Below are 225,726 nucleotides of genomic sequence, written 5' to 3' on the forward strand. Positions count from 1 at the left end.
ACAACCACCACCGCCGGCACTCCTCGCTCGGCTACCTAACCCCAGCCGAGTACGCTCGGCAGTGCACCCATCAAATGGAAACCGACGACTCACAGAACGTCCGGACCGAATGAAGGGGGCGGCTCAGGTTCACATGTTGGAATCTCTGCCCCAGATAAGCCCCAACTGACGGGTGAAATCGTCACATCTTGACTATAACACCTAGTCAGACGCCAGTTCGGCGCGCCCATCCCTCCGGTTCGAGTCCTGTGGCCCCGCCCAACACGATGCGCGCGTCATAGCGTCAACCGCTAGGCGCGAAGCGGAGAAATCCACGTGTCGAAGACGGGCCTTGTGCGGGTGAGGACGACATACACACCCGCAGCGGCCAGGCTGACCAACGCGTAAGCGGCGAAGGGGGCAGTCGTCTGCGATACGGGTAGGGCCCACGGCTCGACTCCGTCGTATCTGATGCCGACGAGGCTGGCCACGATCCCCCACGCTGGTGGAAGGCAGGCGGCGATTGTTGGGCCGACAAGGGGGCAGAGCACCATCGTCAGTGTTGCGGCGGCGATGATGTTGCGGAGGACGTTCTCGGTGGGGGCTGTGAGGCCCATGAGGTGGGTGACGATGGTGGCGAGGAGGAGCGAACCGAGGACGAGCGCGGCGTCGAGGAGGTCGGTGGCGCGCGCTGGTTCGTTCCAGGGGTGATCGTCCGCTGAGTTGGTAGGCGGTGACGCTGCCTGCGAGGAGCGCGACGAACAGGCCGAGCGCGTGGGGGTAGGTGCCGGGGGTGCGGAGGTTCGGGATGTCGATCATCGTTTGGGCGAGGGACGCGGCCACCCAGGTGAGCAGGACCATGCCCACCAGCGATACCAGAACCCGTCTGCTGGAGGCCCACGCCTTCATCGCGGGCATTCCGCGAACCAGGCGTTGACCATCGCTGCGGCGGCCTGGGGTGTGCTGGCTTGGAGGCGGTTCAGTTCGGCGACGGCAGAGTCCGGCAGTCCCAGTTCGGTGACGAGCGCTTGGGGGTTGGCGACCCCGCCGCGCCTGATGAGCCATGCCTGGACGGTGAGGGCACGGTTGATGCCTCCGGGGAGGGGTTTCCCGTCAGGGCCATCCCCATTCGTGACCCCGCAGGCCGCCCAGGTGGACACCGCCTCAGCCAGCGCCACGACCGCGTAGCGATCCCTGAGGTGGGTGTCGATCATCGCGGGTACCGCGGACGAGGTGGATGTCGCCACTCCCTCGTCGATGGTCCGGGGAAGGTGAATGCCGTCTTGGGCCCACTGCTGCGCAGCCACAGCCAATGGTGGGCGTGTGAGGGTGCTGCTGCCCTCTGGCTACACGCACAACTGTGTCCCAGCACTGAGTTCGGCGCAGATGCGTGGGTCGGTACGCACGATGGTCGCAGACCGCCCCTACGGTGCCGCCGCGTCCAGTGCTCGACCAGCGGTGAGAACCACCAAGCAGGCGGCGAGCCCGACGCTGATGACCGCCAGTCGCCGCGGTGCCACGCGGTCCCACGCCCACACCGCCGCGAGGGCCGTGGCCAGAATGCTCGCCCACAACAACGCGGTCGCCGCCGCCATGCCGGGAGCCAGGGTCCGGTTCGCTTGGCAGCAACCGAACCAGGCACCCGTGAGGTGTCGCCATCGAGGGTCCGCCACACTGAGGGTTTGCGTGAGCAGGAGGAAAGGGCCCAGCAGAGCGATCGGCCAACCGATCAGCGGCCTCAATGACACACCGAGGAGGGCACCGATGGCACTCCATGCCACGGTAGCGATCAGCGTGGGGGCCAGGACGTACCACCACACGGTAGGGCTGCCTGCCCGCAGCCATGCCCCCAGGATGATCACGACGACCCCCACCAAAGCCGAAAGGCCGGTGCCAGGCAGCAACGTCGCCCACGCAGAACGGGCACGGCTCGCCGCCAGGAACGGCGTGAGACGCCACGCGTTGACTGCGGACGAGACAGCGACCACGGGAGCGATCGCGATCAGGAAGGTGCTGACCTTGGCTGCTTCGCTGATTCCATAGATTTCACCCCACAAATCAGCGTTCACCACCCCCCACACGAGGAGGGGCGTCACAAAAGCCATTCCGCCCCGGGGACGCTGTCAGGCCACCCTCCACACCAGGAGGGGCGTCAACCACAACGCACCATTGTTTCGGAGCGTGGCCGGGATGCGGGTGAGGTTCACATCAGCTCCGCGCATGCTCGTTCGTAGCGGCGAGGCCCGGCAGCGACGAGCCCCGCCAACTCAGCCGGGGTGCCCGACCAAGGATCACGCCCAAGAACCACGCAATGGTCATAGTTTTCTGACAGGTCCTCGACGTCGTGGGTCGAAACAATCCACGACGGGATGGAGGAGGCCAACTCGCTGAGGAGTTCACGGAACTTCCACCGTTGCGCGGGATCCAGGCCCGCCGTCGGCTCATCCAAGATCGCAATATCGGGCGCGTGTACCAGCGCCGACGCCAACCCCATACGGCGGCGTTGCCCGCCAGAAAGCGCAGACGCGGGCCGTCGAGCGACGTCGTCGAGGTCCAGCCGCATCACCCACTCCGACGCCGCCGCCGCTGCCTGAGCCCGGCGCATGCCTTTCAGCCAACCGGCGAAAGCAATCTGCTCAACGACGGTGAGGCCCCTTACGGGGGTTACCGACTGAGGCAGGTGCCCCACGTGGCTGCGAGCCCAGCGACCCCGCGCGCTCTGTCCCCCAGTGAGACAGACGCGACCCCGGCGCGGGACGAGCGGCCCGGTCAGCAACCCCAACAAGGTTGTCTTGCCCGCACCGTTGGGGCCGAGCAAAACGGTGCGACCACCAGGAATCTCCAGATCCAGCCCATCAAAAACACGAACGCCACGCCGGTAACCGAACAACACCCCCTCCAGGCGCGCACAAACGACGGGGTGGGGAGCATTATTGACGGCCATCAGGGTGGGTCGACTTTCGCCTATGAGTCGCACTACGGGGGCATTCCCCCAACCAGGTCAGGAACACCGCCCTGAGCATACTGAAGAGAGAAACAATCGGGGAGAACAAAGGAACAGGCGTCACCCCACCGCTACTGCCTCGGTTAGCGCAGGGCTTCGCTCCACAACAGCCACGCCAAGCCGTCGTAGGTGGGCTGCAGGCCATCGACGTAGTCGGCGGCCAGTAGTGCCGCTGCCTTGTCGGACGCCGCGACGGCCTCCGGACGCAGCGCACTGCTTTCCGGGACGGCGCGCAACAGCGCGATGGCCAGCCCGGCATCGGTGACGCTCAACCCGATCGGCGCGCCCGGCAGATCGGCCCCCAGCCTGCGGATCAATGCTTGCGTTCCGGTTGCGTAGGACGCCTCGGGGGCGTGCCCCACTAGTGCTGCCTCCCAGCGTTCAGCGGCCGTGGACGCCTTGCCCAGCACGGCGCTCAGATCCAGCGGTGCGAGCCCCAACTGCAGCCCACCCATCCACGCCCAGGACGCGATCAGCCCGTCCCCGGCACCGAATCGTCGGGAGGCCAGCGCGTCCAAGGCGGCCTCCCCCAAGGCCTCATCGTGGGTTTCCACGGCGACCGTCAAGGCGATCAGGGGCGCGAACTGGTCGCCGCGCGCCAGCCAGTCCTCCTGTTCCAGCCAGTCCAAGGCGGCGTTGGGGTCGGCGACCAGGCGGCGCGCCATCGCCGCCGCGACGACGGCACCCGAGGCGGTCGGGAGCCCGCCGGGGCGCCTCCCCAGCAGCGGGGACACCGCTTCGGCGGCGAGAAGGCCCGCCTCGGGCTCGAACGTGGGCCGCAGCCGGGTCACGCCGCGCGCACCATGCACCGCCACCTCCCGATGCCCCGCATTGCCCATCACCAGGCCCGCGATGTCGTCGCTGGTCACCGTGACGCCATGCCCCGGAACGAGGGCTTGATCCGGGGTGTCGAAGCGGATGATGTCGCCGGGGCGTGCGATCAGATCCGGAACCCAGGCGGGCATCGCCTCTCGCGCCTGGTCGATGCGGTCGATCGTCCCGAACTCCAGACGGGTCAGATGCCGGGAGAACGGGCGCAGCGACCCCGTCGGATTTCCCAAAAAGAACGCGGCCATGTTGAGTTCCAGTGCCTCAGTTCGACGCCCCGCCGGGACGAACGCTGGCGCGGGGCTGCTCGCACGCAGGAACCCTTGCCGCAGCCGGATCAGCAACGCCGGCTGGTCACCTGTCTCGGGGGCCACCGCCACGAAACCGTCCGACTCGGCCGTCCACGACCAGCCCACCCAGCCCGGCAGGACGCGCACCACCATGCCCAGCGGCGGCATGGCCTGCACGTCAGCCGAATGGTTGTCGATCGCCAGTTCCACCATCCAGTCAGGGAGCGCGTCGCGGACGCTGAGCCGAACACCCAACTCCCCCACCGCGTAGGACACTTCGCCGTCGTCCTCGTGGAAGACCATCCCCTCACCGGCCTGCGGGATCCCGAACGTGAGTTCGCACGCGTCCTCACCGCCCGCCATCAGCCGAACGGCCCGCCCGCCACCAGCCCAACGCCAGCCCCACGCCTCGCTCACGACGCCCCCTGCGCGCCGACGACCTCCGGCAGGCCGCGCGTCCCCGGAGGTTGGCAGGTGGGACACCAATACAGGTGCCGACCGACCAGTTCGGTGACCGCGATGGGCGTCCCGCAGACGTAACACGGCAAGCCAGCGCGGCGGTACACGTACACCTCGCCGCCGTGACGATCGACGCGCGGGTCACGGCCCATCGCCTCCGGGGTGTGCTCCTCCACGACCGTGTCAATGCGCCCCACCTGCACCGCTGCCTCCATGAGAAACACCAGATCAGCCCACACGGCGTCGAACACCACCTGGGGAAGATCCTGCGCAGGCAGCATCGGGTCGATGCCATGCCGAAAGAGCACTTCGGCACGGAAAATGTTGCCCACACCCGCAAACACTGACTGGTCCATGAGCACGGCGGCGAACGGTTTGCGGCTGCGTCGGACCTTCGCCCATGCCCGCGACGGGTCCGCGTCGGGACGCAGCGGGTCGGGCCCGGCCGAGGCGATGACCTGCGCTCGCTCCTGGTTGGTGATCAGACGGCACCATTGCGGCCCACGCAGGTCGGCGGCGGTCACGCCGTCGCTGAGCCGTAACCGCAAGGTCTCCGGGTGTGGGGCCGGGAAGTCGTGGTTGAAGCGGAGCTTCCCGATCAGCCCCAGATGGATCCAGACCGTGGCGGGCGCGAAGTCCACCAGCAGGTGTTTGCCCACCGCCTCCGCTCCGACCAGGGGCTCCCCGTCGAGTCATGGGACGCCTCCGCGAACCGGCCCTGCGGGCTGCTCACCTGGAGGTCCTCGTGCCCAAAAGCGTCGGTGAGGTTGCGGGCCAAGCGGTGGATCACATGGCCTTCGGGCATGGGGCATCTCCTCACAGCAGTCGAAAAACCACTCTAGTCGCCACCGCTAAGATCGCCGCGTGGCGGAACAGACCCCCCCCCGGCGCGCACTGGCTCCGACCGCGTCCGCCCCTGCGGCGCCCGGCAACGGCGCGCCACCATCCGCTCCTCGTCCCGCCCGCGCGGCGAGGCACCGGGTCGCACGCCGGGGCCGCTTCCTCACTGCGCCGCGCGCCGCGCTGACGCTGATCGCGCTTGCCGTCGCGCTCACCATCGCTTTGGGCGGGCTGAATCCCGTCGACGCGGACGACACCCCGCAGATCCCCACCGGCCAGGTGAACCAGCCGCTCTCGATAGGGCCCGCAACCGTGAGCCTGGCCCGCGTCCGCCACGCCGACGCGCTGCCGCCGATTGCCCCCGCCATCGCAGACACCACGTACTTCTTTGCCGTCATGACGGTCAGCAACACCTCTGCCAAGCCCCTCGTCGTCACGCCGGTGGCGTCCGCGCTGGCTCTCGACGTGGCGGGCCCGGCCGCCGCACGGCCGTCCCTCTATCGCCTCGACGATTCGCTGGCGGTGCGGGCCTTCCCGCCTGGCGTCCCGTTGACGGTGGTGGCGGTGTGGCCAGCACCGCGCGCCAGCCTCCCCCAGGAGGCCCGCCTCACTCTCAGCACACTCACCTGGTACGAGTACTTCTCCTCCGACGACGCCGAATGGCAGGTCAGCACCCCCGCCTACGCGATCACCGCCCCCATCGAGGAGGTGCCACCCCGATGATCGCACTGACCCGCCAGGGCGTCGCGACCGCATTACTGGTCGTCGCGGCGCTCTTCGTCGGCTCGCTCGTGACCGCTCGACTCCCCCAACCGGACGCGCTCCTGGATCGTCCGTTCGAGCATCACGGAGCCCTCGGGGCACCCGTGATGCTACGCACCGGCACGGTGAGCGTGACCGGGCTCCGCTCCGGCACCCAGGCATCCGGCTACCTGGACGTGGCCGTCACCCGGGCGATCTGGCTGGTGACCGATCTGGAGTGGACGCCTGCACGCAATGCCGCCCCACTGAACAGCCTCGAGGCTCGGATCATCGCCCCCGATGGTCGACAGTTCGGTGGGGCCGCCGAAGTCACCCCCCTGTGCAGCCGGACCCAAACCGGTGTGACCTTCGTGTGCTCCATCGCCTTCGAGATGGATCCCGCCGCCGTGGCAGGGGCCAGCCTGCACGTCCCCGCCGCGGGCTCGATCGATGACGCCGACGATGTGGCCGTCATCGATCTCGGTCTGGACGCCGAGCGAGCCGCCACCCTCACGAGCGCGACAGGCCGTGTCGCTCTCGCCGAAGCGCACGCGAAGGAGGGCTGATGCGCACCTCCGCGTGGTGGCGCAGCAACCGGCTGTGGGTACTGCTTGCCATACCGGCCCTGACCTTGGCGCTGGCGGCGTCCTCGTTTCGACTGTCGGCACTGTATCTGCGCTGGGAATGGAGCCAGCCGACCCTGCTGCGAGGCCCCGGCACCTACACCCAAACCCTTCACCGCGGGCACGCGCACGCTCCAGCGCACCGTGCAGGTTGGTGTCGCGGGCGTCAACCGAACCGACCAGGTGGACGGTGAATTTCCGGCACCTGGCACCGTGTTGTGGCAGATCCGGTTGGACTTCGCCGCAGCCCCCGACCAGATCCTGACTCCCTGCGACATCGAGTTGCAAGACGCTTCCGGTCGCCGCTACAGCGTCGAGGGAGCCAAGGTGGACGCGCGCGGACGACCCAACCCGCCCTGGGTGCATCGAGGATGCACACCCGCTGACGCCCCCGGGCCGACGCTCGACCTCGACGGTGGGATCCTGCCCTCCCCCACACCCCGACCGCAGTCGTGGCAGGTCGTCACCTCGGTGGCGCTTCCTCCCGACGTTCAGCCCACGCTGGTCAGAGTGATGTGGGATCGTCCCGCCTACCTCACGCTGGCGATCCCGCAGTAGCCGCTGGGTTTTCGCACTCACGAGCGTCACGGGGAGCCGCCCCCTCACGAGCCGGATGCGCCATCAGCAAAACAACCAAATCCAGAACATGCTCAAGCCGCCCCCTCACGAGCCGGATGCGCCACCACCGCATTCACGTCCGCCGCCAGCAGCGCGAGCGCCACCACGAAGTAGACGGCACGCCCTGCGAGTTGGACGTAGGGCGTCATCGCATACTGGCGCAAGGACTCCCCCGGCCCGAGGATCTGACGCAACCCCAGATACGTCAGCGATTGCAACCCGGAAGCCAGGGAGAACGCAACGCAGAACATCGCCATCGACACGAGCCCGGCACCGGCGACCCGGCCGATCACGTGCACCGTGGTCTGGAGCGGTGTGGTGATCGGCTCCATGGCCTGGGCCACAACCCTGCGGACCGGCTGCGGGATCCTCCCCCACGAGCGGGCAGCATCCTCATGGGTGGCAAACGTCAGCCTGTCCGAGGACAGGGACGTCCCCAAGACGACAGCGCCGATAGCCAACCACGCCACCGGGGTGACGACGAGGCCCCCCAGACCGCGCCCCACCGACACGAGCGCGTCCAGGAGCGGGCCGATGGCCACGCCCCACGCAGCCAGCCAGGCCACCACGCCATCCCATCCCTGGAGCACGGCGGCCACCACCTGGCGCGATTGCACCCAGGCCACCACCTGATCGAACTGCTCGGCGAAGGCGTTGGCGAGCGTGATCATCCACAGCACTTCGAGATATGTGGCGGCTGCGGCCCAACCGAGATGACGCTCGGTCAACTGCATGATGGCGATCACCTGACGCACCACCAAGGCGGCCACCACCAGCGCGACCAGCACCCAACCGTGGGCGTACGCCGTCCGGTCGAAGTTCATCGTCCCCCATGACGCGTTCATCGCCTCGTCAGCGGTGGCATCCACCACAAAAGTGCGGGCGTCGTCGCGGAGCAAACCGGCGGCCGCGTACACCGCCAAGAAGGGGATCATCACCTGGGCGGCCACGCTGAGATCCGTCTGCCAGCGTTCGTGGCGCGACACCAGCGCCGAAGCGCCGAAGGCCGACAACGTGGGCGCCGTCGCCCGCAGCATCAACACCAGCGACAGCAACGTGGACAGGGGCGCCAACGGCAACAGCAGCACAGCGAGCAGAGGGCTCACGTCGGAAACGACCGTGGCGAGCCACAGGAATCCCGCACGCCCAGCCCACCCGAACAAGAACAGGCACACCAACTGGGGACCGTGGTTGACCACGACGCGTCCGCCGTCCACGAGCAGACGCAGGATCGAACGGTACGCGTCTTTCAGAAGGGCCACGGCGCGGAACGACGCCTCGCCGCCCCACCCGCGCAAGAACGCTGCGTCACGCGCGCGTCGCGTTCTCGTAGTCCTCCAACTCCTTGAGGCGGCGCACGTGGCGCGGATCCTCGGAAAAGGGGGTCTCCAGGAACACCTTCGCCATGGCGAGCGCGTCCTCCAGGCTTTGCATGCGTCCGCCCAGGCTCAGAACGTTCGCATCGTTGTGCTCACGGGCCAACCGGGCCATCACCGTGTTGTACGCAAGCGCTGCTCGCACGCCCCGTACCTTGTTCGCCGCGATCTGTTCCCCGTTGCCGGACCCGCCCAGCACGATGCCGAGCGACCCCGGATCGCGGACGACAGCCTCGGCGGCAGGGATCACGAACGTGGGGTAGTCGTCTTGCGCGTCATAGTGATCGGCACCGTGATCGACGACCTCATACCCCAACGCCGTGAGTTCCTTGACGAGGTACTGCTTGAGATCGAAGGCCGCATGGTCGGTCGCAATGTGAACGCGCATACCGCCAGTGTGGCCCAACCTGGCCGTGTCACGCATCCGTTCGCGCGCAGATGCCATGACCGGCGGCGGGTGAGATCAGCCGAAGATCGGGCCGACCGTCCGGGTGCGCTTCAACTCGAAGAACCCGTCGTAGGCGGTCACCTTCACCACCCCGTCGAACAGGTCCCCCGCCTCCTCACCCTTCGGGGCCGGGGAGATCACCGGCCCGAAGAGCGATTTGCCGTTGATCCGGATGACTGGGGTTCCCACTTCGTCACCCACGGGGTCCATGCCTTCGTGATGGCTCCGGCGCAGGTCGTCGTCACGGGCATCGGTGTACCCGGCCTCGGCCAGATCGACCGGTAGCCCGGCGTCGGTCAACGCGGCCTCCAACGTCGCACGCTCCTTGGGCTGCCCACCGGGGTGATAGCGCGTCCCGATCGCGGTGTAGAAGGCACGCAAAGCCTCCTGCCCGTGGGTGCGCTCCACCTCCATGGCGACGCGGACCCCGGCCCAGGCCGCATCCAGCAGTTCGCGGTACCCGGGGGGCACGTCGCGCCCCTCGTTGAGCACCGCCAAGCTCATGACGTGGAACTCCACGTGCACGTCACGCACCTTCTCGACCTCCAGCAACCAACGCGAGGTCATCCACGCCCAGGGGCACACCGGGTCGAACCACAGGTCAACGGTTTGCGTCATACGCAAAACCCTACCCGGGAGCACGGGCGATCTCCCTGGCCAGCGCCGTCCAGGGCGCTAGTGTGGTCGCGTCATAACGTCGAGCGCATTCGAGGATGAACCGCATGTTCCGCGCCAACATCACCCGTGACGAGGCAAATCTCCGCAGCCGTCAACTCCGTGTCGCCTCTTACGAGGTCCTGGTAGACCTGTCCGGCAAGCGCCCTGACGCGACGCCGCTGGAGGCTCCCGAGAAGACCTTCGTCTCTACCACGACGGTGCGATTCAGTTCCATCGCCTGCGTCGCGAACGCCAACGTCATCGCTGAGGAGATTCTCTCGGCCACGCTCGACGGCGAGGCCGTCGGGCCCGAAGCCTTCGACGGTGAACATCTCACGCTCAACCTGACCGAAGGCGATCACCTGCTGCAGGTCACCGCGGTGATGCGGTTTTCCCGCACGGGCGAGGGATTGCACCGGTTCATCGATCCGGCCGACGACAAGACCTACCTCTACACACAGTTCGAGGTCGCTGACGCACGGCGCATGTATGTGACGTTCGAGCAGCCCGACCTCAAGGCGACCTTCCAGTTGTCGGTCCTCGCCCCGCAGAACTGGACTGTGCTGTCCAACGCGCCCGCCGTCGAGCCGGTGGCTCAAGCCGACGGCATCGCGCGCTGGGATTTCGCGGCCACACCGCGCATCAGCACCTACATCACGGCCCTGGTTGCGGGGGACTTCCATTCGGAGCACGACACCTACCAGCGTGCGGACGGCTCGACGATCCCGCTGTCGATCCATGTGCGCGATTCGGTCGCCCAGCACCTGGACGCGGACCGCATCTTCGAGACGACCAAGCGCGGGTTCGCGGTGTTCGAGGAGCACTTCGGGCGCCCCTACCCGTTCGACGACTACGCGCAGATCTTCGTCCCTGAGTTCAACTTCGGTGCGATGGAGAACGCAGGCTGCATCACGTTCCGCGACGAGTACATCTTCCGTAGCCGCCAGACGGCCGCCAGCTACGAGTCGCGCGACAACACGATCCTGCACGAGATGGCCCACATGTGGTTCGGCGATCTGGTGACCATGACCTGGTGGGACGACCTGTGGCTGAACGAGTCCTTCGCCGAGTGGGCCTCCCACTTCGCGCAAGAAGAGATCCGGGCCCGCTATGGGGATCGCGCGAACCCGTGGGCGACGTTCTCCAACAGCCGCAAGACGTGGGCGTACCGCCAAGATCAGCTTCCCTCCACGCACCCGATCGCCGCCGACATGGTCGATCTGGAGGCTGTCGAGTTGAACTTCGACGGCATCACGTACGCCAAGGGCGCCTCGGCGCTGCGGCAACTGGTCGCCTTCGTCGGTAAGGAAGACTTCCTGGCCGGGGTGCGCGCCTACTTCGCCAAGCACGCCTTCGGCAACACGCAGTTGCCGGATCTGCTGGCCGAACTGGAGGTCGCCTCGGGCCGCGACCTGGGATTCTTCACCAGCCAGTGGCTCCAGACCGCGGGCGTCAACACCATCGCCGCCGATTGGGACGAGGAGGACGGCGAGTTCACCCGCTTCGCGATCCGTCAGTGGGCTTCCCCGCAGTGGCCGACCCTGCGTCGCCAGCGGATCGCCGTGGGCCTGTACAACCTCGTCGACGACTCGCTGGTGCGCACCGAGCGGTTCGAGTTCGACATCGACGGTGAGAGCACTGCGGTGCCCGAGCTCCTTCACGCCCGGCGTCCCGATCTGCTGCTGCTCAACGACGACGACCTGTCCTACACCAAGATCCGGCTGGATCCCCGCTCGTTGGGGACCCTCGTTGCCCACATCCACCAACTGGATGACGAAGTGGCCCGGGCACTGGCCTGGGGCGCCACGTGGGATCTCACCCGTGACGGGGAGATGACCGCCTCCGACTATGTGGATCTGGTGCTGCGCGGCGTCGGCGTCGAGACCGACCTGACGGCCGTCAACGCTTTGCTAGCTCAGGCTCGCCTCGCCATCGACTACTACGCCCCCCGCGACGATCGGGCCGCGGTGGCGCGCCGGTTCACCGCCGGGCTCGCCCAACTGCTCAAGGAGGCCGAGCCGGGATCGGACCACCAGCTCGCGCTGGTGAGGGCCCTGGCGTTGTCGATCGATTCCGAGCCGGGGGCCGCCGTGCTGGCGGCCTGGCTGGCCGGTGAGGAGGTTCCCGAGGGCTTGGCGGTGGACGCCGACCTGCGGTGGCGCCTGCTGACGGAGTTGGCACGCGTCGGCGCTGCAGGCGAGGCGGAGATCGCCGCCGAACTGGATCGCGACCCCACCTCGACGGGGGCCGAGAAGGCTGCCGGAGCCCGCTCGGCGTCCAAGGACGCCGACGCGAAGGCGGCCGCCTGGGCTGCGGCCACGGAGCAGGACACTCCCAACGAGACCCACTTCCAGATCACCTCCCAGTTCTGGCAGTTGGACCAAGACGAGATCCTGACCCCGTACGTGGACCGTTACCTCGAGGTCGTGGACGACATCGGCAACCAGCGTGGCCGCTGGGCCACCGCCTCGACGACGATCCGCCAGCATGTCTTGGGGCTGCTGTTCCCGCGCCCGCTGGCTGATCGCGCGTTCATCGCCACGCTGGACGCCTTCCTCGCCGAGCGCGCGCTGCCGGATTCGGTCAAGCGGCTCGTCTTGGAGCGCCGCGACGACGCCTTGCGCGCCCTGCACAACCAGGGAGCCTGACGGCTCGAAGCAAGGAGGGGACATGGGCGTGCTGCGTGTCCGCGACATCGCGGGCTGGTTGGAGGACGCCTACCCGTCCGCGCTGGCTGAAGACTGGGATCGCGTCGGCCTGAGCGTCGGTGACCCTGACGCTCAGGTGGACGCCGTCGTCCTGAGCGTGGATGTCACCGACGCGGTGCTGGCCGAGGCCAAGCGGGTGGGGGCTCAACTCATCGTGAGCCACCACCCGCTCCTGTTGCGGGGCGTGCATGCGGTGCGCGCGGACGACCCGAAGGGGCGCCTGCTCATCGAGGCGATCCGGTCGGGAATCGCTGTCGTCAGCACGCATACCAACGCTGATTCCGCCGCCGACGGGGTGGCGGACGCTCTCGCGGACGCCGTCGGCATGGGCCCCCGGCGTCCCATGCTCCCCCACGGCTCACCGGATTCCACCGAAGGGTTGGGCCGGGTGGGGCAGCTGTCTGAGCCCCTCACGGCTGCGGCGCTGGCCCAGCGTCTGGCCGCAGCGGTCCCGGCGACGGTGACCGGCGTTCGGCTGGGAGGCGACCCGAAGCGACGGATCGAGACGGTGGCGGTACTGGGTGGTGCGGGTGATTCCCTGCTTGAGGTGGCGCGTGAGCTGGAGGTCGACTGCTATGTAACCGGAGACCTGCGGCATCATCGCGCGCAGGACTTCCTCGCCTATGCCGACGCTCCTTGCCTGATCGACGTGCCCCACTGGGCGGCCGAGTGGCTATGGCTGCCCCACGCCGAGGCGTTACTCCAAAGCCGAGCCAAGGATGCGGGACGACCGGTGCAGACGCGAGTGTCGACGCTCGTGACCGATCCGTGGACGGGGATCTTTGGCTCCCATCCCGCCCTGCTCAGTCACGAGGGGACCGCCCACGCTGCGCGGGCCGAAGGAGGCCCGAGGGCTTAGGCCGCTTCGGACTCGGTTTCCTCACCCTTGCTGCGGCGCAGCCAGGCGGGGCCCATGACGGCGAGCGCGATCGGCAACGCGATAGCGACGGGCAGCGCGACCGTGAACAGGAGGACGTCGTTGAGCGACGGGTTGTAGACCTCCGGCCAGCCGGGCACCGTGTGCGTTTCCAGCAAGGGGAACAACGTGAGATGCGGCATGCGCGAAATGCTAGCGGACAACTGCGATAGATTGAGGCCCCGAGCGGCGCGGGTGACGCGTCCGTTTCGAGGCGAGGAGTACCAGGTTGAGCGCAGGCAGCGACTCCCGGGTCATCTGGGATAGCGACGACATCTCCCGGGCGTTGAATCGCATCGCCCTTCACATTCTCGAAAGCAACAAGGGCAGCGACGGCTTGCTCCTGCTGGGGATCCGTACCCGGGGCGTCCCGCTCGCCCATCGGTTAGGTGCGGCCATCGAGGCGGCTGAGGGTGCCGCAGTCCCCGTCGGGGAACTCGACATCACCATGTACCGCGACGATTTGCGTCGCCAGCCCACCCGTGCGGTGGGTCCCACCCGCATTCCGGTGTCGGTGGACGGCCGCACCGTGGTCTTGGTGGATGACGTCCTCTTCTCGGGGCGCACGATCGCCGCCGCGATGGAGGCGCTGAAGGATCTGGGCCGGCCCACCGCGATCCGCCTAGCGGCCCTCATTGACCGTGGGCACCGCGAGTTGCCCATCCAGGCCGATTTTGTCGGCAAAGACCTTCCCACCGGGCCCGCCCAGCACGTGCGGGTGCTCCTGTCCGAGATCGACGGTGAGGACCAGGTCAGCGTCCGCACCGAGAAGGAGGCCTGATGCGGCATCTGCTCAGTGCAGCCGACCTGACCCACGACGACATCACCTCGCTGTTGAATGTGGCCGAGGAGATGCACGAGGTGCAGCGCCGGCCCATTAAGAAGATCCCCGCCCTGCGCGGCCGGACGATCGTGAACATCTTCTTCGAGGACTCCACTCGCACCCGCTCGTCGTTTGAGATCGCGGGCAAGTGGATGAGCGCGGACACGATCAACGTGTCGGCCAAGGGTTCCAGCGTCAGCAAGGGCGAGTCGCTGCGCGACACCATGATGACGCTGGACGCGATGGGCGTGGACTGCTTCGTCATCCGGCACAACTCTTCCGGTGCTGTCGCCCAGGCGGCTGGCTGGGTCAACGCGCATGTGGTCAATGCGGGCGATGGGCAGCACGAACACCCGACCCAGGCCCTCCTGGACGCCTACACGATGCGTCAGCACTTCCGGGACGCGAAGGTGGCCGACACGTTCCGCGGCAAGCGGATCGCGATCGTCGGCGACCTGCTCCACAGCCGGGTGGTGCGCAGCAATGTGCTGCTGCAGCGGACCCTGGGCGGCTTGGTGACGCTGGTCGCTCCCCCGACGCTCATGCCGACCGGGGTCGAGCACTGGGGTGTGGCGACCACCCACGACTTCGACTCGGTCCTCGCGGACGCCGACGTCGTCATGATGCTGCGGGTCCAACGCGAACGCATGTCGGGTGGGTTCTTCCCCACGGCGCGCGAGTACGCCCACGAGTATGGGCTCACCGCGCAGCGACTCGCTCACCTCAAGCCGAGCGCCGCCATCCTCCACCCCGGCCCCATGAACCGGGGCGTGGAGATCTCTAGCGAAGCGGCCGATGCCGCCTCCTCCCGAGTTTTGAATCAGGTTTCTGCGGGCGTCGCCGTCCGCATGAGCGTGCTGTACCACCTGCTGGGTGGGGAAGGAGCGGCGTGATGAGCCTGCTGATCAGCGGAGTGCGTCTGGCTGATGGCACCGTCACCGATGTGGCGGTCCACGAGGGCCTGATCGTTCCGGTCTCTGACCTGCCCGCGGACGCCGAACGCGTCGACGGCGACGGCCTGCTGGCGTTGCCCGGCCTGGTCGATCTCCACACTCACCTGCGCGAACCGGGCCGCGAGGACGCCGAGACCGTCGCCTCCGGGACGAGGGCCGCAGCACGAGGGGGCTTCACCGCCGTCTTCGCCATGCCGAACCTGACCCCCGCCACCGACACCGGGGAGGCGGTGGCCTACCTCAACGAGTTGGCCGCCCGGGACGCACACTGCGAGGTGGTGCCCATCGGCGCAGTCACCAAGGGCCGCGACGGCACCGAACTCGCCGAACTCGGGATGATGGCCGCTCAGGGCGTCACCGTGTTCTCCGACGACGGCGCCTGCATCCACGACTCGCTGATCATGCGGCGCGCCCTCACCTACCTCAAGCCGTTCGGCGGCGTCGTCGCCCAACACGCGCAAGATCCCCGCCTGGCCGGGCCATCGGCCTGCTGCCATGAGTCGGAGATTTCGGGGCGCCTCGGGCTGCCTGGGTGGCCGACCGTCGCCGAGTCGACGATCATCGCCCGCGACGTCCAACTCGCCGAGTTCACTGGCGGCCGCTACCACGCCTGCCACATCTCCACGGCCGAGAGCGTCGAGGTCATCCGCTGGGCCAAGAAGCGCGGCATCGACGTGACCGCCGAGGTCACCCCGCATCACCTGCTGCTGGACACTCCGCACGTGGAGGGGTACGACACGACGTTCAAGGTCAACCCGCCGCTGCGTACCTCCGAGCACATCGAGGCACTGCGGGAGGCCCTGGCCGATGGCACGATCGACGTCGTCGGCACCGACCACGCCCCCCATGCGCGCCAGGACAAGGACCACCCCTTCGATGTGGCCTCCCCCGGCATGCTCGGGCTGGAGCAGGCGCTCGGTGTCGTCATCGACGTGATGGTCAACACCGGACGCATGGACTGGGCCACACTCGTGGAGCGGATGTCTGCAGCACCGGCACGGATCGGACGTCTCCCCCATCAGGGGCGTCAGATCGCTGTCGGCGAACCCGCCAACCTCGTCCTGGTCGATCCGACCCGACGTGCGACCGTCGACCGTGCCGCCTCGGCATCCCGGTCACGGAACAACCCCTACCACGGCATTGATCTGCCCGATCCGGTCGAACTCACGCTGTGGCGGGGCGCCGTCACCTATCGCCGGTGAGCGCTCCTCGCTCGCCGCAGGGCACGCTTCCGCTGTGGGTGAAGCTGGCCCCGCTGGCCTACCTTCCCCTCTTCCTGGTGTGGTATTTCGCCTTGGAAGGACGCCCCGCGACCGGCATGGTGGTCGTCGAATCTACCCTCGACGCCCTCATCCCGTTCGACGCGCGGTGGGCGATCGGCTATTTCGCCTGGTTCCCCTTCTTGCTGGGGTTCATCGGCTGGCTCCTGGTGCGCGACTTCCGCAGCTACGCCGAGACGCCCCGGCTGGCGTTCTTGCTGATCGTGGGCATGACGGCATGCCTGGTGGGGTACACGGTGTGGCCGACCACGCAGACGCTGCGCCCGGCGGTGTACCCCGATCAGGGCTGGTTCACCGATGTGGTCGCGGGCCTGCAGGGCTTCGATGACCCGTCCAACGTCTTCCCCAGCCTGCACGTGTACACCTCGCTGGTGGTGGCCTACTGCCTGATCACCAGCCGCTACGTTCGTTCCGTCTGGGTCAAGGTGGCGGGGATCGTGCTGACCGTCGTCATCGCGCTGTCCACGGCCTTCCTGAAGCAGCACTCGATCGTGGACGCCTTCGGCTCGGCGGCCCTGTTCCTGCTGGTCCTCGCCGCCTGGTCCCTCCTGACACCGAAGGTAGGCACCACGCCCGGCGACGCCCACCCGGCATGACAACACCGGCGGCTCCGTCCAGGAACCGCCGGCGCGTCAGATCAGGAAAGGTTGGGCCCGCTCAGGCGGCCTTGGCCTCCAGTTCTGTGGCCAAGGCGAGGAGGGAAGCCCGAGCCGCGGCGTCGTCGATGCCCAGGTAGTCGGCAGCCTTGGTGACGGACTCGGCCAGGCTCCCCTGCCCGATCTCGGCTACGACGCCAGCTTTCGCATCGTTGATCGGGGCACCCAGACCGCGGGTGTGCAGCACCCAGGCGGCGACGGCACGCTCGGCACCGATCGGCTCGCGGCCTGCCGCCCGATCAGCGTTGAGCGCGGGCACGATGCGGATCGGGATCTTCACCGAGCCGTCGGCGGCGATCCGGGACAGTTGATCCTTCATGCGTGGGTTGCTGAAGCGCTCCAGCAGGGCCGCCCGGTAGGCGTCCACCTCGTCGGCGGGCAGCGGAAGGTGACGCGCCGCGACATCCCACCAGTCGTTGACCCAGCCCGCCACCGTCGGATCGCTGATCGCCTCGAAGACCGTGGCATGGCCCACCACGGTCGCCGCGTAGGCCATGAGTGAGTGCGAGCCGTTCAGCAGCCACAGCTTGCGCAGTTCGTGAGGGGTGATGTCGTCAACGAACACGGCCCCCGCCGACTCCCAATCGGGGCGCCCGCCCGGGAACGATCCGGCGATCACCCATTCGGTGAACGGCTCGGTCGCCACCGCTGCGGGATCCTCGATGCCTTCGTCGTCGGCCAGCGCCTGCCGCGCCTCCGAAGAGATGCTGGGGGTGATGCGGTCAACCATCGTGGTGGCGAAGCTCACGTTGTCGTTCATCCACGCCACCAGGGTGGGATCCACAGCGGTGGCCAGCGACGACAAGACCCCAGCGACCATGTGTCCGTTGTCGGGAACGTTGTCGCAGGGCAGGAACGTGATCGGGCCAGCGTCGGCAGCACGCCGGGCCAGCAGGCCCGCGATGAACTTACCGGGCGCGGTCGTGACGTCCAGGGTTCGCCCTGAGGCGAGTGCCTCGACATCGGCCTGGATTGCATCGTGGGCGAGATCGACGCCGCCGTCGGGCCCCGGGAGGTAGCCGGCCTCAGTGATCGTCGAACTCACGATGACGACGGCCGGATCGGCAAGGTAGCCGACGAACGCAGCCACGTCTTGGCCGCTGTGCGTCGCCGAGATGGAACTGATCACCTCGTACTCGTTGCCCTCGGGGTTCTGCACGATCAACTCGTACAGGCCGTCCTGGGCAGCCATCGCCTCGGCCATCGCCGTGGAGCGACCCGTGAACGCGGCGATGCCCCAGGCGTCGGCATCGGAGGCACGTTCGGTGTACATGGCCTCGTGGGCGCGGAAGAAGTTCCCCAGCCCCAGGTGGACGATCCGGATCGGTGCTGCGGGGCGGCCATCTTGGGCGCGGGTGAGTCGGCGGGTCACGTCATGGACCTTTCTTGTGCGTGCAACAACACAGGCAGCCTAGGGCTGACGCCCGGGCAACAGGGCAATTCAGGCCATTGTTGGCAACCGGTGGCCCTAGCATTGCCATCACTGCAATCCCGCTCCAGGAGGACGCCGTGTCCCAATCCGCCACCCTCGAAGCCGTGACCATCGGAGGCCCGCATCTCACGGTGGCCGACGCCGAGTTGGACGCCTTCATCCTCGATCAGTTCGCGGGTGTCGACTTCGATGACAAGTCCGTCGTCCTCGTCGTTCCCGACGGCACACGCAGTTGCCCCCTGCCGCTGCTGCTGCGCACCGTGCACCGGCACCTCATTGATCGGGTTGCGTCGCTGACGACGGTCATCGCGCTGGGCACCCATTCCTACATGGAGCCCGCCGAGATCGACGCCTGGTTCGGGGTACCGCAGGGCAGCACGCTCGCCGAGACCTACCCGGGCATGACGGTGGTCAACCACGAGTTCCTCGACCCCGACAAGATCGTGACGCTGGGCACGCTGAGCGCCGAAGAGGTGTCGCAGCTCAGCGGCGGCCTGGTCAGCGAAGAGGTCGTCGTCGAGATGAACCGCTACGTCGCCGAGGCCGACATCAACCTCGTCATCGGGCCCGTATTCCCGCATGAGGTCATCGGCATCTCCGGTGGCAACAAGTACTTCATCCCGGGCTGCAGCACCCACGACGCCATCGACTTGTCCCACTGGGTCGGTGCCCTCATCGGCATCGAAACGATGATCGGGACGACCGGCGTCACGCCCGTGCGCGCCATCGTCGACGCAGGCTCGGCGATGATCCCAGGGTTGCGGCTGGCGTTGTGCCTGGTCGTCCAGTCGGGCACGGGGGAAATCGAATCCATCTCGTTTGGCAGCAGCGAAGAATCGTGGGCGGCGGCCGCCGCGGTGGCCTCCCAAACGCATGTCGTCTACGTCGATGAGCCCTTCACGAAGGTCATCGCGATGATGCCGACCCGCTACGACGACATCTGGACTGCCGCCAAGGGGTGCTACAAGATGCAGCCCGCGATGGCGGACGGCGGCGAGGTGGTCATCTACGCCCCGCACGTCACCGAGGTGTCGGAGCAGCACCCTGAGATCTACGACATCGGCTACCACAGCATCGAGTACTTCACGAAGCAGTGGGATCAGTTCCAAGGCGTCCCCAAGGGTGTTTTGGCTCACTCCACTCACGTGCGGGGGGCGGGCACGTTCGACCCCGAGACAGGCGTCGAGACGAACCGGATCAAGGTGACGCTGTGCACGCAGATCCCGCAAGAGATCTGCGAGCAGGTCAACCTCGGCTACCTCGCTTTGGAGGACGCCGACTTCGACGCCTGGAACGCCGACCCGACGGTCTTCGTCCAGGAGAACGCCGGCGAGGTGCTGTACCGCCTCACGCCGCGCTGAGCCCCTTCACACAGCGAACGCGCCGCGGATCTGCATCCGTGGCGCGTTCGTCCTCCGTTGGCTGCCTAGCTGAGGAACACCTCCGGTGCTGCCCGTTAGGCCGCGGGGGCGGTGGACTGACGCACGATCAGGCGCACCGGCACCAGGACCGGACCCGTTTCGGGTGAGGTATGCCCGGTGAGCGTCGCGGTGATGTAGCGCACCGCCGAATCGCCCAGCATCGTCAGCGGGGCGGCGACCGTGGTCAGCCCGGGAGAGACCAGCGCGGACGCGAAGATGTTGTCGAAGCCCACGACACTGACCTGCTCGGGAACCTTCACCCCGCGTTCGGCCAGCCCCTGCATGAGCCCGATCGCCATCAAGTCGTTGAAGCACACGACCGCTTTGAGGCGGCGCGCTGCGATCACCTCGGCGGCACCCCGCCCGCCTTGGAGCGTGGGCGCGAACGGCCCGACCCGGTGCTCGGTGAAGCCGAGTTCGCGAGCCGACTCGCGGACGGCACGCCAGCGCATCCCATCGGCCCAGGACGCCTCGGGGCCCGCGAGATAGGTGATGTTGCGGTGCCCCAGCGCCAGGAGATGCTCGGCGGCCTTCCGGACGCCGTGGGCCATGTCCGGCACGATGCAATGCAAGCCCGACACGCGCCGGTTCAAGATGACGACCGGAAGGGACTTGGCGAGGGTGCGCAGTTCAGTGTCGGACAGGCGCGAACTGGCGATGATCAAGCCGTCCAGCAGGGGCAGCGAACGGCGCAGCATTTCGCGCTCCAGCGCCTCCGACTCCTGCGCGTCGTTCAAAGTGACGACGAACCCTGCCTCCGCGGCAGCGGCCTGACAGCCGCGGATCACGCGGAAGTTGAACGGGTTGGTGATGTCTGCGACAGCCAGGCCCAAGACCTTCGTCGTCGTCTTAGCGGCCGCACGGGTGACCTCACGGCTGCGGTAGCCGAGTTCCTCTGCCACCTGGCGAATGCGCTCCGCAGTCTGCGCACTCACCCGCCCGGGTCGCGAGAAGGCCCGTGACACCGTCGACGGGCTCACTCCCGCGACACGTGCCACGTCATAGATCGTCGCGTCCGACCCCGTGCCCGCCTCGTTGACCATGCCTGCGAGCCTAGCAACCCTGCAACCGGTTGCCACCCTGTTCTGGCAAGATCCCCACCCCCACTTTGGCAGCGCGACACGCGGCGCGAGCACGTCGAATAGTGCGACCCCAACCGGAGCCGCCCTGTTCGATGAGACGTCCTTACACGGTGATGTTGAAGGCCTTCTTGGGGAGATCCGCCACGAACGCGTTGGCCAACTCCTGCGCCTCATCCAGCGCCAGACGATGCTGGACGACCAGGGTGGCCAGATAGGAGGAATCCACGCGGCGAGCCAGGTCGTGACGGGCCGGGATCGACATGAACGCGCGAGTGTCGTCGACGAAACCGGTCGTCTTGTAGAAGGTGCCGTACTCGGTCACCGAGGAACGCCAACGCATGATGGCGTCGGGGGCGTCGATGAACCACCACGGCGGGCCGACGTACACCGATGGGTAGAAGCCCGCGAGCGGACCCACCTCACGGCTGTAGACCGTCTCGTCTTGACCGAAGATGATCACCCGGAAGTTCGGGTTCGTCCCGAACGCGTTCAGCATCGGATGCAGCGCGTGAACCGCCTCAATCGCGATGGGGATGTCCCCGCCGACGTCGGCCCCGAACTTCTCGAAGGTCGCCTGGTGGTGGTTGCGGTAGACCGCCGGGTGCAGCGTCATGACGAGGCCGTCTTCGGACGCCATCCGGGCCATCTCGAACATGAAGGTCCGACGCAGCGCGTCGGTGGCCTCCGTGGTCGCCTCACCGCGTCGGGCTGCCGCGTACACCGCTTCGGCTTCCTCCCGCGGCAGCGGTTCGGTGCCCAGATCGATGTGGGCGTGGTCGGAGGACACCGCCCCCATGCTCTTGAAGAACTGGCGGCGGTTCTCCATGGCGGCGATCCATCCGCCGAACGTGTCGGTGGCGATGCCGGTCTTCGCACCCAGGGCGTCGATCAGCTCGTTCCAGCCCGCACGCCCTGCCTCCAGGTACTTGTCGGGGCGGAAGGTGGGCACGACGGTGGTGGCCACGCTGTCGTCGGCGGCCAGCTTGGCGTGGTGCTCCAGGTCGTCCAGCGGGTCATCGGTGGTGGCCAGGAACGCAATGTTGAAGGTGTCGAGCAGGGCACGCGGCTTGAAGGCGTCCGTGGCGAGCTTGGCATTGATGGCGTCGTAGATGTCGTCGGCGGTCTCCGCGCTGGGCCGCACGTCGATCCCGAAGATGTCGACGAGTTCCATCTCCATCCAGTACTTCATCGGGGTGCCGCGGAACAGTTCGTAGTGGGAGCAGAAGATCCGCCACGCCTCCCGAGCCTGCTCGTCGGTGAAGTCCGTCCGGCCCACCGGGACGCCAAGCGCGCCCAGATCGACGCCTTGCCCGTGAAGGATCCGGTTCACGTAGTGGTCGGGGGTCAACAGGAGGTCGGTCGCGTTCTTGAACGGGATGTCGTCGGCGATCCAGGCGGGCGGGACGTGTCCGTGAGGCGAGATGATCGGCAGATCTTTGACCTGCTCGTACAGCTTGCGGGCCACTGCGCGTGTCTGCGGCTCTGCAGGGAACAGGCGATCAGGGTGAATGGTCAACGGCTGGGTCATGGCGTCATTGTGGCGGTCGCGCGCGACCATGTCAGGCAAAAAGCCGTCGTTGCGCCAGTTTGGCGCCAGGTTGCGCAACCACTTTCCACGGTTGGCAATCAGTGTCTTGCCGCCGTCGAATCGGGCAAGATGGTATGGGTATGGTCGCTCGCGCGGCATCGACGCCGGTGCTCCACTCAGCGGCTCACCATCATCTCCGACGAAAGGGCACCACCACATGAGCGACAAGACGGGAACCGCCCAGATCGGCGTGATCGGCATGGCCGTCATGGGATCCAACCTGGCACGCAACTTCGCCAACCACGGCTACCGGACCGCGATCTTCAACCGCACCTGGTCCAAGACTGAGGCCGTCAACGAGGCCCACCCCGAAGCGCACTTCATCGCTTCCGAATCTCTGCCCGAGTTCGTCGACTCCCTGGAGAAGCCGCGCCGCATCGTCATCATGGTCAAGGCCGGCGCCGGAACCGACGCCACCATTGACGCCCTGGTGCCCCTGCTGGAGCCGGGCGACATCATCGTCGACGGCGGCAACGCCTACTTCCAGGACACCCGCCGCCGCGAGAAGGCGCTGCGGGAGCACGACCTCCACTTCGTGGGCGCCGGCATTTCCGGCGGCGAGACCGGCGCACTGGAGGGTCCCTCCATCATGCCCGGCGGGTCCCCGCACTCCTACCAGTACGTCGGCAAGATGCTGGAAGACATCTCGGCCAAGGTTCAGGGCCCCAACGGCGAAGAACCGTGCTGCACCTACATCGGTACCGATGGCGCCGGACACTTCGTCAAGATGGTCCACAACGGCATCGAGTACGCCGACATGCAGTTCATCGGTGAGGCCTACGACCTGCTCAAGGGCGCTGGCCTGAGCGCCGCCGAGGCAGCCGACGAGTTCGCCCAGTGGAACACCGGCGACCTCGACTCCTACCTGATCGAGATCACCTCCGAGGTGCTGCGCCAGGTCGACGCCGAGACGGGCAAGCCGCTGGTCGACGTCATCGTCGACGCCGCCGGGATGAAGGGCACCGGCACGTGGACGGTGCAGGAGGCGCTGAACCTGGGCGTCCCCGCCGCTGCCATCGCCGAAGCCGTGTTCGCGCGCGCCGCGTCCTCGAGCCCCGAACTCCGCAAGGCCGCCCAGGCCGCGCTCCAGGGCCCCGATGGCACGGTGGACGTCGAGGATCGTGCCGCTTTCATCGAGGACGTGCGCCAGGCGCTGTGGGCCTCGAAGGTCGTCGCCTACGCCCAGGGCCTGAACCTGATCAAGATCGGCGCTCGCGACTACGGCTGGGACATCGACGTTGCCGCGGTGGCCCGCATCTGGCGTGCCGGGTGCATCATCCGCGCCAAGCTGCTGGATCGCATCGCCAATGAGTACGCGGCCGGGAACCTGGAAACCCTGCTGGAGGCGCCGTCCATCGCCGCCGGGCTCGCCGACTCCAACCCTGCGTGGCGTCGTGTCGTGGGCAAGGCCGCCGCTGCAGGCGTCCCGATCCCCGGGTTCAGTTCGGCGTTGTCCTACTACGACCTGGTCCGTGCCCCGCGCACGAATGCCGCGTTGACCCAAGGCCTGCGGGACTTCTTCGGCTCGCACACCTACCAGCGGATCGACAAGGAAGGCACCTTCCACACGCTGTGGTCCGGCGATCGCACCGAGGTGCAAGAGTGACGCAGCGCTGAACGCGTAGCCGGTGTGGCGGGTCCGGGAATCCCCGGGCCCGCCACACCGTTGTAAGGACTATGAAGATCGACATCTGGTCCGACATCGCCTGCCCGTGGTGCTACATCGGCTTGACCCGCTTCGAGCGCGCGCTGGCCGAGTTCCCTCACCGTGACGAGGTCAAGGTGACGGTCCACAGTTTCCAGTTGGATCCCTCGCTCCCCGACTCCTACCCGGGCACCGAGGCCGAGTACCTGTCCGGCCGCAAGGGCATCAGCGTCCCCGAGGTGGAGGCCATGTTCGAGCATGTCGCTGCCGCGGCGGCGTCCGAGGGTCTCACCATGCGCTTCGACACCCTGGCGGTGGCCAACTCCCGGCGCGCCCATCGAGTGCTGCATGCCGCCGTGGCCGCCGATCCCAGCGGAGCGACGCAGCGACGCCTGGAAGATTCGCTGTTTCGGGCACACTTCACCGACGGCGAGTCGATCGCGGATCCGGACGTCCTGGTCCGCCTGGCGACCACGGCAGGCATGAACGCTGCTGAGGCTGCGGCAGCCGTGGACGACGAGACCCGCGACGCCGAGGTGGCCGCCGACATCACCCGCGCCGCCCAGTTGGGCATCTCCGGGGTGCCTTTCTTCGTCCTCGATGAGCGCTACGGCATCTCGGGAGCGCAGCCACGTGAGGTGTTCGACCAGGCCCTGACCCGTGTGTGGGACGAACTGCACCCCCGCATCGAACCGTTGAAGGTCCCCGGGCTGGAAGGGTTCTCGGGTGGTCCGGCGTGCGGACCTGACGGCTGCTGAGCGGTCAGGGGCGGGCGTGCACTAATCTCGCAAGCGCCCACTCCATCTGAGGATCTTTGATGTCATCACCGATGTCCCCCACGGTTCCTTCACCGGACGCGAGTGTCCCTCCGGCGCATTCCACCGTGGGGGCATCCCCCGGACTCCCCGCAGGACGCACCCGTACGTCGGGGCACCTGCTGTCCTCGTGGCAGTGGGCTCACGTGACGTGCTGGCTTTTGGCACTGGCCGCCGCCACGTCGCTGTATGCCGTCGTCGTGGAGGGGTGGGGGCAGCTGACCATCGACGCCTATGCGCGTCACGTTCCCGGGATGGCCATCCCCGTGCACACCTACGTGAAGCATCAGGCCCTCGCGGCGATGCTCGGCGCGCTCAGCGTGGTGGCCTCGGGGGGGAGTTGGCTGCTGTGGCAGTATCGCGTCGCCCGTGAGGTTCCCCGCGACGCGCTGCGCTTTGGGCCCCCCTGGCATGTCGCGGCCTGGTTGATTCCCGTGGTCGCCCTGGTCGCCCCTCCCCTGACGGTCGCCGATGTGGCACGGGCGTCTGGTGCCATCGTGCCTCGCGGCGTTCTCGCAGCGTGGTGGGCGTGCTGGATCGGAGCCTGCCTCGCGTGCCCGTTGGGCCTGAACCTGGCCGACCAAGCTGCCGACACCGACGCGGCCCTGTTCGCGGCGCGGGTGTCGTTGACGGGACACCTGCTCCTCATCGCGGCCGCCGCCCTCGCGTGGAACCTCGTGCAGAGAATCTCTCGTGCCCTGGGCGGGGCGTCGCCTCAGGGAAGCGCCGCGTAGGCCGCCTCCAGGAGCGGCTCAGCGGGGCAGTCACGGCCTGTGAACAGGCGGATCTGGTCCAGGGCTTGGCCGACAAGCAGGTCAATGCCCGACAACTGCACGATCCCCGCCGCGCGGGCCGCCCGATCCAGAACGGTCGGGTAGTGGTTGTACGTGGCGTCGAAGCACACCGGGACGCGCGCCACCAGCGCCTCGGCGGCTGCGGTGGGCAGCGGCGCGCTGACGGTGGAAAGCGCCAGGTCGGCGGGCTCCCCCGCTTCCGTCGTCCCCCAGGGGCCGTGCTCCACGGCGATGCCCAGTTGCCCGGCCAGGTCACCGAGGCTGGCGTGGGCGTTCGCTTGTGAGCGGGCCAGGACCTGGACGCGGGTCACGCCGAGTTCTGCCAGTGCGGCTAGCGCCGACCGGGCGGTCGCCCCGTTCCCCACCACGACAGCCCGTTCGGCTTGCGTGACGCCGGCCCGCGCCAGCGCCCCCAGCAGCCCGGTGACGTCGGTGTTCTCCACGCGCGCCGGGCGGCCATCACGGGCGAAGATGAGCGTGTTGCCCGCATTCAGGAGGGCCGCCCGCGACGAGGGCACCCCTAAGGCTAGGACGGCGCTCTTGAGGGGGGCCGTACACGACAATCCCACCCACTCGGGCCCGCACTCGGCGACGAATCCCGGCAACGCGGCAGCGTCGAGTTCGTGGCGACCGTAGTCCCACGCATCGGCTATGCCCAGGACGCGGTAGGCGGTCGTGTGAATCAGCGGGCTGAGCGAATGCGTGATCGGTGAGCCCGCGACGGCGCACCGCCACATCAGGCGGCCCCGTCCGCACCCCGCGCAGCCCAACGTCTGGACGCCGCCACGATCGCCTCGGGCAGCGGAACCGGCTTGCCCTCAGCATCGCCGTGTACCAGGACCGAGGTGGCGGTGGCAGCCACACTGTCGTCGCGGGGGTCGACGATGTCGGCCACCAACGTCAGGGAGGTGCGCCCAACCTTCCCGATCGCGGTGCGGACAACGTAGGGGGCGAGGCGGTGGCGTATTTGTCCTCGGTACCGCAGATCCTGCCGGGCGACCATCCAGGTGTGCTCGGAGTCCCCGTCCCCGTAGCCGCTGATCGATCCGGCGAGCAGGGACTCACGCAAGGCAATGCGCGCTTCGGCGACATAGTCGAAGAAGCGGACGTTGTTGACGTGGCCATAACTGTCCAGGTCGGACCACCGCACCGTCAGGGGGTGCTCGTGGTAACCCTCCCCCACCGCATAGCTGCCCAGCGGCCTGAACTCGTCCAGCACCGTGGAGCGTTCAGCGAACCAGGCCCGCTCCGTGGCGGAGAAGCGGGCCGGACGCCCCGCCTCGAAGTCGAAGTTGGCCAACTGCGTCCGCGCCCGCGCCACCGTGACGCCGCCTTGCCGCACGTCGTAGCCCAGCCAAAACTGTGCAGCGCCTACCGCCCCCACCCACAGATCCACATCGACGTCGTCGCTGCCGAACCGGGCTTGGCCGAGATACTCGACGCGGTGCTCCACGACGATGATCCCGTCCCCCAGCAGATGCGCGTGGGGGCTGTTGAGCAGGAAGTCGACACGCGCCTCCTGCAGGTAGTCCACGATCTGGGCGTTGTTGATGTGCGCCTGGGCGTCCAGATCGACCCAGCGCAGCGGCACGCGGACGCGGTATGCCTCCAAGTCAGTCTTCGATCTCGTACATGGAATCGATGACGTCGGCGTAGTCCTTGTCGATGGCTGCGCGACGCAACTTCATGTTGGCGGTCACCCCACCTCGCTCGACCGAGAACTCATGATCCAGAATGCGGTACTTCTTGACCGTCTCCCAGCGCTCCAACTTGCGGTTGGCGCGCGCCATGAGCCGATCGATGGAGACCCGCATCTCGGGCAACTGGGTCAGTTCGGCGTAGCTGAGGCCCTCTCGACCGTGCCGCTTGGCCCAACTCTCGACCGCGGCAGGATCCAGCGTCAGCAGGGCGGAGATGTACTTGCGGCCATCCCCGACCGCCACCGCCTGCGACACGTAGGGAATGTTGGCGGCCAGGGCGCCCTCGACCTTCTGCGGGGCGACGTACTTGCCGCCGGAGGTCTTCATCAGGTCCTTCTTGCGATCGGTGATGCGCAGGTAGCCCTCGTCGTCCAACTCGCCGATGTCGCCGGTGTGGAACCAGCCGTCCGGCTCCAGCACCTCGGCGGTCTGCTCGGGATCCTTGTGGTAGCCGCGCATGACGCCAGGCCCCCGCAGCAGCACTTCGCCGTCCTCGGCAATGCGGAACTCCGAGCCGGGCAATGCGGGCCCCACCGTCCCGAACTTGGGGGATCCCGGCACGTTGACCGCAGCCACCGCGGACGTCTCGGTCAGGCCGTAGCCCTCAACGATGACGATCCCCGCCGAGTAGAACCATTCCTGGACCTGCTCACTGAGCTTCGCCGAGCCCGAGATGAAGAACTCGACGTTGCCGCCCATCTTCGCTTTCAGGGAGGAGAACACCAGCTTGTCGGCGATCGCATACGCGATACCCATCGCGAAGGGCAGCTTGCGACCGGCCAGCCGGTAGGGACGCGACTCGCGACCCACGGCGAACGCCCACCGGGCGATCTTGGCCTTCACCCCGGTGGCCGTGTTGGCCTTCACCGCGTTGCGCACCTTTCTCGAAGATGCGCGGCGCACCGCACATGAACCGCGGATGCGTCGCACCCAGCCCCGGCACGATCTGGTCGAGGCGGCCGTCCACGACGGACGCGAACCCGATCTGCAACTGGATCATCATGACGGCCTTACCGAACACGTGGCTGAGCGGGAGCCAGAAATACTGCAGGGAGTCCGGTCCGATGATGCCCAAGGCATCCACACCGGCGCCCTCGTACGTCCAGTTGCTGTGGACCAGTTCCACGCCCTTGGGCATCCCGGTGGTCCCCGAGGTGTAAATCAAAGTGGCGAGCGTGTCGGCGGTGGTGGCCGCAACGGTGTCGTCGACCGCGCTGGGGTGCTGGGCCAGGTGTGCGCGCCCGGCCTCTCGCAGAGCATCGAGGGTGAGGGTGTCCGGATCGGACCCGTCGAGCAGGACGACGGCGAGCATGTTCTGGGTGCCGACGAGGTCGCGCAGCTTGGCGAGTTGGCCAGCGTTCTCCGCGATGAAGATGCGCGAATCGGAATGGGTGATGATGTGGGCGAACTCTTCACCTTGCGTGTTGGGGTAGACCGTCGTGGTCGCCCCGCCGGCGCAGTTGATCGCCAGATCCAGCAGGACCCACTCGATGCGCGTGCTGGACGCGATCGCGACGCGCTCTTCTGGGCCGAGCCCCAAGGACAGGAGTCCCGCGGCGATCTCCCACACGATCTCGCGGGTCCGCGTCCACGTCAGGCTCACCCACGCCCCCTGGTCGTCGGGGTAGCGGAATGCCTCCTCGTTCGGTGAGGCCGAGACGCGGTTGTTGAACATGGCCCCGACCGTGGGTGGCCGCGAATCAAGCTTGTGCTGGATGTCGGTCATCGTCGATCCTTTCCAGGGCCACCTCGGTCCGCCCCCGTTCCGTCCGGTCAGTCTAAGGGCACCAGCACCGATTGAAACTGCAAGCGATGGCTAGAATGTCCCTATGCCCGATTCCGCGCCGACCCAGTGGCTCAGCACCGAGCAGCAGGAGATATGGCGGGCCTACCTGGATGCGGTAGCCCTCATCGACCGTCACCTCGATGAGCGCCTGCGCCCGTTCGGGCTCGATTTGGGTGAGTACGAGATCCTCGTGCGGCTCTCAGAGTCCGAGGATCGCACGATGCGCATGTCCGATCTCGCGGCCGCCGCACGCCAGTCCCGTTCCCGGCTGACGCACACCGTTTCCCGCATGGAGAAGAAGGGTCTCATTGAGCGGGCACCCTGCCCCGAGGACCGGCGCGGGGTGACCGCCACGCTGACCCCAGAGGGGATGGATCTCCTGGTGGCGGCGGCCCCCGATCACGTCGCCTCCGTGCGTGAGATTCTCATCGATGTCGTCTCCCCCGACGACTTCGCAGCGCTGGGACGCGCCATGCACGCGATCAACGCGGTGGCACACTGACGGCGTGACCGTGACCAGCCGCAGCCGTGAGAGGGTCGCGGCGCCTTCCTCTTTGCCCGGTGTCGATGTCAGCACCTTGACCCGAGGCTTGTATTCGACCGATGCGTCGCTGTACCGCGTCGTCCCCGAGGGTGTGGCGGTGCCCCGCGACACCGACGAACTCGCTGCACTCGTGGACGCCGCCCTTGCGGCGCATATGCCGATCACGCTCCGCGGCGCGGGCACGTCGTGCGCGGGCAACGCGATCGGGCCGGGCATCGTCATCGACGTGGCCCGCCACCTCACCGCCATCGATCACCTGGACGCCGACGCGCGCACCGCAGTCGTCCAGCCGGGCGTCGTCCAGGACGTCTTGTCGCGGCAAGCGCAACGCGACGGCTTGCGGTTCGGCCCCGACCCGTCCACGTTCAGCCGCTGCACCATCGGCGGCATGATCGGCAACAACGCCTGCGGGCCTCGCGCGTTGGGCTATGGCCGCACGTCGGACAACGTTCTTGCCCTCGACATCATCACGGGCACGGGTGAACGCCTCACCGTCGATTCACGACGCGACGCCCGCGCGTCCGACTCCCCCACACTGCGGGCGCTGCACACCCTCGTCATGGCCAACCTGGGCTTGATCCGCACCCAGTTCGGGCGCTTTGGCCGTCAAGTGTCGGGCTATTCGCTGGAGTGGCTGCTGCCCGAGAACGGCTTCGACGTGGCGAAGTTCCTCGCCGGAACCGAAGGCACGCTGGGCATCATCACGGGTGCGACGGTCCGGCTCGTGGCCGACGCGCCCGCCAAGACGATGCTGGCCTTGGGCTATCCGACGATGCCCGAAGCCGCCGACGCCATGCCCGCGATCCTCCCGTTCCACCCCACCGCCGTGGAGGGGATGGATGCGCGCATCGTCGACGTGGTGCGCCGCAGCCTCGGGGAGGACGCCGTCCCGCCGCTGCCCCAGGGCGCGGGGTGGGTGTTCGTCGAACTCGTCGGCGATGACCCTCAGGAGATCGCCGCCCGCGCCGCGGCCCTCGTCACAGCTTCTGGATGCCTCGAGGGCTGGATCGTGGAAGATCCGGCGATCGCGACCTCCTTGTGGAAGATCCGCTCCGACGGCGCGGGCCTGGCCGGTGTCAGCCTGGAGCGTCCCGCCTACGCGGGCTGGGAGGACGCCGCGGTACCCCCGGAGAAGCTGGGCGCCTACCTTCGCGACTTCGACGCGTTGCTGGAACGCCATGGGCTGCACGGCCTGCCGTATGGGCACTTCGGTGACGGCTGCGTCCACTGCCGCATCGACTTCCCGCTCACCCAGGAGGACGACGGGGCGGCCCGCTACCGCGCCTTCATCGAGGATGCCGCCGACCTGGCCGCGTCCTTTGGTGGCTCCATGTCCGGCGAGCACGGGGATGGGCGGGCCCGCTCCGAACTGCTGGGGCGGATGTACTCCCCCGAGGCGCTGGCGCTGTTCGCGGCCATCAAGCATCTCTTCGACCCCGACAACCTGCTCAATCCTGGCGTCCTGGTTGATCCCCGTCCGCTGGACGCCGACCTGCGCGCACCGCAGGTGCGCCGGTCACCGCTGTTTCGCGCCGATCCGCAGTTCGTCGAGGACGTGCATCGCTGCACCGGCGTCGGCAAGTGCGTCTCGGCGTCCCTGTCCGGCGTCATGTGCCCCAGCTGGCAGGCGACCCACGAGGAGAAGGACTCCACACGCGGACGGGCTCGGATCCTGCAGGAGATGATCAACGGCACGCTGGTCACCGACGGCTGGCGCAGCGCCGAGGTGCATGAGGCGCTCGACTTGTGCCTGTCGTGCAAGGGATGCTCCCGCGACTGCCCCACGGGGACCGACATGGCCGCCTACAAGTCGCGCGTCCAGTACGAATCGTTCAAGGGACGCCTGCGCCCCCTGGATCACTACTCGATGGGATGGCTGCCGCGCTGGGGTCGCCTGGTCAGCAGCATTCCGCTCCTGCCGCACCTCGCGAACTTCTTCATGCAAACCCCCGGGCTCTCGACGCTGGTGAAGAAGGCTGCGGGCGTGGACACGCACCGGGGCATGCCGCGCTTCGCGTCGGGATCGCGTCGAGCGGCCGCCCGCAAGGAGTTCGATGGCCGCCCCGGCACCAAGGGCGAGGTCGTGTTGTGGGTCGACTCGTTCTCCGACGCGTTCGCTGGGGATCACGTCGCCACCATGGCAGCAGTGCTGATCGCCAACGGGTGGACGCCGCGCCTGCTGGAGCGCAAGGCCTGCTGCGGCCTGACGTGGATCACCACGGGCCAACTGGATGGGGCCGCCCGCGAACTCCGCAACGCCACCGACGTCCTGCACCCCTATGCGGCGCGCGGCATCAAGATCGTCGGCACTGAGCCCAGCTGCCTGGCGGTGTGGAAGTCCGACGCCGCCGAACTGGTGCCTGACGACCCGCGCGTCGGCGAGGTCGCCGCCGCGGTGATGACGCTGGCCGAGTTCCTGGCCCACGACCCCACCTTCGAGGTGCCGGATCTGAGCGGGCACACCATCGTCGCCCAGCCGCACTGCCACGAGGCGTCGGTGATGGGCTGGGACGCCGAAGCGAAGCTGCTGGCCGCCACCGGCGCCACCGTGGTGAAGGTCAAGGGTTGCTGTGGGCTGGCGGGTAATCACGGCATGATCGCTGGCCACTACGACTTCTCCAAGGCTGTCTTCGCGACGAACCTGGAACCGGCCCTGGATGCTGCCGGGCCCGACGCCATCGTCTTGGCGGACGGGTTCTCGTGCCGTACCCAGCTGGAAGACTTGCGCGGCCTGCAGGCACTCACCTTCGCTCAAGTCCTGGCTGCACACACCCACTAGACCGCTGTTCGCGGGCCTGGTGGCGCCTGTCGTGGCGCGGTCCAGGAGCACGTGTCGTCCCGGACCCCCCAAAATACCGCCCACGCCTCCGCCCAAAGTACGGTTACGCGCTGCCCCCGTGGCGAGACGCCTCGCGCCCGGCTAGGTTTTGCTCATCTGGCACCGCCAGCGGGAGTTCGAAGGAGTGGATCGCCGTGGAAACTCTGGCCTGGGTCCTCGTCGTCGCCTGCCTTGCTGGCCTCATCGTGGTGTGCGCCGTTCGCGGAACGCTCTCTTGGCCACAGTGGTTCCTCTATGCGGCCCTCTCACTGGCCATCGTGGTGTGGACGTTTTCGGTCATTCCCCCGGCACAAGGGCCAGCGCTGACCGGCATCATCGCCTTGGGAGGCGCTCTCGCCTGGCTGGTGAAGAAGAAACCCGCAGCGAGACCCCAGTAGGCATCGGGGGCCCGACAGCGAGTGTGCGCCTGTTGCCGGGTCTCCCTTCCGCGCCGGGTCTTGCGGTCAGCTACCCTGCCCGTTCATGAGCACCGGAGTTTCCCTCACCCATGCCGACGCCGAACGTGTCCTCTCCGAGTGGGATGCTCCGGGCCCCTCCCAGGAAGGCCTCGCGCAGGCTTACCTCGGCTTTCTGGCTGCTCGCCCCGATGCGACCGACCGCAGCTGCACGCCCGGCCACCTCACCGCGTCGGCGCTGGTCTTCGACCATGACCTGACCCACATCGCGTTGGTGTTGCACGGCCGCTTCGGCATCTGGATCCAGGCGGGCGGCCACATCGAACGCACCGACGTGACCCTCCGCGAGGCCGCGACCCGCGAGGTGCGTGAGGAACTCGGGCTGGAGGTGGATCTGATCGGCCCGGCCACCCTCAACGTGCACCCGGTGATCTGCCGCGGGTACACCGAGGTGACCCGTCACTTCGACGTCCGCTTCGTCGGCCGGGCAGCCCCGGGCGCAGAATTGACGTGCTCGTCGGAATCCCGGGATGTCGCCTGGTGGCCGCTGGACGCCCTCCCCGAGGGGCTCCGCGACGAGTTGCACGAGTTGATCACGCTCGGGCGCGCCCGGCTCGCCGCCCAGTAGCGGGGCAGGGGGCCCGCGCGGCCTATACTGGGCGCCGATTCCAACCCCTTCGTTTCCAAGGACGGTTCATGCCCGAGTTCGTGTTCACCATGCACAACGTGCGCAAGACACTGGGTGAGAAACTCATCCTCGACAACGTCACCCTGTCGTTCTACGAGGGCGCCAAGATCGGCGTCGTCGGCCCGAACGGCGCGGGCAAGTCGACCATGCTGAAGATCATGGCCGGGCTGGAGAAGCCCAACAACGGCGAGGCGATGCTCGGCAAGGGCAAGACCGTCGGCCTGCTGCAGCAGGAGCCGCCCCTGACCGAAGACAAGACGGTCATGGAGAACATTGAGGAGGCCGTCGCCGAGACCAAAGGCATGCTCGACCGCTTCAACGCGATCGGCATGGAGATGGCCGAACCGGACGCCGACTTCGACGCGCTGATGGAGGAGATGGGCACCCTCCAAACCGAACTGGATCACCGCAACGCTTGGGATCTGGAAAGCCAACTCGAGCAGGCGATGGACGCGCTGCAGTGCCCGCCCGGGGACACGCCCGTCAACGTGCTGTCGGGTGGTGAGCGTCGCCGCGTCGCGTTGTGCAAGCTCCTGCTCGAACAGCCCGACCTGCTGCTGCTCGATGAGCCCACCAACCACTTGGACGCCGAAAGCGTCAACTGGTTGGAAGGTCACCTCAAGACTTACCCGGGTGCCGTGCTTGCCGTCACCCACGATCGGTACTTCCTCGACAATGTCGCCCAGTGGATCTGCGAGATCGACCGGGGCCATCTGCACCCGTATGAGGGCAACTACTCCACCTACCTGGAGACGAAGAAGTCCCGCTTGCAGATCGAGGGCAAGAAGGACGCCAAGCGCGCCAAGATCTTGGAGCGCGAACTGGAATGGGTGCGCGCCAACCCGAAGGCCCGTCAGGCCAAGAACCGCGCCCGTCTGGCCCGCTACGAGGAACTCGCCGCTGAGGCGGAGCGTACGCGCGCACTCGACCTGGCCGAGATCAACATTCCCCCGGGCCCGCGCCTGGGCGCCGAGGTGTTGGAGGCCTCGCACCTCACCAAGGGGTTCGGCGATCGGGTGCTGATCAAGGATCTGAGCTTCTCGTTGCCGCGCGCCGGGATCGTGGGCATCATCGGCCCCAACGGTGTCGGCAAGACGACCCTGTTCAAGATGGTCACCGGCAGCGAAGAGCCCGACGCGGGCGAGTTGCGTGTCGGCCAAACCGTCTCCTTCAGCTACGTGGACCAGAACCGGGCGGGCATCGACCCCAAGAAGAACGTCTGGGAGGTCGTCTCCGACGGCCTGGACTTCATCAAGGTCGCCAACTTTGAGATGCCGAGCCGCGCCTACGTCGCCTCCTTCGGTTTCAAGGGCCCCGACCAGCAAAAGCTCGCGGGGGTGCTGTCGGGTGGTGAACGCAACCGGTTGAACCTGGCGTTGACCCTCAAGCAGGGTGGCAACGTGCTCCTGCTGGATGAGCCCACCAACGACCTGGACGTGGAGACCCTCCAGAGCTTGGAAGACGCCTTGTTGGAGTTCCCCGGCTGTGCCGTGGTGATCTCCCACGATCGCTGGTTCCTGGACCGGGTGGCCACCCACATCCTGGCGTGGGAGGGCAGCGACGACAACGAAGCGAACTGGTTCTGGTTCGAGGGCAACTTCGCCGACTACGAGCAGAACAAGATCGCCCGTCTGGGCGCCGACGCCGCACGCCCGCACGCCAGCAAGCATCGCCGCCTCACCCGCGGCTGAGATCCGCGTGGGCAGCCGGGGTTCGCATCGCGCGGACCCCGGCTGCTGCGTTTCTAGGCAGGAATCGGCTCTCTCTCCCCCAGGCCACGCTCGCCGTCTGCGGCCGGCGTCGCCGCCGCAATCGCGACCGTGATCGGCGCCTCGCCCCCGTTCCGTGGGGCGTCCCCGTCCACGCTGCCGACGTGGTTCGAGCCGTCGACACGGTTCAGGTCATCGGGCGTGACGTCCTGCGCCGGGACACTCGAACGCACCGCAGACCGACGAAAGGTACTGGCGCCGCGGCGCAGGTCATGGGCGACCCACGCCGCCTCCACTGTGTACCCCTCCCGCGAGTGCCCCGCCTCGTCGCTCCAGCGTTCCAGGCGCAAACGCCCGCCGACGATCACCGCATCGCCTTTGGCGACGCTGTCGCGCACGTTTGCCGCGAGCCGCCGCCAGCAGACCACCCGGTACCAGGCCGTCGGCAGATCGACCCACAGCCCGTCACGCTGCACGGCGGGGGTGCACGCCAGCGAGAACGTTGCTCGGCCCCCGTATTCGCCGTGATCGCGCCAGGCAACGTCAGCCCCGACGTTGCCGTTGATGATGATCTCCGCTTCCATGTCCGCCCCTCCTGATCGAGTTGCCCACACGTTAGGCAGGCCGCGTCACAGCACACGAGGAGACGTGAGGGGCAGCAGAAGAGGCGTGCGTGATCGCGGGAAACGGGCTTGATCGTGAGAGAGGCGGACGGGGAAGCGCGATCGTCAGCGGGCGCGTTCCAGCGCGGCCCGCGCCTCAGCGAGCCGTTCCAACTCCGCACGGATCGGATCGATGACCTCGGCGTCCACCACAGCCCCCACGGCTGCGGTGAGCGCGTGGGACGCCTGCCGCTGCTTGACGCGGGCTCCCGCCTCAACGAACACGCGGCTCAAAAGCCCGAACACGATGCCCAAGCCCACCCCGCCGAGGAGCAGCATCGTCGGCACCGGCCATCCTTGCCAGGTGATCGTGGGCACCACGAGCGGCACCTGCAATGCGGCCACGACGAGCGGCGCCAGCAGCCACCCGCCCCCGATGAGCACGGCCGCGATCCCCAGCCATTGCAGGAAGGTGACCACGCCCCACCAGCCGTGTCCGGCGTCCATGCGCAGATCGGTCGCCCCGATGGCGGCGTCGATCCGGTCGGCCAGCACAGCGCGGTCCGAGCGGGCCACTGCCTTCAATCGTTCGGCCCACGCGCGGGGCACATGAGCGACGCTCGCATCGATGACCTGACGCAAGGACGCATCGAGTCGGGCGCGCTGCACGGGAGTGGCTTTCGGCAGTGACGCGTGCACCACGTCGGTCGCCCCGGCGCCCTGACCGATACGCAGTCGCCGCAACGGGTCGGGCTTGAGCCTGCGCAGCCACGTGACCAGCGGCCATCCGGTCGCCAGCGCTCCACGGTGACGCCAGGCGTTCAAGACCCCTTCGGTGACCACGGGGACGCCGGACGCCTCCGCCACACTGGCGTGCAGCGCCGCCAGATCGCTACGCGACAACACGGGGACCGGGCCCGTGCCCAGCGCGTCCCGCAACGTGGCTGCTTCTGCGGCGATGTCGGCGGCGAACCGGCGCGCGGTGATCTCTTTGTCGCGGGCCGCCTGGGCCATGAGTTCCCGCAACTGTCCCAAGCCCTCCCCGCGCAGCGCGGAGACGGCCACGAGCGGGGTAGCAGACAGGCCCTCGCTGTCGAGCAGCCGTCGCAGATCGGCCAAGGTGGCGTGCCGTTGTTCCGGGTTGAGCCGGTCGACCTGGTTCAAGGCGACCACCATCAGGTCGGCGTGCCCGGCCAACGGGATGAGGTAGCCGTCGTGGAGGGCGGCGTCCGCGTACTTTTGCGGATCGACCACCCACACCAGCATGTCGACGACCTTGACGAGGCGATCCACCGTAATCCGGTGCGCCGCCTCAGTCGAATCATGATCGGGCAGATCCAGCAGCACCAGCCCTGCGGGAATCTCCTCCCGAGGCGCCACCACGTGCCGCCCGCCGACCTTCAACCAGTCCAGCAGCGCGGTGGGGGCTTCGCTACCCCAGGCCACAGCCATGGCCTCGCTCGTCGTGGGACGCGTGACGCCGGGGCGGGCGAACTCCGTCCCGGAGACCGCGTTGAACAGGCTGGACTTTCCCGATCCGGTCGCTCCTGCCAGGGCTACGACCGTGTGATCGCCAGCCAGGGCCAGGCGCTGCCCGGCTCGCTCGATCAATGCGTCCGCGGGTGCCAGCACCGCGTCCGGCACCCGGCCGCGGCTCAACTCGATGGCTCGATCCAGCGCGGTCAGCCGGGAGGCCAGGCTCCGGGTGTCCTTCTCAGCCTTCATGAGGCACCTCGACGCGGACGCCGTCGGCCTCCTCGACCGGATCCAGCACCTCTCCGCTGAGGATCGCCTCCGATGCGCCCGTCTCCAGGGCGGGAGTCTGTGCTGCCGGGTTCAGCCCGTCCACGCTCCCCGCCTGAGCCAGGGCCGGCATGTCGGTGACGCACGCGTGCACCGCGGCGACTGCGTCCCGCACGGCGGAGGCGGCGGACGCGTCGACTCCGGTGCTGCTCAGCGCCCGGTCGTAGCGGGCCAGTTCCAGCGCCAGCACCCCCTCGATGCGGGCGTCCAACTGGGCCTTGGCCTGGCGGGTGAGCCGCCTGACGGTGTCCTCCCCGAAGACCGCCTCCAAGAGGCGCTGCGCGAGCACAGCCGTGCCCCCTGCCACGCCGACCTCGGCCCCGGTGAGCCCGCCGGTCTGGGTAAAGACCACGATCATGAGGGCGACGCCGACCCCGTTGACGCCGAGGGCGAGGTAGCGGGCCTTGGCGCGCTTGGACGCGCCCACCTCACTGACCAAGGCCAACACATCGCCTTGCCACGAGCGAATCGCGGCGCTCACCGCTGCCGGGAACTCCGGCGAGGTGTGCTGCAGGTCATCGCGCGTGGCGGCCAGGATGGTGCGGCCCGCCGGGTGCGCGCCCCACGCGGCTTCGGCGCGTTCGGCCGCCGCGTCGCCTTCTTCGCGGACGAACACTTCCAGCCCTGACTCCACCGCCAGCTTCACCTCGTTGACCTGGGGCGGCTCCCCACGCAACGTGGCGCGCAGCTTGTCGCGCAGCCAGCCGATTTTCTGCTCGACGGTCCGCATGAACTCGCCGGTGCCGACGAAGTCCTGCCACCGCGACAGCACCTCTCCTCGCAGGAGCGAGCCGTCCGACGTCTGCACGGCGATGGTCCGCACCGCCTCCGCGAAGCTGCGGTCGGCGTCCCCGCGCAGCTGCGCGACCGCCTCCACCTCGGCGTCCACGGCGTCCGCTATTGCGGGGGCCGAACGCACCAGGGCGCCGATAGCGCCGTCGAGGGTCTGCAGGACGACCGCCTGCCTGCTCGCCTGGTCCGCGGCCAGCGTGGCCAACCAGGTGCGGATCGGGGCGACGGCCGAATCGGGCAGCATGCCGGACGCGTCGGTTGCCGTCTCGGGGACCGCGAACAGGGGCGAGCGGCCCAGCCCGCGCTCGACCATGAGGCGACCCAGATGTGGGGGGACCTCCAACATGGCGGCGGGCGGGACGCGATCGAGCACGACGGCGACCGCGGCGGAGCGGTCAGCGGCGGAGCGAAGGTACTCCCACGGGACGGCGTCGGCGTAGCGGGCGGCCGAGGTGACGAACAGCCACAGGTCGGCAGCCGACAGCAACTGGGCCGCCAGCGCACGGTTCTCCTGCACGACCGAGTCCACGTCGGGGGCGTCGAGCAGGGCGAGCCCGCGCGGCAGCGACGCGTCGGGAACCAACTGCAGAGTGTGCGTGTCGTCGGCCTGGTCGAGGCTGCGCGCCAACCCGGGAAGGATCCGATCGGAGGTGAAGTAGTCGGCCTCGTCGGGGTGATGCACCAAGACGGGGCTGCGGGTCGTGGGCCGGATGACGCCAGGGCGCGAGACCACACGCCCCAGCAACGAGTTCACCAAGGTCGACTTGCCCGCGCCCGTGGAGCCGCCGATGACGGCCAGCAGGGGGGCGTCCAGGCTGGCGAGCCTGGGGAGCACGTAGTCGTCCAGTTGAGTCACGATCGCTCGCGCCGACTCGGCGGCGGCGTCAGAACCGGGCAACGAGAGGGGCAGGCGGACCTCCGCCACAGCCGACCTCAGTCGGCTCAGCGCCTGCGTCAGCGCGACTGTGCTCATCGACTCCCTACCCCTTTGGCGGCCCCCAGCGCGGATCAACCGGCGAGTACCCCGGTGAGCTTACCGTTCCGGGCAAAAATGACGCAGGCACGGGAGAAGGAGGCGCCCAGGGACCAACTGCGGTGCGACGACGGCGCAGCCGCAGCCAGGCGGGGAACTGCGGCAGTTGGATCTTCTGCACCGCCGGATCGGTGATCGCCACCGGCGCGAGGGCCCGGGCCTCATCAAGCAGGGTTCGTGCGCGCAGCGCCCCCGCCTCGTCCACCGTCCCGTGCAACTCGGCGTCACGCAGGTAGGCGAGTTCGCTCATCGTGCGCTGGATTCGCACGGTGGCGAGCATGGCACGCCAGCCGTGCGTCACGGAGATGAAGAAGCACGCCCACCGCGTCCGCTGTCGAGTGAAGAGTGTCACCACGGAGGGGGGAAGCCAACCCATGTCGACGTAGTCGCCCAAGCGGTCCCGCTGACGCCGGCCTTCAGCCAGGATGCGGCGGATGAGATAGATCACCAGGGTGAGGGCGATCCCCCAACCCATGATCGCCATCATCGTGTCGTCGGCGCCGATGCTGGCGAAGAAGTTGAACAGCATGTGGCCCAGCGCGGCGGCGAGGTAGCCCACCAGCGGGGCGATGATCCGCACGATCTTGCTGTGCGCCCGCAGGCCAACGATGAACCCCAACGCCATCAGCGAGGTGAACAGCGGGTGCCCGAACGCGGTCTTGACGCCCCGCAAGAACACGATCGAGTTGAGGGCCTGTTCCGGGTTCCCTGTGCCGATGGTGACCGAGGAATACACGATGACGCGGCTGTAATAAAGGATGTTCTCGGTGAAGGCGAACCCCGCCGCAGAGAGGCCAGCCAGGGTGACCGCCTGCAGCGTCGACACGATCCGGTAGCGCACGGCGATCGCGATGAAGAACACGACGGTCGCCTTCGTCGCCTCCTCCACGAAAGGGGCCACGAACACGGCGGCACGGGCGCCCGTGGCGGGGTCAGCACCGACGATGGCCATCTGGCGGCTCGCCCAGGTGTTGATCACCATCGACAGCGCCGTCGAGACGGCCGCGCCCCACCCCAACGCGAGGTACCAGAACCCGAGCCGCATCGGCCGGAAGCGATCCAGGGCCACGAAGGCCACAACCCACACGGCCAAGGTCGGTAGCGCGAGCGTTGCGGAGCGACGAATAGCGCTCAAGTTGAGCCCCGGCACCTCACCGCCGCCCTCGGCGGGTGTTGGCGTCACCGAGGTGACGTACATCCACCCGAGGCAGGCCGCATAGAGCACGGTCGCCCCCAGGATGATCCACAGCCAGCGGCTCCGTAGGAGCGCGATCGCCCAGTGGCGCTTCTGCTTCTCCTTGGTCACCGGGAGCCCGTTGGCGCGCAGCGACCGCACCGCTGTGAGCTCCGAAGTCATGGCCCCCAGGGTAGCGGCGTCACCAACCCCGTCGTCCAACCGCGGCACCGACGAAACGGCAACCCCTCGGAGCACCCCGACCTGCGGCTGCCCTTACAATCTCCTCGGGCCCCCGTAGCTCAGGGGATAGAGCAGCGGCCTTCTAATCCGACGGTCGGAGGTTCGAATCCTCCCGGGGGCGCCCGCCCGATCCTGCCTAGCGGATCACCGCATCACTGGTTCACCAGGGGTGTAGGTTCCCGGGGCGTGGTCGGTGAGCAGATGAATTCCCAGCATTGGCGCACGTTGGCGGTGTCGGTGTACTTGCCGACGACGCTCGCTTTGGTGGGGCTGGGCGCCGTGACGCCGCTCATCGCCCTCACCGCGCAGGATCTGGGCGCATCATTGGCCGAGTCGGCCTTCGTCGTCTCGCTCTTGGGGATCGGAGCGCTGGTCGGGGCACTGCCCGCGGGCATCGTCGCGGATCGCCTCGGCGAACAGCGCGCCCTCGTCGTCTCGTTGGTCGTGGACGCCGCCTGCATGGCCGTGGCCGCCTTCGCCCCCACGTTCGTCGTGCTGGGTCTGGCCGTGTTCGCGCTGGGGGTCTCCGAGGCGGTCGTCACCATTGCGCGGCAGTCGTTCGTCACCGAGTTCGTCCCGCTGACGCACCGGGCCCGCGCTCTTTCCACGCTCGGGGGCGTGTTCCGGATCGGTTCGTTCATCGGCCCCTTGGCTGGGGCGGCGGTCGTCACGCTGGGCGGGTTACGGGCGGCCTACTGGCTGGCGATCGCGACCTCGCTGGCTGCCGCGATCATCAGCGCCTGGCTGCCCGATGTCGAGCGTGAAGCTCCCCGGGGCGCCACCCCGGTCCACACGGCTGAGGTGCTGCGCGCCCATCTGCGGACCTTCCTCACGATCGGCGTCGGGGCGGCGGCACTCATGCTGGTGCGCGCCTCCCGCGACGCACTGCTGCCGCTGTGGGCGACCGCCATCGGATTGGACGCCGCCCAAACAAGCCTGGTCTTCGCCGCGAGTTCGTTCGTCGACCTCACCTTGTTCTACCTGGGCGGCTCGATCATGGACCGGTTGGGACGCAGGGCCGTCGCCGTGCCCGCCATGGTCATCATGGGCACCTGCTTTGGGTTGTTGCCTCTGGCCGCGACCGGCATCGGCCTGGGCGCGGTCGCGTTGGGCCTCGGGCTGGGCAACGGCATCAGTGCGGGGGTGGTGATGACCTTGGGGTCGGACGCCTCCCCCGCGGTCGGGCGCACGCAGTTCCTGGCGGGATGGCGCCTCACCACCGGCATCGGGGGCGCGCTGGGACCGGTGATGATCAGTGCGCTGGCAGCAACGGCGTCCTTGTCGGTGGCCGCGATCGCCGTGGCCGCACTCGGCTGGCTGGGCGCAGCATGGTTGTGGCACTGGGGTGGGCCCTCCCGTACCGGAGCCGCGACCAATCAGGTGGGCTGACGCTCACCTAGCCCCGTGCGGGCCGCTCCGCTGACACGTCGGATCCGGGGCGCGCATCCTTAGCTCCAGGTGGCGAGGGACGGACGCCGACCCCCTGAATCCAGGCGACGACGCAGCCCGCAGCCAACGACCAGAACGCGGAACCGATCCCCGCGACCACGATCCCGGAGGTCGCCACCACGACGGTGACGAGCGCCGCGACGCGATGATGTGGGTCGGCGAGCGCCTGTTGGAGCGAGCCGAGCAGGCTGCCGATCAGCCCGACCGCCGCCACAGCCGTGAACACCCCCAGCGGGGCCGCCCCGGCGACGGCGACGATCACCCCGGCACCCAACCCCACCAAGAGGTAGACCACGCCTGCGCTGACGCCCGCTACCCACCGTGCCTTACGGTCCTCCCCAGCCTCGGGGCCGGCAGCCAGCGCGGCAGAGATGGCGGCCAGATTGATCGCGTGACCACCGAACAGCGCTCCGAGCATGCTCCCCAGTCCCGTTCCTCCGATGGCCGCCCGCCAAGGGGTGGTGTAGCCAAAACTGGCCAGCACCGCTACGCCAGGGATGTTCTGGCTGGTCATCGTGACCAGGTAGAGCGGCAGGCCGATCGCGATGGCGGTGGCGACGTCGAACGTCGGGGTCACCCACACGAGCGCAGGCAGCGCCCCCGACCAGTCCGCCTGCGCGAAGGCCCCGGAGAATCCCAGGGCAACCAGTGCCGCCACCAGCGCACCGCGCACCGCCCAGCGCGGCGCGAACCGTGCCAGGACCACCCAGGTCACCAGCACGACGCCGATCGCGGCGGGACTGGTGGGGATGTCTCGGAAGGGCGCTGCGCACAGGGAGAGCAGGACGCCCGCCAGCATGGCGCTGGCGATGCTCGTCGGAATGGCGCGAACAAGCCGGGCCAGGGCAGGGACGAGGCCGGTCAACGTCAGCAGCGCACCGCACACCACGAACGCCCCGACGGCGGACGCGAACCCGTGCGCCGGGGTGGGCGCGGACGCCAGGAGCGCGGCCCCGGGGGTGGACCAGGCGACGGTGATCGGGCTGCGGCTCCACCAGGACAGCCCGATGCACGCCACCCCCATCGTCACGCACAAGGCGATGAGGCCGGACGCCGACTGCGCCGGGCTCGCGCCCATCGCGGCCAGCCCCGCCAAGACGACAGCAAACGACGACGTGAAACCCACGACCGCCGTGACCACGCCCGCCATCACCGGGGTGACCCGGTCGGCACGTCTTGATGAGTCCATGGGGCGTGACTTTAGGGTCACAACCACGCATGCGTGTGCGGTGTCCGCCGTGGACCGTTACCCGTTCACGGCGGCGTCGGCGTCAGTCCCCGACGGTGTCGATCCCCCGGGACACGATCAGCGGATCGGGCGGCGTCACGACCGAATCGTCGCGTCCCTCGTAGTCGAACTGGTTAAGGAAGGCCCGCATCGCGTTGAGGCGGGCGCGCTTCTTGTCGTTGGACCGGATGGTGATCCACGGCGCATGGTCGGTGTCGGTGCGCTCGAACATCGCTTCCTTGGCGGCCGTGTAGTCCTCCCAGCGATCCAGCGACTCCAGATCCATCGGGGACAGCTTCCAGCGCCGCACCGGGTCAATTTGCCGGATGGCGAACCGGGTGCGCTGCTCGCGTTGCGTCACCGAGAACCAGAACTTAGTCAGGTGAATCCCAGCGTCGACGATCATCCGTTCGAACTCGGGCGCCTGCCCCATGAAGATCTCGTACTGCTCGTCGGTGCAAAACCCCATCACCCGTTCGACGCCCGCCCGGTTGTACCAGGAGCGGTCGAAGAGGACGATCTCGCCGAATGTCGGGAAGTGCTCGATGTAGCGCTGGAAGTACCACTGCCCCAGTTCGGTGGTCGTCGGCTTGGTCAGCGCCACCACGCGCGCAGCCCGAGGGTTGAGGTGCTCGGTGAACCGCTTGATGGTGCCACCCTTGCCCGCGGCGTCGCGGCCCTCGAACAAGATGATGTGGCGCACGTCGTGATCTTGGCTCCAGTACTGGAGCTTGAGGAGTTCGACCTGAAGCTTGTATTTCTCGGCCTCGTACTCGTCTCGCGTCAGCAACGTGTCGTAGGGGTAGTCCTCCCGCCACGTCTCCACAGCGCGCCCGCCGGGATCGACCAGCATGGGATCGGGGCCCTCGGCGTCCCCCACGGTGTAGCCCTCGTGCACGAGCTTGTCGATGAACTGGCGCAGATTCTCACGTTGACCAGGGCCTTCGTCGATCATGTCTTGAAGGCTGTGCTGGTCCATGACTCTCCTGATGTGGCCGCGGCGGTGATGCCTGACAGCCTAACAAGCGCAGTCGTCCTACAGTGGAACTGTGAATGACGCATTGGTGTGGATCGACTGCGAGATGACCGGGCTGAACTTGGAGTCCGACGCCCTGATCGAGGTCGCAGCCCTGGTGACCGACGGCAACCTCAACGTTTTGGGTGAGGGTATCGACGTCTTGATCACTCCCCCGGCGGAGGCCCTCGAGGCGATGGGCGACTTCGTCCGGAACATGCACACCACCTCGGGCCTGCTGGATGAACTGGCCACCGGCACCACCTTGGAGGACGCCGAAGCGCAAGTGCTGGCCTACATCCGTGAATGGGTTCCGGAGCCTCGGCAGGCGCCGCTGGCAGGCAACACGGTCAGCACGGACCGCAGCTTCCTCGCCCGCGACATGCCCACCTTGGAAGGGCACCTCCACTACCGCAACGTCGACGTGTCCACGATCAAGGAACTGTCGCACCGCTGGTTCCCCCGCGCCTACTTCAACACCCCGACCAAGTCGGGCAACCATCGTGCGCTCGCCGATATCCAAGAGTCGATCGAGGAACTGCGCTACTACCGGGAGGCCGTGTTCGTCCCCGCTCCCGGGCCGGACGCCGCCGCGCTGCGCCGCATCGCCCGCACCCATCGGGGCGCCCTCACCGGCCACCGCCACCCGAAAGCTCCCGCCAGCGTGCCCGCCAGCGCCGAGTCCCCCACGGCCTGATCTGGCAGCGGCGCAGTGGCGGCGATTTCACGTCGCCGCCACGAACCCGCTATGCTGACGCTCGCTGTTCTCAGCGATGGTGGGTATAGCTCAGCTGGTAGAGCACCTGGTTGTGGTCCAGGATGTCGCGGGTTCGAGTCCCGTTACTCACCCCAAACGGGTCAGGTGTGAACTCGCGACCAAGGGTCCGCCCTTGGTCGCGGTTCCCGCCTGGCCCATCTTCTTTGCCTCGGCGGCCCAGCTCAGGGCGTCGGCATGGAGGCCGGACAGGCTCAGCCCGTCGTACGGGTTCCGGTAGCCGACGCGCACGTCGTTGTCCTCGTCGATGTAGATCGCCTTGAACAGCGCTTGGTTGCACAGGCGGCGGTTCGGGTCGTCGGCGTGCTCGTAGAGGTCGGCGGCGTTGGACAGCAGCTTCAGCGAGTCATCGAGGTTCGCTCGGGCGTCGGCATAGTGGCCGTGGTGCGCTGTGATCCGGTGCTCGATGGTCTCCAGCGACGCGGTGATCCGGTCCTGCTCCTTCTTGAGGAGGTCGAGTGGGATGGCTCCGGCGTAGTGCGCTTAGAGCAGCTTCTGCTGCTCGCCTTCGAGCTGGGTCCTCCGGGACGCGAGGTCGGCAAGTTCGGCGGCTCCTTCGGCCATCATCTCGTCGAACCGGGCATGGATCATCGCCGAGACCGCCTGCGTCGTCTCGGGATCGAGCTGCACCTTGGCATAGAAGCGCTCGATGAGCCGTTCGACCTGCTCGATGAGCATCGCCTGCCGGGTGCAGTCGCCCCTGCCGCCATGCCTGCTCGCGCACACGAAGTACGGGTAGATCGTGCCCTGGCTGCTCTTCGCGTTGCACACCAGTAGCCGCGAGCCGCACTGGCCGCAGAACACCGTCCCCTTCAAGTAGTGCTCGTGGACTTGCGTCGCATCTGCTGCCGAGCGGTGCGTGCCGAGCACGGTCTGCACCTGGTCCCACACCTCGTTGGGGACGATCGCCTCGTGCGCTCCGGCATAGGTCACGCCCTGGTAGCGGACGCTGCCCTTGTAGTACGGGTTCGTCAACATCCGATGCACCGACGACTTCCCGATGGGTCGGGACGGTCGCCGCGGCGAAGCCGCTGTCGTGAGCCCGCGCGCTACGAGCTCCTGGTGAAGCTGGCTCGTCGTCCAGTCGCCGGATGCGAACACCTGGAACGCCCACCGCACCAACGGGGCTCGCTCCTCGTCGATCTCGACGGTACGTACCTCCCGCCCGAACTCGTCGCGCACGCCGACATTGCGGTAGCCGATGGGTGCCTTCGTCACCGTGCCGCCCTGCGCGGCCTTCTGCGACAGACCCTTGACGACCTCGGTGGCGAGATTGCGGGAGTAGAACTCCGCGATCGAGGACATGATGCCGTGCAGCAGCATCCCCGACGGGGTCTCGTCGATGTTCTCCGTGGCCGACACCAGCGTGACGCCGGCGTCCTTGAGGGCGAGGTGGATGGTCACGTCGTCGGCTCGGTTGCGGGCGAGCCGGTCGACCTTGTGGACGATGCAGTAGTTCGTCTTGTGCTTCGCGACGTACTGGATCATCCGCATCAGTTCGGGCCGGTCGGCCTTGCGCGCGGACTCGCCCGCGTCGACGAACTCCTCGATGATCGTTGCTCCGAGCTGGTCGGCCTTGCGCTGGTTCGCCTCGCGCTGGGCCGGGATCGAGAAGCCCTCCGCCTGGCCGCCCTTCTCCGCCTGCTCCTTCGAACCGGGAGAAGGCGTAGGCCATCATAGAGCTGATGAGCACCGAGAGCGCGGTGGAGATCACCGCCACGATGAACGAGTTCAGGGCGTAGCGCGCGAAGTCCTGCGTGGTCCACGCCTGCACGTAGTTGTCGAAGGTGAACGGGTCGGGGATGAACTGCGGGGGCGTCGTCAGCACGTACGCCTGCGGCTTGAACGACGTCGACAGCATGTAGGCGAACGGCGTCACCATGACGACCGCGCCGACGATGAGCACGACGACGCGCAGGGCGGTGAGCGCCCGGCGGGATGCGACGGGGGTCATCGGTTCTCCTCCTTCTCGCGGAACACCCGCAGCTGGATCGCCGAGGCGAAGAAGACGATGATCGTAAGGATGACGGCGAGCGCCGAGCCGTAGCTGGAATCGAGATCGGAGAAGGCCTGCCGGTACATGTAGGTCAGCAGCACCTCGGTCTGCCCTCCTGGCCCGCCGCCGGTCATGAGCAGCACGGAGGTGAACACGTTGAAGCCGCCGATCACGAGCATCACGATGACGAAGATCATGGCCGGCCAGATCGCCGGCAGCGTGACGACGCGGAAGCGCTGCCACCACCCGGCTCCGTCGACCGTCGGCGCCTCCTCGAGCGACTTCGGCACGCCCTGGAGGGCCGCGAGGAAGATCATCATCGACCAGCCGACGCCCTTCCACACGCCGAGGGCGCAGATCGCGATCATCGCGGTCCAGCGCTCGGAGAGCCAGGAGGTGCTCCCGTCGGTGAGGTGTAGGAGGTCGCCGAGCGTGAAGTTGATGAGTCCCTCGTCGGCGAACAGGTGTTTGAACAGCAGCGAGACGACGACCCAGCTGGTTACGACGGGCAGGTAGTACAGCACGCGGAAGAGCGGCTGCGCCGGTGCCTTCGAGCGCAGCAGCATCGCGACGGCGAGGCCGAGCACGATCTGCGGGGGCACCGTGAAAAGCATGTAGATGCCGCTGTTGCCGAGGCTCAGCCAGAAGCGGTCGTCCTGCATCGCGCAGAGGTAGTTGTCGAGGCCGACGAACTCGCTGGCGGCGCCGCGCAGGATGTTCCAGTCGTAGAAGCTGATCTGCACGGCCTGCGCGATCGGGTACAGGATGAACAGCCCGAACAGCAGCACGCCGGGGAGCAAGAAGAGGTAGGGGGTGAGGGAGACCCGGCGCCGGCGGCGCGGCGGAGGGGACTGCGGGCGCGGGACGGCCGGAGCTGCCCCGCGGTCATGCTGCAGAAGGGCCATCACTTGTTCTCGGCGAGGAGGGCGTCGATCTGCTTCGCGGCGGAGCTCAGCGCCTCCTTGACGCCGACCTTCCCCTCGAACGCGGGCACGAGCTCGGTGCTGAGGATGGCGTCCACTTCGCCGGCCTGCGGGATGGGGAGGCGGGCGCGTGCGGTCTCGAGCTGATCCGAGAACGACTGGAAGTAGGGGTCGATCTTCGCCTGCGCGTCGGCGAACTCCGGCTTGACCGTCATCTGGCCGACCTTCGCCATGCCCAGCTGGTAGGCCTCGGACTGCGTGAACTCGACGAACTTGAAGGCGGCGTCCGCGTGCTCCGTCGCCTCGGTGAACTACACTGGAATTGGGTGTTGGCAACCCCGCCTGCGCTGCACGGTGAAGGAGGAAAATCATGTCGAACACGCAACGCATCACGCGGCACGAGGATGGACTCGACCGGGTCGAGCTCAACCCGATCTTCTCCAGGCCGGGAGAGGCTACGATGCTGCCGAAGTTTCTCTTCCCCGAGGAGGAATCGCTGCAGGAAACCGCTTATCAGATCGTCCACGACGAGATGATGCTCGACGGGAATGCCCGACTCAATCTCGCGACTTTCGTCGGCACCTGGATGGACGATCACGCGTCTCGGCTTTATCTCGAAGCCGCCGATAAGAACATGATCGACAAGGACGAGTATCCGCAGACGGCAGCCATCGAGACGCGGTGTTGGCGTATGCTCGCCGATCTCTGGCACGCTCCGGACCCCGCCAATAGCATCGGGACATCCACGATCGGCTCGTCCGAAGCATGCATGCTAGGTGGCCTCGCCCTCAAGCGCCGCTGGCAGCATGCGCGCCGCAGTGCTGGAGAACCCACCGAGAAGCCGAACATCGTGCTCTCCAGCGCGGTGCAAGTGTGCTGGGAGAAATTCTGCAACTACTTCGAGGTCGAACCAAGGTATGTTCCCATCTCCGAGGAACATAAGGTTCTCGACGGTCACGGCCTCGAGAAGTATGTCGACGAGAACACTATCGGCGTTGTCGCGATCCTGGGCGTCACCTACACAGGGATGTACGAGCCCGTCGCGGCCATCGCCGCGGCGCTCGATCGCATCCAGGAGGCCACCGGAATCGACGTGCCCATCCACGTTGACGGCGCGTCTGGTGCCATGATCGCTCCCTTCTTGCAGCCGGATCTGGAATGGGACTTCCGCATCGAGCGCGTCGCCTCGATCAATACATCGGGACACAAGTACGGCCTCGTCTACCCGGGGCTCGGTTGGGTCGTTTGGCGGGACATCACCGCGCTCCCCGACGACCTGATCTTCCGCGTCAGCTATCTCGGCGGCAACATGCCGACATTCGCTCTGAACTTCTCCCGCCCCGGCGCGCAGGTCCTCCTGCAGTACTACCTATTCTTGCGACTGGGACGCACAGGTTTCCACGCCGTGCAGCAGTCGACCCAAGACGTTGCGCTGTACCTCTCGAGCGAGATCGCGAAGATTCCGGCCTTCGAGCTCTGGAACGACGGCTCGGACATCCCCGTATTCGCGTGGCGCCTACGAGATGGTTACACACAGAACTGGAATCTGTACCACCTGTCGGAACGGCTCCGCATGAAGGGTTGGCTCGTGCCCGCGTACCCGATGCCGGCCGACCTCGTGGACATCACCGTCCAGCGCATCGTCGTCCGCAACGGGTTCAGCCACGACCTCGCCTTCTCGTTCCTCGCAGACCTCCGGGAAGCAGTCGCCTACCTCGATGCCCTCGAAGGCCCGCTGCCCGCAGAAGGCCAACACTCCGGATTCCACCACTGACCCAGAGCACAAGGAAGGGACGAGCTGATGTCTCACCACGGGTCCGCAGGACCGGACGAGCGCGCGGACGGCACTCAGGCCCCTACGGCGGAGCACGTCAAACCTCATCCGTACGGCCGATCGGGTAACCGCCGCCCAAGAAACCACACAGGGCCGGCGATTGGCGCCCCCGCGGCAGGAGCGACGGCCTACATGTCGGTCGTGCAGCTGTCAATGCTCACGGTGGTAGTGGTGGCGTCGCTGCGATCCCTGCCCGCAATGGCCACCTATGGCCTGGGCTCCATCACGCTCTTCGTCATCCCCGCGATTCTGTTCCTCGTGCCGACCGCGCTCGTGGCAGCGGAGCTGGCAACGGGGTGGAAAGGCGGCATCTTCACCTGGGTGCGTGAGGCCTTCGGCGAACGCGCAGGGTTCGTCGCGATCTGGCTCCAGTGGGTTCAGAACGTCGTGTGGTATCCCACGCAGATCGCCTTCATCGCGGCAAGCTTGTCGTTCGTCGTCGGAAAGCCCGATCTCGTACACAGCGGGATCTACACCGCCATCGTCATCCTCGTCCTCTACTGGGGATCGACTCTCATCACTCTCGCCGGCGGCAACCTCTTCGCCAAAGTCGGCAGCTGGAGCGGGATCTTCGGCACGATCCTCCCCGCGGTTCTCCTGATCGCGCTCGGAGCGCTCTGGCTGGGCACGGGAGAACATTCCGAGACCTCACTACAGCCTTCAGCGGTCATACCGCCCTGGACCGGGATCGCCGCGATCGTCCTCGTGGTCTCGAACGTTCTCGCCTATGCAGGCATGGAAGTCAATGCGGTGCACGCGAACGATCTGAAGAACCCGGGACGCGACTTTCCCCGATCGATAGCCTTCGCCACGATCCTCATCCTGGGTGTGTTCATCCTCCCCACAATCGCGATCGCCGTGGCCGTGCCGCAAACCGACCTCGGGGTGACCAACGGCATCAACCTGGCCTTCCAGACCTTCTTCGACCACTGGGGCATCTCGTGGGGCACACCGGTGATCTCGCTGCTCGTCGCACTCGGTGCTTTCGCCTCGGTGGTGACGTGGATTGCCGGGCCCTCACGCGGCCTGCTCGCCGCCGCGCGGACGGGACTGCTTCCGCCGTTGCTCCAGCGCCGGAACAAGGCAGGGGTGCAGGTGGGCATCCTCGCGGTGCAAGGAGTGATCGTGACGTTGCTCGCACTGCTCTTCGTCCTCGTCCCCAATGGCAACACAGCATTCGTCGCCCTGGTGGACATGGCAGCAGCGCTCTACCTCATCATGTACATGCTGATGTTCGCCGCCGCGATCCGGCTGCGCCGGACGCAACCAAGGGTTGTTCGTAGCTACCGGACGCCTGTGATGCCCCTGGTGGCAGGCTTGGGTTTCATCTCCTGCGCCGCAGCCTTCATTCTCGCCTTCATCCGCCCTACCGGGTTCTCTGGGCTCTCCGATGCCACCTACCCCCTGGTCGTCGCCGTCGTCGTGCTGCTACTGGGCGGCCCTCCGCTGGTCTTTTACGCCGTGCGCCGCCCAACCTGGGACCGACGGAGCACGGCGGAGAAATCGAGCTCCGACATCGTTCTGGTGAATCCGATCATGGGTGCTGAGGCGGACTCGGGCACGCCCGACAGCGGTAGCGAGCCCACTGGGAGGAAGCCGCAGGAACGTCACGAGGACTGAACGCCTCCAGGCGCCGCATAATGACATAGCCCGTTGCGGACGACGGACTAGCCTCGATCTTTCATAGGGCCCGGCTGACCGACGGTCCAGCGTCGCTGCCGGTCTCGTAGTCATGATTCTGGCATGGGGGTGTGACAAGGTCCCGCATGCGCTGCGGGTAGGCGTCGGTTCCACTGCCGAAGAGGTGTTGCTGATCGTCGGGTCGGATGGCGGCGTGGTCAGGGTGGCGTGAGGGCTGCGAGCCGGTTCCAGCCGTCGAGGATGGTTGTGGACCAGGGGTTGTTCCGCTTGAGGTGCAGGATGGTGCGCCTTCCCATGTGGGCCAACGTGGCGGCGATCGTGAACAGGCGGTGGCGCAGGGTCTTGGGTTCCCATCGCCTGGCGGGGCCGTCGAGGCAGAGCATGGCCATCCAGGCGAGCACGTCGCTGGCCAAGCCAACGATGAGCAGCCAGATGCGGTTCTGCGCGAAGCCCTGCAAGGGCAGGCTCGACAGGCCAGTGTCCTTGGCGGTGCGGATGCGGTCCTCGCAGCGGGCCCGGCGCCGGTGCCGCATCTCCAAGTCAGCCAACTGACCGGTGCGGGTGTTGGTGACGAAGGCGGTAAGCCGGTAGCCATCGACATCATCAAAACGGAGCTGAGCGCCGGGGTGGGGGCGTTCCCGGCGGACGATCACTCGCATCCCTGAGGGATACCCGCTCAACGATCCCTTGCTCTGGAGGAGGTCGGTGAACTCGACCACTGCTGCGCCGTCGCGGACCTGGCCGTCGGCGTTGTAGGCGTCCTGCCACGCGGTCTCGGGGATGAGGTGGTAGAGCTCCGGGGTGCTCATGGGCAGCGTGAAGCCGATCGAGTACGACACCCCCTTGCTGGAGAGGAAGCCGAGAAGCTGTTTGGAACCACCAGCCCCGTCGGTACGGATCAACACCTTGCGGCCGGGCCTGTTCGGGTTGATCCCGGGCACCTGTTTCAACGCGGAGGGGACTGCTGCACGATCGGGTGACAGGTGGGGTCACGCAGCCTGAGTGGCTGGCGTGGTCATGATTGCTTCGTATTCGACGGGGGTCAATCGTCCGAGGGCGGACTGCCTGCGGCGTCGGTGGTAGGTCCTCTCGATCCAGGTCACGATCGCGATCCGGAGCTCTTCGCGAGTGGCCCAGGCACGGCGGTTGAGGACGTTCTTCTGGAGTAGGGCGAAGAAGCTCTCCATGGCGGCGTTGTCACCCGCGGCGCCGACCCGGCCCATCGATCCGACCATGCCGTGACGGTTGAGTGCACGGACGAATTTCCTGGAACGAAATTGCGATCCTCTGTCCGTGTGGACCACGCATCCGGCCACGTCACCGCGCCGCGCGACGGCATTGTTGAGCGCCGCGACCGCGAGCCGGGACTTCATCCTCGAGTCGATGGAGCAGCCCACGATCCGGTTGGAGTAGACGTCCTTGAACGCGCACATGTAGAGCTTGCCTTCACCGGTCCAGTGCTCCGTGATGTCGCCGACCCAGAGCTGGTTCGGACCCTCCGCGTTGAACTCGTGACGGGTCACGCCGTGCGTGTCAACGAAGGCGCACAGGTCGTCGTGGACCGGCGGGCCGGGCTTCTTCGCCTTGCCCTTCTTGGGCTTGCCGAACACGCTCCACCAGCCGTTGGCGGAGTAGATCCGCCACGCGGTCCGCTCCGCCATCGCTTGGCCGGCATCGCGGGCCTCGTCGACGAGGAACCGATAACCGAACTCCGGGTCGTCGTCGTAGGCGTCGAACAAGGCGTTCGCGCGGTAGGCCTCGACCAGTTCGGCATCGGTGACCGGTTGGGCGAGCCAGCGGTAGTAGGGCTGGCGAGCGATCTTGAGCACCCGGCACGTCACCGAGACGGGGATCCCGTCCTCGGCCAGCTCGCGGACGAGCGGGTACATCATTTTCCCGGAAGGTTCGCCTGCGACAGATAGGCGGCCGCCCTGCGGAGGACTTCCACTTCTTGCTCGAGCAGCCGGTTGCGGCGCTTGAGCTCACGCAGTTCGGCGTTCTGGTCCTCGGTCATCCCAGGCTTCACGCCGTCCTCGACATCGGCGCGGCGCATCCACGAGTTCAGCGTGGTCTGGTGGATCCCGAAGTCCTTCGCGATCTGGTCGAGCGGGGTCTTCGGGTCCCGGCTCCTGGCGACACGAACCACGTCGTCACGGAACTCGCGGGGGTAGGGCTTGGGCACAGCGACATCCTCTCAAGCCTGCCCATCGGGCAAGCCAGGTCAGTTGTCACCTATCCGTGCAGCAGTCCCTAGGGAGCGAGATCGCCAAGGTCGTTGGGGGCGACGTGCCAGTCGGCGTCGCCTGGGACGAGAACATGGATGCCTGACTGCTGAGCCTGTTCGAGACGGGCGGCGATGTCCTTCGCCACAGGTGCGTCGAAGTGGTCGCGCCAGACCTGCGCGTCGATGGCGCTGAGACCCACCACCGCGCCGTCACGCTCAGCAAGCCGGAGCGTCTCCATCGCTCCGAGACCATTCAGGACTCGGCCCGTCACCGGATCATTGGGCTCGACAAGCATGGACAACACCATCCGCGCGGTTCGCTCGTCACCTGCAACATCACTCAAGCCAGCCATCATCGGTTCTTCTCGGCGTTCGATGCCGATGAGGTACGCACGCGCTCCCAGGCCTGAACCGTGGAATCGAGTCCGTCGGAAGGTGTCTATGACCGTTCGCTGGGGTCGTCCGCGATGAGCCCCGCTTCGACGAGGGACACACGCACCGCCTTGCGACCAACTCCCATCCGACGGCCGATCGCACGCATCGAGACGCCCGCTCGCGCCAGCCGCACGGCCTCCGCCTTCTCGTCGACTCCCAGCCCCGGTCGGCGGCTTGGGACGTTGCGACGGCGAAGGTGGGAGAACACTGTGGCGCGGTGGATGCCGTACCTCTCAGCGAGAGCCTTCACACCCATCCCGGCCAGGTGATCGCCGACGAGCGCGTCCACCTCGGAGGCGGTGAGAAAAGTTTGAGCCGTCTCGACAGTCCTCACCACAGGGCCGCGATCGTCCCTCGGAGCGGTGCTTTCGGGCCGTCGGGAGACCGCGTAGACCCCGCGGTTCAGGCGGTTGACCAGGGTTTTCGTCTTGGGGGCGGAGTTGCCAAGCGTGCTACTCAGGCACCCCATCGAAGGCCCGCTCCGTATCGTCGGAGCGGGCCTTTTCCTTCAGGGCTAGGCGCCATTCTCCGCAGCGCCACCGTTCGACACAGGTGGGCGCAGACCCCGCTACCGGGCCAGCCGCGTCGGATTCAGCGCGTGAACGATCAGCGCGGCGTCTCTGGGTCGAGCAACTCGTTGAGCAAGTCGGCCTCCGCGACGGCCCGCAGTGCCTCCCCAAGCGTGGGAACGTCGGGATACCAGGTGCGTTCCCATTCTAGGGAGACGGGCCCGGAGTATCCCCCGCGGCGCAGGATGCGCAGCGCTTCCCTCAAGGGCACCTGCCCTGTTCCGGGCAGGACAGGGGTGAGGTCGCGCGGGTGGGTGACGTCTTTGATCTGCACGTAGCCTCGCCCCTCGCGCAGCCACGGCCCCAGCATCCGCCACGTGTCGGCGGGTGATTCACCGACGCGCCACGGGTGCAGCAGGTCCCAGATGACGCCCACGCTGGCGGGCACCCCTCCGGGGATGGCGTCCAGGAGGCGAACGATGTCGCTCCCGCGCAGGTGGGAGTCGTGGGTTTCCACGAGGATGCCGACACCCAGGTCAGCGGCGAGCAGGCTGGCCATGCCGAGCCGCTCCCCCATCTCCGCGTTGACGCCCGCTCGGTCTCTCACAAGGTCTGGGACGTGATCGGTGGGGCCGGGCTGGGTCGCGGCGCCAGGAAAGACCCGCACGAAGGGTGCGCCCAGATCCACGGCCAGGTGCAGGTGCGCGGACAGGTCGGCGACGACGACATCCGTCGGAACGGGGGCGCCGAGCCGAACGCCTGACGCGATAGCGAGCGTGGTGATTCCTGAGGCGGCCAGCCGGGCGCGCACCGCGGATCGCTCGGCGGCGGTCAGGCCGGTGTGGACGAGAGCATCCGGGGCTGCCCTCACCTCCAGCCAGGTGGCCCCGACGGCGTGCAGGGCCGCGATGATCGCGTCCCACGACTCGCCGGGCACCCCGAAGACACCCACCTGCGCCGAGGTTCGCCCCACTCATACGAACCAGCCTAAGGCGGCTCGCCCTGCGCGTCGGAGTGAACACCCATCTCCGGCTCAAAGGGGTGGAGAGCGTCGGCGTCAGACCTCGGCGACCACCCCAGGACGCGGGGCGCTGCTGGCGGGCAGGTGCGAGCGCCACGCGCAGGCCACCACGATGAGGCAGCAGATCGCGACCGCCACTCCCCCCGTGAACAGGGCCGAGTAGGTGACGTACTTCGACAGCACAGCCAAGATCGCCGGAATGAAGAAGCCGGTGTAGGCGATGGCGTAGTAGACCGCGGTCAGCCCCGCCAGGTCGTCGGGACCAGCGATGCGCTGCACCTCACTCAGCCCAGCGACGAGCGCCAGACCGTACCCGACACCCAGCACGCAGGCCGCCACGAGGACCAGCGGCAGCGAGAGTACCGTCGTCGCCAGGGCCGCCAAACCCATGCCCACGGCCAGGAACGCCATCGCGATCACCGACGCACGCGCCGAATGCCGGGTGTCGATGACCTTGCCGACCAGTTGTGCTGCGACGCCGAATGCCAGGGTCAACGCGGTCACGAGCGCGGACAACGCGATCGGCATGCCCCCTGAATGGTCACGCATCAGGCCCGGCAGGACGGCATAGGCACTCCCGACGCTTCCGAACACCCACGGCGCCAACGGGACGACGACCCGCAGGAAGCGTCGGTGACCGATCGGCGGGACGCGCAGGTCATCCCGCAGCTTCGGGCGCGACCCGGCAGGCTCCACGGCGCGCGTCTCCGGGACGCCGAACAGCCAGGCGCCCGTGACGAGGGTCAGCGCGATGTGCAAGACGTACGTCGTCGCGGTCGGCCAGGGGCCCCATTGGGCGAGCGCCCCGGCCAGCCCCGCCCCCACGAGGAAGCCGACGGTGAGCGACATGGATGCGCGCCCGGCTCCGGCGTCCGGCTTGCCCTCGCGCACAGACAGTTCCTTGATCCACGTGGTGCCCACCGCCATGACCAGGCCGAGCGCGATGCCGCAGAACACTCGCCCGAGCGCGAGCAGGAACGACGAATCGGGCCCCACAGCCAGGATCAGGGACCCCAGCAGGCTGAGCGGTGCGGCGGGCAGCATGAGAGGGCGTCGCCCGTAGCGATCCGACAGTGGCCCACCGGCCAGTAGCGCCGGGACGATGCCGACCACGTAGGCGCCTAGCAGCACGTCCACGGTGACGGTCGAGAACTTCGATACCTCCCGGTACATCACCAGCAGTGGGGTGAATTCGTTGCCGCCCCAGGCGACCGCGAACATCGAACCACCCACCGCCAGCCAGGCACCGGCGAAGCGGGATGCGTCGGCGTCGGGTTTCCCCTTGGACGCGTCGGGAGAGGGCGCGCCGGTCGCGCTTGCGGGTGGTGTCGCCATCGCGCTCATCGGGCCGCCACCTCGCCGATCCCGTGGGCGCGATGCAGGTGGGCGCGCAGGGCGTCGTGAAACCCGGCCGCGTCACCGGACTCGATGAGGGCGATGAGGGCGGCATGCTCGGCGACGAATCCGCGTCCGCGGCTCTCGTCTTCCAGCATGGACAGCGCGATCATCCGCTGCTGCCGCTCCCGCAGCGTGACGTAGAAGTCCAGCAGGAGGCTGTTGGCTCCCGCCGCCACCAACTCGAGGTGGAACTGGGAGTCTTCGCGGGCGTACTCGTCCAGATCGCCCGCATCCAAGGCGGTGACCTGACGTTCGACGATGGCGCTCAGCCGGGCGGCGAGGCCCTGACGTGCCGCTTCGGGGCGCGTCAAGAGCGCCTCGACCGCATGGGATTCGAGCAGGAGCCGCGCCTCGATGACGGCCTCGGCTTCCCCAGGCGCGACGGGCACGACCAGCGCACCCCGCTTGGGGTAGAGCCGCAGCCACCCTTCGGTCTCCAGCCGCAGGAATGCCTCGCGCACGGGCGTCCGGCTCAAACCCAGCTGTCCGGCGATGTCGCCTTCGCTGAGCATCATCCCGGTGGGCAGTTCGCCCGTCAGGATGCGTTGTTTCGTGTGTTGGTAGGCGGTCTCCGCGGCGGCGGGGCGATCCGTCGCTCGGGTGGGATTCAACATAGACACAAGATGAGTCTAAGGAGTGGCGTTGGCCTCCCTCGCGCTGTCTCAGACTCCGTGAAGGCAGCGGGGGGCGCCGCCCAGCCGAACAGCAGGCGCCCGCACCCCGCCCGCGCCGTCAGGACGCGGTGCGCTGGATCCTCTCCACCGCACGGCCCCGCGCCAACTCGTCGACCACCTTGTCCAAGACGCGGATCTGACGCATCAGCGGATCCTCGATCTGCTCGACCCGATGCCCGCAGATGACGCCAGTGACCAAGGCGGCGGCCGGGTTGAGCCGCGGAGCGGAGGCGAAGAACTCCGCCAGGCTGCGCTCATCCTCCAGGCAGGACGCCAGCCCCATCACGTCATAGCCGGTCAGCCACCCCAGCACGGCGTCCAACTCTTCCTTCGTGCGCCCCTTCTTGGTCACCTTCGCGACGTAGAGCGGGTAAATGCTGGCGAAGCTGACCTGAAAGATCCGATGACCGGCCATGCAGCCTCCTACGGGGCCTCGTTCGACGCTCGGGACTTGTGTACCGCCCCACCCTGACCGGTCGCGGGCGCCAGTTCAAGCCCTCCCGGTTCCCCTCCCCACGCAACCGGCGGGGCGCAACGGGATCTGCCACTCGCGGCTGCCCCCCCGTGCGGGTCAGGCGAGGAGCGCCAGCGTCCCTGCGACGACCAGGGACAGCCCCACCCAACCCCGCATCGAGACACGTTCACGAAACACCACAACCCCGGCGGCGACCGATACCAGGATGCTCAGCTTGTCGATCGGCACCACCACGCTGGCAGGGCCTTCTTGCAGCGCCCGGTAGTAGCACAGCCACGACAGCCCGGTCGTCACGCCCGAGACCACCAGGAAGACCCAACTGCGCGCATCAATGGTGCGGATGCCTCGCTGACTGCCGGTCACCGCCACCACTCCCCACGCGGCGAGGAGCACCACCCCGGTGCGGATCGCGGTTCCAAGCGTCGACTCGACGCCTTCGATACCGACCTTGCCCAGGATGGCCGTCAGCGCCGCAAACAGCGCGGAGCCACCCGCGTAGGCGAGCCACGACCAACTCCCCCGCCCTCGCTCCGCACGTGCTGCAGGGGCGCGCAGTTCGATCATGAGATAGGTCCCCAGCCCGATCGCGACCATCCCACCCGCCACGAAGGCGTCCACGCGCTCGCCCAGGAAGGTGATCGCGAGCACCATCGTGACGACGGTGCTCGTCTTGTCCACCGGCACCACCTTGGTGACGTCGCCCAGTTGCAGGGCCCGGAAGTAGCACAACCAGGATGCGCCCGTGGCGAGCCCCGACAGGATCAAAAACACCCAGGTGTGGCCGTCGATGGTGCCCAGGGTCGTCTGGGAGCCAACCAGGAAGACCAGCCCCCACGCCAGCACAAGGACAACACCCGCCCGCAACGCGGTCGCCAGGTTCGCGTCCACATCGCGGATGCCGAGTTTTGCCAGCACCGCGGTCACTCCAGCAAAGAACGCCGACCCCACCGCGAACGCCATCCACATCAGCTCGTCACTCCCCCCGCAGCGATGCTATGCCGAGACGACGCACCGCCGACCTCGCATTCCACAAGGAGACACCCCACGCGAAGCTCCTGGATTCCGCTGCCGCACCGGCCCCCACCGGGGCCCCAACAGAGCGCCGAACCAGACCATCCAGGGGCGGTGGTCCCGAGCCTGCACGAAAGGGCAGCACAATGGAGGGCGGAAACAGCACCACGGACCACCCCTGAAGGAGACACGATGGACATCCTCGGCTGGCTGAGCAACCTCACGAACGCGGGGGCCCTGCTCGCCTCCTTCGGGCCCTGGGTGCTCGTGGGCATGGGAGTGGTGGTCTTCATCGAGTCGGGTCTCCTGTTCCCGTTCCTGCCCGGTGATTCCCTCCTAGTGACCGCGGCCATCCTGCGCGACTCGCTCAACATCAGCATCTGGCAGATCCTGATCGTCGCCATCGCAGCAGCCATCGCGGGCGACCAGGCAGGGTTTTGGCTCGGGCGCCGGTTTGGGCGGGGCCTGTTCAAGCCCAACGCACGCGTCCTGCGCACCGACCGCTTGGAGGCGGCTGAGGCGTTCTTCGATCGTCACGGGCCCCTGGCCTTGGTCTTGGGCCGCTTCGTCCCGATCGTGCGGACCTATGTTCCGCTCGTCGCGGGTACCGCCAACATGCGTTACCGGCACTTCGTCATGTGGAACATCCTGGGCGCCATCGGCTGGGTGGTCAGCATGACCCTCGTCGGCGTCCTTCTCGGTGGAATCCCGGGGATCACGCGCAACATCGAGGCCATCATGCTGGTCATCGTCGGGGTGTCGGTCGCGCCGCTGATCATCTCGGCCATCCGCACCCGCCTGGCCGCCCGTAAGGCGACCTCGAACCAGGAGACCGAGAACGCATGACGCAGCCCCCACTCACCAGCACCTCGACGCCTGAGACGGGGGCCCCGACCACGCCGCCAAGCCCGGCTGTGCGCATCATCACCGTCGGGCCGTCCGGTTTGGGCGTCTCCTTGCTGATCGAGATGACGGCCCGCTGCGCCACACCCCCGCTAGGGATCTCCGCCGACATTGAGGCGCTCGACCTGGCGTCTGCCCAGCAAGCCGCTCCCCGTGCGGATCTGCTGCTCGCTAGCCCAGAACTCGTGGACGCGCTGGCGTCGGTCGCGCCGATCGTGCGCCCCATCCGCGATCCCCTGGATGTCGCCGACGTGACGCGGCAGATTTCCCTGGCCCTGGGTCAACGCGACGCCATAGCCTGAATCTTTCCCCGTTGAGGGGCTCCGCGACGTGGCCGCGGACGCCCTCAGCAGGGCTGTCGGTGGCTCGGGGTAGGCTGTCCGCCACAGCGTGGCACCTGGACCAATAACTCGACATTAAGGCTCACCCATGATCGAGCTGACCGGCGTGACCAAGACCTACCCAGACGGCACCGTTGCGGTAGACGACTTCAGCGCCCAGTTCCCACCCCACAAAACCACCGTGCTCCTGGGTTCCTCCGGCAGCGGCAAGACGACCATCCTGCGCATGGTCAACCGCATGGTGGACGCCACTTCGGGCACGATCACCATTGACGGCGACGACATCGCCGACCGCGATCCCGTGAAACTGCGCCGCAGCATCGGCTACGTCATGCAAAACGGTGGGCTGCTGCCTCACCGCAGCGTCCTGGACAACATCGCGACCGTCCCCCTCCTCAACGGGGTCAGCAAGGCGTCCGCTCATGCGCGAGCGCGCGAGCTCATGGACTTGGTCGGCTTGGACGCCAAAATGGCCAAGCGCTACCCGGCCCAGCTCTCTGGTGGGCAGCAACAACGCGTCGGGGTCGCCCGAGGCTTGGCCGCCGACCCCAACATCTTGCTGATGGACGAGCCCTTCGGCGCCGTCGACCCGCTGGTACGAGCCGAACTGCAAGACGAACTCCTGCGCATCCAGCACACCTTGGCCAAGACGATCGTCTTCGTCACCCACGACGTCGAGGAGGCCCTGCGCCTCGGCGACCAGATCATCCTGCTAGCCGAGGGCGGCCACATCGCCCAGCGCGGCACCGGGCCCGAACTTCTTGGGGCTCCAGCCAGCCCGTTCGTGGCCGATTTCTTGGGCCTGGATCGCGGCTCCCGCGCCCTGTTCGACCACGACGGGGTGCTCGTGGACGCCTTCGGGCGCGCGGCCGGCGTGCTGACTCAGGACGCGTCCGCGTGACCTGGCTGTTCGACAACCTCGCCATGGTGGGCGAGTACTTGGTCAGTCATCTGGCCCTGGCGATTCCACCGATCGTGGCGAGCTTCGTGCTCGCCGTCCCGATCGCATGGCTGGCTAACCGGGTCGGTTGGCTGCGCACCCCCTTGTTGACCGGCGCAGGGCTCACCTACGCGATTCCGTCCCTGCCGCTGTTCATCGTGCTCCCGATCATCATCGGCACTTCGGCCCGTGACCCGCTGAACATCATCGTGGCCCTGACGCTGTACGGGCTGGCCCTGATGGTGCCGCTGACGGCTGATGGGCTGCGGCAGGTCAACCCTTTGGCCTTGGATGCCGCGAAGGCCATGGGGTACACCTCGACGCGCAGGTTCCTCACCGTGGAACTGCCGCTGGCAGGGCCGACCCTCGTCGCGGGGCTACGGGTCGTCGCGGTGAGCACTGTGTCGCTGGTCACGGTCGGCGCCGTGCTCGGCATCCCCAGCCTCGGATCCTTGTTCACTGAGGGCTTCCAGCGCGGCATCGTCGCCGAGATCGTGACGGGCATCGTCCTGACCGTGGCGCTCGCGCTGCTGGTGGACGCCGTCGTGGTGCTCGGTGGGCGCCTGCTGCTCCCCTGGACGCGTCCCGCACGTGAGGAACGCGACCACGCCTCCACCCCTGAGGCGGTGACGGCATGAACTTCCTCATCGAGGCGTTCGCCTGGCTCGCCGACCCCACGCATTGGGGCGGCCCGAACGGCATCGGCGTGCGGTTGGGTGAACACCTGGCCTACTCGGTCGCGGGCGTCGCGCTCGCCTGCGTGATCGCCATTCCGGCCGGGTGGTGGGTGGGTCACAGCGGACGCCTCCGCGGCCTGGCCGTCGGTATCTCCGGGGGCGCCCGTGCCCTACCCACCCTCGGCCTTGTGACGCTGCTGGGGATCCTGTTTGGGATCGGACTGATCGGCCCGATGGTCGCCTTCGTCATCTTGGCCCTGCCCTCGGTGCTTGCGGGCGCCTATTCGGGGGTCGAGGCCGCCGACCGTCAGGCCGTCGACGGGGCACGGGCTTCGGGGATGACCGAGTTCCAGGTCCTGACGAAGGTCGAAGTCCCGTTGGGCTTCCCGCTGCTCGTCGGAGGCATCCGGTCCGCCTTCCTCCAGGTCATCGCCACCGCGACCCTGGCCGCCTACGTCGGATCGGGTGGCCTGGGGCGCTTCCTGTTCCTGGGCCTGAAGACGCAGGATTACGCCCAGATGCTCGCAGCGTCGCTTCTGGTCGTCGCCCTCGCTTTGGTTATTGACGTCACGTTTGCCGCTATCCAACGCCTCACCTCCCCCGCCCGCTTTCGCTGACCCACGGAGGGTCCGACCTCCACCCATTGAAAGGAACCGCCCATGTCCCCCATCTCTCGCCGACGTCTCGGCGCCCTCACCGCCCTCGCCGGCCTCGGCGTGGTCGCCGCCGGGTGCTCGACTGGAAACCCCTTGGCACCGTCCTCCGCGCCGGCGACGGGCAAGGGGTCCGGGGCCACTGTGGTGATCGGCTCGCAGCAGTACTACTCCAACGAGATCATCGCCGAGTTGTACGCGCAGGCCCTGGAAGCGTCCGGGTTCACCGTCACACGCCAGTATCAGATCGGCCAGCGGGAGATCTATCTCCCCGAACTCGAAGCCGGGAAGATCGACGTCATTCCTGAGTACAGCGGCAACCTGCTGCAGTACTACGACAAGAAGGCGACGGCCACCGACGCGGCACAGATCGCGACCGCACTGGGCCAGGCCCTCCCGAAGGGGCTGCGCGCGTTGACCGCGGCAGCGGCGTCCGATCAGGATTCCTACACCGTCACCAAGGCGCTGGCCGACCAGTACGGGCTGGCGGCCATCGCCGATCTCACCAAGGCCCCTCAGCCGGTGAAGATCGCGGCCAACAGCGAGTTCGCGACGCGTCCCTACGGCCCCGCGGGCGTCAAGACCGCCTACGGCGTCGATCTGCAGCTGGTGCCGGTGGAGGATTCGGGCGGCCCGCTCACCCTTCGTGCGCTGACCGACGGCACCGTCCAGGTGGCCGACCTGTACACCGCCGATCCGTCCATCGCAAAGAACAACCTGGTCATCTTGTCCGACCCGAAGAATCTGATCCTGCCGCAGAACGTCACCCCCATCGTGTCCGCCAAGGTCGACGCGAAGGCAGCGGCCGCGATCGAGGCCGTCAACTCGCAGTTGTCCGTGGCCGACCTGCAGCAACTCAATGCCCGCAGCGTCGACGAGCAGGCCAAGTCGGCCGACATTGCCTCGGCCTGGCTGAAGAGCAAGGGCCTGGTCTGAACCGAACGGGGGTGACTCGCGCTCCGCTGGCACAATAGAGAAGTGCCGAAGGATCTGAACGCGCGAGCCACCCCCGCCCGATTACCCGCTAGCGATCGGCTGCGGCTTCAGGCGGGCACGCTGCTGGGCGACGCCGCCGCCGTGCTGTCCCGCGCCTTGGGCAAGGGTTCGGGCGCATCGATCCGGGGCCAGATCCTCACCCGGATCCATCCCGACGCCTTCGCGGAACTGGTCAAGGGCCGTCGTATCGCGTCGGTGACCGGCACGAACGGCAAGACCACCACCACTCACTTCCTGGCCGCCGCGCTCCGCACCGGACTCGGGCCGGACGCGGACCGCCTGGTCACCAACGCCGACGGCGCCAACCTGCACTACGGCATCGCCTCGTCGCTGGCCAAGGCTCCTCATGCCGACATCGCCGTCTTGGAGACCGATGAGCGGGTTGTGAAGGACCTCATCGTCCACGGACGACCCGAGGTGCTCGTCTTGTTGAACTTCAGCCGCGATCAACTCGACCGCAATCACGAGATCAAGTTCTTGGCTCGGTCGTGGCGCGACGCGCTGGCCAACGCCGGCTCTGACGGCCCGGTGGTGGTCGCCAACTCCGACGACCCGCTGGTGGTGTGGGCGGCCAGCGATGTCAAGAAGGTGATCTGGGTCGACACAGCATCGACGTGGACCGCAGACGCCGCCTTGTGTCCCCAGTGTGGATCGCTGTTGCAGCGCGACAACCCCTCCCAGGATGCTCCCACCGGAGCCTGGGATTGCCCCGGATGCGATCTCACCGAGCCTCCGGCCGACTATCGGGTCCGCGGCACCGACATTGAGCTTCCCAGCGGCGAACGAGTGGCGTCCGCGCTGAATGTTCCGGGCGCCTTCAATGTCGCCAACGCCGCATGCGCGCTCGCTGCTGCGGTCGAGTTCGGTGTCAGCGTGCCGGACGCCCTGGCAGGGTTCTCGACGGTGCGCGCTCCTGCGGGTCGCTTCGCGGTGACCAGCATCGGCGATTCCTTGCTACGGCTGGTGCTGAGCAAGAACCCGGCTGGCTGGTCGGAGTCGCTGCCCCTGTTGAGCAGCGACCCGGTCATCTTGGCCATCGACTCCGTCGCGGCCGACGGCAAGGACGTCTCCTGGCTGTGGGACGTGGATTTCGAGCAACTGCGCGGTCGCCGCGTCATCTGCTCGGGTCCTCGCGCATACGACCTGGCCGTCCGGCTGGAATACGGTGACGTGACCCACGAAGTGATCTCCGACGTCAGCGACGCCGTGCGCGCCGTGCGCGGCACGTCGGAACCAGTCGACGTGATCGCCACCTACACCCCGTTCCAGAAGTTGCTCAAGATGGCAGGCCTGCGATGACCGTGAAGATCGTGCTGGTATATCAATCCCTCCTCGGCATCTATGGCGACCAGGGAAATTCCAAAGTCTTGGCGCGACGCCTCCAGTGGCGTGGCATCGACGCCGACGTGGTCATGGTCGAACCCGGCGAGACGCTCCCCCGCGATGGGAGCATCTATCTCCTGGGCGGCGGCGAGGACAACGCCCAGACCACAGCCGTGCGGGAACTGCGCCGGGGCGGTGAGCTCTTCGACGCGCTCGGCGAGGGAGCCATCCTGTTCGCGGTGTGCGCCGGCTATCAGATCTGCGGCCACACGTTCACGATCGGCGAGAACGACGAGGTGCGGGAGGGGCTAGGCCTCCTCGATGTCGAGACCCGGCGAGGCCCCGTGCGCGCCGTCGGTGAGATCCTCACCACCTGGACGAAGCCCGACGGCACCACGAGTCAGATCACCGGGTTCGAGAATCACGGCGGCTACACGACGCTCGGCTCCCAAGCCTCACCGCTGGCGCGGGTGGAGATCGGCGTCGGCAACGATGGGGGCGGCACCGAGGGCGCAGTCCAGGGCAATGTGGTCGCGACCTATCCCCACGGCCCCGTGTTGGCGCGTAACCCCGAGTTGGCCGACTACCTGCTCCAGCGTGCGCTGGGGCGCACGCTGGAGCCCCTCTCGCGGGGTGCAGACGAGATTGCGGGGCTCCGACGCGAGCGTCTGGCTTTCGTGCGTCGCTGAGGGGTTCGATTCGCTTTTCCGCACCGCGTGCACTAGAGTCTCTTCTCGCGCGCACCGCTAGCTCAACTGGCAGAGCAGCTGACTCTTAATCAGCGGGTTCAGGGTTCAAGTCCCTGGCGGTGTACCAGAGCAAGGCCCGGAAGGTTCCTCTTCCGGGCCTTGTTGCATCCCCGACACCCACACGAGCATGCCCTCCCCGGGGCGTCGCCAGCCACCCAGTCCGCCTGCCCCAACCCGCGCGCCACGGGGAGAGCGCGGGAAACGCGATGGTGGGCCGGGAGACATCCTCCCGGCCCACCATCGCGTCACTGTGTCGTTGCTAACAGCTCACTTCACGCCACCGGCGGTCAGCCCCGCCACGATCCGGCGCTGGAAGACCAGCACCAAGATGATCAGGGGCACGGTCAAGAGGACACCGGCAGCCATGATGCTGCCCCAGGGAGTGTCGAAACCGTACTGACCGGTGAACTTGCTGATCGCCACCGTGGCCGTGTACATGTCCGACCGGGTCGCGAACGTCAAGGCGATGAGGAACTCGTTCCACACCGCGATGAAGGTGATGATCGCCGTGGTGAAGATGCCGGGAGCCGCCAACGGCAGGATGACCCGCACGAAGGCCTGCCCGGGGGTGCAGCCATCCACCATGGCTGCCTGCTCGAGCTCGACCGGCAACTGCCGGAAGAACGCCGTGAGGTTCCACACGCACAGCGGGAGCCCGAAGCTCAGCGACGGGATGATGAGCGCCTGGTAGGTGTTCATCCAGTTCAGCGGGAACCAGGGATAGGACCCCGTGAACAGCTTGAACAGCGGGATCAGCAGCGTGATGCCAGGGAACATCGAGCAGGCGATGATGATCGCCAGCACCGCGCCCTTGAACCGGAACCGGAGCCGGGCCAGCGCGTACGCAGCCAGGATGCCGAACAGGAGGGTGAGGACCGTCACGACCGTCGAGACGATGATCGAGTTGATGATCGCTCGGCCGAAGTTGTTGCTCGGGTCGAACACCCCCGCGTAGTTCGCGAATGACACCGGGTTCGGGATGAAGTCGGTGCTGCGCCCCATGGTGGGCAGACGCAGGGAACTGACGATCATCCAATAGAACGGAGCCAGGCAGTAGATCACGATGACGGCCATACCGATGATGCCGCCGACCAGCACCGCGATGTCCTTGCCCGAGCGCTTGCGATGGGCGAGCGCGTGCACCTCTTCTGCGGAGGTGTGCACGTGTGTCTGCGTGGTCATGAGGGCGAATCTCCGCTCGTAATCGTGCTGCGCACCGGCTTGGGGACGGGACGCCCCTCAGCCTTGGCCTGGCGCGCCGCGACCTTGCGGCGCTTACGGGCCTCCGCCATGGCCTTCGCCTCGGGATCGCCCACCACATCAGCCCCCAGCAGCTTCACGAACAGGAAGGCGACCAAGACGATGTAGAGGAACAAGACGATCGAGTAGGCGGCAGCTGGGCCGTAGCGCAGGGCGTTGTTCTCGAAGTAGGCGAACATCGACAGCGTTTCGACCGAGTACTTGCCCGGGCCGATCATGCCGAACGGGAGATCGAACATGCGCATGGTGTCGAGGGTGCGGAACAGCACGGCCACCACGAGGGCGGGCTGCACCAAAGGCAACGTGATCCGCGTGAACTGCTGCCAGCCGCTCGCCCCGTCGACGCGGGCCGCCTCATAAACCTCGTCGGGAATCGTCTGCAGACCGGCCAAGGTCAGCAGCCCGATGAACGGTGCCGTCTTCCACACGTCGGCGACGATGACGGCCCATTGCGAATAGGAGTTGTCGGCCAGCCACAAGATGTTTTGACCGAGCAGCTTGTTGGCCACACCGTTGGCGTCAAAGATGAGCGCCCACATCTTGGCTGAGACGATCGTCGGGATCGCCCACGGAACCAGGATCGCGGCACGCACGAGGCCCCGCCCCCGGAACGCCTTGCTCATGATGACGGCCATGGCCACGCCGATGATCGTCTCCGCGACCACACACACCACCGTGAAGAAGGTGGTGTTGATGAACGCATTGACCAGTCGGTCCATGCTCCCCCACACACCGACGACGAGCGTCGGGTTGGAGAAGATGTCGGTGAAGTTGCTCAGTCCTGCGAAATGCTCGCCGCTTTGAAGGACGCCCGTAGTGGGATCCACGCCACTGCTGCTGGCGAACAGCGACTCACGGACCGAGAACAGGATGGGGAATCCCACCACCAGGGCGATCACGAGCATGGTGGGCGAGACGAGGATCGTGGCCAGAAGATTCTGACCATCGCTGAGGAGATTCCTCTTCGGCCGGCGAGCCGGCGACGCCGACGGCGTAGTCGCCGTCGCGGATGCTGTCATAGGGTGCTCATTTCCTCTGCCGAACCAATGGCCCGGCGCGACACACGTGGTCGCACCGGGCCATCGGATTCAGTGATGGCCTCGACTCACTTGACGAGGTCGGTCAGCTTGGTCTGCAGTTCGTCGAAGGCGACCTGCGGAGTCTTCTGACCCTGCAGGGTGGCGTAGGTCGCGTCCTGGACGGCCAACGTGACGTCGGCGTACTTCACAGCCTTCGGACGAGGCTTGGCCGTCGCGATGGAGTCACCGAGATCCTTCAGGTACGGGAACTCCGTCTGGAGGGAGCTATCGGAGTACAGCGACTGGACCGTCGGGGCCTGCGACGACGTCTTCAGACGGCGCTTCTGGTTGTCCTGGGTGTTCATCCACTTGATGAACTCCATCGCAGTGCCCTTGTTGTCGGCGAACTTGGAGATCGCCATGTTGTGACCGCCCAGGGTCGAAACGCCGGGACCGTCCTTACCCGGCAGCGGAGCCACAGCAAACTTGCCGGCCACCTGCGAAGAGCCGTCCGTCTTCTGTGCGAGCTGGTACACGTAAGGCCAGTTGCGCAGGAACAGCAGCTTGCCGTCCTGGAACGCCTGACGCGACTCTTCCTCCTTGAACGTGATGGCTTCCTTCGGGATCATCCCGTCCTTGAATCCATCGACGAGCCACTGAACACCGCTGAGAGCCGCCGGCGTGTTGACCGCGGGCTTCCCGTCCTTGGTGAGCACCTCACCGCCGGCGGAGTTGATGGCCTCGGCGACGTTCACCGTCAAGCCCTCGTACTTCTGGAACTGACCGGCGTAGCAGGACATGCCGGGGTGCTCGGGGACGATGGCGTCGCAGACGGTCTTCATCTCGGCCCACGTCGTCGGGGCCTTGAGGCCCTTGGCGTCGAGCAGATCCTTACGGAAGTACAGCAGCGCACCGTCGGAGGTCGACGGGTAGCCGTACACCTTGTTGAAGTACGTGACGCCGTCCACTGCGCTGGGCAGCATCCCGGTCATCGGGAACTTGTCGGTGGGGAGTTCCTGCACCCACTGGTTGGCGGCGAACTCCGCCGTCCACACGACGTCCATGCTGATCACGGAGAACTCGCCGGACTTCGCGGTCGCGCGCTGCACCATCGCATCGCGCTGCTGATCGGCGCTGTCACTCAGCTCGATGAGCGTGACCTTCTGGTCGGGGTTGGCCGCGTTCCATTCGTCGATCTCGGCCTTCAGGTTGCCTGAGGTGTCCTTGCCCTGGGCGTAGGTGATCGGACCCTTCTTCGTCCAATCCGCGGTGGTGTCTGCCCCTGCGGAGCCGGAGGACGCCGGCGTCGAAGAACAAGCAGCAGTCGCGAGCACCCCAGCGGCGGCGAGTGTCGCCACCAGTGCGCGCTTCGTGGTCTTGTTGTTCATCAAACCTCACTTCTCTGTGACGGCTCGCACGGACCTGCGGGCCTCGTTCGTGGACTCAAAATAGACCCGCTCGCTTCATGGCGGAAGTAACTACACCCCATCGTTATCAATCTTTGACTTTGTGGGAAGTGCCCGGCCAGCGTGGCATCGATGCCGGATGGCGTGCACAAACGGCCAAGGGCACGCGCCTTCGCGTGCCCGGCTATGTGATTTTGTGTGGGGTCTTGGGTGAAGCGCGGGGGAACGATCAGTTCCCGCGTGCCAGGGACCGCACAACGACCAGGAACGCAACGCCCCCGATCAGGGCTGCAGCCAGCGCGAGGGCACGCGCCGTCTTCAGACTGCCATCGGGGTTGACGAACTGAGCCTTCACGCCGCCCACTTCGTCGGCGACGAACTGCTTGGCGTCCTCGACGCTACGGGCGACGATGACCTTGGGATGGGACTGCGTGATGAGCCCCTCGATGTTGCTCGCGAGCCTGGTTCGCGCGGCGGCGATGTCGGCCTCGATTCGTGCTGTGTTGCTCGTGCCGTCTACCACCGCTGCTCCTTTTGCCCAGTGCCGCTGCCTCCGTCCACTATGCCAGAAGCTAGGCTGACAATCATGGCCAGACTTCAGACCGGCGACCCTGCACCCACCTTCTCCTTGCTCGACGCCGATGGCGTCGCCCACTCCCTGGCGGATTACGCAGGGGGGCGCGTGATCGTCTACTTCTACCCGGCCGCCATGACCCCGGGCTGCACCACGCAGGCCATCGACTTCACCACCCACTCCGTCGAGTTCGGCCAAGCGGGCTACACCGTGGTGGGGATCTCCCCCGACTCACCGGCCAAGCTCGCCGCATTCCGGTCGAAGGAGAACCTGGACGTTCTGCTCCTGTCCGACCAGGACAAGGCCGTGATGAAGGCCTACGGTGCCTTCGGCACCAAGATGTTGTACGGCAAGGAGATCGAAGGGGTCATCCGGTCCACCTTTGTCGTCGACGTTGACGCCGACGGGAAGGCGACGATCGCCGAGGCCCAGTACAACGTGAAGGCGACCGGTCACGTCGACCGCTTGCGGCGTCAACTCGGCCTGTAACACGCAACAACGCACGACCGCTTCGGCAGGCCGCCGGAGCGGTCGCCCTGCAAACACGCACGAGCCGAACGCAGCGCCGGGTCTAGGGTGCGGCCTGTGAAATCCCTGCTCCCCGGCCTGGCTGTCTGCGCCGTGGCGGCAACTGCCGCCCTGCTCATCAACCTCTGGGCCCGGTTCTCTCGGCACTTTTGATCGCGATTGTGCTCGGCATGCTGGTGGGCAACCTCCTCCCCTTGCCCTCCCCCTGCGCGCCCGGTGTCGCCTACAGCGCCAAGCGGCTACTCCGCATCGGCGTCGTCTTGTTGGGACTCCAGGTCTCGCTCGCCGACATTGCAGGGCTCGGCTGGGGCATGGTCGGCGTGGTGATCGGCGTCGTCACCCTGACGTTTACGTTGACGCTCCTCATCGGACGCCTGCTTGGTCTGTCCACCTCGGCGACGCTGCTGGTGGCCAGCGGATTCTCGATCTGTGGCGCCGCAGCGGTCGCTGCCTGTGACGGTGTGATCGACACCAAAGACGAGGAGGTCGCCTCCGCGCTCGCCCAAGTGGTGTTGTTTGGGACGGCGATGATCGCGGTCATCCCGGTGCTGAGCGGCCTGCTTGGACTCAGCGAACACCAGGCAGGTCTGTGGGCAGGTTCGTCGGTTCACGAGGTCGCTCAGGTCGTCGCGGCTGCGGGCATCATCGGCCCCGCAGCGCTGGCGGTAGCGGTGATCGTCAAGCTCGCCCGGGTCGTGCTGCTGGCGCCCGTCATGGCCGTCCTGGCTGTGTGGCAGCGGCGCCGCCACGATGCCGACCCCGCCTCCGCAGGCGTCCGTCCCCCGCTGGTCCCGCTCTTCGTGGTCGGGTTCCTGGTGGCCGTCGTGGTGGCCAGCCTCGGCATCGTTCCGGCCCCCGCCCTGAGCGTCATCAAGATCGTGCAGACCCTGCTGTTGTCAGCCGCGATGTTCGCTTTGGGCACGGGCGTCAACGTCCGCAAACTGCTCGGGATGGGTGGGCGTCCCATCCTGCTGGGCGCGAGCGCGACCGTCATCATCACCCTGCTCGGCCTCGGGGGGGTCCTGCTCACGACCACGTAGGCCCGCGCTGCCCACCCCGGGCCGCGTTCACAGCGTCAGGGACGGCGCAGATGCTCGGCCAGAAACGCCAGCTTGCGGCGCAGGTGGTATTCGCCGCCGCCCTCGTGGTCGTTGTAGCGGTACACCGCCATCTGCTTGTCCGGGGACGCCCAGGCGTTGAAGGCGGCGAACCCCGTCGAGGGCGGGCAGGTCTCGTCCCGCAACCCCACCGAAAAGAGAGCGGGCGCCTGGGCCCAGGTAGCCAAATTGATGCCGTCGAAGTACGACAGCACCTCCAACGTGCGCTCGACCCGGTCGCGGTACCGTGCCAGATACTCCACGATCTCTGAGTACGGCGCCCGATCCGTGATCTGCATGGCTCGCTCGAACCCGCACAGGAACGGCACGTCGGCAGCCACCGCCGACACGTCGGGGGTGAGCGCCGCGGCGGCGATCGCCAACCCGCCCCCCTGGCTGGTCCCGGTGACCGCGACGCGGGCCGGATCGGCCCAGGGCAGTTCGCGGACGGCGTCCACCACGAGTGCCGCATCCGTGTAGAGGCGCCGGTAGTAGTAGGTGTCTCGGTGAGCGATCCCCTTCGTCATGAGGCCTGGCACCGTGGACGACCCCGCGTCCTTGTCCGGGTCGGGAGTGCTCCCGCTTCGCTCCATCCCTGGCCGCGCGAATCCACCGTCACATGGACGTAGCCCGCCATCGCATAGAAGGTGTTTTGCCACGCCACGCCGCGCGAGCCGCCATAGCCGTGGAACTCGGTGACCACGGGTAGCGGCCCCGGAGCCCCCGCAGGCACATGCACCCAAGCTCGCACCGGCTGTCCATCGAACCCGGAAAAGGTGAGGTCGTAGGTGTCCAACAGCGCCAAACCAGTGTCGGCCCGCTCCCACCTCGGTGCCCACGCTCGTCGGCGCGACTCCTCCAGGGTCGAACGCCAAAAGGACTCCAGATCCTCGGGGCGCCGCACAGTAGGGCGGTAGTTCTCTAGTTCGCTCAGCGGAAGATCAAACTCAGCCACGCGTCCACCCTAGTGACATGGCGACCTGGGTGCCGGAGAAGGGACTTGAACCCTCACGCCTTGCGGCACGGGAACCTAAATCCCGCGTGTCTGCCAATTCCACCACTCCGGCCAGCCGGATCAGTCTAGCCAGGCCTTGTCTCCCCTGCTCACTCGGGCGCTGCGCCAACCGCCACGAGGCGCAACGCGGGGTCGTCCAGGGCAAAAGTGCGCACAGGGCCGGGGCCCGTCTCGGCGGTCTCGAAGCGAATGGTCACGCGCCCTAAACCTGAGCCCCACACCCAGCCGTGCCCCCACTCGTCATGCTCCACGTCGGCGCCCGGGGTGAAGGAGGGCACCCAGCGCGGACGCAGCACCACCTCCTGCGGCGCCGATCCGGGGGCGGCCGTGGCGATGGAGGTGACGGTGGCGCCCAGGGTGTCGGGCTCGAAAAGCTCCTCCTGAGCGGCCTCGGTGAATCCCGCGACGCCCACACCCAGCAGCCGGAAGCCGGTCTCGATGGGGATCGCGTCCAGCAGCGAGCGCGCGATGCGCGCCACGGTGTCGGCGCGATCAGTGGCGCCGTGCAACGTGAGGCTGCGCGAGATGATCGTGAAGTCGGGGCGCTTGACTTTGAGGGTGATAGTGCGGGCGAACTGCCCCTGCCCCGTGAGCTTTCCCACCACCAGGCGCGCGTCACGCTCGATGACGGCGTCCAACTCGCTGCGGTCGGTCACATTGCCCTCGAAGGTGTCCTCGATGCTGATCGACTTGGCTTCCCGGCCTGCCACCACGGGACGCAGATCCATGGCATGAGCGAGGGCGTACACCCCTTCGCCTTGAGCCTTGCCCAGTTCGCGCAGCAGTTCGCCACGGCTCAGGGCACGAATGTCGGCGATCGTCGTCACGCCCAAACGGGTGAGTCGTTCCATGGTTGCCGGGCCAACCCCGGGGATCGCCCGGGCGGGCAACGCGGCGATGGTGTCGATCTCGGTGCCGGACGCAACGACGCGCACACCGTCGGGCTTGGCCAGCTCACTGGCGACCTTCGCCATGAACTTGCTGGTCCCCACCCCCACCGACGCCGTCAGGCCTCCCGTAGCCTCGGTGACCCGGGCCCTGAGGCCTTCGGCGAGTTCGGTCAGCGCGTGTGGGGTGAACTCCTGCGTCGGGCCCGCGGCGAGGTCGACGAACGCCTCGTCGAGGCTGAGCGGCTCCACCAGGGGTGACAGTTCGGCCAGCAGGCCCATGACGATCGCCGAGGACGCCTGATAGACGCCGTAACGACCAGAAAGGTAAGCACCGTGGGGGCACAGCCGCCTCGCCTCATGCATCGGCATGGCCGAGTGGACGCCAAAGGCGCGCGCCTCGTAGGAGGCCGTCGAGACCACACCGCGCCCCCCAAGCCCCCCGACGATGACCGGTTTTCCCCGCAGGGACGGCTTGTCGCGCTGCTCGACGGCGGCAAAGAAGGCGTCCAGATCGAGGTGGAGGATCGAGGCATCGCGACGGTGCCCGCTGACCTCCTGCATCCCTCCAGTGTGGCATCCGGGCCTGACGCTTCACGCTTTTGTCATCCGGGCGTGCCACCATCGAACACATGGATGCGATCACCCTGCTCATCGACGCCGCCAGCCGCCCCACCGACGCCGCACGCACAACGTTGCGGGCCCTCGACCCTGATGTCGCCAACCTTCCTGTACCGGGGCGCAACGGCACGCAGGCCAACTCGATCGCGTGGCTGGTGTGGCATGCCGCGCGCCAGCAGGATGCGCAGGTCTCTGCCTTGGCGGGCACCGAGCAGCTATGGGTGAGCGGGGCGTGGGCTGCCCGGCTTGGGGTCCACCGCGGGCCCGACGAGATCGGCTTCGGCGACTCCCCCGAGCGTGTCGCGGCGCTACGCGTCGAGGAGCCCGCTGTGCTCCTGGCCTATGTCATCGCCGTGACCGACGCCACACTGGCGTATCTGCGCACGTTGGAGGCGTCCGATCTCGACGACATCGTCGACGCGTCCTGGGAACCGCCTGTGACGCGTGGTGCGCGCCTGATCAGCACCATCGACGATGCGGTCGCGCACCTGGGGCAAGCCGAGTACGCCCGTGGCCTGCTGACGCACTGGTCGGTCGGCTACTGACCCTCGAATGCGGGGTCAGGCGCGAGGGGGTAACGGGGCGATCCGCGCATACCCGACGAAGTCGAACTCCCCGCGGGGCTCGCGTCGCGTCTCGCGCCAGACCGCAGGGTCGATCGTCGGGAAAAGCACCGACCCTTCGGCGGGGTGATGCACCTCGGTGAGGTCGAGTTCGTCCACCTGGTCCATCGCTTCGCGGTACACGCGGCCGCCCCCGGCGACAAAGATCGTGTCGTCGAGGGAATGAGCCAGCGCGAAGGCGTCCTCCAGCGTCGCGACCGCGTAGCCGAGCCGCGGCTCGCCTGCGGGCACCTCGATGTTCTCGGGGTGGCGGGTGATCACGATGGTGGTGCGTCCGGGCAGCCACCGGCCAATAGCCTCGAAGGTGCGCCGCCCCATGATCATCGGGTGGCCCAGGGTCACCTGCTTGTAGCGCGCCCAGTCTTCGGCGTACTCGAAGGGCTGGCGGGTGCCGTCCCCGATGACCCCATTCGACGCGACGATGGCAATGGCGATGACGGGCATGGTTCCTCCTGCTGGCGGGGCGGGCGGTCGCTCAGACCGCGATGGGAGCCTTGATGGTCGGGTGGGGGTCATACCCGATGAGTTCGATGTCGGACAGTTCGAACCCGTCGATCGTCGTCACGTCCGGATTGAGCCGCACCGTCGGCAACGGACGCGGTTCGCGGGTGAGTTGCTCGCGCGCCTGGTCGAGATGGTTGAGGTAAAGGTGCGCGTCCCCGAGTGTGTGGACGAACTCGCCGGGCTGCAGGCCCACCACCTGGGCGATCATCTGGGTCAGGAGGGCGTAGGAGGCGATGTTGAACGGCACACCCAAGAAGACGTCCGCGGAGCGCTGGTACATCTGGCAGCTCAGCCGTCCGTCGGCCACAAAGAACTGGAACAACAGGTGACACGGCGGCAGCGCCATCGCGCCCACGTCGGCAGGGTTCCAGGCCGCGACGACGAGCCGTCGCGAGTCGGGGTTGACGCGGATCTGTTCGATCACGTCGGCGAGTTGATCGATCCGCCTGCCGTCGGGGGCTTCCCAGCGCCGCCACTGCGCTCCGTAGATCGGCCCCAGGTCGCCTGCTTCGTCGGCCCACTCGTCCCAGATGGTGATGCGGTTGTCGTGCAGCCAACCGATGTTCGTGTCACCGCGCAAGAACCACAACAGTTCCCCAAAAATGGAGCGGGTGTGCAGCTTCTTCGTGGTGAGCAGCGGGAAGCCCTGTGACAGGTCAAACCGCATCTGGTGTCCAAAGACACTGAGCGTCCCCGTCCCGGTGCGGTCAGATTTCTGAACCCCGTCCTCCACGATGTGCCGCAGCAGGGCGAGATATTGGGCATCGGCCTGGTTCGCCACGCCTTCGGTTCGGGCCGCCTGCCCCCATGCACCGGACGCCGACGCCCCGACGACGCTTGTCTGCCCCAGGGCTGCAGCCAAGGGAGCGACGGTGGCGCGCAGCGCCTTGCCGCGGTGGCTGATCGCGTCCTTGGCCTGGGGGGTCAGTTCCGCGGTGGTTTGGTCATAGCCCTCGGGAATGAAGGCCGGATCGTATCCAAAACCGTTGGTGCCCCGGGGCTCGCGGGCCAGCCGGCCCTCCATCGTGGCCCGTTCGACGTGCTCGGTGCCATCGGGCATCACCAGCGCGACCGCGCACACGAAGCGGCCCGTCCGCTCAGGGTCGTCGACGTCGTCGATCTGGCGCAGCACCAGGGCGAGGTTCTCCGCGTCGTCGCCGTGCCCGCCCGCCCAACGAGCCGAGCGCACCCCCGGCATGCCGCCCAGGGCATCGACCTCGAGCCCCGAATCGTCGGCCAGCGCGGGCAGTCCGGTCGCCTCCGCGGCGGCGCGAGCCTTGATCAGCGCGTTGCCCTCGAAGGTTCGTTCCGTCTCGGCAGGCTCGGCGTACTCGCCGATCTCCTCCAGCCCGACCACCTCGGCGTCCACCCCTGCCCCGTGGAGGATTCGCCGCAGTTCCGCCAGTTTCTTCGCGTTATGGGTAGCCAAGACGACGCGCTGCTGCATGGCCCCCACCCTACGGTGCCTGCCCCGGCCTGCCGAATGCCGTCCGCCACGAGTAGACACCCCGCTCATGCCGGGGGCTGCCGGGCCCCCTCTGCGGGGATCGGGCGGCTCGCACGGGGCGCGCTTGGGCGGCGCGGGCAGGCGTCCACATCACGCCCGCCCGGGGGAATGTCACCGACGCGAGCTATCGTCTCTGAGTCGCGAAGCGCCGGCCCCGTTCCGGGCCTGACGTTCGCCCCGGGGAGAGGACCACATGACCGCACCACACACCGATCCGGCCCAGCCGACCGTTTCCCCGTGGCGCGCGCTGTGGGCGCTCGTGGTCGGGTTCTTCATGATTTTGTTGGACACCACGATCGTGTCGGTAGCCAACCCGGCCATCAAGGCAGCCCTCGACCCGGCGACCGCCAACCTCGACAACGTCGTGTGGGTCACCAGCGCTTACCTGCTGGCCTACGCGGTGCCGCTGTTGCTGACCGGACGCCTGGGCGATCGCTTCGGGCCCAAACGCATCTACCTCACCGGGCTTATCGTCTTCACCGTGTCCTCGCTGCTGTGCGGCCTGTCGGGCACGCTCCCGCTCCTCATCGCGGCCCGCGCCCTTCAGGGCCTCGGCGCCGCGATGATGACGCCCCAGACGATGGCCGTCATCACCCGCACGTTCCCCGCCACCCAGCGCGGCGCGGCCATGGGGCTGTGGGGTGCCACGGCTGGCGTCGCGACCCTGGTCGGCCCCATCGCTGGAGGCGTCTTGGTGGACGCCTTGGGCTGGGAGTGGATCTTCTTCATCAACGTTCCCGTGGGGATCATCGCGTGGTTCCTGGCCTTCCGGCTCGTCCCGGCGCTCCCCACCCACCCCCACCGCTTCGATACCACCGGGGTCGTGTTGTCGGGAGCCTCGCTGTTCCTCATCGTGTTCGGGCTTCAGGAGGGCGAGTCGTACAACTGGGGCCAGATCTGGGGCCCCATCTCGGTGTGGGGGCTCATTATCGCGGGCGTCGTCCTCGGCGTGATCTTCGTGTGGAATCAGGCGCGGACTCGTAACGAGCCGCTGGTACCACTCGAACTCTTCCGCGACCGCAACTTCGCCGTCGCCAACATCGGGATCGCCGCCGTCGGGTGTGCGGTGACCAGCATGGCGCTGCCGCTGATGTTCTTCGCCCAGTTGGGACGCGGCCTCACCCCCACCCAGGCCGCATTGATCACGGCGCCGACCGCCGTCTTGTCGGGGGTGCTCGCACCCGTCCTGGGGCGCATCCTGGACCGCACCGATCCGCGCTTCATCCTGCTGCCTGGCCTGGCGATGGTGCTGCTGGGCCTGGTGTGGTGGTCGCTGTGGATGACCCCCGACACGCCCATCCTCGCGTTCCTGATGCCTGCGGCCGTCATGGGCGTGGGGCAGGCAGGCATGTGGGGTCCCCTTTCCACGACCGCCACGCGCAACCTGCAGCCTCGGCTCGCTGGCGCTGGTGCGGGCGTCTACAACACCACGCGTCAGATCGGCTCGGTGATCGGCTCGGCGGCTGTTGCGGCGCTCATGCAATCGCGCCTGAGCGCCTTGATGCCCGCCGGGCACGAGGGGCTGGGCGACCCACATGGTGGCTTGCCCGCCTTCGTGGCCGCACCGTTCTCCCAAGCCATGTCGCAGGCAATGTGGCTCCCCATCGCCATCTTGGCCCTCGGACTGGTCGCGGCCTGCTTCCTGGAGCGCCCCAGCGTCTTGGACAAGCGACCCCACTGAACCAGGCTCCGGGGAGTCCCCGAACCCACCCTCCCCGTACGACCCAGCACCGCGGTGATGCGTGATGCGTCCTGCATTGTGCCCGTGTCGCTTTGTGCTGGGCGTGCCCCGTTGCGGGTGGCCCGGCCCATCGGGCCCACAGTGCGGCCGATACGAACCCTCGGCCGCGACGGGCTGGTGCTCGCTGTCGCGCGGGTACCGGCTTCCCGGAACCTGGTGGAGGAAAGCCTAGGGCTCTTGGAGGTCGACCGACCAGTTCAGCCCCTGGAGGCGGTCGTCGAGTTGCCGGTAGGCCTGCGCCGCGTCGTCGGCCTGCTTGCGCAACGCCGCCACGTCCAGCGTCGGGACGAACTTGATCTCCGATCGACCCATCCGGTTCCCCGGCGTGGCAGCCGAGGCGGCGTCGGCCAGGAAGGTGCGACGGCGCGCGAGCGTGTCACGGCGGGCGATCGCGTCTGTCACCGTCACCCCCGGCTCGAACTGCGTGGCGGCATTGGTGGCGTTGATCGCCGACACCAGCCACGTCAACCGCTCGAAGCAATGCTCAGCCTCAGCAAGGAGCCCCGCAGGGTCCTCGACGGGGGATTCACCCTCCTGGACGAGCGCCGAGGACGCCAGGCGCCCGCTCAACTCCCCCAGCCGAGTCTGGACGGCGGCCCGCTCGGCCAAGGCTTGGGCCAGCTTCATCGCTCGTCCTGCAAGGCTTGAGCTTGAAGGGTCGCCAACGTGGCGCACCCGGCCTGCCCGAGATCCACCAGGGCGGCCAACTGATCTCGATCGAACGGCTCCCCCTCGGCGGTCCCTTGGACCTCAACGAGGCGCCCGTCGCCGGTGCACACGATGTTCATGTCGACCTCGGCGGTCGAGTCCTCCTCATAGGGCAGGTCGAGCATGATCTGCCCGTTGACGATGCCCACGCTGATCGCCGCCACCGAGTCCTTCAACGGCTCCCCGGCCAACAGGCCACGTTCACGCAGCCATGCGACCGCGTCGGCCAGCGCCACATAGGCGCCCGTGATAGACGCCGTGCGCGTCCCCCCGTCGGCTTGCAGCACGTCGCAGTCGATGACGATGGTGTTCTCCCCCAGCGCCTCGTAGTCGATGACGGCGCGCAGCGCGCGCCCGATCAGCCGCGAGATTTCGTGGGTACGCCCGCCGATCTTGCCCCGCCTGGACTCACGATCCGAGCGCGTGTGGGTGGCGCGCGGCAGCATCTCGTATTCGGCGGTCACCCAACCCAGCCCGCTGCCCTTACGCCAGCGCGGCACCCCGGGGGTGACCGATGCCGCCACCAGGACCCGCGTCCGGCCGAACTCCACCAGCACCGATCCTTCGGCGTGGTCGAGCCAGCGGCGGGTGATCGTGACGTCGCGAAGCTGATCGGGGGCGCGCCCATCGGCGCGAGCGGTAGTCATGCTCGCAGAGTAGCCGGTAGGACCTGCTCCACGCCCTCCACGAAGCCACCCATGAGGCGACGTCCGATCCCCTCGAACATGGCGGGACTACCGGTGGTGAGGAATCGTCGGCTCACCGGACGCGGTTCGGCGCGCACCAACCCCAGGTCGGTCAACGTGGTGAACACTTCCTTGGCCGATTCTTCCGCCGACGACACCATCGTCACGTCGTCGCCCAGGACATACCCCAGGGCGCCGGTCAGGAGCGGATAGTGCGTGCACCCCAGGATCAGGGTGTCGACGTCGGCGGCCTGTAGCGGCGCCAGGTACTCCCGGGCGAGCGTCACGATCTCGGGGCCTGAGGTGATCCCGCGCTCCACGTAGTCCACGAACTGGGGGCAGGCGGAGGTGAAGACGTCGACGTCGGGTACCGCAGCCAACGCGTCGTCGTAACTGCCCGAGGTCGCCGTCGCCAGCGTGCAGATGACGCCGATCCGGCCGTTGCGCGTCGCTTTCGCCGCGCGACGCGCGGCCGGAAGGATCACCTCGATCACCGGGACGTCGTAGCGTTCCCGGGCGTCGCGCAACACGGCGGAGGAGGCGGAGTTGCACGCGATGACCAGCGCCTTGACATCCTGCTCGACGAGGTAGTCCAGCGATTCCAGCGCGAACTGCCGAACCTCCGACAAGGGCCGGGGGCCATAGGGCGCGCGTGCGGTGTCGCCCAGGTAGACGATGTCTTCGTTCGGGAGTTGGTCGGTGACCGCCCGGGCCACCGTCAAGCCGCCGAATCCAGAATCGAAGAGTCCGATCGGGGCGCCGTTGTCACTCACGCCGACCCAGACTACTCAGCCGGACGCCCCTGCACAGGGTGGACGGGGCGCAACGACAGCGCCACGAGGCCGCGGCGTCCCGGGACGCTGGCCTGGGGGGAGCAGGCGGGCGCACCATCGCTCGCGGCCAGCGCGCAGCCGCTGCAGCCGCCGCTGGGGCAGCCCACGGTGAGCAGTTTCGCCTCGATGCGTCCGGCCCGGACCAGGTGGTCGACGGCGGCAGAGACGATGTCGTGGTCGAGCCCGGTCACCGATTCGACCTCAGCGAGCGAGGAGGCCCCCGAAGCGAAAGCCTCCACGACGGCGGCAAGCGGCCTGGCTACCACCACAACTGTCCGATCTGGAAGACGGCCACCGCGAGCGTCCAGGCGACGACCAACTGCATGCCGACCCCGAAGAGGGTCCACCGCCAACCGATCTCCCGCTTCTGTGCGGCAATGGTTGCGACACAGGGCGTGTAGGCCATCAAGAACACCAAGAAGGCCATCACGGCAGGCAAGGGGTGCCCGTGGGAGGAGTCCTCGAAGGCCTGCGTGATCGCGGTACCGAAGTCGCCCGCGTCCTCACCGTCGGCCGGTTCCTCCACCGCGTAGGTCTGCGCCCAGGAACTGATGACGGCCTCCTTGGCCACGAACCCGACCACGAGGGCGGAAGCGGTCTGCCACTGTCCGAACCCCGCAGGCTCGAACACGGGGGCGATGCGCTGCGCGGCCACCCCATAGGCGGAGTCCTGGACGGGCACCTCACCGAAGGCCTCCCCCGCCTGAGTGGGGATGGACTGCAGGAGCCACACCGCGCACACCGTGACGACGATGATCCCCGACGCCGTGCGCAGGAAGCCCCGCAGCCGCATCCAGGCGACGGCCGCCGTCAACCGGGCCGTCGGGACCTGGTAAGGCGGCAAGTCAAGGACGAGAGGCTCGGCGCCCATCGTCCGCCACAGGGTTTTGCGCAGCACCAGCCCGACGCCGATCACCGCGGCGATGGAGGCCAGATACATGACGAACACCACGGTGCCCGCACCGCTGCCGAAGAAGACCGTGCCCACCATGACGTAGACCGTCAGCCGTGCCGTGCAGGAGGTGAAGGGCACGAGCAGCGACGTCAAAATGCGTTGGCGCGGATCGCTCAGGATGCGCGTGGCGGCGATGGCGGGCACGTTGCAGCCAAAACCCACGACCAGCGGGAGGAACGCCTTTCCGGGCAGACCGATGCGGCGCATCAGCCGATCGGTCACGACGGCGGCGCGGGCCATATAGCCCGAATCCTCCAAGATGGCCAACAAGATGAACATCAGCGCCATGAGCGGGACGAACGTCAGCAGCATCCCCACGCCAGCGATGAGGCCGTCCACCACGAGGCCCTGCACCCACGACTCCCCCAAACCGACCGCGGCGAAACCCGCGCGGGCGGCATCGGAGATCGGCCCGGTGAAGAGCGTGTCCAGCCAGTCTTGCAACGGGGCGGCGACGGTCGTGGTGACCTGGAAGACCAGCCACATGACGCCAAGGAAAATGAGGGGCCCGGCGACGGGATGCGTGACGACGCGGTCGATGCGATCCGAACGGCTCACCCGTTCCTCGCCGGTGCGCGCGGTGCCAGCGGAGACCACGTCGGCGATCCAGGCGAACCGCTCGTCCTCCCGTTCCAGGTCATCGGCGGCCTCGGGCATGTCCCGCGGAGCGGGCACCGCTCGGGTCAGCGCCTCGCGCACTGCACGGGTGAGGTTGTCCAAGCCGACGCGGTGGCGCGGGTCCACGACGACAACGGGACAGCCCAATCCTTGCGCCAAGGCGAAGCTGTCCACTTCGACCCCGGCCTGCCGGGCCAGGTCGGTCATCGTGAGCGCGACCACGACTCGGCTGGAGGCTTCTCGCACCTGAGCGACCAGGTAGAGCGAGCGGGCCAGGTGGGCGGCGTCCACGGCCACGACCGTCACGTCGGGGCGCTCAGCGGCGGGCGCCTCGAGCAGGAGTGTGCGGGTGAGTTCCTCATCCGGGCTGAGCGGATCGAGACTGTAGGCCCCGGGCAGGTCGATCAAAGTGAACTCGGTGGCTGTGTTGGCCGCACACCCACCATCGCACTCCTCGCATTGGCACACCTTGTCGCCAGCCCTGAAGCGCCAGGCGCCGCGTCCGACGTCCACCGTGGTGCCCGGCCAGTTTCCCGTGACGGCACGCAGGCCGGTGAGGGCGTTGAACAGCGTCGACTTGCCGACGTTGGGGGCTCCGGCCAGGGCGATGATGGGTGCCCCGGCGACACCTTCACCGCCGGGTTCGCAGCAGGCGGCGCGCACGGTGGGCGCCTTGGGGTTGATGCTGAGTTTGCGGGAGACCTGATCGGTGCTCACGCCATCACCTCCACGGGGAGTTCTGCGAGCACAGCGGCGTCGACCGCGATCCGTCCGCCAGCGACCGAAACGATGCGGCCACCGGAAGCCAACCGCTGGATCAAGCGAACATGGGCACCTCGCCGCAGCCCCAGGCTGGCGAGCCGTCGTGCGGTGGTGCGGTCGGGGTGCGCTCCGGTGAGCAGGAGGGGGACGTCCATCGGGGCGCCTGCGAGAGTCATCGTGTCAGGCACATTGGACAGGCTAACCTCACTTGCCTACTACTGCCAGAAGTACGCGTTTTTTGGCACATATTGCTCGCGCAATGATAGCGAAGCCACGCCGGTGCCCACGGCATCTGCGGTTCACTCGTCCGCGAGGGCCTCCAGGAGCGACTCCTGCACGAACCCCAGCCAGTCGTACAGATCGACCAGTTGTGCACGCGGGTCACGGGCGGGGAGCGCGCTCAACTGGTCGTAGTCGCTGGCCGTCTCCACGCCCAGCCGGACGGCCAACGCCAGCCGCACCCCATTGAGGACGCGGAGCCACGCTTCCACCGCTTCCGGCCCAACGACGACGGCGCCCCCGACCTCACCAATCGGGACCAGCGCGGCACTCACGACCTCGGCGTCCTCGATGCGTCCGCGACGCAGCGCCTCCTGGCTGAACCGGTGATGCTCGCCTGCAGCCGTGGCGTCCTCATAGGCGTCGGGGAACAGACGCGCGATCACCGGATCGGAGCGATCAAGGTCGACTCCGGCCCTGAACTCGGCTGCCCACTGCGCGAACGGATCCTGTTCGTGCGTGACGGGCCCGCTCCCACCCAGGAGATCAGCGACCTGGCCCACCAGCGACGCCAACAGGGCCGCCTCGAACGCCTCGAACGTGGCGACGAGATCGTCACCCTCGCGCACAAAAGGGATCACTGCGCGCGCTCCAGCGTGGCCCACAGGCCGTAGGCGTGCAGCGCAGTGACGTGCTGCTCCATCTCCTCGCGCGTCCCCGTGGCGACGGCGGCCCTGCCCTCGTGGTGCACCCGCAGCATCAACTGCTCCGCCTTCGGCCGGGGAAACCGGAAGTAGGTCACGAACACATGAGTCACATAGCTCATCAAATTGACCGGGTCATCCCACACGATCGTCGTCCACGGCACCGTCGCCTCGACCGCGCTCGCCGGACGCTCGGCCGTCGCCGTCCCGCCCCCCGGGGTCGCGGGCTCCTGCGGTGATGTGGACATGGGGCCATTCTGGCACGCAGTCCAGCACGATCCCTTCAGCGAGGGTGCTGGTCGAGTTGGTCGGCGACCACACCACCAAAGCGCTGGCTGAGGTCGTGGGTCACCCCCGCTGGGTAGAAGTGTCCCGTGACGAAACCCGCCTGCCGGTAGTAGGCCTCCCCCGCTTTCGCGCCGTGATTGACGTCGCCCAACGCGTCATAGCCGTCGTCGGAGAGGGTCCCATCGTCAGCCGCGCCGGTGTACCAGAACATAGGGAAATGGGCTCGCAAGCTGTCGGCGAACGGTCGGGCATCGACGGGATCGGGGCGTCCCCCGCCACCAAACATGATCGCGTCGCCGCCCCGCAGCGTCGAGGAATACAGGGGGAGAAAGAACTGGGTGATGAACTGGCTCCCGCCCGAGTAGCCGACCAGCCAGGTGTTGTCCTTGCCCGGCGCGTACTCCTGGGTGAGGCTGGTGACGAGTTCGTTGGCATAGGCCGCGTTCGCCTCGCCGCTCTCCCACCACGTCTCTCCGCGCTCATCCGGCGACAAGACCGCCACGACGACGTATCCCCGCGAACGGCCCGCCTCGACGATGCCGTTTCGCCCGCCCAGGGAGTAGCTGCTGTCGGGATGGGTGAACTCGTAGGCACCGTCACCGTGGAACTGAAAGATGATCCCGGTCACCGTCTCGGGGCTCAGCCCAGCGGCGAACACGTGGTACTGCGAAGACGTTCCGTCGCTGGCCACGAACGTTTGATCGCGTTTGTCCATCCAGGGGCCCCAGCGGCGATCCGGATGCCACCACTGCCATGGACGCCAGGTGATGGCGATCACACCGATCAGGGCGACCACGAGAAAGCCAGCCACAACAGCGAGAATGTGGCGCGATGACATGGCGGAACCTTCCGGGGGTGCGTCCGTGCAGGAGGTGGTCTCGCTACGGGGACCGCCACCCCATTGTGTCACGCAGGATCCAGACCCCCGCGGGCTGGACCACCCTCACTACACTGCGCTCATGCTGCAGACCACTGCCCTGCTGACCGATCACTATGAACTCACGATGGTGCGCGCGGCACTCGGCTCGGGCACCGCGTTTCGACGTTCGGTCTTCGAACTGTTCGCTCGGCGCCTCCCCGAGGGGCGTCGCTACGGCGTCGTCGCGGGGACCGGCCGTGTCCTGGACGCGTTGGAGAACTTCCGCTTCGACGAAGAGACCATCGCCTTCCTGCGTGAGCACGACGTCGTCAACGATGACCTCGCCACCTGGCTGGCGGACTACCGCTTCAGCGGGGACATCTGGGGCTACCCCGACGGCGAGCTCTACTTCCCGGGTTCCCCCATCATGGTCGTGGAAGGCAGCTTCGCGGAGGCCTGCATCCTCGAAACACTCCTGCTGTCGATCTACAACTACGACTCGGCGGTCGCGTCGGCCGCGTCGCGGATGACCGCGATGGCCGGGCACCGTCCCTGCATCGAGATGGGGTCGCGCCGCACCAACGAGTGGGCGGCCGTCGCCGCCGCACGAGCCGCCTACATCGCTGGGTTCGCCTCCAGTTCCAACCTCGAAGCCGGACGCCTCTATGGCGTCCCGACCGCCGGGACGGCCGCCCACAGTTTCACCCTGCTGCACGACACCGAAGAGGACGCCTTCCGCTCACAGCTGGCCGCGTTGGGCAACGACACCACGTTGCTGGTGGATACCTACGACGTCACTGCGGCCGTCACCTTGGGCGTCGAACTGACGCAAGGGCGCCTCGGCGCGGTCCGCCTCGACTCGGGCGATCTCCTCACACTCGCCGGCGACGTCCGACGCCTGCTGGACTCCCTGGGCGCCGTCAACACCAAGATCATCGTCACCTCCGACCTGGACGAATACCAGATCGCGGCCCTGCGGGCGGCCCCGGTCAACGGCTACGGGGTCGGGACCAGCCTGGTCACCGGGTCGGGGGCTCCCACCTGCGGTTTCGTCTACAAACTGGTCTCGCGCGCCGAGAGCGACCAGGCTGAGGCACCTCTGCTGCCGGTGGCGAAGAAGTCAACCAACAAGACCTCCATCGGGGGCCGGAAGTTCGCACTGCGACGCGTGAGCCCCTCGGGCATCGCCGAGGCCGAAGTGATCGGCATCGGCGCGGCACCGCGCGGCGACAGCAACGATCGACCGCTGCTCCAGCATCTGGTCTCCGGTGGAGAGATCATCGGGCGCGAGCCCCTGTCCGCCGCCCGGGAACGCCATGCGTCCGCGCGGGCGCAACTCCCCAGCGAGGCGTTCAAGATGAGCAAGGGATATCCCGCGATCCTCACCACGGTGCTCGACGCCGAGGGTGAGCAGACCTTCAACCCGTACGCACCACAGGGGTGAGCATGACCAAGGCATTGATCGTCGTCGATGTGCAAAACGACTTCTGCGAGGGCGGTTCGTTGGCCGTCGCAGGCGGAGCGAGCGTTGCCGCGGATATCGCGGCCCTGCTGTCGGGGGATCACGGCTACGACGTGGTGGTGGCCACCCGCGACCACCACGTCGACCCGGGCGCGCACTTCTCCCCCACGCCCGACTTCCGCGACTCCTGGCCCGTCCATTGCGTCGCGGGGACGCCAGGGGCACAGTTTCACCCCGCACTCGGCGCGCCCGCCTTCGACGGCGTGTTCGACAAGGGCGCCTTCTCGGCTGCCTACTCAGGCTTCGAGGGCACCGAGGTGGCGACGCACGCCACGCTGGCTGACTTCCTGCGCAGTCGGGGCGTCACCGAGGTGGACGTGTGCGGCATCGCGACGGACTACTGCGTCAAGGCGACCGCCGTGGACGCGGCCGCAGAGGGGTTCGCCACCACCGTCGTGCTCGGCCTGACTGCAGCCGTCGCCCCCGCGAACCTGCCAGCGGTGCGGCAGGAACTCGCCACCGCCCAGGTCACCGTGCGCTGACGAGCCTTCCTGCCCGCAGGAGCCTGTGCGAGCCTGCGGGCATCGCGACGCTCAGCGACGCCCGACCGACTCGATCCCGAAGCCGTTCATCACCGCAGCCAGGCGCGCGGCCCGCGGCGACGCGAACACCTCCTCCAGCGTGATCGGTCGCCCATCCGGCCCGGACAGGGGGACCCGCCAGTTGGGGTACTCATCAACGGTGCCTGGCTGGTTCTGCGTGCGGTGATCGCCGACGGCGTCGGTGAGCGCCGCGTTGAGCACCCGGGCCGGTGACGCGACGATCCAGCGATGCATGGCGAGGACTTCCTCGTCGATGTTGTCCGCGTCCTCGGGGGCGAGGAACCCTCGCTCGATCAGAGCGTGGCGCCACGTCGCGAAGGTGCGCTGCGCCAGCGCGCACTCTTCTTCGATGCTCTCGGTCAGCAGCCCCAGCCGGTGCTGGAGGCGCACGTGGTCCAACGCCAGGTATCCGGCGGTCGGCGGCATATCGTGGGTGGTCACCGACGCCATGGCGTACTCGCGGTACGCCTCGGGAGGAACCGGATGCCCGTCATCGGTCATCTCGAACCAGGCCACCGAGGTGCCCAGGATGCCGCGATCGCGCAGGTAGTCGCGCACCCACGGTTCGACCGTGCCGAGGTCTTCCCCGACCACCAGTGCCCCCGCACGCTGCGCCTCCAGCATGAGGATGCCGACCATGGCGTCGTGGTTGTAGCGCACGTAGGCGCCCTGCGTGGGCGGCATCCCTTCCGGGATCCACCACAGCCGGAACAGCCCCATGATGTGATCGACGCGAATGCCACCGGAATGGCGCAAAATGCCCTGCACCATCGCCCGGAACGGCTGATAGGACAGTTCCTCCAGGCGATCGGGACGCCAGGGCGCCTGGCCCCAGTCTTGGCCGAGTTGGTTGTAGTGATCGGGCGGAGCGCCGACGCCGATCCCTGAGGCGAACGCATCGCCAAGGACCCACGCCTCGGCGCTGGCATTGCTGACGCCGACCGCGAGATCGTTCATGATCCCGACGCGCATGTTGGCGGCGCGGGCAGCAGACTGCGCCTCGCGAAGCTGGTTGTCGGCCACCCATTGCAGCCAGATGAAGAAGTCGATCTCGCGCGCATTGCGTGCCGCGAAGGCCGCAACCTCCGGTGAACTCGGACGCTGGTACTCCGTCGGCCAGTGGCGCCAGTCCGTGCCGAACTCAGCCGTCACCGCGCACCAGGTCGCGAACTGGGTGAGCATCCTGCCCTCACCGCGAACGAAGTTCTCCTTGGCCATGGTGCGGACCTCGCTGAGGCCCTCGTCGTAGATGACCCGCAACGCGTCCAGCTTGGCGACCCAGATCGGGTTGCGCTGGATCAACTCGGAGCCACTCACCGTCTTCAGCAGGTCGACGCGCAAACGATCAATACGTTCGCGCTTGTGCTGGGACAACGCGGCGTACTCAGGGATCAGTTCGGGGCGAATATAGAGCGGGTTGACGTAGCGTCGGCTGCTGGGCAGGTAGGGGGATGGTTCCAGCGGCGGCACGGGCTGGGCGGCATGCAACGGATTGACCAGCAGGTAGTCGGCGAAGTGTTGGGTTCCCGACCAGGTGGCCAGGTCGGCCAGATCAGCCAGGTCGCCCATCCCCCACGAGCGCTGCGAGCGGACGCTGTACAACTGCGTGGCGTAGCCCCAGATCCGGTGATCGGCCATGGGCTCGGGGAAACCCAGGAATGCCGGGGTGACGACGAGGGTGGCTTCCAGATCGCCCGCCGTCGATTCGAGGTGCACCCGGTGATACCCCAGGGGTAGGTCGCCTGGGATCTCGAAGCTCGCTTCCCCCGTCCACTGCCCGTCAACGTCACGATCCGGGACTGCGTTGTCGACCTGTACCGCGTCGCGGCGTCCGCCCTCCTCAAGACGGATCCAGACGGCGGCTGGTGTTCCGCCCGGTACATGGACGCCGATGACCGCTGGCGTTCCCTGACGCACCACCGTGCAGGGGGGCAGCGCGCGTCGCCACGGGCGGACCTCATGGTCAGCGACGGCGGCGTCGGCGGCCTCGGCCGTGGAAGCGTCGATGCCCATGCCAGCGAGAATGCCGACGACTGTCGCGTCATCAACCTGGGTCAGGCGCCCCTTCCAGTCCCAGAATTCGGTGGAGATCCCGAACGCATCGGCCAGACGCGCAAGTACCGGATTGGTCAGGGGCATAGCCAAACCCTAGCCGTAACCCGGCCCCCGCAATGGCGGCGTACAACGCGAGAGACGGACGCGTCGGCGCCGTCACAAGGAGGTGGCGCCCTCGGGCCCTTCGAACGGTTCGACGAGCCGGCGCAACAGGTCCGCAACGCGGGTGCGTTCCTCGTCGCTGAGCCCCGCCAAGATCGCCTTTTCTCGCGTCACGAGATCGCCGAGCGCCGCCTCGACCAGCTCGCGCCCACCGGGAAGCAGCCGCACCCGGACGGCACGCCGATCGCGCGGGTCGGGAAGCCGTTCGACGAGCCCACGTTCGGTCAGCCGGTCGATGCGATTGGTCATCGTTCCCGACGTGGACAGCGTCTGGGCGATGAGGCGTCCGGGCGACAGTTCGTAAGGAGGACCCTCGCGGCGCAGGGCCGCCAACACGTCGAACTCCCACAGGTCCAGATCGTGCACGGCGAACGCCTCACGGCGCGCCAGATCCAGGTGCCGGGAGAGCCTGTTCACCCGCGACAGCACCGCGAGCGGACTGACGTCGAGATCGGGAACTTCGTGAGCCCAGGCCTGCAGGATCCGATCGACTTCATCGACCACGGGCCGCCCCTTCCTCTGCTAGATCGTGTGCGGAACTCTAGACCAGCCCCGCCGTCGGCCCGCGCGCCACACCCCGCGTGGATGGTGGCCCTGCAGCGGCGGGACACTAGGCCAGCCGGGAGTGGTTCTCCACGAATCCGATCCGGCGAGCGGCCCCGATCGCCGCCAACGCGATGAGCGCCAACGCCGACATTTGCACCCCGAAGACCACGGTGGGTGAGGCCACCGGCGTGAGAGCCGCGTACACCGTGCCCGCGGCCCCGACCAGGAGTGCGTTCCCGGCGGCCTCACCCACTTGCAGCGAACTCCCGTTGCGTCCGATCTCTTCCTCAGACGACAACTGCATGAGCGCCAACGACGTGGAGGCCGTCTGGAGGCCCATCCCGACCCCGGACGCGGTGAACCCGAGCAGGCTCAGCGGCAGGCTCACGGCGGGCAGCCACGCAGAGGTGGCCGTCACGGCCGCGCCCAGGGCGACGCACACCGCACCGGCGATGATGATCTGGTCACGCGAAAGCCGAAGCCAGGGCCGCGCCTGCAGCCAGGAACCCAGCATCCACCCCACGGAGGCGATCGTGATGACGGCACCGGACACGAGCAGGCTGACTCCGCGGGAGGTGAGCATGAGGGGCAGGAAGGACTGCAGACCGAAGAACACCCCCGCGGTGATCAACCGGACCATCACCACCGCCGCCAGCCCCGACACGGCGAGCCGGAAGTCGCGCGGCATAAGCCGGGGCCAGCCGTGGATCAGGCACGCCGCGCCAGGTGCGACCCACAGCAGCGAGGTCCACCCCAGTTCCTGACCGGCGGCCTGAATCAGGGCCAAGCCGACGGCCACCTCGACGGCGGCCAGCAGCGGCACGGGGTTCTCAGGAGCTTCGGTGTCCCCTCGTGGTGGCAGATGACGCAGCCCCGAGGCCATGAACACCAACCCCAACGCGACGAAGGGCAGGATCATCCAAAACACCCAGTGCCACGAGAACTTCTCCGCAACCCATGCGGCCACCCCCGGACCAAGGAAGGCGGGCATCATCCAGCACGCAGAGAACCACGTCATGATCCGGGCGCGCTCGACAGGGTCGTACCCCTGCGCCGTCACCACCAGCAGGCACAGGTTGACCGCACCGCCGCCAAGCCCCTGGACGAACCGGCCCACCAGCAGGACGATCATGGTGGGTGCCAGCGCCGCCACGACTACCCCCGCGGCGAAGACGAACAAGCCGATCAGCAGCGGACGCACCGGGCCGGTGCGATCGACGATGCGTCCCGTCGCGGCGATGGCGAACAACTGCGGGATCATCACCGCCGAGAAGGCCCACGCGTAGAGTTCGGCGTCGCCCAGATCGGCGGCCGCAGCGGGCATCGCCGTCACGACGGCCATCCCTTCGAAGGCGACCGCCGTGATGCAGACGAGCAACCCCAGCGTCAGGGTGCGGCGAGATCGGGACATGGTCATTCATTCCATCACTGCGAGCGCTTAGGATGAAAGGCATGACCCAACTCACGCCGGCTCCCGGTTCGCAGACGGTCGTCGATGAGCGCACCGACTTCCGGCTCGACGAGGGCGATCACGAGCGTTTCAGCCACTACGTCCCCAAGAACAAGCTCACCGAGGCGATGGTGATGGGCACCCCTGTCGTCGCCCTGTGCGGCAAGGTCTGGGTGCCCAGCCGCAACCCCGAGAAGTTCCCCGTGTGCCCCGAGTGCAAGGAGATCTGGGAGACGTTCTCCTCCGGGGACAAGAACGGCGGTGGCCAGGAGTCATGACCGCGGAGCGGACGCTGGTGCTCATGCGGCACGCGAAGTCGTCGTGGAAGACCAACGATCCGGATCTGGCGCGGCCGCTGAGCCCCCGGGGAACACGTGACGCCGTCGTCGCCGGTCAGATCCTCGCACCGCTCCCCTTCGATCTGGTGTTGGTCTCCCCCGCGGCCCGCGCCCAGCAAACCTGGCAAACCCTGCAGATGGGCGGTGCGGGCGCGGCGCAGGTCGTGACCGTGGACGCCCTCTATCACGCACGGACGCCAGGCTTGATCGCTGCCTTGCACCAACTCCCCGAGCAGGCCCACCGGGTGCTGGTGATCGGTCACGAGCCGACGCTCAGCGACACCATCGTGACGGTGGCAGCACCGTCGCCGTCGCGGGACGCGGTCGCCTCCCGGTTCCCCACCAGCGGCATCGTGGTGCTGTCGGTGCCCACGGCGTGGGATGCCTTGGGCTCCCAGAGCACGACCATCGCCGCCTATGAGGTGCCTCGCGGATGACAGACGGCTGGTACGACCTCATCGGTTATGCCGGGGCGGCTTTCGTCCTGGTGTCGCTCGCTGTGCGTTCGGAGATCCGCAAGGGTTGGCTGTGGATCGTCGGCTCGGTTTGCCTCCTGCTGTATGGCGTCGTGATCGGGGCCTGGCCTGTCGCGCTCGTCACCGCGGTCCTGGCCGTCGTCTGGGTAGGCCGCCTGCGCCGTGAACTTGGCCCCGACACGCACTTCGTCGCAGTCCCCCTCGACCCCGACTCGCCCTTCCTCGCGGACTACGTGGGCGGCAATGCAGGCGAGATCGCCAACAGCCAGCCCGACTACCACCCGGACCCTCACGACACGTTCGTGCGGCTCATCAGCCGCGACGGGCTGCCCGCCGGGGTCCTCATCGGTGAGCCTGCGGGCAAAGAACTCCTTATCAAGCTCGACTATGTTTCCCCGGCCTATCGCGACAGCGCCCAGGCCCGCTGGATGTTTGGGCGCGGCCGTAGCGTGTTCACCGAGGCAGGCTTCACCAGGCTGGTCGCGAACGCCCACACCACCGTGCACCGCAACTATCTCGAATTGCTCGGCTTCCACCGCGAGGGCGGCTCCTACGTCCTCGACCTCACTTAGGCCCGCCTCACCCGCTCAGTAGCGGTACGCGTCCGCCTTGTACGGGCCCTCCACCGGGACGCCCAGGTAGCTGGCCTGGCGTTCGCTGAGCGTCGTCAGGCGCACACCGAGGGCGTCCAAGTGCAGCCGGGCGACCTCCTCGTCCAGATGCTTGGGCAGGGTATACACCCCGACCGGGTAGGCGTCCGGTTGGGTGAACAGTTCCACCTGAGCCAGCACCTGGTTGGTGAAGCTGTTGCTCATCACAAAGCTCGGATGGCCGGTCGCGTTGCCAAGGTTCAGCAGGCGGCCCTCGCTGAGCACGATGACACCATGCCCGTCGGGAAAGACCCACTGATCGACCTGCGGCTTGATGCGGTGCCGTTCCACCCCCGCGGTGGCCTCCAGGCCAGCCATGTCGATCTCGTTGTCGAAGTGCCCGATGTTCCCGACGATCGCATTGTGCTTCATCGACGCCATGTGCGCCGCCGTCACCACGTCGCGGCATCCGGTAGCGGTGACGATGATGTCGGCGTTGCCCACCACATCGTCCAGCACGGCCACCTGGTAGCCGTCCATGGCCGCCTGGAGCGCGCAGATGGGATCGATCTCGGTGACGATGACGCGCGCGCCCTGACCGGCCAGGCTCTCAGCGCAGCCCTTGCCCACGTCGCCGTAGCCGCACACCACCGCGACCTTGCCGCCGATGAGGACGTCCGTGGCGCGGTTGATCCCGTCGATCAGGGAGTGGCGGCAGCCGTACTTGTTGTCGAACTTCGACTTGGTGACCGAATCGTTGACGTTGATCGCCGGGAAGAGGAGCGCTCCGTCGCGCTCCATCTCATACAACCGGTGGACGCCGGTGGTGGTCTCCTCGGTGACGCCGCGGATGCTGGCCGCCAGGGTTGCGAAATCCAGCGTCGAGGCGCGCAACGTGTCCAAGATCACGCCGTACTCCGCAGAGTCGCCGGGCTGAGCGGACGGCACCTGCCCGGCCCGGGAGAACTCCAGGCCCTTGTGGACGAACAGTGTCGCGTCCCCGCCGTCGTCGAGGATCATCGTCGGCTGCTGCCCGGTCGGCCACGTCAGGATCTGCTCGGTGCACCACCAGTACTCCGGCAGTGACTCCCCCTTCCAGGCGAACACGGGGACGCCCTGCGGATCCGACGGCGTGCCATCACGGCCCACCACGACCGCCGCGGCCGCATGATCTTGGGTGGAGAAGATGTTGCAGGAGGCCCAGCGCACCTGGGCGCCCAACTCGATCAGCGTCTCGATGAGGACCGCAGTCTGAACCGTCATGTGGAGGCTGCCCGCGATGCGCGCGCCCGCCAGCGGCTTGGTAGCGCCGTAGCGCTGACGCATGGCCATCAGGCCAGGCATCTCGTGTTCGGCCAAGGTGATTTCCTTGCGGCCGAACTCGGCGAGGGACAGGTCAGCGACGCGGTACTCCACGTCGGGGAGCCTACCGCGCCCGCGGCGAGCCGGACCGGTGGTGGTATCGGCTGGACGCGGGCATCCCAACCGGAGAACACGCCCCTCGCGCCGTGTCGGAGGTGCCCGTTAGGGTCTCCTGCACGGGCCCCGCCACACTCCCGCAGGGCCCACGCCGACGAAGGGTGAGGAATGCGCACTTTTAGCCTGGTCGAGGGAACCTCGGACAAGTTCTGGAGCATCGACGTCGTCGACGCGTCCGTCACGGTCAACTACGGCCGGACGGGGACCAACGGGCAGACCAAGACGACGCAGTACGACTCCGCCGCTAAGGCAACGGCAGAGGCGGAGAAGCTGATCGCGTCCAAAGTGCGCAAGGGCTACGTCGAGGGCACCGCGACGGGCACCCTCACCCCCGTCACCCCGACCGTGTCCGCGCATAAGGCCCCGGTCATCGACGCGGCACCACAGGCGTCCACCACCCCCACGGCGACGCCCCCAGCTACCTCTGGCGACACGCCCATCGCAGTACCTGCTCCCCCGTGGGACACCCCCGATGAGCTCACGATCACGCCCACCGCCTTAGAAGAGGCCCTGATGCGGGGCGAACCGTTCCCCCTGAATCGCCTCGACGAACCCTTTGACCCGGCCCCACTGCGCGCCTGGTTGCAGCGCAACACCATCGAGGTGGATCAGTACCGCCACACCCTCGTCTTCCTCTCACTCCCCTTCGAGGGGGTCCCCTCGGCACCGGCGGCGGCCTGGTGGCTGCAGTTCGCCCGCAAACGCCGCATGTCATCCAACTCGGGCCACTACTCCACGCCCACGCTGCGCGAGCGACTCGACTTCGCCGACGCCGATTACGCCAGCGGCCCCGGCGATCTGAGCGCCTCCTGGGACGCCTATGACCTTCCCCCCAGCCTTCTGGTCGGGAGCTTGCTCGCCTTCCTGGAGCCCCGTCAGGTGCTGACCTTTCTGTTGCCGGGGCGTTCCTTGATGCACGACGGCTGGGAGGACCTCCTGCCCGTGCTGCGTGCCAGCGTCACCCCGTGGCTCGCGCCCCACGACCGGGTTGTGCCGCCGATCCCCGAACCCTCCTACTCCCCTCAGCTTCGCCCCCGCGAGTGGCGCACCGTCACCCAACTGCTCGCCAGCGCGATCCTGTTCGGGAACCAGGAGGCCATCATCGCCGCTTACGAGGAAGCTCTCGCCGCTCCGGTGCAGCCCCCCACCAGCGGCCTGACGCTGGCCGCCGTATCCGGCATCTCCGACCCACAGGAGCGCCTGCGTCGCCTCCAGGGCGTCGACCTGGGGTACGACCCCGCCACCGCGCGGGGCACCGTGATCTTCGGCGGGCGACGGGCCATCCCGCTGGTGGTGGCTGGCCTGGATCAGGAGTTCATGGACAAGCCGCGCGTCGCTGGCGTCGTACGACTGCTGGGTGCCACGGCGACCGGGCCGGGGCTCGTCTCCACCATGCTCGGCCTCACCGGGCACCTACGCGCGAAAAGCGAAGCCGTCGCCTGGCTGGCGTCACACCCCCAGGAGTTGGCCAACAGTTCGGCCACCCCCACGGCTGCGCAGCGCGACACGCTGACCGCGATCGTCCGCGACGCCATCGCCCAGAACCCCGACGTGTACGGTCCCGCTCCGGCCAACCCGGCCCTGGTCTCGATCCTGGCCGAGTTGGCCGCCGAGGCGGCCCTGCCCACCCTGGACGCCGACGCGGCACCGGCGTGGTTCCGCGAGGCGCTGGCCCGTGAAGAGGCGTTGCCCGTCGAGGAGGGTGGCCTCAAGATTCCCACCAAGACCCCCACGTGGGCCCAGCCCTCGGCGCTACCCCCGCTGGTCGTGGCGGGTGCCCGGTTGGACGCAGCCCTCACCACCGCCGTCCTCGCGTCCGCCGCGCGCGGGGCCAATGTGACCACACGCACCCCACGTCCCCTCGTCGCCGCCGTACGCGATCACATGACCGGCAAGGATCGCGACGCGTTCGCCGTCCCGCTGCTGCAGGCCTACCTGACCAGCGGCGCCAAACCCGCCGACCGGGCCTACTTCGTCGCCGCTGGCTACCTGGGCGCCGAAGGTCTCGCTTTTGCCCTGGCGCCCCTGGTGCGCGAGTGGCCTGGGCAGTCGCAGCATCAACGAGCTGTCTTGGGCTTGGAGGTGTTGGCCGCAACCGGGACGACCGCGGCACTGCAGGCCATCTCCGGGATCGCGAACAAGTCGAAGTTCAAGGGGGTGCAGAAGGCCGCCCAGGAGGCCCTGGCCAAGCTCGCTGCCCTCCAGGGGCTCACCGTTGACCAATTGGAGGATCGGGTTGTCCCCGATGCGGATCTCGACGCCCACGGCGTCCGGGTCCTGACCTATGGCCCGCGTTCCTTCCGGGTGTCGTTGTCGCCCCAGGGCAAGGCGGTCGTGCGCGATCTGGGCCCCGACGGTCGCCCCACCGGCAAGCCGCGCACCGCCCTGCCTGCCCCCAACAGCCGCGACGACGCCGACGCCGCAGCGCTGGCCAAGGCCGAGTTCGCGGTCCTGCGCAAGCAGCTCACCGAGGTGTCCAAGATCCAAACCGCGCGTCTGGAGAAGGCCCTGGTCACGGGCCGCACCTGGTCGGCGGAGGAGCACCGGACCCTGGTGGCTCAGCATCCGGTGCTCAATGCCTTGATCCGGCCCTTGGTGTGGCAGGTCAGTTCGGCCGGGCACCCCCGAGCCCTGGTTCGGGTGAGTGAGGATCACGAGTACCTCGACGTCGCCGAAGACACCGTCACCCTCCCCGACGACGCCACCCTCGCGCTGGCGCACCCACTGAATCTCAGCGAGGCCGAGCGGGACGCTTGGCGGGCTCACCTGGTGGATTTCGATTTGGTTGCCCCGCTGGATCAACTGGATCGCCCGGTGTTCGGGCTGCCTGCCGGTCAGACGGGCATCACCTTGGCCGGTCTCCCCACCGGGCTCTTCAACCCAGGCACGCTGGTCTCGACGCTGGAGCGTCATGGCTGGCGGCGGGGCACCCCTGCCGACGCCGGCGTTGTGCATTACCTGTGGCTGCCCTTTGAGAGCCTCGGTTTGGCGGTCGCGCTCGGGATCGACGACGGCCTGTGGACCGGCATGATTCTCGAATCCGGCGACCAGAAACTCGATCGGGCCCTGCTGGGTCCCTTCAAGCAGGTGGAGTCGCTGTTGTACCTCGACGACCGGGGCGTCGACTGGCAGCCGTGGGAGAGCGCACCGCCCGTTCTCGTCTCTGAAGTCCGCCGCTCGCTGGCCGCACTCGAGGAGAAGATGGCGTGAGCACAGACCCGGGCACCCCGTCCGCTCGCGTGTCCGAGCCGGGGGGTTCCGCCCCCGAGGCGGGGGCGCTGCAGCGTCCCTCGGCGGAGACGCTGCACGCCGCCGAACTGGCCGCGCTGGCTGAGCGTGACGCCCGGACGGGCGCGCTCGTTCCGACCGGTTGGGCGTTGTCACCGCAGGCGGTCGTCGACTTCGTCATCGGGGATCCCCGGCATGGCATCACGGCCAAGTTCGTGGGTGAGCGGGCCTTCGTGGAGCGCTGTGTGGTGGCGTTGGCCACCCATCGAGGCCTCATGCTGATCGGTGAACCGGGGACGGCGAAGTCCTACTTGTCTGAACTGCTCGCCGCCGCCGTCTCGGGTGATTCCACGTTGACTGTGCAGGGGTCCGCCTCCACCACCGACGACGCCATCAAGTACTCCTGGAACTACGCCTTGCTGTTGGATCGTGGCCCCAGCCTGGAGGCGCTCGTCCCGGCCCCGGTGCACCGAGGGATGAGCCAGGGCAAGGTGGTCCGCTTCGAGGAGATCACCCGCTGCCCGATCGAGATCCAAGACTCGCTGCTGTCGATCCTGTCTGATCGGGTGCTGACCGTTCCGGAGTTGTCCGGTCCGGACCGCGTGCTCCATGCCCGCAAGGGGTTCTCCGTCATCGCGACGGCGAACACGCGCGACCGTGGCGTCAACGAGATGTCGGCGGCGCTGAAGCGCCGGTTCAACTTCGAGACGGTCCGCCCGATCCGCGATCACGCACGCGAGGTGGCATTGGTCCAGCAGCAGTCCGATGCCGCCCTGGCCGCCGCCGGGTTGGCGGTGCGCGTGCCCGCGGATCTGACCGATGTGCTGGTCACGGCCTTCCATGAACTGCGCACCGGGCGCGCTGGCGATGGAACTCCGGTGGAGCAGTTGTCCACGGCCATGTCGACTGCCGAAGCGGTGTCGGTCGCGGTGACGGCCGGGCTACGTGCGGCCTGGTTCAGCGGGGGTGCCCCCACCGGCACCGATCTGATCGAGGCCCTGGTGGGGACCGCGTTGAAGGACGAACCGGAAGATCTGTCTCGCCTGCGGAGCTACTTCTCCCGTGTCGTCGCCTCGCGTACCTCGGGCCGCGCCGGGGCGCGTTGGCGCGAGCTGTACGCGGCCCGCCAGCGCCTGTTGGAGTGACCGTGGAGGCCTGCGCCCCCGCCCAACTGGAGCGGGTGATCTGGGTTCCGGTCCGGCACCATTCCCCGGCCGCGGCACGCGCCGTCCGCGCGCTGATCGCCCGCCACCACCCCGAAGCGGTCCTCATCGAGGGTCCCTCGGAGTTCACCGCGTTCGATCAGCTCGATCTCGATCATCGGCTGCCGATCGCGATCATGACGTGGGTGCGTTACGTCCTTGAGGGCCGCGAGCGGCAGGCGCACGCCCTGTACCCGCTGACGGTGTTCTCGGCGGAGTGGCAAGCGCTGGTGACGGCTCGGGCGCAGGGCGCGGCGACCGCGTTCATCGACCTGCCGTGGGCCGACCTGGTGGCCATGCGGCTGGGGCTGTCCGCTGACGCGGACGCTGCGCCTCCTGGCGAGGAGGACGCCGCCGCCTCGCTGGGCGATGTCGAACCGGGGCCGGACTTCTTCGCCTCGCTCGCCGTCCGCGTCGGGCGCGAGGACGCCTCGGCGGTGTGGGATGAGTTCTTCGAAATCGACCCGATCGTGGATCCCGACACCTACCTGACGCGGGCGAGCCTCCTGGGCGAGGGCGTCCGGCTGTCGTCCGCGGAGGCCGACGAGCCGGAGAATCGTGCTCGGGAGGCGCACATGGCGCGGTGTATCGCCTCGACGCTGCGCACCACCACGGGCCCGGTCGTGGTGGTGACGGGAGCCTTCCACACCAGTGGGTTGCAGGCGCTCCTGGCCGGGCGGGGCCCGGGGACGCCGTTGCCCACACCGGTCGATCTGCCCGGCCGGGTGGACGGCACTGCCCTGGTGCCCACCGATTACGCCGCTTTGGACGCCCGGCGCGGATACCTGGCCGGGCAGCCCAGTCCTGGGTTTTATCATCGCGTGTTCGAGGCTGGCCCCGATCGGGACGCCGACGTCGTCCCTGCCCTGTTCACCGAAGCCGTCTCCGCGCTGCGGGCCCGTGACGTCCCGCTCTCCCCCGCCGATGCCATCGCCGCGATGACGACGGCGAAGGCGCTGGCTCAGTTGCGTGGCCATGCCCGCATGTGGCGCGATGACCTGGTCGACGGCATCACCGGCGCCGTCGTCAAAGACGACCTCGACGACGACCACCCTTTGCTGCAGGTGGTTTTGACGAGCCTGCGCGGCGACCGGGTCGGGCATCTCGCTGCGGGCACCGACGTGCCCCCGCTCGTCACCGAGGTGCGACGCCACTGGGACGAGCTTGGCCTGCCGCACCCGCCCACCCTCACGCCGACCACGCTGGACCTCGACAGCCCGCACGATCGGGCGGTGAGTAGGCTGCTGCACGCGTTGCGCATCCTGGATGTGCCTGCAGCCGTTGCCCCTGCTGATCTTCCTTCTCGGCTGACGTCCCGCACCCGAATCGACGGGAGTGAGCGGTGGGCCTTGGTATGGGATCAGCAGGTGGAGACGGCGCTCATTCACGCGTCCCGCTGGGGTGGGTCGCTCGAGCAGGCGGTGACGGCGACCTTGGAGTACCGGGCTCGCCTGGGCGGCGCGGCGACGCTGGCCGGGGTGCTGACGGACGCCGTGCGTGCCGGGCTCCACGATGTGTCGGGGCGTCTGGGCGTCGCGTTGCGCGACCTCGTCGCGACCAGCGACGATCTGGGTGAACTGGGTGCCGTCGTAGAGGCCTTGGTCCGGCTGGTCTACTTCGACACCTGGCTGGGTGCGGTGGGGCGCGTCGATCTCGCCGACCTGACCCGGTTCGTCCATGAGCGCGCCACCGCCGTCGTGGAGCGGTTGTCCCCCATGGCCGAGGGCCCGCATCTGCCCGCCGCGGTGGCCGCCGTGCGCACCCTGGCGGAGACGACCGTGACGCTGGGTGCCGCGCTGGGGCTGGACGCGGACGCAGTGGCAGGCGCGCTGCGCCGTCAAACGGAGCATCCGCCGGGTGCACCGGCTCACGACGCAGAGTTCGCTGGTGCCTTGATCGGCGCGGGCTGGCTGCTCTCGGGTGATCCGGGGGCGGCGCTGGAGGCCCGGATGTCCGATCCGGCTGAGACGGGCCGGTTCTATTCGGGGCTGCTGGCCGTGGCGGGGCACCTGGCGATCGCCTCCCCGCAGATCTTCACCGCCGCCGATGATGCGCTGCGCTCGTGGGACGATGCCTCGTTCTTGGCCGCGCTCCCCGACCTTCGCCGTGCCTTGCATGCGTTGTCGGGCCGGGAGCGGGCGTCGTTGCTGGGGTACCTGACCGGGGACGATACGCTCCCGTCGCCGCTGAGCGTGGATGCGGCGACGCTGGTGTCCCTCGCCCGGCGCGAGGCCCACGTCGTCGAGGCGGTCGCAACGTGGACGGGGGTGCCCGTGTGAGCCACGACACCATCACCCCCGGGGCAGATGACCCCCAGGAGGCTCGTCGTCGTCAGCGCTGGCGCCTCGCGCTGGGGTCGGAGGCCGCCCCGCAGTTGGGGCCCCTCAGCGGGCAGGCGGCAGAGCAGGAGGCCGTCCTGGCCTTCCTCGAGGGCGAGGGGTCTGGGGAGGGCCGCGGTTCCAGCGAGGGTTCGGGGCTGATGTCGGTACCCGAGTGGATCAGCCGCGTCCACACGCTGTTTCCTCAGTCGGTGGCGGATCGGATCGTCGATGACGCGGTCAACCGCTACGGCCTCACCGAGATCGTCACCAGCCCGGACGCCCTGGCCCGCGCCACGCCGAACGTGTCGCTACTCAAGGCCATCTTGGCGACGAAGCACCTGATGAGCCCCGAGGTGCTGGCGATGGCCCGCACCATCATCGACACGGTCGTCCGGGAGTTGATGCGGACGCTGGCCCGCCCGGTGAGTACGCCGTTTACGGGACGGCGCGATCCGTTGCGCCGTTCGCGTCACCAGATCACGGCGAACTTCGATGCCCGCGCGACGGTGAGGGCCAATCTGAAGAACGTCGATCCGCGAACCGGGCGCCTGGTGATCCGTGAGCCGTTGTTCACCAGCCGGGTGCGGCTGCTGCAGCAGCGCTGGCAGGTGGTGGTCGTGGTGGATCAGTCCGGCTCCATGGCCGATTCGGTGATTCATGCGGCCGTCACGGCGGCGATTTTTTCCTCGCTGCCCTCGATGCGCACGCATCTGGTGGTGTTCGACACCGAGGTGGTTGACCTGAGCGGCTACACCGGCGACCCGGTCGAGGTGTTGATGCGGGTCCAGTTGGGTGGCGGGACCAACATCGCCAAGGCCTTGCGCTATGCCGAGCAGCTTCTGCAGAACCCTCGGCGCTCCATCGTTGTGTTGGTTTCCGACTTCGAGGAGGGGGGTCCCGAGGGCGCGTTCCTGCGCACCGCTGCCTCGCTCGTGGAGGCAGGAGTGACGGTGTTGTGCCTGGGGGCCTTGGATTCGTCTGGGCGCGCCCACTACAACGAGAGGATCGGCCGCAGCTTGGCTGAGGTGGGCGCTCAAGTGGCGGTCATGACGCCGGATCAGCTCGCCTCCTGGGTGGCGGAGGTGATCGGATGAACCTGGACGCGCTCACCGTCGAGGTGTTGACCGAACTCACCAATGCGGGCACCGTCCGTCGCGCGCTGAAGGACGCCGACGTACCCCTCTCGTGGTCCCAGACCCCCGAGGGCGCCTGGCTCGCCGAAGCCCCCGATGGCATCATCTGCCGCCTGGGCGTTGGCACGTTCGACGAGTGGGAATGCAGTTGCCCGGCCATGTTTCGCTGTCGTCACCTGGTGCGGGCCGTGCTCGCCTGGCAGGCCCACCCCCCGGTCGACGCCGACGCGCCCGCTGACGACACCACCGCGGCTCCCGCCACGCCCAGGGTGGATACCTCGTGGTTCAGCCCCCGCGTGGCGGCCCAGGGCGAGCGCCTGGTCGCTGAGGGCATCACCGCGCGGATCAGTACGAAACCCCGCGTGCGCGTCCGCATTCTCCACCCGCTCGATATCGGCATCCGCTACCCCGTTGACGCCGATCCGCGCTATGCCCGCTGCGAATGCGGCTCGCCGGGGTGCGTCCACCTCTACGTTGCCGAAGCGGCCCGTGCCGCGGCCGAGCCAGCCTTGCGCGCATCGTCGGCGGTGCTGCTGGACACCACAACCCCTGGGGCCGACCAGGTGGATGAGGGGCCCTGGCATGCCTGGCTCGATCAGCTTCTCGGGGTGGGCCTGAGCGCCGCCGATGCCCTCATCGGGAGCGCCGTTCGGTTGGCCACCGGCTGGGAGAGTCACGGTCGCGTCCACCTGGCCTCGGCGCTGCGCGAGATCGTCACGCACCTGGAGCATCAGCGCTCACGCGACGCCCAGGTCTCCCCCGAACGGTTGTTGCTGCTGATCGGCGAGGTGGAGTCGCGGCTTCGGGCCCTGCGTCACGGGGGGCCCGCCCCGGCGTCGGTGGTGGCGGGACGGCCTGAGGTGGAACAGTCCGGCGAAGCGGGACGGTTCCTCGGGTTGGGGGCGGAGTGGAGCCACGTCGGGGGCTGGAGCAGCCTGCGTGTCCCGTTGCTCGACACTCGCACGGGTGCCGTGGCCTCGATGGTGGCCGAACGGGGCGACACGGCTGACCATCTCGTCGATCCTGCCGACCTGCTGCGGGTCCGTCACGCGGGGGTGCCCCTGGGCGAGTGGGCCACCGGCAGTGCCCTGGTCCCCCGGTTTCGGCGCCGCGGCGACACTCTCGCGGTGGGCCGCACGCGCGTCACGCTGGCCCCGACCCCGGCACCGGCCTGGGATGAGGCGTCCCTGCCCAGCATCATCCCCGACGGGTTTGCCGATGTGGCGGCTCAGCTCACCGGGGTTCCGGGGCCGCTTGGTCCTCGACGCCCCTCCGATGGCGTCTTGCTGGCACGCCTCACGCGGGCGGACGCCCTCGAGGCGGACGCGACGACGACTACGGTGACGGCCCAGCTCACCGATGCGGCGGGCGCTCAGGCGACCCTGCGGCTGACGTGGGATCCACGGACGACTCGGGGCGCTCGACGCCTCATCGGCCTGCTGGAGACCCAGCCGCCAGTGGCGATCGCCGGGCGTTGGCGCGACGGCGAGGACGGCCTGGAGGTTGATCCGATGGCCGTGTGGGTCCGCGACGGGGTGTTCTTGCCCCAGGTCGACCTGGCTGTCGGCTGCGAGCCACCCGAGGCGTCCCGGTGGCCCGCGGTCGGCGTCGATCCGTGGCGTGACGCGTGGGAGGGCCTCGCCCAGCCGATGGGCCAACTCCTCATATTGGGCGCCTTGCGGGGCGCGGCCACCGTGGTTGCCCCGCTGGAGCGAGGACGCGAGCGCGCCGAATCCGTCGGCCTGAGCCACGTCGCGGACGTCGCGGGACGCCTCCGCCGCTGCGTCGGGGATCCCCTGGCTTTGCGCGCAGTGTTCGCGGACGCCTGCGTCCTGCTGGCCTTCGCCGCCTGAACAGGGTTCCTTGGTCAGGCCGGGAGCACCGTGGCGATGGGGTTCAGGCCGGAACGGCTGAGGCGATATGCGCCAGCGCCAGGTCGTAGCCGCCAAGCCCCAGGCCGAGGATCGTCCCGGTGACGTAGGGCGAGATGACCATGGTGTGCCGCCAGGGTTCGCGGCGATGCACGTTGGAGATGTGCACCTCGACGGCGAACGGTACCTGCACGACCGCGTCGGCGATCGCGTAGCTGTAATGCGACCAGGCCCCAGGGTTCAGCACCACGGGGATGTCGGCGGCGGCCGCCTCGTGCAGCCAGCCAACGAACTCGCCTTCGTGATCGGTTTGCCGCACGTCGACCGCCAACCCCAGGCCCGCCCCGGTCTCCACCAGATGCTCGGCGAGTTGGGCGTGCGTCGTCGCCCCGTACACCTCGGGCTGGCGTTGCCCCAGTCGGCCCAGGTTGACCCCGTTCAGGACCAGTACGCGGCGTTTCGTCATGATCGTCCTTCGTTGCGGTGGCCGGGGCTAGCGGTGATGTTCACGGCCCAGCCCGATCTGCAGGTAGGCCGCCGCGAACCGCCCTTGGGCGAGCACGGTGGCGTAACGGCTCAGGGTTGACTCTCCGGCGGCGGCGATCGTGGTGACCCGCACGTCGGCGGCGGTCGCATTGGCCAGGAGCGCTTCGCGGCGCGCGCGGGCCGTGTCGTCGTCGTAGCCATCATCGACAACGACCAGCGTGGGCCGGTCCTCCCACTCGCCCTCGACCGGGTCGGCGAACGGGTCGCGACGATCGACAGCGGCGAGGATGGGCAGCAGTTCGCCCGCGTCGGCAGCCAACGCGACGCGGCCCGACGCAGACCGGACCGCTTCTGCGATCCGACGCGACGCGCGCGCAGCCAGCACCGAAGCGCCCCACACCAGCGGTTGAGCGTCAGCGAGTTCGATGGCGAGCATCTTGGCCGGATTCGCGGCCAGGTCACGGGCGTACCCCGCGGCGGTGGCGACGCCGTCCAGGGCGTCCGCGACCCCGTCGGGGTCGGTGTGCTCACCGAGGCCGAGCCGCTGGAGCGCAGCCAACGCCACGATGGCGGCGGGGAACGGGTCGGAGGTGAGCACCGGCAGGAGCGTTGTGGCGCGCGAGGCGGACTCCCGTGCCAGCAACGAGTCAGGGGGTGCGACGACGATCAGTCGCGCCCCGCGCCGCAGCGCTTCGCGGGCGCCGGAGGTGTCATAGCCCTCCCCGCCCAGCACGACGACCAGGTCGAGTGGTCCCACCCATCCGGGAAGATTGCCTACCGACCAGGCCACGAACGGCACCGGGCAGGTGGGTTCCAGCACGGCCCGCAAGAGTCGCGCTTCGGGACCGACGGCGATCACTGCGCGCGGCCGAGGCTCGCCTGCGAGGCTGTCGATCGCCGAGCGTGACTCCGCCGCGTCGCGCCGCAGCCGGGCGCCCGCCTCAGCGAGCGGACGCAGGATCGCGTCGGCACCCGCCAAGACGGCCGGGTCATCGAGTCGGGACTCGTCGAACGCGAGCATCACTGCTCCCGGGTCGCGCGCGCCTCGTCAATCACCAAGATCGGGATTCCCCCGCGCACCGGGTAGGCCAAGGCGCAGTCGGTGTTGGTGCAGACCAACTCGGACGCCTCGTAGTCCCAGGCGAGTTGCCCATGACACTGGGGGCACACCAGCAGGTCCAAGATGCCGGGGATCAGGTCGGTGTCGCTCATCGGGTTCCTCCTCGGATGATGGCCAGCGCCTCGTCCCTCAAGGCGGCCATGGTGGTCTTCTCACGTGCCTCGACGTTGAGCCGCACCAGCGGTTCAGTATTGGAGGCCCGCACGTTGACCCACCAATCCGCTCCGCTGACCGTGACGCCGTCATCATCATCCACGATGCCGCGCCCGGCGAATCCGGCTTTGACGGCGTCCAGGACGGCGGTGACATCAGCCACGGTGGAATTGATCTCCCCTGAGGCCGCGTAGCCGCCGAACCGCTCGGTGAGCTGGGACATCGGCACTGCCGCACGACCCAGCAGCGCCAGCACGTGCAGCCCCGCAAGCATCCCGGTGTCGGCACCCCAGAACTCGCGGAAGTAGTAGTGGGCCGAGTGCTCGCCACCGAAGATGGCTCCCTCGGCTGCCATGTGCGCCTTCATGGAGGTGTGCCCCACGCGGCTGACTACCAGGCGTCCGCCCAGGCTAGCGACCCTTTCGCCGACAGCCCGAGAGGTGATCTTGTTGATGACGATCGTCCCGCCCGGCTCACGAGCAAGTTCCTGCTCCGCGATCATCGACGTCACCACCGAGGGCGGCACGACCTCGCCGCGTTCGTCGATGATGAAGCAGCGATCCGCGTCGCCGTCGAAGACCAGACCCACGTCGGCCCCGTGCTCGCGGACGGCGACCTGCGCGTCGACGAGGTTTTCGGGGATCAGGGGGTTAGGCATGTGGTGCGGAAAGCGTCCATCGAGGCCGAGGTAGAGCCCGACGATCGTCAGCCCGAGCGGCCCGAGCACGGCATCCGTCGTCAGGCCGGCCATGCCGTTGCCCGCGTCCACGACCACCTTCAAGGGGCGCAATCCCGCCAGGTCGACCAGCGAACGCAGGTAGTCCGCGTAGCCCTGGAGAATGTCGATCTCGCGTGTCGTGCCAGGCTCGGCTGCAGGCGTCAGCGAGCCGCTCACAGCGACATCGCGCACCGCGGTCAGCGAGGCCGGGTCGATCGGCGCGGCGCCGGGAAGGCAGAACTTGATGCCGTTGTACTCGGGGGGATTGTGAGACGCGGTGAACTGCACCCCCGGCAGGCCCAGGGAGCCTGAGGCGTACCAGAGCTCATCGGTCGAGGCGAGCCCCGCGTCGACGACGCTGGCACCTTGGGAGCGCGCGCCCTCAGCGAAGGCTGCGGCCACCTCGGGCCCGCTCACGCGCATGTCGCGCGACATGACGAACTCGCGACCGGCCAACCCGAACACCTGAACGTAGGCGGCACCGATCGCCGCCGCTCCCTCGGCGTCCCACTCGGCGTGCGGACCACCGAAGACCCCGCGGATGTCGTTGGCCTTGAAAATGCTCTGGGTGATCACGGCTCCAGGGTATCGGCTGCCGCGTCGAGGTCGGCGACCACGCCGAGGTGTCCCCGCCTGCGGCTGACGCGCGGCTGCGGCCCTGGTTCCGTCGCCCCCGGATCGTCCCAGGTCAGGCCAACTTCACGCACGGCGTCGGCCAGCGCCAAGAGATCATCGTGGCTGGGAGCGGGTTCGGCGGTGTCCAGGGGGAGCCGGATGAGTTCCCAGCCCCGGGGCGTGGACAACCCTGCGCAATGCTCACCGCATAGGTCGTAGCTGCCCGGTTCATGCCGAAGCGCCAACGGCCCCACCACGGCGGCACGGTCAGCGTAGGCGTAGGTCAGGGTCGCGATCGCGGCCTGCTGGCAGCCCGATTTGGTGCACAGACGGGGTTTCACTCCGGACACGCTACCTCGGCGCAGACCTGGGGCCACGGATGAGGGGCGGGGTGTCGGTCGTGCTGACTACAGTGACGGCCATGATCAAGCGGCGGGATCGACACGGACGCGGGCTAAGGGGTCGGCTGGCCACCCCCAACCCGTACACCGGGACGCTGGTTCCCGTGGCGCGTGAGGTCGCGCCTGCGGTGTTCTTCACGCGGTGTGTGACCGACGCGCTCGCGCAGGTTTCGCGGGCCTGCCCACAAGCCCTCGCGTCGATGGACGTGGGCGTGGAAGACGTCCCACCCGCGACGCAGGCGTGGGTCGATCGTGTTCCGCTGGCGGCCGCGGTCTCGGCGACGCCATCGGCGAACGGTCAGGTGGTGGTGTTTCGGCGCCCGATCGAGCGGCGTGCCCGGACACGGGCAGGCCTACGGATCTTGGTGTATCGCACGATTGTGGAGCAGCTCAGCGAAGCGACGGGCATCCCGTTGGATGAGATCGATCCGGCTGGCCATCGTGACGATGAGGATGACTGACCCCCGCCGCACTCACCAGCACGGCGCTCCCCCGCACGGAGCGGGGCCGCGATCTTAGACCGCGCGACGCTTCAGCTTGCGGCGCTCACGCTCGGACAGGCCACCCCAGATGCCGAAGCGTTCATCGTGGGCCAACGCGTACTCCAGGCACTCCGACCGCACGTCACACGTCTGGCAGACCTTCTTGGCCTCGCGGGTGGATCCGCCCTTCTCGGGGAAGAACGCCTCCGGGTCGGTCTGCGCGCACAGCGCGCGCTCCTGCCAGCTCAGCAGGCCGTCGTCGTCCAGTACCACGATCAACTCAGGCATGCATGGACCTCCTCGACGCGCCGATTAACGTGCTTGACAACTAGAATTACACTCGTGTCGTTTCGAGGAGTCAAGCCGATTTTGTCAACCCTACGGGGGACACGATCTCGTCGCTTTTCGTCCTAGACTCGCCTGTCACGCTTGACCGTCGCGCCCCGTCACCGGCGGCACCACCTCAGTGTTTCCCCGCTCGACCGGGTGCCAGCCCTCCGTCGGCGTGGCCGCGTTCGTCGTTCCCGCAGCCCCGTGGGCCGCATCTTCAGCGCTCGCCCAGGCCGCGCCCTGGGTGGGGTCGGCGCTCCAGCCAGCCGCGACAGCGGGGGGTTGCGCCGCCTCGCTGTCGGTTTCTCCCTGCTGAGCCTCATCTTCCAGTGCAGAGGGCTGCTGAGGAGCCGGGGCCATGCGTCCGGCGCGAACCCCGCGCAACAGGAGCCACAAGGTCCCCGTCGCCACCAGCTTCACCACGATGTCGAGCAGTCCACCCAAGATCTCGAACACCACCGCCAGCGTCCCAGCGGAGGCGCTCGCCCCGATGCCGGTCCCGACGATCGTCACCAGGGTGCCGATCGTCACCACCGAGGCGGCCACACCGATGAGGCGTTCGGTGCGCGGCGTGGGCGCGGCGACAACGCACACCCACACCAGCGCCACCACGACGATCACGAGGGTGAGGTTCATGGCCGTGAGCGCGACGTCTTGGGCCGCCGCCGTGAGGGGTACCCCGTTGGACAACTCCATGCCGAACCGCGTCAACGCCAACAGGATCGACACCGCTGTTACCGCGACGACCGTCCAGGCCGCCGGCTCCCTCAGCCGCATCACATTGTCGAGCATGCTCTCCCCCTCGTCGCGTCCACCCTCATACGTAACAGGCACCGGCCTGGTCCGCCACGCGAGCCACCAGCGCCTTCACGTTCTCTGCACCGGCAAGCGTGGTCACCATCGTGGCGTCCACGGTGTGCACCACCACCATGTCGCTGACCCCTGACAGCGTGACGACGTGCCCAGGCACCGAGTTGATGACCAGATTGCCTTCCGCGTCCAACAAGACGCCGTCGCCATCCACCACGTTGCCCTCACCGTCGGCGGTGAGCACTTCGGCCAGGCTCGCGAAGCCGCCGACATCGCGCCAGCGGATCGGCAGCGCCACGGCGACCACGTGGGCGTCGGTTGCCCCGCGCGAGACCGGTTCCATGATGGCGAAATCGACCGACGTCTTGCGCAGCGTGCCAAACAACTCCCCCAAGCGTTCGGGGTGCTCGGCCAGTTCCTCCACCACCGCATAGGTGTCGGGTTCCAGCGCCTCGATCTGGGCCAAGACGGTGCGGGCCCGCCACACGAACATCCCCGCGTTCCACCAAAACTCGCCCGAAGCCAGGTAGGCGGCAGCGGTCTGCGCGTCCGGCTTCTCCCGGAACTCTTGGACCCGGCAGGCGGTGGGGAACCCAGGAACCGCAGCCCCGCGGTGCAGGTAGCCGTAGCCGGTGTGGGGGTTGGTCGGGATCACGCCGAGCGTCACCAAGGCGCGATCGTCGGCCTCAGCGAGGCTAAACGCTTCCTCCAGCGCCGCGACGAACGCGTCCACGGGGTCAATGAGTTGATCGGCCGTCAACTGCGCGATGATCGCCTCCGGGTCACGGTGGGCGAGCACTGCCGCGGGCCACGCGACCGCGTTGAGGGAATCGCGCCCCTCCGGCTCGCCGAGGAGGTTCTCCGGCGGCAGTTCCGGCAGATCGGCGGCCACCTGGTCGAGGTAGGGGGCTCCCGTCACGACCACGATGCGTTCATCGGGCACGAGTCGTCGCGCGCGCTCGAAGGCGAGCCGCAACAAGCTACGGCCTTCGATGAGTTTCAAGAGCTGTTTGGGGGTGCCCTTGCGAGACAACGGCCACAGACGTGTTCCTGAGCCGCCCGCCATGATTACGACGTAACGCATGGGGTCAGGCTAGCCGTCGACCTATCCTGAATCGGTGACCCATGCCGCGCAATCCCTGGGACAGATCCTGCGTTCGCGAGCCAGCCGCAGTGGCGGCGACCCGCTCCTCACCTGGTATGGCGAGGCGGGGGCGCGCACCGAGTTGTCGGTTTCCAGCGTCGAGAACTGGGTCGCCAAGACCGTCAACCTTCTGGAGGAGGCCGACGTCGGCCCCGGTTCCCGGGTCCGGCTGGAGGTCACCCGCGACCACCCCGAGCACTGGATGTCCTTGATCTGGCCCCTGGCCGTATGGGAGGCGGGCGCGGTCGTCGATCTGAGTGACGCCACTCCCGATCTGGTGGTGACGGGACCAGACGGCCCCCGCGCGGCAACCGGCACCCCGGGGTACGCCTGTTCGCTGGACGCCTGGGCTCGGCCCCTAGTCACCCTGCCCGCAGGGATGTCCGACTACACCTCCGAGGCCCTGGCCCAACCCGACGCCGCCCTCCCTCAGCCCCTCCTCTTCGATGCCCCAGCGTGGCTCACCGACGACGCCGCCTTCACCTTGGCTGACCTGTCCACCGCGTCCCCGATCGGGACGCGCGTCCTGGCGCATCCGCCCGACGCCTGGCAGGCGGTGAGCACCTGGGCCGCCGTGGTGCGCGGTGGCGGGTCCCTGGTGATGGTGGCCAGCGATGACCCTGCGGCTGCGGGCCGGATCGCGGCGTCGGAGCGGGCCGACATCCTGCCCTGACCGACACGGAACCGCCCCACACCCGTGGGCCACGGTCGCCGACTGGCATGATGGGCGACGTCGCCCCAGAAAGGTAGTGCATGTCTTCCCTGTCTCGACGCGGCCTGCTCGCGGGCACCGCGGCGCTCGCCCTGGCCGCTTGCAGCCGCGCCGCCGCCCCCCTGGTGACGCCCACCGCCTCGCCCACGGGGCCCGTGCGTTCACAGTTGCAGGCCGTGATGGAGGTCTACGCCCGCAATACCGACCTCCTCGGGATCTCGGTGCGGGATCGACGCACCGGTGGGGTGTTTGCCTTCCGGGGGGACTTCGACACCCAAAGCGCCTCCATCGCGAAGGTGATGATCTCCCTTCTCGCGCTCAACAAGGCACGCGCCGCGGGCGAAGAGTTGCCCTTCGAGCGCTACCAGCAGATCAGCAAGGCCATCGTGAACTCCGACAACGATTCCGCCGACGCCTTGTGGGAGTGGGTCGGCGGGGCCGATCAGTACACGCGTCTGGCTGTGGGGCTGGGGTTGCCGAACACCCACGCGGATCCGCGTAGCCCGTTTTGGTCCTGGACCAACACCACCCCCGACGATCAGCGACTGCTCATCGACCGTCTCGTGGAGGGCACCCCTGCGGTCGCCCAGGAGGATCGGTTGTACCTGTTGGACGTGATGTCTCAAACCAACGCCGAACAGACGTGGGGTGTGGGACACGACCGCAAGAAGAACGTGGTCGACGTGCAGATGAAGAACGGCTGGGTGCAGTTCAAGTCCCTGGACAACCTGTGGGCTGTGAACTCCATCGGGCACGTTCAGGGGCAGGGGCGCGACTACACCGCAGCGTTCATGTGCCGTCGTCCGACGTTCGAGGAGGGTCGCGACCTCGTGGATGCCATCGGCGCCGACGTGTTCCGCATCCTCGGTTCGGGCGAACTGGTCTGACGCGTCAGGAGACCCCGCACACCTGCGTCAAGTCGTCGGTCTGACGCTGGGTGCTGAACTCATTGCGCGACTTCTCGGCCTTCTTTCCCATGACCGGCTTGTCCGGGCTCGGCGTCCCGCTCGAGCCCGCGGACGGAGTGGGCGTGGCCGGAGCACTCGGCGCGGCGGTGCTGGGCGCGGGCTGCGGCGTTCCCGCCGGGGCCGCCGTCTCCCCTGCCCCGGGCGTCGCCGTGGCGGACGCTTGACGCGCCGCTTCGGCGTCCAGGCTTTGCGAGTGGGCGATGTCGCCGGCCACGGTGCGGCGGATCAGGTCGATGTCGGGGCGGGACGGCTCGATGAGCGGCGGGGAGAACGCCGTGGACGCCAACGGCCAAGAGCGCCCCGCGACCGCCAACTCCAGCAGTTCGGACACTTCGCTACCGGGAATGTCGGTGGTGACCATCGCCCCGCCCGCTTCGGCCAGCGCCGTGAACCGTGTCGCGACCGTGACGGGGTTGGCCTGCTTGACTAGCGCGTTGATCACACACTTTTGGCGGGTCATGCGCTCGTAGTCGCTGGATCCTTCGCGGGAACGCGCGAACCACAAAGCCTGGAACCCGTCCAGGTGAACGTTGCTCCCGGGCTGGATGTAGCCCTCGACCTTCGCGGCCCCACCCCCGATCGGGACGGCTTTGGCGATGTCGAGACGGATCCCGCCCAACGCGTCGATGAGGTTCTCGAAACCACGCATGTCGACGAGGGCGTAGTAGTTGATGCCCAGCCCCAAGGTTTCAGCCACGACCGCACGGGTCGCCGCTATACCCGGGTCGGCGGCACCGGGGAACTGGTCGGGGTGTTGCTGGCCCAGCGCATAGACCGCGTTGAGCAGGCAGCTTTGATCGGGGCAGGCATACCCGTTGGGGTACTGCTGGGCCAGCTTGGTTCCGGCGGGGAAACGCGCGTGCTGCAGGTTACGGGGGAGGCTGAACAACACGGTCCGGCCAGTGGTGGCGCTGATCGAGGCCACCATGATGGTGTCGGCGCGCAGCCCCCGTCGGTCTTCGCCCGCATCGGCGCCGATCAGCAAAACGTTGATGCGGCCGTTCTTGGCGACCGTGTCGCCACCGCCAGCGAAGACCTGGCCGAACAGTTGCGCCTGGCTGCGTGACAGCGCCGAGGCGTGCACCGAACCGGCCCCCACCGCGGCAGCCAGCACGATCGCCACGATGGCCATCGGGAGCTTGCGCGGGCCCATCGATCCGGGACGGCTGATGCGCCAGGCGTCCAGGAAAAGCAGAGCCCACCCCACCCCGAGGACCAGCACCAGCACCGAGGCGATCCACTGGGTGACGGGGTGGGTGTACACGGTCACGACGATGTCGCGCCGGAAGACCAGCGCCACGGCGCCGCACACGGCCAGCACCCACAGCCCTAGCCACACGCGAAGTGCGAAGCGTCCCAGCCCGCGGCCTCCGGCGACCAGTTGCGCCGACCCGGGAGCGAGCGCCGTCATGACGAGCAGGCCTACGCCGCGGCGCCAGGCGAGTTGCCTGCTGCGCTGCGCGGCGTCGATGGACGGATCCTGCGGCATACATCACCTCGGGGGAAGGACGAGGACGGTCTGCCCATCGTGGCGTCCCGCCCAGGCGTCCGTCTCGGTACCCCTGCGGCGTGTTGACCAATCAGGGCAGGTCTGTCCCCCACCGGGGGGACGCCTGGTAGGCGGGGGTGCGGTGTCAGCGTCCGCGGACGCGGCTGCCCTTGTCGCGTGCGACATCGCGCAGGTTGTGCTGGAATGCGGTCATCGCCGTCACCAGGGCCGGGTCGCCGATGCCGAGCATGCGGGCCGCGAGCAATCCCGCGTTGCGGGCATTCCCGATCGACACGGTCGCCACGGGGACACCGGCGGGCATCTGGACGATGGACAGCAACGAGTCCATGCCGTCGAGGTGCTTCAGCGCCACCGGGACGCCGATGACGGGCAGCGGGGTGAGCGCCGCCAGCATCCCGGGCAGGTGTGCGGCGCCACCGGCGCCCGCGATGATGACCTTCAGGCCGCGCTCGTGTGCCTGCCTGCCGTAGGCCACCATCTCTTCGGGCATGCGATGCGCGGAGACGACGTCGGCCTCGTAGGCGATGCCGAACTCGGTGAGGGCGACGGCGGCGGCCTCCATGGTCGGCCAGTCCGAATCGGAGCCCATCACGATGCCCACCAGGGGTGTCGGATCGGTCATGCGCGTTCTCCTTCCAGCACGGCGGCGGCGGCGCGGGCGCGTCGCCGGGCTCCCTCCACGTCGGCGTCCAGCACCGTGACGTGGCCGACCTTCCGGCCGGGCTTGACGCCCTTGCCGTAGAGGTGGACGCGAACGTCCGGGTCGGCGAGGACGCAGCTCAGCGAGCCGACGAGGTCGGGATTGGTGCCACCGAGCACGTTGGTCATGACGGCGGACGGGGCGCGCAGAGCTGTGGAACCCAGCGGCAGGTCAGCGACCGCGCGCACGTGGTTCTCGAACTGGCTGGTGACGGCGCCCTCGATGCTCCAGTGGCCGGTGTTGTGGGGTCGCATGGCGAGTTCGTTGACGACAACCTCCCCGGTGGGCCGCTCCATGAGTTCCACGGCCAGAATGCCCACGACGCCGAGTTCCTCAGCGATCCGCAGGCCCAGCGCCTCGATGCCGGCGGCCCGTTCCGGGCTCAGCCCGGGTGCGGGCGTCGTGGTCTCGTGGCAGATGCCGTCGCGTTGCACCGTCTCGGTGACCGGGTAGACGACGGCCTGCCCTCCGGGGCGGCGTGCGACCAGCACCGACAACTCGCGCGTGAACGGGACGAACTCCTCAGCGAGGATCACCACATCCGGGGCGGGGCCATCGGCGTCGGTGTGCCGTTCGGTCGGTCCGAGCGCATGGGTGAGGGCCGTGAACGGCTCCTCAACTCCGTCGGGGCCGGTCACCTTCCACACGCCCTTGCCGTCGTAGCCGCCGCGGGAGGTCTTGGCGATCACCGGCCAGCCGACGTCGGTGGCGAAGTCGGCCAACGCGTCCGGCGTGGACACGACTCGCCATGCCGGACACGGAATGCCCATGGCGCTGAGCCGGGCGCGCATGGCGGCCTTGTCTTGGGCGAACTCCAGCGCTGCGGGGCCGGGACGCACCGGCGTCCCGGCGGCCTCCAGGCGAGCCAGTAGCGCGGTGGGCACATGCTCGTGGTCGAACGTCACGGCGTCGACATGATCGGCGAACGCCAGCACGGTCGCCTCGTCGGCGTAGTCGCCGACGGTCGTGGCCGGGACGACTTGGGCCGCGGACGTCTGTGGCGCTTCGGCAAGGAGACGCACGCGTAGCCCCAGAGGCGTTGCGGCCTCATTCATCATGCGGGCCAACTGCCCGCCCCCGACGATGCCGATGGTCAGATCCGTCACGAGCGCCCACGATACTGGTCATCGAGGGTGCCCCCCGTGACAAGATGGCCACATGACCGCTCACATCGTTGCGATGGGCGGTGGCGGGTTCGCCACATCGCCCTTGGGGTCCCCCACGAACTTCGATCGCTACGTCGTCGACCTGACCGGAAAGCGAAGCCCGCTGGTGTGCTTCGTCCCGACCGCGTCGGCCGACGACCCTCAATACATCAACCGTTTCCTCGTCGCCTACGGCACCCTCGGCATTCGCCCGATGGTGCTCACCTTGTGGCAGGACGCCGCCAATGCGGTGGCCCGCATCGCTGAGGCGGACCTGATCCTGGTGGGCAATGGCGCCACCGTGAACGCCCTCGCATTGTGGAAGGCGCACGGCGTTGGCAAGGCGATCAAACAGCGCTACGCCCAAGGCGATGTCGTCTTGGCGGGCACGGCTGCTGGGGCCAACGTCTGGTTCGAGGGGTGTGTGACCGACTCGTTCGGCGACTTCCGCGCCTTCCGCGGCGGCCTGGGCCTGGTCCAGGGGAGCTTCTGTGCCCACTTTGACTCCGAGGACCACCGGGTCGGCGTCTTCACCGACGCTGTGTCCGCGGGCGACCTGCCTGGCGGTTGGGCTGCCGACGACGGCGCAGGCGTCCACTTCACCGACGGGGCCTACACCGAGAGCATCAGCGAGACGGCTGGCCGGCGGGTTTTCTCGATTCAGCCTTCCGACCTGCCCACGTCGTCGGGTGTGGTCGCTGAGCAACTGCGCGTTCGCGTGCTGTGAGCGCCTCGGCGTGCGGGGCTTGACGCCCCGCCGCCTGGGTCAGCGCGCGCGGAAGATCAGGCCGCGCTGGACGATGAAGTTCACGGTCGTGGCGATCCCCTGCGCGATCACAAAGCCGACCAACTGCGCACCCGTCACGCCGAGCCAGGCGGCCAACGGCGGGTAGATGACGGTGAAGGTGCCCACCTGCAGCGCGAAGGTGAGCAGGTAGAGCACGACGACGGCCCCCAGCGTCTTCTTGCTGCCCGCACTCTGGAACGTCCAGCGACTGTTGATCAGGTAAGCCGTCAGCGTCCCAAACACCCAGGAGATGGCCTTCGCCGGGCTGTAGCCCAGGCCCAGCAGGTTCATCCCGACCACCATCAGGCTGTAGTCGACGAGGGCGGACACTCCGCCCGCCAGGATGAAGCGCACCAACTGCGTGCGGAGCGTCAACGCCGTGCTCGCCTGCGCGTCCTGTCCGGGGGATGACGCCGGGGGATCGTTGCGTTCGGCGGGAGTCGTCACGCCCTCCATCGTCCCACAGGCCACTAGATTGACGACCATGCGTCTCCTCGCTCTCCTCCATGGCCTTGGCCAGACTCCGCAAAGCTGGCAAGACCAGGTGACCGAGCTTCCCCCCGGTTTCCGCGCGGTGGCCCCGTGGTTGCGCGGCATGCGTCCGGCACGCACCGAGGAGTTCAGCGTCGAGGGCGCTGCCGATGACGTCTTGGCCTTGCTCAACCAGTACGGCGTCGAGCAGATGTCCATCGTCGGGGTCAGCCTGGGCGCCATGGTCGCCCTGGACGCCGCGATCCGTGCCCCCGAGGCGGTCTCCCATCTGGTGCTGGCCTCCGGTCAGATCAACCCGCCCCGTTCGGTGATGCGGATGCAACGGTTGGCGTTCAGCCTGATTCCCGCTAAGCGGCTCGCAGCCATGGGCGTGGAGAAGCGTCGCTTCCTGCGCGCCCTGGACGCGGCTGCCCAGATCGACTACCGCGGACGCTTGGGCGCGGTCACCGCCGCCACGTTGGTGTTGGTCGGCGACCAGGACCGAGCCAACCGTCCAGCCGCCGAGGCTCTCGCGGCGGGCATCACGGGGGCCCGTTTGGAGGTCATCCCGGGCGCGGGACAGCAGGTCAACACCGACAACCCGGCGGCGTTCAACAAGGCCGTCTACGACTTCCTGGCCTCGGCCCCTCCCCGGCGCAGTTCAGCCAGCATGGGGGCGTAGATGCTGCACGTCACCGGCGACGAACGTCCGCAGCCCCGTGGCCGTTTCCACCAGCAGGGCGCCGTCCGGGTCGACGTCGACGGCACGCCCCAGCACGGGCGCACCCGAGGGCCGCAGGACCGATACCTCGCACCCCAGGGTGGAACAGAGGTCCCGATAGGAAGGACGCGGATCCACCCCGGACTCCCACGAGCCCAGGACGGCGTCCAACTCCCGCAAAATCGCCACGAGCACGCTGGACGCCTCCGCCGAGGCCCCCTCCAGCCGCAGTGAGGTCGCCGTCGGGACGGGGAGTTGCTCGGCGCTCAACGCCGTGTTCAGCCCAAAGCCCAAGACGGCGACCGGCGTCGGCAGATCGGGCACGGCCTCGCACAAGATGCCGCAGACCTTCAGCCCGCCGATGAGGACGTCGTTGGGCCACTTCAGCCGGGCGACCAACCCCGTCGAGGCGGCCACCCCCCGGGCCACCGCGATGCCGACCAGCAAGGGCAGCCACCCCCACGACGCGAGCGGGACGCGCGGGGCCACCAGCACCGAGGTCGCCACCGAGGCGCCCGGCGGGGTCTCCCACGAGCGCGCCAGGCGTCCGCGCCCAGAGCTTTGATGGGTGGCGATCAGCACCGACCCCGGCTCGGCGCCATCGCGGGCGGCCGACGCCAGGTCTGCGTTCGTCGAGCCGGTCGTGGGGACCACGCTGACGCTCCCCCACCGGGTCCCCGCCAGTGCCGCGCGTACCGCCCCTGCATCGGGAGCATCCTCGGTCATGGCGTTCACTCTAAGACGCCGTCGGCGCCGCCGGGTCCGCACGGCTTTCGTCAAAGCGCCGCCGACGCATTACATTCGCATCATGGAGATCGACATCCACACAACGAAGGGGAAGATCGCCGATCTCGGAGAGCGCATCGACGCCGCTGTCAACGCCGCCTCTCCTGCTGCCGTTGAAAAGCAGCATGCCAAGGGAAAGCTCACGGCCCGCGAGCGCATCGCCGCGCTGCTGGACGAGGGCACCTTCGCTGAGTTCGACGAGTTCGCCCGCCACCGTTCCGTGGCGTTCGGCATGCAAGCCAAACGCCCCTACACCGACGGCGTCATCACTGGCGTCGGCGCTATCCATGGTCGTCCCGTCTGCGTCTTTTCCCAGGACGTCGCCTTGTTCGGCGGCGCCTTGGGGCAGGTGTATGGCGAGAAGATCGTCAAAATCATCGATTTCGCCATCAAAACCGGCTGCCCGCTGATCGGCATCAACGAGGGGGGCGGCGCCCGCATCCAAGAGGGTGTGGTCAGCCTCGGCCTGTATGGGGAGATCTTCCGGCGCAACACGCTGGCGTCCGGAGTGATTCCGCAAATCTCGCTCATCATGGGTGCTGCGGCCGGGGGCCACGTGTACTCCCCCGCACTGACCGACTTCACCATCATGGTGGACCAGACCAGCCAGATGTTCATCACCGGACCTGCCGTCATCAAGACGGTCACCGGGGAGGACGTCACGCTGGAGGAGTTGGGCGGCGGACGGACCCACAACGAGAAGTCCGGCAACGCCCACTACCTGGCCGCTGACGACAACGACGCGATCGAGTACGTGCGCGACCTCATCAGCTACCTGCCGCAGAACAACCTCGAAGACGCCCCCGTCTACGACGAGGCCGAGGTTGACCTCACGATCACCGACCGGGATCGAGCCCTGGACACGCTCATCCCCGACTCACCCAATCAGCCCTACGACATCCGCACCGTCATCAAGACGGTGCTCGACGACGACGAGTTCTTGGAGGTTCAAGAGCTGTTCGCGGGCAACATCGTGGTGGGATTCGGACGCATCGAGGGCCGGGTCGTGGGGGTGGTGGCCAATCAGCCGATGGTCTTCGCTGGCTGCCTGGACATCGACGCCTCCGAGAAGGCCGCCCGTTTCGTGCGCACGTGCGACTGTTTCAACATCCCCGTGGTGACCTTCGTGGATGTTCCCGGCTTCCTGCCGGGTGTCGAGCAGGAGCACAACGGCATCATCCGCCGAGGGGCCAAGCTCATCTACGCCTACGCCGAGGCCACCGTGCCGCTGGTCACGATCATCACCCGCAAGGCCTACGGCGGCGCTTACGACGTCATGGGATCCAAGCATCTGGGTGCGGACGTGAACCTGGCGTGGCCGACCGCGCAGATCGCGGTGATGGGCGCCGAGGGTGCCGTAGAGATCCTGTATCGCAAGGAACTGGCTGAGGCCGCCGATCCGATCGCGCGCCGCAAGGAACTCGTCCAGGAGTACAACGACGAGTTGGCCAACCCGTACGTGGCCGCCGAGCGGGGCTACATCGATCAGGTGATCTACCCGCACGCCACGCGGGAGACGATCATCAGGGTGATGCGCCTGCTGCGGACCAAGCGGGAGTCGTTGCCGCCCAAGAAGCACGGGAACATCCCACTGTGAGCGAGTCGGTCGTCGAGACCCCGGTGGCCTTCGAGGTGGTCACCGGGGCGCCCAGCGACGAAGAACTCGCCGCCCTCACCGCTGTGCTGGCTGTGGTTCGTCGGGAGCGAGGACGCCCCCACACCCCGACCAACGCGGCGATCGCGGGCGGCTGGCGGTCGTACTGGCACCTCGTCCGACAGGATCTGCTTCAGGGCAACGGCGCCTGGCGCAGTACGGCGCGTCGCTGAGGTGGACGTCGTCTTGGCTTCGTCCTCTCCTGCCCGCCTGCGCGAATTGCGGGCGGCAGGGTTGGACCCGCGCGTGGTCGTATCCGGCGTCGATGAGGACGCCGTCAGTGCGCCCACTCCCCGCGCCCTCGCGCTGACGCTGGCGCGACTGAAGGGGGAGGCTTCCTTGGCCATGCTGGCCCCTGAGGAGGATGTCGTCTTGTTCGCCTGCGATTCCGTCCTCGATTTCGACGGCGTAGCGGTGGGCAAACCTGGAACCGATGCCGCGGTCCGCGAGCGGTGGCGCACCCTGCGCAATCGCGACGCGTTCTTGACGACGGGGCACTTCGTCGTGGTGCGTCGAGAAGGAGTGACGCGCACCGCCGCGGCGCAGGCCACGACGCGCGTCCGCTTCGCCAACGTGTCCGACGAGGAGATCGAGGCCTACATCGCCACGGGCGAGCCCCATCAGGTCGCGGGCGGGTTCACGATTGACGGGTACGGCGCGGCGTTCATTACGGGGCTGGGTGGCGACCCCCACAACGTGATCGGCATCAGCATTCCGCTGCTGCGCTCGCTGCTGGCCGACCTGGGCGTCGCGTGGACGTCCCTATGGACGACCACCAGCTAGGCTTGCCGGGCTATGACTGAGCTCGAGCCGTCAGCCCGGCCTTCCCGACTTCCCGCCGCCCTGCGCGCCATGCGGCCCCGGCAGTGGGTCAAGAACGTCTTGGTGCTGGCCGCTCCGGTCGCTGCCGGATCGTTGTTCCAGGTCCCGGTCCTCATCAGCACGGCCTGGGCCTTCCTGGCGTTTTGCCTCATCAGCGCGTCGATCTACCTGATTAATGACGTCCGCGACGTTGAGGCGGATCGTCAGCACCCCAAGAAGCGCCTGCGTCCGATTGCCGCGGGGGAACTGTCCCCGCGCACCGCACTCGTCCTGGCTGCGGTGTGCCTGGTGGCCGCCGTGGCCCTGGGCTGGTTCGTCGCGCCGCTGCTCGCTTTGACGGTCGCCGTGTACTGGGTCTTGCAGGTGGGTTACTCGTTGTTCTTGAAGAACGAACCCATCATCGACTTGGCGATGGTGGCTTCGGGCTTCCTGTTGCGCGCGGTGGCCGGTGGCGTTGCCTCGGGCATCGAGTTGTCGCAATGGTTCTTGCTCGTGGCGGCCTTCGGTTCGCTGTTCATGGTGGCGGGAAAGCGGTACTCCGAAATCTCCGAACTCGGCGCCGAGGCCGGGACGCGGGCGTCGCTTGCCCGCTACACGGCCACCTATCTGCGCTTTGTCTGGACGCTGGCCTGTACCGCCGTCATCCTCTGTTACAGCCTGTGGGCCTTCGAGCAGCACGGCGACCTGGAATGGCTGGGGCTGCCGTGGGCCGCCTTGTCGATCGCCCCGTTCACCTTGGCGTTGCTGCGCTACGCGTACGTGATCGATCGCGGGGACGCAGGCGAACCCGAAGACGTCGTCTTGACCGACCGGGTCTTGCAAGTCCTCGCGGTGCTGTGGGTCGTCCCCCTCGGCATCGGGGTCTTCAGCTAAGGCCAGCACCGCGACGGCCGCGGCGTGTATCCCCGGTAGCGAAATCGGGAGATTCGAACCCGGCAGCGGTTTGGTCCTAGACTCGCGAGCGGGCGCGGCCTCACAGGTCGCCTGGGACTTTTCAAGGAGGAAATGTGCCGATCGCCAAAGTGCTCGTCGCCAATCGCGGCGAAATCGCCGTCCGCGTCTTGCGCGCCGCGCGGGACGCAGGTTTGGCCAGCGTCGCCCTGTACGCCGATCCCGACGCTGATTCCCTGTTCGTGAAGCTCGCCGACGAGGCCTTCGCCCTCAACGGCCAAACCCCCGCCGAGACGTATCTCGACGTCGCCAAGATCTTGTCCATCGCCGAACGTTCCGGTGCGGACGCCATCCACCCCGGCTACGGCTTCCTGGCCGAGAACGCCGCCTTCGCGCAGGCTGTCATCGACGCCGGTCTGACGTGGATCGGGCCTCCCCCGGCAGCCATTGACGCCCTGGGCGACAAGGTGAAGGCCCGTCATATCGCTCAAAAGGTGGGTGCCCCCTTGGTGGAGGGCACCGCAGACCCGGTCAAGGACGCCGACGAGGTCGTCGCGTTCGCGCAACAGCACGGGCTCCCCATCGCCATCAAGGCCGCGTTCGGCGGCGGCGGGCGAGGCATGAAGGTCGCACGTCAGTTGGACGAGGTGGCCGAGTTGTTCGAGTCAGCCACCCGCGAGGCGGTGACCGCGTTCGGGCGCGGCGAGTGCTTCGTCGAGCAATACCTCGATCGTCCCCGCCACGTCGAAACGCAATGCCTGGCGGACGCTCACGGCAACGTCGTCGTCGTGTCGACGCGTGACTGCTCCTTGCAGCGCCGCCACCAAAAGCTCGTCGAGGAGGCTCCCGCGCCGTTCCTCAACTCCGCGCAGATGGACACGCTCTACACCGCCTCCAAGGCGATCTTGCGTGAGGCGGGCTACGTCGGGGCCGGCACCTGCGAGTTCCTGGTGGCCCAGGATGGCCGCATCTCGTTCCTCGAGGTGAACACCCGCCTCCAGGTCGAGCATCCAGTCTCCGAAGAGGTCACCGGGCTGGATCTGGTGCGCGAAATGTTCCGGATCGCCAACGGTGAGGAACTCGGCTACGACGATCCGCAGGTTTCGGGGCACAGCTTCGAGTTCCGCATCAACGCCGAGGACGCGGGGCGCAACTTCATGCCCGCTCCCGGCACGCTGACCTCCTGGCAGCCCCCTGCCGGTCCGGGCGTCCGGGTCGATGAGGGGTACCGCACCGGCATGGTCGTCCCGGGCTCCTTCGATTCCCTGGTGGCCAAGATCATCGTTTCCGGATCCTCGCGCGAGCAGGCGCTGGAACGCTCCCGCCGCGCGCTGTCGGAGACCGTCCTGGCGGGCATGCCCACCGTCATCCCGTTCCACAGCGCTGTCCTCAACGAGCCCGCCTTCACCGCGTCGGAGGGCACCTTCGGCGTCCACACCCGCTGGATCGAGACGGAGTTCACCAACACGATCGCCCCTTACACGGGCGTGTTGGGCGAGGCGGAGGAGGCCGAACGCGCCACCGTCGTCGTCGAGGTGAACGGACGCCGGGTCGAGGTTCGGCTCCCCGCGACGCTCGGCACTGCGCCGGTTGCGTCCGCTAAGACGGCCAAGCGTCCGACGCGGCGTGACCGTGGTGGGGCCAAGGCGGCCGCGCCGTCCTCGAACGCGCTCACGTCGCCGATGCAGGGCACCATCGTCAAGATCGCGGTCGCGGAAGGCGACGAGGTCTCCGAAGGCGATCTGATCGTCGTGTTGGAGGCGATGAAGATGGAGCAGCCCATCAACGCCCACCGGGCCGGGGTCGTGCAGGGCCTCACGGCGGTCGCAGGGGAGACGGTCTCCTCGGGAGCCACGCTCTGCGAGATCGTCGATCCCGCCTGAACCGAGCCGGTTTCTGTCCCGGGTCTCGCCCGGGACAGACACCCTCGCCCTCGGGCACCCGTCCTGCCGCGCCGAGGTTCCCCGGGCGCGGGGCGGCATGACGGCCGCGTTCCCCGCCAGTAACCTCTCTTCGGTGATGACGGGAACCGGCCACCGCGAGCCGCGACAGCTTCCGTGGACCGGCATGGCGGGCGGCCTCCTGATCCTCGTCGCGGTCATCTTGCTGTCCAGCGGCCTCCTGCCCGTCGCGTCGGCTGTCGACGTGGCCGAGCGCACGTGGTCGATTCTGCTGTTCGTGGTGGCCGCCACCGTGGTGGCCGAACTCGCCGCTGCGGCGGGAGTGTTCGACGCCGTGGCTGACCGTCTGGGCAAGGCCGCGGCAGGACGCGTCGTCGTGTTGTGGCTCCTGGTGGTCGCCTTGGCCGTTGTCGCCACCGTGTTCTTGTCGCTGGACACCACCGCCGTGCTGCTGACCCCTGTCGTGGTGCTGATGGCCCGCGGTCGCGGCTTGAATGCGCTGCCGTTCGCGCTGACCACCATCTGGTTGGCCAACACCGGATCGCTGCTGTTTCCCATGTCGAACCTGACCAACCTCCTCGCCGCCCACACTCTGGGGCTGGATGCATGGGAGTTCGCCGCCTTGATGGCGCCTGCGGCGATCGTGGGCGTCCTCGTGCCCGTCGCCGTCATCGGCGTCTGGCAGCGCCGCGCCGTCAGCGGGCCCCTCGCCCCGGCGGAGTCGCAACCGCTGGAGGACCGCACGCTCACACTCGGCGCGGGGATCATCGTGGCCGCCCTGCTGCCCGCGCTGGTGAGTGGCCTGCCGGTGTGGCTGCCTGCGTGCGTGGCGGCGCTCCTGCTGGGCGTCCTCGTCGCCGTGCGCAAGCCCGCGGCCCTGAGCTGGTCCTTGTTCCCCTGGCAGATCGTAGTGCTCGCCGTAGGCCTGTTCCTGGTCGTGGAGACGGCTCATGCTCACGGCTTGAGCGATGGGGCCGCACCCTTCGTGGGGCAGAGGACGTCCTTCCTTGCTCTGCTGCGCTTGGCCGCGTCGGGAGCGTTGCTGGCCAACGGGATCGATAACCTTCCCGCCTACCTCGCCCTGGAGCCCCTCGCGTTGGATCCGCTTCGGATGGCAGCCCTGCTGGTCGGTGTGAACGCGGGGGCGCTCGTGACGCCGTGGGCCAGTCTGGCGATCTTGTTGTGGCACGAACGGCTCACCGGCTTGGGCGTCCGGCTGCGCTGGCCGATCTACATGGCTGCGAGCCTCGTCGTCGCCGTCGTCACGGTCACGCTCGCCGTCGCGGCGCTCAGCCTCGCACACCCCTGAGCCGGGCGCGCACGTCACAGCGCCTCCACAGTGACCAGGGCCACCGGCCTTGGATTCCGCTGGCAAACTTGAGCCCATGGAACTGGTGCTTCTCCTCCTTGTGGTCGCCGTCGTGATCTTCGGCGCCCTCCGTTTGGGTGCCCGCAACCGCGCAGTCGAACGCGAGCAGACGCAGCAGTTGGCCACACAGTTGGCCACGTCGAAGATGGCTGCCGAGGAGGACGTCACCAAGTTCGGTGAAGAACTGCAACACCTCGACTCCGATGTCGCCGGGCATGCACTCGACGACGCGATGCGCCAAGACTACGAGCGTGCGCTGGACGCCTACGAAAACGCGAAGAGTTCCCTGGACGCCGTGACCCAGCCCGACGAGATCCGGCATGTGACCGAGATCTTGGAGGATGGCCGCTACGGGATCGCCTGCGTGAAGGCTCGGGTCGCCGGGGAGCCGTTGCCGACCAAGCGCCCGCCATGCTTCTTCAACCCCGCGCATGGCCCCAGCACCCAAAACGTCGACTGGGCCCCCGTGGGGGGTTCGGTACGCAGCGTCCCGGCGTGCGCAGCCGACGCCGAGCGTGTCCTGGCTGGCGCCGAGCCGTTCATCCGCACAGTGCAGGTGGGTGCCCAGCGCGTCCCCTACTGGCAAGGCGGCGAAGCCTACGCACCCTGGGCGCAGGGCTACTACAGCAACTGGCGTGGGAGTTCCCTCATCTCCGACATCGCGGTCGGCGCCCTCGTGTTCCAGGGCATCTCGAGCCTGCCGTACCTGATGGGCGGCCTCGGGGAGGGCCTGTCGGGTCTCGGCGAGGGTCTGGGCCAGGGCCTCGAAGGGTTGGGCGAGGGTATCGGCGACATGTTCGATGGCTTTGGGGACCTGTTCGACTGACGCTCTCACCGCTTCGTCGCGCGCCGGGCTGCACTCGTTCACGGCGCCCGGTAGCCTGGACGATGCGCCGCGCGACCGCCGGCCAGCCGCGACCGGAGGACCCTTGTGACCGACGACCATCCCTACCGTCAGCAGAAGGAGATCACGTTCGTCGTCCCCTGCTACAACTCGGCCGAGTACATGGATCACTGCATTGATTCGATCCTGCATGGGCGGGGCGACATCGAGATCATCATCGTCAACGACGGCTCGACCAAGGACGACACCGCCGCGAAGGCCGACGAGTGGGCCGAGCGCCACCCCGACGTGATCAAGGTGATCCACCAGGAGAACAAGGGCCACGGCGGCGCCGTCATGGCCGGCTTGAGGGCCGCCACCGGCGTCTATTTCAAGGTCGTCGACTCCGACGACTGGCTCGACCCGGTCGCCTTGAACCTGATGCTGTCCAAGCTGCGCCACTTCATTCACTCGGGCAGCCCCGTCGATCTGGTGATCGCCAATTACGTCTACGAGCACACCAACTCGGGCACCCAGAAGGTCATCCGCTACCGGCGCATGATGCCGCAGAATCGGGTTTTCACCTGGAACGAGATGGGCATTCCCTCGCCGGGGCAAAACATCTTGATGCACTCGGCGATCTTCCGCACGCAGGTGCTGCGCGATTCGGGTGTGGAACTGCCCGAGCACACCTTCTACGTGGACAACATCTTCGTCTACGTTCCGCTGCCCAGCGTCTCCACGCTCTACTACCTCCCGGTGAACCTGTACCGGTACTTCATCGGCCGCGAGGATCAGTCGGTCAATGAGAGCGTGCAGGTCGGTCGCCTCGACCAGCAGATGCGCGTCACCGACATCATGATCGAGGCGCACAAGCTCCCCGAAGGCGCCGGGAACCGGCACCTGGCCGGATACATGGAGCAGTACCTCGGTCTGATCATGGCGGCGTCCTCCATGTTCGCGCTGCTGGAGGGCACGGAGAAGGGCCTGCGGATGCGCCGCGAGATGTGGGAGCACGTCGACCGCGTCGATCCGCTCCTGAAGGGGCGTCTGGGGCTGCGCCAGCCCCTCGTCCTGGCGGCCAACCTGCCCGGCCCGCTGGGCCGCAAGATCTCCCTCTCGCTGTACCGGCTGGCTCAGCGCATTTACAAGTTCAGCTAAACGGGGCTCCCCCCCCCACGCAAACGCCCGGACGGAGAGATTCCGTCCGGGCGTTGTGCTGTGCTGAGGGGCGAGGTGCGCCGCCTCGAAAGGGCTAGCTGACTGATTCGGTCTGGGTCGCCTCGTGGTAGGTGGGGTGGAACCGGGTCAGTGACACCACTCCCAGGATCGCCACGATGCCCAAGGCGATCATCGCGATCGCAGGGCCCACCGTGATCCGGGACGCCTCGCCCAGGACGACGAAACCGAACGCCACCGCGACGACGGGGCTGGTGACCGTCATGGAGCCCACCACAAGTTCGGCCGGGCCGGTCGCATAGCCCTGCTGGATCATCCACCCTGCCGCGACGGCTCCGAGGATGAGGGCCACCACGATGCCGATGATCGCCGGGGAATAGGGCCACACGTGGGAGCGGAAGTACTCGATCAGCGACTTGACCAAGGACGCTTCCAGCCCGTAGAAGAGCGCCCCTCCCGAGGACCAGAACAGGCTTCGCCAGGCGTTGGGGCCCTTCGAGCCGAGGAGCCCAAACAGGATGGCGATGGCATAGACGACCAAAGCGCCCCAGATCACCCGCTTGAGCACCAGTTCGGACTGGTCGCTGGCGTGCAGGCCGGTGATGACCGTGAAGGCCAGCGTCGCAACCACGGTGACTGCCACCGACGCCTGGACGCGCTTGGGGATCCCCGTGCGGGCCACGCGTGCGGCCAGCAGGATCGACCACGGGAAGGCCAGCAGCCCGACCGGTTGAACGACCGACACCGGCGCCATCAACAAGGCGGTGCATTGCAGCAAGAACGAGGTGCCGAGGAGGCCAAGGCCAAGCAGCCAACGGGGGCTGCGCACCGTCTCCATGAGAGCAGAGAAGCGCATGCGCTGCTTGCCACGATTCCCATCCAAATGGGAATCGACCGCGTTGTGCTGGAAGTGCGCGGACAGGGCGAAGCAGAACGAGCCAACGACAACGAGCGCGATGGCTACAGGGATGTTCTGGGTCACGGGAACCTACCGTAGCCAATCAGGGGCCTTCACCGGTGGACCGGCTCCCCCGAATCATCCCCCAGTCGCACGTGCCCGGCGTACTATCCCCCCGATGTGGCACGGCAAACCGGCTCGTGCGAGCACGCCGATGGCGTCGATGACGCACCGCTCCTCGGCCCCGGGGCGTCGCCGGGACAACGCCCCGGCTAATAGACCAGCGCTTCGTCGCCCGCAGTGCCGTGCAACCGGCGTGCGGCCTCCCCTACCGATCCGGACAGCGACGGGTAGACGGTGAAGACCTGCGCGAGTTGGTCCACCGTGATCTTGGCCCGCACCGCCAACGACAAGGTGTGAATGAGTTCGCTGGCATGCGGGGCCACGATCACCCCGCCGATCACGATGCCGGTGGTGGGCAGGCAGAAGACCTTGATGAACCCGTCCTTGAGGCCCTGCATCTTGGCGCGAGCATTCGACCCCAACTGCAGCATCACCTCGCGGGCGCGCACGACCCCGGCTTCCACTTCGCCCTGGGTGACGCCCACGGTCGCGATCTCGGGGGCGGTGAAGACATTGGCAGCCACGACCTTCAGATCCAGCGGCTCCACGGCGTCCCCGAGCGCGTGCCACATGGCGATCCGGCCCTGCATGGCGGCGACCGAGGCCAAGTTGAACACGCCCGTGCAGTCGCCCGCCGCGTAGACGTCGCGTGCGGTCGTCCGCGACACCCGGTCCACCACGATCTGGCCCCCTGGACGGGTGTGGATCCCAGCCTCTTCCAGCCCCAGCCCGTCCGTGTTCGGCACCGCGCCCACCGCCATCAAGACGTGGCTGCCCTCGACGGTGCGGCCATCCTCCAGCGTCACCACGACGCCATCCCCGACGACGGCGGCAGCGACGGCGCGCGCCCGGGACATGATGGTCATGCCGGACTCCTCGAACACCGACTGCAAAACGCGGCCGGCGTCCTCGTCTTCGCTGGGCAGCACCTGATTGCGTGAGGACACCAGCACCACATCCACCCCGAGCGCGTTGTAGGCGCTGGCGAACTCGGCCCCTGTCACGCCGGAACCGACCACGATGAGACGCCTGGGGAGTTCGGTGAGGGTGTACATCTGTGTCCAGTTCAAGATCCGCTGGCCGTCACAGGGCGCATCGGGCAACTCGCGAGGCCGCGCCCCCGTCGCGATGAGGATGATGTCGGCGGGCAACAGCTCCGAGGTGCCATCGGCGTGGGTAGCGAGCACCGATTCGGGACCGTCCAGCCTGCCGGTGCCCTGGATGATGCGGACCCCTTCGGCCAACAGCCGGGCGCGAATGTCCACCGACTGCTGCGCCGCGAGTTCCACGATCCGCGCGTTGACGCGGCCAAGATCGACCGTGATGGTGTCGGCCACCGTCCGGCCCGGGGGTTCTTGCTGATCGGGGCACAGGCCCAGATCGTCGGCGCGCGCGATCTGCGACATGACCTCCGCGGTCGCGATCAAGGTCTTCGACGGGACGACGTCGGTCAGCACCGCTGCACCGCCCATGCCCCGGCGCTCGATGAGGGTCACTTTTCCCCCCAGTTGCTGCCCCACCAGTGCGGCCTCATAGCCGCCGGGACCACCCCCGATGATCACCACGTGCGTCATGGCCCGGATTCTCCCACGCCGGACGCCACCGGGGCGAAGCGAACCGGGCTACCTCGCCACTATGCTGCGAGGATGACCGAACAGCCCGATCCCTACGCGCTCGCTACGGACGCCGCTTCCGCCTTGACGAAGCGTTTGGGAGTCCCCGCCGTCGACGCCGCGATCGTGCTCGGGTCAGGGTGGGCTACGGCCGCTGCCGACCTGGGCGAGACGCTCGCCGAGATTCCCCTCACTGACCTCCCCGGTTTCGCTGCCCCCGTCGTCGCGGGGCACGGCGGGACGGTGCGCGCCCTCCGCACCCCCGCCGACCGGATTGTCCTGTGCTTCACCGGCCGCACGCACCTGTACGAGGGGCGCGGGGCGCACGCCGTGGTTCATGGGGTCCGCACGGCGGCCGCCGCGGGCGCTCGGCGGCTGGTCGTCACGAATGGCTGCGGTGGGTTGAACCCGGCCTGGGGGCCCGGAACCCCAGTGCTGATCCGCGACCACATCAACCTCACCGGCGCCACCCCCTTGGTCGGCCCGCGTTTCGTCGATCTCACCCAGGCCTACTCTCCGCAACTGCGCGACCTGGCCCGCAGCGTCGATCCGGGGCTCGACGAGGGCGTCTACGTCCAGTTCCACGGGCCTGCCTACGAGACGCCCGCCGAGGTGCGGATGGCGGGCATTCTGGGCGGATCTCTCGTGGGCATGTCCACCGCCCTGGAGACCATCGCCGCGCGCGAGGCTGGCATGGACGTGCTCGGCATCTCGCTGGTCACCAACGCCGCGGCCGGGCTGGGCGGGGAGACGCTGAACCATGCTGAGGTGATCGAGGCGGGCGCACGGGCCGTTCCCCGGTTGCGGACGCTGCTGTCGGGACTCCTGGAGGTGCTGTGATGTTGAGCGAAGAACGCCTCGCGACCCTGCGGGCTTGGCAGGCGCAGGATCCGGACCCCGCCACGGTGGCTGCCCTGGATCACCTCATCGAGCGGGCCGAGCACGGCGACGCGGAGGCCGTCACCGAAATCGTGGACGCCTTCGCCGGACGCCTTGCCTTCGGGACGGCGGGCCTGCGCGCCGCACTGGGTGCCGGCCCCAACCGCATGAACCGTGTGGTGGTCTCCCAGGCCGCCGCTGGCCTGGCCCGCTGGCTGGTGGCCAACGGGCACCGTGGGGAGCGCGTCATCGTCGGATACGACGCCCGCTACAACTCCGACGTGTTCGCCCGCGACACCGCCGAGATCCTCGCCGGGCACGGCCTGGTGCCGCTGCTGACCGACCGGCACGTTCCCACGCCGCTGGTCGCCTTCGCGCTGGGGGAACTGGGCTGCGCGGCGGGCGTCATGGTGACGGCGTCCCACAATCCACCCCAAGACAACGGCTACAAGGTTTATGTGGGGCGCTCGCAGATCGTCTCCCCCACCGACGCGGAGATCGCCGCCCACATCGACGCGGTCGCCGACGCCCCCGTGGCCGACATTCCTCGCTCGGAGGACTACTCGCTCGTGGGCGAGGAACTCGTGAACGCCTACGTGGCCCGGGACGCCTCTCTGGTGCCCGCTGAGGCCCCGCGAGAGCTCGTCTGGGCCTACACCCCACTCCACGGCGTCGGGGCCGACATCGTGGCCCGCGTCCTGACCGCCACCGGGTTCCCCCCGCCCGCGCTGGTGGATTCCCAGGCTGTTCCCGACCCGGCCTTCCCGACCGTGGCTTTCCCCAACCCCGAAGAGCCGGGTGCGATGGATCTGGCGCTCGCGCTCGCCGACGAGGTGGGCGCGGACGTCGCGATCGCTAACGATCCCGATGCCGACCGGTGCGCGCTGGCTGCGCCCTTCGCCGGGGTCTGGCGGATGCTCAGCGGCGACGAGTTGGGGTGGCTGCTGGCCGACGACGCCCTCGCGCGTGGCGCACAAGGCACCTACGCCTGCTCGGTGGTGTCTTCCACGATGCTCTCGGCCATGGCCGCCGCAGGCGGGCAGCCGTTCGCGACGACGCTGACCGGGTTCAAGTGGATCGGTCGCGTTCCCGGGCTGGCGTTCGGCTACGAGGAAGCCATCGGGTATTGCACCGATCCGGCCGCCGTCGCCGACAAGGACGGCATCTCCACGCTGACCCGGCTACTCACCTTGGTGGCCCGGCTCAAGGCGAACGGGGAGAGCGTCGCGGACCGGCTCGATGCGCTTGCGCGGCGCTTCGGCGTCCATCTCACTGCGCCCCTGTCGTTCCGGGTGGCCGACCTGTCTTTGATCAGCGACGCCATGGCGCGGCTTCGCCAGCACCTACCGGCAGCCCTCGCTGGTGTCGCGGTGGAAGCATCCGACCTCAACGATGGCTGGAACGGCCTCCCGCCCACCGACGGCGTCCTGTTCGAGGGTGCCGGGGTGCGCGCCGTCGCCCGTCCCTCGGGCACCGAGCCGAAGCTGAAGGTCTACCTACAAGTGAGCCTCCCGCCCGAGCAGTCATCCGACCTTGTCCTAGCGCGGGCCACGGCTGCGGCGACCATGACCCAGCTCAAAGCCGACATGACGGCTGCCCTGGGCTTGTGACCCACCTCGTCCTGCTCGCGGGCCCCTCGGGAGGCGGCAAGTCCCGCCTGGCCCGGCTCGCGGGAGCCCTGCCCGTTCGGTTGGACGACTTCTACCGCGACGCCGACGCGCCCGGGCTCCCGTGCGCGCACGGGATCATCGATTGGGACGACCCCGCGACCTGGGACGGCGACGGCGCCCTGGAGGCCTTGCGGGCGCTGCTGCAAGAGGGGGTGGCGGTCGTCCCCACCTATTCGATTGCCCAGTCTCGCCGGGTCGGGGAGCACACTTTGGAAGTGGGCGAGCATCGGCTCATCGTGGCCGAGGGCATCTTCGCCCTTGACCTGCTTCCGCTGCTGCGTGAGGCAGGGTTGCCGGTCAGTGCGGTGTATCTGGATCGCAACCGCTGGCTGGTGGCAGGGCTGCGCCTGCGCCGCGACCTAGCTCAACACCGCAAGTCACCGGGGGTGTTGGTGCGACGGGGCTGGTCGTTGCTGTGCGCCCAGCCGCGCCAGCGTCAGCGCGCCCTCGCCGCGGGGTTCCGCCCGTTGAGCATGCGGGCCGCGCTGGACGAACTAGCAGACTGACGCGATCGCCGGGGCCCGCGCACGCGTGACCCCGACGACCGGCGACTCACTCGTGCGGTTCCGCAGCCCGCTGGGGCGCCACGAAGCCGGGTTGGTCCTCCACCGACCCCGTGTCGCCGATGAGGTCCTCCGCCGAGCCCGTGCCGGCGATGAGTTCCTCGACCGGGCTGGTCGGCGCGCCGGGGTTCAAGGCCTGCGGGGGCGTCGAGACGCCGCCATGCTCGATGCGCTTGGCCTCCTCGATTGCCTGCTGCACCTGCGCCTGCGACTGCGCTTCCTCGGCCCGCTTCGCGTCCGCGATCTCGGCGAACACGTCCACCCGCTCAGGGGCGGTGTAGCGGCTCGGATCGGCCTTAGTAAACGACTTCACCGCGTCGCCCACCGGACCACCCAGGCCCTTGAGGGCGTCGTTGAGTTCGCTGGGGATGATCCAGACCTTGTTGGCGTCGCCCTTGGCCAGCTCCGGCAGCATCTGCAGGTACTGGTAGGACAGCAACGCCTGATCCGGCTCGGCGGCGTGAATGGCGTTGAAGACGGTCGTGATGGCTTGGGCTTCGCCCTCGGCCCGCAGCATCGCCGCCTGCCGATCCGCCTGCGCACGGAGCACGGCGGACTCCCGCTCGCCTTGGGCGCGCAGGATGCTGGACTCGCGATCGCCGGACGCCGACAGGATCTGTGACTGCCGCTGCCCCTCGGCCAGCAGCACCTGCGCACGCTTCTCGCGTTCGGCGCGAGCGCCCTTCTCCATCGCATCGCGGATCGTCGCGGGCGGCTCGATGGAGCGCAACTCCACCCGGTTGACCTTGATGCCCCACTTGCCGGTGGCCTCATCCAAGACGGTGCGCAGCTTCTGGTTGATGTCCTCGCGGCTGGTGAGGGTCTCCTCCAGGTCCATGCCGCCGATGATGTTGCGCAGCGTGGTTTGGGTGAGCTGTTCGATGGCCTGGATGTAGTTCTGCGCCTCGTAGGCGGCACGAACCGGATCGACGATCTGGTAGTAGATGACCGAGTCGATGCCCACCATCAGGTTGTCTTCGGTGATGACGCCTTGTGGGGGGAACGGGACGACGGCTTCGCGCATGTCCATCGTGTAGGCCACCCGATCCAGGAACGGGAGAATCAGGTGCAGGCCTGGCTCGATCGTGCGGTGGAACTTGCCCAGCCGTTGGACGATGCCCAACTGCTGCTGCTGGATCACGCGTACTGACAGCCCAAGCGCCACGCCCACCACGGCGAGCACGACCACGGCAAGGATCACAAACTCCATCCCGACTCCTTCTCATAGGGGTGTTGTTGCCCACACCCTAGCGAGTCAGATAGGCCCCCGGGCAGGGGCCGCGTGGGGGGGTGGAGAGCCGGATCGGTCAGGCTTCGCCGCGGCGCAGGGGCTTGTCCCGTGGCTGCACCACCACGGTGAGGTCGTCGACCTCGATCACGTCCACCTCGACACCGTCGGGGATCGCGTCGCCGTCGTAGCTGCGCGCCGTCCACGTTTCCCCGTTCACGGTCACCTCGCCACCGGACGCGGTGACCTCACCCGTCGTGCGGCCGACACCGCCCAGCAACTGCTGGAAGGTGCTGCGATACCCGGGGCCGCGATGCAGCCGCTTGAGCACCTGCGGACGCAAGAAGCCCAGCAGCGCGACGGCCACGACGGCGGCCACCACGATCTGCACCCACACCAACGCCGGGAAGAACACTGCGACGCCCGCGCCAGCCAGCGCCCCGCCGGCCAGCATCAACAGCGTCATGTCCAAGGTGAGCATCTCTGAGACGGCCAGGCCACCGGCGGCGACCAGCCACAGCGTCCAGATGTTCTGCTGCACCCACTCCCACATGTGCGCCTACCCTTCCGTGGCGGCGCGTCGAGCCCGGGCCGACCAGCGTCCGTCCTCCTGGCTCACCTGGAGGGGAAGGTCGAACGCATCGCTGAGCAGCGTGTCGGTCAACACCTCACCGATCGGCCCGGCGGCCACGACGCGGCCCTCCTTGAGCAGCAGGGCATGCGTCATGCCCGTGGGGATCTCCTCCAAGTGGTGGGTGACCAGCACCGTGGCGGGCGCGTAAGGGTCGGCGATGAGTTCACCCAGCGTCTCCACCAGCGACTCCCGGCCCGCCAGATCCAGGCCCGCGGCCGGCTCATCCAGGAGCAGTAGTTCGGGATCGGTCATGAGCGCCCGCGCGATCTGGACCCGCTTGCGTTCGCCTTCGCTCAGCGTCCCGAACGTGCGCTTGCCCAGGCGTTCGATGCGCAACTGGCGCATGAGCTCACCAGCCCGGGCGAAATCGGTGGGGTCGTAGTGCTCCCGCCACCGGCCCACGACCGCATACCCGGCAGACACGATGACGTTGCCGACCGACTCCGAGCGAGGGATCCGCTCTGCCAAAGCCGCTGACGTGACACCGATCCGCGGACGCAGTTCGAACACGTCCACCGCGCCTAGCACCTCATCGAGGATCATGGCCTTGCCCGAGGTGGGGTGCACGTTGGCCGAGACCACCTGCAGCAGCGTCGTCTTTCCGGCACCGTTGGGGCCGACAATCACCCAGCGGTCAGTTTCATCGATGACCCAGTTCACCCGATCCAGGAGCGTGGCCTTGCCACGGACGACGGTGACGTCTTCGAGTTCAACAACCGGTGCCATGCCTTCAACCTACCGGGCGCAAGCCGTGCGCAGGAGGTTCACGCGCCCGTCGAGTGCAGCCCACCGTCGACGTGGACCATCTCCCCGGTCGTCGCCGGGAACCAGTCCGAGAGCAACGCCACGACCGCCTTCGCGGTGGGGGTCGCGTCGGAAGCGTCCCAGCCCAGCGGGGCCCGCTCAGCCCAGATGTCGTTGAAGGAATGCGAGCCGGGAATGGCCTTCTTCGCGACGGTGTCCACCGGGCCCGCCGCAACGATGTTGGAGCGCACACCCTCGGGGCCCAGGTAGCGAGCCAGGTAGCGCGACGCCGATTCCAGGGCCGCCTTCGAGACGCCCATCCAGTCGTAGGCAGGCCAGCTCACGCGCGCGTCGAAGGTGAGGCCCACCACCGAGGCGGTCTCCCCGAACAAGGGCTTGCACGCCATCGTCAGGGACACCAGCGAGTACGCCGACACGTGCACGGACGTGGACACGTCCTCGAAGGGCGTCTGCAAGAAGGCACCGCCCAAGGCGGTCTCCGGGTTCGCGAACGCGATGGAGTGGACGACGCCGTCGAGCCGCTCCACGCCCAGGTCGCGCAGCACGTCGGCGAGCGCGTCGAGGTGCTCCTGCGACGTGACGTCCAGTTCGATGACGTCGGGGGACGGTTCGAGCCGCTTCACGACGCGGTGGGTCAGGCTCAGTGCACGCCCAAAGTTCGACACGAGGACCCTCGCGCCTTCCTGCTGCGCGATCTCCGCGACCTTGTAGGCGATCGAGGAGGTCATGGTGACACCGGTGACCAGGATCGTCTTGCCGTCAAGGATTCCCATGGTTGCGCTCTTCTTTCGTGTGATGCGTAGGTGAGGTGAGTGGGGCCTCAGTGGCCCATGCCGAGGCCGCCGTCAACCGGGAGGACGGCGCCGCTGATGTAACCTGCAGCGTCCGAGGCCAGGAACACCACCGCGGAGGCGACCTCCTCAGGCAGGCCCAGGCGTCCGGCGGGGATGGCCGCACGATAACCGGCCACGGTGGCCTCAGGAAGCTCGGCGGTCATGCGGGTTTCGATGAAGCCGGGGGCGACGACGTTCGCGGTGATGTGACGCGCCCCCAGTTCGCGGGTCAGCGAGCGGGCCATGCCGACCAGGCCGGACTTGGTGGCGGCGTAGTTGACCTGCCCTGGGGAGCCGTACAGGCCGACCACCGAGCCGATGAAGATCATCCGCCCCCAGCGGGCCCGCAGCATCGCCTTGGAGGCGCGCTTGGCGACGTTGAACGCGCCCTTGAGGTTGACGTCGACGACCGCGTCAAAGTCGGCCTCGCTCATCCGCATCAGCAAGGTGTCCTTCGTGATGCCCGCGTTGGCGACGACCACCTCGACGGGGCCATGCGCCTCCTCGGCTTGCGCGAAAGCGGCGTCGACCGAAGCCGGGTCGGTCACGTCGCAGGCGATACCGAGCGCCCCCTGGGGGGCCTCGCCACTCGTGCTTGCCGCGGCGACCCGATGCCCTTGGGCCAGGAACGCCTCGACGATCGCCGCGCCGATGCCGCGTGCGCCGCCGGTGACCAGAATGCTGCGTGGTTGCTCCTTCACCCGCACACCGTATCGTGCGGGTTCGCGGGCCGGGTTACGCTGAGAACATGGCTGGACGTGGGGCGGAGGATCGCCCGTCGGTGATCACCGACGCGCGCATCGGCAGGACGCTTTCCACCGAGCAGCGGATGCGCCGCTACCTGATCACCATGGGGTTTCGCGTGGTGGCCTTCTTCGCCGCCGTGCTGAGCCCGGCCCCCTACAACATCGCCTTGTTCATCGCTGCGGCGCTCCTGCCGGGGCTGGCCGTCCTGCTGGGCAACGCCGCCGACAACCATGCCGCCCCCGTCGCGCGGCCGATCGACGTCGCACCGCTGCCCGAACTGACCGGGCGCGACGTCATTCCCGGGGACGTCGCAGAAAGTGATGCCGCATGAAGCGCATGTGGTTGCGTTGGGTACTCATGGGGTTGTTCGTCGTCGCCTTGGGCTTCACGTTCGTCAGCCTCGGGCAGTGGCAACTGGACCGGCTCGATCAGCGCCGCGATCGCAACGCCAACGTCGTCACTCACGAGCAGGCCCCCGTGGTGACCTTCGAGGACGCGTTCTCCCACGTCATCACCGAGCAAGACCAGTGGCAGCGCGTGGAGGTCCGCGGAACGTTCCTGCCCGAGCCTCAACTGCAGGCCCGCTACCGCTCCCACAACGACGAGACCGGATGGGAACTCGTCACTCCCCTGGTGACCACCGGCGGGCAGGTCGTGTTGGTGGATCGCGGTTTCGTGGTGCGTCCGGCCTCAGAGGATTTCCCGAAGGTCTTCCCCGCGCCTCCCAGTGGGGAGGTGCACCTGGTGGGCTATGTGCGCCGCAACGAGCAGGGCAGCACCACGGCCATGACCCCCACCGAAAACACGGTGCGCCTCATCAACTCCGACGCCATCGCCGCGTGGCTTGGCCGTCCCTTGGTGAACGGCTACCTCAGCCTGATCTCCGTCGATCCGCCCCAAAGCGACGGCCTCATTCCCCTCACGCCTCCCGAACTGACCGAAGGTCCTCACCTGTCGTATGCGATGCAATGGTTCGCTTTTGCGGCGATCGCCGGGTTCGGGCTCGTCGTCTTGATCCGCAACGACGTCCGCGACCGGAAGAAGGCTCGGGCCAAGGCCGCCGCGTCCGCATCCAGCGGCCCCGCCGCCGATCCCCCGCAGGATCCGATCGAGGCGGACGCCTCCCCCACTCCCCCCACCACGCACCCAGACGCCTAGGAGGCACCTCATGGATCTCGCACTGGCCGGAAAGGTCTTCGTCGTCACCGCCGCCTCCGGTGGCCTCGGTCGGGCCACCGCCGAGCACCTGGTCACCGAAGGCGCCAAGGTCGTGCTCGTAGCGCGACGCCCCGAGCAGCTTGAGGACGCCGTCGCGGCGCTCGGCACGGACGCTGCCGTCGGTCTGGCCCGCGATCTCACCGAACCATCGACGGCGGCCGAGGCCTGCGCCCTGGCTGTGGAAACCTGGGATCGTCTCGACGGCGCCATGATCAGCGTGGGCGGACCGGCCAAGGGCGGGGTGCTGACCACCCCGGACGCCACGTTTGCGGCGGCCTTCGATGGCGTCGTCCTCTCCGCGTTGCGCACCGCACGAGCCGTCGTCTCGGCAGCGCCGGGGCCCGTGAGCCTCGGTTTCGTCTTGTCGACGTCGGCCAAGGAGCCGCTCGCTGACATGGCCCCCTCGAACGTCACCCGCCCCGGTCTGGCGATGCTCATCCGCGAAATGGCCGATGAGTTCGGCGCCTCCGGCTCCCGCGTATTCGGGCTGATGCCCGGCACCATCCAAACCGATCGGATCAACTGGCTGGCCGCCCAAACCCCCGACGCCGAGGCCGCCATCACCGCGATGGGGCAGGCCGCCCCGATGGGCCGCGTCGGTCAGCCCGCCGAGTTCGGCCGGGTCGCCGCGTTCCTGCTCTCGCCTGCGGCCTCCTACGTCACGGGCTGTGTCGTGCCCGTCGACGGCGGCCGGCTTCGCGGGCTGTGATGCGGCCGTGACCCTGGCAGCGGCCACCGGCCTGCTGGCCTGCCCGCGGTGCGCTGAGCCGCTGGCGGTGGAATCCGCTGGGGCGACCTGCCCCCACGGTCACCGCTTCGACACCGCGCGGCAGGGCTACCTCAACCTGCTGGGCGGGCCACAGCCCGCCAATGCCGACACCGCCGACATGGTGGCGGCGCGGACCCGCGTCCTGGCCAGCGGCGCCTTCGACCCCCTCGACGAGGCCTTGGCCCGCCGCATCGACGATGGGGCCACGGTGGCCGACGTCGGCGGCGGCACCGGCCACCATCTGGCGCGCCTCCTCGACGCCCACCCCGCCTCGCGTGGGGTCAGCCTCGACGTCTCCGTCCCCGCCGCCAAGCGCGCCGGACGCGCCCACCCCCGGGCCGCCGCCGTCGTCGCCGACGCCTGGGGGACGCTGCCGTTACGCTCGGGCCGCTTCGACGCGGTCACGTGCATCTTCGCGCCCCGCAACATCGCGGAGTTCGCTCGCATCCTGCGCCCCGCCGGGTTGTTGCTGGTCGTCACCCCGGATCCTGAACACCTCACGTCCCTGCGCTCGCGGGAGGGCCTGCTCGAGATTGAGGCGGGCAAAGAGGACCGCCTGCTGCGGAGCGTTTCAGGATGGTTCGACGCCGTGGCCCGGCATCGCGTTCACGCGCCGATCGACGCGGACGCCTCGCTGGCCCACGATCTCATCGCGATGGGTCCCAACGCCTTCCATGGCGAGCACCGCACCGTCGCACCGTTGGTCACCGAGGTGGCCGTCAGCGTGTGGGTGTTGCGACATCCGGTGCCGGGCGCGACGCACCCCTGAGATGAACCTGGCGTTTTTCCTGCGGGCGAGTAGGTTTCCCCCCAAGCGTTGACCGCTCGAAAGGACCCAGCATGGCCACCCCACCGATGCGTGCTGTGTGGCAGCGCGCTCACGAAGATCTCGATACGGCGCTGCGCGAAGACCCGGCTGCGGTCAACAAGCTGGAGATCGCCCTGCTCTATCCGGGCGTCCACGCTATCTGGGCTTACCGTGTCGCGCACTGGCTGTGGACGAGGCGTCCGACCTCGCGTCCGCTGGCCCGGTTGATCTCGCAGGTCGCCCGTTTCATGACCGGCGTCGAGATTCACCCCGGGGCTGTTATTGGACGCCGGTTCTTCATCGATCACGGCATGGGCATCGTCATCGGCGAAACGGCTGAGATCGGCGACGACGTGTTGATGTATCACCAGGTGACGTTGGGTGGGCGCAGCCGTGGCCGCTTCAAGCGGCACCCCACCATTGGTGACGGCGTCTTGTTGGGTGCCGGGGCCAAGGTCATCGGCCCGATCACCGTGGGCGCAGGTTCCAAGGTGGGAGCCAATGCGCTCGTGGTCCACGATGTGCCACCGAACTCCGTCGTCACCGGCGTGGTCGCCAATACCCAATCGGATCCCGTCGCCTAGGCAGGCCATCATGAGCCCCCTGGATTTCACCCCATCGGAGCGCGGGTCGCTGGGCATCGAGTGGGAGGTGGCCCTCGTCGACTCCCAAACGCGCGCCCTCGCCTCGGGTGCCCCGGCCGTCTTGTCACGGCTGGGCGCCACCAAGGACGGCCCCCTGCGCGGGGAATACCTGACCTGCATGGTGGAACTCGTCACCGGCGTGCACAGCATCGTCGGTGCGGCGGTCGCCGAACTCCGCGCCGACCTGGACCGGCTGGCGTCAGCGGCGGACGCGGAAGGCCTGGCCGTCTACGCGGCGGGCACCCACCCCTTCAGCCGGGCCGCTGACGTGCAGGTGGAGCGAGGCCCCAGCTATGACACCGTCGCCGAGCAGAATGCCTGGTGGGCGCGTCGCATGTTGATCTGCGGCACCCACCTCCACGTCGGGGTTCCCGATCGCGAGTTGACCATGCCGCTAGTTCACGGGCTCGCTCAGCTCTCGCCGCTGCTGCTGGCGCTGACGGCATCCAGCCCGTTCTTCGAGGCGGAAGACACGGGGTTTGACTCGCAGCGCACCATGCTGTTCCAGCAGTTGCCCACCAACGGGCTTCCCCCCGATCTTCACGACTGGACGGCCTTCGAGGCCTATTACGACCAGATCGCCGCAGCGAAGATGGTGTCGGGCCCCTCGGAGATCCGGTGGGATGTCCGCCCTGCGCCCAAGTTCGGCACGGTCGAACTGCGCGTCACCGACGCGTCCCCCACCCTGACCGAGATCGGTTGCCTCGCCGCGTGGGCACAATGCCTCACGGAGTACATCATCGACGGGGAACTGTCCGGGGCGCCGCTCCCTTCCCTTGCGCCCTGGTTCGTGCGGGAGAACAAGTGGCGCGCCGCCCGTTACGGTCTGGCCGCCGACCTCATCACGACCGACGGCTCCCTCCCGATGCGGGAAGCCGTGGCACAGTGGCATACACGGCTTGCACCGTACGCCGACCGGTGGGGCTGCCGCTCCGCATTGGATCGGGCGCTGGTGTTGTGCGCCGAAGGCAACAGCGCCGAGCGTCAACGCGCCATCGCCGCCGACGCCGACCTGCTCACCGTCGTTGACGCGGTGTGCGCCGAGACGAAGGAGGCCCTATGAAACCGTTCCTGCACATATCGGTCCGCGACCACGATGGCGCGGCCGAGGCGGAGTTCTTGACCTTGCTGGCGCTCACCGGGCTCCCCAGCGACAAACTCGTTCAGGTTCGCGCCGAGCAGGCGCCCCTGCCCCTCATCGATCCCGACGACTTTACGGGCGTCATCATCGGCGGCGGGCAGTTCAACGCGTCCGATGAGGTCAAGAGCGCGACCCAGCTCCGGGTCGAGACCGATCTGGGTCATCTCGTGGACGCCTCCTTGGCGGGTGGGGTGCCGTTGCTGGGGTTGTGCTACGGCCTGGGCGTGGTGACCTCTCACCTGGGCGGGGTGGTGGATCGCCGCTACGGGGAGGGCGCGGGTGCCGTTGCCGTGACGCTCACCGAGGCGGGGCTGGCCGACCCGCTCTTCGAAGGCCTCTCCCCCAGCTTCCGGGCGTTCACCGGCCACAAGGAGGCCTGCTCGGTGCTCCCTGAAGGGGCCGTGGTGCTCGCGTCCGGGACGGCCTGCCCGGTGCAGGCCTTTCGGGTCGGTGAGAGCGTGTACGTGACGCAGTTCCACCCCGAACTCGACGCGGAACGCCTGATTGCCCGCATGGGGATCTACGCCGATGCCGGCTACTTCGATCCCGACGATTTCGACGCCCTGTCGGCGTCCGCGCGCGCCGCCGACGTGGGCGACCAACCGGCGCTGATCCTGGCGAACTTTGTGGCGCGCTTCGCTCAGCCGTGAGCCGACCCGGGTGTCAGCTCTGAGCGTCGCGGGCGATCTGCTCGTGGTGGCGGACCACCTCGGTGACGATGAACGCGAGCAGCTTCTGCGCGAACTCGGGATCCAGTCCGGCCTCGTCCGCGAGCCGCCGCAGCCGCTCGATCTGCTGCTGCTCACGCGCCGGATCCGCGGCGGGCAGGCCGGTAGCGGCCTTGAGGTGCCCGACGCGCTGGGTGATCTTGAACCGCTCGGCCAGCAGGCAGATGACGGCCCGATCGAGGTTGTCGATACTGGCACGCAGTTCCGTGAGCTCAGCAGGCACCTGGGTCATACCCCACACCCTAGCGGCGGCCTGCCGCGCCCCCAGGCACAATGGTGGGTGTGAGCGACGCCGCGTCGGGGACGCTGTGGGCGGTGATGAATCCCGCCGCCCGAGGGTATGCCGTCATGCGGCGCGTCTTGGAAACGGCCTGTCGCGATGCGGGGCTCCCCGCGCCGGTCATCGCCACCACCACCCCGGAGGCCGACGGCTATCCCCAGGTGCATGAAGCCGTCGCGCAGGGGGCTCGCGCCGTCGTGGTCGCGGGCGGCGACGGCACCCTGCGGGAAGCGGCCCGAGCCTTAGCGGGGACGGGCGTCGAACTCGGCATCCTGCCCATCGGGACGGCCAACCTCTTCGCCTACAATCTTCGGCTGCGAACCCGCAAGCCGCTGCTGGCAGTCGATCGAGCCCTCTTTGCGCCAGCCCGCAGCGTGGACATCGGCTGGGCGAGTTGGCGCGTCCTCGACGAGCGGGGCCACGTCGGGGAGCCGACACCCGAGATGCCTTTCCTCGTCATGGCCGGGCTGGGTCATGACGCCGCGACGGTGGGCGCCACCAGCCCACGGCTCAAGCAACGGCTGGGGTGGCTGTCGTACCTGGCCAGCGGAACCCGGCACTTGTTCTCTCGTCCTCTGGCCATGCGCGTCTCCCTCAACAACGCACCGGGGCGCCGCTTGACGACGTGGACGCTGCTGGTCGCCAACGCGGGCCATATCCCCGGCGGGATCGACGTGTTCCCCGACGCCGTCCTCGACGACGGACGCCTCGACGTCATGGAACTACCGCTGCGCCATCGCACCGAGTGGGGCCCCGTCGCGTTCGCGGGCCTCACCGGGCACCGGATCGACACGAGAGCCCTGCGCTACACCAAGGTCTCCACGTTGTGGGCGGTGCCGGATCACCCCACGCCCTTCCACCTCGACGGCGACGACGTAGGACCGGTCGTTGACCTGCGGATTCGCGTCCAGCACGCCGCCTTGCAGGTGCGTGTTCCGGCGGGTTCCTAGACTGGCGCCCGTGCCCTTGAACCTCGGCGTGCTCAACGCGCTGCTGCGCGGCCATACCGACCGCGATGAGGAGGCCGCCGTTTTGTCGCTGCTGCGCCAAGCGTCCGGCCCCGACTTCGATGAGGCACTCAGGAACGTGGACGCGGCCGAACTCTTCGCCAGCCTGGACGGCCGCCTCATCGGCCCCGATCATCGCACCGCCTTGCGCAACCTGATCCTGGAACGGCTGGATACCCTCTCGATCCCGGCGCTGGCCAACGTCGTCTACGGCTTGCAGGCCGGACACACCGACGGGGCCGACGCCGAGACCATCGCCGCGGTCTTCCAGGCGGTGGGCGGGGAACGACTCACCGAACTGAAGAACACCATCAACAACCGACCCGATCATCACGATCTGGAGGAGCTGATCTTCTCCGACATCGGCGACCCCGAGATCCGCGACGTCATCGTGGCCCACATCGAGGCCGAGGCCCGCGATGTGCACCCGGGAGAGGTGAAGGTTCTGTGTGACATCGACGACACCGTGGCCGCCGCGCTGCACGACCGCCGCTTCCCTCGCGGCACCGTCTACCCCGGCGTCTTGGCCGTCTTGGATGCGCTCGACCGGGGGCCCGATGACGAGGCTTACTCCCTGGGCGACCTGACGTTCGTCACCGCTCGCCCCGGTGACCTTTTCGGGCTGATCGAGAACCACACGCGCGCCACGCTGCGCCGCGCAGGCATCAAGCACCACAGCGTCCTGACCGGCACCTTCGCCGCCTTGGCCAGCCACGACCTGATGGCGGCCCGCAAGCTGAACAACATCGCCCACTATCGCCAACTCTTCCCCGAGTACCGGATGGTCTTCATCGGCGACTCCGGCCAAGGTGATGTCACCGTCGGAGAGCTCATTCAAGAACGCTTCGGCGACGTCGTGGACGCGGTGCTCATCCACGATGTCGTCGCGACCCCGCCCGACGTTCGCGCCGAACGGGCGGCCCGCGGCATCGTCACCTTCGACACCTATCTGGGTGCCGCGGTGGAACTGTGCGCGGCCGGGCTCGTGTCCGCGGCCGCCGTGACACGCGTCCACGATCAATCCGTCGAAGGCCTGGACGCCATCACGTGGGACTCCCCCGACCAGGAACGTCAGGCGCGTGCCCTGTTCGCGGCCGATACCCGACGCATGCACGACGTGCCGGCCTAGCGGTTCGCGGCCTCCAGGAAGGACACCACCAGCGGTTCGGCGTTCGTCGTCCCGCTGGAGCCATCCTCGGTGAACGCAGCCACCGCCAGGTCGCCTTGCGTCGCGATCATCCAGCCGTGATAGCGCACCGGCGACCCGTAACTGGCGGTGCCGGTCTTGGCACCCACGGCCTCCCCCGTGATCGTCGACAGCGCTGTATGCCCGCCTTCGGTGACGACGCTGCGCATCAACGACCGCAGCGCCCCGGCCTCCTCCTGCGTGAGGGGAACGGCGGGCGTCGCCGCCTGCTGTGAAGGCTCCGGCACCAGGATGGGGGTGACTGTGTGTCCGGCCGCGACGCTGGCCGCCACCGTCGCCATCCCCAGCGGGCTGGCCAGGACTTGCCCTTGGCCGATCATGGACGCCGCGTGGGCCGTCCCGTTCGCCTCAGCGGGCACCGTACCCAGGAAGCCAGGGATGACGAGGTTGGCCTTCGCCATCAGCCCCAGGCTGTCGGCCGCGGAGACGAGGGCGGCCTGGGGGATCGTGTCGCGGGCATTGATGAACGCACTGTTGCAGGAGTAGGCGAAGGCCGTGTGCAGGGGAACCTCGCCCAAGGCGGACCGGGGGTAACCCTGCCAGTTGTCGAACCGGTAGCCGTCCACGGTGACGCCGTCGGTGCACTGGACGGGAGTATCGGGCCCCAACCCTGCGCGCAGCAACGCAAGCGAGGACACCACCTTGAAAGTGGAGCCGGGCGCGTACTGGCCGAGCGTCGAGGTGGAGAACCCCTGGGAACCGGGACCGACGGCTGCGGTGAGGATCGCGCCGTCGGAGGGCCTGATCGCGACCAGGGCGCTGGCAGGACCAACACCGGCGAGGATGGACTCGGCGGCCCCCTGGAGGTGGGCATCGATCGTCGTCTGGACGTCGGCGCCGTCGAGGGGCTCCACCCGGAACAGTTCCGTGGCCCGGTTGTCGGCGTCGACGCGCTCGATGACGAAGCCCGTCAACCCGGCCAGCACGTGATTGCGCGCCTCCTGAAGACCGCCGCGGCCCGCCAGATCTCCCGAGCGGATCGTGCCGCCCGAGGCGTCCACCTGCTCGGCGGTGGCATCGCCGACGACGCCCAGCAGCGGACGCGCGAAACTGGACGTTCGACCCAGCGGGAAGGTCGTCGCGATGGCGCGGACGCCCGCGAAGTCGGTGGCTCGGCGGGCCAGCGCAGCCTCGGCGGGATCACCGCGCCGCAGGATCCGGGCCTCGATGAAGGCCTTGGGGCCCGCCCCCTGGACGCGAGCGGTCAAGCGCTCAGCATCGATTCCCATGAGGTCAGCCAGCGGACGTGCGCTGGCCACCGCGGACTCTGGCGTCGTCAAGGTCTTGTCGATCCCGACCCGGTAGGCGGACGTGTTGCCAGCCAGGATCTCCCCCTGTTGGCCGAGAATCGCGCCGCGGACCGCTGAGAGGCGGGTCGCTCGTAGCCGGTCCGTCGCCCCCAACGTGGGGGCCACCAGGGTGGGGGTGAACTCCGCAGCCCAGTCGGGCCCCTTCGTGCGATGCAACCGCAGCGCGGTGGTGTACTCCCAGGGATCCTTGCCCACGTGGATCTCCCAGCGCCACGTGAGGTCGGCTCCCAACGAGCCGTCGCTTTGCGAGGTGAGTGGTCCCACGCTCACGCTCGGCCGTAGGGAACCCATCCCGGCGTAGATCCGCGTCAGTTCCGCCTGCGCCCCGGGCGTGACGAACCAGGAATCCTCCAGCGTCCCCGACGCCAAACCGGCAGCGATCGCGTCGGCCTGTTCGTGGGCTCGCTCACCGGGCAGGTAGGCGAACCACCACACCAGCCCGCCGGTCACCGCCAGCAAAACGGCAGCCAACGCCAGCGCGAGCCCGCGTTTCATGGCTAGGCGTGGACGACGATCTCGACGCGCTGGAACTCCTTGACCTCGGTGTAGCCGGTCGTGCTCATCGCCTTACGAAGGGCGCCGACGAGGTTCATGGTGCCGTCCGGGACGTGCGAGGGGCCCTCGACGACCGCCGCCAAGCTCCCGACACGGCCCACGCGAACGCGCTCGCCGCGCGGCAGACGCGGGTGCCAGGCCTCCGGACCCCAGTGCCAACCCTTGCCCGGCGCCTCGTCGGCCCGGGCCAGCGGCGTGGACACCATGCAGGCGTCCGCACCGCAGGCGATCGCCTTGGCCAGATCGCCGGAGCGCCCCAGCGCCCCATCGGCGATGACGTGGACGTAACGCCCGCCCGACTCGTCCATGTAGTCGCGCCGAGCGGCGGCCACATCGGCGATGGCTGAGGCCATCGGCACCTCGACGCCGAGCACATGGCGGGTCCGCCCCGTGGCCGCGCCCCCGAAACCGACCAGGACGCCCGCCGCACCCGTTCGCATCAGGTGCAAGGCCGCCTGGTAGGTGGCGCAGCCACCCACGATGACCGGAACGTCGAGCTTGCGGATGAACTCCTTCAGGTTGAGGGGCTCCTCAGACGTCGAGACGTGCTCGGCGGACACGGTGGTGCCGCGGATGACGAAGAAGTCGACACCGGAGGATTCCACCACCGAAGCGAACTCCTGGGCCCGCTGCGGGCTCAAGGCGCCCGCCACCGGCACGCCCGCATCGCGGATCTCCTGCATGCGCGCACGGATCAGCTCGGGCTGGATCGGCGCGGAGTACATCTCCTGCATCCGCTGCGTCGCGGCCCCGGCGTCACTGATCTCGGCGAGTTCGTCCAGCAGCGGCTGCGGGTCGGCGTACCGCGTCCACAGGCCCTCCAGGTTGAGGACGCCCAGGCCACCCAGCTTGCCGAACTCGATCGCCGTCGCCGGGGACATGACCGAATCCATGGGGGCCGCCACGATCGGGAAGTCGAACGTGAGCGCGTCGATCGTCCACGTGAGCTTCACGTCTTCGGGGGTGCGGGTCCGCCGCGTCGGGACGATGGCAATGTCGTCGAAGCCGTACACCTGCGTGGCGCGCTTGGCGCGTCCGATCTCAATCATGTCGCTCACTTAGCTGAATAGTTGGGGGCTTCGACGGTCATCTGGATGTCGTGCGGATGGGACTCGCGCAGACCGGCGGAGGTGATCCGCACGAACCGGCCGCGTTCCTGCAGTTCCGGCACCGTACGGGCACCGGAGTAGAACATCGACTGACGTAGCCCGCCGATGAGCTGGTAGGCCACCGCGGCGAGCGGGCCCCGGTAGGCGACCTGCCCCTCGATGCCCTCGGGGATGAACTTGTCGTCGGTGGTGGCCGACGCCTGGAAGTAGCGGTCCGAGGCGAAGCTCCCGCCCTTGCCTCGGGCCTTCATGGCCCCCAGGCTGCCCATCCCCCGGTAACTCTTGAACTGCTTGCCGTTGATGAAGACCAGTTCGCCGGGGCTCTCCTCGCAGCCCGCCAGCAGCGAGCCGAGCATGACCGCGTTGGCGCCCGCCACGAGCGCCTTGGCGATGTCGCCGGAGTACTGCAGGCCGCCGTCCCCGATCACCGGGACCCCGGCTGGTTTGGCCGCGCGGGCTGCGTCGTAGATCGCCGTGACCTGCGGGACGCCGACCCCGGCCACGACGCGCGTCGTGCAGATGGAGCCCGGGCCGATACCGACCTTCACGGCGTCCCCGCCGGCCTCCACGATGGCCTTGGCGCCCTCATAGGTCGCGACATTGCCGCCGATGACGTCGACGTGCGCAGCGCGCGGCTCGGCCTTCAGGCGACGGATCAGGTCCATCTCGGAACGGCTGTGCCCATGAGCGGTGTCGGTGACGAGGGCGTCCACGCCCGCCTCCACCAACAACATGGCCCGCTCCCACGCCTCGCCGAACGTGCCGATCGCCGCCCCTACACGCAACCGGCCCTGGGGATCCTTCGTGGCCAACGGGTACTTGTCGGACTTCACATAGTCCTTCAGGGTGATCAGACCCCGCAGGATGCCGTCGCCATCGACCAACGGCAGCTTCTCGATCTTGTGCTGACCCAGCAGCTTCAGCGCATCGTCGGGCGAAATCCCCGGGTGCCCGGTGACCAGCGGCATGCGGGTCATCACCTCGCCGACCGGACGGTTCGGGTCGTCCTCGAACCGCATATCACGGTTGGTGATGATGCCGACCAGGCGCCCGCGATCATCGACGACAGGCAGACCCGAGACGCGATAGGTGCCGCACATCTCGTCGACTTCGCCGATCGTGGCGTCCACGGTGGTGGTGATGGGCTGATCGACCATCCCCGCCTCCGAACGCTTGACCCGGTCGACCTGACTGGCCTGCTCATCGGCGGTCATGTTGCGGTGCAGGATGCCCAAACCGCCCTGGCGCGCCATCGCGATGGCCATGCGCGACTCGGTGACAGTGTCCATCGCCGAACTCATCAGCGGGATGCGCAAGGCGATCCGCCTGCTGACCTGCGTGGTCGTGTCGACCTCGGCGGGAATGACGTCGCTCTCGTTGGGTTGAAGCAAGACATCGTCGAACGTGAGCCCGAGCGGTGCGAACGGAGCCGGGACCCCTGCCGCCGTCAGATCGTCCAAAGCCATGCCAACCCACTCTCCGTACGACGCTGGTGTGGAACGCAGTCTACGCGCCCCTCCCCCACGGGCGGCCCGATCAGCCGTGGGCGGACGCGGGCCCCGCGGCTTCCAGCAGGGCCGATTCCAGATCCGGGTAGCGATACGTGAACCCGACATCGAGCAGATGCTGGGGCACCGCGCGGGCGCTGGCCCACCACAACTCCTGGGACGCGTCGGCGCCGAACCGCGCCCGCATCACCCAGTCAGGGACAGGCAGCGGAACTCGGCGTCCCTGGACCCGCGCCCACGTCGACACGAACTCGGCCTCGGTGGTGTCGGTGGGCGCCACGATGTTCAGCGGGCCCTCGGTGCGATCCTCCAGCAGGAGGACAACGGCATTGACCCAATCGGTGAGGTGAATCCAGGGGATGTACTGGCGTCCGCTGCCGACGCGTCCACGCAGGCCGCGGTCGCGCCGAGCGAGATAACCGCGCCCCCGGGCGATGATCGCGGGGGTCCGCAGCAAGGCGGTGGGGACCGGCGAGTGGCGGGCTGCCGCCTCCCACATCCCGATGGCTTGGGACAAGAATCCTGAACCGGGCGGGGAGTCCCCCGTCACGGGGGCCGCCCCTGCGTCGGCGTAGAAGCGGGTCGACGACAAGGCAAGGAGGCGCTGACATCGCCCCTGCGGCTCCAGCATGCTCACGACGCTCAAGGTTCCCGTGGCCCGGGTGCTGAGCAGTTCTTCCTTGACCGCGGTCGTCCAGCGCCCTGTCATGGGGCTGCCGAACATGTTGATGACGGCGTCCACGTCGCTGAGACCAGGGTCGTCGATCAGCCCAGCCAGCGGATCCCAGTGACGACGCTCTACCCCATCGGGCGCCTCATGGGGGGAGCGCTCCAAGAGGACCACCTCGTCGCCACGCTTCATCAGCGCTGTGGCGAGTCCGCCGACCAGGTGAGGGGGTCCTTCGGTGACGGCGACACGCATGCGGGCGAGTGTAGACCGCCTCGTCAGGCTCCGTGCCACAAAACGGTCTGAAGCGCGTTCCACGTCAGGAACGCCATGGCGAAGCCCGCTACCCAGCCGCGTTGCCGAACGGTGAGGGGACCCAGGCCGAGCAGCGCCAGGCTCCAGGGCAGGTACCACGGGTGCATCGACTGCCCCAGGATCGCGACCGCAAGTGATCCCCAGCCCACCGCCGCAACGGGACGATCGCTGAAGCGCACCACCACCCAGCCCAGGACGCCCAGCACGGCGACATTTGAGCTGAAGCCCACCACAGCCCGGAATGCGCTCGGATCGGCGCCTGCCCACGCGATGAGGTCCCCGCCCCATCCCGACACCAGCGCGAAGGGGGCAGGCGTCCCCGCCGCGCCCATGAGGGTCAGCCATTCGGTCCAGCCGAACCCCTTCCCCGAGGCCACGCTCACGGTCACGAAGGTCGCCACCGCGATAGCGGTCACGATGACGGTGCGCCGCGCATAGGGCCACAGCCGGGCAGGCAGGGGCGTCGAGCGCAGTGTGGCAAGAAGCGGCAGGCCCGCCACCGCCAAGACCGTCAGGCCGCCCTGCTGCTTCAACGCCATCGACAGCCCGACCAGCATGGGGGCGAGCGCCCAGGTCAGTGCACGTGAACGCCACGGATCGCGGCACTGGATGCCGACAACGGTCACATAGATCGCGAGCACCGATACCCCGGCCATGAGGGCGTCGTTGTGCGCACCGCCGATGAAGTGGATCACCAGGACTGGGTTGAGCGCCCCCCACCACCACGCACGAGCGGTCGCGTCCGCGTCCTGGGGGGTGAGGAAACGGGCGATGCGAGGGGCACACGCGGCGATGAGGACGACTCCGACGAGGGCGGGGATCCGCATGGCCACGATGGACCAGTAGGCGTGGTTGCCGGTGGCCGCGACGACAGCCTGGTTGACGAGCAAGCTCACCGCCGGATAGGCGACCCCATGCCCGCGCCACAGAGGATCCACCGACGAGCCGAACGGCCCGAAAGCCGAGCCGAGGCCCTGACGGTAGACGGATCCACCCTGGTTCTCGATCCATCCCGAATCGGCATACAGCACCGCATCGCCCGACAGCACGGGCGGGCACAGCAGCAGCGGCAGGGCCCACAGCGTCGCCAGCAGCCAAGGGCGGGTCAGGGGCGTCCCCCCGGGACGCAGGCGCATCTGCCACCACACAGCGCACAGGGAGGCGACGCCGACCACGATCGCCACGCGGTTCCAGGGCAGCGGGAGGGAGTTACCGATGGCGTCTACTGCGGGCTCGAGCCATCCGTAGCGGTTGAAGGCGAACTCAGGATGGGCGGATCCCCACGCGACGAGCAGGCTCGCGGTGAACCCCACCGCGGCCGCGACACCGAAGCGGACGCCAGGACGCCGGTGTGATCCGTCTGCCACCTGCGACTCCTCCCACACTCGACGACGGGGCCCCAGCGTAGCGGGCACGCCTGCGCCCATCGCAGCCCTCCACGAGGGCTGTCCCCAGAGACAACTCAGGCCCCCGCGCCATGCGCGAGGGCCTGAGTATGAATCTCAGCCGGTGAGGGGCCGGATCAACGATCAGTGCTGATCGTCGTCCTCGTCCTCAGGCTTGTCGACGACAACCGTCTCGGTCGTCAGCAGCAAGGCCGCGATGGAGGCCGCGTTCGACAGCGCCGAACGGGTCACCTTGACGGGATCGATGACGCCGGCCTTGACCAGGTCCTCGTACTCGCCCGTCGCACCGTTGTAGCCGTGCCCCGGTGCCAGTTCCTGCACCTTGGAAACGACCACATACCCGGGCTCGCCACCGTTTTCGGCGATCCAGCGCAGCGGCTCGACGACGGCCTTCTTGACGATGAGCGACCCCGTCTTCTCGTCGGCGGTGTCACCCAGGCCGGACTCGATGCTGGAGGCAGCGTGCACGAGGGCGGAGCCGCCACCGGCGACGATGCCTTCCTCGATGGCCGCACGGGTCGCCGAGACGGCGTCCTCGATGCGGTGCTTCTTCTCCTTCATCTCGACCTCGGTCGCGGCACCCACCTTGATGACGCAGACGCCACCGGCCAGCTTCGCGACGCGCTCGGAGAGCTTCTCACGATCCCAGTCGGAGTCGGTGCGCTCGATCTCGGCACGCAACTGCTCAACGCGGCCCTTCACGTCGGCAGCCTGGCCCGCGCCGTCCACGATGGTCGTGTTGTCCTTGGTGACGACGACCTGGCGTGCCCGGCCCAGGACCTCGAGCCCGACCTGGTCGAGCTTGAGACCCAGTTCGGGGGAGACGACCTGCGCACCGGTGAGGATGGCGATGTCCTCCAGCATGGCCTTGCGGCGATCGCCGAACGCGGGGGCCTTGACGGCCACCGAGTTGAACGTGCCGCGAATCTTGTTCACCACGAGGGTGGACAGCGCCTCACCGTCGACGTCCTCAGCAATGATGACGAGCGTGCCGTTGGCGCCGATGACCTTCTCCAGCAGCGGCAGCAGGTCGTTCATCGAGCTGATCTTGCCGGAGTTGACCAGGATGTAGGGGTCGTCCAGGACGGCCTCCATGCGCTCCGGATCCGTCACGAAGTACGGGGACAGGTAGCCCTTGTCGAACTGCATGCCCTCGGTGAACTCAAGCTCGGTGCCGAAGGTGTTGGACTCGTCGACGGTGATGACGCCGTCCTTGCCCACCTTGTCGAACGCGCTGGCGATGAGTTCGCCGATCTCGGCGTCACGGCTGGAGATCGTGGCGATGCTGGCCATGTCGGCCGTCGTCTCGACCGGCTTGGCGACCTCGGCCAGGGCTGCGTCGATCGCGGCGACGCCCTTCTCGATGCCACGCTTCAGCTCGATCGGGTTCGCGCCGGCGGCCACGGAACGCAGCCCCTCGTGCACGAGGGCCTGCGCCAGCACGGTCGCGGTGGTGGTGCCATCACCGGCGACGTCGTTGGTCTTGGTGGCGACCTCCTTGGCCAACTGCGCGCCCAGGTTCTCGAAGGGGTCGGTGAGTTCGACCTCCTTGGCGACGGTCACACCGTCGTTGGTGATGGTGGGGGCGCCCCACTTCTTGTCGAGCACGACGTAGCGGCCCTTGGGCCCCAGCGTCACCTTCACAGTGTTGGCGAGGGCGTCGACGCCGCGCTCCAGGGCGCGCCGAGCCTCCTCGTCGAACTTCAAAGACTTACCCATGAATGTTCCTATCGATGGTTCGCGGTGGTCACTTGGTGACGACGGCGAGGATGTCGCGCGCGTTCAGCAGCAGGTACTCGGCGCCGTCGTACTTGACCTCGGTGCCGCCGTACTTGGAGAAGATGACGACGTCGCCCTCAGCGACATCGAGCGGGATGCGCTTGCCGGAGTCATCGACGCGGCCCGGGCCGACGGCGACGACCTTGCCCTCCTGGGGCTTTTCCTTGGCGGTGTCGGGGATGTAGAGACCCGATGCGGTGGTGGTCTCGGCCTCGAGGGGCTGGATCAGAATGCGGTCTTCGAGCGGCTTGATCGTGACGGCCACGATGGTGCCCTTTCTGCGTGTGGACCCCGGTGTCGGGATCCGATGACGGATCTTCGATTGCGCCGCCCAGGCGTCGTCGCGGTGCCGCCGTGGGCTAGCAGACTCGATGAACGAGTGCCAGATACGACTGTATCCACGCGCTGGCACTCGTTCAACCCGAGTGCTAATCCTGGCCCCGGATCAATCCCAGATGCCGCCGGTAAGCGCGTCGATACGATCCAAGTCGGCGTGGACGTCGGTCGCATCGAAGGCCGCGAAGGCCCGGCAACGGCGCGCGAGCGCCGACAATGCCTCAGCGTCGGCCTGCCCGCGGGCCATGACCTCACGCACCCGCGGCAGGACCGCCGCCAAGGCAGGATCGTCACGCTCCCCCGCCATCGACTCGAAGCCACCCAGCAACGTGGTCGGGACGCCGAGCAGTTCGGCCAGTGCCTCCATCTCGTCGGCGACGCTCGCCGCGAGCGCAGCGTTGGCGGCCGTCGCGGCCGAGGCGTGCGTCACGCCCTCGCGCAGCGCCACCACCAGGTCCTGAATCGCCGGCTGGGCGTCCTTCGCGCCTGGACCACCGTCCATGAGTTCACTGACGAACCGGCCCACGGTCTCCGACTCCAGCGAGCCCAACGCGATCCCGAAGCGCGTCTTCACCACGCCGGTGCGCAGTTCTGCCAAGCGATCGGCCAGGGTGCGCAGCACGTCGTCCATCTCGGCGGTCATGGACACCCACAAGGTCAGCGACGCCATCACCGGGGAGAACCCGGCCGTGGCGGACGCCGCCGCAGTCAGGTCCGCCGCGGCCTCCTCCGAGGCGGTGATCCCTTCGCGGACCTGATGCCCGCCGGCCACCAGCGCGTCGGCCAGTTCCTGCAGGGTGTCGAGTTGCCCGACCCAACCGGTCAGGGCGCGGCGCACGCGTGCCCCGGCGGCCAACAGCGGCCACCATTCACTCGCGCTATCGGTCCGCGTCGGGTAGCCCACCCCGGCTGCTGCGCGAGCGGTGACCTCGGCGGGCAGCGCCGCCCAAATGAACTCGTCGTAGCTGGGGAACCCCGCCTGAGCGAGAAGAGATGCCAGTTGACCCAACCCGTATTCCGCCGCCGCGTGCGCGCTCAATCCGAGATCTCGCTGCGCGAGTTCCCCAGGCCGCACCGCCGCGTACAGGCTGCGCGCCGCATCCAGCAGGTCGGTGCACAGCGGCCGGAACCGAACCGAGAGGTAGCGCTCCCCCAGCGGGGTGATCGTGGCAAAGACCGTGTAGCAGCTTCCGTCCGCAGCCAGGTTGTCGACGTAGGCGCAGAACGGACGACCAGCGGTCAGGGTGTCCCACATCAGCAAGAAGGCGCCGGCCGGCATCGCCGGGTGCCGAATGATGTTGTGCGGGGCACCGATGAGGCGCTCGCGGGGGTAGCGCGACAACCGGACGAAGACGTCATTGGACTGAAAGATGACGCCCTTGGCGTCGGTTGTGGAGAAGAAGATCTCTTCCGGTCCGACATCATGGTGGGCGCCGGTGGGGGGTGTACGAAATGCGGTCATGAAAAAGGAGTGCCTTTCCCTGAGGATGCTGCGCGGCTGCGAGGGGCCGTGCACGTCACCCTAACGGGGGACGCTCCAAATGCCCCCTCCGGGTGCAGACTACGGCGCGTGCTCCCACCGGTGTCGGCGTGAGCACCAGCGTCGCCGCGGCCCGCCCCGAAGGCTTCAGTCGTTTCCTCAATGCGGCCGGATCAACCTCGAGGCCACGCTTCTTAATCTCGAGCGTGCCAATGCGGTGTTCGCGCACCCACCCGCGCAGAATCCGCTCGTCGAAGGGCAAGACCTCCGACACCGCAAACGCCGAAGCGAAGGGCGTGGGCACCGCGACATCGGCAGACAGGTAGGCGGTGTGCGCATCGACCCGCCACGCACCCAGGGCGAGTGCCAGGTCGTCGACCAGCCCGGCGCGCACCACGGCGCCGTCGGGGTCATAGAGGTAAGCCCCCACTGCCCCGGGCGGCGAGGCAGCCGTCTCACCACCCGACAGTTCCGCACCGTCCACCACCGCCGAGCGGCGACCCGGCGACGCAGAGGGACCCGCGAAGACGGCGCACTCCACCACGGTGCCCTGATCCGACACCCAGGACGCCTCGGCGTCGGCGGGAATCACCCGATGCGGGACACCAGGGCCCAGCTTGAGTGCCGCAGGGCGTCCGCTGGCCAGGACGTCGAGGGCGAAATCCCACGGTGGGCTGAGATCCTCCAGGCGCCACGTGCGGCCCGCCCCTGTACGACGCGCCGGGTCAGCGAACACACCCGCGTCGGGATGGTCTACAAGGAGCGTCGGCCACACCTGCTGCGCCTGCGCCACCAACACCGGGTGACCGAGGTTCGCCTGCGCGAGGAGCGCGGTCACCGGATCCTTCTCCACAGCGACCACCGTCAGCCCAGCATCCTGGAAGGCCAAGGCGTCCGCCCCCAGCCCGCACCCCAGATCGAGGACGGTATCGGCTCCGGCTCGGGCGAACCAGGATGCACGGCGGGCCGCCACGGCGCTCCGGGTGGCCTGCTCGAGCCCATCAGGGGTGAAGAACAACCTGTCTGCCCGCGCGCCGAACTTGGGCCGTGCTCGACGCCGCAACGCGGCCTGCGTCAAGACGGCCGCAGCCTGCTCGGGGGTGACCAGCTTGCGCAGCGCCGTCGCCGCCGCCAGCGAATCGGGGTCGGGTTGCGCTGCCGCCGCGGCCAGGGCCGGGCTCGCGTCGGGGGAAACCAGCCAGCGCGCGGTGGAAAGGTCCACGCTCACCCGACGATGCTGATGACGACGACCCCGTCGGGTGTCCCCTTGCCGCCGAGTTCCCAGGCCCAGTCCGCGACTTGCGCCACCTTCATGGCCAGGCCGTACTTCGCCTCGGTGGCCGCCCTCACCGCCTCGTACTCTTCGCCTTCGGTGACCAGGACGGCCTTCCCTTCGAGGACGGGTTCCTCCCGTAGGTCTTTGCCCGACGGGGTGGCCGCGTGCAGCGACACCACGGCGGACAGGGACAGGCGCTGCGTCCACGGCCCGGACTCGGTCGTCCACAGCCCGATGCGGTCCTCGTCCATGCCGACGACGAAGTTGGTCGATGTCGTCCCTTGCCCGGCGGCGTCGAACGTCGTGACGTTGACCCGGTCGGCGTCCGCCAGCCTCACAGGTTCCCCTGGGGAGCGGGCGGCTCGATCACGGGCTGCTGTGGGGCCGCTCCCGCCGCACCCGTCTCGGGCAGCGAGGCGTGCTGGGCGGCTCCCTTGGCGATCGCGCTGCGCCGTTGGGCGTTGGCCTCATCGAGAGCGTCGCGCCGCACGGCACCGCGGGTCTGCACGGGCAGCCCGATACCCAGCCCGAGCAGCAGGCCACCCGCCAGCGCCAGCCCCGAGACGAGGAAGATGTTGTGCATGGGATCGTTGAACAGGTTGCCGGACTTGTTCGCGTTCGCCGCCGCCAGCAGACGGGCATTGTCCAGGAACACGAGGCTGAGGTAGACGCCTCCGGCCACGAGCGCGGCCACGGCGGCGATCAGCAGCACAGTCTTCACGATCTTCATGGGTGCGAGAGTAGTGACCCATGGCCCCGCGCGGGTAGTTCGTCCGCCGCCTGGCCTGGCGCAACCGCCCCGGTTAGAGTGGGCGCGTACCCAACGAGAGGATTCCCATGCGCGTGCTCGTCACCGGTGGAGCCGGATACATCGGCTCGCACACGACTTTGGCGCTACTGCAGGCGGGACACGATGTCCTGGTCGTCGATGACCTGTCCAACAGCTCTCCAGAGTCGCTTCGGCGCGTCGCCGAACTGGCAGGGCGAGCCCCCGAGTTCGTGCTCGCCAACGTGCGTGACGAGGATGCCCTCGATGGCGCCTTCAGCGCGTTCACCCCGGACGCAGTCATCCACTTCGCGGGGTGGAAGGCCGTGGGTGAGTCGACCCGGATCCCGCTGACCTACTACCGCGAGAACCTCGAATCCACGATCACCTTGCTGGAGGTCATGGCCAAGCACGGGGTGAAGACCATCGTGTTCAGCAGTTCCGCGACGGTCTACGGCGACCTGTCCGAGCCGCCGTTCACCGAGGATGCCCCCACCGGCGCGACGAACCCTTACGGCCAGACCAAGCACATGATCGAGCAGATCCTGACGGACGTCTCCGCAGCCGATCCCGAACTGGCCGTCGCGGTCCTGCGCTACTTCAACCCGATCGGGGCCGACGTCTCGGGCCGCATCGGTGAGGATCCTCGCGGCATCCCGAACAACCTGCTCCCGTTCGTCGCGCAAGTTGCGGCGGGTCGCCGGGATCACCTGACCGTCTTCGGGGACGACTACGACACGGTTGACGGCACCGGGGTGCGCGACTACATCCACGTGGTCGACCTGGCCGCAGGTCATATCACCGCGCTGGAGTATCTCGACGGCCGCAAGGGTTCCTTCGTGTGGAACCTGGGTACAGGGATGCCGATTTCGGTGCTCGAACTGGTCGCCGCCTTCGAGAAGGCCTCCGGCACGACCATCCCCTACGAGATCGCCGCTCGGCGTCCCGGCGATGTGGCCGCCTGCTACGCGGACGTCTCCAAGGCCGCCGAGGAACTCGGCTGGCACGCCACCCGGACGCTGGAGGACGCGTGCGTCGACTCCTACCGATGGCAGTCCACCAACCCCGACGGGTACGCCACCGCCGAGGGCTGAACCTGCAGCTCCTCGAACGCCCCCCCCCTGTCCAGGGTGGGGGCGTTCCTCGTGTGGGAGGCGTCCGCGCTAGAGCACCTGCGAGGTCGGGTCGTCGTCCCCGAAGAGGAGTTCGGGATAGACCGGCTGCCACATGCGGTCGAACACCTGCTGGACCGGGTCGGTGAGCGGCACTCCCGCGACCCCGTCGAGTTCGGCCTGCCGGGCGACGGCGATGGCCACCGTCGCCGACACGCGGCGCAGATCCCGAACGCTCGGCAGCAACGATTGCCCCGGCGTCCGCAGGTGCACCAGCGAGGCGACGGCGCGGGCCGCCGCCGCGATCATGTGATCGGTGACCCGGGACGCACGACACACCGCGACCCCCAGGCCGAGCCCGGGGAACACGAGCGCATTGTTGGCTTGGGCGACGGTGTAGGTGACGCCCTCGTGCGTCACGGGGCCGAACGGCGAGCCGGTCGCGATGAGGGCGCGCCCGTCGGTCCACTCGATGAGTTGGCCGGGTGTCGCCTCCGCCAGCACGGTCGGGTTGGACAGCGGGAAGATCAGGGGGCGATCGACGTGCGCGGCCATGTCGCGGACGACGGCCTCGCTGAAGAGCCCCGGCTGGCCCGAGGTGCCGATCAGCACGGTGGGGTGGACGTTGCGCACGATGTCGGCCAGGCCGATCCGGGCGGGTTCATCGACCGTCCAGCCGTCCGTCTCGGCGACGACACGCGCGTAGGGACGCTGGAAGTCGCGGAACCGCAGGTGCGGATCGTCGGTGACCAGCCCACGGCTCGACGTCGCCCAAAACAGGCTGCGCGCCTCCTCGGGGGTCAGTCCCTCGCTCACCATCAAGTCGACGAGCAGGTCGGCCACACCGATGCCTGCGGTGCCCGCACCGCTGATCACGATACGTTGATCGCGCAACCGCTCCCCCTTGGCGCTGACCCCCGCCATGACGGCTGCGGCCACGACCGCCGCCGTTCCTTGGACGTCATCGTTGAAGGTGCACAACTCGTCGCGGTAGCGGTTGAGGATGCGGTGCGCGTTGCTGGCGCCGAAGTCCTCCCAGTGGACCATCGCGTGCGGGAAGACGGCCTGGGCCGCCTGCACGAAGGCGTCCACGAAGGCGTCGTAGCGCTCCCCTCGGACGCGCGCGTGACGCAACCCCAGGTAGAGGTCGTCGTTGAGGAGTTTGAGGTTGTCGGTGCCGACGTCCAAGACGACCGGCAGCATGCGATCCGGGTCCACCCCGCCCGCTGCCGTGTAGAGCGACTTCTTGCCGATGCAGATGAGGACGCCCCCCACTCCCTGATCCCCGATGCCCAAGATCCCCTCGGAGTCGGTGACGATGAGCATGTCGATGTCGTCTGGGCCTTTGCCGGAGGCACGCAGCGACGCTTCGATCCGGTCGGGGGCGTCGATGGCGAGAAAGACGGCGTTGACCTGTTGGAACCACAGGCTGAATTCCTGGATCGCGTCGCCGATGGTCGGCGTGTACACGATGGGCATGATCTCGTCGAGGTGCTCGCTCAGGAGGCGATAGAACAGCACGGTGTTGCGGTCACGCAGGCCTTGGAGGTAGGCGTACTTCTCCAACGGCGTGGCGGCCCGCAGGAAGCGCGTGTAGGCGCGATGCAGTTGGCCCTCCAGCGGGGTGACACGCTCGGGCAGCAGCCCTTCCAAACCGAGTTGGACACGCTCGTCGTGAGTGAAGGCCGTCCCGCGATTGAGCCGTGGCACGCGCAGGATGTAGCTCCCGTGGATGTTGACTCGGATGCGGGCTCCGTGGTCACCGGGTAGGACGTCATAGGGCCGCTTTGCCATGGCCGTCAGCTTAGCGACGTCAACCTCGGTCCACGTTACCGCCTGCAGCCATCGGGCAACAGCGTTACAATGCCCGCTCGATGGAGACCTGCCAGTCGGCCGGAACGCCGTCCACGTACGGCATGACACCGGCAAACGACGTCACCGCCGGGTCGAACACCAGCCCCAGCCAGGCCTCATCTCCCTTGGGCAGCGGCAGGATGCCGAGTTCGGTGCGGGGAACCCAGTGCAAGGTCCCTTCTTCGTTGGCGGCGGGTGGCTCTCCGGTGAACTCATCCACGACGTACACGAACCCGAACCAGTCCTCACCCGGACCCCCCAGCACCGGCCAGCTCACGGTGCCACGCAGGCGCATCGACGTCACCTCGATCCCGGCCTCCTCGCGCAGTTCGCGCCGCATCGCACTCGCCACGTCCTCACCGGCCTCGACCTTGCCGCCCAAGCCGTTGAACAGGCCGAACTGGTCATCGGCAGTACGGGCGGTGCGATGGACGAGCAGCACCGCGTCACCGCGCAGGACGTACGCGAGGACACCCAACGTCGGCCGGAACCCGGGCGCACCCATGTCAGCCTCGCAGCGCCGTCGAAGGCGGTTCGGGGACAGGAGGGAGTTCCTCCCCCGCCCGCAGCGCGGCCTCCTCCTGCGCCCGCTCCCGCCGGGACGGAATCTGCGTCACGAGGATGCCTGCCATCATCAGCCCGGCGCCGAGCAGCCCGCGCCCGGTGAGCCGCTCCCCCAGGAACAGGGCCCCACCCAGCGCACCAAAGACAGCCTCCAAGGCCATGATCATGGCGGCCACCGAGGCTCGGGCGTGACGCATCCCGATCACCTGCAGCGTGTACCCGATCCCCGTGGAGACGAGCCCGGCGAACACGACCGCACCCACCGCGTCCCCCAGCCCGGCGAAGGGGCGCGACTCGGCGATGGGTGCCGCTCCCGTGGCCAGCACCGCCGCGACGACGAACTGCAGGATCGAGAGACGCAACGGGTCCGTCGCCGAGGAGGCCCGCCCCACCGTGAGGATGTGAAAGGCCCAGACCACGGCGCCCATCAGGCACAACAGGTCCCCGGGCCCCATCCCCGTGCCCGTCCACGTCAACAGGAACAATCCCGGGACGGCGAGCGCGATCCCCGCCCAGGTCGCCACCGGGGTCGCGTGGCCGAAGAATCGCCCCGCAAGGGGAACGAGGACCATGTAGAGCCCGGTCACGAAGGCCGCGTTGCCCGCCGTGGTCTGTTCGATGCCCAGTTGCTGCAAGGCCGATCCGGCAAACAGCAGGACGCCGATCACCAGACCGGGCCTCACTGCCCTGGCCCAGGCCTGGCAACGCGCGGCTGCGTCGCGGTTGTCCCGACGATCGATCAGCCATACCAGCGGCAGCAGGGCGGCCGCTCCCAGGTAATTGCGGGCGGCGATGAACGTGTAGGCGCCGACCACATCCGCGCCGAGGCGTTGCGCAACGAAGGCGAACCCCCAGATCGCCGCACAGGCCAGCAGCAGCAGATGGGAGCGCGACGCAGCGCTCACACGAGCACCGTGGACACCGGCAACCCAGAGTTGGCGCCGATGTCGAGGGAACTGGGCCGGCGTCCGCGGCGTACCACTTCCACACCAAGCGCGCCGATCATGGCCCCATTGTCGGTGCACAGCCCCGGGCGCGGGCGGCGCACCGTCACCCCGGCCGCGTCCGCGCGCTCAGCCAGCAAGCCACGCAACCGGCTGTTGGCCGCGACCCCGCCGCCCAGCACGAGGGTGTCGAGCCCGAAGTGGGTGCACATGTCCATCGCCTTGGCGGTCAGGACGTCCACGACGGCTTCTTGGAAGGACGCCGACACGTCCGCCACGGGGACAGGACGCCCCGCAAGCCGCTCGGTTTCGACCCAGCGCGACACGGCTGTCTTCAGGCCGGAGAAGGAGAAATCGAAGCGGTGTGCTTCCAGGTCGCGCCGCGACGTCAGCCCGCGCGGGAACCGGATGGCCTTCGGATCGCCGTCCGCCGCGGCAGCGTCGATGACGGGCCCCCCGGGGTAGCCCATGCCGAGCAGGCGCGACACCTTGTCGTAGGCCTCTCCCGCGGCGTCATCGATGGTGGAGCCCACCTCGGTGATCTGGGAGGTGATGTCGTCGACGACCAGCAAGGACGTATGCCCGCCGGACACCAGCAATGCCCCGAACCGTTCGGGCAGCGGACCATGATCGAGCAGGTCGACGGCGACGTGACCGACTAGGTGGTTGAGCCCGTACAGCGGCTTGTTGAGGGCCAGGGCGATGGCCTTGGCCGCTGACAAACCGACCACCAGGGCACCCATCAGGCCGGGGCCTGCGGTGACGGCAACCCCGTCGATCTCGCTCAAATCCACATCGGCGGTCTGCGTGGCGCGCCGCAGCGCGGGCACGATGGCCTGGAGGTGGGCACGAGAGGCGACTTCGGGCACCACCCCGCCGAAGCGGACGTGCTGCTCGACCGAACTGGCGACCTCATTGGCCAGCAGCTCACGCCCCCGGACGATCGCCACCCCCGTCTCGTCGCAGCTCGATTCGACGCCGATGACCAGCGGCTCGCTCATGCTTGTTCCCCCAGCGGTAGTGCCATGACCAGGGCGTCGCGCCCCGGCCCGTAGTAGTTCGCGCGTCGCGCCAGCGTCACGAATCCGATCTGCTGATACAGCGCCAGGGCGGGCTCGTTGCCGTCCTCCACTTCGAGCATCATCTGCGTCGCCCCCTGTTCCTCAGCCCACGCCAGGCCCCCCAGCAGCAGGCGCAACGCCACACCGCCGCGCCGGGCCGCGGGAGCGACGATGACGCGGTTGAGATCACACGTCTCCCCCGCCACGCTGAACGCTGCGACGCCCAGGGGAACCGACTCCCCGTCGCCCTCCACCAGGACCTGCGCACGGTGCGAGGTCATCTCCTGGGTCCAGGCGTCGAGGCTCCACCGCCCGGTGGGGAAACTCTCCTCCAGGGCGGCGATGTGGGGGGCGTCGGCCAACCGTGCCAGCCGGGGGCTCATCGCGTCCTGCTCACAGAGGAACGGGTGCGAGGCAACGTCGACTTCACCTGATGGGAAACTTCGGCGTCGGGACGCCGCAAGTACAGGGGCTCCAGGCCTGCGTCCGGCAGGGACGAGGCGGCCAGGTAGGCCGCCGACAGCCGGGCAGGGCCCGTCGGCTCGCCGACCAGCGCGGCCCCCGGGCCTGCGAGCGGCAACGCGGGCAGGGTACTCGGTGCGCCGACGTGTGGCCCTTCCAGGCGTTGCCCCGAAGCGTCGTAGCGGGCCCAATAGACCTCGCGGCGGCGCGCGTCGGAGACGACGAGGAACTCCGCCGGGGCACCCTCGTTGGCCCACTGGGCCGCGACCGCGTCCAGGCTGCACACCCCGTGGACCGGGATCCCGATGACTTCCGCGAGCGTCATGCCCGTCGCTACTCCGACGCGCAGGCCCGTGAACGGTCCCGGTCCCACCCCGACGACCACGTCGGTCAGGTCACCGGGCGCGATGCCCGACTCGGTCAGGAGCCGCTGCACCAAGGGAGCCAGTTGTTCCGCGTGGGCTCGCGCATCATCGACGGTGCCCGTCGCGGCCACTTGCCCGTCGTGCATCACGGCTGCCTCGACCACCGTCGAGGTGTCCAGCGCCAGCGTCCAGCTCATCAGTCCTCCTTGAGTGCGGCGGCGACCGCGGCACGATCCCAGCGGTCCCCCAGCGGGGTCACGCTGACCCAGCGCGTGTCGTCGTCGGGGTCGGTCCCGCGATGGATGTCCAGTTCAATGCGATCGGTCGTGAGCGCCTCCGCGACCCCGCTGCCCCACTCCACGAGGGTGACCGCCTCCCCCAGGGAGGCCTCCAGGTCGAGGTCTTCCAACTCAGCGAAGCTGCCCAGCCGGTAGGCGTCCACGTGCACAAGGTCAGGACCGCCGTTGCGGGAGCGGTGGATCCGCGACAGCACGAACGTCGGAGAGATGACGGGGCCATCCACGTTGAGGCCCGCTCCCAGCCCCTGCGTGAACGTGGTCTTGCCGGCACCGAGTTCACCGGAGGCAACGATGAGATCGCCCGGGTTCAGCACGTGGGCTAGGCGGCGGCCCAACTCGCGCATCGCGTCGGCGTCGGGGGCCTCCACGACCACGGGAAGCGGTCGCCGCAGGAGCACGTGCGCGTCGCGGACGGCTTCCTCGCGGAATCCGACGCCCTGCCAGCCCGCTACGAGTTCGGGGTGATCGAGGCGGACGAGCATCACGATCTCCGTGTCTCCCAGCGCGACGCGATGTTCGGCGATCACCTCCAGCAAGAACGTGGCCACGCCTCGGCCGCGGGCGGCAGGGATGACGCCAATGCGGCTCAGCAGCGGACGCCCATCCAGCGAGGTCAGCGTCGCGGTGCCGACCGGCACCCCGTCGATCTCGGCCAGATAGCCCGTCCCGGCCGCAAGCCGGTCGGCAACCAGGGCACCATCATCGGCCAGCGCCTCCGCCGGAGGGCCGACCACAGGACGCGCCGCGAAGGCCTCGTGGATGAGCGCAAGGATGGTGGCCGCGTCGTCGGGGTCGGCGATACGGACCGTCAGTTCGCGGCGATCTGGCAGCCGCGCGGCGGCAAGTTCTGATTCTGGGCGCGTCATGGTGTGCCTGTTCTTCTATTGGGGGTGGGGTGCCGAAGCCCGCACGAGTTTACTCGTCTGGTCCCCGAGGTGGCCTGAGGCGCCCCCGTTCAGCCCTCGATGACCACCATCGCGACCGCCACGCCCGCGTCGTGGCTGATCGAGACGTGCAGTCGTGACACTCCCAGATCGTCGACCCGTTCGGCGACACTCCCGGTGACGACAAGGTCGGGGCGCCCGGTCTCGTCGCTGAGGACCTCGCAGTCGCTCCACCGCAACCCGGCCGGGGCGCCGAGCGCCTTGGCGAGGGCCTCCTTCGCGGCGAAACGCCCGGCGAGGGTTTGGTCGCTTCCCTCTTGCTCAGCCACGCTGAGCACGCGGTCGGTGAAACCCGGGCGTGCCCGCGCCGCGGTGATGCGCGTGATCGAGCACACGTCGACCCCGATGCCCAGGATCACTCGACCGTGACCGACTTGGCGAGGTTGCGCGGCTGGTCGACGTCGTGGCCCAGCAAGGTGGCCACCTCGCAGGCGAAGATCTGCAAGGGCACGGTGGCCAGGAGCGGCTGGAGCAGGGTCGAGGCCCGGGGCAGGCTGATCAGCCTGTCCGCGTAGGGCCGGACCTCCTCGTCCCCCTCCTCGGCCAGCACGATGGTGTGTGCGCCGCGTGCCCGCACCTCCTGGATGTTGGAGATCACCTTGTCGTGCAGTTGATCGCGCCCCTGCGGGGGAACGACGACGAACACGGGGATTCCCTCCTCGACCAGGGCGATCGGCCCGTGCTTGAGTTCCCCGGCAGGGAAGCCCTCAGCGTGAAGATAGGCGATCTCCTTGAGCTTCAACGCGCCCTCCAGTGCCACCGGGTATCCCGCATGGCGCCCCAGGAACAGCACCGATTCCGTCTGATGCAGATCGCGAGCCAACGCCAACAAGGCGTCGGTGCCGTCGAGAACCTCCTGGATCTTGGCGGGCATGGTCTCCATCTCGGCCATGACGGTGGCGACCTCGTCGCCGAACTTGGTCCCCCGCTCCTGAGCGAGGAACAGCCCCAGCAGGTAGCAGGCGGTGACTTGGGTCAAGAAGCCCTTGGTGGACGCCACCCCGATCTCGGGGCCAGCGTGGGTGTAGATGACGGCGTCGGACTCCCGCGGGATCGTCGAGCCGTTGGTATTGCAGATGGCGATGACCTTCGCGCCCTGCTCGCGGGCGTAGCGCACCGCCATGAGCGTGTCGGCGGTCTCGCCGGACTGGGAGATCGTCACCACCAAGGTGCGCGAGGTGACGATGGGATCGCGGTAACGGAACTCCGAGGCGATCTCCACCTCGCAGGGGATCCGCGTCCAGTGCTCGATGGCGTACTTGGCGACCAGGCCCGCGTAATAAGCGGTGCCACACGCGACAATGACGACCTTGTCGATCGTGCGAAGTTCGCTGGCCGAGATGCGGATCTCGTCCAAGGTGAGGCGGCGATCAGAGTCGAAGCGCCCCAGCAGCGTGTCGGCGACCGCTTGGGGTTGCTCGTAGATCTCCTTGCGCATGAACCAGTCGTAGCCGCCCTTTTCGGCCGCCGAGAGATCCCAATCGACGTGATAGGGGCGCCCCTCCACCGGGTTCCCTTCGAAATCGGTGACCTTCCAACTCGATGCGGTCACCTCGACGACGACGTCTTGGCCCATCTCGACGGCTTCACGCGTGAACTCGATGAAGGCGGCCACATCGGAGGCGATGAACATCTCGGCCTCGCCCACGCCCAGGACCAGCGGGCTATTGCGCCGGGCTGCGACGAGCAGATCCGGATCGTGGGCGTCCATCGCCACGATGGTGAACGTGCCTTCCAGGCGTCGGCTGATCGTCCGCATGGCCTCGGCCAGACCGGCGCCCGCACCGACCTCGCGGGCGATGAGTTGCGCGGCCACCTCCGAGTCCGTTTGCGAGGTGAAAGCGATGCCTGAGGACTCCAACTCGGCCCGCAGGCTGGCGAAGTTCTCGATGATCCCGTTGTGGATGAGCGCGATCCGCCCGTCCGAGGACACGTGCGGGTGAGCGTTTGTGTCGGTCGGGGCCCCGTGGGTAGCCCAGCGCGTGTGCCCGATACCCAGATGTGCGACAGGAACGGGATGCTGAGCGAGTTCAGCTTCGAGGTTGCTCAGCTTGCCCGCCTTCTTGCGCCACTCCAGCCCGTCCTCGGTCCACACGGCGATACCGGCGGAGTCGTAGCCGCGGTATTCCATGCGACGCAACGCGTCGACCAGGACGTTCTGCGCATGTCGCGGTCCGGCATACCCGATAATTCCACACATGGGTTTTAGGGTACCAACCGATGCCAGCGCGCAGCGCAGCGAACTGGACGCCGACACAGTCGACGAATACGGGCCGTATGTGCTGGCTGGCCGCAAAGTGTGGGCCGACCTGGCGCAGCAGATGCCGGTGGCGTTGACTGAGGAGACGCTTGAGCGCGTCCGTTCGCGCCTCGACACCATCGACCTCGCGCAAGTGCGTGAGGTGTATCTGCCCTTGACCGAACTCATTCGCATGTATGTGGAGTACACCGGGCACCTGTATCGCAGCACGCATGACTTCCTCGAAGTCTCCGAGCGCCGGACCCCGTTCGTCATCGGCGTCGCAGGGTCGGTCGCCGTCGGAAAGTCCACCTCCAGCCGTCTCCTGGTCGAACTCCTCTCCCAACTCCCGGGACACCCCCGCGTGGATCTGGTCACGACCGATGGGTTCCTGTTCCCGAACGCCGAACTACTCGCCCGCGGGCTGATGGAGCGCAAGGGCTTCCCCGAGAGCTATGACCGGCAAAAGCTGTTGAAGTTCGTCATGGACGTCAAGTCGGGGGCACCCATGGTGCAGGCCCCCGCCTACAGCCACCTCGTCTACGACATCGTGCCGCACGAACGCATCGTGGTGCGGCACCCCGACATCCTGATCATCGAGGGGCTCAACGTCCTCCAACCGGCGCGCATCCGCACGGATGGCTCCACGTCGTTGGCCGTCAGCGACTTTTTCGACTTCTCGGTCTATGTCGATGCCGCCGAGGAGAACCTGCGCGCCTGGTACGTGGAGCGATTGATGCGGCTCCGCGAGACGGCCTTCCAGGATCCCCGCAGCTACTTCGCGCCCGTCGCCGCCATGAGCGAAGAGGAGGCGCGCGCCTACGGCGGCCATATCTGGGACACCATCAACGGACCGAACCTGCGCGAGAACATCCTTCCGACCCGCGGGCGTGCCACAGCGATTCTGCGCAAGAACGCGGAACATGCGATCGAGTGGATCAGGATCCGAAAGGTCTGACCGGCGTCGGACCCCCTACAAGCTGAGGCGGTCTTTCACGACGGCGGCGAGTCGTTCGGCCACGCTTTGTGCGCGCTCGGTCGTTTCGGCCTCCACCATGACGCGCACCAGGGGCTCGGTGCCCGACGGGCGCAGCAAGACCCGTCCAGCCGTGCCGAGTTCCCGGGACGCGGCGGTCACCGCCGAAGTCACGCCAGGGTCGATCCCGGCTCGCGCCTTGTTGACGCCGGGCACGTTGATCATGACCTGCGGCAGCCGCGTCATGACCGATCCGAGCTCCGCAAGGGTTTGGCCGGTCGCCGCCACCTGCGCGGCGACATGGAGGGCAGTGAGGACGCCGTCCCCGGTGGTCGCGAACTCGCTCATGATGACGTGACCGGACTGCTCGCCCCCGAGGGCGAACCCGTTGGCGTTCATCGACTCCAAAACGTAGCGGTCCCCCACCTTGGTCTGATCGACGCGGATGCCGTGGGCGGTCATGGCCTGCAGGAACCCCAGATTGCTCATCACGGTGGCCACGACCGTGTCCACATGCAACTGGCCGACGCTCTTCATCGCGAGCGCCAAGATGGCCAGGATCTGATCACCGTCGATCAACTCGCCGCGGGCGTCCACCGCCAGGCAGCGGTCGGCGTCCCCATCGAAGGCGAACCCGACGTGCGCGCCGTGCTCGACGACCGCGAGCTGGAGGTCACCCATGTGCGTGGAGCCGCTGTTCTCATTGATGTTGAGGCCGGTGGGCTCGGCATGGATGGTGACGACCGTTGCCCCGCTCGCCACGAAGGCCGCCGGGGCGGTGTGGAAGGCGGCCCCGTTGGCGCAGTCCAGGACGACCGTGAGCCCGCTCAGGCTGCGCTCAGCGCTCAGGGATCCCACCAGGTGAGCGATGTAGTCCTCGACGGCTTCGGGGCGGTCCACGACCCGGCCGACGTCGGCCCCGGTGGGACGCGCCCACTCCGCTCCCAAGCGGGCCTCAATGAGGTCTTCAAGATCGTCGTCGAGCTTGACGCCACCGCGGGCGAAGAACTTGATCCCGTTGTCGGGCATCGGATTGTGGCTGGCCGACAACATGACGCCCAGGTCGGCGTCGAGGTAGTTGACCAGGAACGCTGCCGCGGGCGTCGGGACGACCCCGACGCGGATGACGTCGACGCCTGCGGAAGCCAGACCGGCCACCACGGCCGCCTCAAGGAATTCGCCTGAAGCACGGGGATCACGCGCAACGAGAGCCACCGGACGGTGACCCTCGAACTGCCCGGTCTCACCGAGCACGTGCGCCGCCGCCACCGAGAGCTCGAGAGCGAGCTCTGCGGTGAGGTCGACGTTCGCCCTGCCCCGGACCCCATCTGTACCGAAGATCCGTGGCATGAGCGTCAGCGCTTGCTGTACTGCGGAGCCTTGCGGGCCTTCTTCAGACCAGCCTTCTTACGCTCCTTGACCCGCGCGTCGCGGGTGAGCAGCCCGGCCTTCTTCAGGGAAGGACGGCTCGCTTCGGCGTCGATAGCGTTCAGCGCACGGGCGATGCCCAGGCGCAGCGCGCCAGCCTGGCCGGTGACCCCACCGCCGATGATCTTGGCGATCACGTCGTAGGAGCCCTCGACGGCCGCAGAGACGAACGGCTCGTTGATGGTCTGCTGGTGCAGCTTGTTGGGGAAGTACTCCTCCAACGTGCGGCCGTTGATCTTGAACTCACCGCTGCCCGGAACGAGGCGAACGCGGGCGATGGCCTCCTTGCGGCGACCGGTCGCAGCACCGGGAGCGACCACAGCGGGACGCACGCCGGGCGTCGCGGACGAGGGCGTGCCCTCGGCGCGGTACATGATCTCGCGGTTCTCCCCGTCGGTGAACGTCGCGGTCTCGTCGAGGATTTCTTCGGTGGCGTTGTCGGTCACGTTACTTCCCTGTCGTGTCACTGAGCGATCTTGGTGATCTCGTACGCCTGCGGCTGCTGCGCGGCGTGGGGGTGCTCAGGGCCCGCGTAGACCTTGAGCTTCTTGAGCTGCTGACGGCTCAGCTTGTTCTTGGGCAGCATGCCCCACACGGCACGCTCGACAGCCTGACGCGGGTCGGTGGCGAGCAGTTCCCCGTACGGGACCGACTTCAAACCACCGGGGCGACCGGAGTGCCGGTAGGCCATCTTCGTGGTGGCCTTGTTACCGGACAAGGCGACCTTGCTGGCGTTGACGATGACGACAAAGTCGCCAGTGTCGACGTGCGGCGCGTAGGTGGCCTTGTGCTTGCCGCGGAGCAGCGTCGCAACGGACGCGGCAAGGCGACCCAGCACGACGTCGGAGGCATCAATCACATGCCAGTTCCTGGTGACCTCGCCAGGCTTAGGGCTGTACGTAGACACGGACGACCAATCTTCCATCGATGAGCAGCGAAACTTGCAGACGCCGGGCACCCGCGGAGGGTACGCACCAGCGCAACAGCGATTAACCCTACCGCGCGACGTCGTCGCGGCCAAATCACGTGGACACTGAGGCGGCCAACCGGCCGGTCTCCACCCCTGAGCGCCACGCACACACCCGCAGATGAGCACAGCACATACCCGCGGATGAGCACAGCACGACAGGATGCCCGCGGTCCGGGCGCCACTGTGCATTGTCGTTGGCACGGGCGATGCGCCCATAGCCGCTTCGCGGGCGCCACCGAGAATGTGACGTTGAGCATCAACGGAGTCGATCTCCCGGCCAGCGAGGTGGCCGCGAGCACCGAGATCGGGGCTTTCCTCCAAGGCAAGGGCGTGCGTCCCTACGATGGCCCGCTTACCGTCACTGCCACCTGGATCGATCCGCTCGACCACTCCAACACGAGTGGCCCCGTGCCGGTTTCGGTTACCGGTGCGCTTGTTGACCCGGCTGGCCTGTCGTGCAACGCGACTCCTTCGCCGACGCCGACGCCTACGGCTGAGCCCACGGCAACCCCCACTCCCTCGGGTGAGCCCACGGCGACCCCCACCCCCACGGGCGCAACGCCTTCAGCGGGACCGACCACGCGTCCTTCGCCGCGTCCGAGTTCCTCGGCGACTCCCGGTGTGGCGTCTCCCAGCACCTCGGCTACTCCCGGTTCGGGCACGCTGGCCTGGACGGGCGGCACGATGAGTGGGGTCCTCGTCCCCGTGGGGGCCGTACTGATTCTGCTCGGCAGCCTGTTGGTCGTGGCGAGGATGCGTCGCCAGCAGGACTAAACGGTCGCCAGCAGGACTAAACGACTGACACTCACAGGTGGGGGCCGGGGCACGCGTGCGTGACCCGGCCCCCACCTGTGAGTTTTGTCCGCCTCGGTTCTTGGCGTCCTCCCGATCATGTCGCCCCTGCCCCACTCACCAGGGAGCCCGCGACGCGCTCACGGAGACGCAGGATCATCACCTGAACCGGCGCTCAACCCCGCTCCGGAATTCACACGCCCACGACGACTCACCCTCGCACGACGAACACCAGCGCACGGCTGGGTTCATCACCCGTGCACGGGTATGCCGAAAGCGGTGGGCGACCATCTCACCGACGGTTGAGTCCGGCGCTCATCCAGGTGCGGGGCCTGCGGAATCGCGGCCTAGGCAGCAAGGCCGACGCGCACCCACACGGTTGCAGCGTCACAAGATCACGCGACCCTGCCTGTGAACGCAGCCCTAGCAGTGAGCGCGGTCCTGGCTGCGAGGGCGGGCCCGCGGCTGCCCGCGAAGCGAACGCTTAGGAGCGGGCCCGCGGGAACACCCACAACCGCAGCATCAGGTAGATGTAAAGGCCCTCGATGCAGGCTGCGACGACGCGCGCCAGCATCACCGGGACGTGCAGGTACCCCAGCAGCGATCCAAATCCGAGGATCCAGATGACGTAGTTGCTGATGATGACGAAGGTGTACTTCCCCGACTGCTTACCCAGGTCGCCGTGCTCGCGGAAGTTCAGCCACCGGTTGAGGATGAACGCGTAGATGGAGGCGACGCCGTAGCCGATGGAGAAGACGACCCCATAGGGCAATCCGCCGACGCGGAACTGCTCCAAGATGGCCAAGATGCCCATGTCCAGCAGGAAGGCTGAGCCGTTGATGAAGGCGTAACCGATGAAGGTCGTGGGGACGATGCGCTGGAGTTGATCGGGCAGCGCTCGGTGGATGCGCTGGGTGAACGAGGCGAACCACCGCGCCGCGGCACTCTCTGTCGCCGGCGCCGGGCTGTCAGTCACCATAAAACGATCCTCACTCATATCTGCCTCAGGAAGGTCAAGACTCCATCGGCGAGCATCTGCACCGCGATGGCCGCAAGCAACATGCCTGCGATCCGCGTCAACAACACAGTCCCCGACTCCCGTAGCACTCGCCGGATGCCGCCTGCGAAACGCAGGAACACCCACACCAGCACCATGGCAGCCACCAGGGCGGCACCGACGGTGACGTAACCCCACAGGCTTCCCTGCGCGGCTTCCACGGCCAGCATCATCGCCACGATGGAACCGGGGCCCGCCAACAGCGGAATCCCCAGCGGCACGATGGCGATGTTGGTCCCCGATTCCAGAGCCTCGTTCTCTCCTGAACCGGTGAGGAGCTGCATCGCCACCAACAACAGCAGCAACCCACCCGACACCTGCAGCGCCTCGATGGTGATGTGCAGGTAGGCCAGGATGAACCGTCCGAAGACGGCGAAGGTGCTGATGATGCCGAAGGCGACGACCGCCGCGTTCCGAGCCGACGCACGACGCGCTTCGATCGACATCCCCCGCGTGAGACCCAAGAACACGGGGAGGAGGCCAGGCGGGTCGAGGATGACGAACAGCGTCAAGAGCGTCGAGACGAACAACTGCGGGTCAAACACGGGCCAACGCTAGCGGTGTAGAGCCGAGAATCTGGGGTCGGGAACGCAAAAGTCCACCGCCCGTTGCTCTCCCCTTCACAAAGAGAAGACTGGGGTCGCACCTGTGGGGACGCTGCGGCTGTCGACAATCTGCTTGCCGAAGGGGAAGCAGGTGACGGGGATCATCTTGACGTTGGCGATCGCCAGCGGGATGCCGACGATGGTGATGGCCTGCGCTGCGGCGGTCGTCAGGTGGCCGATGGCCAACGGGAGCCCACCGATGACGAACCAGATCACGTTCATCAAGGCAGATCCGACGCCGGTACGCGGCTTGTCGATGACGGTCTTCCCGAAGGGCCACAGCGCATAGGAACCCATGCGGAACGCGGCGACGCCGACCGGGATCGTCACGATCAGCACGCACGCCAGGATGCCGACGAGGTAGTACCCCAGGGCGAGCCAGATGCCGCCGAACAGGAGCCAGATCACGTTCAAGATGGTGCGCACGTTTCCTCCTGAGATCGCCCTACCGACGTGGGTGACACCCAGCCTAGCCACGCGCGCGGGGTCCGTCCTCCCCCATCGCGGGGGAGGTCCCCTCAGCGGTGCGCCCAGGGTGGCCGCTTCGCCTCGCTATCCTCCTCAGGTGAGCTTCCGACCCGCCGATCGCCCCCGCGTCCACCGCGAGGTCGTTTCCTATGTGCGACGCTCGGCCCGCATGAACCCTTCGCAGGAGCGCGCCTGGCGCGGCCAGTCCGGTCGCCTCCTGGTCGATGTTCCCCACGGCGAGCGTTCGACGTCGATCAGCCCCGACGCCACCGTGGACTGGGCCACAGAGTTCGGGCGCGACGCTCCCCTCATGGTGGAGATCGGGTCGGGGCGCGGTGAGGCCCTGGCCGCCGTGGCAGAGGCCCACCCCGACGCCAACGTGATCGGGTTCGAGGTGTTCCAGCCCGCCGTCGCGTCGACGATGTCTTTGCTGACGCGCGAGGGGATCACCAACGCACGGCTCGTCCTCGCGGACGGGGTGGAGGGCCTGCGGCGCCTGGTGGCGCCTGGATCGCTCTCCCAGTTGGCGGTCTTTTTTCCTGACCCGTGGCATAAGGCCCGCCACCACAAGCGCCGCCTGATCGACCCCACGTTTGCTGCCCTGGCAGCTTCTCGGCTGGCCTTGGGCGCGCACTGGCGGCTGGCAACGGACTGGGAGGAGTACGCCCTCGCGATGCGCGAGGTGCTGGACGCGGAACCCGGTCTGGTCAATGCCGAGGACGGCTGGGCGCCGCGCTACGTCGATCGCCCGCTCACCAAGTATGAGGCGCGCGGTCTGGCTGCAGGTCGCACGATCTACGACCTGGACTATGTCCGCGCGCCGGCCGAGCCGCTCCCCGACCTCGTCCACCGGACGCCACTGCCCGAGCCCCACGGGGAGCCTGCATGGTGACGCGGTACCGGCTTGACGTGTCCTACGACGGTGCCGACTTTCACGGTTGGGCCGTCCAGGACGGGTTACGCACCGTTCAAGGCACCCTCCAGGAGTGGATCACACGGATCCTGCGTCTCCCCGAGATGGCCGAACTCACGGTGGCAGGACGCACGGACGCCGGGGTTCATGCCCGCGGCCAGGTGGCACACGTCGACCTCGCCGAACCCGGACTCGGCGCTGAACTCCAGCGCCGTCTGGCGCGCGTGTTGCCTGCCGACCTGGTCGTGCACCGCGTCACACCAGCCCCACCGGGATTCGATGCCCGGTTCTCGGCCGTGTGGCGGCGCTATGTTTTCGCGTTGCGCGATGACGTGGGCGACCCCCTGTTGCGCGGCATTCAGGTCCGGGTCGCGGGCCCCCTCGATGTTGCTGCGATGGACGCTGCCGCGCGCTCCCTTGTGGGCCTGCACGATTTTGCGGCCTTCTGCAAGCGCCGCGAAGGTGCCACCACGATCCGCGAGATCTTGGACGCCCAGGTAAGTCGCACCCCTACCGGCGTCATCGAGGTCACGTTGCGCGCCGATGCCTTCTGCCATTCCATGGTGCGTTCGGTTGTCGGAGCCCTCGTCGCGGTCGGCCAAGGCCGCCGCACACCCGATTGGATCGGTGACCTTTTGGTGTTGCCCCAGCGGTGCGGGGACATCGCCGTGATGCCGCCCCACGGCCTGGTCTTGGATGAGGTCGGCTATCCGCCCGACGCCGAATTGGGGGCTAGGCAGTTGGAGGCGCGGGCGCGCCGCGATCGAGAGGAACTCAGGTGACCCATTACTTCGAAACCCCCAGCGGGGACGAGCATCGGCGCACCATCACGGCGCGGTTCTGGGACACCGAGTGGACGTTCACGACGGCGTCCGGCGTGTTTTCCCATGATGGGCTCGACCTCGGCACGGCCGTGTTGTTGCGGAGCCATACTCCTCGCCCCGAGTCGCGTCGCCTCTTGGATCTGGGCGCCGGGTATGGCGTCGTGGCGGTCGCTTTGGCCAGCGCTAACCCCGCCGCGCACGTCGACGCTGTCGACGTCAACGAGCGGGCTGTGGCCTTAACCACGACGAACGCGCGCACGCACGGGGTCAGCGAACGGATCCGCGCCTGCACCCCCGAGCAGGTGGATCCGGCCGTGCAGTATGACGAGATCTGGTCCAACCCTCCCATTCGCATCGGGAAGCAGGCGTTGCACGAGTTGCTCCTCACCTGGCTGCCTCGGTTGGCTCCCGGGGGGATCGCCCGCATCGTGGTGGGGCGCAACCTGGGCGCCGATTCCCTGCAGCGCTGGTTGATCGATCAGGGCTTTCGCTGCGATCGAACCGCCTCCGCGAAGGGGTTCCGCGTCTTTGAAATCGCGCCAGCCGAGCAGACATCCCAGCCCTGACACACCCTGCCCCCGCACCCAGCGGACGGGGCAACGTCACGCGTGTGTGTGGAATCCCACATTTTTCCCTCTTGGATTCGGCTACGTCCGCCCCTAGGGTGGGGCGAACACCAAAGGCGGCAACAGAAGGGCCGCCAGTTAGGGGGTTCGTATGGGTATCGGCGACAAGATCTCTAACAAGGCTGAGGAACTCGGCGGCAAGATCGAGCGGGCGGTCGGTGATCTCACCGACAACGAAGAGCTCGAGGCCAAGGGCGCGGCGAAGGAAGCCGCGGCAAAGGCCAAGCAGGCCGGTGAACAGGTGAAGGACGCCGCGAAGGGTGTCGTCGACGACGTCAAGGACGCCGCGAAGGGTGTCGTCGACGACGTCAAGGACGCCGTCAACGACGCGACGAAGTAAGGCATCTCACCTTCTTCTCAGCACCAACATCGATCACAGCGGGGTGCGGGCTTCAGGGCTCGCACCCCGCTGTGCTGCTGTAGCCTGGGAGGGACCCACGTGGGGGAACCGGGTGCAAGTCCCGGGCTGACCCGCAACCGTGATGCGCTTGTCGCTACAGCCGGAGCACCTGTGTGAGCCAGAACAAGCAACGACCCGTCGAGGAGCGCGGGCGGCGACCACGACATCATCCCCGTTGAACGGCCTCCGCGTGACTCAGTGAGGAACTCGATCCGGATGATTCTGCGACGCTCCACCGTGGTGGCATGGCTCGCCACCGTACTCGCGCTGTTGGTCGGGCTGGCAGTGCCCGCCCAGGCCGCCGACCTCGGCGCTGCACAGCGGGCCACCGCATGGATGGGCCAGCAGAGCATCGACGATCCGGGCAAGGTCGCCGACGCTCTCATCGCGTTGGCCGCAAGCAACGATCCCACCCAGGCGCCCGTCGTTGACCGCCTCACCACCACGTTGAAGGACAAGGGCGCCGCCTACGCTGCGGGCGCCCCGGAGGCTGCAGCCAAGGTGGCCGTTGCTCTGGAAGCCGTCGGAGCCGACCCGCGTACCGCGCTGGGCACCGACCTGATCGCCGCCGTCAAGAATGGCATCGCCTCCGATGGCAGCTTCGGTAGCTACCCTGGCCCGTTCGCGAGCGGTCTCGCGGCGGTGGCCCTGACACGCGCCGACGAGGACGTCCCCGCAGCGTTGGGCACCAACCTCCTCACCTTTCAAGGCAAGGACGGCGGGTTCAGCTATCAGGCCGGGCAGCCCTCCGACGCCGACTCCACTGCGCTCGCCCTCCAAGCACTGACGGCGCTGGGCGATGACGCCTCCATCCGCAAGGCCGTGGCCTGGGCAGACCAGAACATCCAGCCGGACGGCTCCTACGCGGGTTACAACCCGGTCAACTCGACAGCGGTCATGGCTTCTGCGCTCGCGGCCACGGGGAAGAACGTGGACGCCTCGGTCATTTATCTCACCTCCCAGCAGCAGGCTGACGGCTCCTTCTTGAACGCGGGTACACCCGACGTTTTGGCCACGGCGCAGGCGGCCTTGGGGTTGTCGGGTGTCTCCTACCTGGACGCCACCTGGTCGGGGAGTCCCGCCGCTAGCGGCACCCCCTCCCCCGCTGGGTCCTCGACGGCCACGCCCGCCGCAGTCCCGGCCACGCCGGCGGCTGGCTGGCTGGATCCCAGCGCCTGGTTGGGCAGCGCGGCAGCCCTGGTGGTCGTGGTGGGTGCCGTGGTAGTCGGACTGCGCCGCCCCTCTCGTCGATGAAGCGGGGGCGCATCGGCGCCGCCCTTGCCGCCGCGCTCCTGGTGTCGGGGGCTGCGGCAACCCCCGTTGCGGCCGCGCCCGAGTCGGACGCCACTTCCTGTGCGGGGGTCTGGGTCGTCGTGGAGGGGGACCGTGCTGGCTGCGCGGCAGCGTTCTCCTCAGGCCAAGAAGCCCTCGTCTCGGCTGGGTTCACCACCCAGGACTCCTCCCCCGGGTTGCTGTGCCGCATCGATGAGGTGCCCGCCGTCTGCACCGTCAAGCCGAGCGCCTACTGGTCTTACTGGCAAGCCACTCGCGATGCGGCGGGAGGTTTCGGCCCCTGGACGTACTCATCGCTGGGGTATGCCAACTCCCGTCCGCAGGCGGGCAACGCTGAGGGATGGGTCTTTGGCGACGGCTCGCAGCCACCAGCACCCCTGACTCCTGCGGCGGCCGCGCAGCTCTCCGCCAGCTCGACGCCGCTCTCACCCGTTGTGCCCTCGACCCCGTCAGCACCGGCGTCCGCGGCGCCCGCCGGGAGCAGTGATGGGACCGGTGCCGCCATCACGGGCGGCATCGTGCTCGTCGCCGTGGCCATCACCGTCGTCGTCCTCGTACGGCGCCGCCGCGCATGACGCCCGTACACCCCTGGGCCTGGTGGGCGTGGGCGCTCGGCTTGGCCGCGGCCCTGTCCATGACGACCAATCCCCTGCAGATCGTCTTGATCGTGTTGGCCGTGTGCGCGGTCGTCCTCCTGCGCCGTAGCGATGCCCCCTGGGCACGCTCACTGCGGATCTACGCCGTCTTGGCCGCCTTCATCATCGCCATGCGGCTCTTCTTCTTCATCGTGATGGGGTCTGGAGGCGGCACCACCGTCTTGTTCACGCTCCCACAGATCGAGCTACCGTCATGGGCCGCTGGCATTCGCTTGGGTGGGCCGGTCAGCGCGGAGGGCCTGGTGTTCACCCTCTACGACGCAGGTCGTCTCGCGGCGATGCTCCTGTGTCTGGGTGCCGCCAACGCGCTGGCCAATCCCAAGCGCGCTTTACGTAGTGTTCCCGCAGCCCTCTATGAGGCTTCGGTTGCGGTCGTCATCGCGTTGTCGGTGGCTCCGCAACTGGTGGAATCGGTGCAGCGGGTTCGTCGTGCCCGACGGTTGCGCGGGGGTGCTGCTCGTGGTTGGAACGCCGTGACGGCGGTCGTGATTCCTGTGCTGGCCGACGCGATCGACCGCTCGCTGAGCCTGGCCGCAGGCATGGAGGCGCGCGGTTTCGGTCGTACCCGCGATCAACGTCCGCCCTCCCCTGCGCTCACGGGAGGCCTGCTGGCGGCCATGCTCGCGGCCACTCTCGGCGCGTTCCTCCTCCTGGGTTCGGCCTCCCCGCCGCTGGGGGGAGCCCTGCTCGTCCTCGGTGTGGCCGGGACCGTGTGGGGATTACGCGTCGGAGGGCGCCGGCTTTCGGTCACCCGCTATCGGCCGGATCCTTGGACGGCGCGCGACTCCCTCTTGGCCGCCTCCGGGTGCGCCGCAGCGGCCACCATGGCGCTCGTCGGCACAGGTGAGTGGCCGACCCTGTACGCGGCCTTCCACCCTGCTACCTCGCCCCTGACCTGGCCGACACTGCACCCCCTCATGCTGGTCGTGGCGGGGCTCGCCGTGGCCCCGCTGGCCCTCACTCGCGCGCCCCTGCCCGCAACGACCCATCCCGGCCACCTGGGTGAGGCGGCCGCATGATTACCTTCGAGGACGTCACCCTCACCTATCCGGGAGCATCCGAGCCCACCCTGCGCGAGGTCAGCTTCACCGTGGAGGAAGGTGACTTGGCCGTCGTGGTGGGGCGGACGGGAACCGGGAAGTCGACCCTGCTGGGAGCGATCAACGGCCTGGTGCCCCACTTCACCGGAGGCACGCTGGCGGGCGATGTTCGCGTCGCTGGGCGTTCCACCGCGCACAACCGTCCCCGTGACCTGGCCGACGTCGTGGGCTGGGTCGGACAAGACCCTCGGGCCGGATTCGTCACCGACACCGTCGAGGAGGAGATCGCCTACGGCATGGAGCAGTTGGGTCTGCGGCCCGCGGCGATGCGTAAGCGTGTCGAGGAAACCCTCGACCTCATGGGAATCGCGGCCCTGCGTCGGCGTCCGCTGGCCGACCTGTCGGGCGGGCAACAGCAGCGCGTGGCGATCGCCGCCGTGTTGGCAGCGCAGCCGCGCGTGCTGGTCCTCGACGAGCCAACGTCGGCGCTGGATCCCACTGCCGCCCAGGACGTCTTGAGCGCGTTGACGTCACTCGTGCATGAGGTGGGACTGACCGTCGTGCTGGCCGAGCATCGCCTCGAGCGGGTCCTGCACCAGGCCGACACGCTCCTCTGGTTGCCACAGGACACGCACGGCGTGGTCGTCGGGCCGCCCTCGCGCCTCCTCCTGACGTGCGATGTGCGCCCTCCGCTGGCACAACTGGCGCGAGCGCTGCACTGGGACGCCGTCCCCGCCTCCGTCCGCGATGCTCGCCGCCGGGTGCAGCGGGAGCATCTCAGGGTGACGGCGCCAGCAGTCGTGCCGTTGAGCACCGCCCCAGCTCGGGTGTCCGTGCGCGACCTCACGATCTCCTACGGGTCACTCACCGCAGTCAACCGCCTCAGTCTCGATCTTCGTCCCGGCGAAGTGACCGCGCTCATGGGGCGCAACGGCGCCGGAAAGTCGTCATTGTTGTGGGCGCTTCAAGGGGGGCTCCCCAGCACAGGCTCGGTCAGCGTCGATGGGCGGGACCCCCGCACCCTGTCGGCGCCTCAGGCCCGTCGCCTGGTGAGCCTTGTCCCGCAGACGGCGACCGACTTGCTCTACCTTCCCACCGTGGCAGCAGAGCTGGCTCAAGCCGACCGCGAGACCGGCAGCCAGCCCGGAACCGCGGCGGAGATTCTGTCGTCCCTGGGATCACGGCTGCCACCGCAGGCCGATCCCCGTGACCTGTCCGAGGGGCAGCGGCTCAGTTTGGTCCTCGCACTCCAGTTGTGCGCCGAACCGGGAGTGATTCTGCTCGACGAGCCGACGCGCGGCCTGGACTACGCCATGAAGGATCACCTGAGCAGGACCGTGTCCCGTCTGGCACACGAGGGTCACGTCGTGGTCGTCAGCACCCATGACGTTGAGTTCGCCGCCGCCAGTCAGCGCACCCTCGTGATGGCGGACGGCGACGTCATCGCGGACGGACCCACCCGCGAGGTGCTGACCAGTAGCCCGGCTTTCGCACCCCAGACCACCAAGGTCTTCTCCCCCACGGCCGTTCTGGTCCCGGACGAGGTAAGGGGGGCCCGATGAGCCTGGCCACCCGATCCTCATCCACCACGCGAACGATCAGCGCAGGCACGTCGGCGCCCCGGACTCAGGCGCGCACCGCGTTGCTCCTCGTCGTCGCCGCGGCGGCAGGGCTGGCCGCTTTCACGTGGCCTTTGGTCTGGACGCCGGGCTCTGCGGTCAGTCCGCTGCAGGCGCCGCTGATCTTCGCGCTGGTCCTTCCGCTGATCCTGGCCGTGGTCGTCTCCGACCTGACCGGTCACGGGATGGATGTGAAGGGGCTGGCCATGCTCGGCGTGCTGGCAGCCGTCGGGGCGATCTTGCGTCCGTTGGGCACCGGGACGGCAGGGATGGAACCGGTCTTCTTTCTCCTCATCCTTGGCGGGCGGGCCTTCGGGCCTTCCTTCGGGTTCGCTCAAGGGGCGATCACCTTGTTCGCGTCATCGTTGCTGACAGCGGGCGTCGGGCCGTGGCTGCCCTATCAGATGATCGCGGCTGGGTTTGTGGGGCTGGGCGCGGGGCTGCTGCCGCGGGCGCGCGGAGGGTGCGAGATCGCCTTGCTGGCGTGCTGGGGATTCGTCTCGGCCTTCGCCTACGGCTGGCTGATGGACTTCGCGTTTTGGCCTTTCGGGCTGGGGACCTCAACACAGTTCTCCTTCGATCCGGCGGCTGGTCCCTGGCGCAACCTGCACGTGTTCGTCCTCTACAACATGGTCACCTCGATGGGGTGGAATCTTGGCCGCGCCCTCACCAGCGTGGTGCTGATCGTGCTCCTGGGGCCAGGACTGCTGCACATCCTCAGGCGCGCCGCGCGCCGCGCCGCATTCGCCAATTGACCAGGCGCGGGGGTTGTCTTGTCCGCGCTCGGTAATAGGGTGGAGCGCGAACGGGCCTGGTGCCCCCTGACCCGCAGATGAGAGGAAGATCCATCGATGACGACCTATACCCTTCCTGACCTCGGTTACGACTTCGGAGCTCTCGAGCCGCATATCTCCGGCGAGATCATGAACCTCCACTACTCCAAGCACCACAAGGCCTACGTCGACGGCGCCAACCTTGCGCTGGAGAAGCTGGCAGCCGCCCGCGAGTCCGGCGATCTGGCCAACGTCAACAAGCTGGAGAAGGATCTCGCCTTCAACGTGGGCGGGCACATCAACCACTCCGTGTTCTGGAAGAACATGTCTCCCGAGGGCGGCGGCCGTCCCGAGGGCGAGGTCGCGGCAGCGATCGATGAGTTCTTCGGTTCCTTCGACGGTTTCCAGAAGCACTTCAACGAGACCGCCAAGGGTCTGCAGGGCAGCGGCTGGTCGGTCTTGGTCTGGGACACGTTGGGCCAGCGCCTCAACATCAACCAGCTCTTCGACCAGCAGGGCAACCTGCCGGTGGGGCAGCTCCCCATCCTCCAGCTCGACATGTGGGAGCACGCCTACTACCTGCAATACAAGAACGTGAAGGCCGACTACGTCACCAGCTGGTGGAACGTCGTCAACTGGGCCGACGTCGCCAAGCGTCTCGCTCAGGCGCGTGCAGCGTCCGAGGGCGGGCTGTACTGAGAGTGAACTCGGCTGATGCGCGGTCGCCTCGGGGCGACCCGCGTTGAGGCCACGAGAGGGGCGGCGACCAGACGGTTACCGCCCCTTTTCGCTGCCCGCTCGGGCAACACAGGTGAAGAGTAGTTGAGAATCTCTCAGGATCAGGTAAGACTGGGGGTGCTTTGTTCGTTCCATCCAGGAGATCACGTGCCCTTCTCTCCCAAGATCATCGCGGTCGCGGCCAGCGCCGCCGTCCTCGTTGCGAGCGGCGCTACCGCCGCTGTGTTGGGCAGCCAGCCCGCTGCCGAGCAGACTGCGGTTCCCGCCGCAGCCTTCGAGACGCCAGCCAGCGTCGAGGTCCTGGTGTGGGTCGATGGCGTGGCCAAGCGGGTCTCTAGCGCTGAGGGGACGGTGGCCGCCTCCTTGTCCGCCGCCGAGATCGCTTTGGGCGAGCACGACCGCGTTTCCCCGGCACTAGGAAGCCAGCTCGCCGTGGGCGATTCGGTGACGGTGACGCGCGTCGCCGTCTCGGAGGAGACCACCAAGGTGGCTTTGGACTTCGCCACCACTCAGGTGAACGATCCGACGCTGGAGAAGGGCAAGACCAGCATCAAGACCAAGGGCGTCCCGGGCGTCCGTGAAGATGTGGTGCGGACGACCACCCTCAACGGGAAGGTCGACGGTACCGAGATGGTTTCGCAGACCGTCACGCAGGAGGCCGTCAACCAGGTGATCCTGGTGGGGACCAGGCGCGCCGAGGTCAGTTCGCGTTCCGCGGATCGCCCGGCGTCCCCCAAGCCGACCGCTCCGGCGGCGCCCGCGCCCTCTGATCCGAGCACTGCGCCGGCCGCATCGACTGGCGGTGGCTTGGATCTCTCGCGTGCGGACATGTGGGACCGGATCGCCAAGTGCGAGTCCACGAACCGTTGGAACATCAACACGGGCAATGGCTACTACGGCGGGCTCCAGTTCAACCTGCAGACCTGGCGCGCCAACGGGGGTACTGACTTCGCCGCTTACCCGCATCAGGCCTCCCGCGAGCAGCAGATCACCGTGGCCAACCGTCTCTACGCCAAGCGCGGTCTGCAGCCGTGGGGTTGCCGCGGCGCGGCCTAGTCCGTCCCCGGCCGCAGAGCGGCCCCCGAGCTTGAGGCGATGGCCCTCTGGGTAACCCCAGAGGGCCATCGTTATGTTCTGACCGGCCCGACACCCTCGCCTTCGCCTCATGCCCCGGGGAGAGGCCCGCCCCGTTCTGCCTCCCCCGCAAACCACCCCGAAGTGGCCTACGGCGGACTCCCCCGTACTTCGCGACGCGTCGGCGCCCGTGGAGAACGCGCCACGACGCGTCAGCGCCCGGCCCCTGTGAGGGGACCGGGCGCTGACGGAGTAACGCTTGGCGCTGAGGCTCAGGCCTCCGGGGCGCTTTCCTTGCCGGCCATCGCGTCGGTGAACCCGGCGGCGGTGGCGGCCTCGGCGCTGTTGAACCAGACCTCCGCCTTGGTGATGTCGTACCAACGCGACTCAGGCGTGTGGAACAGCATCGAGTCGGCGTTGCCCTTGATGTCGAAGCCGGCCGGGGGCTCTTAGCCCACGTACGACCCCTCACCGAACTGCGGCGCCTCCACGGCGGCGGCAGCCTTCGCGTCATCCGCGACGGCGACTTTCTCCGCCTTAGCCGCCTTAGCGGCGGGCTTCTTGGCTGCAGGCTTCGGGGCAGCAGCCTTCGCGGCGCCCTTAGCCTTCGCCTGCCGACTCTCTTCGACGGACTCGGTCACGATCTCGATGACCGCCATCGGAGCGTTGTCGCCCTGGCGGTTACCGATCTTGGTGATCCGGGTGTAGCCGCCGTCACGATCGGCAACCTTCGGCGCGATCTCGGTGAACAGGACGTGCACGACGCCCTTATCCGTGATCGTCTTCAAGACGATGCGACGGTTGTGCAGGTCGCCTCGCTTGGCCTTGGTGATCAGCTTCTCGGCCAGCGGACGGACGCGCTTCGCCTTCGCCTCGGTGGTGGTGATCCGGCCGTGCTCGAACAGCTGGCTGGCGAGGTTCGCCAGGATGATCCGCTCGTGGGCCGGGCTTCCGCCGAGACGGGGACCCTTGGTGGGCTTGGGCATGGTGTGTATCTCCTAGGCGATATCAGAACTGATCGGGATCGTCGGCGAAGTCATCGCCTTCGGGGTAGCTGTTCAGCGCGGCCAGCGGGTCAAACCCCGGTGCGCTGTCCTTCAAAGCCAGACCCATCTCGGCGAGACGCTGCTTGACCTCGTCGATCGACTTGCTACCGAAGTTGCGGATGTCGAGCAGGTCCTGCTCCGAACGCGACACGAGCTCAGAGACCGTGTGGATACCCTCGCGCTTGAGGCAGTTGTAGCTGCGCATCGTGAGCTTGAGTTCCTCGACCGGCAGGGCCATGTCAGCGGCGTACTGCTCATCGATCGTGGACGGGCCGATCTCGATGCCTTCGGCGTCCGCGTTCAGTTCGCGAGCCAGACCGAACAGCTCAACCAGGGTCTTGCCCGCCGACGCAACCGCGTCGCGAGGCGAGATCGCCGGCTTGGTCTCGACGTCAACGATGAGGCGGTCGAAGTCGGTGCGGGTCTCCACGCGGGTCGCCTCGACCTTGTAGGTGACCTTCAGCACGGGGCTGTAGATCGAGTCGACCGGAATGCGGCCGATCTCCGAGTCGGGGCTCTTGTTCTGGTTGGAGGACACGTAGCCACGGCCACGCTCCACCACCAGCTCCATGTCGATCTTGCCGGACGCGTTCAGCGTGGCGATGTGGAGTTCCGGGTTGTGGATCTCCACGCCAGCCGGCGGCGCAATGTCGGCTGCGGTCACCGCACCGGCACCTGCCTTGCGCAGGTACATGACGACCGGCTCGTCCTCTTCGGAGGACAAGACGAGCTGCTTGACGTTGAGGATGATCTCGGTGACGTCTTCCACGACGCCAGGAAGCGTCGAGAACTCGTGCTGGTTACCTTCGACCTTGACCGACGTCACGGCCGCGCCGGGGATCGACGACAGCAGGGTGCGGCGCAGGGAGTTGCCCAGGGTGTACCCGAAGCCGGGCTCCAGGGGCTCGATGACGAACCGCGAGCGGTAGTCGTCGATGACCTCTTCGGTCAGCGTCGGACGCTGTGCAATGAGCATGTAGCTATTCCTTTCCACCGCCCACTATTTGACGGTGTCCAGTGGGGGTCTGGCACGGTGCCGACCCCAAAGACGTGCGTGCGGAAACCTCGCCCTGGTGAGCGGGAGCTACCGCGGGAGAGTGCCTGCGGCGCCCGAACCGCACTGGGTGGTTCGGGCGCCGCGTGGCATCACTTGGAGTAGAGCTCGACGATCAGCTGTTCGGCGACGTCGACCACGATCTGGTCGCGGGTCGGCAGCTGGTGCACGAGGATGCGCATCCGGTTCGGGCGAGCGGTGAGCCACGCCGGAACGACGCGCTCGTGGTGCGTCTCGCGCGCAATCACGAACGGATCGAGGTTCAGCGACTTCGGTGCGACATCGATGATGTCGTACGGGGTGACGCGGAAGCTCGGGATGTTGACCTTCTTGCCGTTGACCAGGAAGTGGCCGTGAACGACCATCTGGCGGGCCTGGCGGCGGGTCGAGGCGAAGCCAGCGCGGTACACGACGTTGTCCAGACGCGACTCGAGGATCTGGAGCAGGATTTCGCCCGTCTTGCCGGACTTGCGCACGGCCTCCTCGTAGTAACGACGGAACTGCTTCTCCAGCACGCCGTAGGTGTAGCGCGCCTTCTGCTTCTCGCGCATCTGGAGCAGGTACTCCGACTCCTTGATGCGGCCGCGTCCGTGGACGCCCGGGGGGTACGCGCGGCGCTCGAACGCCTTGTCGTTGCCCACCAGGTCGGTACCGAGCCGACGGGACTTCTTGGTGATAGGGCCGGTGTAACGGGCCATGGTTGATCAGTCCTTCTTTTCTCGACTCGGGCTCAGACGCGACGGCGCTTCGGGGGGCGGCAACCGTTGTGCGGCACGGGGGTCACGTCGGAGATCGGACCGATCTCCAGACCCAGCGCACCGAGGGAACGGATGGCGGTCTCCCGGCCGGAACCGGGGCCCTTGACGAAGACGTCCACGCGCTTCATGCCATGGTCCATGGCACGACGGCCAGCGGCCTCAGCGGCCATCTGAGCGGCGAACGGAGTCGACTTGCGGGAGCCCTTGAAGCCGACGGTGCCGGCGGACGCCCAGGAGATCACCGATCCGGTGGGATCGGTGATCGTGATGATCGTGTTGTTGAACGTGCTCTTGATGTGAGCCTGCCCGGAGACGATGTTCTTCTTCTCCTTGCGGCGGACCTTGCCCTTCGCCGCGGCGGCCTGAGCCTTGGTACGGCCTGCAGTAGCCATATGTGTCAGATTCTCCTGGTCTCGATGAGCCTAGGCCCCGCCTCAGCGGGCCTTCTTCTTGCCGGCGACGGCCCGCTTCTTACCCTTGCGCGTGCGCGCATTGGTCCGCGTCCGCTGGCCATGGACCGGGAGGCCCATGCGGTGACGACGGCCCTGGTAGCTGCCAATCTCGATCTTGCGACGGATATCAGCGGCGACGCTACGGCGAAGATCGCCCTCGGTCTCGTAGTTGCCCTCGATGAAGTCACGCATCGCGACGAGTTGCTCGTCGGTCAGGTCCTTCACGCGGACGTCCCCGCTGATGCCGGTGGCGGCCAGGATCTCCTTGGCGCGGGTGCGACCGATACCAAAGATGTAGGTGAGTCCGATCTCCAAGCGCTTCTCGCGCGGAAGATCGACTCCGATGAGTCGTGCCATCAGGCGTTTCCCTTTCTCGTTTCAGCCTCGTGGGCCGCGAAGGTGTGTTGCGTGCGGCGTCCCGTGCGCCTGAGCACGGGCCCCGGCCTTCGTCCGGGGGTGGACCGCCGAGGGGGCACCGGGCTCTCGCCCACCCCTCGACGGATCTACCGTCACGTTGTTTCGTTCTGGGAGGACCCTCAGGATCAAAGGCCCTCCCGCCACGCAGCGGGCCTCAGCCCTGGCGCTGCTTGTGGCGCGGGTTCTCGCAGATGACCATCACGCGACCGTGCCGGCGGATGACCTTGCACTTGTCGCAGATCCTCTTGACGCTCGGCTGAACCTTCATGCGAGCTCCTTCACTGCTTGGTGCCGCGGACAGAATCGTCCGCGACGGGTGGTGAACGTGTGGAATTACCGGTGCCGGAAGACGATGCGGCCGCGGGTGAGATCGTAGGGCGACAACTCGACGACCACTCGGTCAGACGGGAGGATGCGGATGTAGTGCTGCCGCATCTTGCCACTGATGGTCGCCAACACCTTGTGCCCATTGGTCAGTTCCACACGGAACATCGCGTTGGGCAAAGCCTCGACGACGGTACCCTCCATTTCGAGGGCGCCTTCCTTCTTAGCCATGATCTCCTTGGTTGCAGACATGCGTCGCCTGTGGACACAGGTGACCGACTGCCTATACTACTCCGGCGCACCCCCGCACCCAAATCGTGACAACCGGCCGTTCGCCGCGTTGGCGATGCCTCCTAGAACAAGAACCACACAAGGGTCAGCAGCACAATCACGGCCAGCACAACACCCGCAGCAATCGCGATGCCCAGCATCGGGGAGGCGGCCCGCGCCTGCGCGAGTTCACCAGGGCGCTGGTTGCCGGTGTCGATCACGGCCGGAACCTGATAGGTCACTTCGCCGGGCAACGCCCCCACGACGGGGGCGACATCGCCCAGCGTCGTCGCGGAGAACACCGCGTCGAGCAAGCCGGGGTAGGCATCCTCGGAGATGTCCCCCGACGCGTAGGCAGCGTTGAGCCGCTCCACAAGCCTTTCTCGATCCCCATCGGGGAGCGGAAGGTCAGGTGTGGCCCGATACTTCGATGACCGCGAGAGCTCCGCCATGCCACCACAGTACCGACCCCGCACCCCTAGAACAGGCCGACGATACGCCCCTCATCGGTGAGATCCATGCGTTCGGCTGCCGGATGCGCCCCGAGCCCAGGCATCGTTTGCATCTGCCCCGCCAAGGCGTAGACGTAGCCGGCGCCCGCCGCGAGCCGCACCTCCCGAATGGGCAGGACCCACCCAGTGGGCGCCCCACGGTCGACTGGGGTCGCGGTCGTCGACAGGTGCGTCTTGGCGACCAGTACCGGCAACCCCGCGTAGCCGAGCGCAGCGAAGCGGCGCAGATCCGCAGCCGCCGCAGGAGTCAGTTCGACATCCGCGGCGCCATAGACGAGGGTGGCGAGCTTGCGAAGCTTCACCTCGAGGGCGTCCTCGAGATCGTAGGTGTACCGAAGGTGGCTGCCCTCCTGGGTCGCTGCCAGGACTTCACGCACCAGATCTTGGGCGCCTACTCCCCCTTCGGCCACGTGTCGGGTGATGGCAACACGGACGCCTCGCTGGTGCGCGAAGCGCTCGATGACGGCATGCTCGCTGGGGTGATCGTCGGGGAACGCGTTGATGGCCACCACCGCAGGCACGCCAGCGGCCGCGACGATGTCGAGGTGATGCGCCAGGTTCGCCAGGCCCGCAGCGACGTCGCCGGGACTCTCCTCCAGCATCTCAGGAGGCAGGGGCTTGCCGGCGGAGACCGTGAAGCGTCCCGAATGCACCTTGAGCGCTCGCACCGTCACCACGACGACCGCCGCGTCCGGCGTCAACCCTGACGTGCGGCACTTCACGTTGACGAATCGTTCGAACCCGAGGTCGGCACCAAACCCGGCCTCCGTGATGACGATGTCGCTGCGCTGCAGGCCCAGTCGATCCGCAAGGATGGAACTGTTCCCGGTGGCGATATTGCCGAAGGGTCCGCAATGGATCAGGGCCGGTTGCCCTTCCAGAGTTTGGAGAAGGTTGGGACGCAGGGCGTCCTTGAGCAGGACCGCCATGGCTCCCGCAGCGTGCAGGTCCTCGGCGGTGACCGGCTGGCCGTCGCGGTCGAATCCGACCACGATCCGCCCGAGCCGTGCCCGCAGGTCACCGATCGAAGCAGACAGCGAAAGGATGGTCATGACCTCTGACGCGGCGGTGATGTCGAACCGGCTCTGACGCGGCACCCCATCCAGACGTCCACCCAGCCCCACCACGATGTTGCGCAGGGCCCGATCGTTCATGTCGAGGACGCGTCCCCACGTGATCGAATGCGGCTCGATGCCTAAGGCGTTGCCGTGCTGCAGATGGTTGTCCACCATGGCGGCCAGAAGGTTGTGCGCCGCCGTCACCGCGTGGAAGTCGCCGGTGAGGTGAAGGTTCATCGCCTCCATGGGAACCACCTGAGCCAGCCCAGCACCGGCGGCACCGCCCTTGATGCCAAACACGGGGCCCAGCGAGGGCTGACGCAGCACGGCCGTTGCCCGGAGCCCGGCCAGGCCACACCCCTCTGTCAGACCGACCGTGGTGGTGGTCTTGCCCTCCCCCAGCGGTGTCGGGGTGACGGCGGTCACCACCACATAGCGACCGCGAGTAGTGCTTTCGTGAAGGGCACTCAGTTCGACTTTTGCTGCGTGTCGCCCGAAGGGTTCCAGTTCGTCGGCGTCCAGGCCGAGCAAGGCGCCGACTTCGGTCATCGGCCGCAGGGTTGCGCCCTGGGCGATCTCAAGGTCTGAGGGCACGATCCGCTCCTTGCCGTAGCTCAGGTCAATCCGCCAAAGGGCCGTACGGCAACCCGCGCGCCGTCAGCTCCGCTTCGCCGCCGTCCAGCGCCGTCAGGATCCACAGACCCGCCGACGTGACGGTCATGGTGTGTTCCCAGTGTGCGGCCCGGGAACCATCGGCCGTGACCACCGTCCAGTCGTCGTCCAGGGTCAGCCCTTCCTCCGAACCCAGGGTGACCATAGGTTCGATAGCGAGAGCCAGCCCCTCCACGATCCGGGTGCCGCGCCCCGGACGGCCATAGTTGGGAACATCCGGTGGCTGGTGCATGGCGCTACCGATGCCGTGCCCGGTGAAGTCGCGAACGATGCCATAGGTCAGCGGCTCCTCGCGGATGCGGCGCTCAACAGCATGACTGATGTCGCCCACCCGGCCCCGCAGGTGCGCGGCACCGATGCCCGCCCACATCGCCTCCCGGGTGACGTCGCTCAGGCGCGCGTCCGCGGGAGACAACTCCCCCACCCCGAACGTGATCGCTCCGTCGCCGTGCCACCCGTCGACGATGGCGCCGAAGTCGACCGACACCAGATCTCCAGCAGCCAACACCCGGTCGCCCGGGATGCCGTGGACGATTTCCTCGTTCACGGAGATGCACGTCACCGCCGGAAAGGGCGGATCGTCGTAGCCACCGTCGTAGCCCAGGAACGACGACGTGGCGCCGTGGCGGGCAAGCACCTCACGAGCCAGGACGTCTAACTCACCCGTGGTGACTCCGGGGGCTGCGGCCTCACGTAAAGCCACGTGGGTTTGAGCCACGACCAACCCGGCGCGCCGCATCGCGACAAGCTGCTCGGGAGTCTTCAGCTCCACCCCACGCCACCTCACCGTCGGTCGAGCCTCTCCGACAAGGCGCTGCGGATGCGCTGCGCCACCTCGTCCACCGTGCCGTCGGCGTCCACGTCGATGAGCAGCCCGCGCTCGCCATACAGGGTGAGCAGGGGTGCGGTCTCGGCGCCGTAGACCTCGATCCGGGTCCGGATCGTCTCCTCGTTGTCGTCAGCGCGCCCCTCGATCTCGGCACGCTTCAACATGCGGCTCACCAAAGAGGCAGGATCGGCCGTCAACGCGATCACGCCGTCAAGGCGCATCCGCAGCCGCTGCAGTTCTGCATCCAGCGCGGCGGCCTGTTCAAGGGTCCGCGGGTAGCCGTCCAGCAGGAAACCGCGATGCTTGCGGACGTCCGGCTTGGCCAGACGGTCGAACACCATCGCGTTCGTCACTTCGTCCGGCACCAGATTGCCTGCGGCAATCAGGCCCTCGATCGTGCGCCCCAGGGCGGTGCCCAGCGCGATGTTGTCCCGGAACAGTTGCCCCGTCGAGATGGCGGGCACCTTGTAGTGCTCCGCGATCCCTCCGGCTTGCGTTCCTTTACCCGCACCTGGCGGGCCCATGATCAGCAGGTTCACCTCAAGAATCCTTCGTAGTTGCGCTGCTGAAGCTGGCTTTGGATCTGCTTGACCGTGTCGAGGCCGACGCCCACCACGATCAAGATCGAGGTGCCGCCGAACGGGAACTGTTGCGAGGTGCCCATGAAGACGAAAGCAAAGGCGGGCAGGAGCGAGATCAGGCCCAGATACAGCGAGCCGGGGGCCGTAAGGCGGGACAAGACGTACGCGAGATACTTCTCGGTCGGCTTGCCCGCCCGGATACCAGGAATGAAGCCGCCGTACTTCTTCATGTTGTCAGCGACCTCCTCCGGGTTGAACGTGATCGCCACATAGAAGTAGGCGAAGGCGACGATGAGGACGAACATGAGCAGGTTGTGCCACAGCGATGAGCCGCTCATGTTCGCGTTGATCCACGAGGCCACCGGGTTGTCGGGCACGAACTGCGACAGCATCACCGGCAGGTAGAGGATCGAACTGGCGAAGATCACCGGGATGACGCCAGCCTGGTTGACCTTCATGGGGATGTACGTGGTGCTGCCGCCGACCAGGCGACGACCCACCATCCGCTTGGCGTACTGCACGGGGATCCGACGCTGAGCCTGCTCCACGAAGATGACGCCCAGCATGACCAGCAGGCCGACCGCGACCACGGCGGCGAACACGAGCCAGCCGTTCGCGTTCGGCAGCGTCAGGCCGTTCCACTCGATCGTGCCCCGGCTCAAGGCGATCCCCCACACCTGAGCGGGGAAGGCTGCGGCGATCTGCGTGAAGATCATCACCGACATGCCGTTGCCGACGCCGCGCTCGGTGATGAGTTCGCCCAGCCACATGACGATGCCGGTGCCGGCAGTCATGGTGAGCACCATGGTGATGATCGGGAAGAGATTCGTGTCGTACACGATCGGCAGCGAGCAGCCCTGGAACAACTGTCCGGTGATCGCCATCGTGACATAAGCCGTGGACTGCATGATCGCCAAGACGATCGTCAGGTAGCGGGTGTACTGGGTGATCTTCTGCTGACCGGAACCACCCTCCTTCTTCAGGGCCTCAAGTCGCGGGATGACGACCGTCAGCAGCTGAAGGATGATGGAGGCGGTGATGTAAGGCATGATGCCCAACGCGAAGATCGCCAACTGCAGTAGCGCCCCACCGGAGAACAGGTTGATCATCGAATAGATGCCCGCCGCGCTGCCCGTCGTCGCTTCGATGCGACACTGGTTGACGTTTTGCAAGTTCACGTTGGGTGCCGGGATCACGGATCCCAGACGAAAGACCGCGAGGATCGCCAAGGTGAACAGGATCTTCCTACGCAGGTCAGGGGTCCTGAACGCGTGGACAAAGGCGGAGAGCATCCGGTTCCTTACGGTGAAGTCTGGTACTGCGGGCGGGGCCAGAGCCCAACCTGTCTGACTGTACCAAGTTCCGCGCTGGGAGCCCTCATCTGAATCGGCGGCGGGACGCGCCGGGGCTAGGTTGCGGGGACGTCCGCCACGGGGAGCACCAGTTCGGGTCCGTTGTTGGCCACCCGATTCACCGCGCGCGAGACCGCGTGGACCGACAAGTCCTCAGGCGTCGCCAGGAGAGGCAGCGCGCACTGGGATTCGGTGAGGCGAGGGTCCAGCCAGGCATCCCAGTCAGCAGGGGCAATCGTCATCGGCATTCGGTCGTGGATGTGGCCCAGCGCATCGCTGGCCTGAGTTGTGATGATGGTCGCTGTGAGGAGCCAGGCGCCCGTGCCCGGCTCACGCCACCACGCATACAGCCCAGCCATGACGAACAGTCCCTCCCTCGGGTGAAGGAACCACGGCTGCTTGACGGTACGGCCGCTCTCCACCTTCGGCGTCCACTCGTAGTACCCGTCGGCCGGAATCAGGCAGCGTCGGCGTGAGAGAGAGCCCGAGAACGAGCGCTTGGTGGCGATGGTCTCCGCTCGCGCGTTGATGAGCCGTGCAGCACCCGAAGGATCCTTCGCCCACGAGGGGATGAGTCCCCACCGTGGGCTGACGAGCGTGCGCATGGGCGCGCCTGCATCCGCCTCGAGGCGATCCAGCACAGCAGGGATGGGATCGGTCGGGGCCAGGTTGTAGCTAGCCACAGCGGGGTCGGCCACCTCCTCGATCCCGAACAGATCGATCAGGTCCTCCGTGCTCGCCGACGCCGCAAATCTCCCGCACATGCCCGCCAGCCTAACCAGGACGCACACAAACGCCGACGGCGAGCCCCGCAGGGACCCGCCGTCGGCGTTGTTGTTCGGTGTTGCTCAGATCTGCGTTGCAGTTCCGCCAGCAGCTTCGATCTTGGTCTTCGCCGACGCGGTGAAGGCGTTCGCCTCCACCTCCAGCTTGACCGAGACCTCTCCGCTGCCCAGCACCTTGACGAGACGGCCGTCGCGAACGGCGCCCTTCTCGACGAGGTCGGCGACGGTAACCTTGCCGCCCTTCGGGAACAGTTCAGCAAGCTTGCTGACGTTCACGACCTGGTACTCGACCCGGAACGGGTTGGAGAAGCCGCGCAGCTTCGGAAGCCGCATGTGCAGCGGCATCTGCCCGCCCTCGAACGCCGCGGGGACGTTCTTGCGCGCGCCGGTGCCCTTGGTACCGCGGCCAGCAGTCTTACCCTTGCTCGCCTCGCCACGACCCACGCGGGTCTTGGCGGTCTTAGCACCGGGCGCCGGGCGCAGGTGATGTGCCTTCAGCACCATGTCACTCAACCTCCTCGACGGAGACCAGGTGGATCACCGTGTTGGCCATGCCGCGGAACTGCGGCGTGTCCTCACGCTCCACCACGTCACCGATCTTCTTCAGGCCGAGGGTGCGAAGCGTCTCGGACTGATTCCTCTTGGCGCGGTTGGCGCCCTTGACCTGGGTGATGCGGAGCTTAGCCATCAGGCTGCCCCCTCCTTCCGAGCCCGCAGCAAGGCCGCCGGAACGACGTCCTCAACCGGCAGGCCCCGACGACGCGCCACGGCCTCAGGCTCTTCGAGCTGCTGCAACGCGGCTACCGTGGCGTGCACCACGTTGATCGAGTTGGTGCTGCCCAGCGACTTGGCCAGCACGTCGGAGATCCCGGCGCACTCCAGAACCGCACGGACGGAACCGCCAGCAATCACACCGGTACCCGGGGACGCCGGACGCAGGAGCACGACCCCTGCGGCCTTCTCGCCCTGGACGGGGTGCGGGATGGTGCCCTGGATGCGGGGAACGCGGAAGAAGTGCTTCTTCGCTTCCTCGACGCCCTTGGCGATCGCCGCAGGCACCTCCTTGGCCTTGCCGTACCCCACGCCGACGTTGCCGTCACCGTCGCCCACCACGACCAGCGCGGTGAAGCTGAAGCGACGACCACCCTGGTGGACCTTCGCGACGCGGTTGATCGTGACGACGCGCTCGAGGTACTGGCTCTTCTCTTCACGGTTGTCACGGCCACGTCGATCATCGCGGCCGCGACGCTCGCCGCCGCCCTGGCCGCGCTGGCCACGGGCGTTCGCGTTTTCGTTCGCCATTGTTGTCCTTTCCGCTTTGATCAGAATCCGAGGCCGGCCTCGCGAGCGCCCTCAGCGAGCGCCGCGATCCGTCCGTGGTACTTGTTGCCGGCGCGGTCGAACACAACGTTCTCCACACCCGCCTGCTTGGCGCGCTCGGCCACGAGAGCCCCGACCTGCTTGGCCTTGGCGCTCTTGTCACCGGACGCCGCACGCAAGTCGGCCTCCATGGTGGACGCCGAGGCCAGGGTGCGGCCGACGGTGTCGTCGACGACCTGGGCCACGATGTGGCGCGACGAGCGGGTGACCACCAGTCGCGGACGCTCCGTGGTTCCGAAGATCGACTTGCGGCCCCGGACCTGTCGGCGCAGCCGCGCCTTCGTCCGAGCGCCCATGCCCTTGTTGTTCGACAGGGAGATCGCCATCGTCACTTACCAGCCTTTCCGACCTTGCGGCGAACATGTTCGCCGGCGTATCGCACGCCCTTGCCCTTGTAGGGCTCCGGCTTGCGCAGCTTGCGGATGTTGGCAGCGACCTCGCCAACAACCTGCTTATCGATGCCCTGCACCGAGAACGCGGTCGGCTTCTCCACGGCGAAGGTGACGCCCTCGGGGGCGTCCACAATCACCGGGTGGCTGAAGCCGAGGTTGAACTCCAACTGCGTGGGGCCCTTGCTGATGACGCGGTAACCAACACCGACGATCTCCAGCTTCTTCTCATAGCCCTCGGTAACCCCGATGACCATGTTGTTGACCAGCGTGCGGGTCAGGCCGTGCAGCGAGCGGGATTCCCGCTCGTCGTCCGGACGCGTGACCTCGATCTCGCCAGCCTCGTTCTTCGCGACCGTGATGGGCTCAGACACCGTCAGGCTGAGGGAACCCTTGGGTCCCTTGACCTCGACGTCCTGTCCGGTGAGCTTCACCTCGACCCCGGCCGGAACGGTGATGGGGAGCTTTCCAATGCGTGACATGTTCTGTTCAGCTCCTCTCTCACCAAACGTAGGCGAGCACTTCGCCGCCGACGCTCTTGCGCGATGCTTCCTTATCGGTCAGCAGACCCTGCGACGTCGAGATGATCGCGACACCGAGGCCGCCGAGCACCTTCGGCAACGCGTTGCTCTTGGCGTACACGCGCAAACCGGGCTTGCTGATGCGGCGCAGTCCAGCGATGGAACGCTCGCGGTTCTGGCCGTACTTCAGGGTGACCTTGAGGGTCTTCCCGACCTCGCCTTCGGCGGGATCGATGACCTCATAGGACGTGATGTAGCCCTGCTGCTTCAAGATCTCGGCGATACCCACCTTGATCTTGCTGTGCGGCATGGAGGTCGAGTCGTGGAACGCCTGGTTGGCGTTACGCAGACGCGTGAGCATGTCTGCGATTGGATCGGTCATTGTCATGGCTTGTTCGGCCTCTTTCTCGCCGTGGTTTCCCCGGGCGGGACTGCCCGGGGACCTTCAGCGTCAGGATTCGTGGGAGTAAGGGCTGGTCACCAAGACGACTTGGTGACGCCCGGCAGTTCGCCGCGGTGCGCGAGGTCACGCAGGCAAACTCGGCACAGGCCGAACTTGCGGTACACCGAACGCGGACGGCCACACTTGTTGCAGCGGGTGTACGCGCGGACGGCGAACTTGGGCTTGCGTGCCTGCTTGACCTTCAGTGCGGTCTTAGCCATCGATCAGCTCACTTCCTCGACATCTGCTTCTTGATCTGGCTCTTGGAGCCAGTGAAGGCGCGCTTGCGGGCGGTGGCCTTCTTCGGATCGTTCTCGGGAGCCTTGAACGGGAAGCCCAGGTGCCGCAGAAGCGCCAAGCCCTCTTCGTCGGTGGTGGCCGAGGTCACGAACGTGATGTCCATGCCGCGCACGCGGTCGATCTTGTCCTGATCGATCTCGTGGAACATGACCTGCTCGTTGAGGCCGAAGGTGTAGTTGCCCTTACCGTCGAACTGGCGGGCCGACAGGCCGCGGAAGTCACGGATACGGGGCAGCGCCAGCGTCAGCAGACGGTCGGCGAACTCCCACATGCGGTCACCACGCAGCGTCACGTGGCAGCCGATCGGCATGCCTTCGCGCAGCTTGAACTGAGCGATCGACTTACGAGCCTTGGTCACCTGCGGCTTTTGACCGGTGATCGCGGTGAGATCGCGGATCGCGCCGTCGATGACCTTGGAATCGCGAGCGGCTTCACCCACACCCATGTTCACCACGACCTTGACCAGGCCGGGGATCTGCATGACGTTGGCATAGCTGAACTGCTCGTTCAGCGCCGGACGGATGTCCTCGCGGTACTTCTTCTTCAGGCGGGGCAGTTCCTTGACGGACTCAGCCATCTCAGATCTCCTCTCCGGTGCTGCGGGCGATGCGGACCGAACGCTCCGCGGTGTACGTGCTGCCGTCGGGGCGAGTCTTCGTCACCTCGACGCGCTTGTGACCGGTACGCGTGGTCTTGGCCTTGGGCCCCTTACCCGACAGCACCAGCGCGACGTTGGACGCGTGAATCGGCGCCTCGGTCTCGATGATGCCGCCCGTCGTCGCCCCGGAGGCGTTCGGCGTGGACGGGGTGTGCTTCTTGACCAGGTTGACGCTCTCGACGATGACGCGGTTCTCCTTCGGGAGGACCTTGATCACCTTGCCGGTAACGCCCTTGTCGGCGCCTGCGATGACCTTGACCAGGTCGCCCTTCTTCACATGAAGAGACTTACCCATCTCAGATCACCTCCGGTGCCAGCGAAATGATGCGCATGAACTTCTTGTCGCGCAGTTCGCGGCCCACGGGCCCGAAGATGCGCGTCCCACGAGGTTCACCGTCGTTCTTCAAGATGACGGCTGCGTTCTCATCGAACTTGATGTAGGAACCGTCGGGACGACGCGTTTCCTTCACCGTGCGGACGATGACGGCCTTGACCACATCGCCCCTCTTCACGTTGCCACCAGGGATGGCGTCCTTGACCGTGGCGACGATGCGGTCGCCCAGGCCTGCGTAGCGACGCTTCGAGCCACCGAGCACGCGGATGCAGAGGAGTTCCTTGGCACCCGTGTTGTCGGCGACCTTCAGTCGCGACTCCTGCTGAATCATTGATTCTCTCCTTTGTTCGCCGGTTCCCTTGCGGGCCTGGCGGACTGATGCCGGCTACCACACACGTGTGGTGCGCCGAAGGTCTGCGCTGGTCGGGTTTCCAATCCGGGGTCAGCTCGTCTTCGGCACCGGCGGGGTGCTACTTGGCCTTCTCGACGATGTCGAGGAGGCGCCAGCGCTTCGTGGCCGACAGCGGCCGGGTCTCCATGACGCGAACGCGGTCGCCGATACCGGCGGCGTTGTCCTCGTCGTGGGCCTTCAGCTTCAGGGTCTTGGTCATGACCTTGCCGTACAGGGCGTGCTTGACGCGCTGCTCGACTGCGACGGTGATGGTCTTGTCCATCTTGTCGCTCACGACCACGCCCTCGCGGACCTTGCGAGCGTTGCGCTCGACCGTCTCACTCATGGTTGAGTCCTCTTACTTCTCGACGTCGGGGTCGGGGACGATGCCCAGGTTGCGCTCTTGGAGCACGGTGTAAACGCGGGCGATGTCCTTGCGGGCCTCGCGCAGGCGTCCGTGGGACTCCAGCTGTCCGGTGGCAGCAGCGAAGCGGAGCGTGAACAGCTCCTCCTTCAGCTCTGCGACCAACGTGTTGAGTTCCTCGCGGCTACGGCCGCGCAGGTCTGCGGCGGCATGGGATTGCGCCATCAGATCTCACCTGCTTCCCGCTTGATGAAGCGCGCCTTGAAGGGCAGCTTGTGGATGGCCAGACGCATGGCCTCACGGGCCACGTCCTCCGGCACGCCGGACAGCTCAAAGAGCACCCGGCCGGGCTTGATGTTCGCGACCCACCACTCGGGCGAACCCTTACCGGAACCCATGCGGGACTCGGCGGGGTGCTTGGTCATCGGACGATCGGGGTAGACGTTAATCCACACCTTGCCGCCACGCTTGATGTGACGGGTCATGGCGATACGGGCCGACTCGATCTGGCGGTTGGTCAGGTAGGACGACTCCAGCGCCTGGATACCGAACTCGCCGAACGCCAGCTTGGTGCCACCCTTGGCCATGCCATCACGCTTGGGGTGGTGCTGCTTGCGGTACTTGACTCGACGGGGAATCAGCATCGGGTCACGCTCCTTCGCTCTGCTGAGCCTCGGCCGCCGGGGCCTCGGCTGCGGCTTCGGCGCGGCGGCGTCCGCCGCGCTCCGGACGATCGCCGCCACGGCCATCGCGACGCGGGCCACGGCCCGGACGACGCTGACCGCCACCGGCGTTGGCGCGGGCGGCGCGCTGGGCGGCGCGCTCGGCGCGGTTGCCCGAGACGTCACCCTTGTAGATCCACACCTTCACGCCGATCCGGCCGAACGTCGTGCGGGCCTCGTAGAAGCCGTAGTCGATGTCGGCGCGGAGCGTGTGCAGCGGCACGCGACCCTCGCGGTAGAACTCCGAACGGCTCATCTCGGCGCCGCCGAGACGTCCGGAGCACTGGATCCGAATGCCGAGGGCACCCGAACGCATGGCGGACTGCTGGGCCTTGCGCATCGCGCGGCGGAACGCCACGCGGGCGCTGAGCTGCTCGGCGATGCCCTGCGCGACGAGCTGGGCGTCGATCTCGGGGTTCTTGACCTCGAGGATGTTGAGCTGCACCTGCTTGCCGGTCAGCTTTTCGAGCTGGCCGCGGACGCGCTCCGCCTCGGCGCCGTTACGGCCGATGACGATGCCCGGACGCGCGGCGTGCAGGAAGATCGTGACGCGCTCGGAGCGACGCTCGATCTCAATGGAGCTGATGCCCGCCCGCTCAAGGTTCTTGGTGAGCCAAGCGCGGATCTTGACGTCCTCCGAGACGAGCTCGGAGTAGTTCTTGTCGGCGTACCAGCGGCTGGTGTGGTCGGTGGTGATGCCGAGGCGGAAGCCAATCGGGTTGATCTTTTGTCCCATGCTCAGGCTCCCTTCGTGCCCTTGGGCTCGACGACGACAGTGATGTGTGCGGCGCGCTTGTTGATCCGGCTCGCGGAGCCCTTGGCCCGGGGGCGGATACGGCGCAGCGTCACGCCCTCGTCGACGAAAGCCTGGCTGATGAACAGGTCATCGCCTCGCAGGTCTTCGGCGCTCTCGGCGTTGGCGACCGCGGAGGCGACCACCTTGTAGACGGGATCCGACGCCGCCTGCGGCGCGAACCGCAGGACCGCGAGGGCCTCATTGACATCCATGCCGCGGACAATGTCGACGACACGACGAACCTTGGTCGAGGACATCCGGACGTGACGCGCGATGGCGTACGAACCGGGACGGTCCCCGAGCAGCGCAGCGCGGCGGCTGGGCCGCGTCTTTTCTGTGCTCATGAAATCCATTCCTTCTCTCGTGCCGTCAGCGGCGACGCGACTTCTTGTCATCCTTCACGTGACCACGGTAGGTACGCGTCGGGGCGAACTCCCCCAGCTTGTGCCCAACCATGGCCTCGGAGATGAAGACCGGGATGTGCTTGCGACCGTCGTGCACGGCGATGGTGTGCCCGATCATGTCGGGGCTGATCATCGAACGGCGCGACCAGGTCTTGATGACGTTCTTGCTTCCCGACTCGTTTTGCACGTCGACCTTCTTGGCCAACGACGCATCGATGAAGGGACCCTTCTTCAGGCTGCGTGGCATTTTTTCCTACTCCCCGATCAGCGCTTCTTGCCGGACTTGCGGCGACGAATGATGAGCTTGCTGCTCGCCTTGTTCTTGTTGCGGGTGCGTCCCTCGGGCTTGCCCCACGGGCTGACCGGGTGACGGCCACCGGAGGTACGACCCTCGCCACCGCCGTGCGGGTGGTCGATCGGGTTCATGACGACACCGCGGACGGTCGGGCGGATGCCCTTCCAGCGGTTACGCCCCGCCTTGCCCCAGTTGATGTTGCTCTGCTCGGCGTTACCGACCTCACCAACCGTGGCGCGGCAGCGAACGTCGACCATGCGCATTTCACCCGAGGGCAGACGCAGCGTGGCGTGACGGCCCTCGCGAGCGACGAGCTGGACGCGGGCGCCAGCGGAGCGGCCCATCTTGGCGCCGCCGCCGGGACGCAGTTCCACGGCGTGCACCACGGTGCCGACGGGGATGTTGCGCAACGGCAGGTTGTTGCCGGGCTTGATGTCGGCGCCTTCACCGGCCTCCACGGTCGCGCCCTGGGCGAGACCTTCGGGGGCGATGATGTAGCGCTTCGCGCCATCGGCATAGTGCAGCAGCGCGATGCGAGCGGTGCGGTTCGGGTCGTACTCGATGTGAGCGACCTTGGCCGGAACGCCGTCCTTGTCGTACCGCTTGAAGTCGATGATGCGGTAGGCCTGCTTGTGACCGCCGCCGATGTGGCGGGTGGTCACGCGACCCTGGTTGTTGCGCCCGCCGGTCTTCTTGATCGGGACGGTGAGCGACTTCTCGGGGGTCGAGCGCGTCAGTTCGGAGAAATCCGAAACCGAGGAGCCGCGACGGCCCGGAGTCGTGGGCTTGTACTTACGAATAGCCATGTGTCAATCAGTCCTTCGTCGCCCCGACTCAGTTGCCCTGGCCGAAGATGTCGATCCGCTGGCCATCGGCGACCGAGACGATCGCGCGCTTGGTGTCGGGACGCTTGCCGACGCCGTAGCGCAGCCGGCGGCTCTTGCCCTGGCGGTTGATGGTGTTGACCGCGGTGACCTTGACGCCGAAGATCTTCTCCACGGCGATCTTGATCTCGGTCTTGTTGGCGTCCGGCGCGACGAGGAAGGTGTACTTGTTCTCGTCGAGCAGGCCGTAGCTCTTCTCGCTGACCACAGGCGCGAGCAGGATGTCGCGGTGGTCGTGGATCTTCAGCTCGTTGCTCACTTGTCAGCCTCCTTGGCCTCAGACTCGGTCGCGACCGCCTTAACCGACTTGCCCTTGGCAGGCCCGGCCACGAACGCTTCCAGCGCCGCCGCGGTGAAGACGACATCATCGGCCACGACGACGTCGTAGGCGTTGAGTTGGTCCACAGCAATCACGTGCACGGAAGCCACGTTGCGCAGGCTGAGCCATGCGAGCGAGTCGTCGCGGGTCAGCACCACGAGGACGCGGCGACCCTCAACGGTCTCCAGCGCCTGCAAAGCGGTCTTGGTCGACGGCTTCTCGCCGGTCACGAACGTATCGACGACGTGGACGGCGCCTTCGCGGGCACGGTCAGACAGGACGCCTCGCAGCGCGGCGGCGACCATCTTCTTGGGCGTGCGCTGAGCGTAGCCGTGGGGTTGCGGGCCGTGGACGATGCCACCACCGGTCCACTGGGGCGCGCGGCGCGAACCCTGGCGGGCGCGGCCGGTGCCCTTCTGGCGCCACGGCTTCGCGCCACCGCCGCGGACCTCGCCGCGGGTCTTGGTGGAGTGCGTGCCCTGACGGGCGGCGGCCTGCTGCGCCACGACGACCTGGTGGATCAGCGGCACGTTGGTCTGGACATCGAAAAGCTCGGCGGGGAGCTCCGCAGACTTCTTGGTGCCGATCACGGCGACCTTGCGGGTCTCACTCATGCTCAGGCTCCCTTCTTGGCAGCGGTGCGCACGACGACGAGGGCACCCTTGGGGCCCGGGACCGAACCCTTAACGAGGATCAGACCGCGCTCGGCGTCGACAGCGTGGATGGTCAGGTTCTGCACGGTCACCTTGTCGACGCCCATGCGGCCGGCCATACGCATGCCGGGGAACACGCGCGACGGCGTCGAGGACTGACCGATGGAACCCGGGGAACGGTGCTTGCGGTGCACACCGTGGGTGGCGCGCAGGCCATGGAAGCCGTGACGCTTCATGACACCCGCGGTGCCCTTGCCCTTGGTGACGCCGGTCACGTCGACAACCTGGCCAACCTCGAACGCGTCGGCGTTCACTTCCTGGCCGAGGGTGTACTCCGACGCGTCAGCGGTGCGCAACTCGACCAGGTGACGCCGCGGCGTCACGCCAGCGGCCTCGAAGTGGCCGGTCGTGGGCTTGTTGACGTTCTTCGGCTTGACGGCGCCGTAGGCCAGCTGGACGGCGTTGTAGCCGTCCTTCTCCGGCGTGCGGACCTGCGTCACGACGCAGGGGCCCGCCTGGATGACGGTGACGGGGACGACCTTGTTGTCGGCGTCCCAGAGCTGGGTCATGCCGAGCTTGGAGCCCAGGATGCCCTTGACGGTGCGTTCGTTGTTCATGGCAGCGGACCTCACGGAAGCTTGATCTCGATGTCGACACCCGCCGGCAGGTCGAGCCGCATGAGCGAGTCCACCGTCTTGGGGGTCGGGTCGAGGATGTCGATGAGCCGCTTGTGGGTGCGCATCTCGAAGTGCTCGCGGCTGTCCTTGTACTTGTGGGGGGACCGGATCACGCAGTACACGTTCTTCTCGGTCGGCAACGGCACCGGGCCGGCGACCTGAGCGCCCGTACGCGTGACGGTGTCGACGATCTTCTTCGCCGACGTATCAATGACCTCGTGGTCATAAGCCCGGAGTCGAATCCGGATCTTTTGTCCTGCCATGGATGTCCTTACTTCATTGTGGGCCGACTAGCATCATGCCGCCCCAGCTCGGGCCTCTCGGTTGAAAAACCCCTTGTCACTCCGACCCCCGAGGTCGGGCGTGTCGCGCCTTGCGGGCCGCGCAATCCCCTCAATCAGGGGACCTGGTAGGGCCCGGCGTGTTACCGCCCGAGTGCTCCGGGGTGGCGAAACTGCGGAACCCGTCCGACGCTCGCGACGGACGGCCTTGCCGCAACCAGCGTCAAAGCAACCCTACTATTCTGGCATCGCCCGCCCTCAGGGGCAAATCTGGGGCGGCGCCCCCCTGCGGCCGGGGTCGAGCCCCGTCGGCGGATCGCCCTCGCGCGCGATGTCGATAGCGCCACAGTGCAGATCGATTACTACGGAAAGTAGGAGAAATCGACCACTGCTCGACAAACACCACCCCGAAGGGGCCTCAGCGCACTACTGTGGACACATGTCCGGCCTCGCCCGGGGCCGGCGGACAGCGATGCAGAGGATAGGTTCGCATGTCGGTTGACCCCGAACAACTCACCTTGGCCGGGGGCTTTCCCTCGGTCACCGACGAACAGTGGGAGGCGGAGGTCCTCAAGGTCCTCAACCGTGGCCGCCCCGAAGGTAAGCAACTCACCGTCGAGGAGGGCCTGAAGAGGCTGACGACCACGACGTTGGACGGGCTGCAGATTGCGCCCCTCTACACCGCCGGGGATTCCCCCGCGGAACTGGGCTACCCCGGGGCCATGCCGTTCACGCGGGGCGCCAGCGTGCGCAACGGCGACGCCGTGGCCTGGGGCGTTCGACAGCTCCATGAGGATCCCGATGTCGCCCTGACTCGCCAGGCCATCCTGGACGACCTTGAGCGCGGCGCCACGTCGGTGTGGCTGCGTCTGGACCCGGACGCCATTCCTGCCGATCGCCTCGCCGACGTCCTCGCCGACGTCCAACTCGACCTTGCGGCCGTGCGCGTCATCAGTAACACCGACCCGGCGGGTGCCGCCACGGCACTCATCGAGGTCTTCCGGGGCTCGGGTAATGACCCCGAAAACCTCAAGGGCAGTCTCGGCATCGACGCCCTGCGTTACGCCGCCCTCAACGGCACCACGCCGGATCTGTCGGCCCACCGCGCATTCGTCGCGGAGGCGACTGAATCCTTGCCCGGGGTCGTCGCGTTGACCGTGGATGTGCTCCCCTACGTCGGAGCGGGGGCCGACGACGTCCAGGAACTCGCCTTCGCCATCGCGACCGGCATCGAGTACCTTCGCGACCTCGACGATGCCGGGATCTCCCCCGACCTCGCGGTCACCCAACTCGAGTTCCGGGTCTCGGCCACTGCTGATCAGTTCATGACGATTTCACGCCTGCGCGCTCTGCGTCGCCTGTGGGCCCGCGTCACCGAGGTGTCTGGTGTCACTGAGGCCTTGCGTGGTGCGCACACGCACGCCGTCACCAGCCCGCGGATGTTCAGCACGGTGGATCCCTACGTCAACCTGCTGCGCGCCACCATCGCAACCTTCGGGGCAGCAACCGGCGGGGCCGACGCCATCACGGTGCTGCCCTTCGACCACGCCGCAGGCCTGCCGAGTTCGTTCTCGCGTCGCATTGCACGCAACACGCAGGTCATCGCCGCCGAGGAATCCAACCTCGGACGCGTGATGGATCCCGCCGGGGGTTCCTGGTACGTCGAAGCACTCACCGAGGAACTCGCTCAGGCTGCCTGGGTGATCGTCGGGGAGATCGAGGCCGCTGGCGGTATGGCTGCAGCTCTGGCCTCCGGCGACATTGAGCGTCGGATCGGCCAGACCAACGAGGCACGCGCCGCCAAGCTGGCCACCCGGGCTATCGAGCTCACCGGCGTCAGCATGTTCCCGCTCGCAGGCGAGGTGAAGTTCGAAGCCAAGCCCCGTCCCGAGGCTCCCGTCCTGGGCGGACTGACGCAGATTCGCGACTCCCAGGTCTTTGAGGAGTTGCGTGGACAGGCATGGGCCTACCAAGCCGAGCATGGCGCCCCGCCGGAGGTCTTCTTGGCCTGCTTGGGGCAGCAGCGCGACTTCGGCGCCCGCCAGGGCTTCGCCTCCAACGTGCTCCTCGTGGGTGGCCTCCACCCGGCAGAGAGCCACGGAGGCACGCCTGCGGAGATCGCCGAACGCGCCGCACAGGCTGGCGCCAAGGTCGCCGTCCTGGCCAGCAGCGCGAAGGTCTACGCCGATCAGGCCGTTCCGGTCGCCGAGGCGCTCAAGGCTGCCGGCGTCGAGAAGGTCTACCTCGCGGGCCAGCTCGCGGAGGCAGGCGAAGCCCCCGACGGGCTCTTCGATGGCACGATCGCCTTGGGCATGAACGTCGTTGATTTCCTCAACTCCACCTTCACTACTTTGGGAGTGACCCGATGATTCCCCGTTTCGATTCCGTTCCTCTCGGCGACGCCACGCCGGACAAGACGGCGCATCACCTCTACGACGATGCGCTGGCCGAAGCTGGCGGCCAGGGCGCAGTGTGGGAGACGCCCGAGCAGATTCCGGTTCCGCCGCTGTTCACCGAGGCAGATCTCGCTGGCCTGGACTTCCTGGACACCCGTCCGGGGCTTCCCCCGTTCCTGCGCGGCCCCTACGCCACGATGTACGTCAACCGTCCCTGGACGATCCGTCAGTACGCGGGCTTCTCAACCGCCGCCGAGTCCAACGCCTTCTACCGGCGCAACCTTGCGGCTGGGCAAAAGGGCCTCTCGATCGCTTTCGACCTGGCCACGCACCGCGGCTATGACTCCGACCATCCCCGGGTTTCCGGCGACGTCGGCATGGCCGGTGTGGCCGTCGATTCGATCCTCGACATGCGGCAGCTCTTCGAGGGCATCCCGCTGGATCAGATGTCAGTGTCGATGACCATGAACGGCGCCGTCCTCCCGATCCTCGCTCTCTACGTCGTGGCGGCCGAGGAGCAAGGCGTGGCACCGGAGCAACTGGCCGGAACGATTCAGAATGACATTCTGAAGGAGTTCATGGTCCGCAACACCTACATCTACCCGCCGGCCCCCTCGATGCGGATCATCTCCGATATCTTCGCGTTCACGAGCGCGAACATGCCGAAGTTCAACTCGATCTCGATCTCCGGCTACCACATGCAGGAGGCGGGAGCCACCGCCGACATCGAGATGGCCTACACGCTGGCCGACGGCATCGAGTACATCCGTGCCGGTCAGTCCGTGGGCCTGGATGTCGACAAGTTCGCCCCCCGCTTGTCGTTCTTCTGGGCGATCGGGATGAACTTCTTCATGGAAGTGGCCAAGATGCGTGCCGCACGCATGCTGTGGGCGCGGTTGGTGAAGGACTCGGGCGCGAAGAACCCGAAGTCGATGTCCTTGCGGACGCACAGCCAGACGTCCGGGTGGTCGCTCACGGCCCAGGATGTGTTCAACAACGTGACGCGGACCTGCCTGGAGGCCATGGCCGCCACGCAGGGCCACACGCAGTCGTTGCACACCAACGCGCTGGATGAGGCCATCGCCTTGCCGACCGACTTCTCGGCCCGCATCGCCCGTAACACTCAGCTGTTCATTCAGCAGGAGTCGGGCACGACCCGCCCGATCGACCCGTGGGGCGGCTCGGCGTACGTCGAGAAGCTCACGGCCGAACTTGCGGAGAAGGCCTGGGCTCTCATCCAGGAGGTCGAGCAGGCTGGCGGCATGGCCAAGGCCATCGAGGCAGGCATCCCCAAGATGCGCATCGAGGAGGCGGCCGCCCGTACTCAGGCGCGCATCGACTCCGGTCGTCAGCCCGTCGTCGGCGTGAACAAGTACACCCTCGACGAGGACGAGGGCATCGAGGTGCTCAAGGTCGACAACGCGCAGGTGCGCGCGGAGCAGATCGCGAAGCTGGAGCAACTGCGCGCCGAGCGCGACGAGGCCACCACTCAGGCTGCCTTGGAGAAGCTCACCTGGGCGGCTGCCAACCCCGATCCGACCGATCCGGAGCGCAACCTGCTGAAGCTGGCCATCGACGCTGCGCGTGCACGGGCGTCCGTGGGCGAAATCTCCAGCGCGTTGGAGAAGGAGTTCGGGCGCTACACGGCGCAGATCCGTACGATCAGTGGCGTGTACAGCAAGGAATCCGGGAACACCGCCTCCACCCAGGCCACGAAGGAACTGGTGGAGAAGTTCGAGGAATTGGAAGGCCGTCGTCCCCGTATCTTGGTCGCCAAGATGGGTCAGGACGGTCACGACCGTGGGCAGAAGGTCATCTCGACGGCCTTCGCCGATCTCGGCTTCGACGTCGACGTCGGCCCGCTGTTCCAGACGCCGGAGGAGGTCGCCCGTCAGGCGATCGAGGCGGACGTGCACGTGGTGGGCGTGAGCTCGCTGGCGGCTGGCCACCTCACCCTCGTGCCGGCGCTGCGGGCCGAGTTGGACAAGCTCGGCCGCGATGACCTGATGATCATCGTCGGCGGCGTGATCCCGAGCCAGGATTTCGAGGAGCTTCGCGAGCACGGTGCGGACGCGATCTACCCGCCCGGAACGAAGATCCCCGAGTCGGCGCATGAGTTGCTCGAATTGCTGATCAAGCGCCTGGAGGAACCTGCGGCATGAGGCAGACACTGGACCCGGCAACCCTTGCAGAGCAGGTGGTTGCCGGGTCTCGTGCACATATCGCGCGCGCACTGACGCTCGTCGAGTCGTCCCGGCCCGACCATCGCGAGAAGGCACGAGAACTCTTGGAATTGCTGCGGCCCTACACCGGGCGCGCAGTCCGCGTCGGTATCTCTGGTGTCCCGGGGGCTGGCAAGTCGACCTTCATCAACGCGATGGGGACCCGACTCATCGAGCAGGGTCACAAGATCGCCGTGCTGGCTGTGGACCCGTCCTCCTCGCGTTCGGGTGGCTCAGTTTTGGGTGACCGGACGCGGATGGCCGACCTGGCCGAGACGGACGCCGCCTTCATCCGCCCCTCCCCTTCTGGAACTCAGCTCGGAGGCGTGGCGCGCGCCACCCGCGAGGGGATGCTCATCATGGAGGCCGCGGGGTTCGACACCATCTGGGTGGAGACCGTCGGCGTCGGGCAATCCGAGGTCGCCGTGGCGGGGATGGTGGACACCTTCTTGCTGTTGATGATCGCCCGCACCGGGGATCAGCTCCAGGGCATCAAGCGCGGGATCTTGGAGATGGCCGATGTCATCACGGTCAACAAGGCCGACGGCGACGGCGCCGGGGAGGCCCGCGTGGCCGCTCGGGAGCTGGCGATCGCCATGCGGCTGATCAAGGGTGCCGATGAGCCCCGCACCCCCGTGCTCACGTCCAGTTCTTACACCGGAGACGGCCTGGACGACGTCTGGAAGGCCGTCCTGAACCACCGGGCCATTCTGGAGGCTGACGGCTCGCTGGACGCACGCAGAGCTGCCCAGCAGCGCGACTGGATGTGGGCGCTGGTGCGCGATGACCTGGAGACGGCCCTCATCCGTAATCCTGCGGTGAAGGCGATCGCGGGCCCGTTGGAGATCGACGTTGCTGGCGGGCAGGTGAGCGCCGTCGAAGCTGCAGCGCAGATCATGGATACCTTCCGGGCTAACTTCTGACCTGGCGGCAACGCGGTCGGGGTGGCAGGCACATACCTGCCACCCCGACCGCGTTGTGTGTGCCGGGCAACCTCCAGGCCTTTGCTGGGCTGCTGGCTACATCAGAGTTGGTTCCGCAGCCGTCGGAGGCGCTCCAGAGTGGACGCCTTCCCGAGAATCTCGAGCGACTCGAACAATGGCGGGGAGACGCGCGACCCGGTGACTCCGACCCGCAACGGGCCAAAGGCGAACTTGGGCTTCACGCCGAGGCCTTCCACGAGCACGCTGCGCAGCTTGGCCTGGATCTCGTCGTGGCTCCACGCCGGGAGTTCGGCCAATGCTTCGATCGAGGCGTCCAGCACCTCTGCGGCATTCGGCGGCAAGGTCGCCCGGGCGTCCTCGGCAATCTCGATGTCCTCGTCGGCCGCCAGCAGGAACGCGATCTTGGCTGGCGCCTCCGACAGGAGCGTCAAGCGCTCCTGGACGAGTGGGGTTGCGGCCCGCAGGACGCGCACCTGCTCCTCGGTGGGCTCGGGCCACACCCCGGTGAAGGCAAGGTGTTCCAGGATGGCGTCGGAGAGTTGCTCAGGGCTGAGGGAGCGGATGTAGTGCCCGTTGAGCCAGTTCAGCTTGTCCAGATCGAAGACAGGCCCGACCGTGTTGACCTTGGACCACTCGAACCCGGCCACGAACTGGTCGAAGTCGGCTACCTCTTGCTCGCCCTCAGCAGGGGGATAACCCAACAACTGCAAGAAGTTCACCAGCGCCTGAGGAAGGTATCCCTGCTCCCGGAACCACATCAGGCGCGCGGCAGGGTTCTTCCGCTTGGAGATCTTCGATTTGTCGGTGTTGCGCAGAAGCGGCATGTGGGCGAACGCGGGAACCTGCCACCCCAGCCAGCGGTACAACAAGATGTGCTTGGGCGTCGAGCTGATCCACTCCTCTCCCCGCACCACGTGCGTGATGCCCATCAGATGATCGTCCACGACGACGGCCATGTGGTAGGTGGGGAATCCGTCGGCCTTCAAGATGACCTGGTCGTCGGGGTGGGGGGCGGACACCGGCCCGCGAACCAGGTCGTCGAACGCTAAGGGAACATCGTCGGGGATGAGCATTCGTACGACGGGGGTCTCTGAGAACCCGGGAAGTTGCGCACGCTCCTCGCGGGTCTTGCCCAGGCACAGCCGGTCATAGCCGGTGACGGCCTGCTTGGAGGCCTGCTGTTGGGCGCGGAGCTCAGCGAGGCGTTCGGTGGAGCACCAGCAGTAGTACGCATGCCCGTCGGCGATGAGTTGATCGACGAACGGCCGATAGGTGTCGAGGCGTTCTGATTGACGGTAGGGAGCGTAGGGCCCGCCGACATCGGGGCCTTCATCCCAGCCCAGGTGTAGCCAACGCAGTGTGGCGAAGATCTGTTGCTCGGATTCGGGTACGTAGCGCTGCCGGTCGGTGTCCTCGATGCGCAGGACGAACGCTCCCCCGGTCTTGCGCGCCCAGGCCAGGTTGAACAACGACATATATGCCGTGCCCACGTGGGGATCTCCGGTGGGTGACGGGGCGACGCGCATCCGCGCAGGCATCAGGGGCTCTTCAGTCATGATGTTCCCAGCGTATCGCCCCGCCTAGTCAGCAAGACTCCTGTACCGGCCTCGTACGTGGGCCCAGGGCGTCGACGTCGTCAGGTGGACGGTGTCGATGGTGGCGACCACCTCCAGCGACCAGCCCATCGTGCGTTCTGATTCCCACGTCACCCCCACCCAACTCCGGTTGGGCAGTACTGGGCCCCACGGTGTTTGCTCAAACTGCGCACGCGAGAACGGCCCGCCGGGCGCGGGTGCGGCACCGGCGAATGCCTCGGCCAGATACCGATCCGGTTCTTCGAGAACGGTGATCGCCATGCGGGTCTCACGGTCAAGGACGAGATCACTGTCCGGATCCAGGAGAGCGATCAGGCGTGCGGGCTGCCCCAGTGCCACCAGGAGCGAACTCACGGTGAGGCCGACGCAGCTGGGGCCTTGCCCCGAGGCCCACAGGGTGACTGGGGCGACGAGGCGCCCTCGGAGTTGGCGTGCCGCGTCTCTGTCTTCCGGCGGGAGGGCGAAGGGGTGCTCGGAATGGACGCTCACCCTCACCAGAGTAGAGGGGGCCCGGCGGCGGCCTTACGCATCCTGAATGCACGAAGGTGGGTGGCGCCCCCATGGCACCACCCACCTTGTGTGAAGCGATCAGGCTGTAGCGTCCTCGGCGACCGCAACCGCGACCTTCTGGCTGCCCACCTTCGTGAGGGCCCAGCCGATCACCAGCAGGGTCAACCCGACGCCGATGGCGAACAGGCACACGCCGAAGGACAGCACGGAGGTGAACAGGGATGCGCGAAGGAAGGAGCCGTTCATGACGGTCGTGCGCTGGGCGTTGAGCTCGTCGGCCTTGGCGGTGTCACCAGCGTTCTTCGCGGCAGTTGCCGCAGCCCCGAGTTCGGAGTAGGTCAGCCCCTTGCTGGCCTTGAGTGCATGCGTGCTGATGATGTCGGCCTGCGCCAACGCCGAGACCGGCCCCGACACCAGCGCACCCTGCATGAAGTGCGCGTCATTGGGCACGGTGATCTTCTCCGCAGCGAGCTGTGAGCTCACCACGCCCCAGACAACGCCCCCTGTCAGCGTGAACAGAAGGCCAATGATGATGGACACGAGTCCTGCGATCTTGAGGGGCTTGACGTTCATGGTTGCGGTGCTCCTTTGACGCTGCGAGTCGGGCCCAATGCGGGCCTCATGGATGAAAAGTTCACTACTACGCAGTGTAGAAGTCGAGGGCCAGTATCGTGCTCCTCCACTCAGAACGTCCCCTCCGGGCCCTGCCACCGCCCCCTCCGGGCATGACAAGGGGCCCGCACCGTAGCGGTGCGGGCCCCTTGTTCTGCTTAGCGCAGCAGCGTCACTTCAGGATCTTGGTGACGTTGCCGGCGCCCACGGTGCGCCCACCTTCGCGGATGGCGAACTTGAGCGACTCCTCCATGGCAACCGGCTTGTTGAGGTGCACCGTCATGCCGGTGTTGTCACCAGGCATAACCATCTCGGTGCCCTCGGGGAGCTGGACGATCCCCGTCACGTCGGTCGTGCGGAAGTAGAACTGCGGGCTGTAGTTGGAGAAGAACGGCTTGTGACGGCCACCCTCTTCCTTGTTCAGCACGTAGACCTGAGCCTCGAAGTCGGTGTGCGGCGTGACCGAACCCGGCTTGCAGATGACCATGCCGCGCTCGACATCGTCCTTCTTGGTGCCGCGCAGCAGCAGGCCGACGTTCTCGCCAGCGCGACCCTCGTCGAGGATCTTGCGGAACATCTCAACACCGGTAATGGTGCTGGTCTGCTTGGCCTCGCGGATGCCGATGATGTCGACGGTCTCGCCGGTCTTGACGATGCCGCGCTCGATACGGCCGGTGACGACGGTGCCACGACCGGTGATCGTGAAGACGTCCTCAACGGGCATCAGGAAGGGCTTGTCCGTGTCGCGCTCCGGCTGCGGGATGTACTCATCCACGGCATCCATGAGCTCCATGATGGAGTCGGCCCACTTCTCGTCGCCGTTCATGGCCGGGAAGGCCGCGACGCGAACGATCGGCAGGTTGTCGCCGTCGAACTCCTGCGAGGAGAGCAGCTCACGCATCTCCATCTCGACGAGCTCGATGAGCTCCTCGTCGTCGACCATGTCGCACTTGTTCAGCGCGACGACGATCGCGGGGACGCCCACCTGGCGAGCCAGGAGGATGTGCTCACGGGTCTGAGCCATCGGGCCGTCGGTGGCGGCGACCACGAGGATCGCACCGTCCATCTGAGCGGCACCGGTGATCATGTTCTTGACGTAGTCAGCGTGACCGGGGCAATCGACGTGCGCGTAGTGGCGCTTCTCGGTCTGGTACTCGACGTGCGAGATCGAGATCGTGATACCGCGCTGGCGCTCTTCGGGGGCCTTATCGATCTGATCGAAGGCCGAGACAGCGTTCAGCTCGGGGTAACGGTCGTGGAGCACCTTCGTAATCGCCGCGGTCAGAGTGGTCTTGCCGTGGTCGACGTGCCCGATGGTGCCGATGTTGCAGTGCGGCTTGGTCCGCTCAAACTTGGCCTTTGCCACTTGGGCTCCTCATTTCCTTGTTCGCCCACGCGTGGTTCGCGAGGCGCACGATTTCTTGACTTCGTGGGTCGATCCGCTCAGACACGGACCCTCCCAATTTTGCTTCAGTGTCGGGGGAGAGTCAAACTGACCCTCCCCCGACACCAGAGCGAGCTTGCGGGAGTCCCGCCAGCGATCACTCGCCGCCGCGACCCTTTTCGATGATCTCGTCGGCCACCGACTTGGGCACCTCACCGTAGGAGTGGAACTCCATCGAGTAGGACGCCTGGCCGGACGTCTTCGACCGCAGGTCGCCGACGTAGCCGAACATCTCCGAGAGCGGCACGAGAGCACGAACGACCTGGTTGCCGTGCGCCTCTTCCATGCCCTGCACCTGACCACGACGCGAGTTGATGTCGCCAATCACCGTGCCCAGGTAGTCGTCAGGGGTGGTGACCTCGACGGCCATCAGGGGCTCCAGCAACGCCGGATCGGCCTTGCGGGCTGCCTCCTTGAACACCATCGAACCGGCGATCTTGAAGGCCAGTTCCGAGGAGTCGACGTCGTGGTAGGCGCCGTCCAGCAGCGTCACCTTGATGTCTTCCACGGGGTAGCCCGCGAGCGGACCGAAGGCCATGGCCTCCTGGATGCCCTGATCGACCGACGGAATGTACTCGCGCGGGATACGCCCGCCGGTGACACCGTTGACGAACTCGTAGCCGGCACCCGCCTCCTGCGGCTCCAGCGAGATCAGCACCTTGGCGTACTGACCGGAACCACCGGACTGCTTCTTGTGGGTGTATTCGGCCTTCTCCACGGGGCGGCGCAGCGTCTCGCGGTAGGCAACCTGGGGCTTGCCGATGTTGGCCTCGACCTTGAACTCGCGACGCATGCGGTCGATGAACACCTCAAGGTGCAACTCGCCCATGCCCGCGATGATCGTCTGCCCGGTCTCTTCGTCGGTGTGGACGCGGAAGGTCGGATCCTCCTCGACGAGCCGCTGAATGGCCGTCGAGAGCTTCTCCTGGTCAGACTTGGTCTTCGGCTCGATCGCCTGCTCGATGACGGGGTTCGGGAACTCCATCGACTCCAAGATGATCGGGGCGCCCGGGTCGGTCAGGGTCTCACCGGTGGTGGTGTCCTTCAGGCCCATGACGGCGCAAATCATGCCTGCGCCGATCTGGTCGATCTCTTCACGCTTGTTGGCGTGCATCTGGTAGATCTTGCCGATCCGTTCCTTCTTGCCCTTGGTGGCGTTGAGGACGGTCGAGCCGGACTTCAACACCCCGGAGTAGACGCGAACGTAGGTGAGTCGGCCCAGGTGCGGATCCGCCGCGATCTTGAACGCCAAGACGGACAGCGGCTCGTCGGTGCTGGGGTGACGCTCCAGCTTGACGGACTCATCGCCCGGCTTGAAGCCCTCGATGGCGGGGACGTCCAGCGGTGAGGGCAGGTAGTCGATGACCGCATCCAGCATCGGCTGGACGCCCTTGTTCTTGAAGGAGGTGCCGCACACGACAGCGGTGAACTTGTTGGCCAGCACACCGCGGCGGATGCCCGCCTTGATGGACTCGACGCTCAGTTCGTCGCCGGAGTCCTCGGCCAGCAGCCATTCCTCGGCGAACTCGTCGTCGTTATCGGCGATGACCTGGATCAGCTCCTCGCGAGCCTGCTCAGCCGCGGCCTGCATGTCGGCGGGGATCTCCTCGATCGTGTAGTCCTCACCGATCTGGGTCTCGCCGCGCCACATGAGCGCCCGCATCTGAACCAGGTCGATGACGCCCTGGAAATCGGCCTCGGCGCCCACGGGCAACTGGATCACAGCGGCGGTGGCGTTGAGGCGCTCGCGGATCGTCTTGACGACGAAGTCGAAGGAGGCGCCCGTCCGGTCAAGCTTGTTGACGTAGCAGATACGCGGCACGCCGTAGCGGGTGGCCTGACGCCACACCGTCATCGACTGGGGCTCAACGCCCGCCACGCCGTCGAACACGGCCACGGCACCGTCGAGCACACGGAGCGAACGCTCCACCTCGACGGTGAAGTCGACGTGTCCGGGGGTGTCGATGATGTTGATCTGGTGGCCATGCCAAAAACAGGTCGTCGCGGCCGACGTGATCGTGATGCCGCGCTCCTGCTCCTGCTCCATCCAGTCCATGGTGGCGCCGCCGTCGTGCACTTCACCGATCTTGTAGTTGATGCCGGTGTAGAACAGGATTCGCTCGGTGGTGGTGGTCTTGCCGGCGTCAATGTGGGCCATGATGCCGATGTTCCGGACGCTGGCCAGGTTCGTGGTTAGGTCAATGGCCACGGGTGGTTTCCAATCTTTGTTGCTTGGGTCGTCGACTCGAGACAGGCGCGAAGCCCTCCCCCGCTTGCGCGGAGGAGAGCTTCGAGCAGATCACCAGCGGTAGTGCGCAAAGGCGCGGTTCGCCTCGGCCATCTTGTGCGTGTCTTCACGCTTCTTCACGCTCGCTCCGAGACCGTTGCTCGCGTCCATGAGCTCGTTCATGAGGCGCTCGGTCATCGTCTTCTCGCGGCGCTGCCGGGAGAAGGTGACCAGCCAGCGCATGGCGAGGGTCGTGGAACGGGCCGGCTTGACCTCGATCGGCACCTGGTAGGTGGCGCCGCCGACGCGACGCGACTTGACCTCGACCGCGGGGCGAATGTTGTCCAGGGCCTTCTTCAGGGTCTGCACGGGATCAACGCCGGTCTTGGCCCGCGTCCCCTCCAAAGCGCCGTAGACAATGTTCTGAGCGGTGGTCTTCTTGCCATCGAGCAGGATCTTGCTCACCAGCTGGGAAACCAGGGGCGAACCGTAGACGGGGTCGACGACGATCGGCCGCTTCGGGGCCGGTCCCTTGCGAGGCATTACTTCTCCTTCTTCGCGCCGTAGCGGCTGCGGGCCTGCTTACGGTTCTTCACGCCCTGGGTGTCCAGCGCGCCGCGGATGATCTTGTAGCGCACACCCGGAAGGTCCTTCACACGACCGCCGCGCACGAGCACCATCGAGTGCTCCTGCAGGTTGTGCCCCACACCGGGGATGTACGCGGTGACCTCGATACCCGAGGACAGCCGAACACGCGCGACCTTACGGAGGGCGGAGTTCGGCTTCTTGGGCGTCGTGGTGTACACGCGCGTGCACACGCCGCGGCGCTGCGGGGAGCCCTTGAGGGCTGGCGTCTTGCTCTTGCTGACCTTGTCAGTGCGGCCCTTACGGACCAACTGCTGGATGGTGGGCACCGGCTGGTATTCCTTCGTTTCGTTGTTGACCCCATACAGGGCCACGCGGGAGGCACGAGGAGCCATCGCGCCGAGCGCACGAGCACTCGTTGCAACCGATCCTCATGGGATTGCGAGCCCGCCAGGCGCTCCTTGATGGGCGCTCCAGTGGGCGGTAGTTCGTTCGGTCGCCCGAACACAACGACAAAGACTAGTGGTTAGGCCCAAGCGAGGTCAAAGAACAGACCTGCAGGCCATGACTAGCCGACGAACGTTACTTCCCTAGTGTACCCGCGCGGCGCCCTGCACCCAAAAGGCGAGTGCCCCCGGGACCATCAGTCCCGGGGGCACTCGCCTCAACGTCACTCAGCTGAAGTCGCCAAGATCGAACTCATCATGCGCCAGAGCGGGTGTCGCACCGGCGATGTCGTAGTCGTAGGCGTCATAGCTGAGGTCGTAGGCCGCAGCCCGCGCCTCCGCCGTCGGCTCCACCCGGATGTTGCGGTAACGGCCCAGACCGGTACCTGCCGGGATCAGCTTGCCCAAGATCACGTTCTCCTTCAGGCCGACCAGGGAGTCGGACTTGGCCTGGATGGCCGCGTCCGTCAAGACCTTGGTGGTCTCCTGGAAGGAGGCCGCCGACAGCCAGGACTCCGTGGCCAAGGAGGCCTTGGTGATGCCCATCAGCACGGGGCGACCCTGAGCCGGCGTACGACCCTCGGTGATCGCCTTACGGTTCTCCGCCTCGAACAGGCTTCGGTCGACCAGGTCTCCCGGGAGGATGTTCGTGTCGCCCGACTCGATGACCGTGACGCGGCGCAGCATCTGCCGAATGATGATCTCGATGTGCTTGTCGTGGATCGGAGCGCCCTGCGTCCGGTACACGGCCTGCACCTCGTCGACCAGGTGCTCTTGCACACGACGCAGACCGTTGACACGCAGGATGTCCTGCGGGTCAAGGGTGCCGGCGTAAAGCTGCTCGCCCGCCTCGACGTGCACGCCGTCGGCGATCGAGTGGCGGACCATCTGCTGGTCTTCCCACTCCAGGCGGACCCGGCGCGGCAACGCGTACTCCAGGTCTTCCTCGCCGTCATCGCGCACGATGATGAGCTTGCGATTGCGGTCGCCGTCTTCGATCCGGACGCGACCGGCAGCCTCAGCCAGCGGCGCCTTGCCCTTGGGGGTACGAGCTTCGAACAACTCGCCCACACGAGGCAGACCCTGGGTGATGTCGTCACCAGCCACACCACCGGTGTGGAAGGTACGCATCGTCAGCTGAGTACCGGGCTCGCCGATGGACTGAGCGGCGACGATACCGACGGCCTCCCCCACATCGACCAGCTTGCCGGAGGCCAACGAACGCCCGTAGCACATGGCACAGGTACCCAAGGCCGACTCGCAGGTCAGCACCGAACGGACCTTGACCTCGGTCACACCAGCATCGATCAGTGCCTGGATGTTGTCGTCGCCGACATCGCTACCGGCAGCGGCGAGCACCGTGCCCTTGGCGTCCACAACATCGGCAGCCAGTGTCCGCGCGTAGACAGAGGTCTCGACGCTCGGGGAGACCACCACGTTGCCGTTGCGGTCGTGCGCGACGATCGACTTCGTCAAGCCGCGCTCGGTGCCGCAGTCCTCTTCGCGGATGATGACGTCTTGGGAGACGTCCACCAGACGACGCGTCAGGTAACCGGAGTCAGCCGTCCGCAACGCGGTGTCGGCCTGCCCCTTACGGCCACCGTGGGTGGAGATGAAGTACTCCAGAACCGACAGGCCCTCGCGGAAGTTCGACTTGATGGGCCGGGCGATGATCTCGCCCTTCGGGTTGGCCACGAGGCCACGCATAGCGGCGATCTGACGCATCTGCGTCATGTTTCCTCGTGCGCCCGAGTCGACCATCATGAAGATGGGGTTGTCGGTGGTGAAGTTAGCCTCCATCGCCGCGGTGAGTTCGGCAGTCGCGTCGGTCCACAACTGGACCAGCTCCTGCTGACGCTCTTCCTCGGTCACCTTGCCACGCTCGAACTGACGCGTGATCTTGTTGGCCTTCGCGTCGTAGCTCGCCAGGATCTCCGGCTTGCTCGGCGGGGTCTGGATGTCGGCGATCGACACGGTCACACCCGAACGGGTGGCCCACTTGAAGCCGATGTCCTTGAGGCGATCCAGGGTACGAGCGACGTCGACCTTGGGGTAGCGCTCAGCCAACTCGTTGACGATGGCGCCCAACTGCTTCTTCCCCACCGAGTTGTTCACGTAGGGGTAGTCGGCCGGGAGAGCCTCGTTGAACAGCGCACGACCCAGCGTTGTCTCCAGCAGGATCGAACCATCCTCGCGCGCTTCGACGCCGACGGGCGGCACGATGTCACGCAGGATGATCGAGACCTTGGAGTTGATCAGGATCTCGCCGTTGTCGAACGCCATGTACGCCTCGTCCTTGCTGGAGAAGGCGCGGCCCTCCCCCGGCTGCCCGGCACGGGCGGTCGTGAGGAAGTAGTGGCCGATGATCATGTCCTGCGTCGGCAGGGTGACCGGACGTCCGTCAGCGGGCTTGAGGATGTTGTTCGTCGAGAGCATCAGCACGCGGGCCTCAGCCTGCGCCTCCGCCGACAAAGGCAGGTGCACAGCCATCTGGTCGCCGTCGAAGTCAGCGTTGAAGGCGGTGCAGACCAGCGGGTGAAGCTGGATGGCCTTACCCTCGATCAGCTGCGGCTCGAACGCCTGGATGCCCAGACGGTGCAGTGTGGGCGCACGGTTCAGCAGCACCGGGTGCTCCTGAATCACCTCTTCGAGGACGTCCCACACGACGGAACGCTGACGCTCCACCATGCGCTTGGCCGACTTGATGTTCTGGGCGAGGTTGAGGTCGTCCAGACGCTTCATGACGAACGGCTTGAACAGTTCCAACGCCATCGTCTTGGGCAGGCCACACTGGTGCAGCTTGAGCTGCGGACCCACCACGATGACCGAACGGCCCGAGTAGTCGACGCGCTTGCCGAGCAGGTTCTGACGGAACCGGCCCTGCTTGCCCTTGAGCATGTCGGAGATCGACTTCAGCGGTCGGTTACCTGGCCCCGTCACCGGACGCCCACGGCGACCGTTGTCGAACAGCGAGTCGACGGCCTCTTGGAGCATCCGCTTCTCGTTGTTGACGATGATCTCGGGCGCGCCCAGATCCAGCAGCCGCTTGAGGCGGTTGTTGCGGTTGATCACGCGGCGGTACAAGTCGTTCAGGTCGGAGGTCGCGAAGCGGCCACCGTCGAGCTGCACCATCGGGCGCAGATCCGGGGGGATGACCGGGACGGCGTCCAGGACCATGCCCACGGGGTTGTTGCCCGTCGTCAAGAAGGCGGAGACGACCTTGAGGCGCTTGAGCGCCCGGGTCTTCCGCTGTCCCTTGCCCGTCTGGATGATGGTGCGCAGGTTCTCCGCCTCGGCCTCCAGGTCGAAGTCGGTGAGGCGCCGCTTGATCGCCTCGGCACCCATGAACCCTGCGAAGTACTTGCCGAAACGGCTCTTCATCTCGCGGTAGAGGATCTCGTCGCCTTCGAGGTCTTGGACCTTCAGGCTCTTGAACCGCTGCCACACCGCATCGAGGCGATCCAGCTCGCGCTGAGAGCGGTCACGCAGCTGCTTGACTTCGCGCTCCCCCAGGTCACGGACACGCTTGCGCACGTCCGCCTTGGCGCCTTCGGCCTCCAGCGCAGCGAGGTCTTCCTCGATCTTGCGCATGCGGGTCTCGATGTCGGCGTCTCGGCGGGATGCGATCTGCTTGCGCTCGACCTCAACCTTGGCCTCCAGGGAGGGCAGGTCGCGGTGGCGTGCGTCCTCGTCGACGGAGGTGATCATGTACGCGGCGAAGTAGATGACCTTCTCCAGGTCCTTCGGCGCGATATCCAGCAGGTAGCCCAGCCGGCTCGGAACACCCTTGAAGTACCAGATGTGTGTGACGGGCGCGGCCAACTCAATGTGGCCCATGCGCTCCCGACGCACGTTGGAGCGCGTCACCTCCACGCCACAGCGTTCACAGATGATGCCCTTGAAGCGCACCCGCTTGTACTTACCGCAGTAGCACTCCCAGTCCCGGGTGGGACCAAAGATCTTCTCGCAGAACAGCCCGTCACGCTCCGGCTTGAGCGTGCGGTAGTTGATCGTCTCAGGCTTCTTGACTTCGCCGTGGCTCCACTCGCGGATCTGATCCGCGGTGGCCAGGCCGATGCGCAACTCGTCGTAAGCGTTGACGTCCAGCACGTTACTTCCTTCTCTCCCCTACACCTGGGGATTGCTGTTCGGATCGGTGGCCGCCGACCCGGACGACAGGACCGACCGGGGCCCCGGTCGGCTGGGAGTGAACTCCCGGAGGGTGGTCGCGCCGAGTAGGTAACTCGGCGCGACCGTCAAAAGAATCAGACCTCTTCGATGTCGGCGAACGAGTCCGCACCCGGGCGTCGGGACAGATCGATCCCGAACTCCTCGGCACGGTGGTAGTCGTCCTCGGAATCGCGGAGTTCGACGACGGTGCCGTCAGAGCTCAGCACCTCGACATTCAGGCACAGCGACTTCATCTCTTTGACGAGCACCTTGAAGGACTCGGGGATGCCCGGCTCAGGGATGTTCTCGCCCTTGACGATGGCCTCGTAGACCTTCACGCGACCCGGCACGTCGTCGGACTTGATGGTGAGGAGTTCCTGCAGCGCCCAGGCGGCGCCGTAGGCCTCCATCGCCCACACCTCCATCTCACCGAACCGCTGGCCACCGAACTGCGCCTTACCACCCAGCGGCTGCTGCGTGATCATCGAGTACGGGCCCGTGGAGCGAGCGTGGATCTTGTCGTCGACGAGGTGGTGCAGCTTCAGCATGTAGATGTAGCCGACACCGACCTTCTCGGGGTACGGCTCGCCGGAGCGACCGTCGAAGAGCTGCGCCTTTCCACCGGCGTCCACCAGACGCAGGCCGTCGCGCTGCGGCAACCCGTTCTCCAGCAGACCGGCGATCTCGGCCTCGGTCGCACCGTCGAACACCGGCGTTGCCAGGTTCGAGTCGACACCGACGTGCGTCAGGCCGACCTCCTTGAGGCGGTTGGCCCACGGCTCGTCGACGTCGGTGACGTCCCAGCCGCTGTGAGCGATCCAGCCCAGGTGGGTTTCCAGCACCTGACCGACGTTCATCCGCGAGGGGACGCCCAGCGGGTTCAAGACGATGTCGACTGGCGTGCCGTCCTCGAGGAACGGCATGTCCTCCACCGGCAGAATCTTGCTGATGACACCCTTGTTGCCGTGGCGTCCGGCCAGCTTGTCGCCGACGGAGATCTTGCGCTTCTGCGCAACGTACACGCGCACCAACTGGTTGACCCCCGGCGGGAGCTCATCGCCCTCGTCGCGGTCGAAGACGCGGACGCCGATGACCGTGCCGGTCTCGCCGTGCGGCACCTTCATGGAGGTATCGCGCACTTCGCGCGCCTTCTCCCCGAAGATGGCGCGCAGCAGGCGCTCTTCCGGCGTCAGCTCGGTTTCACCCTTGGGCGTGACCTTGCCGACGAGGATGTCGCCGGTGCCGACCTCGGCGCCGATACGCACGATGCCGCGCTCGTCCAAGTCGGCGAGCATGTCGTCGCCAACGTTGGGGATGTCGCGCGTGATCTCCTCGGCACCCAGCTTGGTGTCACGGGCGTCGATTTCGTGCTCTTCGATGTGGATCGAGGTGAGCACGTCATCTTGCACGAGACGCTGGCTGAGGATGATCGCGTCCTCGTAGTTGAGGCCCTCCCAGGGCATGAAGGCGACCAGGAGGTTGCGCCCCAGCGCCATCTCGGCGTTGTCAGTGCTCGCGCCGTCGGCCAGCGGGGTGCCGACCTCGACCCGATCCCCGTCATGAACCAGCGGGCGCTGGTTGATGCACGTGGTCTGGTTGGAGCGAACGAACTTGTCGAGACGGTAGCTGCTGGTCGTGCCGTCGTCGTTCATCACGTCGATGATGTCGCCCGACACACTCGTGACCACGCCCGCCTTGGCGGCAACCGTGACCTCGCCCGCATCGACGGCACCGCGGTACTCCATGCCGGTCCCGACGAACGGGGCTTCGTTACGGAGCAGGGGGACGGCCTGACGCTGCATGTTGGCACCCATCAGGGCCCGCGACGCATCGTCGTGCTCGAGGAACGGGATCAACGCGGTCGCGACCGACACCATCTGGCGCGGTGAAACGTCCATGTAGTCGACCTCACCGGCCGGAACTTCGTCGGCGTCGCCGTGCTTGAGTCGGACCAGGACGCGGTCTTCGGCGAAGCGCGCCTCGTCGTCCAGCTTGGCGTTGGCCTGCGCGACGATGTAGCGGTCTTCTTCGTCGGCCGTCAGGTAGTCGATCTGGTCGGTGACGACCCCGTCGACAACCTTGCGGTACGGCGTCTCGATGAAGCCGAACGCGTTGACGCGGGCGAAGGACGCCAGCGACCCGATCAGACCGATGTTCGGACCTTCAGGGGTTTCGATGGGGCACATACGGCCGTAGTGGGACGGGTGGACGTCGCGGACCTCCATACCGGCGCGGTCACGGGACAGACCGCCCGGGCCCAGCGCGGACAGACGCCGCTTATGCGTCAGCCCGGCCAGCGGGTTGTTCTGGTCCATGAACTGCGACAGCTGCGAGGTTCCGAAGAACTCCTTCAGCGCCGCCACAACGGGACGGATGTTGATCAGGGTCTGCGGCGTGATCGCCTCGATGTCCTGGGTGGTCATCCGGTCGCGGACGGTGCGCTCGAGGCGGCCCAGGCCGATGCGGAGCTGGTTTTGGATCAGCTCACCCACGGTACGCAGACGCCGGTTACCGAAGTGATCGATGTCGTCGGTCTCCACGGGCAGTTCGCCCAAGGCTTCCTTGCCTTCGTGCAGCGCAACCACGTAGCGGATGGTCGAGACGATGTCCTCCATCGTCAGCACCTGCTGGTCGAAAGGCTGCTCGAGGCCGAGCTTCTTGTTGATCTTGTACCGACCGACCTTCGCCAGGTCGTAGCGCTTGGGGTTGAAGTAGTAGTTCTCCAACATCGCCTGCGCAGCTTCACGCGTCGGCGGCTCGCCCGGACGCAGCTTGCGGTACAGGTCGAGCAGCGCCTCGTCCGTGTTGGCCGTGCTGTCCTTCTCCAGCGTCAGCCGGATGGACTCGTACTCGCCGAACTCCTCGAGGATCTGTTCGTTCGTCCAACCGAGCGCCTTGAGCAAGACGGTGACGTTCTGCTTGCGCTTACGGTCGACGCGGACGCCCACCATGTCGCGCTTGTCGACCTCGAACTCCAGCCAAGCACCGCGGCTCGGGATCATCTTCGCCGTGTAGATGTCCTTGTCGGACGTCTTGTCCGGGGTCTCTTCGAAGTAGACGCCGGGGCTGCGGACCAACTGGGAAACGACAACACGCTCCGTGCCGTTGATCACGAAGGTGCCCTGGGGCGTCATGAGCGGGAAATCACCCATGAACACCGTCTGGCTCTTGATCTCGCCGGTCTCGTTGTTCACGAACTCGGCCGTGACGAACAGCGGAGCAGAGTAGGTGACGTCGCGGTCCTTGCACTCCTCGACCGTGTACTTAGGCTCTTCGAAGCGATGGTCGCGGAAACTCAGCGACATCGTCTCGGAGAGGTCCTCGATCGGGGAGATCTCTTCGAAGATCTCCTCGAGTCCGGACTTGGTGTTGACGTCGGTCCGGCCTTGCTCGAGAGCCGCGGCAACCTTCTGGCGCCAGACGTCGTTGCCGACGAGCCAGTCGAAGGAGTTGACCTGCAGGTCAAGAAGGTTCGGAACCTCCAAGGGCTCATGGATCTTCGCGAACGAGATCCGGCCACTGGGGGAAATGACGTTGGTGTTCTTCGACGCAGCGCGCGAGACGGCCAAGACTATGGTCCTTCCAAGAAACCCGTGTGGGAGGTTCTTTGCATGCAAAACGCCCCGCGTCAAGTCGCCACGGGTCGTCAAATGAGGCAAAGCCTAACTATAGCTGCCAAGAGCGCACGACGCAAGCCCCGCCTTGGCACGGACTCGCGAGTCGCGGGCGACGTTGCCCGAACGAGAGCAGCATAACCCTCCATGGAGGCCGATGCACGTACCCGAGGGTGGCGCGGCGTTCTCGCCTTGGAGCACGCGGGATCGACCGAGCAGGCGCTAGGCACCGCGGGCTGGCCGCCCGAGCCGCGTCCGGCGCCACGATGCGGAAAGGCCCGCGGAGAGCGTGTCTCCGCGGGCCTTCACAGATGCCGGATGAATCCGGTGAGGGTCACTTGACCGAAACGGTGGCGCCGGCGGCCTCGAGGGCCTCCTTGGCCTTCTCCGCAGCGTCGCGCGCGACCTTCTCCAGGACGGGCTTCGGGGCGGCCTCGACCAGATCCTTGGCCTCCTTCAGGCCGAGGGAGGTGAGGGCGCGCACCTCCTTGATGACCTGGATCTTCTTGTCGCCGGCGGACTCGAGGATCACGTCGACCTCCGAGGACACCTCCTCTTCGGCAGCGTCGCCACCGGCAGCCGGGGCGGCAGCAGCCGCGACAGCAACCGGAGCGGCAGCGGTGACGCCGAAGGCGTCCTCGAACTGCTTCACGAACTCGGAGAGCTCGATCAGGGTCATTTCCTTGAAAGCGTCAAGGAGCTCTTCGTTGGTGAGCTTCGCCATGGTGGGCGTTCCTTTCCTTAGACCGCAGCCGGGGCCGCGTGGTCAGTTGGCCTCGGCAGCGGGCGCTGCGTCGGTTGCCGAGGCGTCCTCGGCGGTGTCGGGCTTCTGGTCGGCCTCGGGGGCGGCCGGTGCGGCGCCTCCGAGCAGGGCCGGGTTCTCCGCAGCTGCACGCTCCAGGGCACCCAGGGCGCGAGCGGCCTGGTTGAGGGGAGCGGCAATGAGGTAGACGGCCTTGCTGAGGTTCGCCTGCATGGCGCCGGCCAGCTTGGCCAGCAGAACCTCGCGCGACTCCAGGTCGGCGAGCTTCTTCACCTCTTCGGCATCGAGGACGCGACCGTCCATGACGCCGGCCTTGATAACCAGAAGCGGGTTGTCCTTCGCGAAGTCGCGCAGACCCTTCGCCACGGTGGCAACGTCACCGCGGATGAAAGCGATCGCCGTCGGGCCGGTGAGCTTGT

The 225,726-nt window shown here is 67.7% G+C and carries 234 protein-coding genes, 4 tRNA genes, 4 pseudogenes and 1 riboswitch (1 of these 243 only partly in view); of the genes and pseudogenes, 89 read left to right on the forward strand and 153 right to left on the reverse strand.

Features of this window, described 5'->3' with window-relative positions; translation table 11 throughout:
* Nucleotides 1–290: 290 nt before the first annotated feature.
* The 6 genes and pseudogenes from C1706_RS09205 to C1706_RS09230 form a co-directional block, all read right to left on the reverse strand.
* Complete coding sequence (locus C1706_RS09205) at nt 291–596, reverse strand: hypothetical protein (protein WP_129458961.1); 306 nt, start codon at nt 594–596, stop codon at nt 291–293.
* Between the two features lie 288 nt (nt 597–884).
* Nucleotides 885–1,286 (reverse strand): hypothetical protein, encoded by a 402-nt coding sequence (locus tag C1706_RS09210; RefSeq protein WP_129458962.1) that lies wholly within the window; start codon nt 1,284–1,286, stop codon nt 885–887.
* A 117-nt stretch (nt 1,287–1,403) separates the two neighbouring features.
* Nucleotides 1,404–2,075: a hypothetical protein gene (locus C1706_RS09215; protein WP_129458963.1), complete on the reverse strand. Its 672-nt coding sequence runs from the start codon at nt 2,073–2,075 to the stop codon at nt 1,404–1,406.
* A gap of 107 nt (nt 2,076–2,182) precedes the next feature.
* Nucleotides 2,183–2,923, reverse strand: coding sequence for an ATP-binding cassette domain-containing protein (locus tag C1706_RS09220; protein WP_129458964.1), 741 nt, complete (start codon nt 2,921–2,923; stop codon nt 2,183–2,185).
* Nucleotides 2,924–3,066: 143 nt separating this feature from the next.
* Entirely contained in the window at nt 3,067–4,518 is a 1,452-nt protein-coding gene (locus tag C1706_RS09225) for a hypothetical protein (RefSeq protein WP_129458965.1), read from the reverse strand.
* Nucleotides 4,515–5,365 (reverse strand): annotated as a pseudogene (locus C1706_RS09230) (Fpg/Nei family DNA glycosylase). Before C1706_RS09230 ends, C1706_RS09225 begins: the two are co-directional and overlap by 4 nt.
* A gap of 59 nt (nt 5,366–5,424) precedes the next feature.
* Here C1706_RS09230 and C1706_RS09235 point away from each other — a divergent pair.
* The 3 genes from C1706_RS09235 to C1706_RS09245 all read left to right on the forward strand — a co-directional run bounded on the left by C1706_RS09235 (nt 5,425) and on the right by C1706_RS09245 (nt 7,322).
* The gene (locus tag C1706_RS09235) at nt 5,425–6,123 is read left to right on the forward strand and encodes a hypothetical protein (protein WP_129458966.1); all 699 of its coding nucleotides are present in this window, start codon (nt 5,425–5,427) and stop codon (nt 6,121–6,123) included.
* Nucleotides 6,120–6,707, forward strand: a complete 588-nt coding sequence (locus tag C1706_RS09240) for a hypothetical protein (RefSeq protein ID WP_129458967.1) — start codon at nt 6,120–6,122, stop codon at nt 6,705–6,707. Before C1706_RS09235 ends, C1706_RS09240 begins: the two co-directional genes overlap by 4 nt.
* Before the next feature lie 201 nt (nt 6,708–6,908).
* On the forward strand, nt 6,909–7,322 hold the full coding sequence (locus C1706_RS09245) for a hypothetical protein (RefSeq protein WP_129458968.1): 414 nt from the start codon (nt 6,909–6,911) through the stop codon (nt 7,320–7,322).
* Nucleotides 7,323–7,414: 92 nt separating this feature from the next.
* On the opposite strand, the gene C1706_RS09250 is transcribed toward C1706_RS09245, so the two are convergent.
* The 3 genes from C1706_RS09250 to C1706_RS09260 all read right to left on the reverse strand — a co-directional run bounded on the left by C1706_RS09250 (nt 7,415) and on the right by C1706_RS09260 (nt 9,824).
* Nucleotides 7,415–8,644: a hypothetical protein gene (locus C1706_RS09250; RefSeq protein WP_129458969.1), complete on the reverse strand. Its 1,230-nt coding sequence runs from the start codon at nt 8,642–8,644 to the stop codon at nt 7,415–7,417.
* A gap of 46 nt (nt 8,645–8,690) precedes the next feature.
* A complete protein-coding gene (locus C1706_RS09255; RefSeq protein WP_129458970.1) occupies nt 8,691–9,146 on the reverse strand; it encodes a ribose-5-phosphate isomerase in 456 nt (151 codons plus the stop codon).
* Between the two features lie 75 nt (nt 9,147–9,221).
* The gene (locus C1706_RS09260) at nt 9,222–9,824 is read right to left on the reverse strand and encodes a mycothiol-dependent nitroreductase Rv2466c family protein (RefSeq protein WP_129458971.1); all 603 of its coding nucleotides are present in this window, start codon (nt 9,822–9,824) and stop codon (nt 9,222–9,224) included.
* Between the two features lie 104 nt (nt 9,825–9,928).
* Here C1706_RS09260 and pepN point away from each other — a divergent pair, with 104 nt between their 5' ends.
* Together pepN and C1706_RS09270 are read left to right on the forward strand one after the other, a co-directional pair.
* Nucleotides 9,929–12,511 (forward strand): aminopeptidase N, encoded by a 2,583-nt coding sequence (pepN, locus tag C1706_RS09265; protein ID WP_129459160.1) that lies wholly within the window; start codon nt 9,929–9,931, stop codon nt 12,509–12,511.
* Between the two features lie 22 nt (nt 12,512–12,533).
* Entirely contained in the window at nt 12,534–13,430 is an 897-nt protein-coding gene (locus tag C1706_RS09270) for a Nif3-like dinuclear metal center hexameric protein (protein WP_129458972.1), read from the forward strand.
* On the opposite strand, the gene C1706_RS09275 is transcribed toward C1706_RS09270, so the two are convergent.
* Nucleotides 13,427–13,630, reverse strand: a complete 204-nt coding sequence (locus tag C1706_RS09275) for a hypothetical protein (protein ID WP_129458973.1) — start codon at nt 13,628–13,630, stop codon at nt 13,427–13,429. The genes C1706_RS09270 and C1706_RS09275 overlap by 4 nt on opposite strands.
* Before the next feature lie 86 nt (nt 13,631–13,716).
* On the opposite strand from C1706_RS09275, the gene pyrR reads away from it, so the two are divergent.
* The 4 genes from pyrR to C1706_RS09295 are packed head-to-tail and all read left to right on the forward strand — an operon-like array spanning nt 13,717 to nt 17,139.
* On the forward strand, nt 13,717–14,268 hold the full coding sequence (gene pyrR / locus C1706_RS09280) for a bifunctional pyr operon transcriptional regulator/uracil phosphoribosyltransferase PyrR (protein WP_129458974.1): 552 nt from the start codon (nt 13,717–13,719) through the stop codon (nt 14,266–14,268).
* Nucleotides 14,268–15,203, forward strand: coding sequence for an aspartate carbamoyltransferase catalytic subunit (locus C1706_RS09285; RefSeq protein ID WP_129458975.1), 936 nt, complete (start codon nt 14,268–14,270; stop codon nt 15,201–15,203). The genes pyrR and C1706_RS09285 overlap by 1 nt, the downstream gene beginning before the upstream one ends.
* Nucleotides 15,203–16,465 (forward strand): dihydroorotase, encoded by a 1,263-nt coding sequence (locus tag C1706_RS09290; protein WP_129458976.1) that lies wholly within the window; start codon nt 15,203–15,205, stop codon nt 16,463–16,465. Before C1706_RS09285 ends, C1706_RS09290 begins: the two co-directional genes overlap by 1 nt.
* The gene (locus C1706_RS09295) at nt 16,462–17,139 is read left to right on the forward strand and encodes a phosphatase PAP2 family protein (protein WP_129458977.1); all 678 of its coding nucleotides are present in this window, start codon (nt 16,462–16,464) and stop codon (nt 17,137–17,139) included. The genes C1706_RS09290 and C1706_RS09295 overlap by 4 nt, the downstream gene beginning before the upstream one ends.
* Nucleotides 17,140–17,200: 61 nt before the next feature.
* Here the strand turns inward: C1706_RS09295 and C1706_RS09300 are convergent, their stop codons facing one another.
* Nucleotides 17,201–18,571 (reverse strand): mannitol dehydrogenase family protein, encoded by a 1,371-nt coding sequence (locus tag C1706_RS09300; RefSeq protein WP_129458978.1) that lies wholly within the window; start codon nt 18,569–18,571, stop codon nt 17,201–17,203.
* Between the two features lie 137 nt (nt 18,572–18,708).
* Here C1706_RS09300 and C1706_RS09305 point away from each other — a divergent pair, with 137 nt between their 5' ends.
* Nucleotides 18,709–19,992, forward strand: a complete 1,284-nt coding sequence (locus tag C1706_RS09305) for a lactate racemase domain-containing protein (protein ID WP_241653509.1) — start codon at nt 18,709–18,711, stop codon at nt 19,990–19,992.
* A 95-nt stretch (nt 19,993–20,087) separates the two neighbouring features.
* Here C1706_RS09305 and C1706_RS09310 read toward each other — a convergent pair whose 3' ends face one another.
* Together C1706_RS09310 and uxaC are read right to left on the reverse strand one after the other, a co-directional pair.
* Complete coding sequence (locus C1706_RS09310) at nt 20,088–21,095, reverse strand: LacI family DNA-binding transcriptional regulator (RefSeq protein WP_129458979.1); 1,008 nt, start codon at nt 21,093–21,095, stop codon at nt 20,088–20,090.
* 142 nt (nt 21,096–21,237) lie between these two features.
* Nucleotides 21,238–22,662: a glucuronate isomerase gene (gene uxaC, locus C1706_RS09315; protein WP_129458980.1), complete on the reverse strand. Its 1,425-nt coding sequence runs from the start codon at nt 22,660–22,662 to the stop codon at nt 21,238–21,240.
* A gap of 217 nt (nt 22,663–22,879) precedes the next feature.
* Between uxaC and gnd the strand changes: the two genes are divergently transcribed.
* The 3 genes from gnd to C1706_RS09330 all read left to right on the forward strand — a co-directional run bounded on the left by gnd (nt 22,880) and on the right by C1706_RS09330 (nt 25,916).
* Nucleotides 22,880–24,328: an NADP-dependent phosphogluconate dehydrogenase gene (gene gnd, locus C1706_RS09320; RefSeq protein ID WP_129458981.1), complete on the forward strand. Its 1,449-nt coding sequence runs from the start codon at nt 22,880–22,882 to the stop codon at nt 24,326–24,328.
* Between the two features lie 71 nt (nt 24,329–24,399).
* Entirely contained in the window at nt 24,400–25,125 is a 726-nt protein-coding gene (locus C1706_RS09325; RefSeq protein WP_129458982.1) for a DsbA family oxidoreductase, read from the forward strand.
* A 125-nt stretch (nt 25,126–25,250) separates the two neighbouring features.
* Nucleotides 25,251–25,916 (forward strand): DUF4328 domain-containing protein, encoded by a 666-nt coding sequence (locus C1706_RS09330; protein WP_164987503.1) that lies wholly within the window; start codon nt 25,251–25,253, stop codon nt 25,914–25,916.
* Here C1706_RS09330 and C1706_RS09335 read toward each other — a convergent pair.
* From C1706_RS09335 to C1706_RS14605, 4 genes are read right to left on the reverse strand one after another with little or no spacing between them, the layout of a single operon-like run.
* On the reverse strand, nt 25,898–26,713 hold the full coding sequence (locus C1706_RS09335) for a shikimate dehydrogenase family protein (protein ID WP_129458984.1): 816 nt from the start codon (nt 26,711–26,713) through the stop codon (nt 25,898–25,900). The genes C1706_RS09330 and C1706_RS09335 overlap by 19 nt on opposite strands.
* Complete coding sequence (locus C1706_RS09340) at nt 26,713–27,588, reverse strand: acyl-CoA thioesterase (RefSeq protein ID WP_164987504.1); 876 nt, start codon at nt 27,586–27,588, stop codon at nt 26,713–26,715. The genes C1706_RS09335 and C1706_RS09340 overlap by 1 nt, the downstream gene beginning before the upstream one ends.
* A gap of 1 nt (nt 27,589) precedes the next feature.
* Entirely contained in the window at nt 27,590–28,432 is an 843-nt protein-coding gene (locus C1706_RS14600; RefSeq protein WP_241653510.1) for an AMP-dependent synthetase/ligase, read from the reverse strand.
* On the reverse strand, nt 28,326–29,402 hold the full coding sequence (locus C1706_RS14605) for an AMP-binding protein (protein WP_241653511.1): 1,077 nt from the start codon (nt 29,400–29,402) through the stop codon (nt 28,326–28,328). The genes C1706_RS14600 and C1706_RS14605 overlap by 107 nt, the downstream gene beginning before the upstream one ends.
* Before the next feature lie 103 nt (nt 29,403–29,505).
* Here C1706_RS14605 and C1706_RS09350 point away from each other — a divergent pair, with 103 nt between their 5' ends.
* From C1706_RS09350 to ettA, 5 genes are all read left to right on the forward strand, one after another.
* Nucleotides 29,506–29,964 carry a MarR family winged helix-turn-helix transcriptional regulator gene (locus C1706_RS09350; RefSeq protein ID WP_129458986.1) on the forward strand — a complete coding sequence of 153 codons (459 nt, stop codon included), beginning with the start codon at nt 29,506–29,508 and terminating at the stop codon, nt 29,962–29,964.
* A gap of 4 nt (nt 29,965–29,968) precedes the next feature.
* Nucleotides 29,969–32,785, forward strand: coding sequence for an FAD-binding and (Fe-S)-binding domain-containing protein (locus tag C1706_RS09355; protein WP_241653512.1), 2,817 nt, complete (start codon nt 29,969–29,971; stop codon nt 32,783–32,785).
* Nucleotides 32,786–32,979: 194 nt separating this feature from the next.
* Complete coding sequence (locus C1706_RS09360; RefSeq protein ID WP_129458988.1) at nt 32,980–33,222, forward strand: hypothetical protein; 243 nt, start codon at nt 32,980–32,982, stop codon at nt 33,220–33,222.
* An 85-nt stretch (nt 33,223–33,307) separates the two neighbouring features.
* Nucleotides 33,308–33,868, forward strand: coding sequence for an NUDIX hydrolase (locus C1706_RS09365; protein ID WP_129458989.1), 561 nt, complete (start codon nt 33,308–33,310; stop codon nt 33,866–33,868).
* A 68-nt stretch (nt 33,869–33,936) separates the two neighbouring features.
* The gene (gene ettA / locus C1706_RS09370) at nt 33,937–35,619 is read left to right on the forward strand and encodes an energy-dependent translational throttle protein EttA (RefSeq protein ID WP_129458990.1); all 1,683 of its coding nucleotides are present in this window, start codon (nt 33,937–33,939) and stop codon (nt 35,617–35,619) included.
* Nucleotides 35,620–35,672: 53 nt separating this feature from the next.
* On the opposite strand, the gene C1706_RS09375 is transcribed toward ettA, so the two are convergent.
* From C1706_RS09375 to C1706_RS09390, 4 genes are all read right to left on the reverse strand, one after another.
* Nucleotides 35,673–36,221, reverse strand: a complete 549-nt coding sequence (locus C1706_RS09375; protein WP_129458991.1) for a single-stranded DNA-binding protein — start codon at nt 36,219–36,221, stop codon at nt 35,673–35,675.
* A 144-nt stretch (nt 36,222–36,365) separates the two neighbouring features.
* Entirely contained in the window at nt 36,366–37,964 is a 1,599-nt protein-coding gene (locus C1706_RS09380; protein WP_129458992.1) for a GTPase, read from the reverse strand.
* On the reverse strand, nt 37,954–39,807 hold the full coding sequence (locus C1706_RS09385) for a GTPase family protein (RefSeq protein ID WP_129458993.1): 1,854 nt from the start codon (nt 39,805–39,807) through the stop codon (nt 37,954–37,956). The genes C1706_RS09380 and C1706_RS09385 overlap by 11 nt, the downstream gene beginning before the upstream one ends.
* A gap of 7 nt (nt 39,808–39,814) precedes the next feature.
* On the reverse strand, nt 39,815–41,224 hold the full coding sequence (locus C1706_RS09390) for a PrsW family intramembrane metalloprotease (protein WP_129458994.1): 1,410 nt from the start codon (nt 41,222–41,224) through the stop codon (nt 39,815–39,817).
* A 108-nt stretch (nt 41,225–41,332) separates the two neighbouring features.
* Here C1706_RS09390 and C1706_RS09395 point away from each other — a divergent pair.
* Together C1706_RS09395 and C1706_RS09400 are read left to right on the forward strand one after the other, a co-directional pair.
* A tRNA-Arg gene (locus C1706_RS09395) sits at nt 41,333–41,405 on the forward strand.
* 80 nt (nt 41,406–41,485) lie between these two features.
* Entirely contained in the window at nt 41,486–42,673 is a 1,188-nt protein-coding gene (locus C1706_RS09400; RefSeq protein WP_129458995.1) for an MFS transporter, read from the forward strand.
* A 7-nt stretch (nt 42,674–42,680) separates the two neighbouring features.
* On the opposite strand, the gene C1706_RS09405 is transcribed toward C1706_RS09400, so the two are convergent.
* Both C1706_RS09405 and ppk2 read right to left on the reverse strand, forming a co-directional pair.
* A complete protein-coding gene (locus tag C1706_RS09405) occupies nt 42,681–43,922 on the reverse strand; it encodes a benzoate/H(+) symporter BenE family transporter (RefSeq protein WP_206661071.1) in 1,242 nt (413 codons plus the stop codon).
* Between the two features lie 82 nt (nt 43,923–44,004).
* The gene (gene ppk2, locus C1706_RS09410) at nt 44,005–44,916 is read right to left on the reverse strand and encodes a polyphosphate kinase 2 (protein ID WP_129459163.1); all 912 of its coding nucleotides are present in this window, start codon (nt 44,914–44,916) and stop codon (nt 44,005–44,007) included.
* Nucleotides 44,917–45,010: 94 nt separating this feature from the next.
* Between ppk2 and orn the strand changes: the two genes are divergently transcribed.
* Together orn and C1706_RS09420 are read left to right on the forward strand one after the other, a co-directional pair.
* Nucleotides 45,011–45,673, forward strand: coding sequence for an oligoribonuclease (orn, locus tag C1706_RS09415; RefSeq protein ID WP_129458996.1), 663 nt, complete (start codon nt 45,011–45,013; stop codon nt 45,671–45,673).
* A gap of 79 nt (nt 45,674–45,752) precedes the next feature.
* Nucleotides 45,753–45,828 (forward strand) — tRNA-His (locus tag C1706_RS09420).
* Here the strand turns inward: C1706_RS09420 and C1706_RS14610 are convergent.
* The 4 genes from C1706_RS14610 to C1706_RS09440 form a co-directional block, all read right to left on the reverse strand.
* The gene (locus tag C1706_RS14610; RefSeq protein ID WP_241653513.1) at nt 45,821–45,982 is read right to left on the reverse strand and encodes a hypothetical protein; all 162 of its coding nucleotides are present in this window, start codon (nt 45,980–45,982) and stop codon (nt 45,821–45,823) included. The two genes, C1706_RS09420 and C1706_RS14610, sit on opposite strands and share 8 nt — an antisense overlap.
* Nucleotides 45,983–46,234: 252 nt before the next feature.
* Complete coding sequence (locus C1706_RS09425) at nt 46,235–47,359, reverse strand: recombinase family protein (protein ID WP_241653526.1); 1,125 nt, start codon at nt 47,357–47,359, stop codon at nt 46,235–46,237.
* Nucleotides 47,360–47,701: 342 nt separating this feature from the next.
* A complete protein-coding gene (locus tag C1706_RS09435; RefSeq protein ID WP_241653514.1) occupies nt 47,702–48,535 on the reverse strand; it encodes a carbohydrate ABC transporter permease in 834 nt (277 codons plus the stop codon).
* Nucleotides 48,536–48,651: 116 nt separating this feature from the next.
* Complete coding sequence (locus C1706_RS09440) at nt 48,652–48,903, reverse strand: type 2 periplasmic-binding domain-containing protein (RefSeq protein WP_129458998.1); 252 nt, start codon at nt 48,901–48,903, stop codon at nt 48,652–48,654.
* Nucleotides 48,904–49,040: 137 nt separating this feature from the next.
* Between C1706_RS09440 and gad the strand changes: the two genes are divergently transcribed.
* Together gad and gadC are read left to right on the forward strand one after the other, a co-directional pair.
* Nucleotides 49,041–50,444: a glutamate decarboxylase gene (gene gad, locus C1706_RS09445; RefSeq protein WP_129458999.1), complete on the forward strand. Its 1,404-nt coding sequence runs from the start codon at nt 49,041–49,043 to the stop codon at nt 50,442–50,444.
* A gap of 27 nt (nt 50,445–50,471) precedes the next feature.
* Nucleotides 50,472–52,124, forward strand: a complete 1,653-nt coding sequence (gene gadC / locus C1706_RS09450; RefSeq protein ID WP_129459000.1) for a glutamate/gamma-aminobutyrate antiporter GadC — start codon at nt 50,472–50,474, stop codon at nt 52,122–52,124.
* Between the two features lie 218 nt (nt 52,125–52,342).
* Here gadC and C1706_RS09455 read toward each other — a convergent pair.
* From C1706_RS09455 to C1706_RS09495, 9 genes and pseudogenes are all read right to left on the reverse strand, one after another.
* Nucleotides 52,343–53,098: pseudogene (locus tag C1706_RS09455) on the reverse strand (transposase); the annotation flags it as partial.
* Nucleotides 53,099–53,134: 36 nt separating this feature from the next.
* Nucleotides 53,135–54,327 (reverse strand): IS3 family transposase gene (locus C1706_RS09460; protein WP_431830696.1). Its coding sequence is split into 2 segments (ribosomal slippage): nt 53,135–54,040 and nt 54,043–54,327, totalling 1,191 coding nucleotides; the frame shifts between segments, so codons are not numbered across the junction.
* Between the two features lie 68 nt (nt 54,328–54,395).
* Nucleotides 54,396–54,713: a hypothetical protein gene (locus C1706_RS14365; RefSeq protein ID WP_206661073.1), complete on the reverse strand. Its 318-nt coding sequence runs from the start codon at nt 54,711–54,713 to the stop codon at nt 54,396–54,398.
* A gap of 95 nt (nt 54,714–54,808) precedes the next feature.
* Nucleotides 54,809–55,141 (reverse strand): hypothetical protein, encoded by a 333-nt coding sequence (locus C1706_RS09470; RefSeq protein ID WP_180316855.1) that lies wholly within the window; start codon nt 55,139–55,141, stop codon nt 54,809–54,811.
* 269 nt (nt 55,142–55,410) lie between these two features.
* Nucleotides 55,411–56,286, reverse strand: a complete 876-nt coding sequence (locus C1706_RS09475) for a sugar phosphate isomerase/epimerase family protein (protein WP_129459002.1) — start codon at nt 56,284–56,286, stop codon at nt 55,411–55,413.
* An 84-nt stretch (nt 56,287–56,370) separates the two neighbouring features.
* Entirely contained in the window at nt 56,371–57,678 is a 1,308-nt protein-coding gene (locus C1706_RS09480; RefSeq protein WP_206661074.1) for an MFS transporter, read from the reverse strand.
* Nucleotides 57,675–58,346: a GntR family transcriptional regulator gene (locus tag C1706_RS09485; protein WP_129459166.1), complete on the reverse strand. Its 672-nt coding sequence runs from the start codon at nt 58,344–58,346 to the stop codon at nt 57,675–57,677. Before C1706_RS09485 ends, C1706_RS09480 begins: the two co-directional genes overlap by 4 nt.
* Before the next feature lie 118 nt (nt 58,347–58,464).
* Complete coding sequence (locus tag C1706_RS09490) at nt 58,465–58,821, reverse strand: DUF2200 domain-containing protein (protein WP_129459003.1); 357 nt, start codon at nt 58,819–58,821, stop codon at nt 58,465–58,467.
* Between the two features lie 156 nt (nt 58,822–58,977).
* The gene (locus C1706_RS09495) at nt 58,978–59,841 is read right to left on the reverse strand and encodes an EamA family transporter (RefSeq protein ID WP_241653516.1); all 864 of its coding nucleotides are present in this window, start codon (nt 59,839–59,841) and stop codon (nt 58,978–58,980) included.
* A gap of 243 nt (nt 59,842–60,084) precedes the next feature.
* Between C1706_RS09495 and C1706_RS09500 the strand changes: the two genes are divergently transcribed.
* The 9 genes from C1706_RS09500 (at nt 60,085) to C1706_RS09540 (ending at nt 66,541) form a co-directional block, all read left to right on the forward strand.
* Entirely contained in the window at nt 60,085–60,738 is a 654-nt protein-coding gene (locus tag C1706_RS09500; RefSeq protein WP_129459005.1) for a VTT domain-containing protein, read from the forward strand.
* Complete coding sequence (locus tag C1706_RS09505; RefSeq protein ID WP_129459006.1) at nt 60,735–61,097, forward strand: PTS sugar transporter subunit IIB; 363 nt, start codon at nt 60,735–60,737, stop codon at nt 61,095–61,097. Before C1706_RS09500 ends, C1706_RS09505 begins: the two co-directional genes overlap by 4 nt.
* 127 nt (nt 61,098–61,224) lie before the next feature.
* Nucleotides 61,225–62,037 (forward strand): ABC transporter ATP-binding protein, encoded by an 813-nt coding sequence (locus C1706_RS09510; RefSeq protein ID WP_129459007.1) that lies wholly within the window; start codon nt 61,225–61,227, stop codon nt 62,035–62,037.
* Nucleotides 62,034–62,714, forward strand: coding sequence for an ABC transporter permease (locus tag C1706_RS09515; RefSeq protein WP_129459008.1), 681 nt, complete (start codon nt 62,034–62,036; stop codon nt 62,712–62,714). Before C1706_RS09510 ends, C1706_RS09515 begins: the two co-directional genes overlap by 4 nt.
* A complete protein-coding gene (locus tag C1706_RS09520; protein WP_129459009.1) occupies nt 62,711–63,370 on the forward strand; it encodes an ABC transporter permease in 660 nt (219 codons plus the stop codon). The genes C1706_RS09515 and C1706_RS09520 overlap by 4 nt, the downstream gene beginning before the upstream one ends.
* A gap of 42 nt (nt 63,371–63,412) precedes the next feature.
* Nucleotides 63,413–64,342 carry an ABC transporter substrate-binding protein gene (locus C1706_RS09525; RefSeq protein WP_129459010.1) on the forward strand — a complete coding sequence of 310 codons (930 nt, stop codon included), beginning with the start codon at nt 63,413–63,415 and terminating at the stop codon, nt 64,340–64,342.
* Between the two features lie 156 nt (nt 64,343–64,498).
* A complete protein-coding gene (locus tag C1706_RS09530; RefSeq protein WP_206661084.1) occupies nt 64,499–65,701 on the forward strand; it encodes a DUF1727 domain-containing protein in 1,203 nt (400 codons plus the stop codon).
* Nucleotides 65,698–66,414: a type 1 glutamine amidotransferase gene (locus C1706_RS09535; RefSeq protein ID WP_129459012.1), complete on the forward strand. Its 717-nt coding sequence runs from the start codon at nt 65,698–65,700 to the stop codon at nt 66,412–66,414. The genes C1706_RS09530 and C1706_RS09535 overlap by 4 nt, the downstream gene beginning before the upstream one ends.
* A gap of 51 nt (nt 66,415–66,465) precedes the next feature.
* Nucleotides 66,466–66,541 (forward strand) — tRNA-Lys (locus tag C1706_RS09540).
* Nucleotides 66,542–66,741: 200 nt separating this feature from the next.
* Here the strand turns inward: C1706_RS09540 and C1706_RS09545 are convergent.
* The 4 genes from C1706_RS09545 to C1706_RS09560 form a co-directional block, all read right to left on the reverse strand.
* Nucleotides 66,742–67,548 carry a carbohydrate ABC transporter permease gene (locus C1706_RS09545; protein ID WP_241653528.1) on the reverse strand — a complete coding sequence of 269 codons (807 nt, stop codon included), beginning with the start codon at nt 67,546–67,548 and terminating at the stop codon, nt 66,742–66,744.
* A gap of 104 nt (nt 67,549–67,652) precedes the next feature.
* The gene (locus tag C1706_RS09550) at nt 67,653–68,753 is read right to left on the reverse strand and encodes a carbohydrate ABC transporter permease (RefSeq protein WP_129459014.1); all 1,101 of its coding nucleotides are present in this window, start codon (nt 68,751–68,753) and stop codon (nt 67,653–67,655) included.
* 86 nt (nt 68,754–68,839) lie between these two features.
* Complete coding sequence (locus C1706_RS09555) at nt 68,840–70,141, reverse strand: ABC transporter substrate-binding protein (protein ID WP_129459015.1); 1,302 nt, start codon at nt 70,139–70,141, stop codon at nt 68,840–68,842.
* Nucleotides 70,142–70,388: 247 nt separating this feature from the next.
* Nucleotides 70,389–70,682, reverse strand: a complete 294-nt coding sequence (locus C1706_RS09560) for a DUF3618 domain-containing protein (protein ID WP_164987505.1) — start codon at nt 70,680–70,682, stop codon at nt 70,389–70,391.
* Nucleotides 70,683–70,745: 63 nt separating this feature from the next.
* On the opposite strand from C1706_RS09560, the gene C1706_RS09565 reads away from it, so the two are divergent.
* Nucleotides 70,746–71,222, forward strand: coding sequence for a peroxiredoxin (locus C1706_RS09565; RefSeq protein WP_431830697.1), 477 nt, complete (start codon nt 70,746–70,748; stop codon nt 71,220–71,222).
* Between the two features lie 188 nt (nt 71,223–71,410).
* Nucleotides 71,411–72,301 (forward strand): YeiH family protein, encoded by an 891-nt coding sequence (locus C1706_RS09570; RefSeq protein ID WP_206661076.1) that lies wholly within the window; start codon nt 71,411–71,413, stop codon nt 72,299–72,301.
* A gap of 35 nt (nt 72,302–72,336) precedes the next feature.
* On the opposite strand, the gene C1706_RS14615 is transcribed toward C1706_RS09570, so the two are convergent.
* The 4 genes from C1706_RS14615 to C1706_RS09585 form a co-directional block, all read right to left on the reverse strand.
* The gene (locus C1706_RS14615; RefSeq protein ID WP_241653517.1) at nt 72,337–72,885 is read right to left on the reverse strand and encodes an acetylxylan esterase; all 549 of its coding nucleotides are present in this window, start codon (nt 72,883–72,885) and stop codon (nt 72,337–72,339) included.
* Complete coding sequence (locus C1706_RS14620; protein WP_241653518.1) at nt 72,882–73,313, reverse strand: acetylxylan esterase; 432 nt, start codon at nt 73,311–73,313, stop codon at nt 72,882–72,884. Before C1706_RS14620 ends, C1706_RS14615 begins: the two co-directional genes overlap by 4 nt.
* Nucleotides 73,314–73,343: 30 nt before the next feature.
* Nucleotides 73,344–73,425, reverse strand: a tRNA-Leu gene (locus C1706_RS09580).
* Between the two features lie 37 nt (nt 73,426–73,462).
* Complete coding sequence (locus C1706_RS09585; RefSeq protein WP_129459016.1) at nt 73,463–74,824, reverse strand: DNA polymerase IV; 1,362 nt, start codon at nt 74,822–74,824, stop codon at nt 73,463–73,465.
* A 68-nt stretch (nt 74,825–74,892) separates the two neighbouring features.
* Here C1706_RS09585 and C1706_RS09590 point away from each other — a divergent pair, with 68 nt between their 5' ends.
* Entirely contained in the window at nt 74,893–75,426 is a 534-nt protein-coding gene (locus C1706_RS09590; RefSeq protein WP_129459017.1) for a mycothiol transferase, read from the forward strand.
* Nucleotides 75,427–75,441: 15 nt separating this feature from the next.
* Here C1706_RS09590 and C1706_RS09595 read toward each other — a convergent pair whose 3' ends face one another.
* From C1706_RS09595 to rdgB, 3 genes and pseudogenes are all read right to left on the reverse strand, one after another.
* Complete coding sequence (locus tag C1706_RS09595; protein WP_129459018.1) at nt 75,442–75,948, reverse strand: dihydrofolate reductase; 507 nt, start codon at nt 75,946–75,948, stop codon at nt 75,442–75,444.
* Nucleotides 75,949–75,979: 31 nt separating this feature from the next.
* Entirely contained in the window at nt 75,980–76,789 is an 810-nt protein-coding gene (locus C1706_RS14370) for a thymidylate synthase (protein WP_206661086.1), read from the reverse strand.
* 72 nt (nt 76,790–76,861) lie between these two features.
* Nucleotides 76,862–77,455 (reverse strand): annotated as a pseudogene (gene rdgB / locus C1706_RS14375) (RdgB/HAM1 family non-canonical purine NTP pyrophosphatase); the annotation flags it as partial.
* A gap of 253 nt (nt 77,456–77,708) precedes the next feature.
* Between rdgB and C1706_RS09605 the strand changes: the two are divergent.
* A complete protein-coding gene (locus C1706_RS09605; RefSeq protein ID WP_129459020.1) occupies nt 77,709–79,196 on the forward strand; it encodes a DHA2 family efflux MFS transporter permease subunit in 1,488 nt (495 codons plus the stop codon).
* Nucleotides 79,197–79,424: 228 nt separating this feature from the next.
* Here the strand turns inward: C1706_RS09605 and C1706_RS09610 are convergent, their stop codons facing one another.
* The 9 genes from C1706_RS09610 to C1706_RS09650 all read right to left on the reverse strand — a co-directional run bounded on the left by C1706_RS09610 (nt 79,425) and on the right by C1706_RS09650 (nt 85,867).
* Entirely contained in the window at nt 79,425–79,883 is a 459-nt protein-coding gene (locus C1706_RS09610) for a DIP1984 family protein (RefSeq protein ID WP_129459021.1), read from the reverse strand.
* Nucleotides 79,880–80,611 (reverse strand): ribonuclease PH, encoded by a 732-nt coding sequence (gene rph / locus C1706_RS09615; RefSeq protein ID WP_129459022.1) that lies wholly within the window; start codon nt 80,609–80,611, stop codon nt 79,880–79,882. The genes C1706_RS09610 and rph overlap by 4 nt, the downstream gene beginning before the upstream one ends.
* Nucleotides 80,608–81,423, reverse strand: a complete 816-nt coding sequence (gene murI, locus C1706_RS09620) for a glutamate racemase (RefSeq protein WP_129459023.1) — start codon at nt 81,421–81,423, stop codon at nt 80,608–80,610. The genes rph and murI overlap by 4 nt, the downstream gene beginning before the upstream one ends.
* 11 nt (nt 81,424–81,434) lie before the next feature.
* Nucleotides 81,435–81,749: a FeoC-like transcriptional regulator gene (locus C1706_RS09625; protein ID WP_129459024.1), complete on the reverse strand. Its 315-nt coding sequence runs from the start codon at nt 81,747–81,749 to the stop codon at nt 81,435–81,437.
* Complete coding sequence (feoB, locus tag C1706_RS09630) at nt 81,743–83,773, reverse strand: ferrous iron transport protein B (RefSeq protein WP_206661077.1); 2,031 nt, start codon at nt 83,771–83,773, stop codon at nt 81,743–81,745. The genes C1706_RS09625 and feoB overlap by 7 nt, the downstream gene beginning before the upstream one ends.
* Nucleotides 83,770–84,006, reverse strand: coding sequence for a ferrous iron transport protein A (locus C1706_RS09635; RefSeq protein WP_206661078.1), 237 nt, complete (start codon nt 84,004–84,006; stop codon nt 83,770–83,772). Before C1706_RS09635 ends, feoB begins: the two co-directional genes overlap by 4 nt.
* Before the next feature lie 111 nt (nt 84,007–84,117).
* Nucleotides 84,118–84,666 (reverse strand): DUF2017 domain-containing protein, encoded by a 549-nt coding sequence (locus C1706_RS09640; protein WP_164987507.1) that lies wholly within the window; start codon nt 84,664–84,666, stop codon nt 84,118–84,120.
* 8 nt (nt 84,667–84,674) lie between these two features.
* Nucleotides 84,675–84,989: an ATP-dependent Clp protease adapter ClpS gene (gene clpS, locus C1706_RS09645; RefSeq protein WP_129459026.1), complete on the reverse strand. Its 315-nt coding sequence runs from the start codon at nt 84,987–84,989 to the stop codon at nt 84,675–84,677.
* A gap of 35 nt (nt 84,990–85,024) precedes the next feature.
* Nucleotides 85,025–85,867 (reverse strand): hypothetical protein, encoded by an 843-nt coding sequence (locus C1706_RS09650; RefSeq protein ID WP_129459027.1) that lies wholly within the window; start codon nt 85,865–85,867, stop codon nt 85,025–85,027.
* Between the two features lie 121 nt (nt 85,868–85,988).
* On the opposite strand from C1706_RS09650, the gene C1706_RS09655 reads away from it, so the two are divergent.
* Together C1706_RS09655 and C1706_RS09660 are read left to right on the forward strand one after the other, a co-directional pair.
* Entirely contained in the window at nt 85,989–87,332 is a 1,344-nt protein-coding gene (locus C1706_RS09655) for a nicotinate phosphoribosyltransferase (protein ID WP_129459028.1), read from the forward strand.
* Nucleotides 87,333–87,334: 2 nt separating this feature from the next.
* Complete coding sequence (locus tag C1706_RS09660) at nt 87,335–87,892, forward strand: isochorismatase family protein (RefSeq protein ID WP_129459029.1); 558 nt, start codon at nt 87,335–87,337, stop codon at nt 87,890–87,892.
* Between the two features lie 51 nt (nt 87,893–87,943).
* Here C1706_RS09660 and malQ read toward each other — a convergent pair whose 3' ends face one another.
* From malQ to C1706_RS09675, 3 genes are all read right to left on the reverse strand, one after another.
* Nucleotides 87,944–90,091 (reverse strand): 4-alpha-glucanotransferase, encoded by a 2,148-nt coding sequence (gene malQ, locus C1706_RS09665; protein ID WP_129459030.1) that lies wholly within the window; start codon nt 90,089–90,091, stop codon nt 87,944–87,946.
* A 72-nt stretch (nt 90,092–90,163) separates the two neighbouring features.
* Nucleotides 90,164–90,673 (reverse strand): MarR family winged helix-turn-helix transcriptional regulator, encoded by a 510-nt coding sequence (locus C1706_RS09670; RefSeq protein ID WP_129459031.1) that lies wholly within the window; start codon nt 90,671–90,673, stop codon nt 90,164–90,166.
* A gap of 106 nt (nt 90,674–90,779) precedes the next feature.
* A complete protein-coding gene (locus C1706_RS09675; RefSeq protein WP_164987508.1) occupies nt 90,780–92,126 on the reverse strand; it encodes an MFS transporter in 1,347 nt (448 codons plus the stop codon).
* A gap of 41 nt (nt 92,127–92,167) precedes the next feature.
* Between C1706_RS09675 and C1706_RS09680 the strand changes: the two genes are divergently transcribed.
* Genes C1706_RS09680 through C1706_RS09690 form a run of 3 tightly spaced genes read left to right on the forward strand, consistent with a single transcriptional unit; the run spans nt 92,168 to nt 93,551 of the window.
* The gene (locus tag C1706_RS09680; protein WP_129459033.1) at nt 92,168–92,443 is read left to right on the forward strand and encodes a DUF3039 domain-containing protein; all 276 of its coding nucleotides are present in this window, start codon (nt 92,168–92,170) and stop codon (nt 92,441–92,443) included.
* A complete protein-coding gene (locus tag C1706_RS09685) occupies nt 92,440–92,940 on the forward strand; it encodes a SixA phosphatase family protein (protein WP_129459034.1) in 501 nt (166 codons plus the stop codon). Before C1706_RS09680 ends, C1706_RS09685 begins: the two co-directional genes overlap by 4 nt.
* Nucleotides 92,937–93,551, forward strand: a complete 615-nt coding sequence (locus C1706_RS09690; RefSeq protein WP_129459035.1) for a hypothetical protein — start codon at nt 92,937–92,939, stop codon at nt 93,549–93,551. The genes C1706_RS09685 and C1706_RS09690 overlap by 4 nt, the downstream gene beginning before the upstream one ends.
* Nucleotides 93,552–93,566: 15 nt before the next feature.
* On the opposite strand, the gene ahcY is transcribed toward C1706_RS09690, so the two are convergent.
* Entirely contained in the window at nt 93,567–94,985 is a 1,419-nt protein-coding gene (gene ahcY, locus C1706_RS09695) for an adenosylhomocysteinase (protein ID WP_129459036.1), read from the reverse strand.
* A 171-nt stretch (nt 94,986–95,156) separates the two neighbouring features.
* Here ahcY and C1706_RS09700 point away from each other — a divergent pair, with 171 nt between their 5' ends.
* From C1706_RS09700 to C1706_RS09720, 5 genes are read left to right on the forward strand one after another with little or no spacing between them, the layout of a single operon-like run.
* Nucleotides 95,157–98,258, forward strand: a complete 3,102-nt coding sequence (locus C1706_RS09700; RefSeq protein WP_129459037.1) for a DUF4132 domain-containing protein — start codon at nt 95,157–95,159, stop codon at nt 98,256–98,258.
* Nucleotides 98,255–99,421, forward strand: a complete 1,167-nt coding sequence (locus C1706_RS09705) for an ATP-binding protein (RefSeq protein WP_241653519.1) — start codon at nt 98,255–98,257, stop codon at nt 99,419–99,421. Before C1706_RS09700 ends, C1706_RS09705 begins: the two co-directional genes overlap by 4 nt.
* Nucleotides 99,422–99,423: 2 nt before the next feature.
* Nucleotides 99,424–101,757 (forward strand): DUF5682 family protein, encoded by a 2,334-nt coding sequence (locus C1706_RS09710; RefSeq protein WP_129459038.1) that lies wholly within the window; start codon nt 99,424–99,426, stop codon nt 101,755–101,757.
* Nucleotides 101,754–102,893 carry a VWA domain-containing protein gene (locus C1706_RS09715; protein WP_241653520.1) on the forward strand — a complete coding sequence of 380 codons (1,140 nt, stop codon included), beginning with the start codon at nt 101,754–101,756 and terminating at the stop codon, nt 102,891–102,893. Before C1706_RS09710 ends, C1706_RS09715 begins: the two co-directional genes overlap by 4 nt.
* On the forward strand, nt 102,890–104,785 hold the full coding sequence (locus tag C1706_RS09720) for a YehQ family protein (protein WP_129459039.1): 1,896 nt from the start codon (nt 102,890–102,892) through the stop codon (nt 104,783–104,785). Before C1706_RS09715 ends, C1706_RS09720 begins: the two co-directional genes overlap by 4 nt.
* A gap of 43 nt (nt 104,786–104,828) precedes the next feature.
* On the opposite strand, the gene C1706_RS09725 is transcribed toward C1706_RS09720, so the two are convergent.
* The 5 genes from C1706_RS09725 to C1706_RS09745 are packed head-to-tail and all read right to left on the reverse strand — an operon-like array spanning nt 104,829 to nt 108,236.
* Entirely contained in the window at nt 104,829–105,269 is a 441-nt protein-coding gene (locus C1706_RS09725) for a type II 3-dehydroquinate dehydratase (protein ID WP_129459040.1), read from the reverse strand.
* Nucleotides 105,270–105,296: 27 nt separating this feature from the next.
* A complete protein-coding gene (locus C1706_RS09730; RefSeq protein WP_129459041.1) occupies nt 105,297–106,310 on the reverse strand; it encodes an SIS domain-containing protein in 1,014 nt (337 codons plus the stop codon).
* Nucleotides 106,310–106,501: a Trm112 family protein gene (locus tag C1706_RS09735; RefSeq protein WP_129459042.1), complete on the reverse strand. Its 192-nt coding sequence runs from the start codon at nt 106,499–106,501 to the stop codon at nt 106,310–106,312. Before C1706_RS09735 ends, C1706_RS09730 begins: the two co-directional genes overlap by 1 nt.
* On the reverse strand, nt 106,498–107,856 hold the full coding sequence (locus tag C1706_RS09740) for a phosphohexomutase domain-containing protein (RefSeq protein ID WP_129459043.1): 1,359 nt from the start codon (nt 107,854–107,856) through the stop codon (nt 106,498–106,500). The genes C1706_RS09735 and C1706_RS09740 overlap by 4 nt, the downstream gene beginning before the upstream one ends.
* Nucleotides 107,853–108,236 (reverse strand): DUF3499 domain-containing protein, encoded by a 384-nt coding sequence (locus C1706_RS09745; protein WP_129459044.1) that lies wholly within the window; start codon nt 108,234–108,236, stop codon nt 107,853–107,855. The genes C1706_RS09740 and C1706_RS09745 overlap by 4 nt, the downstream gene beginning before the upstream one ends.
* Before the next feature lie 80 nt (nt 108,237–108,316).
* Here C1706_RS09745 and C1706_RS09750 point away from each other — a divergent pair, with 80 nt between their 5' ends.
* Nucleotides 108,317–108,757 (forward strand): metallopeptidase family protein, encoded by a 441-nt coding sequence (locus C1706_RS09750; RefSeq protein WP_241653521.1) that lies wholly within the window; start codon nt 108,317–108,319, stop codon nt 108,755–108,757.
* A 54-nt stretch (nt 108,758–108,811) separates the two neighbouring features.
* On the opposite strand, the gene C1706_RS09755 is transcribed toward C1706_RS09750, so the two are convergent.
* The 3 genes from C1706_RS09755 to C1706_RS09765 form a co-directional block, all read right to left on the reverse strand.
* Nucleotides 108,812–109,066 carry a WhiB family transcriptional regulator gene (locus C1706_RS09755; RefSeq protein ID WP_129459045.1) on the reverse strand — a complete coding sequence of 85 codons (255 nt, stop codon included), beginning with the start codon at nt 109,064–109,066 and terminating at the stop codon, nt 108,812–108,814.
* Nucleotides 109,067–109,201: 135 nt separating this feature from the next.
* Nucleotides 109,202–109,900, reverse strand: coding sequence for a hypothetical protein (locus tag C1706_RS09760; RefSeq protein ID WP_129459046.1), 699 nt, complete (start codon nt 109,898–109,900; stop codon nt 109,202–109,204).
* A 25-nt stretch (nt 109,901–109,925) separates the two neighbouring features.
* A complete protein-coding gene (locus C1706_RS09765) occupies nt 109,926–111,002 on the reverse strand; it encodes a mannose-1-phosphate guanylyltransferase (RefSeq protein WP_129459047.1) in 1,077 nt (358 codons plus the stop codon).
* Between the two features lie 34 nt (nt 111,003–111,036).
* On the opposite strand from C1706_RS09765, the gene C1706_RS09770 reads away from it, so the two are divergent.
* Both C1706_RS09770 and C1706_RS09775 read left to right on the forward strand, forming a co-directional pair.
* Complete coding sequence (locus C1706_RS09770) at nt 111,037–111,735, forward strand: TIGR03089 family protein (protein ID WP_129459048.1); 699 nt, start codon at nt 111,037–111,039, stop codon at nt 111,733–111,735.
* Nucleotides 111,736–111,815: 80 nt separating this feature from the next.
* Entirely contained in the window at nt 111,816–112,661 is an 846-nt protein-coding gene (locus C1706_RS09775; protein ID WP_129459049.1) for a serine hydrolase, read from the forward strand.
* A gap of 4 nt (nt 112,662–112,665) precedes the next feature.
* Here the strand turns inward: C1706_RS09775 and C1706_RS09780 are convergent, their stop codons facing one another.
* The 3 genes from C1706_RS09780 to C1706_RS09790 all read right to left on the reverse strand — a co-directional run bounded on the left by C1706_RS09780 (nt 112,666) and on the right by C1706_RS09790 (nt 116,058).
* On the reverse strand, nt 112,666–114,231 hold the full coding sequence (locus C1706_RS09780) for an LCP family protein (RefSeq protein ID WP_129459050.1): 1,566 nt from the start codon (nt 114,229–114,231) through the stop codon (nt 112,666–112,668).
* A gap of 145 nt (nt 114,232–114,376) precedes the next feature.
* Nucleotides 114,377–114,874: a 5-(carboxyamino)imidazole ribonucleotide mutase gene (purE, locus tag C1706_RS09785; RefSeq protein ID WP_129459051.1), complete on the reverse strand. Its 498-nt coding sequence runs from the start codon at nt 114,872–114,874 to the stop codon at nt 114,377–114,379.
* Nucleotides 114,871–116,058 carry a 5-(carboxyamino)imidazole ribonucleotide synthase gene (locus tag C1706_RS09790; RefSeq protein WP_284690563.1) on the reverse strand — a complete coding sequence of 396 codons (1,188 nt, stop codon included), beginning with the start codon at nt 116,056–116,058 and terminating at the stop codon, nt 114,871–114,873. Before C1706_RS09790 ends, purE begins: the two co-directional genes overlap by 4 nt.
* Nucleotides 116,059–116,110: 52 nt before the next feature.
* Here C1706_RS09790 and C1706_RS09795 point away from each other — a divergent pair, with 52 nt between their 5' ends.
* On the forward strand, nt 116,111–116,824 hold the full coding sequence (locus C1706_RS09795) for a Type 1 glutamine amidotransferase-like domain-containing protein (protein ID WP_129459052.1): 714 nt from the start codon (nt 116,111–116,113) through the stop codon (nt 116,822–116,824).
* Between the two features lie 39 nt (nt 116,825–116,863).
* Here C1706_RS09795 and C1706_RS09800 read toward each other — a convergent pair whose 3' ends face one another.
* Nucleotides 116,864–117,370, reverse strand: coding sequence for a GtrA family protein (locus tag C1706_RS09800; RefSeq protein ID WP_241653522.1), 507 nt, complete (start codon nt 117,368–117,370; stop codon nt 116,864–116,866).
* Between C1706_RS09800 and C1706_RS09805 the strand changes: the two genes are divergently transcribed.
* Complete coding sequence (locus C1706_RS09805; RefSeq protein WP_164987509.1) at nt 117,369–118,037, forward strand: alpha/beta fold hydrolase; 669 nt, start codon at nt 117,369–117,371, stop codon at nt 118,035–118,037. The two genes, C1706_RS09800 and C1706_RS09805, sit on opposite strands and share 2 nt — an antisense overlap.
* Here the strand turns inward: C1706_RS09805 and C1706_RS09810 are convergent.
* A complete protein-coding gene (locus tag C1706_RS09810; RefSeq protein WP_129459055.1) occupies nt 118,017–118,802 on the reverse strand; it encodes a biotin--[acetyl-CoA-carboxylase] ligase in 786 nt (261 codons plus the stop codon). The two genes, C1706_RS09805 and C1706_RS09810, sit on opposite strands and share 21 nt — an antisense overlap.
* 82 nt (nt 118,803–118,884) lie before the next feature.
* Here C1706_RS09810 and C1706_RS09815 point away from each other — a divergent pair, with 82 nt between their 5' ends.
* The 8 genes from C1706_RS09815 to C1706_RS09850 all read left to right on the forward strand — a co-directional run bounded on the left by C1706_RS09815 (nt 118,885) and on the right by C1706_RS09850 (nt 127,483).
* Nucleotides 118,885–120,459 carry an acyl-CoA carboxylase subunit beta gene (locus tag C1706_RS09815; protein ID WP_129459056.1) on the forward strand — a complete coding sequence of 525 codons (1,575 nt, stop codon included), beginning with the start codon at nt 118,885–118,887 and terminating at the stop codon, nt 120,457–120,459.
* Complete coding sequence (locus C1706_RS09820; protein ID WP_129459057.1) at nt 120,456–120,689, forward strand: acyl-CoA carboxylase subunit epsilon; 234 nt, start codon at nt 120,456–120,458, stop codon at nt 120,687–120,689. Before C1706_RS09815 ends, C1706_RS09820 begins: the two co-directional genes overlap by 4 nt.
* A 13-nt stretch (nt 120,690–120,702) precedes the next feature.
* Entirely contained in the window at nt 120,703–121,299 is a 597-nt protein-coding gene (locus C1706_RS09825; protein ID WP_241653523.1) for a Maf family protein, read from the forward strand.
* Between the two features lie 12 nt (nt 121,300–121,311).
* The gene (locus C1706_RS09830) at nt 121,312–122,211 is read left to right on the forward strand and encodes a decaprenyl-phosphate phosphoribosyltransferase (protein WP_129459059.1); all 900 of its coding nucleotides are present in this window, start codon (nt 121,312–121,314) and stop codon (nt 122,209–122,211) included.
* A 134-nt stretch (nt 122,212–122,345) separates the two neighbouring features.
* Nucleotides 122,346–124,112 carry an acetyl/propionyl/methylcrotonyl-CoA carboxylase subunit alpha gene (locus C1706_RS09835; RefSeq protein ID WP_206661079.1) on the forward strand — a complete coding sequence of 589 codons (1,767 nt, stop codon included), beginning with the start codon at nt 122,346–122,348 and terminating at the stop codon, nt 124,110–124,112.
* Between the two features lie 136 nt (nt 124,113–124,248).
* A complete protein-coding gene (locus tag C1706_RS09840) occupies nt 124,249–125,439 on the forward strand; it encodes an ArsB/NhaD family transporter (RefSeq protein ID WP_241653529.1) in 1,191 nt (396 codons plus the stop codon).
* Between the two features lie 76 nt (nt 125,440–125,515).
* On the forward strand, nt 125,516–126,325 hold the full coding sequence (locus C1706_RS09845) for a hypothetical protein (protein WP_129459060.1): 810 nt from the start codon (nt 125,516–125,518) through the stop codon (nt 126,323–126,325).
* A gap of 105 nt (nt 126,326–126,430) precedes the next feature.
* Complete coding sequence (locus tag C1706_RS09850) at nt 126,431–127,483, forward strand: glycosyltransferase family 2 protein (protein WP_206661081.1); 1,053 nt, start codon at nt 126,431–126,433, stop codon at nt 127,481–127,483.
* A 94-nt stretch (nt 127,484–127,577) separates the two neighbouring features.
* On the opposite strand, the gene C1706_RS09855 is transcribed toward C1706_RS09850, so the two are convergent.
* Both C1706_RS09855 and C1706_RS09860 read right to left on the reverse strand, forming a co-directional pair.
* On the reverse strand, nt 127,578–128,483 hold the full coding sequence (locus tag C1706_RS09855) for an EamA/RhaT family transporter (protein WP_129459061.1): 906 nt from the start codon (nt 128,481–128,483) through the stop codon (nt 127,578–127,580).
* A 188-nt stretch (nt 128,484–128,671) separates the two neighbouring features.
* On the reverse strand, nt 128,672–130,096 hold the full coding sequence (locus C1706_RS09860; RefSeq protein WP_129459062.1) for an NAD(P)H-quinone dehydrogenase: 1,425 nt from the start codon (nt 130,094–130,096) through the stop codon (nt 128,672–128,674).
* A gap of 72 nt (nt 130,097–130,168) precedes the next feature.
* On the opposite strand from C1706_RS09860, the gene C1706_RS09865 reads away from it, so the two are divergent.
* From C1706_RS09865 to C1706_RS09875, 3 genes are read left to right on the forward strand one after another with little or no spacing between them, the layout of a single operon-like run.
* Nucleotides 130,169–130,975 carry a purine-nucleoside phosphorylase gene (locus C1706_RS09865; RefSeq protein WP_129459063.1) on the forward strand — a complete coding sequence of 269 codons (807 nt, stop codon included), beginning with the start codon at nt 130,169–130,171 and terminating at the stop codon, nt 130,973–130,975.
* Nucleotides 130,975–132,624 (forward strand): phospho-sugar mutase, encoded by a 1,650-nt coding sequence (locus tag C1706_RS09870; protein ID WP_129459064.1) that lies wholly within the window; start codon nt 130,975–130,977, stop codon nt 132,622–132,624. Before C1706_RS09865 ends, C1706_RS09870 begins: the two co-directional genes overlap by 1 nt.
* Nucleotides 132,621–133,190, forward strand: a complete 570-nt coding sequence (locus tag C1706_RS09875) for a uridine kinase family protein (protein WP_129459065.1) — start codon at nt 132,621–132,623, stop codon at nt 133,188–133,190. The genes C1706_RS09870 and C1706_RS09875 overlap by 4 nt, the downstream gene beginning before the upstream one ends.
* 46 nt (nt 133,191–133,236) lie before the next feature.
* On the opposite strand, the gene C1706_RS09880 is transcribed toward C1706_RS09875, so the two are convergent.
* The 5 genes from C1706_RS09880 to fabG all read right to left on the reverse strand — a co-directional run bounded on the left by C1706_RS09880 (nt 133,237) and on the right by fabG (nt 137,414).
* Nucleotides 133,237–134,457 carry an SPFH domain-containing protein gene (locus C1706_RS09880; protein WP_129459066.1) on the reverse strand — a complete coding sequence of 407 codons (1,221 nt, stop codon included), beginning with the start codon at nt 134,455–134,457 and terminating at the stop codon, nt 133,237–133,239.
* A gap of 97 nt (nt 134,458–134,554) precedes the next feature.
* Complete coding sequence (locus C1706_RS09885; RefSeq protein WP_129459067.1) at nt 134,555–135,028, reverse strand: NfeD family protein; 474 nt, start codon at nt 135,026–135,028, stop codon at nt 134,555–134,557.
* 6 nt (nt 135,029–135,034) lie between these two features.
* Nucleotides 135,035–135,835, reverse strand: coding sequence for an ABC transporter ATP-binding protein (locus tag C1706_RS09890; protein ID WP_129459068.1), 801 nt, complete (start codon nt 135,833–135,835; stop codon nt 135,035–135,037).
* A gap of 38 nt (nt 135,836–135,873) precedes the next feature.
* Entirely contained in the window at nt 135,874–136,647 is a 774-nt protein-coding gene (gene fabI, locus C1706_RS09895) for an enoyl-ACP reductase FabI (RefSeq protein ID WP_129459069.1), read from the reverse strand.
* A gap of 47 nt (nt 136,648–136,694) precedes the next feature.
* Nucleotides 136,695–137,414 carry a 3-oxoacyl-ACP reductase FabG gene (gene fabG / locus C1706_RS09900; RefSeq protein ID WP_129459070.1) on the reverse strand — a complete coding sequence of 240 codons (720 nt, stop codon included), beginning with the start codon at nt 137,412–137,414 and terminating at the stop codon, nt 136,695–136,697.
* 41 nt (nt 137,415–137,455) lie between these two features.
* Between fabG and C1706_RS09905 the strand changes: the two genes are divergently transcribed.
* From C1706_RS09905 to C1706_RS09935, 7 genes are all read left to right on the forward strand, one after another.
* Complete coding sequence (locus C1706_RS09905; RefSeq protein WP_129459071.1) at nt 137,456–137,785, forward strand: DUF3099 domain-containing protein; 330 nt, start codon at nt 137,456–137,458, stop codon at nt 137,783–137,785.
* Nucleotides 137,782–138,612, forward strand: coding sequence for an SURF1 family cytochrome oxidase biogenesis protein (locus C1706_RS09910; RefSeq protein WP_129459072.1), 831 nt, complete (start codon nt 137,782–137,784; stop codon nt 138,610–138,612). The genes C1706_RS09905 and C1706_RS09910 overlap by 4 nt, the downstream gene beginning before the upstream one ends.
* Before the next feature lie 10 nt (nt 138,613–138,622).
* On the forward strand, nt 138,623–139,381 hold the full coding sequence (locus tag C1706_RS09915) for an SDR family NAD(P)-dependent oxidoreductase (protein WP_129459073.1): 759 nt from the start codon (nt 138,623–138,625) through the stop codon (nt 139,379–139,381).
* Between the two features lie 7 nt (nt 139,382–139,388).
* On the forward strand, nt 139,389–140,210 hold the full coding sequence (locus tag C1706_RS09920) for a putative RNA methyltransferase (protein WP_129459074.1): 822 nt from the start codon (nt 139,389–139,391) through the stop codon (nt 140,208–140,210).
* 71 nt (nt 140,211–140,281) lie between these two features.
* Complete coding sequence (gene epsC, locus C1706_RS09925; RefSeq protein WP_129459075.1) at nt 140,282–140,833, forward strand: serine O-acetyltransferase EpsC; 552 nt, start codon at nt 140,282–140,284, stop codon at nt 140,831–140,833.
* A gap of 10 nt (nt 140,834–140,843) precedes the next feature.
* Nucleotides 140,844–141,956: a carboxylate-amine ligase gene (locus tag C1706_RS09930; RefSeq protein WP_164987510.1), complete on the forward strand. Its 1,113-nt coding sequence runs from the start codon at nt 140,844–140,846 to the stop codon at nt 141,954–141,956.
* Nucleotides 141,953–142,684, forward strand: coding sequence for a glutamine amidotransferase (locus C1706_RS09935; protein WP_129459077.1), 732 nt, complete (start codon nt 141,953–141,955; stop codon nt 142,682–142,684). Before C1706_RS09930 ends, C1706_RS09935 begins: the two co-directional genes overlap by 4 nt.
* Nucleotides 142,685–142,697: 13 nt before the next feature.
* On the opposite strand, the gene C1706_RS09940 is transcribed toward C1706_RS09935, so the two are convergent.
* Nucleotides 142,698–142,994 (reverse strand): chorismate mutase, encoded by a 297-nt coding sequence (locus C1706_RS09940; RefSeq protein WP_129459078.1) that lies wholly within the window; start codon nt 142,992–142,994, stop codon nt 142,698–142,700.
* 50 nt (nt 142,995–143,044) lie between these two features.
* Between C1706_RS09940 and C1706_RS09945 the strand changes: the two genes are divergently transcribed.
* Both C1706_RS09945 and C1706_RS09950 read left to right on the forward strand, forming a co-directional pair.
* Nucleotides 143,045–143,992: a diacylglycerol/lipid kinase family protein gene (locus tag C1706_RS09945; RefSeq protein WP_164987511.1), complete on the forward strand. Its 948-nt coding sequence runs from the start codon at nt 143,045–143,047 to the stop codon at nt 143,990–143,992.
* A gap of 10 nt (nt 143,993–144,002) precedes the next feature.
* Nucleotides 144,003–145,178 carry a phosphatase domain-containing protein gene (locus C1706_RS09950; protein WP_164987512.1) on the forward strand — a complete coding sequence of 392 codons (1,176 nt, stop codon included), beginning with the start codon at nt 144,003–144,005 and terminating at the stop codon, nt 145,176–145,178.
* Here C1706_RS09950 and C1706_RS09955 read toward each other — a convergent pair.
* The 11 genes from C1706_RS09955 to C1706_RS10000 form a co-directional block, all read right to left on the reverse strand.
* Complete coding sequence (locus C1706_RS09955) at nt 145,175–147,061, reverse strand: penicillin-binding transpeptidase domain-containing protein (RefSeq protein ID WP_129459081.1); 1,887 nt, start codon at nt 147,059–147,061, stop codon at nt 145,175–145,177. The two genes, C1706_RS09950 and C1706_RS09955, sit on opposite strands and share 4 nt — an antisense overlap.
* 2 nt (nt 147,062–147,063) lie before the next feature.
* Complete coding sequence (locus tag C1706_RS09960) at nt 147,064–148,170, reverse strand: GuaB3 family IMP dehydrogenase-related protein (RefSeq protein WP_129459178.1); 1,107 nt, start codon at nt 148,168–148,170, stop codon at nt 147,064–147,066.
* Nucleotides 148,171–148,175: 5 nt separating this feature from the next.
* Nucleotides 148,176–149,696, reverse strand: a complete 1,521-nt coding sequence (guaB, locus tag C1706_RS09965; RefSeq protein ID WP_129459082.1) for an IMP dehydrogenase — start codon at nt 149,694–149,696, stop codon at nt 148,176–148,178.
* A gap of 70 nt (nt 149,697–149,766) precedes the next feature.
* Nucleotides 149,767–150,660, reverse strand: a complete 894-nt coding sequence (locus C1706_RS14015) for a DUF1731 domain-containing protein (RefSeq protein ID WP_164987513.1) — start codon at nt 150,658–150,660, stop codon at nt 149,767–149,769.
* A 23-nt stretch (nt 150,661–150,683) separates the two neighbouring features.
* A complete protein-coding gene (gene mptB, locus C1706_RS14020) occupies nt 150,684–152,087 on the reverse strand; it encodes a polyprenol phosphomannose-dependent alpha 1,6 mannosyltransferase MptB (RefSeq protein ID WP_164987514.1) in 1,404 nt (467 codons plus the stop codon).
* Between the two features lie 162 nt (nt 152,088–152,249).
* Entirely contained in the window at nt 152,250–153,845 is a 1,596-nt protein-coding gene (gene groL / locus C1706_RS09975; protein ID WP_129459083.1) for a chaperonin GroEL, read from the reverse strand.
* 28 nt (nt 153,846–153,873) lie between these two features.
* Entirely contained in the window at nt 153,874–154,170 is a 297-nt protein-coding gene (gene groES / locus C1706_RS09980) for a co-chaperone GroES (RefSeq protein WP_129459084.1), read from the reverse strand.
* A 180-nt stretch (nt 154,171–154,350) separates the two neighbouring features.
* Entirely contained in the window at nt 154,351–155,703 is a 1,353-nt protein-coding gene (locus C1706_RS09985) for a histidine kinase (RefSeq protein ID WP_129459085.1), read from the reverse strand.
* Nucleotides 155,704–155,758: 55 nt separating this feature from the next.
* Nucleotides 155,759–156,949, reverse strand: coding sequence for a THUMP-like domain-containing protein (locus C1706_RS09990; protein ID WP_241653524.1), 1,191 nt, complete (start codon nt 156,947–156,949; stop codon nt 155,759–155,761).
* Nucleotides 156,946–157,335, reverse strand: coding sequence for a hypothetical protein (locus C1706_RS09995; protein ID WP_129459086.1), 390 nt, complete (start codon nt 157,333–157,335; stop codon nt 156,946–156,948). Before C1706_RS09995 ends, C1706_RS09990 begins: the two co-directional genes overlap by 4 nt.
* On the reverse strand, nt 157,332–157,727 hold the full coding sequence (locus C1706_RS10000; RefSeq protein WP_129459087.1) for a hypothetical protein: 396 nt from the start codon (nt 157,725–157,727) through the stop codon (nt 157,332–157,334). Before C1706_RS10000 ends, C1706_RS09995 begins: the two co-directional genes overlap by 4 nt.
* A gap of 107 nt (nt 157,728–157,834) precedes the next feature.
* On the opposite strand from C1706_RS10000, the gene galE reads away from it, so the two are divergent.
* Nucleotides 157,835–158,857 carry a UDP-glucose 4-epimerase GalE gene (galE, locus tag C1706_RS10005; RefSeq protein ID WP_129459088.1) on the forward strand — a complete coding sequence of 341 codons (1,023 nt, stop codon included), beginning with the start codon at nt 157,835–157,837 and terminating at the stop codon, nt 158,855–158,857.
* A gap of 69 nt (nt 158,858–158,926) precedes the next feature.
* On the opposite strand, the gene maeA is transcribed toward galE, so the two are convergent.
* From maeA to glmS, 9 genes are all read right to left on the reverse strand, one after another.
* Nucleotides 158,927–160,669 carry an NAD-dependent malic enzyme gene (gene maeA, locus C1706_RS10010; RefSeq protein ID WP_129459089.1) on the reverse strand — a complete coding sequence of 581 codons (1,743 nt, stop codon included), beginning with the start codon at nt 160,667–160,669 and terminating at the stop codon, nt 158,927–158,929.
* Nucleotides 160,670–160,733: 64 nt separating this feature from the next.
* Complete coding sequence (locus C1706_RS10015; protein WP_129459090.1) at nt 160,734–161,234, reverse strand: NUDIX hydrolase; 501 nt, start codon at nt 161,232–161,234, stop codon at nt 160,734–160,736.
* A 1-nt stretch (nt 161,235) separates the two neighbouring features.
* Nucleotides 161,236–162,198, reverse strand: a complete 963-nt coding sequence (locus C1706_RS10020; protein ID WP_129459091.1) for a DMT family transporter — start codon at nt 162,196–162,198, stop codon at nt 161,236–161,238.
* Complete coding sequence (gene tsaD, locus C1706_RS10025) at nt 162,195–163,238, reverse strand: tRNA (adenosine(37)-N6)-threonylcarbamoyltransferase complex transferase subunit TsaD (protein ID WP_129459092.1); 1,044 nt, start codon at nt 163,236–163,238, stop codon at nt 162,195–162,197. Before tsaD ends, C1706_RS10020 begins: the two co-directional genes overlap by 4 nt.
* Nucleotides 163,235–163,681: a GNAT family N-acetyltransferase gene (locus C1706_RS10030; protein WP_129459093.1), complete on the reverse strand. Its 447-nt coding sequence runs from the start codon at nt 163,679–163,681 to the stop codon at nt 163,235–163,237. Before C1706_RS10030 ends, tsaD begins: the two co-directional genes overlap by 4 nt.
* The gene (tsaB, locus tag C1706_RS10035) at nt 163,678–164,325 is read right to left on the reverse strand and encodes a tRNA (adenosine(37)-N6)-threonylcarbamoyltransferase complex dimerization subunit type 1 TsaB (RefSeq protein ID WP_431830700.1); all 648 of its coding nucleotides are present in this window, start codon (nt 164,323–164,325) and stop codon (nt 163,678–163,680) included. The genes C1706_RS10030 and tsaB overlap by 4 nt, the downstream gene beginning before the upstream one ends.
* Nucleotides 164,322–165,290: a tRNA (adenosine(37)-N6)-threonylcarbamoyltransferase complex ATPase subunit type 1 TsaE gene (tsaE, locus tag C1706_RS14840; RefSeq protein ID WP_164987515.1), complete on the reverse strand. Its 969-nt coding sequence runs from the start codon at nt 165,288–165,290 to the stop codon at nt 164,322–164,324. Before tsaE ends, tsaB begins: the two co-directional genes overlap by 4 nt.
* An 89-nt stretch (nt 165,291–165,379) precedes the next feature.
* Nucleotides 165,380–165,727 (reverse strand): holo-ACP synthase, encoded by a 348-nt coding sequence (locus C1706_RS10045; RefSeq protein ID WP_129459095.1) that lies wholly within the window; start codon nt 165,725–165,727, stop codon nt 165,380–165,382.
* Nucleotides 165,724–167,568, reverse strand: coding sequence for a glutamine--fructose-6-phosphate transaminase (isomerizing) (gene glmS, locus C1706_RS10050; protein ID WP_129459096.1), 1,845 nt, complete (start codon nt 167,566–167,568; stop codon nt 165,724–165,726). The genes C1706_RS10045 and glmS overlap by 4 nt, the downstream gene beginning before the upstream one ends.
* On the opposite strand from glmS, the gene coaA reads away from it, so the two are divergent.
* Nucleotides 167,567–168,565 carry a type I pantothenate kinase gene (coaA, locus tag C1706_RS10055; RefSeq protein ID WP_129459097.1) on the forward strand — a complete coding sequence of 333 codons (999 nt, stop codon included), beginning with the start codon at nt 167,567–167,569 and terminating at the stop codon, nt 168,563–168,565. The genes glmS and coaA overlap by 2 nt on opposite strands.
* A 15-nt stretch (nt 168,566–168,580) precedes the next feature.
* Here the strand turns inward: coaA and glmM are convergent, their stop codons facing one another.
* From glmM to rplM, 3 genes are read right to left on the reverse strand one after another with little or no spacing between them, the layout of a single operon-like run.
* The gene (glmM, locus tag C1706_RS10060) at nt 168,581–169,933 is read right to left on the reverse strand and encodes a phosphoglucosamine mutase (protein WP_129459098.1); all 1,353 of its coding nucleotides are present in this window, start codon (nt 169,931–169,933) and stop codon (nt 168,581–168,583) included.
* 5 nt (nt 169,934–169,938) lie between these two features.
* Nucleotides 169,939–170,457: a 30S ribosomal protein S9 gene (gene rpsI, locus C1706_RS10065; RefSeq protein WP_129459099.1), complete on the reverse strand. Its 519-nt coding sequence runs from the start codon at nt 170,455–170,457 to the stop codon at nt 169,939–169,941.
* A gap of 17 nt (nt 170,458–170,474) precedes the next feature.
* On the reverse strand, nt 170,475–170,918 hold the full coding sequence (rplM, locus tag C1706_RS10070; RefSeq protein WP_129459100.1) for a 50S ribosomal protein L13: 444 nt from the start codon (nt 170,916–170,918) through the stop codon (nt 170,475–170,477).
* A 312-nt stretch (nt 170,919–171,230) separates the two neighbouring features.
* On the opposite strand from rplM, the gene C1706_RS10075 reads away from it, so the two are divergent.
* On the forward strand, nt 171,231–171,755 hold the full coding sequence (locus tag C1706_RS10075) for a hypothetical protein (protein WP_129459101.1): 525 nt from the start codon (nt 171,231–171,233) through the stop codon (nt 171,753–171,755).
* A gap of 502 nt (nt 171,756–172,257) precedes the next feature.
* On the opposite strand, the gene C1706_RS10080 is transcribed toward C1706_RS10075, so the two are convergent.
* The 3 genes from C1706_RS10080 to C1706_RS10090 all read right to left on the reverse strand — a co-directional run bounded on the left by C1706_RS10080 (nt 172,258) and on the right by C1706_RS10090 (nt 173,861).
* The gene (locus tag C1706_RS10080) at nt 172,258–172,752 is read right to left on the reverse strand and encodes a GtrA family protein (protein WP_129459102.1); all 495 of its coding nucleotides are present in this window, start codon (nt 172,750–172,752) and stop codon (nt 172,258–172,260) included.
* A 14-nt stretch (nt 172,753–172,766) separates the two neighbouring features.
* Nucleotides 172,767–173,375 carry a MarC family protein gene (locus tag C1706_RS10085; protein WP_129459103.1) on the reverse strand — a complete coding sequence of 203 codons (609 nt, stop codon included), beginning with the start codon at nt 173,373–173,375 and terminating at the stop codon, nt 172,767–172,769.
* A 75-nt stretch (nt 173,376–173,450) separates the two neighbouring features.
* Nucleotides 173,451–173,861 (reverse strand): YccF domain-containing protein, encoded by a 411-nt coding sequence (locus C1706_RS10090; protein WP_129459104.1) that lies wholly within the window; start codon nt 173,859–173,861, stop codon nt 173,451–173,453.
* Nucleotides 173,862–174,000: 139 nt separating this feature from the next.
* Between C1706_RS10090 and trmB the strand changes: the two genes are divergently transcribed.
* The 11 genes from trmB to C1706_RS10145 all read left to right on the forward strand — a co-directional run bounded on the left by trmB (nt 174,001) and on the right by C1706_RS10145 (nt 183,841).
* Nucleotides 174,001–174,795, forward strand: a complete 795-nt coding sequence (gene trmB / locus C1706_RS10095) for a tRNA (guanosine(46)-N7)-methyltransferase TrmB (RefSeq protein WP_241653525.1) — start codon at nt 174,001–174,003, stop codon at nt 174,793–174,795.
* A complete protein-coding gene (gene truA, locus C1706_RS10100) occupies nt 174,792–175,598 on the forward strand; it encodes a tRNA pseudouridine(38-40) synthase TruA (protein ID WP_129459182.1) in 807 nt (268 codons plus the stop codon). The genes trmB and truA overlap by 4 nt, the downstream gene beginning before the upstream one ends.
* Nucleotides 175,595–176,206, forward strand: coding sequence for a class I SAM-dependent methyltransferase (locus C1706_RS10105; protein ID WP_129459106.1), 612 nt, complete (start codon nt 175,595–175,597; stop codon nt 176,204–176,206). The genes truA and C1706_RS10105 overlap by 4 nt, the downstream gene beginning before the upstream one ends.
* Nucleotides 176,207–176,357: 151 nt before the next feature.
* A complete protein-coding gene (locus tag C1706_RS10110; RefSeq protein ID WP_129459107.1) occupies nt 176,358–176,606 on the forward strand; it encodes a CsbD family protein in 249 nt (82 codons plus the stop codon).
* 103 nt (nt 176,607–176,709) lie between these two features.
* Nucleotides 176,710–176,826: riboswitch (cobalamin riboswitch) on the forward strand.
* Between the two features lie 56 nt (nt 176,827–176,882).
* Nucleotides 176,883–177,920, forward strand: a complete 1,038-nt coding sequence (locus C1706_RS10115) for a prenyltransferase/squalene oxidase repeat-containing protein (protein WP_129459108.1) — start codon at nt 176,883–176,885, stop codon at nt 177,918–177,920.
* Nucleotides 177,917–178,534 carry a hypothetical protein gene (locus C1706_RS10120; RefSeq protein WP_129459109.1) on the forward strand — a complete coding sequence of 206 codons (618 nt, stop codon included), beginning with the start codon at nt 177,917–177,919 and terminating at the stop codon, nt 178,532–178,534. Before C1706_RS10115 ends, C1706_RS10120 begins: the two co-directional genes overlap by 4 nt.
* The gene (locus C1706_RS10125) at nt 178,531–179,634 is read left to right on the forward strand and encodes a CbiQ family ECF transporter T component (RefSeq protein WP_129459110.1); all 1,104 of its coding nucleotides are present in this window, start codon (nt 178,531–178,533) and stop codon (nt 179,632–179,634) included. Before C1706_RS10120 ends, C1706_RS10125 begins: the two co-directional genes overlap by 4 nt.
* Entirely contained in the window at nt 179,631–181,217 is a 1,587-nt protein-coding gene (locus C1706_RS10130) for an ABC transporter ATP-binding protein (RefSeq protein ID WP_129459111.1), read from the forward strand. The genes C1706_RS10125 and C1706_RS10130 overlap by 4 nt, the downstream gene beginning before the upstream one ends.
* Entirely contained in the window at nt 181,214–182,029 is an 816-nt protein-coding gene (locus C1706_RS10135; protein WP_129459112.1) for an ECF transporter S component, read from the forward strand. Before C1706_RS10130 ends, C1706_RS10135 begins: the two co-directional genes overlap by 4 nt.
* A gap of 96 nt (nt 182,030–182,125) precedes the next feature.
* Nucleotides 182,126–182,746 carry a superoxide dismutase gene (locus tag C1706_RS10140; protein WP_129459113.1) on the forward strand — a complete coding sequence of 207 codons (621 nt, stop codon included), beginning with the start codon at nt 182,126–182,128 and terminating at the stop codon, nt 182,744–182,746.
* Between the two features lie 186 nt (nt 182,747–182,932).
* A complete protein-coding gene (locus C1706_RS10145; protein ID WP_164987516.1) occupies nt 182,933–183,841 on the forward strand; it encodes a resuscitation-promoting factor in 909 nt (302 codons plus the stop codon).
* Nucleotides 183,842–184,131: 290 nt separating this feature from the next.
* Here C1706_RS10145 and C1706_RS14785 read toward each other — a convergent pair.
* The 35 genes and pseudogenes from C1706_RS14785 to rpsJ form a co-directional block, all read right to left on the reverse strand.
* Nucleotides 184,132–184,293 (reverse strand): annotated as a pseudogene (locus C1706_RS14785) (sunset domain-containing protein); the annotation flags it as partial.
* Nucleotides 184,294–184,308: 15 nt separating this feature from the next.
* Nucleotides 184,309–184,845 (reverse strand): 50S ribosomal protein L17, encoded by a 537-nt coding sequence (gene rplQ / locus C1706_RS10155; protein ID WP_129459115.1) that lies wholly within the window; start codon nt 184,843–184,845, stop codon nt 184,309–184,311.
* 22 nt (nt 184,846–184,867) lie between these two features.
* Nucleotides 184,868–185,881 (reverse strand): DNA-directed RNA polymerase subunit alpha, encoded by a 1,014-nt coding sequence (locus tag C1706_RS10160; RefSeq protein WP_129459116.1) that lies wholly within the window; start codon nt 185,879–185,881, stop codon nt 184,868–184,870.
* 170 nt (nt 185,882–186,051) lie between these two features.
* On the reverse strand, nt 186,052–186,657 hold the full coding sequence (gene rpsD / locus C1706_RS10165) for a 30S ribosomal protein S4 (protein ID WP_129459117.1): 606 nt from the start codon (nt 186,655–186,657) through the stop codon (nt 186,052–186,054).
* A gap of 32 nt (nt 186,658–186,689) precedes the next feature.
* Nucleotides 186,690–187,109 carry a 30S ribosomal protein S11 gene (gene rpsK / locus C1706_RS10170; RefSeq protein WP_129459118.1) on the reverse strand — a complete coding sequence of 140 codons (420 nt, stop codon included), beginning with the start codon at nt 187,107–187,109 and terminating at the stop codon, nt 186,690–186,692.
* Nucleotides 187,110–187,151: 42 nt separating this feature from the next.
* Entirely contained in the window at nt 187,152–187,526 is a 375-nt protein-coding gene (rpsM, locus tag C1706_RS10175; RefSeq protein WP_129459119.1) for a 30S ribosomal protein S13, read from the reverse strand.
* A gap of 214 nt (nt 187,527–187,740) precedes the next feature.
* Nucleotides 187,741–187,854, reverse strand: coding sequence for a 50S ribosomal protein L36 (gene rpmJ / locus C1706_RS10180; RefSeq protein ID WP_013862061.1), 114 nt, complete (start codon nt 187,852–187,854; stop codon nt 187,741–187,743).
* A 65-nt stretch (nt 187,855–187,919) separates the two neighbouring features.
* Nucleotides 187,920–188,141 (reverse strand): translation initiation factor IF-1, encoded by a 222-nt coding sequence (infA, locus tag C1706_RS10185; protein WP_129459183.1) that lies wholly within the window; start codon nt 188,139–188,141, stop codon nt 187,920–187,922.
* A gap of 122 nt (nt 188,142–188,263) precedes the next feature.
* Nucleotides 188,264–188,632, reverse strand: coding sequence for a DUF1707 SHOCT-like domain-containing protein (locus C1706_RS10190; RefSeq protein ID WP_129459120.1), 369 nt, complete (start codon nt 188,630–188,632; stop codon nt 188,264–188,266).
* Between the two features lie 26 nt (nt 188,633–188,658).
* The gene (locus C1706_RS10195) at nt 188,659–190,347 is read right to left on the reverse strand and encodes a formate--tetrahydrofolate ligase (protein ID WP_431830701.1); all 1,689 of its coding nucleotides are present in this window, start codon (nt 190,345–190,347) and stop codon (nt 188,659–188,661) included.
* A 22-nt stretch (nt 190,348–190,369) separates the two neighbouring features.
* Nucleotides 190,370–191,194 carry a type I methionyl aminopeptidase gene (gene map / locus C1706_RS10200; protein WP_284690565.1) on the reverse strand — a complete coding sequence of 275 codons (825 nt, stop codon included), beginning with the start codon at nt 191,192–191,194 and terminating at the stop codon, nt 190,370–190,372.
* An 11-nt stretch (nt 191,195–191,205) separates the two neighbouring features.
* Entirely contained in the window at nt 191,206–191,790 is a 585-nt protein-coding gene (locus tag C1706_RS10205; protein WP_129459123.1) for an adenylate kinase, read from the reverse strand.
* Nucleotides 191,787–193,124: a preprotein translocase subunit SecY gene (secY, locus tag C1706_RS10210; RefSeq protein WP_129459124.1), complete on the reverse strand. Its 1,338-nt coding sequence runs from the start codon at nt 193,122–193,124 to the stop codon at nt 191,787–191,789. Before secY ends, C1706_RS10205 begins: the two co-directional genes overlap by 4 nt.
* A gap of 116 nt (nt 193,125–193,240) precedes the next feature.
* Complete coding sequence (locus C1706_RS10215; RefSeq protein WP_129459125.1) at nt 193,241–193,948, reverse strand: SOS response-associated peptidase; 708 nt, start codon at nt 193,946–193,948, stop codon at nt 193,241–193,243.
* Nucleotides 193,949–194,032: 84 nt separating this feature from the next.
* Entirely contained in the window at nt 194,033–194,473 is a 441-nt protein-coding gene (gene rplO / locus C1706_RS10220) for a 50S ribosomal protein L15 (RefSeq protein ID WP_129459126.1), read from the reverse strand.
* Between the two features lies 1 nt (nt 194,474).
* Entirely contained in the window at nt 194,475–194,657 is a 183-nt protein-coding gene (rpmD, locus tag C1706_RS10225) for a 50S ribosomal protein L30 (protein ID WP_129459127.1), read from the reverse strand.
* On the reverse strand, nt 194,657–195,271 hold the full coding sequence (gene rpsE, locus C1706_RS10230) for a 30S ribosomal protein S5 (protein ID WP_129459128.1): 615 nt from the start codon (nt 195,269–195,271) through the stop codon (nt 194,657–194,659). Before rpsE ends, rpmD begins: the two co-directional genes overlap by 1 nt.
* A 20-nt stretch (nt 195,272–195,291) precedes the next feature.
* A complete protein-coding gene (gene rplR / locus C1706_RS10235; protein WP_129459184.1) occupies nt 195,292–195,675 on the reverse strand; it encodes a 50S ribosomal protein L18 in 384 nt (127 codons plus the stop codon).
* A 2-nt stretch (nt 195,676–195,677) separates the two neighbouring features.
* Nucleotides 195,678–196,220 carry a 50S ribosomal protein L6 gene (gene rplF, locus C1706_RS10240; RefSeq protein ID WP_129459129.1) on the reverse strand — a complete coding sequence of 181 codons (543 nt, stop codon included), beginning with the start codon at nt 196,218–196,220 and terminating at the stop codon, nt 195,678–195,680.
* A 19-nt stretch (nt 196,221–196,239) separates the two neighbouring features.
* Entirely contained in the window at nt 196,240–196,647 is a 408-nt protein-coding gene (rpsH, locus tag C1706_RS10245; protein WP_129459130.1) for a 30S ribosomal protein S8, read from the reverse strand.
* Nucleotides 196,648–196,736: 89 nt separating this feature from the next.
* Nucleotides 196,737–196,922 (reverse strand): type Z 30S ribosomal protein S14, encoded by a 186-nt coding sequence (locus tag C1706_RS10250; RefSeq protein WP_129459131.1) that lies wholly within the window; start codon nt 196,920–196,922, stop codon nt 196,737–196,739.
* 8 nt (nt 196,923–196,930) lie between these two features.
* On the reverse strand, nt 196,931–197,578 hold the full coding sequence (rplE, locus tag C1706_RS10255; protein ID WP_129459132.1) for a 50S ribosomal protein L5: 648 nt from the start codon (nt 197,576–197,578) through the stop codon (nt 196,931–196,933).
* 1 nt (nt 197,579) lies between these two features.
* Entirely contained in the window at nt 197,580–197,954 is a 375-nt protein-coding gene (rplX, locus tag C1706_RS10260) for a 50S ribosomal protein L24 (RefSeq protein ID WP_129459133.1), read from the reverse strand.
* 1 nt (nt 197,955) lies between these two features.
* Nucleotides 197,956–198,324, reverse strand: coding sequence for a 50S ribosomal protein L14 (rplN, locus tag C1706_RS10265; RefSeq protein ID WP_129459134.1), 369 nt, complete (start codon nt 198,322–198,324; stop codon nt 197,956–197,958).
* Between the two features lie 139 nt (nt 198,325–198,463).
* Nucleotides 198,464–198,730 carry a 30S ribosomal protein S17 gene (gene rpsQ, locus C1706_RS10270; protein ID WP_129459135.1) on the reverse strand — a complete coding sequence of 89 codons (267 nt, stop codon included), beginning with the start codon at nt 198,728–198,730 and terminating at the stop codon, nt 198,464–198,466.
* 12 nt (nt 198,731–198,742) lie between these two features.
* Nucleotides 198,743–198,973, reverse strand: coding sequence for a 50S ribosomal protein L29 (rpmC, locus tag C1706_RS10275; protein ID WP_129459136.1), 231 nt, complete (start codon nt 198,971–198,973; stop codon nt 198,743–198,745).
* Nucleotides 198,973–199,392, reverse strand: a complete 420-nt coding sequence (rplP, locus tag C1706_RS10280) for a 50S ribosomal protein L16 (RefSeq protein ID WP_129459137.1) — start codon at nt 199,390–199,392, stop codon at nt 198,973–198,975. Before rplP ends, rpmC begins: the two co-directional genes overlap by 1 nt.
* Nucleotides 199,393–199,396: 4 nt before the next feature.
* A complete protein-coding gene (gene rpsC / locus C1706_RS10285) occupies nt 199,397–200,206 on the reverse strand; it encodes a 30S ribosomal protein S3 (RefSeq protein WP_129459138.1) in 810 nt (269 codons plus the stop codon).
* Between the two features lie 2 nt (nt 200,207–200,208).
* Nucleotides 200,209–200,610: a 50S ribosomal protein L22 gene (rplV, locus tag C1706_RS10290; RefSeq protein WP_129459139.1), complete on the reverse strand. Its 402-nt coding sequence runs from the start codon at nt 200,608–200,610 to the stop codon at nt 200,209–200,211.
* Nucleotides 200,611–200,635: 25 nt separating this feature from the next.
* Complete coding sequence (rpsS, locus tag C1706_RS10295) at nt 200,636–200,917, reverse strand: 30S ribosomal protein S19 (RefSeq protein WP_129459140.1); 282 nt, start codon at nt 200,915–200,917, stop codon at nt 200,636–200,638.
* A gap of 17 nt (nt 200,918–200,934) precedes the next feature.
* Entirely contained in the window at nt 200,935–201,771 is an 837-nt protein-coding gene (rplB, locus tag C1706_RS10300) for a 50S ribosomal protein L2 (RefSeq protein WP_129459141.1), read from the reverse strand.
* A 28-nt stretch (nt 201,772–201,799) separates the two neighbouring features.
* Nucleotides 201,800–202,108 (reverse strand): 50S ribosomal protein L23, encoded by a 309-nt coding sequence (gene rplW, locus C1706_RS10305; RefSeq protein ID WP_206661082.1) that lies wholly within the window; start codon nt 202,106–202,108, stop codon nt 201,800–201,802.
* Nucleotides 202,105–202,782 (reverse strand): 50S ribosomal protein L4, encoded by a 678-nt coding sequence (gene rplD, locus C1706_RS10310; protein WP_129459142.1) that lies wholly within the window; start codon nt 202,780–202,782, stop codon nt 202,105–202,107. The genes rplW and rplD overlap by 4 nt, the downstream gene beginning before the upstream one ends.
* Nucleotides 202,783–202,784: 2 nt before the next feature.
* Complete coding sequence (rplC, locus tag C1706_RS10315) at nt 202,785–203,438, reverse strand: 50S ribosomal protein L3 (RefSeq protein ID WP_129459143.1); 654 nt, start codon at nt 203,436–203,438, stop codon at nt 202,785–202,787.
* Between the two features lie 11 nt (nt 203,439–203,449).
* The gene (rpsJ, locus tag C1706_RS10320) at nt 203,450–203,761 is read right to left on the reverse strand and encodes a 30S ribosomal protein S10 (protein WP_129459144.1); all 312 of its coding nucleotides are present in this window, start codon (nt 203,759–203,761) and stop codon (nt 203,450–203,452) included.
* A gap of 509 nt (nt 203,762–204,270) precedes the next feature.
* Here rpsJ and mutA point away from each other — a divergent pair.
* From mutA to meaB, 3 genes are read left to right on the forward strand one after another with little or no spacing between them, the layout of a single operon-like run.
* On the forward strand, nt 204,271–206,148 hold the full coding sequence (gene mutA, locus C1706_RS10325) for a methylmalonyl-CoA mutase small subunit (protein ID WP_129459145.1): 1,878 nt from the start codon (nt 204,271–204,273) through the stop codon (nt 206,146–206,148).
* Nucleotides 206,145–208,337, forward strand: a complete 2,193-nt coding sequence (gene scpA / locus C1706_RS10330; protein WP_129459146.1) for a methylmalonyl-CoA mutase — start codon at nt 206,145–206,147, stop codon at nt 208,335–208,337. Before mutA ends, scpA begins: the two co-directional genes overlap by 4 nt.
* Nucleotides 208,334–209,320 (forward strand): methylmalonyl Co-A mutase-associated GTPase MeaB, encoded by a 987-nt coding sequence (meaB, locus tag C1706_RS10335; RefSeq protein ID WP_129459147.1) that lies wholly within the window; start codon nt 208,334–208,336, stop codon nt 209,318–209,320. Before scpA ends, meaB begins: the two co-directional genes overlap by 4 nt.
* Before the next feature lie 101 nt (nt 209,321–209,421).
* Here the strand turns inward: meaB and gltX are convergent, their stop codons facing one another.
* The 11 genes from gltX to rplJ all read right to left on the reverse strand — a co-directional run.
* Entirely contained in the window at nt 209,422–210,816 is a 1,395-nt protein-coding gene (gltX, locus tag C1706_RS10340; RefSeq protein WP_241653533.1) for a glutamate--tRNA ligase, read from the reverse strand.
* A 105-nt stretch (nt 210,817–210,921) separates the two neighbouring features.
* A complete protein-coding gene (locus C1706_RS10345; protein WP_129459149.1) occupies nt 210,922–211,425 on the reverse strand; it encodes a flavin reductase in 504 nt (167 codons plus the stop codon).
* Between the two features lie 99 nt (nt 211,426–211,524).
* On the reverse strand, nt 211,525–212,019 hold the full coding sequence (locus C1706_RS10350; RefSeq protein WP_129459150.1) for an aromatic ring-opening dioxygenase LigA: 495 nt from the start codon (nt 212,017–212,019) through the stop codon (nt 211,525–211,527).
* Between the two features lie 211 nt (nt 212,020–212,230).
* Nucleotides 212,231–213,424, reverse strand: coding sequence for an elongation factor Tu (tuf, locus tag C1706_RS10355; RefSeq protein WP_129459151.1), 1,194 nt, complete (start codon nt 213,422–213,424; stop codon nt 212,231–212,233).
* Between the two features lie 175 nt (nt 213,425–213,599).
* Nucleotides 213,600–215,660, reverse strand: coding sequence for an elongation factor G (gene fusA / locus C1706_RS10360; RefSeq protein WP_241653534.1), 2,061 nt, complete (start codon nt 215,658–215,660; stop codon nt 213,600–213,602).
* 141 nt (nt 215,661–215,801) lie between these two features.
* A complete protein-coding gene (gene rpsG, locus C1706_RS10365) occupies nt 215,802–216,272 on the reverse strand; it encodes a 30S ribosomal protein S7 (RefSeq protein WP_129459153.1) in 471 nt (156 codons plus the stop codon).
* Nucleotides 216,272–216,643 (reverse strand): 30S ribosomal protein S12, encoded by a 372-nt coding sequence (gene rpsL, locus C1706_RS10370; protein ID WP_129459186.1) that lies wholly within the window; start codon nt 216,641–216,643, stop codon nt 216,272–216,274. The genes rpsG and rpsL overlap by 1 nt, the downstream gene beginning before the upstream one ends.
* Nucleotides 216,644–216,988: 345 nt before the next feature.
* Nucleotides 216,989–220,870 (reverse strand): DNA-directed RNA polymerase subunit beta', encoded by a 3,882-nt coding sequence (locus tag C1706_RS10375; RefSeq protein WP_129459154.1) that lies wholly within the window; start codon nt 220,868–220,870, stop codon nt 216,989–216,991.
* Nucleotides 220,871–221,025: 155 nt separating this feature from the next.
* Complete coding sequence (gene rpoB, locus C1706_RS10380; RefSeq protein ID WP_129459155.1) at nt 221,026–224,499, reverse strand: DNA-directed RNA polymerase subunit beta; 3,474 nt, start codon at nt 224,497–224,499, stop codon at nt 221,026–221,028.
* Between the two features lie 379 nt (nt 224,500–224,878).
* On the reverse strand, nt 224,879–225,268 hold the full coding sequence (gene rplL, locus C1706_RS10385) for a 50S ribosomal protein L7/L12 (RefSeq protein WP_129459156.1): 390 nt from the start codon (nt 225,266–225,268) through the stop codon (nt 224,879–224,881).
* Nucleotides 225,269–225,310: 42 nt separating this feature from the next.
* Nucleotides 225,311–225,726: the 3' portion of a 50S ribosomal protein L10 gene (rplJ, locus tag C1706_RS10390; protein WP_129459157.1), read on the reverse strand. 211 nt of this gene lie beyond the right edge of the window; only the last 416 of its 627 coding nucleotides appear in the window; the start codon falls outside the window, past its right edge; its stop codon occupies nt 225,311–225,313.

It is taken from the genome of Propioniciclava flava (assembly GCF_004126535.1).
In the GTDB taxonomy this organism is placed as follows: domain Bacteria; phylum Actinomycetota; class Actinomycetes; order Propionibacteriales; family Propionibacteriaceae; genus Propioniciclava; species Propioniciclava flava.

Bases quoted from the DNA above. Each gene is read 5' to 3' on its own strand.
- rpsM (WP_129459119.1), bottom strand. From the start codon at position 187,526: ATGGCACGACTCATCGGAGTCGATCTTCCGCGCGAGAAGCGCTTGGAG.
- rpsD (WP_129459117.1), bottom strand. From the start codon at position 186,657: ATGGCCCGTTACACCGGCCCTATCACCAAGAAGTCCCGTCGGCTCGGT.
- rplN (WP_129459134.1), bottom strand. From the start codon at position 198,324: ATGATTCAGCAGGAGTCGCGACTGAAGGTCGCCGACAACACGGGTGCC.
- C1706_RS10015 (WP_129459090.1), bottom strand. From the start codon at position 161,234: ATGGGTGCGCCCGGGTTCCGGCCGACGTTGGGTGTCCTCGCGTACGTC.
- tsaD (WP_129459092.1), bottom strand. From the start codon at position 163,238: ATGAGCGAGCCGCTGGTCATCGGCGTCGAATCGAGCTGCGACGAGACG.
- C1706_RS09310 (WP_129458979.1), bottom strand. From the start codon at position 21,095: ATGGTCAACGAGGCGGGCACGGGGTCGGACGCGACGATCTATGACGTG.
- meaB (WP_129459147.1), top strand. From the start codon at position 208,334: ATGAGGCAGACACTGGACCCGGCAACCCTTGCAGAGCAGGTGGTTGCC.
- rpmC (WP_129459136.1), bottom strand. From the start codon at position 198,973: ATGGCGCAATCCCATGCCGCCGCAGACCTGCGCGGCCGTAGCCGCGAG.
- C1706_RS10115 (WP_129459108.1), top strand. From the start codon at position 176,883: ATGATTCTGCGACGCTCCACCGTGGTGGCATGGCTCGCCACCGTACTC.
- C1706_RS09255 (WP_129458970.1), bottom strand. From the start codon at position 9,146: ATGCGCGTTCACATTGCGACCGACCATGCGGCCTTCGATCTCAAGCAG.
- C1706_RS09845 (WP_129459060.1), top strand. From the start codon at position 125,516: ATGGAACTGGTGCTTCTCCTCCTTGTGGTCGCCGTCGTGATCTTCGGC.
- coaA (WP_129459097.1), top strand. From the start codon at position 167,567: ATGGGTTTTAGGGTACCAACCGATGCCAGCGCGCAGCGCAGCGAACTG.
- guaB (WP_129459082.1), bottom strand. From the start codon at position 149,696: ATGGCTTTGGACGATCTGACGGCGGCAGGGGTCCCGGCTCCGTTCGCA.
- C1706_RS14615 (WP_241653517.1), bottom strand. From the start codon at position 72,885: ATGACGAAGGGGATCGCTCACCGAGACACCTACTACTACCGGCGCCTC.
- maeA (WP_129459089.1), bottom strand. From the start codon at position 160,669: ATGGCAAAGCGGCCCTATGACGTCCTACCCGGTGACCACGGAGCCCGC.
- C1706_RS09795 (WP_129459052.1), top strand. From the start codon at position 116,111: ATGACCGCTCACATCGTTGCGATGGGCGGTGGCGGGTTCGCCACATCG.
- gltX (WP_241653533.1), bottom strand. From the start codon at position 210,816: ATGTCGTTGTTCAACCTGGCCTGGGCGCGCAAGACCGGGGGAGCGTTC.
- C1706_RS09830 (WP_129459059.1), top strand. From the start codon at position 121,312: ATGACTGAGCTCGAGCCGTCAGCCCGGCCTTCCCGACTTCCCGCCGCC.
- C1706_RS09685 (WP_129459034.1), top strand. From the start codon at position 92,440: ATGACCGCGGAGCGGACGCTGGTGCTCATGCGGCACGCGAAGTCGTCG.
- C1706_RS14600 (WP_241653510.1), bottom strand. From the start codon at position 28,432: ATGGGTATCGCGTATGCGATCGCCGACAAGCTGGTGTTCTCCTCCCTG.
- C1706_RS09730 (WP_129459041.1), bottom strand. From the start codon at position 106,310: ATGCTCGCGTTCGACGAGTCCCGACTCGATGACCCGGCCGTCTTGGCG.
- C1706_RS09725 (WP_129459040.1), bottom strand. From the start codon at position 105,269: ATGACGAAACGCCGCGTACTGGTCCTGAACGGGGTCAACCTGGGCCGA.
- rplQ (WP_129459115.1), bottom strand. From the start codon at position 184,845: ATGCCCAAGCCCACCAAGGGTCCCCGTCTCGGCGGAAGCCCGGCCCAC.
- fusA (WP_241653534.1), bottom strand. From the start codon at position 215,660: ATGGCCCACATTGACGCCGGCAAGACCACCACCACCGAGCGAATCCTG.
- rplO (WP_129459126.1), bottom strand. From the start codon at position 194,473: ATGGTGCTGAAGGCACATCACCTGCGCCCGGCGCCCGGTGCTAAGACC.
- C1706_RS09525 (WP_129459010.1), top strand. From the start codon at position 63,413: ATGTCCCCCATCTCTCGCCGACGTCTCGGCGCCCTCACCGCCCTCGCC.
- C1706_RS14015 (WP_164987513.1), bottom strand. From the start codon at position 150,660: ATGCGTGTCGCCGTCACCGAAGGACCCCCTCACCTGGTCGGCGGACTC.
- C1706_RS10160 (WP_129459116.1), bottom strand. From the start codon at position 185,881: ATGCTCATTGCACAGCGTCCGACGCTGACCGAAGAGGTCATCGACGAC.
- C1706_RS09205 (WP_129458961.1), bottom strand. From the start codon at position 596: ATGGGCCTCACAGCCCCCACCGAGAACGTCCTCCGCAACATCATCGCC.
- C1706_RS09870 (WP_129459064.1), top strand. From the start codon at position 130,975: ATGTTGAGCGAAGAACGCCTCGCGACCCTGCGGGCTTGGCAGGCGCAG.
- rplL (WP_129459156.1), bottom strand. From the start codon at position 225,268: ATGGCGAAGCTCACCAACGAAGAGCTCCTTGACGCTTTCAAGGAAATG.
- secY (WP_129459124.1), bottom strand. From the start codon at position 193,124: ATGCTCTCCGCCTTTGTCCACGCGTTCAGGACCCCTGACCTGCGTAGG.
- C1706_RS14605 (WP_241653511.1), bottom strand. From the start codon at position 29,402: ATGACCGACATCCAGCACAAGCTTGATTCGCGGCCACCCACGGTCGGG.
- C1706_RS09760 (WP_129459046.1), bottom strand. From the start codon at position 109,900: ATGCTCGACAATGTGATGCGGCTGAGGGAGCCGGCGGCCTGGACGGTC.
- gadC (WP_129459000.1), top strand. From the start codon at position 50,472: ATGTCTCACCACGGGTCCGCAGGACCGGACGAGCGCGCGGACGGCACT.
- C1706_RS09805 (WP_164987509.1), top strand. From the start codon at position 117,369: ATGCGTCTCCTCGCTCTCCTCCATGGCCTTGGCCAGACTCCGCAAAGC.
- C1706_RS09605 (WP_129459020.1), top strand. From the start codon at position 77,709: ATGACCGCACCACACACCGATCCGGCCCAGCCGACCGTTTCCCCGTGG.
- C1706_RS09595 (WP_129459018.1), bottom strand. From the start codon at position 75,948: ATGCCCGTCATCGCCATTGCCATCGTCGCGTCGAATGGGGTCATCGGG.
- rpsQ (WP_129459135.1), bottom strand. From the start codon at position 198,730: ATGAGTGAGACGGTCGAGCGCAACGCTCGCAAGGTCCGCGAGGGCGTG.
- rplC (WP_129459143.1), bottom strand. From the start codon at position 203,438: ATGAACAACGAACGCACCGTCAAGGGCATCCTGGGCTCCAAGCTCGGC.
- rpsK (WP_129459118.1), bottom strand. From the start codon at position 187,109: ATGGCTACTGCAGGCCGTACCAAGGCTCAGGCCGCCGCGGCGAAGGGC.
- malQ (WP_129459030.1), bottom strand. From the start codon at position 90,091: ATGCCCCTGACCAATCCGGTACTTGCGCGTCTGGCCGATGCGTTCGGG.
- C1706_RS10030 (WP_129459093.1), bottom strand. From the start codon at position 163,681: ATGAGCCCCCGGCTGGCACGGTTGGCCGACGCCCCCCACATCGCCGCC.
- C1706_RS10135 (WP_129459112.1), top strand. From the start codon at position 181,214: ATGAGCCTGGCCACCCGATCCTCATCCACCACGCGAACGATCAGCGCA.
- C1706_RS09585 (WP_129459016.1), bottom strand. From the start codon at position 74,824: ATGCAGGAGGTCAGCGGGCACCGTCGCGATGCCTCGATCCTCCACCTC.
- C1706_RS09910 (WP_129459072.1), top strand. From the start codon at position 137,782: ATGAAGCGCATGTGGTTGCGTTGGGTACTCATGGGGTTGTTCGTCGTC.
- C1706_RS09610 (WP_129459021.1), bottom strand. From the start codon at position 79,883: ATGAAGCTGGCCCAAGCCTTGGCCGAGCGGGCCGCCGTCCAGACTCGG.
- mutA (WP_129459145.1), top strand. From the start codon at position 204,271: ATGTCGGTTGACCCCGAACAACTCACCTTGGCCGGGGGCTTTCCCTCG.
- C1706_RS09400 (WP_129458995.1), top strand. From the start codon at position 41,486: ATGAATTCCCAGCATTGGCGCACGTTGGCGGTGTCGGTGTACTTGCCG.
- rpsJ (WP_129459144.1), bottom strand. From the start codon at position 203,761: ATGGCAGGACAAAAGATCCGGATTCGACTCCGGGCTTATGACCACGAG.
- glmS (WP_129459096.1), bottom strand. From the start codon at position 167,568: ATGTGTGGAATTATCGGGTATGCCGGACCGCGACATGCGCAGAACGTC.
- purE (WP_129459051.1), bottom strand. From the start codon at position 114,874: ATGACCGATCCGACACCCCTGGTGGGCATCGTGATGGGCTCCGATTCG.
- C1706_RS09880 (WP_129459066.1), bottom strand. From the start codon at position 134,457: ATGGAGTTTGTGATCCTTGCCGTGGTCGTGCTCGCCGTGGTGGGCGTG.
- C1706_RS09940 (WP_129459078.1), bottom strand. From the start codon at position 142,994: ATGACCCAGGTGCCTGCTGAGCTCACGGAACTGCGTGCCAGTATCGAC.
- C1706_RS09590 (WP_129459017.1), top strand. From the start codon at position 74,893: ATGGATGCGATCACCCTGCTCATCGACGCCGCCAGCCGCCCCACCGAC.
- C1706_RS09885 (WP_129459067.1), bottom strand. From the start codon at position 135,028: ATGTGGGAGTGGGTGCAGCAGAACATCTGGACGCTGTGGCTGGTCGCC.
- C1706_RS09390 (WP_129458994.1), bottom strand. From the start codon at position 41,224: ATGACTTCGGAGCTCACAGCGGTGCGGTCGCTGCGCGCCAACGGGCTC.
- uxaC (WP_129458980.1), bottom strand. From the start codon at position 22,662: ATGACCCAGCCGTTGACCATTCACCCTGATCGCCTGTTCCCTGCAGAG.
- C1706_RS10080 (WP_129459102.1), bottom strand. From the start codon at position 172,752: ATGGTGACTGACAGCCCGGCGCCGGCGACAGAGAGTGCCGCGGCGCGG.
- C1706_RS09550 (WP_129459014.1), bottom strand. From the start codon at position 68,753: ATGACAGCATCCGCGACGGCGACTACGCCGTCGGCGTCGCCGGCTCGC.
- rpmD (WP_129459127.1), bottom strand. From the start codon at position 194,657: ATGGCTAAGCTCCGCATCACCCAGGTCAAGGGCGCCAACCGCGCCAAG.
- C1706_RS09675 (WP_164987508.1), bottom strand. From the start codon at position 92,126: ATGTCCCGATCTCGCCGCACCCTGACGCTGGGGTTGCTCGTCTGCATC.
- rplR (WP_129459184.1), bottom strand. From the start codon at position 195,675: ATGGCGATCTCCCTGTCGAACAACAAGGGCATGGGCGCTCGGACGAAG.
- C1706_RS09905 (WP_129459071.1), top strand. From the start codon at position 137,456: ATGGCTGGACGTGGGGCGGAGGATCGCCCGTCGGTGATCACCGACGCG.
- rplB (WP_129459141.1), bottom strand. From the start codon at position 201,771: ATGGCTATTCGTAAGTACAAGCCCACGACTCCGGGCCGTCGCGGCTCC.
- scpA (WP_129459146.1), top strand. From the start codon at position 206,145: ATGATTCCCCGTTTCGATTCCGTTCCTCTCGGCGACGCCACGCCGGAC.
- C1706_RS10120 (WP_129459109.1), top strand. From the start codon at position 177,917: ATGAAGCGGGGGCGCATCGGCGCCGCCCTTGCCGCCGCGCTCCTGGTG.
- C1706_RS10190 (WP_129459120.1), bottom strand. From the start codon at position 188,632: ATGGCGGAGCTCTCGCGGTCATCGAAGTATCGGGCCACACCTGACCTT.
- C1706_RS10130 (WP_129459111.1), top strand. From the start codon at position 179,631: ATGATTACCTTCGAGGACGTCACCCTCACCTATCCGGGAGCATCCGAG.
- rplF (WP_129459129.1), bottom strand. From the start codon at position 196,220: ATGTCACGCATTGGAAAGCTCCCCATCACCGTTCCGGCCGGGGTCGAG.
- rplP (WP_129459137.1), bottom strand. From the start codon at position 199,392: ATGCTGATTCCCCGTCGAGTCAAGTACCGCAAGCAGCACCACCCCAAG.
- C1706_RS09555 (WP_129459015.1), bottom strand. From the start codon at position 70,141: ATGAACAACAAGACCACGAAGCGCGCACTGGTGGCGACACTCGCCGCC.
- C1706_RS10250 (WP_129459131.1), bottom strand. From the start codon at position 196,922: ATGGCTAAGACCGCACTGAAGGTCAAGCAGGCACGCAAGCCCAAGTTC.
- C1706_RS09500 (WP_129459005.1), top strand. From the start codon at position 60,085: ATGGACATCCTCGGCTGGCTGAGCAACCTCACGAACGCGGGGGCCCTG.
- C1706_RS10215 (WP_129459125.1), bottom strand. From the start codon at position 193,948: ATGTGCGGGAGATTTGCGGCGTCGGCGAGCACGGAGGACCTGATCGAT.
- epsC (WP_129459075.1), top strand. From the start codon at position 140,282: ATGGCCACCCCACCGATGCGTGCTGTGTGGCAGCGCGCTCACGAAGAT.
- C1706_RS09485 (WP_129459166.1), bottom strand. From the start codon at position 58,346: ATGTTGAATCCCACCCGAGCGACGGATCGCCCCGCCGCCGCGGAGACC.
- pepN (WP_129459160.1), top strand. From the start codon at position 9,929: ATGTTCCGCGCCAACATCACCCGTGACGAGGCAAATCTCCGCAGCCGT.
- C1706_RS09650 (WP_129459027.1), bottom strand. From the start codon at position 85,867: ATGTCATCGCGCCACATTCTCGCTGTTGTGGCTGGCTTTCTCGTGGTC.
- C1706_RS10110 (WP_129459107.1), top strand. From the start codon at position 176,358: ATGGGTATCGGCGACAAGATCTCTAACAAGGCTGAGGAACTCGGCGGC.
- rph (WP_129459022.1), bottom strand. From the start codon at position 80,611: ATGACTACCGCTCGCGCCGATGGGCGCGCCCCCGATCAGCTTCGCGAC.
- C1706_RS09375 (WP_129458991.1), bottom strand. From the start codon at position 36,221: ATGGAAGCGGAGATCATCATCAACGGCAACGTCGGGGCTGACGTTGCC.
- C1706_RS09240 (WP_129458967.1), top strand. From the start codon at position 6,120: ATGATCGCACTGACCCGCCAGGGCGTCGCGACCGCATTACTGGTCGTC.
- ppk2 (WP_129459163.1), bottom strand. From the start codon at position 44,916: ATGATCGACGAAGGCCCTGGTCAACGTGAGAATCTGCGCCAGTTCATC.
- C1706_RS09380 (WP_129458992.1), bottom strand. From the start codon at position 37,964: ATGAAGGCTGAGAAGGACACCCGGAGCCTGGCCTCCCGGCTGACCGCG.
- C1706_RS09840 (WP_241653529.1), top strand. From the start codon at position 124,249: ATGACGGGAACCGGCCACCGCGAGCCGCGACAGCTTCCGTGGACCGGC.
- C1706_RS09750 (WP_241653521.1), top strand. From the start codon at position 108,317: ATGATCAAGCGGCGGGATCGACACGGACGCGGGCTAAGGGGTCGGCTG.
- C1706_RS09535 (WP_129459012.1), top strand. From the start codon at position 65,698: ATGACCGTGAAGATCGTGCTGGTATATCAATCCCTCCTCGGCATCTAT.
- gnd (WP_129458981.1), top strand. From the start codon at position 22,880: ATGAGCGACAAGACGGGAACCGCCCAGATCGGCGTGATCGGCATGGCC.
- C1706_RS09440 (WP_129458998.1), bottom strand. From the start codon at position 48,903: ATGGCGAAGGTCGGCCAGATGACGGTCAAGCCGGAGTTCGCCGACGCG.
- C1706_RS09290 (WP_129458976.1), top strand. From the start codon at position 15,203: ATGAGCCTGCTGATCAGCGGAGTGCGTCTGGCTGATGGCACCGTCACC.
- C1706_RS09810 (WP_129459055.1), bottom strand. From the start codon at position 118,802: ATGACCGAGGATGCTCCCGATGCAGGGGCGGTACGCGCGGCACTGGCG.
- C1706_RS09510 (WP_129459007.1), top strand. From the start codon at position 61,225: ATGATCGAGCTGACCGGCGTGACCAAGACCTACCCAGACGGCACCGTT.
- C1706_RS09565 (WP_431830697.1), top strand. From the start codon at position 70,746: ATGGCCAGACTTCAGACCGGCGACCCTGCACCCACCTTCTCCTTGCTC.
- C1706_RS09775 (WP_129459049.1), top strand. From the start codon at position 111,816: ATGTCTTCCCTGTCTCGACGCGGCCTGCTCGCGGGCACCGCGGCGCTC.
- C1706_RS09275 (WP_129458973.1), bottom strand. From the start codon at position 13,630: ATGCCGCATCTCACGTTGTTCCCCTTGCTGGAAACGCACACGGTGCCC.
- C1706_RS09405 (WP_206661071.1), bottom strand. From the start codon at position 43,922: ATGGACTCATCAAGACGTGCCGACCGGGTCACCCCGGTGATGGCGGGC.
- gad (WP_129458999.1), top strand. From the start codon at position 49,041: ATGTCGAACACGCAACGCATCACGCGGCACGAGGATGGACTCGACCGG.
- C1706_RS09520 (WP_129459009.1), top strand. From the start codon at position 62,711: ATGAACTTCCTCATCGAGGCGTTCGCCTGGCTCGCCGACCCCACGCAT.
- C1706_RS09350 (WP_129458986.1), top strand. From the start codon at position 29,506: ATGCCCGATTCCGCGCCGACCCAGTGGCTCAGCACCGAGCAGCAGGAG.
- C1706_RS09495 (WP_241653516.1), bottom strand. From the start codon at position 59,841: ATGGCGTTCGCGGTGGGGTCGGCGTTCTTTGCTGGAGTGACCGCGGTG.
- C1706_RS10350 (WP_129459150.1), bottom strand. From the start codon at position 212,019: ATGAACGTCAAGCCCCTCAAGATCGCAGGACTCGTGTCCATCATCATT.
- C1706_RS09700 (WP_129459037.1), top strand. From the start codon at position 95,157: ATGCGCACTTTTAGCCTGGTCGAGGGAACCTCGGACAAGTTCTGGAGC.
- infA (WP_129459183.1), bottom strand. From the start codon at position 188,141: ATGGCTAAGAAGGAAGGCGCCCTCGAAATGGAGGGTACCGTCGTCGAG.
- rpsE (WP_129459128.1), bottom strand. From the start codon at position 195,271: ATGGCGAACGAAAACGCGAACGCCCGTGGCCAGCGCGGCCAGGGCGGC.
- C1706_RS10000 (WP_129459087.1), bottom strand. From the start codon at position 157,727: ATGAAGATCGTGAAGACTGTGCTGCTGATCGCCGCCGTGGCCGCGCTC.
- C1706_RS09915 (WP_129459073.1), top strand. From the start codon at position 138,623: ATGGATCTCGCACTGGCCGGAAAGGTCTTCGTCGTCACCGCCGCCTCC.
- C1706_RS09735 (WP_129459042.1), bottom strand. From the start codon at position 106,501: ATGAGCGACACCGACCTGATCCCCGGCATCTTGGACCTGCTGGTGTGC.
- C1706_RS09985 (WP_129459085.1), bottom strand. From the start codon at position 155,703: ATGACCGCATTTCGTACACCCCCCACCGGCGCCCACCATGATGTCGGA.
- C1706_RS09865 (WP_129459063.1), top strand. From the start codon at position 130,169: ATGACCGAACAGCCCGATCCCTACGCGCTCGCTACGGACGCCGCTTCC.
- rplE (WP_129459132.1), bottom strand. From the start codon at position 197,578: ATGGCTGAGTCCGTCAAGGAACTGCCCCGCCTGAAGAAGAAGTACCGC.
- rplX (WP_129459133.1), bottom strand. From the start codon at position 197,954: ATGGGTAAGTCTCTTCATGTGAAGAAGGGCGACCTGGTCAAGGTCATC.
- C1706_RS09480 (WP_206661074.1), bottom strand. From the start codon at position 57,678: ATGAGCGCGATGGCGACACCACCCGCAAGCGCGACCGGCGCGCCCTCT.
- fabI (WP_129459069.1), bottom strand. From the start codon at position 136,647: ATGGGAATCCTTGACGGCAAGACGATCCTGGTCACCGGTGTCACCATG.
- tsaE (WP_164987515.1), bottom strand. From the start codon at position 165,290: ATGACGCGCCCAGAATCAGAACTTGCCGCCGCGCGGCTGCCAGATCGC.
- rpsG (WP_129459153.1), bottom strand. From the start codon at position 216,272: ATGCCTCGCAAGGGACCGGCCCCGAAGCGGCCGATCGTCGTCGACCCC.
- glmM (WP_129459098.1), bottom strand. From the start codon at position 169,933: ATGCCACGGATCTTCGGTACAGATGGGGTCCGGGGCAGGGCGAACGTC.
- galE (WP_129459088.1), top strand. From the start codon at position 157,835: ATGCGCGTGCTCGTCACCGGTGGAGCCGGATACATCGGCTCGCACACG.
- C1706_RS09690 (WP_129459035.1), top strand. From the start codon at position 92,937: ATGACAGACGGCTGGTACGACCTCATCGGTTATGCCGGGGCGGCTTTC.
- C1706_RS09890 (WP_129459068.1), bottom strand. From the start codon at position 135,835: ATGGCACCGGTTGTTGAACTCGAAGACGTCACCGTCGTCCGTGGCAAG.
- C1706_RS09815 (WP_129459056.1), top strand. From the start codon at position 118,885: ATGGAGATCGACATCCACACAACGAAGGGGAAGATCGCCGATCTCGGA.
- C1706_RS09365 (WP_129458989.1), top strand. From the start codon at position 33,308: ATGAGCACCGGAGTTTCCCTCACCCATGCCGACGCCGAACGTGTCCTC.
- rpsC (WP_129459138.1), bottom strand. From the start codon at position 200,206: ATGGGACAAAAGATCAACCCGATTGGCTTCCGCCTCGGCATCACCACC.
- C1706_RS09800 (WP_241653522.1), bottom strand. From the start codon at position 117,370: ATGGTCGTCAATCTAGTGGCCTGTGGGACGATGGAGGGCGTGACGACT.
- C1706_RS09260 (WP_129458971.1), bottom strand. From the start codon at position 9,824: ATGACGCAAACCGTTGACCTGTGGTTCGACCCGGTGTGCCCCTGGGCG.
- C1706_RS09780 (WP_129459050.1), bottom strand. From the start codon at position 114,231: ATGCCGCAGGATCCGTCCATCGACGCCGCGCAGCGCAGCAGGCAACTC.
- C1706_RS10125 (WP_129459110.1), top strand. From the start codon at position 178,531: ATGACGCCCGTACACCCCTGGGCCTGGTGGGCGTGGGCGCTCGGCTTG.
- C1706_RS09660 (WP_129459029.1), top strand. From the start codon at position 87,335: ATGACCAAGGCATTGATCGTCGTCGATGTGCAAAACGACTTCTGCGAG.
- C1706_RS09505 (WP_129459006.1), top strand. From the start codon at position 60,735: ATGACGCAGCCCCCACTCACCAGCACCTCGACGCCTGAGACGGGGGCC.
- C1706_RS09385 (WP_129458993.1), bottom strand. From the start codon at position 39,807: ATGAGCACAGTCGCGCTGACGCAGGCGCTGAGCCGACTGAGGTCGGCT.
- rplD (WP_129459142.1), bottom strand. From the start codon at position 202,782: ATGAGTGAGACCCGCAAGGTCGCCGTGATCGGCACCAAGAAGTCTGCG.
- groL (WP_129459083.1), bottom strand. From the start codon at position 153,845: ATGGGTAAGTCTTTGAAGTTCGACGAGGAGGCTCGGCGCGCCCTGGAG.
- C1706_RS09270 (WP_129458972.1), top strand. From the start codon at position 12,534: ATGGGCGTGCTGCGTGTCCGCGACATCGCGGGCTGGTTGGAGGACGCC.
- C1706_RS09220 (WP_129458964.1), bottom strand. From the start codon at position 2,923: ATGGCCGTCAATAATGCTCCCCACCCCGTCGTTTGTGCGCGCCTGGAG.
- C1706_RS09935 (WP_129459077.1), top strand. From the start codon at position 141,953: ATGAAACCGTTCCTGCACATATCGGTCCGCGACCACGATGGCGCGGCC.
- C1706_RS09335 (WP_129458984.1), bottom strand. From the start codon at position 26,713: ATGTGGCGGTGCGCCGTCGCGGGCTCACCGATCACGCATTCGCTCAGC.
- C1706_RS09655 (WP_129459028.1), top strand. From the start codon at position 85,989: ATGCTGCAGACCACTGCCCTGCTGACCGATCACTATGAACTCACGATG.
- C1706_RS09545 (WP_241653528.1), bottom strand. From the start codon at position 67,548: ATGGCCGTCATCGTGATCTACTGCCTGGCTCCGTTCTATTGGATGATC.
- rpsS (WP_129459140.1), bottom strand. From the start codon at position 200,917: ATGCCACGCAGCCTGAAGAAGGGTCCCTTCATCGATGCGTCGTTGGCC.
- C1706_RS09680 (WP_129459033.1), top strand. From the start codon at position 92,168: ATGACCCAACTCACGCCGGCTCCCGGTTCGCAGACGGTCGTCGATGAG.
- C1706_RS10140 (WP_129459113.1), top strand. From the start codon at position 182,126: ATGACGACCTATACCCTTCCTGACCTCGGTTACGACTTCGGAGCTCTC.
- C1706_RS09955 (WP_129459081.1), bottom strand. From the start codon at position 147,061: ATGAAACGCGGGCTCGCGCTGGCGTTGGCTGCCGTTTTGCTGGCGGTG.
- C1706_RS09285 (WP_129458975.1), top strand. From the start codon at position 14,268: ATGCGGCATCTGCTCAGTGCAGCCGACCTGACCCACGACGACATCACC.
- C1706_RS09325 (WP_129458982.1), top strand. From the start codon at position 24,400: ATGAAGATCGACATCTGGTCCGACATCGCCTGCCCGTGGTGCTACATC.
- C1706_RS09720 (WP_129459039.1), top strand. From the start codon at position 102,890: ATGAACCTGGACGCGCTCACCGTCGAGGTGTTGACCGAACTCACCAAT.
- C1706_RS09765 (WP_129459047.1), bottom strand. From the start codon at position 111,002: ATGCGTTACGTCGTAATCATGGCGGGCGGCTCAGGAACACGTCTGTGG.
- rplV (WP_129459139.1), bottom strand. From the start codon at position 200,610: ATGAGCACAGAAAAGACGCGGCCCAGCCGCCGCGCTGCGCTGCTCGGG.
- rpmJ (WP_013862061.1), bottom strand. From the start codon at position 187,854: ATGAAGGTTCAGCCGAGCGTCAAGAGGATCTGCGACAAGTGCAAGGTC.
- C1706_RS09960 (WP_129459178.1), bottom strand. From the start codon at position 148,170: ATGATTGAGATCGGACGCGCCAAGCGCGCCACGCAGGTGTACGGCTTC.
- C1706_RS09930 (WP_164987510.1), top strand. From the start codon at position 140,844: ATGAGCCCCCTGGATTTCACCCCATCGGAGCGCGGGTCGCTGGGCATC.
- C1706_RS09490 (WP_129459003.1), bottom strand. From the start codon at position 58,821: ATGGCCGGTCATCGGATCTTTCAGGTCAGCTTCGCCAGCATTTACCCG.
- rpsH (WP_129459130.1), bottom strand. From the start codon at position 196,647: ATGACAATGACCGATCCAATCGCAGACATGCTCACGCGTCTGCGTAAC.
- C1706_RS09860 (WP_129459062.1), bottom strand. From the start codon at position 130,096: ATGACGCACGTGGTGATCATCGGGGGTGGTCCCGGCGGCTATGAGGCC.
- ettA (WP_129458990.1), top strand. From the start codon at position 33,937: ATGCCCGAGTTCGTGTTCACCATGCACAACGTGCGCAAGACACTGGGT.
- clpS (WP_129459026.1), bottom strand. From the start codon at position 84,989: ATGTCCACATCACCGCAGGAGCCCGCGACCCCGGGGGGCGGGACGGCG.
- C1706_RS09755 (WP_129459045.1), bottom strand. From the start codon at position 109,066: ATGCCTGAGTTGATCGTGGTACTGGACGACGACGGCCTGCTGAGCTGG.